The organism is Longispora sp. NPDC051575 (assembly GCF_040681875.1).
Classification (GTDB): Bacteria; Actinomycetota; Actinomycetes; order Mycobacteriales; family Micromonosporaceae; genus Longispora.
Genome location: NZ_JBFAZP010000007.1, coordinates 1 through 227,011 on the forward strand (window position 1 = coordinate 1; position 227,011 = coordinate 227,011).

Consider the following 227,011-nt stretch of genomic DNA (forward strand, 5'->3'; position numbering starts at 1 on the left):
CCACCCCGGGGGGGGGGGCCGGGCTCTCGCGGGGGGGGGGGGGCGCCGCGCGGGGCCCCCCCCCCCACGACCAGGCCCGCGCTCCACCCGGACCACACCGCCCCACGACCAGGCCCGCGCTCCACCCGGACCACACCGCCCCACGACCAGGCCCGAGCTCCACCCCGGGCCACCCCGCCCCACGACCAGGCCCGCTCCGCCCCGGGCCACCCCGCCCCACGCACGCGGCCAGGAGCCGCCCCGCCCGGCCAGCCGAGCCGGCCCGCTGTCCCACCTCCGGAGGCCCCCGTGACCACCACCCTCGAAACCCCCCGGGCGACCTCACCGCCCACCCTGATCGACGCGTCCCGCCCCGGCCGTCGCGGCTGGCGGCTGCCCCGCCCGGTCCGCCGGGTCGGCGGCCCCCTGCTCCTGCTGCTGGCCTGGCAGCTGCTGGGCGACGGCCGCACCCTGGCCCCGCCGAGCGCCGTGCTGGCCGCAGGCTGGGAGCTGGCCTCGACCGGCGAGCTCGGCACCCACCTGCTGGCCTCGCTGAGCCGGGTGGCCCAGGGCCTGGCGCTGGGCATCACCTCCGGGGTGGTGTTCGCGGTGCTGGCGGGCCTGTTCCGGTACGGGGAGGACCTGGTCGACTCCAGCCTGCAGATCCTGCGCGCCCTGCCCACCCTCGGCCTCCTGCCGCTGGTGATCATCTGGTTCGGGGTGGGCGAGGTGCCGAAGGTGGCCCTGGTCGCCTACGGGACGATGTTCCCGGTCTACATCAACACGTACGCGGCGATCCGGGGCGTGGACAACAAGCACGTCGAGTCGGGGCAGACGTTCGGGCTGGGCCGGCTGGGGCTGATCCGGCACGTGATCCTGCCGGGGGCGGTGCCGGGCTTCCTGGTCGGGCTGCGGTTCGCGTTGACCAGTAGCTGGCTGATCATGATCATCGCGGAGCAGCTGAACGCGACCAGCGGCATCGGGTACCTGATGAACCAGGCCCAGAGCTGGTACCGCACCGACATCATCGTGCTCGGCCTGCTCATCTACGGCGCGTTGGGCCTGTTCGCCGACGTGCTGGTCCGGTTCCTGGAACGCCGCCTGCTCAGTTGGCGGCACGGATTCGAGGGGTCCTGATGACCGCCGTCCCGGCCGCCACGACCACCACCAGTTCCGTCGTCGCCCAGAACGTCCGGCGCTCCTTCGACGGCCGCGAGGTGCTCGCCGGCATCGACCTGGAGATCGCCCCGGGCGAGTTCGTGGCCCTGCTCGGCCGCTCCGGCTCCGGCAAGTCCACCCTGCTGCGCGCCATGGCCGGGCTGGACTCCGGCTACGAGGGCAGCCTGCGGGTACCCGAAAAGCGGTCCGTGGTCTTCCAGGAGCACCGCCTGCTGCCCTGGAAACGCGTGATCGACAACGTGACCCTGGGCCTGCGGGACGCGTCGCGGGGACTCCCGGCCCTGGAGGAGGTCGGGCTCGCCGACCACGCCCGGGCCTGGCCGATCACGCTGTCCGGCGGCGAGGCCCAACGCGCGGCCCTGGCCCGGGCGCTGGTCCGCGAGCCCGAACTGCTGCTGCTCGACGAGCCGTTCGGCGCCCTGGACGCGCTGACCCGGATCCGGATGCACGCGCTGCTGCGCCGGCTGTGCGACCGGTACCGGCCGGCCGTCTTCCTCGTCACCCACGACGTCGACGAGGCGGTCCTGCTCGCCGACCGGGTGCTCGTCCTGTCCACGGAGGGCCGCCTGGCCCTCGACCGCCGGGTGGACCTGGAATCCCCCCGGCACCGCGCCAGCCCCGGATTCGCCGAGCTGCGCGCCGACCTGCTGACCGAACTCGGAGTGCGCGAATGACCCGCAAACAGCTACACCTCAACGCCTTTCTGATGAGTACCGGGCACCACGAGGCGTCCTGGCGGCTGCCGGAGTCCGACCCGTTCGCCAACATCAGCCTGGCGCACTACCAGGAGCTGGCCCGGGTCGCCGAGCGCGGCAAGCTCGACTCCCTGTTCCTCGCCGACGGGCCCGTCCTGTGGAGCAGCATCGGCCGCCGCCCCGCCGGCCAGCTGGAGCCGACGGTGCTGCTCACTGCCCTGGCGGCGGTCACGGAGCACATCGGGCTGATCGCGACCGCGTCGACGACGTACAACGAGCCGTACAACCTGGCCCGGCGGTTCGCGTCCGTGGACCACGTGTCCGGGGGCCGGGCCGGCTGGAACATCGTCACCACGGCCGGGGTGGAGGCGGCCCGCAACTTCAACCTGGACGCGCTGCCGGCGCACGCGGACCGGTACGCGCGGGCGGCCGAGTTCATCGAGGTGTCCCTGAAGCTGTGGGACTCGTGGGCCGACGACGCGCCGCTCGGCGACAAGGAGTCGGGCGTGTGGGGCGCCGACGACCGGCTGTTCCCGCCGGAGCACGTCGGGGAGCACTTCCGGGTCGCCGGCCCGCTGAACGTGCCGCGCAGCCCGCAGGGCTACCCGCTGCTCGTGCAGGCCGGCTCGTCGGAGGACGGCAAGGACCTCGCCGCCCGGTACGCCGAGGCGGTGTTCACGGCGCAGCAGACCCTGGAGGACGCCCAGGCCTTCTACGCCGACCTCAAGGCGCGCACGGCGGCGGCCGGCCGCGACCCCGACACGATCAAGATCCTGCCCGGGATCGTGCCGGCGATCGGCTCCACCGAGGCCGAGGCGCTGGCCCTGGAGGCGGAGCTCGACCGGCTGATCCGGCCCGAGTTCGCCCGCAACCAACTCGCCCAGACGCTCCGGGTCGCCCCGGAGGATCTCGACCTCGACAAGGAACTCCCGGCCGACCTGCCGGCCGAGGACGAGATCGAGGGGGCGAAGAGCCGGTACACGCTGATCGTGACTCTCGCTCGTCGCGAGCGGCTCACCGTGCGACAGTTGATCGGCAGGCTCGGCGGAGGTCGGGGGCACCGCACCTTCGCCGGCACCCCCGAGCAGGTCGCCGACGCGATCGAGCACTGGTTCACGCACGGCGCGGCCGACGGGTTCAACATCATGCCGCCGGTGCTGCCGTCCGGGCTGACCGTGTTCGTCGACGAGGTGGTGCCGATCCTGCAGCGCAGGGGGCTGTTCCGCACCGAGTACACCGGCACGACCCTGCGGGACAACTACGGCCTGGCCCGTCCCGCCAACCGCAACCTCATCCCGGCCTAGGAGAGACAGTGACCGACTACCGCGTTCTCGGCCGCACCGGAGTCCGGCTCAGCCCGCTCACCCTGGGGGCGATGAACTTCGGGCCGCTCGGCAACCCCGACCACGCCGACGGGATCCGGATCATCCACCGCGCCCTCGACGAGGGCATCAACGTGATCGACACCGCCGACGTCTACTCGCAGGGCGAGTCCGAGACGATCGTCGGCAAGGCGCTCCTCGACGGGCGGCGCGACGAGGTGTTCCTGGCGACCAAGTTCCACGGCCAGATCGGGGACGACCCCAACCACCGGGGCAACTCCCGGCGGTGGATCGTCCGCGAGGTCGAGAACAGCCTGCGGCGCCTCCAGACCGACCACATCGACCTGTACCAGGTGCACCGCCCCGACCCCACGGTCGACTTCGACGACACCCTGGGCGCGCTGAGCGACCTCGTGCACCAGGGCAAGATCCGCTACATCGGTACCTCCACGTTCTCGGCCGCCCAGATCGTCGAGGGCCAGTGGATCGCCGAGCGGCGCGGCCGGGAGCGGGTCGTGGCCGAGCAGCCGCCGTACTCGATCCTGGCCCGGGGCATCGAACGCGAGGTGCTCCCCGTGGCACAGCGCTACGGCCTGGGCATCCTGCCGTGGAGCCCGCTGGCGGGCGGCTGGCTCTCGGGCTCGTACCTGACGGGCGCGTCCCGGCGGTCGGAGCGCTTCCCGGCCCGGTACGACGCGACGCTGCCCGCCAACGCGCCGAAGATCGAGGCGGTCACCAAGCTGGCCGCGCTCGCCGACGAGGCCGGCCTGTCGCTGATCCACCTGGCGATCGGGTTCGTGCTCGCGCACCCGGCGGTCACGTCCGCGATCATCGGGCCGCGCACCTGGGAGCACCTGGAGTCGCAGCTCGGGGCCTCGAAGGTGGTGCTGTCGGCGGACATCCTCGACCGGATCGACGAGATCGTCCCGCCCGGCGTGAACCTCAACGCCGCCGACGCCGGGTACGAGCCGCCGTCGATCACGGACCCGGCCCTGCGCCGCCGCTGAGCCGGGACCAGGGGAGGGCGCCCGGCTCCGACAGGGGAGGGGCGCCCGCTCCGGGAACCCGTCCGCGCCCACCCGGGCACCGGTCCGCGCGCCCACCTCGGGCCCCGGTCCGCGCCCATGGCCCGGTGCCTGTCACCAGTACCCGGAAAGACGTCGGTCAGTGCAGCCGCACCCCGCCCGGCCGGTCCAACGCCCGCCACAGCTCCATCGCCTGGTCGTCGGACTGCACGTCCCCCTCGCACTCCCGCTGGTAGATCTCGATGTAGTCCCGCAGCACGTCCGCGTTGATCGTGTCCGGCTCGGCCCCGGCGAACTCCGGGTCGGCGTGCAGCACGAGCAGCAGCAGCCCGGGCACCCGGGCGCCCTCGGGCCCCAGCGCCGGCTGGAAGTACGGCACGTCGAGGGCCCGGGCCCCGCGCCGCTGGTAGAACCGGAGCCGCGCGTCGGCGTACCCGTGCTGTTCGTTGCCGGTGTGCAGGGTCGGGTCCTCCACCTCGGCGAGGATCAGGCACGGCTCGTACTCCGCGCGCCACGCCGCCAGCGCCGCGTCCAGCAGCGGCCCGCCGACCCGCCCGCCCCGGTGTCCGGGCCGCACGGCCAGCCACGACAGCAGCAGCACCCGGGGGCCGGGCTCCCAGTCGCCGACGGCCCCGCCGAGCACGGTGCCGGCGTCGTCGGTGGCGATCCACACCGGGCCCCGGCCGGAGCCGACGAGGGCGGTGATCCCGGCCCGGGAACTGAGTTCGGCGGCGGGGAAGGACGGCACGAGGACCTCCTCGTACAACGCGTCGAGTTGCGGCCCCGGAGTGAGCAGTTCCGTGATGCGCATGTCGCTCAGTGTACAGTTCGGAGCTCGTGTTTCGCCTACGCTGAATGTCTACATGCGACTGGGGGCACAGTGGTTGAGCAGCAGGGACTCTTCGGTGGGGTGCTCCGGCAGGTGGCCAAGGGGTTGGCGGGGGACAAACCGCTGCTGCTCGGTCTCGCCGGTCTGGTGGTCCTCGGCGCGCTCGGGCTGGCGACCCCCGGCGACACGAGGATCGCGCTGTTCGCGGTCGCCGGCCTGGTGCTGGTGCTGTGCCTGGCCCGGATCGTCGTGGCCGCCCGGGTGGCCGCCGCGCGGGAGCGCCGCCGGGACAACACCGCCCGGCTGGGCAACGACGCGCGGGTCGGCAACGCGCGGCTGTCCGCGCCCGGCAGCAACGAGTTCGTGGCCGGAGACGGGCTCCAGATGAAGGACCTGACGATGACGGCCGGCGAGGAGCCCGAGCGGCGCGGTGACCCCCGGTGACCGACGGGACGGCCGGGGCGCACCCGGCGGCCCGGTTCATCGGCCGCCGCGCGGAGACCGGCCGCGCCCTGGGCCTGCTCGGCCGGGCGCCGTACGGCTCGGTGCTCGACGTCGTCGGCATGCACGGCATCGGCAAGACCTTCTTCCTCAAGGAGCTGGTCGCCGGGGCGCGGGCCGCCGACGCGCTCGTCTTCTACAAGGACCTCGCCGACGACCTGACCGGTCTCGGGTTCGACGAACGGCACGGCACCGGCCCGGACGCCGGCCTGGCCGTACTCGTCGAGACCCTGGTCTTCTCCGGGAAGGTGGCCCGGGGGCTGCTGGAGGCGTTCGGCCGGTCGGCCAGGGAACTGCGCGACGTGGTCCGGCTGCACAGCCAGCTGCGGGCCCGGCTGGAGGAGGCGTCCGGCAACTCCGTCACCCTCGGCGCGAACTCGTCGGTGGAGAGCATCCAGCTCCGGGTCGTGGAGGACGTCGCCCGGGTGCTCGCCCTGCAGGCCGAGTTCGACGAGGCGCTGGTCGGGGCGTGGCGGGCCGCGACCGGTGACCGCCCGGTGCTGCTGGCGATCGACTCCTTCGAGCGCGTGGTGGACGACGAGATCGGCCGCTGGCTGCTCAAGACGGCCCTGGCCCTGCCGAACACGCTGACCGTGCTGGCCCGCACCCCGACCGGCCACGCGCTGGTCAGCGACTCCGCGCACGTGCACCGCGAGCCGCTGGCGCCGTTCGGACCGACGGAGGTCGAGGAGTACCTGCTGGAACAGGTCGGCCCCGAGCAGGCCGACGGCGACATCCCCGGGATCGTGTACTCCTTCACCCACGGCCACCCGGGCGGCGTCGACCTGGCCGGCCGCTACCTCCTGGAACAGGGCGCGGCCCGGGCCGCCGACGGCCGGCCGGCCCGGATGTCCGCCGCCGAACTGCGCCGCGAGTTCGCCCGGCTGCCCGAGCGCGAGGGCGACCGGTGGGGCGGCATGGTCGACCTGATCCTGGGGGTACTGCGCGGCGAGCGCCGCTCCACCCTCGCCCCGGCCGTGGAGTGCGCGGCGGTCGCGGGCCGGTTCGACGCGCCGATGCTGGTGGACCTGCTCGGGCTGGCCGACACCGAGGAGGCCGGCCGGGTGCTGCACGGCCTCACCGGGCTGCGGCTCGCCTGGAACGTGCCCGACGAGGTCGGCGAGCCCAGCGAGTGGTTCCGGCTGCACGAGTTCATCCGGATCTCGCTGACCGACCGGCTGCGCACCGAGAACCCCGACCGCTGGCTGCACCTGCACGACCTGGCCGCCCGGCACTGCTACGACCGGCTGCAGAACTGGGAGGACGACCGGGGCGAGTACGGCACCTGGCACTGCTACGAGAACCCGCACTGGCAGGAGTACAAGCAGGCGTGGCTGCACCACACCGGGCAGACCACCCCGGACCCGCGCCTGACGTTCATCCGGTTCACGGTGGTGTTCCTGGAGGCCTTCTGGTGGTGGGGCTGCTACCACCCGTTCCCGTTCAACCGGCAGCTGATCGACGACTGGGAGAAGTTCCTCGGCGCGTGGGGGACCCGCCCGACCTGGAACGCGCGCGGCGGCTCGCCCAAGGTCGCCGGCCAGCGGCTGTCCGACGCGCTGGTGTTCCTCATCGACCACTACCCGCACGGGCACGACAAGAGCCTGCCGTCGCAGCCGTGGGACGCGATCCGGCGCAAGCTGCTCCAGGTGCAGGACATCTGCGGCCTGGCCCCGGGGACCCGGCTCCGGGTGTCGGAGGAGGACGCGGTGGCCGTCGCGCGGGCCCGGGGCCTGCTGGACATCTTCCTCGCGCACACCCGCCGGTTCGCCGACCCCTCGGACCAGGGCTCCTCCAGGTACTACGACAAGGCGCTCGCCGCCTTCACCGCGCTGGAGGACCACTGGGTCACCGAATGGCTGCTGTTCGAGCGCGCCGACCTCGACCTCGAACGCGGACAGCTCGACGATGCCCTGGCCGGCGTCGACCGGGCGGCCCGCGCCGTGCTCGAACTGGCCGAGACCGACGACGAGTGGGACCACGAACTCGCCGCCAACCTGCACCGGGTCCGCGCCGACGTGCTCTGGGCGCGCGGCGAGCTGGACCCGGCCGCGGAGGCGTACCGGCTCGCGCTGGTCGACGCGTACTGGTTCCAGGGCTCGCCGCACGAGCCGGACGCGTACACGGCGCGGTTCTACAAGGAGATCACCTCCCGGGCCGTGGACCGGATCCTGGCGCTGGCGGCGGACGACCCCGACGCGGCGGTCCGGTTCGCGAGGGCGGTCCGGCCGCTCGCCGTCGAGGCCGGCGGGGTGCCCCCGGAGGAGCTGCGGGGCCTGATCCTGGCGGGCGGGGCCGAGGCGCTCGCCGACGGGCTGCTGCCGCGCGGCCCGACCGCCCGGGAGTTGTCCGACCCGCAGAGCGAGTTCCTCGACGAGCTGCGCGACCGGCGCGAGTTCGCCCCCGACCCCCGGGAGAACGCCACCGTACTACTATGGATTCCGGGTGATTCATCCGATTAGTCCATGGTGGCGGACTGTGAAAGGAGTGCGCACTTCAGGTCACGAAAACGCCAGACTAGGCGGATGGTCGCTGAGTGGATCGTCGGTTTGGCAACGGCTGGTGGAGCGGAACTCGTCGGTGCGCGGGAGACCGCCACCTGGGAGGCGGTCAGGGCGAGCTTCGCCCGGCTGCTCGCCCAAGGGGAGGAGTCCCAGGTCGGCCGGGAGATCGAGCGGTTCGACGCGGAGGCGGCCAGCCTCGCCCGGGTCGACGACGCGCTGCGCCCGCAACTCGGCAAGGCCGTGGAGTTCACCTGGCAGGTCCGGCTCGTCGCGCTCCTGGAGGACCACCCGGAGGCGGCCAGCGAGTTGTGCACGCTGCTGCTCGCCGCGCGGGGCCCGGAAACCGTACGATCGGAACCGTTGCCGTTCGCCCCATGATCCGAGGAGCCGCCGTGCACGAGGTCCGTGGAGTCGTCGCCCGTTCCGTGCACGCGCCGGTGAGCCTGGAGACGATCCTGGTGCCTGACCCGGGGCCCGGCGAGGCGCTGGTCGCCGTGCGGGCCTGCGGGGTCTGCCACACCGACCTGCACTACCGCGAGGGCGGGATCAACGACGAGTTCCCGTTCCTGCTCGGCCACGAGGCCGCCGGGGTCGTCGAGGCGGTCGGCCCGGACGTCACCTCCGTCGCGCCCGGCGACTACGTGGTGCTCAACTGGCGCGCCGTGTGCGGCTCCTGCCGGGCGTGCCTGCGCGGCCGCCCGCAGTACTGTTTCGCCACCCACAACGCGGTCCAGAAGATGACCCTCGCCGACGGCACCCCGCTGTCCCCGGCGCTGGGGATCGGCGCGTTCGCCGACAAGACCCTGGTCGCGGCCGGCCAGTGCACGAAGGTCGACCCGGCCGCCGAACCCGCCGTCGCCGGCCTGCTGGGCTGCGGCGTCATGGCCGGGCTCGGCGCGGCCCTGCACACCGGCGCGGTGTCGCGGGGCGACTCGGTCGCCGTGATCGGCTGCGGCGGGGTCGGCAACGCGGCCATCGCCGGCGCCCGGCTGGCCGGCGCGGCCACCGTGATCGGCGTCGACGTCGACCCGCGCAAACTCGACTGGGCCCGCCAGCTCGGCGCCACCCACACCGTGCTGTCCGGCGACGGCGACGTGGTCGAGGCGATCCGCGCGCTGACCGGCGGCTTCGGCGCGGACGTGGTGATCGACGCGGTCGGCCGCCCGGAGACGTACACCCAGGCCTTCTACGCCCGCGACCTCGCCGGCACCGTCGTCCTCGTCGGCGTCCCCACCCCCGACATGCGGATCGACCTGCCGCTGCTCGACGTCTTCGGCCGCGGCGGCGCCCTCAAGTCCTCCTGGTACGGCGACTGCCTGCCGTCCCGCGACTTCCCCACCCTGATCGGGCTGTACCTCCAGGGCCGGCTCGACCTGGGCGCGTTCGTTTCGGAACGGATCGCGCTGGACGGGGTGGAGGAGGCGTTCGCGCGGATGTCGCGGGGCGAGGTGCTGCGCTCGGTGGTGGAGTTCTAGCCCGGTCGCCGAGTTCCGCGCCGACCGGGGCCGCGAGATGGTCGCCGACCCGGCTGGGGCCTGGTCGCGGCCCGGGCCGGGAGCTGGACGTCGACCCGGCTGGGGCTTGGTCGCGGCCCCGGCCGCGAGCTGGACGTCGACCCGGGCTGGGGCCTGGTCCCTGGCCTGAGCTGGGAACTCGTCGTCGATCCGGCTGTGGGCTGGTCGCCGGCCCTGGCCGGGAGCTGGTCCCGGGCTCTAGCCGGGAGCTGATCCCCGGCATTGGCCGAGAGCTGGTCCCCGGTGCGCGGTCAGCTGGCCCTGGCCTTGCGCCGCCGGTCCCCGACGAGCAGGACGGCAAGCCCGATCAACCCCACGAAAATCCCGATCCACGGTTGGTACTCGGTCGCCCAGCGCAACAGGAACCCGAACCGCTCGTTGTCGAACCCGGAGTAGGCGATCGCCGACCCGAAGCCCTGGATCATGATGATCACGCCGATGAACTCCAGCATGGTGCGCTCCCCGGTGACGATCCGCCGCTGCCCCCCGAGGCTCCCACGGCCGCGCGCCCGGATTCCTCGTCACCGGGGACGAACCGACATCCCCCGCAGGAGGTATCCGCCCCTCGTCCGCCCGCGCCAGGCCCCCTCGCCCGGGGCGAATCCCGCACCCGGGACAGGGGGCGGCGGCCGGGGATGGGCCGGTCACTCCACCCGCAGCCGGTACCCGCGCTTGATCACGGTCTGGACGTAGCGGGCCGAGCCCAGGCTCCCACGCAGCCGGGCCACCGCCATCTCCACCGCGTGCCCGTCCATCCCCCGGGGCAGGGCCGCGAGGAGTTCGGTGCGCGACACCACCCGGCCGGGGTGTTCGGCGAGCACCCGCAGGACGGACATCGGGGCCGGGGCGAGCGGGTGCGGGTGGCCGTCGAGCAGGACGGCGTGACCGCGCAGTTCGAGGGTGCCGCCGCCGACGGTGAGCCGCCGGGCCCGGCGGGGCAGCTCGTCGGTCACGGCCCGGACCAGCGAACCGAGCCGGGCGCGGTCGGGCAGCAGGGTCGGGGCGCCCGCCGCGCGCAACAGTCCGGCCGTGACGGGCCCGACACACGCGGCCAGCACCGCCGGCCACGGCGGCGATCCGGAAGCCGCTTCGGCGCCCACGCCGGACAGCTCCCGGATACCCGGTTCACCGGCCTCGTTTCCGCCACCACGCGCGGTGTCACTCGTCGGAACCGAGGAGGACCCACCCGGAGTGCCGGAAGCCCGCGCCAGGCCCACAGACTTCCCGGACCCGGACCCGACGCCGGGGCCGGTGCCGTCGGCGCGCCCGCCGAAGGCCGCCAGCACCCCCGGCGCGTCCGCCCCCGCCACCTGGAGCAGCCCCGACACGGCCGGCGCGCTCGTGAACGTCACCGCGTCGACCTGCCCGGCGAGCACCATCTCCACCAGGCGGCGCACGGGACCGACGTCCTCGGGCAGCTCCCACCGGTACACGGGAACGATCACGACCTCGGCCCCCGCGGCCCGCAGCGCGGCCACGAACGCCTCCTGCGGCTCGCCGTGCAGTTGCACCGCGATCCGCTGGCCCGCGACGCCCTGGGCGAGCAGGTGGTCCTGCACCTCCTCGCAGCACTCCGACTCGGCGTGCCACCAGTCGACGAGCCCGGCCGCGCGGATCGCGCCCCGGGCCTTGGGTCCCCGGGCGATCAGCCGGGCCTTGCCGAGGACGGGGAGCAGCGGCAGTCCCCAGCCCTCGGCGGCCTCCAGCCAGCCCCGGAACCCGATCCCTGTGGTGCACACGACGAGGTCGGGCGGGTTGTCGACGCAGGCGGCGGTGGCCTCGTGTAGGGCAGCGTCGTCGGCGAGCGGCAGGAGCGTGATGGCGGGGGCGCTGACCACCCGCGCGCCCCGCCGTTCCAGCAACGTGGCCAGTTCGCCCCGCCGCCGGTCGGCCGTGACCGCGACCGTGAACCCCTCCAGCGGCGCGGTCACGGCCCGGCCCCCTGCCCGCCACCGCGCGACCCGCAGTCCGCGCCGCCCCGGGCCCGCCGCCCGGTGCGGCCGGCCCAGGGGTCCCACGTCTCAGCAGCGTCCGGGTGCGCGACGAGTCCGGCGGCAGGCGAGGCCGAACCAAAGACCACGGCGCCCGAAGTCCGCCCCATCCCGGTGGCGCCAGGGATTCGCTCCGCCCCGGCGGCGCCCGAAGCCCGGCCCACCCCGGCGGCCGTCGGGGGCGCGCCACCGGCCCCCGTGCCCGGCGTGCGCCCCGGCACGGTGCTGTCGGCGACCCACGGGGGGACCCGCAAGGTCACGGGACCGCCACCTCGATCAACCCGTCCCGGCACCGTGCCGGATACACCGGCACCCCCACCCCGGGTACGTCGAGGCACGCCCCGGTCCGCAGGTCGAATGCCTGCTTGTGCATCGGGGACAGGACAACGGGGACCTCACCCCGGGTGCCGACGATGCCCCGGGACAGCACCTGCGCGCCGCTGAGCGGGTCCCCGTTGCCGATGGCGTACAGCTGGTCGTCGTGCAGGCGGAACACGGCCACCTGGGTGTCGCCGAGGAGCGCGGCGGCGCCCCGTTCGGGCAGCAGGTGGTCGAGTCGGCAGATCGCGGTCCAGGTCACGGTCACACCCCTAGGCTGGGCGGGCAGGTCACGGCGGGCGGGCGGTTCACAGCGAGTGGGCAGGCCACGGCGCATGGGCGGTTCACGGCGAGTGGGCAGGCCACGGCGAGCAGGCCGTTCATGGCGAGCGGCCAGGACACGGCGAGCGGCCAGGTCACGGCGGGCGGCCAGGTCACGGCCGAGTCCCGATGCTGAGCAGCGGAACAGGTTGACCGCGTTCGACGGTGAACGAGATCGTGGGGTCGGGCGTGTCCGGCGCGTTGACGAAGGACACGAAGCGCCGGAGCTTCACCGGGTCGTCGAGGACGGCGCGCCACTCGTCCACGTACCCGTCGACGTGTTGTGCCATGGCCGCGTCGAGGTCGGCCGCGAGTCCCAGGCTGTCGTCGACGATCACGGCGCGGAGGTAGTCGAGTCCGAGGTTGCCGACCCAGACGGAGGTGCGCTGGAGCCGGTCGGCGGTGCGGACGTAGAACATCAGGAACCGGTCGACGTAGGTGACGAGGTCGGTGGTCGACAGGTCGCTGAGCAGCAGGTCCGCGTGCCGGGGCGTGAAGCCGCCGTTGCCGCCGACGTAGAGGTTCCAGCCGTTCTCGGTGGCGATGATCCCGAAGTCCTTGCCCCGGGCCTCGGCGCACTCGCGGGCGCAGCCGGACACCGCCGCCTTGATCTTGTGCGGGGCGCGCAGGCCGCGGTACCGCAGTTCCAGCGCGACGGCGAGCCCGACGGAGTCCTGCACCCCGTACCGGCACCACGTGTCGCCCACGCAGGACTTCACCGTCCGCAGCGCCTTGCCGTAGGCGTGCCCGGACTCGAACCCGGCGTCCACGAGCCGCCGCCAGATCGCGGGCAGCTGCTCGACCCGGGCGCCGAACAGGTCGACCCGCTGCCCGCCGGTGATCTTCGTGTAGAGGCCGAAGTCGCGGGCCACCTCGCCGATCACGATGAGCTTCTCGGGGGTGATCTCGCCGGCCGGCACCCGGGGCACGACGGAGTAGGTGCCGTCCTTCTGGAGGTTGGCGAGGAAGTGGTCGTTGGTGTCCTGGAGCGCGGCCTGTTCCCCGTCGAGGATGTGCCCGCCGCCCAGGGACGCGAGGATGGAGGCGACGGCGGGTTTGCACAGGTCGCAGCCCCGGCCGGTGCCGACGGCCCCCACCAGCTCGGAGTAGGTCCGGATGCCCCGGACCCGGACGATGTCGAACAGCTCCTGCCGGGAGTACCCGAAGTGTTCGCACAGGGCCGTGGACTGGGCGATCCCGGCCTCGGCGAGCAGCGACCTGAGCAGCGGCACGCACGACCCGCAGCCGGTCCCCGCCTTCGTGCATGCCTTGATCGCCGGGATGTCGGTGTGCCCGCACGCCACGGCGTCGAGGACATCCGACTTGGTCACCGCGTGGCACGAGCACACCTGCGCGGAGTCGGGCAGCCCGACCGGCGCGGCCCCGGAGGCCATCAGGTCGGCGAGGGTGCCGGGCAGCGGGCCGCCGACGCTGGCCCGCAGGGTCGGGTACGCCGACGCGTCGCCGACCAGGATCCCGCCGAGCAGGGTCTGGGCGTCGTCGGAGAGCACGAGTTTCGCGTACACGCCGGTGGCCGGGTCGTTGTAGACCACGTCGAGGGGCCCGGTCAGCGCCCCGAAGCTGGCGACGTCCACGCCGAGCAGCTTCAATTTTGTTGACATATCCGGCGTGTCCAGGGTGGAGTCGCCGCCCGTCAGCCGGTCGGCGACGACCTCGGCCATCGCGTAGCCGGGGGCCACGAGCCCGTAGGTGACCCCGTCGACGGCGGCGCACTCGCCGACCGCCCACACGTCCGGCGCGGAGGCCCGGCACGAGGAGTCCACCAGCACCCCGCCGCGCGGCCCGACCGCGAGCCCGGACGCGCGGGCCAGTTCGTCGCGGGCCCGGATGCCGGCGGCGAACACCACGACGTCGGCGTCGAGGTCGGCGACGTCGCGGACCCCCTCGCCGCAGTCGACGGCGATGTCGAGGGCCCGGACCCGGCGGCGGAGCAGCGCGCCGCCGGCCACGTCGACCTGCAACGGCATCAGGTGCGGGGCGTGCTCGACGATCCGCACGTCCAGCCCGAGCAGCCGTAGCGCGTTGGCGGCCTCCAGCCCGAGCAGGCCGCCGCCGACGACCACACCGGTGCGCTGCCCGGCCGCGTGGGCCCGGATCGCGTCGAGGTCGTCGAGGGTGCGGTACACGAAGCAGTGCGGCGCGTCGGCGTTGGCGACCGGGGGCACGAAGGCCCGCGAGCCCGTGGCCAGGACCAGGGCGTCATAGGGGTACGCCTCGTGCGCGGTCCGCACCACCCGTTCCGCGAGGTCCACGGCCACGGCCGGCTCGCCGAGCAGGAACTCCGTACCGGTCGGCACGCCCGGCGGGGCGAGGGTGAGCTCCTCGGCGGTGACGCCCTCGAAGTACGCGGACAGCCGGACCCGGTCGTAGGCGCGCCGGCTCTCCTCGGCGAGCACGGTCACCGACCAGCCGCGGTCGACGTCGCGGGCCGCGAGGGCCTCCACGAACCGCTGTCCCACCATGCCGTTGCCGATCACGACGAGTCTCATGGTCACACCTCCTCCTTCACGGGGTCCACTGTGGAAAGCCAGTCGGCGATGCCCCGGACGGCGTCCGCGCAGCCGCCGCAGCCGGTGGTCGCGTTGGTGCGTTCGGCGATCTGGGCCACGGTCCGGCCGCCGCACCGGACGATCTCGCCCTTGGTGACGGTGTTGCACCGGCAGACCACGGCGGCGTCGGGCATCAGGGCCGGGGTCTCGGCGGGCACGGCGGCCCTCGTCGCCCGGCCGAGCAGCAGCGACCGCCGGTCGGCCGGGACGGGGGTGCGCCGGTCGAAGAGCTGGGTGATGGTGCCGACCGTGGGGTTGTCGCCGAGCAGGATCGCGCCGCGCAGCCGCCCGTCGGTGACGGCCAGCCGGGCGTAGGTGCCCCGGGCCGGGTCGGCGAAGCTGAGGATCTCCTCGCCGTCGAGGTGGCCCATGGCGGCGAGGTCGATGCCGGCGGCCTTGAGCCGGGTGACGAGCCGCGAACCGGTGTACCGCGCCGCCCCGGCCTCGGGAGGCCCGCCGGCCGCCGCCCCGCCCAGCACCGCCGCGAGCACGGCCGCCTGCTCCCACGCGGGCGCGACCAGCCCGTACACGGTGTTGCGGTGTTCGGCGCAGTCGCCGAGCGCGTAGATGTCCGGGTCGCTGGCCCGCAGTTCGTCGTCGACGAGGACGCCCCGGCCGACGGCCAGCCCGATCGACTCGGCGAGGGTGGTGTCGGCCCGCACCCCGCAGGACACGACGAGGGGGTCGGCGGGCAGTTCGGTGCCGTCGGCGAGCCGGAGCACCCCGTCGACGTAGGCCACGGCCTGCGCGTCGACCCGGACCGTGACGCCCATCGCGGCCAGGGTGTCGGCGAGCATCGCCCCGCCGGTCGGGTCGAGCTGCCGTTCGAGCAGGTGTCCGGCGCCGTGCACGAGGGTGACGGGTCCCCGGACGGCCAGGCCCCGGGCCGCCTCGACCCCGAGCAGGCCCCCGCCGAGCACCACCGGGTGCGATCCGGGGGCGGCGAGGATCCGCCGGCAGTCCTCCAGGGTGCGAAACGCCGCCACGTTCGGTTGCAGTTCGCCGTCGTCGCTGGTCAGACCCTTGATCGGCGGGATGATCGCCCGGGAGCCGGTGGCCAGGACCAGTGCGTCGTAGGGTTCGCCGGCGACGGTGCGCGCGACCCGGTCCACGTCGGTCGCGGTCACGCCGAGCCGCAGGTCCACGTCCGCCCCGGGAAGAGCGAGATCCTCCTCCTGGTACGCGCCGGCGAGCAGCCCCGACAGCAGGATCCGGTTGTACGCGGGCCCCGCCTCGGCCCCGTACACGGTCACGTCGTGCTCCCGGGCGAGCAGCGAGGCCAGTCGGGAGCCGGCCATCCCGTACCCGATGACGCTGATCCTCATGGTCTTTCCACCCGCACGGCGCACACCTTGAACTCGGGCATCCGGGAGGTCGGGTCCAGGGCCGGGTTGACCAGCGCGTTGACCCCGGCCCAGTGGAACGGCAGGAACACGGTGTCGGCCCGGATCGCCCCGGACACCCGGGCGGGCGCGGTGACGGTCCCGCGCCGGCTGGTCACGGTCACCGGCTCCCCGTCGGCGACGCCGAGCCGGCCGGCCAGGTCGGGGTGCAGCTCCACGAACAGCTCCCCGGGCAGCCGCCCGACCCGCCTGGTCTGCGCCCCCGACTGGTACTGGGTGAGCACCCGCCCCGTCGTCAGGTACACCGGGTACTCCCCGCACACGTCCTCGGCCGGCGGCCGGTGTTCGACGGGCACGAACCGGGCCCGCCCGTCGGGGGTCGCGAACGCCTCCTCGAACAGCCGGGGCGTGCCCGGGTGCGCGGCGTCGGGGCACGGCCAGAACACGCCGTCCTCGGCGTCGATCCGGTCGTAGCTGATCCCGGCGTAGTCGGCGGCCCCGCCCGCGCTGGCGGTGCCGAGTTCGGCGAACACGGCCTCGGGTTCGGCGAGCACCGGGACCCCGAGCCGGTCGCCCAGCGCGGCCAGGATGTCCAGGTCGGTGCGCACCCCCTCGGGCGGGTCCATCAGCTTGCGCCGCCGGATCACCCGGCCCTCCAGGTTCGTCATGGTGCCGTCCTCCTCGGCCCACTGCGCGGTGGGCAGCACGACGTCGGCGAGCGCGGCGGTCTCCGACAGCACCAGGTCGGCGACGACGAGCAGGTCCAGCGCCTTCAGCCGGTCGGTGACGTGCCGGGCCCGGGGCGCGGACACCACCGGGTTGGACCCGAACACCAGCAGCGCCTTCGTGCTGGTGCCGAGCCCGTCGAGCAGCTCGTACGCGGACGGCCCCGGGCCGGGCAGATCCTGGGCCCGTACCCCCCAGATCCCGGCGATGTGCTCGCGGGCGGCGGGGTCGTCGATCCTGCGGTACCCGGGCAGCTGGTCGGCCTTCTGCCCGTGTTCCCGGCCGCCCTGCCCGTTGCCCTGCCCGGTCACGCAGCCGTAGCCGCCCCGGTGGCCGGGCAGCCCCAGCGCCAGGGCCAGGTTGATGAACGCGGACACCGTGTCGGTGCCCTTCGCGTGCTGCTCGGCGCCCCGCGCGGTGAGCACGTACGCCCGGCGCGCGCCGCCGAGCATCCGCACCGCCCGGACCATGTCCTCGATCGGCACCCCGGTGATCCGCTCGACCCGGGCCGGCCAGTAGTTCGCCACGGTGGCCCTGACCTGGTCGAACCCGGTGGTCCGGGCCGCGATGTAGCCGGGGTCGAGCAGGCCCTCGGCGATCGCCAGGTGCAGCAGCCCGTTGGCGAGCGCCAGGTCGGTGCCCGGGGTGTTCTGCAGGTGCAGGGCGGCCCGGGCGGCGGTGGCCGTGACCCGGGGGTCGACGACGATCAGGCCCGGCCCGTCGAGGTGCCGCAGGATCGGCGGCATGGTCTCCGCCAGGTTGCCGCCGGCCAGCAGGACCGCGTCGGCCCCGCCGAGGTCGGAGACCGGGAAGGGGAGTCCCCGGTCGAGGCCGAACGCGCGCATGCCGGCGGCGGCGGCCGAGGACATGCAGAACCGTCCGTTGTAGTCGATCGTCGACGTCCGCAGGACGGTCCGGGCGAACTTCCCCAGCGTGTACGCCTTCTCGTTGGTCAGCCCGCCCCCGCCGAACACGCCCACCGCGTCGGGGCCGTGCTCCCGCTGGGCGGCGAGGATGCCGGCCGCGACGAAGTCCAGTGCCTCGTCCCAGCTCACCGGCCGGCCGTGCAGCAGCGGGCTCGTGAGCCGCTCGGGGTGCCCGAGCAGGTCGGCCGAGGTCCAGCCCTTCTGGCAGAGCCCGCCCCGGTTGGTCGGGAAGTCCCGGGCCTCGACCGTGACCGTGCCCCCGACCCGGCGCAGGGTCATCGCGCACTGCAGGGCGCAGTACGGGCAGTGGGTCGCGGCCGTCGTCATGTCGGTCAGAGTGGCGGACGTGGGTTTCACGAGGGGTACCTCCCGTGTTTCCGGGGTGCTACGAGACGCGCACTTCGTGTCACACGCGGGCGTGGGCCAGGTTCGGAACCCGGGCCACCAGGACCTTGCGCAGGTAGAACCACCAGGTGGCCACCCCGCACACGGCGTAGCCGATCAGGAACACGTACAGCGCGGCGCGGATCGAGCCCGTGTTCGAGATCGAGATGGCGAACCCGCGCGGGATCAGGAAGCCGCCGAGCGCGCCGATCGCGGACGCGAGCCCGATCACGGCGGCGGCGGTGCGCCTGCCCTGCAGCTCGGTCCGGCCGGCCTCGGCGGCCTCGGTGCGGAAGATCGCCGGGATCATCCGGTACGTCGACCCGTTGCCGACCCCGCTGACCACGAACAGCAGCCCGAACGAGGCCAGGAACAGCCCGAACGTGTGCCCGGCCAGCCCCGCGAGCACCCCGGTGACGCCGAGGCCCATCAGGACGAACACGCCGAGGGTGACCCGGGCGCCGCCGATCCGGTCGGACAGCCAGCCGCCGACCGGGCGGGACACGGAGCCGACCAGGGGGCCGAGCGCGGCCCAGTACGGCCAGGCGACCTCCGCGAACTGGCCCTTGATCAGCAGGGGGAGCGCCGCGGAGTACCCGATGAAGGAGCCGAACGTGCCGATGTACAGGAACGACATCACCCAGGTGTGCCGGCTCCGGAAGGCCGTGAACTGCTCGGACATCTTCGCCCGGGCCACGGTGAGGTTGTCCATGAACAGCCAGGCGCAGACCGTGGCGACCAGCACCGGGACCAGCCAGAGCAGCGGTGCGTTGACCAGGTGCGGCGCCGCGGCGGTCACGATGACCGCCGGGACCGCGAACTGCACGACGGCCACGCCGATGTTGCCGCCGGCCGCGTTCAGCCCGAGCGCGAAGCCCTTGCGCGCCTCCGGGTAGAAGTAGGAGATGTTGGCCATGCTGGAGGCGAAGTTGCCGCCGCCCAGGCCGGCCGTCGCCGCCGCGAACAGGAACATCCCGTACGGCGTGCCCGGGGTGCTCACGCAGTAGGCCATCAGGCCGAGCGGGACGAGCAGCAGCGCGGCGGACACCGTCGTCCAGTTCCGGCCGCCGAACCGGGCGACCGCCGCCGTGTAGGGCAGCCGCATGAACGCCCCGACCAGGTTGGGCAGCGCCACCAGCCAGAACAGCTGGTCGACGGAGAACGCGAAGCCGGCGGCCGGCAGGCTGACCGCGACGACGCTCCACAGCAGCCAGATCGAGAAGCCGAAGTGCTCGGCCAGGATCGAGAAGACCAGGTTGCGTCGGGCGGTCCGCTGTCCGGTCGCCGCCCAGAACGCGGGATCCTCGGGAGTCCACTGTGTGATCCACCGGCCCATGGTTCGCCCCTCCTCGTACGCCTCTCGGGCACCCGTGTGTCCGATCGAGGTGAGTGGAGTCTGTCAAGGCGCTGTTGCGCTCGTGTATCACCCAAGTTGCCGGACCTGTGAAATCGACCGCACAAAGGCCGTGACCGGTCGGTGAGCTCCCGCGCGTCGCCGCCGGGGGGACCACCGACCGGGGGATCATCACTTTGTCCATAATTGTCGTGATCAGGAGAATTCGGTGCGGCTCATCAACGCTCGTATCACCAGTTACCGGTCGGTGGAGGACTCCGAGGAGTTCACCGTCGAACCGAACGTCACCTGCCTCGTCGGCAAGAACGAGTCCGGCAAGACCACCGTCCTGCAGGCCCTGCACCGGCTCAACCCGGCCGAACCCGCCGAACCGTTCGACGAGGTCGTCGACTACCCGGCCCGGCTCACCCGGCAGCGCAAGCAGTGGGCCCAGGCCGACCGGATCCCCGTGGTCGTGGCGACCTTCGAGTACGACGACCTGGAGGTCAAGCAGATCGAGGAGGAACTCGGGTTCGGCGCGCTCACCAGCGCCGAGGTCACGGTCACCATCGGGTACCGCGACGAGTCCCGGACCTTCGCGCACTCCTTCGACGAACCGACCATCGTCGGCAACCTCGTCGCCGGGCTCGGCCTGCCGCCCGTGGTCTCCGTGGCCGCGCTCCGCGAGCTGCTGGAGTCCCGCGAGGAGCAGACCGAGGAGACCGGGGCCGTCCTCGACCGGATCCGGGCCTGGCGGGACGGCAGCGTCGAGCACCACCTCACCGACGCGTACGCCGAGCCCCGGCTGCCCACCCTGATGTACTTCTCCGACTACGACATCATGCCCGGCAAGGTGTCGATCCCGGACCTGATCCTGCGCCGGGACGCCGACGAGCTGGAGCCCGGGGAGCGCTCGCTGCTCAGCCTGCTGCGGATGGCCGGGGTGGCCCCGGAGGACTTCCTGGAGCCCGGCCGGCACGAGCAGCTGATCCGCGAACTGGAGAACGCCAGCAACATCATCTCCGACGAGGTGTTCGACTACTGGTCGCAGAACGACGAGCTGGAGGTCCGCCTGGAGGTCCTGCCGGCCGCCGACGGCCCGCTGCTCCAGATCCGGGTGCACAACCGCCGGCACCGCGCGTCCGTACCCTTCGACAACCGGTCCCGCGGGTTCGTCTGGTTCTTCTCCTTCCTGGCCTACTTCTCCGAGCTCGACGCCGGGGACCGCGACGTCATCGTGCTCCTCGACGAGCCGGGCCTGTCCCTGCACGGCCGCGCCCAGGAGGACCTGCTCCGGCTGGTCGACGAGCGCCTCGCGCCCACCCACCAGGTGCTGTACACCACGCACTCGCCGTTCATGATCTCCCCGGACCACCTGCACCGGGTCCGGACCGTGATCGACCACGACCGGGCCGGCACCAAGGTCAGCGCCGACCTGGCCGCCGCCGACTCCGACACCGCGTTCCCGCTGCTCGCGGGCATGGGGATCGGGATGACCGGCAGCCTGTTCGTGGGGGAGCACACCCTGTTGCTGGAGGGCCCCAGCGACCTGATCTACCTGGACGTCCTCAGCGACACCCTCGACAGCCACCGCCGGGACGGGCTGGACCCGCGCTGGCAGAAGGCCCCGACCGGCGGCGCGGGGGCGCTGGCCACGTTCGCGGCGCTGCTCGGCGCGAACCGGCTGCACGTGGCCGTGATCGTGGACGCGCAGACCCGCAACTCCCGGGCCGTCCGCCGGCTGCGGGACAACGGCCAGCTCGGCAAGGGCGGGCTGATCGACATCGGCGAGTTCACCGGCACCCCGGACGCCGACATCGAGGACCTGTTCGAGGCGGACTTCTACCTCGACCTCGTCAACCTCGCCTACGCGAAGGAACTGCCCACCCCGGTCCTCGTGTCCGACCTGCCGGCCGTCCGGACCCGGATCGTGGACCAGGTCCGGGCGCACTTCGCCCAGCACGACCTCGCCGGGGGCCGGTTCAACCACTTCCGGCCGGCATCGGCGCTGCTCAAGCACCAGGCGACCCTCGTACCCAAGATCAGTGTCGGGACCCTCAACCGGGCCTCGCGGCTGTTCGGCCGGCTGAACCGGCAGCTCCCGTAGCGTTGGGAGGGGCCGCCGGAAGGCGGCCCCTCCAGACAAAGCGGACATCGCTCGCGGGATGCTTTCTGTGACCAAGCACCCATCCGGGCAGGTCCCGAACGCTCCTGCTCCGGGCATGGTCGAACCTATGATGAGGCTGGCTGACTGCACCACACCGCCGACCTCACCGTTCCCACTCGGGGCTCTCCGCAGGGGACGTACGCTGTGCCTGGACCTGAAGGAGCGAGAGCGGGATGACGAACACCAAGCTGGACCACGCGAACGGTTCCGTCGCGCAGTCAGACACCGGGGCGACCTTCAAGCTGGACCATCCGTCCGGTTCCCTGGAACTGCCGGTCACCCCGGCCACCGACGGCCCTGCGGGCCTCGGCATCGGCAAGCTGCTCAGCAGCACCGACCACGTCACCCTCGACCCGGGTTTCGTGAACACCGCGTCCTGCACCTCGGACATCACGTTCATCGACGGCGACGCCGGCATCCTGCGCTACCGGGGCTACCCGATCGCGGAACTCGCCGAGAAGTCCTCGTTCCTGGAGACGTCCTACCTGCTGATCTACGGCGAGCTGCCGACCCCGGCCCAGCTCACCGAGTTCACCGACAAGCTCAGCATGCACACCCTCCTGCACGAGGAGATGCGCGGCTTCTTCAACGGCTTCCCGCGCGACGCGCACCCCATGCCGGTGCTGTCCTCGGGCGTGAGCGCACTGTCCACGTGGTACCAGGACAGCCTCGACCCGTTCGACCCCGCGCAGGTGGAGCTGTCCACGATCCGCCTGATGGCGAAGCTGCCGACCATCGCGTCGTACGCGTACAAGAAGTCCATCGGTCAGCCCCTGATGTACCCGGACAACTCCCTGGGCTACGTGGAGAACTTCCTCCGCCTCACCTTCGGCGTGCCCACCACCCCGTACGAGGTCGACCCGGTCGTCGCCCGCACCCTGGACATGCTGCTCATCCTGCACGCCGACCACGAGCAGAACTGCTCCACCTCGACCGTGCGCCTGGTCGGCTCGGGCCACGCGAACCTGTTCGCCTCGGTGTCCTCCGGCATCCACGCCCTGTCCGGCCCGCTGCACGGCGGCGCGAACCAGGCCGTGCTGGAGATGCTCGCGGGCATCCAGGAGTCCGGCGGCGACGTCCGCGACTTCGTCCGCCGAGTCAAGGACAAGGAGCCGGGCGTCAAGCTGATGGGCTTCGGGCACCGGGTGTACAAGAACTTCGACCCGCGCTCGGTGATCGTCAAGAAGGCCGTCCGCGACGTGCTCGACCGGATGGACAAGCCGGATCCGCTGCTCGACCTCGCGATGCAGCTCGAGGAGATCGCCCTCGCCGACGACTACTTCGTGTCGCGCAAGCTCTACCCGAACGTGGACTTCTACACCGGCCTGATCTACAAGGCCATGGGCTTCCCGACGAAGATGTACACCGTGCTCTTCGCGCTCGGCCGGCTGCCGGGCTGGATCGCCCAGTGGCGCGAGATGATCTCGGACCCGGCGACGAAGATCGGCCGCCCGCGGCAGGTCTACACCGGCCCGACGGAGCGGCACTACCCCGCGTAGCACTTCCTTCCGAACTGGCCCTGGCAACCGCCGGGGCCAGTTCTTTTTCGGACAACACCAGACGACGGGTACGTCACCCGGGCGGCGCGCCGTTGCCCCGCACGATGCCCCGGATCGCGTACAGGTAGCCGCCGATCGTGGCCGTGGGCAGCACCGTCACGAGCGCGGCCACCGCCCACGGCACGAACGGCGGCGTGCTGTCCCAGTCGGTCGGCACCACGCCGAGGAAGAAGCCGACCAGCGCGGTGCCGGTGACGGAGTACAGCACGGTGCCGACACCCGCGTGCATCAGCGCCCGGTCGAAGTGCCCGGCCCGGTTCCTCGTCGGGCCGTCCAGCACCCGCCGCACCAGGTTGCGGTCCAGCGCCGTCAGCACGATCGCGCAGCACACGACCCCGATCGCGAAGATCCACAGCCAGTGCAGGCCGTGCAGGTCGCCGCCGTACCAGACCCTGAGGAACTCGTACACCCGCTGGAGCAGCAGGCCGGGGGCGACGAAGGCCAGCAGTCGGATACTGACGGTGAGCAGCCTCTCCAGGTAGTTCAGCTGCCGGGTGTCGCCGCGGCTCAGGTTCTCCCTGTCGAGGTACGCCTGGATGAGCAGGACGATCCCGCACAGGGCGGCGACCGTGCCGATCGCGAGCATCCCGCTGGCCACGGCGGCGGCCGTCCACACCCGCCGGCAGGAGTCCGCCGGCTCCTCGCCGGCCAGCAGGCCGAAGACGTAGGCGTTGAGGCCCATCGCGACGAAGGTGGCGAAGAAGGGGACCAGGGCGGGGAGCCGGGCCGTGCCGTTGGCCTCCTTGGCGTCGGACGTGGCTTCGGCCCCGGGCTCGGGCCCTGCCGCAGGCTCCGGTCCCGACCCGGCCGCAGGCTCCGGTCCCGACCCGGCCGAGGGGCCGGGCGTGGGGTTCGGCCCGGACTCGGCGGCCGGCCGGGGCTGGCTCAGCAGCACGATCACCCCGGCGAACACGAAACCGGCGATCAGGCCGGCGAGCTGCGACATCGGGCCCGCTGCGCTGATCACGTTCCACGCGGTACCCGGGCAGTCTCCCATGTGGACATTCTGCCGGGACCGTCAAGGTGTCCCGTGCGCCCCCATGTCGTGCAGGGTGTCCAGGATGCCCCGGGCGCAGTCGACCACGTACCGGCCGGCGGCCGTCGGCGCCAGGTATCCGTCCCCGTGCGCGAACAGCGCCCCGCCGAACGCCGCCTCGATCCGTCCCAGCCGCTCCAGCAGGCACTGCTGGCTGATCTGCAACCGGTGCGCGGCGGTGCGCAGGTCCTCGGCGTCGGCGACGGTCACGACGAGCCGCAGGTGGCCCAGTTCGAGGTTCACGACGGCAGTCCGGGGGAGGCGTGGGTGGCGTGCGCGGCCCACCAGTCGCGGTACGCGGGGCGGTGGCGCACGATGGCCGCGTAGCTGCGGTACAGGTGCGCGACGAACTCCTCCGTCCGGTCGTGCACGAACGAGTCCCGCCGCCAGGCGAGCAGTACCCGGCGGCGCAGCGGGGCCCCGGCCAGCGGCATGGCCCGCATCCCGGGCAGCACGTACGTCGTCGGGTACAGCCCGCACACCGCCCCGGCCGCCACCAGGGGCGCGACGGCCGCCGAGTCGGTGGTCCAGTGCCGGACCCGGGCGGTGAACCCGGCGTCGGCGCAGGCCCGGTGGAAGCTGGCGTGCAGGCCGCCGTCGTCGTCGCGGGGCAGCGCCCAGGTCCGGGGCGCGAGCTCCGCGAGGTCCAGTTCGGACCGTTGGGCGAGGGGGTGCTCCTCGGCGACCCCCACGAAGATCGGCTCCGTGATCAGGTGCCGGGTACCCAGCGAGGGCGGCAGCCGCAGGGTGAAGCCGGGGAACTCGTGCAGCACGGCCGCGTCGAGCTGCCCGGCCGCGAGCTGGTCCACGAGCCGGCTGACCATCGGGTCGCCGTGGCTGGTCACGGGCGCGTCGCCCACGGCCTCGGACGCGGGGACCAGGGCGTCGGTGAACGCGCCGACCACGCCGCCGACCCTGGCCGGCCGGGACGGGAGCTGGTGCAGGATCTCGGCGGCGCCGGTCCACATCCGGTCGAGGTCGGCCAGTACCCGTCGGGCCTGGTCCAGGGTTTTCGTGCCCGTCGCGGTGGGCACCACGCCGTGCGGGGTCCGGTCGAACACGGCTCCGCCGAGCGCGGTCTCGATCCGGTGCAGTTGGCGGGTCAGGGACGGCTGGGCGAGGCGCAGCCGGGTGGCCGCGCCCCGGATGCTGCCGGCGTCGGCGACAGCCACCAGGATCTGCAGGTGCCTGAGGTCAATGTTCACTGGCGGCCCTTCCGGTACGCCCCCGGGTTGCTCAGGGTACGTCCGGGCGTGTGGGCCAGGTCAAGACTATTAACTCAACGTTATGGAAAACGGGCATGGCCCCGGGGGTCTGAGGGGACTCCGGGGCCATGCCTTCGCTGTGGCTAGAGGCCGGCGGTCGACCGGATCCAGCTGAGCACGGTGGTGGTGTCGCCGTAGATCGAGTTCGTCCGGCCGCAGGTGTCCGCGCCGGGGCCGTCCGCGCCACGGCTGGTGACGCCGACGAGCCTGCCGCCCGCGAGGGCCGGGCCGCCCGAGTCGCCGTAGCAGTCGGTGGCGGTCGTGGACGTGTCGAAGCACAGCTCCACCGAGCCGCTGATCCCGCCGCAGTTCGCGTCGGAGGTGACCGAGGTGCCCACGGTCTTGAGCACGGAGCTCATGCCGCCGCACCCGTCGGGCGCGCAGGTCTGGCCGAAGCCGTACAGGGTGATCGCCGCGCCGACGGCAGGGGACGCCGTGCCCAGGGTGATCGGGGCCTGGCTGACCGGGGCGCTGAGCTTGTAGAGCCGGAAGTCGTACGCGCCGCCGTTGTAGCTGGGGTGCTTGACCGACTTGGACACCGTCGCCAGCGTGCCGCCGCTGTTCAGGTTCTTCGAGCCGACCCGGATCCTGGTCGCGCCCGAACAGTGCCCGGCGCTGAGCACCCACTGCGGCGCGATCAGGGTGCCGCTGCACCACATGCCGCTGCTGTCGCCGACCGCCGCCGCCCAGGACGGGGCGGTGCCGACCGTGCTGCCGCCGACGATGCCCTGCGGCGGACCGTCCGACGTGCGACCTGCCGAAGCCGGACCCGCCGTGGCGGCTACCGCGAGCGCCGCTCCGGCCACTGTGACCGCGACCCGGGCCGCGAGGCTGCTGAACTTCATGAGGGGCCTCCCTAGTGTCTGCCCCGGGCCGTGGCGTGCGACCGCCGCCCGGAGCACCGGCCGGTGCCGCTGCGTGTCGCGACACCACCATGGACCGATGTCGGTCAATGTAGGGGAATGCGGACCCGGGGGCCAGATGTCACGGGGCGATGCTCTGGGTACCGGCCTGGGGCCGCACCATCCGCAGCGCCAGGTCGGCGTACAGCGCGCCGATGTCCTCCGGCCCCAACCGGCCACTCGACCGGTACCAGCGGGCCACGTCGATACTGAGGCTGAGCAGGGCGAGCGCGGTGCCGGGCACGTCGGGTACGTCGAACGCGCCGCGCGCCACCCCGTACTCCAGGGTCTCGCGGACCACCCGGTCGATCTGCCGGCGCAGGGCCGCGATCTCGGCGTGGTGCTCCTCGCTGAGCGCCCCCAGCTCGTACTGGATCACCCGGGCCGTGGTGTGGTGCCGGGCGTGCCAGGCCGCGAAGTCGCTGACCAGGGCGCGCATCCGGGCCACCGGGTCCGGCTCGCCGGCGGAGGCGTCGACGACCGTCCGCAGGGTGCGCTGGTGTCCGATCAGGCTGATCCGGTAGAGGAGTTCCTCCTTCGACGCGAAGTAGCCGTACACGGCGGCGGGGGACCGGTCGACCCGGCCGGCGATGTCACGGGTGGTGGTCGCGTGGTACCCCCGGGTGGCGAACGCCTCGACGGCGGCGATCAGGATCCGCCGCGCGGCCGGGGGCTGGACCTCCGACCAGTTCTCGTCGAGGGCGCGGGCCTCGGCCTCGTCCAGGCCGCCCTCGACCGGGGGGCGCGGGTCGTTGACATCGGGGTGCATGACCAGCATTCTAAGCAAGCGCTTGATTACCACCGGGTAAGTGTGTGAAATGCGGAGGAAAGTACCTGATGGGTAACCTGACCTACGACTTCTCCGGCCGGACGGTCCTCGTCACCGGCGCCGCCCGGGGCATCGGCCTCGCCCTCGGCCGGTTCTTCCAGGACGCCGGCGCGACCGTGTTCCTGATCGACTTCGACGCCGAGGAACTGGCGGCGGCGGCCGGGGCGCTCGGCGCCACCGGCATCGCCGCCGACGTGAGCAGCACCGCCGACGTCGAGCGGGTCGTGGCCGCCGCCGTCGCGGCCACCGGCCGGATCGACATCCTGGTCAACAACGCCGGCATCCTCCGCGACAACGTGCTGTGGAAGATCACCGACGAGGACTGGGAGGCCGTGCTCGCCGTGCACACCGGCGGCACCTTCCGGTTCACCCGGGCCTGCGTGCCGCACTTCCGCGCCCAGGGCTCCGGGCGGGTCGTCAACGTGACCTCCTACACCGGGCTGCACGGCAACACCGGCCAGGCCAACTACGCCGCCGCCAAGGCCGGCATCATCGGCTTCACCAAGACGGCCGCGAAGGAACTGGCCCATTTCGGGGTCACCGTCAACGCCATCTCCCCGAACGCCGAGACCCGCATGATCGCGTCCATCCCGGACGCCAAGCGCGCGCAGCTCACCGCGCACATCCCGATGGGCCGGTTCGCGGACCCGACGGAGATGTGCGCGGCGGTCGGCTTCCTGGCCTCGGACGAGGCCGGGTACATCACCGGGGCGGTCCTCCCGGTCGACGGCGGGATAAGCATGTGACGCGCTTCGACGGACAGGTCGCCCTCATCACCGGTTCGAGCCGGGGGATCGGGCTCGGCATCGCCGAACGCCTCGTCGCCGAGGGCGCCAGGGTCTGCCTCACGGCCCGCAAGCCCGACGCGCTCGCCGCCGCCGTCGAGCGGCTCGGCCCCGAGCGGGCCATGGCCGTCGCGGGGCGGGCCGACGACCCCGAACACCAGGCGGACGCCGTCGCCCGGGTCCTCGACACGTTCGGGCGGCTCGACGTGCTGGTCAACAACACCGGGATCAATCCGACGTACGGCCCGATGATCGACGCCGACCCGGCCGCCGTGCGCAAGGTCTTCGAGGTCAACGTGATCGCCGCCCTCGGCTGGGTCGGGCACGCGCACCGGGCCTGGTTCGCCGACCACGGCGGGGCCGTCGTCAACGTCGCGTCCGTCGCGGGGCTGCGGCCGGCCGCCGGGATCGGGATCTACGGCGCCAGCAAGGCCGCCCTGATCCACCTCACCATGCAGCTCGCCGCCGAACTCGGCCCCGGGGTGCGGGTCAACGCCGTCGCGCCCGCGATCGTGAAGACCGTGTTCGCCGCCGCCCTGTACGAGGGGCGCGAGCAGCGGGTCACGGACACGTACCCGTTGAAGCGGTTGGGCATCCCCGAGGACGTCGCCGGGGCGGTCGCGTTCCTCGCCTCGGCCGACGCGGGCTGGATGACCGGCCAGACGGTGGTCGTGGACGGCGGGCTGACCCTGTCGGGCGGCCTGGGATGACGGGCGCGGCCGAGGCCACGGAGGCGCGCCGGTTCGCCTCGCTCGACGAGCTGACCGCCGCCGTGCCCGTCGACCTCGGGTACAGCGCGTGGTTCCCCGTCGACCAGGAGCGGATCGACCGGTTCGCCGAGGCCACCGGCGACGACCAGTGGATCCACGTCGACCCGGCCCGCGCGGCGGCCGGCCCGTTCGGCGGCACGATCGCGCACGGTTTCCTGGTGCTGTCCCTGCTGCCCGTGATCACGCTGGACCGGCTGGTGGTCGACCGGGTCCGGATGGCCGTCAACTACGGGCTGAACAAGGTCCGGTTCCCCGCTCCCGTGCCGGTCGGTTCGCGGCTGCGCGGGCGGGTCGAGGTGACCGGGGTCGGCGAGGCGGGCGGCGGGATCCAGGTGGTGTGCCGGGTGACGATGGAACGCGAGGGCGGCGACCGGCCGGTGTGCGTTGCGGAGTCGGTGGCCCGCTTCTACGGCGAACCCGCCCCACCCGGCTCGCACGACCCGGCTCCGTCCGGCGCGCACGAGGCCGCCGCTCCCGGCACCCGGGAGGCGTCGTGACCGTCCTGGACGGCGCGGGCGTCGTGGTCACCGGCGCGGGTTCCGGCATCGGCGCCGCCCTGGCCCGCCGGTTCGCGGCGGCCGGCGCCCGGGTGGTCGTCAACGACCTCGACCCGGCGGCCGCCACCCGGGTCGCGACGGAGATCGACGGCTGGGCGGTACCCGGCGACGTGTCCACCCCGGACGGCGCGTCCGCCCTGGTCGCCACCTCGATCGGGCACCTCGGCGCGGTCGATCTGTTCTGCGCCAACGCGGGCGTCGGCACCCCGGGCGGCCCCGAGGCCCTCGACGCCGACTGGGACCTCGCCTGGCAGGTCAACGTCATGGCGCACGTCCGGGCGGCCCGCGCGCTGCTGCCGGGCTGGCTGGAGCGCGGCCGGGGCCACTTCCTGGCCACCGTGTCGGCGGCGGGGCTGCTGACGATGCTCGGCTCCGCGCCGTACTCGGTGACGAAGCACGGCGCACTCGCGTTCGCCGAATGGCTCGCGGCCACCTACGCCGACCGGGGGATCACCGTGCAGGCGCTGTGCCCGCAGGGGGTGCGCACCCCGATGCTGGACGCCTCGGGCCGCGCCGGCCGGCTGATGCTGGCGGACTCCGCGCTGACCGCCGAGCAGGTCGCCGACACGGTGGTCGAGGCGCTGGCCGACGGCCGGTTCCTGATCCTGCCGCATCCCGAGGTGGCCGGCTATTTCGCGGGCAAGGCCGCCGACCCCGACCGCTGGCTGGCCGCGATGCGCCGCCTCCAGGCCCACCTCGACGCGGATCCGGAGACTCCGCACCGCGACGCGGAACCAGCGGCACCGCACCCCGACACGGAACCAGAGGCACCGCACCTCGACGCGGAATCAGCGGCTCCCCACCCCGACGCGCGGGCCGAGCCGGCGCCCGGAAGCCGACCGGCCCGACCCGACGCCGCCGGGGCACCGGACCCGGCCGACCGCACGAAGGAGGCGACCCGATGAGGGCGTGGCAGGTGACCCGGCTGGGCGAGCCGACGGACGTCATGGAACTCGTGGACGCCGCCCGCCCCACGGCCGGCCCGGGGCAACTCCTGGTCCGGGTGTTGGGCGTGGCCCTGAACTTCCCGGACGTGCTGATCTGCCGGGGCCAGTACCAGGTGAAACCGCCCTTGCCCTTCACGCCCGGGGTCGAACTGTGCGGCGAGGTGGTGACCGCCGCCGGGGGCTTCGCGGTCGGCCAGCGGGTCGTGGGCACCCCGGCCGCCACCTCCGGAGCACTCGCCGAGTACGCGGTCCTCGACGTCGGCGACGCGCTCCCCGCACCGGAGAACCTCGACGACGAGCGCGCGGCGGCCTTCCTGATCGGGTACCAGACGGCGTGGTTCGCCCTGCACCGCCGCGCCAGGCTCCAGCCCGGGGAGACCCTGCTCGTGCACGCGGCGGCCGGCGGGGTGGGCAGCGCGGCCGTGCAGCTGGGCAAGGCGGCCGGGGCGACCGTGATCGGCGTGGTCGGCGGCCCGGACAAGGCGAAGGTGGCCAGCTACCTGGGCGTGGACCTCGTGGTGGACCGGCACCAGGCGGACTTCGTGGCCGTGGTCAAGGAGGCCACCGGCGGCCGGGGCGCGGACGTGGTGTTCGACCCGGTGGGCGGGGCGGCGTTCGAGCGGTCCACGAAGTGCGTGGCGTTCGAGGGCCGGATCGTGGTGGTCGGCTTCGCCAGCGGCCAGATCCCCAGTCCGGCGATGAGCCACGCGCTGGTGAAGAACTACACCCTGCTGGGCCTGCACTGGGGCCTGTACCGCAAGGTCGACCCCGCCGCCGTCCTCGCCGCGCACCGCGAACTGCTCGCCCTCGCCGAAGCGGGCGTGGTCGTCCCCCTGATCGGCGAGCGGGTCGGCTTCGACCGCGCGCCGCACGGGCTGGCCCGGCTCGCCGCCGGGGAGACGGTCGGCCGGGTGGTGGTCACGCCGTGAGGCACCTGGACCTCGACGCGCTGCGCCGCTACCTCGACGCGGAACTCCCCGGCCTCGTCACCGCCGACCTGACCGCCGAGCGGGTCGTCGGCGGTAAGTCCAACCTGACGTACGTGGTGACCGACGGCGCGCACCGCTGGGTCCTGCGCCGGCCGCCCATCGGGCACGTGCTGGCTACTGCGCACGACATGGGCCGCGAGTACACGGTGATCGGCGCGCTGCGGCCCACTGCCGTGCCGGTACCCGAAACGGTCGCGCACTGCCCCGATCCGGACGTTCTCGGCGCCCCCTTCTACCTGATGTCCTATGTGGAAGGAACGGTCTACCGTTCGTCCGTCCAGACGGCGGCGCTGGACCCGACCCGGGCCCGCACCGTCGCCCACGCCCTGATGGACACCCTCGCCGACCTGCACGACGTGGACCCGGCGACCGTGGGGCTCGCGGACTTCGGCCGCCCCGACGGCTTCCTGGTCCGCCAGCTGCGCCGCTGGCGGACCCAGCTCGACGCCTCGCGCGGCCGGGACCTGCCCGGCATCGACGCGCTGCACGGGACCCTCGCCGCCGACGTGCCCGACAGCGGCCGGCCGGCGATCGTGCACGGCGACTACCGGCTCGACAACGTGCTGGTGTCCGCCGACGACCGGATCGCCGCCGTCCTCGACTGGGAGATGGCCACCCTCGGTGACCCGCTCACCGACCTGGGCGTCTTCTGCGTCTACTGGACCGGCCTCGCGCACCTGCCCGCCAACGCGGTCACCGACGCGGTCACGGCCAACTTCCCGGGCGGCCCGGAACTGATCGACCGGTACGCGGCCCGGCGCAAGGTCGACCTGTCGCGGCTGCACTGGTACACGGCCTTCGGGTTCTTCAAGCTCGCGGTGATCGCCGAGGGCATCCACCACCGGTACACGGCCGGCCAGACCGTGGGCGGGGGCTTCGACCGGATCGGCGAGGTCGTCGCACCCCTCGTCGAACTGGGGCACGCCGCGCTGGCCGAGGACAGGGGACACTGATGGACTTCGCCTACGACGCCGGGACGCTGGAGCTGCGCGGGAAGCTGCTCGACTTCATGGACTCCCACGTGTACCCCGCCGAGCCGGTGTTCGCCGCACAGGTCGCGGCGGGCGAGCGCTGGACCACGCCGCCGGTGATGGAGGAGCTGAAGGCCGAGGCGCGCCGGCGCGGGCTGTGGAACCTGTTCCAGCTGTCCAACCAGGCGTACGCGCCGCTCGCCGAGATCACCGGCCGCAGCCCGTACCTCGCCCCGGAGGCGCTGAACTGCTCCGCGCCCGACACCGGGAACATGGAGGTGCTGGAGATGTTCGGCACCGGAGCCCAGAAGAAGCGCTGGCTGGAGCCCCTGCTGGCCGGCGAGATCCGCTCCGCGATCTGCATGACCGAACCCGACGTGGCCTCCTCCGACGCCACGAACATCGCGACCAGCATCGTCCGCGACGGCGACTTCTACGTCGTCAACGGGCGCAAGTGGTGGTCCTCGGGCGCCATGAACCCGCGCTGCGAACTCCTCGTCGTCATGGGCCGCACCGGCGGGGAGGACCGGCACCGGCAGCAGAGCATGATCCTGGTACCCCGCGACACCCCCGGCGTGGACGTCCGGCGCGGCCTGCACGTGTTCGGCTTCGACGACGGGCCGCACGGCGGGCACGCCGAGATCGTCTTCACCGACGTCCGGGTGCCGGCGGAGAACCTGGTCGTGGGGGAGGGCGAGGGGTTCGCCATCGCCCAGGCCCGGCTCGGCCCCGGCCGGATCCACCACTGCATGCGCCTGATCGGGATGGCCGAACGCGGCCTGGAACTGCTGTGCCGCCGGGCCCTGGAGCGCACCACCTTCGGGCAGCCGATCGCGCGGCACGGGGTCGTCGCCGACTGGATCGCCGAGTCCCGGGTCCGGATCGAACAGGCCCGGCTCCTCGTCCTCAAGACCGCCTGGCTGATGGACACCGTCGGCAACAAGGGCGCGCACTCCGAGATCCAGGCCATCAAGATCGTGACCCCGCAGATGGCGGAATGGGTACTGGACAAGGCCATCCAGGCACACGGCGGCGGCGGGGTCAGCCAGGACTTCCCGCTCGCCGGGCTCTGGGCGGCGGCCCGGTCGCTCCGGCTGGCCGACGGGCCCGACGAGGTGCACCGGATGTCGCTGGCCCGGCGGGAGCTGCGACAGTACCCATGAGAAAGGGTCTTCTGATCGACTGGGGCGGGGTGCTGACCACCGACGTCTTCGCCTCCTTCGCGGCGTTCTGCGGCCGGGAGGGGCTGCCCGCCGACCGGGTCGCCACCCTGTTCCGCACCGACCCGGCGGCCCGCGACCTGCTCGCCGGCCTGGAAAGCGGCACGATCTCCACCCCGGAATTCGAAACCTCTTTCGGGGTACTGCTCCGCGTGCGCCCCACCGGCCTCCTCCGCCGCCTGACCGCCGACATCCGCCCGGACCCGGTGATGCGCGAGGCCGTGCTCCGCGCCCGGCTCGGTGGCGTCCGCACCGGCCTGGTCTCCAACTCCTGGGGCCCCGGCGGCTACACCGACCTCGCGGACCTCTTCGACGGCGTCGTCCTGTCCGGCACGGTCGGCGTGCGCAAACCCGACCCGGCGATCTACGCACTCGGCGCGGCGGCGATCGGACTGACCCCGGGCGAGTGCGTGTTCGTCGACGACCTCGGCGGGAACCTGAAACCGGCCCGTGCGCTGGGCATGGCCACCGTGCGGCACACGCACGCGACGGACACCCTGCGCGCGCTCGACGCCCTGCTCGGCCTGGACCTGTCCGGCGCCGCCGCCCGGATCGCACCCGGCGCCGCCGGCTCCGACCGTGTGGGCTTGGGCGGCGCCGCCTTCGACCGTGCGGGCGGTGACGGCGTCGGCCCGGTCCGTGCGGGCTTGAGTGGCGTCGGATCCGACGGTGCGGGCGGTGACGGTGTCGGCCCGGTCCGTGCGGGCTTGGGCGGTGCCGGCCCCGACCGCGCGGGCACTGACGACACCGGCCCCGACCGTGCCAACCTTGACCTGCCCGGCCCCGCCCGCTCCGGCCTCGACCTGGGGGACTCCACATGAGCCACTACCGTGCCAACCTCCGTGACCTGCGGTTCAACCTGTTCGAGGTGTTCGACCTGGACCTCGGCCGGTACCCGGACCTCGACCCCGACACCGTCCGCGACATCCTCGGCGAGGTCGAACGGCTCGCCACCGGCCCCGTCGCCGAGTCCTACGTGGAGTCCGACCGCACCCCGCCCGTGTACGACCCCGCCACCCACTCCGTCACCATGCCCGAGGGCTTCCGCCGCTCCTACCGCGCGTACATGGACGCCGAATGGTGGCGGCTCGACCTCCCCGTCGGGCTCGGCGGCACGGCCGCGCCCCGGATGCTGTGGTGGGCCCTCGTGGAGATGGTCCAGGGCGCCCAGGCCCCCGTCTTCATGTACGGCGGCGGCCCCGCCTTCGCCGGCCTGCTCTACAACCTCGGCACCCCGGCCCAGCGCCGGATGGGCGAGGTGATGCTGGAGAAGGGCTGGGCCGGCACCATGGTGCTCACCGAACCCGACGCGGGCTCCGACGTCGGCGCCGGCCGGACCCGGGCCCTCCCGCAACCCGACGGCACCTGGCACATCGAGGGCGTCAAACGGTTCATCACCTCCGGCGAGCACGACCTGGAGGAGAACATCGTGCACTTCGTCCTCGCCCGCCCCGAGGGGGCCGGCCCGGGCACGAAGGGGCTCTCGCTGTTCGTGGTGCCGAAGTACCGCTTCGACCCGGCCACCGGCGAACTCGGCGCCCGCAACGGGGTGTACGCCACCAACGTCGAGAAGAAGATGGGCATCCGGGTGTCCACCACCTGCGAACTGCGGTTCGGCGAGGACCAGCCGGCCGTGGGCTGGCTGCTCGGCGAGGTGCACGAGGGCATCGCGCAGATGTTCAAGGTGATCGAATCGGCCCGGATGCAGGTCGGCGTGAAGGCCATCGCGGCCCTGTCCACCGGCTACCTCAACGCCCTCGACTACGCCCGGACCCGGATCCAGGGCCCCGACCTGACCCGCGCCGCCGACAAGTCCGCGCCCCGGGTCACCATCGACCGGCACCCCGACGTGCGCCGGATGCTGATGCTCCAGAAGGCGTACGCCGAGGGCCTGCGCGCCACCTACCTCTACACCGCCGGCTGGCTCGACCGGGGCGGCGTGGACCCGGAGCTGGCCGCGAGCATGAACGACCTGCTGCTGCCCGTCGTCAAGGGCGTCGGCTCCGAACGCTCCTACGAGATGCTCACCCTGTCGCTGCAGACCCTCGGCGGCTCCGGGTTCCTCCAGGACTACCCGATCGAGCAGTACATCCGGGACACGAAGATCGATTCGCTGTACGAGGGCACGACCGGCATCCAGGGCCAGGACTTCTTCTTCCGCAAGATAGCGCGCGACAACGGCGGGGCGTTCGCCGTCCTCACGGGCGAGATCGAGGAATTCCTCCGCAGCCTGGACGCCGCCGACCCGGCGGGCGTCGGTGGGGCGTTCGCCGTGGAGCGGGCCGCGCTCGCCGCCGCGTTGGCCGACGTCCGGGGCATGGTGGACGCGATGCTCGGCTGGCGGGACAAGGCCGGCGGCGACATCAGCGAGGTGTACCGGATCGGGCAGAACACCACCCGCCTCCTGATCAGCGTCGGTGACCTGGTGATCGGGTGGCTGCTGACCCGGCAGGCGGTGGTGGCGTCGGCGGCCCTGGCCGGGGGTCGGGGCGGGCACGGTGGAGCGGCCGGTGCCGGTGCCGGTGGCTCCGGTGACGAGGGTGGCCGGTCCGCCGACGCCGACTTCTACACCGGCAAGCTCGCCGTCGCCCGGTTCTTCGCGACCACGGTCCTCCCCGAACTGGCCGTCCGCCGCGCCGTCCTGGAGGACACCGACAACTCCCTGATGGACATCCCGGACGGCGCGTTCTGAACATGATGCCCGCCCGGTGGCACGGACTCGCCGGGCGGGCACCGACGGGGACGGCTGGCCGGACGCCGGGCGGGACGGCTGGGCGGACGCCGGGCGGGACGGCTGGCCGGACGGCGGGCGGGACGGCGTCGGAGGCGCGGCCGTCCGCGCGTCTGGCGGGGGTCGGAGAGCGTGGCCGTCTCCCTGCCTGGCGGGCTTCGGACGGAACGGCCGCCTGGGCGGCGGGCGTCCGGGCCGGCAACGGAAGCAACAGCTGTCAGCGCAGGCGTGGGCGGGTGCACCCTGACCGTCGTGATGACCGGTCGTCGTCCCGCGCCGCCGGTACCCGGAAAGTGCGGGTTTGATCGGTGGGTGAAGCGCCGTGCCACAGGCGGTCGGAGGCTCGGACGGTGCCCTCGTGGGCCTGGCCCGGGCGGCGCGCGGGTCGCTATGATCCGGATCATGCACGACGACTTCGGGGCGCTGACGGACCGTGACCACTGGCTCGGCTGGATGGGCGACGAGCCCACCGTGGCCGTCCGGGCGGCGATCGCCAGCATGCTGAGCAGCCAGAACGCGACCGCCGAGCTGATGTGGCTGCGCCTGGTCGGCGAGCCGTACTTCCTCACCGGTGGCCGTCGGCTGCCCGAGGACCCCGACCGGGTGGTGGCCACCCGCGCCGGTCTGGCCGTGTCGTTCGAACTGTGCGTGGCGAGCGCCGACGCGGTCGGGGAACTGCGCGGGGTGTTCTCCTGGGTGGCGGCCGGCCTGGACGAGGGACTGGGCGGGCCCGCGCGCCGCGACCGCACCTATCTGGACCTGGACGAGGAACTCGCGCGGGCGTCGGAGCTGCTCGAGGAACGGGTCTACGAGCTCGACGAGGAGTAGGCGCCGCAGCACCCGCGAGGTGCGGCACCCGCGAGGTGCGGCACCCGCGAGGTGCGGCACCCGCGAGGCGCCGTGCCCGCCCTGTCCCTGCCCCGCGCCCGACCCGTCCTGGCCTGTCCCGCCCCGCGCCTCGGCCCGTCCCTATTCCTCGCCCGACCCGTCCTGGCCCGTCCTGACCCGCGCCCCGGCCCGTCCCTGTTCCGTCCCCGTTCCGCCCCGCCCCGCGTTCCGTGCCTCCGGCCCGCGTCGCCGGCCGGTTCTCGCCCCGCGCCCGCTATCGGTCCTCTACCGGTTTGGCCCAGCCAGCCAGCCAGCCGGACGGTCGGGTCAGGGCTCCGACGTCACCCGGGCCAGCAGGACGCCGCCCACGATCAGCGACAGGGCCGCCAGTCGGGTCGCGCTGACCGGATCGCGGTGCACCACGATGCCCAGCAGGATCGTGCCGACCGCCCCTATCCCGGTGAACGCGGCGTACGCCGTCCCGACGGGTAGGCCGTTCATCGCCCGGGACAGCAGGTACACCGACGCGGCGCCCAGGACGAAGCACACCAGCGTGGGCAGCGGCCTCGTGAAGTTCTCCGTCGGTCGGATGCTCTGCGCCCACACCACCTCCACGAGCCCGGCGAGAACCAGCACCACCCAGCTCACGCCCCACCCCCGAGGGCCGCGCTCGGGATCGCCGCACCCCCGGGCAGTGAGGCCAGGCTGGCCCCGTGCCCGGTCTGCGTGCCCGGGCTGGCCCCGTCACCAGCTTGGGTGCTGAGGCTGGTCCCGTCACCGGTCTGCGACCCCAGGCTCGCCGCGCCCCCGGCCACCGCGCCCCCGAACCGGGTTGTCAGTGCCTCCACCCGGGCCACCGCCGCCCGGTGCGAAGCGTCCTGCCGTTCGCGCAGGTCGTCGAGGACCGGGTCGACGCGGGCGTTGGTCAGCTCCGTGGTCACGAAGGTGACATCGGTGACCCCGTAGTGCCCGGCGAAGAAATCACGCAGGTACCGCTCCTGGTGGTCGAACGGCTCCTTCGGCGTCCCCGGCTGGTAGGAACCGCCCCGCGCGCTCGCCACCACGAAGGCGCGGCCGGTCAGATCCATCCGGGGGAAGGTCACCTGGTCGATCCACGCCTTGAGCGCGGCCGGAATCGAGTAGTTGTACATCGGCGCGCCGATCAGGACCACGTCGGCGGAGACCAGCTCGGCGAGCAGCGGCTCCACCGTGGCCCACGCGGCGCGGCGGGCGGGGGTGGTGACCGCTTCGGCGTACCGCGGAATGTCCGTGATCTGGTGGGTCAGCAGGTGGTCGCAGATCTCCGTCCACGCCTCGCCGATCGGGGGCACGGGGCCGGCGACGAGGTCGCGGTACGTGTACGCCGCGCCGGGGTGGGCCGCCCGCCAGGCCTCCGCGCAGAGCGCCGTGAGGGTGCGCGAGAACGACCGGCTCCGCGCGCTGGAGTCGAGGTGCAGCAGGTGGGTCATCGTGAGGCTCCCGGGGTAAGTGGACGGCGTGTCCGGTTAACACCGTAGCTCTAAGTGGACGGGTCGTCCAGTTGTAGTAGGGTGGGGTTCATGACCAGCTCACGGAGGCAGCCGTCGGGCGCCGGCCGCACGGACCCGGAGCGGGCTTCCGCCGAGCGGGGAGGCGCCGCCGTGCGTTCGGCCGCCGAGGGAGGGCGCGAGGTGGCACCCGGCGTATGGTCGGCGGCCCCCGGCTCTACGGCCTCTCCCGGCCCTGGGGCTCCTAGCTCTGAGGTGCCGGGTGCTACGGCGCCCGGCCCTGCGGCTCGCGACCCTGAGGCGCCCCGCGTCGCGGCGCCCGGCCGTGCGGCCCGCAGCTCTGAGGCGCCCGGCGTTACGGCGCCCGGCCGTGCGGCCCGCAGGCCTGAGGCGCCCGGTGTGACGGCGACCGGCCTTGCTACCGCGCCCGGCCCTGCGGCGCCTCCCGGAACCGATGCCCCGCCCGGACCCGGAGCTTCGGGCCCGCCGCCCCGGGAGCGCGCCGACGCCGCCCGCAACCGCGCCCGCGTGCTCGCCGCCGCCGAGGAACTCTTCGCCACCCGGGGCCCGGCCGCCGTCACGATGGAGGACATCGCCCGCGCGGCCGGCGTCGGCCGAGGCACCCTCTACCGGCGCTACCCCGACCGGGCCGCCATCGCCGTCGCCCTCCTCGACGAGCACGAACGCGCCCTCCAGGAGCGGCTCCTGCGCGGCGACCCCCCGCTCGGCCCCGGCGCGTCGCCCGCCGAGCGCCTCGCGGCCTTCTACACCGCGATGGTCGACCTGCTCAAGAACCACCACCATCTGGTACTCGGCGCGGAGACCGGCCACTCCCGCTTCGCCTCGGGCGCGTACGGCTTCTGGCGTGCCCACGTCCGCTCCCTCGTCGTCGCGGCGGGCGTCCCTGGCCCCGACGCGCTCGCGGACACCCTGCTCGCCCCGCTGGCCCCGGAGGTGTTCGGCTACCAGCGCGACCGGGGTGTCACGGTCCCCGCCATCGTGGCGGCCCTGACCCACCTGGCCCACACGACCCTCACCCACCCCGCACAGCCCTGACCCACCCGGCCCTCACCCGCCCTGGCGGTCCTGACTCACCTGGTCCTGGCCGACCTCGGATGGTCCTGACCCAACCGGCCCTCAGGCACCTCGGATGGCCTTGGCCCACCCGGCTCTCACCCGCCCCGGCCCCGGTGCCGCCCGCCCGCCACCCCAACCCGGTCGGCACCCCGCACGGTCCGGCACCCCGCACGGTCCGGCGCGTCTGGCCGACCCGGTGACCAGTGGCGCCGAACGGCAGGGGCGCCCGGCCGGCCGGCTCCCGACCCGGCCTGATCGTCGCCCCGTTCGGCCCGGACGGCCGAGACTGCCGCCCGGCCCGCTCTGCCAAGGTCGGGGAGTGCTGACCAATGTGGACGAACCCATCCTGCCCACCGCCTGCCTCGCCCAGCTCCGCAAACCGCGGACCGAGCGCTCCCAGCCGGGTATCAAGGTCAACCTGTCCTGGTGGAACGCCGGACTCGCCGAGCACGGCCTGCCCGGCGGTCCGGTGCGCGGGCGCGACGGCGAGGGGCGGTCCGTGGCCGAGGGGCGCGCGTGGATCACCCGGGAGGACGTGTTCGCGCTGGCGGCGGACGACGGTCCCGACGGTACCGCGCGCCTGCTGTGGCACGCCCTGGCCTGGGGCAGCGGCATGTCGGTCCGGAACAACCGGCGACGGCTGGCCTCTATGGCGGCCGACCTGGAGGGCGGCCTGCGGCTGCTGCGCCGGGCGGGCGGGCTCGCGGCGGAGGACCCGGCGGCCGGGTACGCGGTGCTGCTGCCCGACGGCCGGCGCCCCGCGGTTCCGTACCTCAATGCTGCGTTCTTCACCAAGTTCCTGTACTTCGCGGGCGGCGGTGCAGGGAGCCACCGGGCGCTGATCCTCGACAGCCTGGTGGCCAGGGCCCTGCACCGGCACGGGTGGACCTCGCTGGGCGCCGCGGGGTGGCCTGCGGCGACCTACGGCCGGTACTGCGCCCTCCTCGGTCGGTGGGCCGACGAGCACGGCGTGCGGCCCGACGCGATCGAACTCTGGCTGTTCCAGGAGGGCGGGCGGCTCCGGTAACCCGGTCGCCGCCCGCCGCCGGACCGCCTAGCCTGGAACCATGAACCCGTCGCGCCCCGTCATGATGCCCCGCTCCCGGGGCCGCTGACTCGCGCGCGCATGGCCCTGGATTCCCCAGGGCCGCGTCCGGAGCCCTGGGCCGTCGACCCGGAGGTTTCCGATGACCACGATCTTCCTCACCACCACGATCCCGTACGTCAACGCCGAACCGCATCTCGGCTTCGCGCTGGAGGCGGTGCAGGCCGACGTCCTCGCCCGGCACCACCGCCGCCGGGGCGACGACGTCCGGCTCCTGACCGGCACCGACGACAACTCCCTGAAGAACGTGCTCGCGGCGGAGCGGCTGGGGGTACCGGTCGCCGAGTTCGTCGACCGCAACGCCGCCGCGTTCGAGGCGCTGCGTACCCCGCTGGACCTGTCCTTCGACGACTTCCTCCGCACCAGCCGCGACCCCCGGCACCGGGCGGGCGTCGAACGCCTGTGGCACGCCTGCGCCCACGACCTGTACCGCGCCCGCTACGAGGGCCTGTACTGCGTCGGCTGCGAGCACTACGTCACCGAACCCTGTCCCGAGCATCCCGTCCCGCCCCAGCCGGTCGCGGAGGAGAACTGGTTCTTCCGGCTGTCCCGGTACGCGGGCCCGATCCGCGACGCCATCGTCTCCGGGCGGCTGCGGATCGAACCCGCCGCGCGCCGCAACGAGGTGCTCGCCTTCCTCGACAGTGGACTGCGCGACCTGTCGGTGTCCCGGTCCACCGACCGGGCCCGGGGCTGGGGGATCCCCGTGCCCGGCGACCCCGGCCAGGTCGTCTACGTCTGGTGGGACGCGCTCGGCAACTACGTGTCGAGCCTGGACTACGGCACCGGCGGCCCGGCGTACCAGCGGTGGTGGGCGGGCGCCGACCGGCGGGTGCACCTCGTGGGCAAGGGGGTGCTGCGCTTCCACGCCGTCTACTGGCCCGCGCTGCTGCTGTCCGCGGGGCTACCGCTGCCGACGGAGATCCTCGTGCACGACTACCTGACGGTCGACGGGCAGAAGATCAGCAAGTCGACGGGTACCGGGGTGGGCCCGGTCGCCCTCGCCCACCGGTACGGCACGGACGCCCTGCGGTGGTGGCTGCTGCGCGAGGTGCCCCGGGTCGGCGACGCGGACTTCACCGAGGCCCGCCTCCTCGCCCGGGCCAACGCGGACCTGGCCGGCGGCGTGGGCAACCTCGTCCACCGGGTGACCACCCTGGCCCGCCGCCACGGCTGCACCCCCGCGTCCCCGGCCCCGACCACGCCACCCGGGGACGGTCCTTCCCGCGCACTCACCGGCACGCCCAACGACCTCGGCCCCCGGGCGTCGACGCACGACGCTGTGCCCCCGGCCGAGCCGCACGGCACCGACACTGCCTCCTACGGTGCCGCGCACGGAGCTGACACTGCCTCCTTCGGCGTCCCGTACGGCGCTGATCCGGCCCACTTCGGCGCCGAGCACGGCGCTGACCCCGGCCGTCGGGCGGGAGCGGCGGTCCTGGGCGACGAGTCCGGCGAGGTGGGGGATCCGTCGGTGCTGGTGCGGGCGTGCCGGGACGCGCCCGGGTTGGTGGACTCCGCGTTGGCGCGGGCCGACTTCCGGCAGGCCGCCGGGGCGGTGTGGGCCATCGTGGAGGAGGCCAACCGGTATCTGGAACAGACCCTGCCGTGGGAACTGGCCCGCGACGGGCACCCCGTGGGCGGCATCCTCGGCGTACTGGTCGGGGCGTGCCAGGTGCTCGGCACCGAACTGGCCCCGTTCGTTCCGGACACGGCGGCACGGGTCCGCGAACGGTGCACCCCGGTCGACGGGATCCTCCCCGCGCTGCCTCCGGTCTTCCCCCGCCTCGAACCGTGAGGACCCTCGACGGCACACCGCACGGCGACCCGCACTGGCCTGCACCGGCCCGCGCGCCAGACTGCACCGGACCGCACCGGCCCCTGCACTGGCCTGCACCGGACCGCGCGCCGGACTGCACTGGCGTGCACCGGACCGCACCGGCCCGCGTGGCGGTCCGCGCCGGACCGCACGGTGGCCCTCGCACCCTGCCCACGTGCGGGGACCGGGTGTCGCGGCTGCGGCTCAGGCGGCGTGCGCGGCCCCCGTACCCGTCGAGGGGTTCAGGTTTCGCGTTTGATTTTGCGCCAGCCGCCCGCCCGGTTGTCCGCGATGATCTGCCGGAACATGGCGAGCAGCGCGGGGGCGTTGACCTGCTCGCCCTCGCGGTAGGCGACCGTCCGGGCGGTCTTGTTGTCGTGGCCGGCGGTGATGATGCCCTCGGGGTCGGGGACGATGCCGCCGTCGTAGAGGAACACGTTGACGTGGTCCTTCGCCGCCAGCAGGGCGCAGATGTTGCCGTCCAGCACGAAGTACGGCTGGACGGTGCGCTTGACGGTCTCGGTCACCTCGGGGTCGGCCGAGTGCGCCAGCTCGCGGACCTGCCGGCAGAGCTCGCGCTGCCACCCGGGCAACGCGTCGATGTACGCGTCCACCCGGGGATCGGCGACGTAGGACATGGCGGACCTCCGACCTCCGGTGTGACCTCCACGGTATCCCCGGGGTCCGACACTTCCGCCCGGATCCGCGCACCCGACTCCCGGGCATGGCCGCGCCGCCGCCGACCCTGGTCCGGTCACCGGTCACCGGTCGGCCCCGGACCCGTCGTCGGCGCCGGTTCGCTGGGCCGGCCGGGCGCGCGGCGGGTCCGGCGGCAGGGATGATGGGGCGGTGACGGACGACGCGGAGATCTCGACGGCGGAGCAGGCGGCCAACGACGCCCGGGTCCTGGGCTTCGGCCGGCTGCTGGGCGCGGCCAACCGGCTCGAGTACATCCTTGGCCGGGCCATCGAGGAGGAGTGCGGGATCAGCCACCTGATGTTCGAGGTACTGCTGATCCTCGGCCGGGCCGGCGCGCCGGGACTCACGATGCGGGCCGTCGCCCAGGAGCAGGTGCTCACGACGGGCGGCGCGACCCGGCTGGTGGACCGGATGGCGGCGGCCGGGCTGGTGGTCCGGGCGGCCGACCCGGGGGACCGCCGGGTGCAGCTCGTGCGGCTCACCCCGCTCGGCGAGGAGACCACGGTCCGGGCGGCGCGGCTGCACGTGGACAACATCCGGCGGTACTTCCTCGACCCGTTGCCGGCCGACCACCGCGACCAGTTCACGGCGGACCTGAAGATCCTCAGTTACGCCGCGCGCGACGCGCTCCCGCGCCTACGCTGAGACCCGCGCGCCCAGGTCGCAGGCCCGGTCCGCGTGGCGCGCCGCGCGTGGGGATGCCGCCGGGGCCGTGGCCCAGCACACACCAATCTCGGTGCGCCGATCCGGAATGCCTGACGCGTCAGATACTGTTGTGTCAGGTAGACCGCGTCGTCCGGCGCGGGCACAGCACCGAAAGGCACGCCCCATGAAGCTCGTGTACGTCTTCGACGCCTACTGCGGCTGGTCGTACGGGTTCACCCCCACCCTCGCGGAGGTCACCCGGCGGCACCCGGGCGTCCCGGTCGAGGTCGTCTCCGGCGGCCTGTTCACCGGCGCGCGCCGGGTGCCGATCCGCCAGTTCGGCTATGTCGGGGGCGCGAACGCGAAGATCGCCGACGTGACCGGCGTACCCTTCGGAAAGGGGTATGAAAGCCTCATCGAGGACGGTTCCTTCGTGATGGACTCCGAGGCCGCCGCCCGGGGCATGGCCGCCCTCCGCGCGCTCGCCCCGGACCGGGCCGTCGACGCCGCCGAGGCCCTCCAGCGCGCCTTCTACGTCGACGGGCTGAGCCTGTCGGACCCGGAGACCTACCGGGTGCTCGCCGCCCGGCTCGACCTCGACCCCGACGCGCTGGTCGCCGCCTTCGAGGCCCCCGCCGCCCGCACGGCCGCCGCCGCCGACTTCCGCCGCTCCCGCGAACTGGGCGTCGAGGGCTTCCCGACCCTGCTCGCCGTCGACGGGGACCGGGCCAGGGTCCTCGCGGTCGGCCACGCAGACGCCGACACCATCGACCGCCACCTGCGCTGACCCCGCCGGCCGCCCGGACCACCGACCCCCGCCGGCTGCCCGCACCGCCGACTCCGCCCACATCTCCGCCGACTCCGCGCCCGCCGCCCGGCCACCGAAGCCCCGGGCGCCCCGGCCATCAGGAACCACCCACCCACCTACCACCGACAGGGAGCCGACATGGCACCGCTCGACTTCACAGTGTTCGACCTGGACTTCCCGGTCGGCAGCCCGAACAAGACCGCCACCCTCGTCACCGGCGAGCGCGAGGCGATGCTGATCGACGCCGGCTTCACCCGGGCCGACGGCCACCGGCTCGTCGCCGCGATCCTCGACTCCGGCAAGACCCTGACCACGGTGTTCGTCAGCCACGGCGACCCCGACTACTACTGGGGTCTGGAGGTCGTCGCCGACGCCTTCCCCGACGCCCGGCTCGTGGCCACCCCGCCCGTCATCGAGCACATCACCGCCAGCTACGAGGCCAAGCTCGCCGCCTGGGAGCCCGTCGGCGTCAACCGCCCGACCCGGCTGGCCGTCCTGGCCCCGCTGACCGGGGACCTGGAGTTCGAGGGGTACACGTTCGCGTTGCGCGGCGGGCACCCGACCCTGCCGGACCGGCACTACCTGTGGCAGGCCGAGCACCGCGCCCTCGTGGGCGGGGTGCTGGTGTTCCAGGGGGAGCACGTCTGGGTCGCCGACACCGCGAAACCCGAACAGCGCGCGGCGTGGATCGCGGTCCTGGACGAGATGGCGGCCCTCGACCCCGAGCTGGTCGTCCCGGGACACCGCCTGCCGGGTACGCCGACCGACGCGTCCGCCCTCGCCTACACCAAGGGGTACCTGGAGGCGTTCGAGCGCGAGTTGGCCGTCGCCGGGTCGGGCGCGGAACTCACGGCGGCATTGGTGAGGGTCTACCCCGACGCGGGCATGCTGATCGCCGCGCAGATCGGGGCCAAGGTCGCCACCGGGGAGATGACATGGGGCTGACCGATCCGTCCGCCACAGGCGCTGCCCCCGAGCCGTCTGCGGCTGGACCGGCTACCGAGCCGTCCAGCGTGGGCGCGGCTACCGAGCCGTCCGGCGTGGGATTGGGCGCCGAGCCGGATCCGGTCGCCGAGCCGGGCTCGCCGCCGGTGACCGGGACGTCCGCCGCCCCGGCCGACGTGGTGCGCCGGCAGTATCTGGCGTCCGCCGCCGGGGACCTCGACGCGCTGCGGGCCACGCTCGCGCCCGACGTCGAGTGGACGGAGATGGCCGGCTTCCCGCTCGCCGGCACCTACCGCACCCCGGACGGGGTCACCACGCACGTCATGGCGGCCCTCGGCGCGGACTGGGACGACTGGACGGCGCACGACGACGCGTACGTGGCCGAGGGGGAGAACGTGGTCGTGCTCGCCCGGTACACGGCGCGGAACCGGGCCACAGGCAAGGAACTGGCGGCCCGGGTGGCGCACCATTTCGTGGTCCGGGGCGGGCTGATCGTGCGGTTCGAACAGTTCGTGGACACGGCGCTGGTCCGCGACGCGATGACGCCCTGACCATCGGGCCCGTCCCAGTGCCTGGGGCGCCGCGCCGGCCCCGGTGTCATGGGCACCGTGCCACGCTCTCGCGCCGGGGCACCGCGCCCGGCCCCGGTGCCCGGGCGTCGCGATGGCTCGGACTCTTCCGCTCCCGGTCCGGGGCCCGGGCGTCGCGACGGTTCGGACTCTGCCGCGCCCGGTCCGGTGCCTGGGTGTCGCGACGGCTCGGATTCCGCCACAGCCGGTCCGGCGCTGGGTGTCGCGATGGCTCGGACTCTTCCGCTCCCGGCCCGGGGGCCTGGGTGTCGCGGCGGCCCGGATTCCGCCGCACCCGGTCCGGTACCCGTGAGCTGGGGTGTCGCCCTGTGGCCGGTATTCTGCGGCGGTGACGGAACAGGTGGTCGACATCTACACCGACGGCGCGTGCGTCCCCAATCCGGGGCCGGGCGGCTGGGGCGCGCTGCTCCGGTACGGCGGGCACGAGAAGGAGCTGTGCGGCGGCGACGCCACGGTGACCACCAACAACCGGATGGAACTGCTGGCCCCGATCAGCGCGCTCGGCAGCCTGAAGCGGCCGATGGCGGTCCGGCTCTACACGGACAGCACCTACGTCCGCAACGGCATCACCGACTGGGTCGCCAAGTGGAAGCGCAACGGCTGGCAGACCAGCGCCCGGCAGCCGGTGAAGAACGTCGACCTGTGGCAACTCCTCGACGCGGCCGTGACCGTGCACCGGGTCGAGTGGCACTGGGTGAAGGGCCACGCCGGGCACCCGGAGAACGAGCGGGCGGACCGGCTGGCCAACCAGGGGCTGGAGGACGCGTTGCGCGCGGCGGGCATCGATCCGCACTCCCCGGAGGTCCGCCTCCGCCGCCCGGCCGCCGCACCCGAACCGGCACCGCAGGCCGCGGTCCTGTTCTGACCGGTCAGGCGACGCCGGCCAGCAGCCGTTCGAACGCCGCCTCGGTGACGACCGGGATCCCGTAGTCGCCGGCCTTGCGGGCCTTGCCCGACAGGCTGTCCGGGTCGGCGGCCACCACCAGCCGCACCTTCTTCGTGACACTGGGGTGCACGATCAGCCCGGCCCGCTCGGCGCGCCGGGTCCACGCGTCACGGGGCACGACGGTCTCCCCGGTGAACACGACCAGGTCGCCCTGGTGCAGCCGCAACGACCCGCCGACCACCCGACCCGTGGGCTCGCCGTCCAGGCCCGCCGCCAGGGCCGTGGTCACGGCCGACGCCGGCAGTCCGAGCAACGCCGCGACCTGGTCGAGGTCCTCCCGTTCGGTGTCGCTGACCGCGCCGTCGGCCCACGCCTGCCGGGCGAGCTGCGTCAGGTACAGGGCGTGCAGGGCGACGGTGGTGGCCCGGTCCAGGCCGAGTTCGGCGGCGACCGACACCAGCGCGTCGGCCTCGGTCGCGGAGACGTGCCGGTCGTACAGGGCCGTGTCGAGGACGGCCAGGTAGGCGTCGGCCCCCGCCGGGTCGGGGACCCGGGGCAGGCGTTCGGCGATCCGCTCCAGGAAGTGCGGGGCGTGCCGGTGCGCGCCGCGCCGGACGGGTCGGGCCGCCGACCGGTGCGGCAGCAGGGGCCAGCGGGCGGCGACGGCGGTGTCGAGGTGGCCGTTCCAGTCCACCGGGGTGCGCCCGTGCAGGTAGTGCCGGAGCAGGCCGGCGGCGGCCCGGGCGTCGTCGAGCGCGCGGTGCTGGTCGGTCAGGGGCACGCCGGCCGCCGCGCAGCAACTGGTCAGGGACCGCGAGGACGTCGCGAGGAACTGGCCGCCCAGTGCCATCGTGCACAGCCCCGGGGCCTCGGCGAACGGCATCCCGATCACGATCCGGTCGAACTCCGCGCGCAGGAACCCCTGGTCGAACGCCACGTTGTGCGCGACGAACACCCGGCCGGCGAGCAGTTCGGCGATCCGGGGCGCCAGTTCGCGGAACGTGGGCGCGTACCGCACGTCGGACGCCCGGATCCCGTGGATCTCACTCGTGCCGAGGTCGCGTTCCGGGTTGACCAGCGTGTCCCACTCGTCGACGATCCGGCCGCCCGGGTCGACGTGCACGATCGCGATCTCGGCGATCCGGTCGTGCCGGGCGGGGGACAGTCCGGTGGTCTCGACGTCGACCACGGCAAAGCCGGTCACGGCACCTCCAGGGGAGTCGGGGGATTCGACTCCACCGTAGGAGGGCGGGGCGGGGGTGCGCCTCCCCCAAAGTGTTGACGCACGGTCACCGTTCGGCCACTGCTCCAGTGTGGAGGGTCACCGCTCGGCCGGGCGGGTGCCCCGGGAGCACCGCCGGCGGCCCGGACAGCCGGTGCCGGGCCGCGCCGAGCCATGCCTTGCCGCGCGACGCCGAGCCGGGCCAGGCCGGGCCGGGCCGAGCCGTGTGGACGGTCAGCGGCGGCCCGGGAACTCCGTGCCGACCAGCCGGAGCAGCGGCGCCGCCTTCACGGCCGTCTCCTCGAACTCCTCCTCCGGATCCGACAGCGCCACGATCGCCCCGCCGACCCCGTACCGGGTCCGGTCGCCGGTCACCACGGCCGTCCGGATCGCGATGCTCAGATCGGCCGCGCCGGACAACGACAGATACCCGATCGCACCCGCGTACACCCCGCGTGGTCCGCCTTCGAGGGCGTCGATGATCCGCATCGTGCGCTCCTTCGGCGCCCCGGTCATCGACCCGCCCGGGAACGCGGCCCGGACACAGTCCACCGCGGACGCGTCCGGCCGGCGCTGGGCGACGATGGTGCTGACCAGTTGGTGCACCGTCGCGTAGCTCTCCACGTCGAACAGTTTCGGCACCCGCACGGAGCCGACGACGGCGCACCGGCCGAGGTCGTTGCGGACCAGGTCGACGATCATCAGGTTCTCGGAGCGGTCCTTCTCGCTGGTGGCGAGGTCCTTGCGGAGCAGCTCGTCCTCTTCGGGGGAGTCGCCGCGCGGCCGGGTGCCCTTGATGGGCCGGGATTCCAGGAGGCCGTCGGCGCCGATCCGGAGGAAGCGTTCGGGGGAGGTGCTGAGCACGGACAGGGCGTCGAAGCGCAGGAGCGCGCCGAACGGGGCCGGGCTGAACCGGCGCATCAGCCGGTAGCCGAGCCACGGGTCGACGGGGACCCGGGCCTCGACCATGGTGGTGAGGCACACCTCGTAGGTCTCGCCGGCGGCGATGTCCTCCTGGCAGCTGGCGATCAGGTCGAGGTACTCGCCCCGGTCGTGCCGGGGGTAGACCAGTTGCGGCGCGGGCGGTTCCGGGTCGACCGGATGCCAGCCGGCGAGCCCGGCCAGCCTCTCCGTGGTCTCCCGCAACCATTCCCGCGCCGTCCCGTCGGGCCCGGTTCCGGACGTGGTCCCGGCCTCCGCCGCGCTCCCCGCCCCCGCTTCCTCCAGTGCCAGCAGATACGTCTCCTGCCCGACGTGGTCGAACACCACCGCCCGGTCCGCGAACACCATCGCCGCGTCGGGTTCGGTCGACCGGTGCGCGCGTTCCCCGCCGCTCTGCGCCTTCAGTTCGTAGCCCAGATACCCGACCCAGCCGAGCGCGAAGTCGAACGGCAGCTCCGGCACCTCGACGGCCAGCCCCGCGAGGTCCCGCCCGATCCAGTCCCAGAAACCCCCTTCAACCTTCCGACGGGTACCAGCGGAGCCCGTCACCGTCACCGTCGTGTCCCACACGTCGGCGGTCAGCACCCGGGCGAGCGGCCCGGTGGCGTCCCCCATCACGGAGAACCGTCCGGTGCCCTCGCCGGGGCGGCTGGCGTCGAGCCAGTAGGAGTGCGGGGCGGCCCGGAACAGCTGGTCGTAGACGACCTCGTCGTTCCAGCGGGTGGGGAGCTTCTCGGCGAGTACCCGCAGAGTCCTGATCTTTTCGGGGTGTGGGGCGCGGGTCTGGTCACGCCGGGCGGCCCGGCCCGGCGTGACGTCGTGGCGGCGCTGCCAGTCGCGGGTGAGGCGCGCGAAGTTCCGCAGCAGCCGGTGGCCGTGCTCCGTGCAGATGGACTCGGGGTGGAACTGCACGCCCCACTGGGGGCGGACCCGGTGCCGCAGGCCCATCAGTACCCCGTCGTGGGTGTGCGCGGTGGCCGCCAGCGTCGCCGGCAGGTCGGTGACGGCGAGGGAGTGGTAGCGCACGGCCTCGAAGGGGTTGGGCAGGTCGGCGAACAGGCCGGTGCCGTCGTGCAGCACCTCCGACACCCGGCCGTGCCGGGGCTCGGGCGCGCGGTCGACGTTGCCGCCGGCGAGGTGCGCGATGGCCTGGTGGCCGAGGCACACGCCGAGTAGCGGGATGTCGCAGCGCTCGACGAGCGCGCGGGACAGGCCGAGGTCGCTGGCCCGCCGGGGGGTGCCCGGGCCGGGGGAGACGACCACGTTGTCGAACTCGCGGAGCCGGGCGGGTGTCCAGTGTGGATCGTCGTTGCGGACGACCTCGGGCTCGCGGCCGTTCACCTCCGCCAGGTAGTGGAAGAGGTTGTAGGTGAACGAGTCGTGGTTGTCGACCAGCAGGGTGCGCATGGGGCCTCCTGGGGCGGGTACGGGCGACGGCGACGACGAAATGCGCATGGCCCAGGAATGGTATTCGTGAATGGTCACGAGAGTACGGTGCACTCAAAGGAAAACCGGCCCCCATATAGCGGCTCTATATTTTCCGCTTCGTTCTATAGGGCCTCTGAGCTGGGAAAACAGCGCTCTGTAATGGGTAGGTTCGTCGATGTATTTCGTGTGATGCGGATCACGTGTCGGCCCGGCTTTATTCTCTTGTGGACCCCATTGGCGGCCATTAGCTTTCAGGGCGCTCCCTATTCTGGAGGCGAGAATCCATGACTCCCGACTGGGTCGACCGTGTCCTCCTCGACGGCCCCGACGACGAGGTCTGCCTGTGGTTCGCGGGCCCCGTCCGCCGGTCCAGGCTGCGCGCCGCGGTGGCCGACCGGCACGCCGCGCTCGTCGTCGCCGGGCTCCGGCCGGGCGGCACCGTGGCCCTGCGGCTGCCGCCCTCGGAGGCGTACGTGACGTGCCTGCTCGCCGCCTGGCGGGTCGGCGCGCAGGTGCTGCTCCTCGACCACCGGCTCACCCCGCACGAGGTCGACGCGGCGCTCGCCCGGCTGGAGCCGCAGCTGCTCGTGACGCCCGACGCCGAGCCCGACGGCGCGCTGCGCGGGTTCCACGAGGTCACCCCGGTGCTCACCGCCCGCCCCGGCCGCCCGGCGGACTCCGAGCACGCGCTCGTGCAGCTGTCCTCCGGTTCGACCGGCCCGTCGAAGGTGATCGGCCGGACCGCGCAGAGCCTGGTCACCGAACTGGAGCGCTACGCCCGGATCCCCGGCATGCCCGCGCGCGGCGACCGGATCGTGGTCCTCAACTCCCTCGTGCACACCTTCGGGCTGCTCGGCGCGCTGCTGCACGGGCTGCACGTCGGCGCGCATGTGGCCGTGCCGGAACGGATGACCGTGGACGGCATCCTCGACACCCTGGCCGTGGCCCCGGAGCCGACCACCCTGTTCGCGGTGCCGTTCCACCTGGAACTCCTCGCCCGGGTCGCCTCCCCGCCCCCGCTGCCCCTGGTCCGCGCGATCACCGGCGGCGAGCTGCTCCGCCCCGGGCTGGCCGGGGCGTTCACGGCGGCGTACGGCGTGCCGCTCGGCGGGTGCTACGGCATGACCGAGCTGGGCGTGATCGCGATGGACACCGCCGGCGGCCCCCCGGTCGGCCCGCCCGCCCCCGGCGTGGAGGTCCGGGTGGTCGACGGCGAGCTGCTGGTCCGGTCGCCCGCGAGCCCGTACCTGGGGCCGGCCGGTGACCGGTGGGCCGACGGCTGGCTGCGCACCCGCGACGCCGCGACCTACGACAACGGCCGGGTCACGATCCTCGGCCGGCTCGACTCGCAGGTCTCCGTCGGCGGGCTCAAGGTCGACCTGTCCGAAGTGGAGCACACGGTGGCCGCGCTGCCCGGCGTCACCGAGGCGGTCGTCGTGCACGACCGGGGGATCGAGGCGTTCGTCGCCCTGGCCGCCGGGGTGCCGGCCGCCGACGTCGAACGGGAACTGGCCGTGCGGCTGGCGGGGTTCAAGCGGCCCCGGCGGGTGCACGTCGTGCCGGCGCTGCCCCGGACCTCCAGCGGCAAGCGGAGCCGCGACCTGGCGGCGCTCCGTGCCGCCGCACAGCGATGACCCGGCCGACCGGCCGGGCCGAACAGAAGGAGTCACCCATGATCGACGAGCTGCGGACCTTCTCGCTCAGCGCGATGACGGCGATGAACTACGACGTCAGCGATGTCGCCGACGACACCCCGCTCGGCCCGGCCGGCATCGACCTGGAGTCCCTGGGCATCGCGGAGCTGGGCCTGCGCCTCCAGGACCAGTACGGCGTCCTGCTCGCCGACGAGGAGCTGGAGAAGATGGCGTACCTGACCTTCGGCGAGTTCCTGGCCGACGTCGCCGTCCGGGTCGAGCTGGTCCGCGCGGGCGGTCAGGCGGCGTGATGCTCGACCGCGACTGCGTCCTGGCCATGCTCGCCAGCTACGGCGAACGCCCCGTCGACGCCGTGGACGAGCGGATCGACTCCCTCGACCTGGCGTGGCTGCTGTACGAGATCGAGCGGCGGTTCGCCGTCCCCGTCCGGCTCGGCGACGCCGACCTGGCCCGGATCGTGACCGTGGACGACGCGGTGGCGGTCCTGGGGCCGGTGGTCGGCGGGACGGCCGCGCTGGGGGCGGCCAACCATGCCTGACGAGCCGGCCGGCACCGGGACCGGTACAGCCGGCATCCGGTCCGGCCACCCGCTCCGGCCCCGGTCCGTCGGCATCACCGGCCTCGCGGTCGCCTCCGCGTTCGGCCGGGGCCTGCCGGCGCTCGAAGCCGGCCTCGCCGCGGGCGTCCCCGCGTTCGCCCCGGTCACCCGGTTCCCGGCGGACAAGTACCGGATCGGGGTGGCCGCCGAGCTGCCCGGGGCCGGTTCGCTGCTGGACGAGCTGATCGCGGTCGTGGACCAGGCGTGCGAGGAGGCGGGCCTGCGCGACCGGGGCACCACCACCCTCCTGCTCGGCGTGCACCGTGAACCGGGCCTGGCCCGGCTGCCCCGCTGGGGCCGTGACCCCGCCGCCAGCAGCGCCGGGCTGGCCGTGACCCTCGCCGGCAAGTGCGGGCTGGCCGGATCCCCGAGGGCGTACACCACGGCGTGCGTGTCGGCGAGTACCGCGCTGATCGACGCGGCGTCGATGATCCGTACCGGCCGGGCCGACCGGGTCGTGGTGGCCGCCGGTTCGCTGGTCACCGAGGACGACTTCGCGATGTTCGACGCCGGCCGCGCGCTCGCCGCCGACGGGGTGGTCCGCCCGTTCAGCGCCGGACGCAAGGGGCTGCTGCTCGGCGACGGTGTCGCGGCCGTCGTCCTGGAGGCCGATCCGCACCGTCCACTCACGACACTGTCCGGCTGGGGCCGGGCCGGCGACGCCTACCACGTCTGCCAGCCGCACCCCGACGGCACCGGCATGGCCCGCGCGATCACCGACGCCCTCGACCGGGCCGGGCTCACCCCGGCGGCCGTGGGCTACGTCAACGCGCACGGCACCGGTACCCCCCACAACGACGCGGCCGAAGCGGCGGCGCTGCACCGGGCCCTCGGCCCGCACGCCGCACGGATCCCGGTCAGTTCCACCAAGGCCCTGCACGGCCACGTCCTGGAGGCCTCGGGCCTGCTCGAACTCGCCGTCACCGTCTCCGCGCTGCGCACCGGCCGGCTGCCGGTCAACGCCGGGCACCTCGGCCCCGACTGCGACCTCGACCTCGTCCTGACCCCGCGCGCCACCGACGCCCGGCACGCGCTGAGCCTCAACGCCGCGTTCGGCGGCGCCAACACCGCCCTGGTGGTGACCGCGTGACCGTGACCGTCCTGACCCGCGCCGAGTGGCCCGGCACCGGCGAACCCCCGGCCCTGGCCCGGTTCGTGGTGTCCTCGTTCAGCCCGCTGGTCGCCGAGGCCGCCCGGCTGTGCCTCACCGCGCACTACGGCCCGCCCCCCGTGCCCGCCGACGAGGGCGCGCGCACCGCCGTCGTCCTGGTCAGCACGGCCGGCGACATCGTCAGCGGCAGGGAGGTCGCCGACCTCGTCGACAGCGGCGGCAACGTCTCGCCCCTGCTGTTCTTCCAGTCCGTGCCCAACGCGGTCCTCGGCCACGTCGCGACCCGCTGGGGCCTGACCGGGCCGGTGGTCTGCGTCAGCCCAGCTGGCGACCCCACGGCCGACGCGCTGGACCTCGTGGACCTGATGTTCGCCGCCGGGGACGCCGACCGCGCCCTGGTCGTGCTGGTGGAGCAGTCCACCACGCCCGGGACCCCGGACCGGGCCGTCGCCCTGCTCGTGAAGCCTGGAGGCCACCCATGACCAGCATCCGCGCCCGCCTCGCCGCCGACCCCCGCCTGGGGGCCGGAAACACCATCGAGACCCTCATCGGGTACGGGGTGGACCTCGACGAACCGGCCCTCGCCTTCGACACCCCGGTCGACGGGTACCCGGCCGGGCACCCGCTCACCCTCGGCGAACTGGACCGCGCGGTCGCCGCCCGGGCCCAGTGGCTGCACGAGGCCGGGATCGGGCCCCGCGACCCGGTGGCCGTGGTCGCCCCGACGGCCGCCGACAACGTGCTGGCGTTCCTGGCGCTGGCCCGGCTCGGGGCCATCGCGGCCCTGGTCAACGCGCGCCTCGCCCCGACCGTCGCCACCGACTACATCCGCCGCCTGCGCCCGACGGCGGTGCTCGGTCCACGCTCCCTGATGGACGGAGCGCCCGGCGGGGTCGTACCTCGACAGCGCACCGGACAGGAGATCCCGGACCCCTCCCTCGCGGAGCTGGGCATCGCGTGGCTCGGCGAGGTCGCGCTCGCCGGCAACCCCGACCAGGCCCCGAAGCCCTACCGGCACCACGGCACCGACCCGGTGGCCATCACCCACTCGTCGGGTACGACGGGCGTGCCCAAGGCCGTCACCGGCACCCACGACAGCCTGTTCGCCGCGATCCGGCACCGGCTGACCGCGCCCCGCGCCCAGGGCCTCGACCGCTGGCTGAGCGTCCTGCCCGCCGCGCACAACTCGACCCTGACGATCCTGAACCTGGCGCTGTGCAACCGCACGGAACTCCTCGCGCTGTCCACCCAGTCCGGGGCGGCGACCCTCGACGCGATCGAGCAGTTCGCGCCCGGCACCGTCCTGGGCTTCGCCGGCACCTGGTCCGAACTCGCCACCGCCGACCTCGCGGGGCGCGACCTGGGCTCCGTCGCGGTGTGGTGGAACACCGGGGACTGCGCGCACGAGGCGCACATCCGGCGGCTGATCGCGACCGGCCGGCACCAGGTACCCAGCGTGGACGGGGTGGTCTGGAAGGCCGGCTCCGTGTTCGTGGACAACCTCGGCTCCTCCGAACTCGGCCACTCCGTCTTCTCCATCACCCACCGGCAGGACACGTCCCGGTACGGCCGGTGCGTGGGCCGCCCCGACCCCTACGCGGAGGCCGCCGTCCTCGACCCGGCCGGCGCGCCCGTGCCCGACGGCGAACCCGGCATGCTCGCCGTGCGCACCCCGTCGATGTCCCCCGGCTACTGGAACGACTCGGTGGCCACCTACCGGTCCCGGGTCAACGGCTGGCTCCTGACCGGCGACGTGGTGTACCGCGACGAAGCCGGCTGGTACTACCACCTCGACCGGGTCCCCGACGCCATCACCCTCCCCGACGGCACCCGGGTCTACACGGTCCTGACGGAGGAACGGATCCTCGCCGGCTGCCCGGAGGTGACCGACTGCACGGTGGTCGCCACCCCGGACGGCGGCATCCAGATCCTCGCCCAGGTCGCCGACGAGGGCGCCGGGGGCGACCTGCTGGCGCGGGTCCGGGCCACGCTGGAGCCGGGGCTGGCCGGGGCCGTGCGCCGGGTCGTCGTCGTGTCCGCCGGGCAGATCCCGCTCGGGGCCACCGGCAAGGTCCGCAAGGTCGCCCTCCGGCCGGCGGAATCCGCGACACCGTCCGGTCCGTCGGACACCGGATCGCCGCAGGCGCGGACTGGCGCACCCCACACCGGGCCCGACGCGACGACCTCCGCGCGACCCTCGGCCGCAGTCGGCTCCCCGGTTCACGGGGCGTCGTCATGAGCCGGCACGCCACGATCACCGGGATCGGACTCGTCACCCCGCTCGGTACCACCGTCGAAGGTTTCTGGAAGTCCCTGTGTGAAGGCCGGTCCGCCCTCAGCGCCCCGGACGGCCGTGGCGGCCCCCTCCTGGAGGTCGCCGGCCTGGCCCCGCCGATCGCCCCCCTCGACCTCCTCCCACCCAAGGGCGCGGTCTCCGTCGACCGGTTCGTGCTGCTGGCCGTGGCCGCCGCCGAATCCGCGCTCGCCGACGCGGGCATCGTCGTCGGCCGCGACGTCGACCCGGACCGGGTGGCCGTGATCGTGTCCAGCGCGGGCGGCGGCATGGCCACCTACGAGGAGCAGGCCCTCGGCTTCGACGCGCGCGGCCGGGTCGCGGTCAGCCCGTACCTGCTGCCGGGCATGATGATGAACCAGGCCGCCGCGCGGATCGCGATCCGGTTCGGCGTCCGGGGCCTGAGCACCGCCATCTCCTCGGCCTGCGCGGGCGGCGGCCAGGCCGTCGGCGAGGCGCTCCGGCTGCTGCGCGCCGACGAGGCCGACGTGGTGGTCTGCGGCGGCACCGAGGCCCCGTTCGCGTCGACCACCGTCGCCGGGTTCGCCAACGCGGGCACCCTCGCGCACGGCTGGGCCGACCCGGCGGAGGCGAGCCGCCCGTTCGACGCGCGCCGCAACGGGCTCGTCCTCAGCGAGGGCGCGGGCATGCTCGTCCTCGAACGCGCCGCGCACGCCGACTCCCGCTGGGCGGCCGGCTACGCCGACGTCCTCGGCTGGGGCGCCACCACCGACGCGCACCACCCGACCATGCCCCGCCCCGACGGCGCGGGCGCGGCGGCGTGCATGCGCCGGGCCCTGGCCGACGCGGGCGTCCCCGCCGGGGCGGTCGGCTACCTCAACGCGCACGCGACCGGTACCCGGCTGGGTGACCTCGCCGAGGCACGCGCCGTCCGCGACGTGTTCCCCGGCACCGGCCCCGCGGTCAGCTCCACCAAGGGCGTCACCGGCCACCTGCTCGGCGCGGCCGGCGCGGTCGAGGCCGCCGCCACCGCCCTGGCCCTGGGCACCGGCACCCTGCCACCGACCGCGAACCTCGAAGACCCCGACCCGGGGTGCGCCCTCGACCACGTCCGGGGCGCGGCCCGCCCGGCGGCGGTCGAGTACGCCCTGTCCAACTCGTTCGCGTTCGGCGGACACAACGTGAGCGTGGTCCTCGGCCGGCCCGAGACCCGGAAGGTGCGCAGTGCGGACTGACGACATCCCCTACCAGCAGTTCTGGTGGCTGCACGACGCCCGGTGGTACCAGGGCGTCGCCCGGCGCTTCGGCCAGCAGGCCGCCAACGAGATCAACGCCGAGGCCCTGCGCTTCGTGTCCCGCCGGGTCGCCGTCTGGTGCGCCCGCCGCTACGGCATCGCGCTGACCGACCAGTCGATGGCCCAGTTCCTGAGTGAGTTCGCCCGGATCCCGCAGACGATGTGGGCCGACGGCTCGATCACCGTCGAGGAGATCCCGGTCGGGGAGAACGCCTGGGAGTCGGTGCTCACCAACAGTTTCGTGCTGAAGATGCTGCGGGCCGCGAGATCCCTCGACGGGTACGAGTGCCCGTGCCTGGAGATGCGCGCCGGCTGGTGGGAGGCGCTGGGACTCACCGTGCGCGACAAGGTCGTGGCGTGCGCCCGCACGGGGGGCGACGCGTGCCGCTTCCACGCGGAGGTCGACCGCCCGTCGGCGGGCTGCGCGGCCGTCGGCGCGCCCCCGGCCGCCGGGCACCACGCGCCGGGAGCGGCGAACCCTGAGCCCGGCGCCCCCCCGGTGCCACCCGTGCCCGTCGAGCCCGAGGGCGAACCGGCGCGCGTCGAAACGGAGCCGGTCCGTGGCTGACGGCGCAGTACCCACAGTGGACCTCTGGGTGGATCCGATCTGCCCCTGGGCGTGGCAGGCGGCCCGCTGGCTGCTGGAGGTCGAGCGGGTCCGGGACGTGACCGTCCGGTTCCGGGCCATGAGCCTGTCCATGCTCAACCAGGGCAGGAAGGACCTCGACATGAGGTACCGGCTGCTGCTCAACCGAGGCTGGGGCCCCGCCCGGGTGTGCGCCGTCGCGGAGGCCAAGGACGCGCTCCGCCCGCTCTACCTGGCCATGGCCGACCGGATCCACGAACACCGCGCCGGCCTCGGCGACCCCATGCTCCGCGCCGCCCTCACCACCGCAGGCCTCCCCGAGGACTGGGCGACCCACGCCGCCGACGACACCCTCGACGCGGCCCTGCGCGCCAGCCACGACGAGGTCACCGCCCTGGTCGGCACCGACCTCGGCACCCCCGTGCTGCACGTCGCCGGCGCGCCCGCCTTCTTCGGCCCGGTCATCGCGCCCGCCCCCACCGGGGAGGCGGCCGGCAGGCTGTGGGACGGCGTACTCCTCCTGGCCGGCACCCCCGGCTTCTCCGAACTGAAACGATCACGCGAGGTGGGTACCCGATGACCAGCTCTTATGCCCTTGGCCACGCCGACCCGGAACTGGCCAGACTCGAACACCAGGCGGCGATGCTGGCCCCCGCGACCAGCCTGATCCTGCGCAACGCCGGCATCGGCCCCGGCATGCGCGTGCTCGACCTGGGCACCGGCACCGGCGACGTCGCCCGACTCGCGGCGGACCTGGTCGGCCCGACGGGCAGCGTCGTCGGCGTCGACCGCTCCGCCGACGCACTGCGGATGGCCGCGTCCCTGAGCGCCGGCCACCCCCACGTGTCCTTCGTGGAGGACGACATCGCCACCTGGCGCGACCCGGACGGCTTCGACGCCATCGTGGGCCGCCTCGTACTCGTGCACACCCCCGCCCCGGCCGACGTGCTCCGCCACCACGCCGCCACCCTGCGACCCGGCGGGGTCGTGGTGGCCGCCGAGTTCGACATGACCGGGGCCCGGTCGGTGCCGGCGACGCCGCTCGTCACCCGGGCCCGGGAGTGGATCTGCGGGGCCATCGAACGCGCCGGGATGGACCCGGGGATCGGCGCCCGGCTGGGATCCGTGTTCGCGGCGGCCGGGTTGGGGGCGCCGACGATGGTGGGCGTGCAGGGATACCACCCGGCCGGGGATCCGAACGGGCCGCTGGTGCTGTCCGGGGTGCTCCGGTCGCTGCTGCCGCTGTTGGAGGCCACCGGGATGGCCACGGCGGCGGAGGTGGATGTGGAGACGGTGCGGGAGCGGGTGGCGGCGGAGCTCGCCGGGGCGGGTGCCGTGTTCGTGCCGCCGACCCTGGTGGGCGCCTGGGCCCGGCGGTAACGGGGGACGGTCGGCGGGCGTGGACCGAACCCGCCGACCGCCCTCGCGACGTCAGGCCCCGCACCCGCGTGCCCGGACGGCGTCGGCGATCAGGGATTCGGGTGCCGTGACGGTGAACATGTCACGGCACCCGAAGACTACTGGTCGTCCTTGGTCACCCTGCTCCGGAGAAAGTCCCGGGTCGCCGGATCGGTCGCATAGATCACGGTTCCCTTCATGCCCCTGGTGAGTAGCACCTTGTAGGTGTTCCGGATCAGCGTGTCGATAGCGGCGTCCGTCGAGGTCTTGCGCCCCAGGACGCCGTCGACGTTTCTGTTTCTGATCGACATGAGCTGATCGTCGCGGGCGACCAGGTCCGGTCCGATGATGACGCCAGACCAGCCGTACTCGAAGCCCTGGGCTGTGTAGACGCAACCGACCTGGCCGAATCCGCCCGGGTCGGTGGCCCAGAGCGCGGAAGCGGGGGCGGTACCCACGGCGCTCTCGCCCTTGACGTTCCACGGCCGGGCCCAGTCCTCGATGGCGACGTCGGGCACCAGTGTTCCGTCCCCGTTGGGGTCGCTCCACTTCCAGCAGTATCCGGCACTCATCCGGGCCGACGACCCCGGATCCTCCTGCTGTCTTGCGAGCAGCAGCTGTTCCATCTCGTGCGGGCTCTCGGCGATCGTCACCTCGAACTGGCCGTCCGTGGCCCACACCATGTCCGCGTCGCGCAGTGGGGACTCAGCGGCGGCGTCGGTCTCCTCGTCCCCGTCCAGGCCGGTGTCGGAGGCCGGAAGGCCGAGCAGGTTGAGCACCCACCTCTCGTACCGGGAACTGCCGCCGCAGCGGAACTGCTCGTGCAACCCGATGACGTGAACCGCCATTCCGCGTTGTTCGGCATGGCTCCGGATGACGTCGACGGTGCCCGTCTCGCCGGGCCGCACCACCTGATGTTCGTCGAGGAAGAACACCGGCACGTAGGCCGCGCTCAACAACTCGTCGATCTGTGGCTTTCCGGTCCGGAGCGCGGCCCTGGTCCACCGGTCGGCGGACTGTTCGCGAATACGGTGGGCCTCGTCGCAGATGAGCACGTCAAGGCGGTTCGGCAGCGCGGTCATGAAGTTGTTGAAGTACTTGAACATGCTCTTGACCCGGGGTGCCCCCTTGCCCGCGTACCGGCGGAGGGTCTTCGTGAAAGCCTGGGAGCCGGTCGCGTGCAGCGCGGCCCCACCCTGACGCGTCACGCCCCCCAGGACGGAGAGCGCGATGGCGCTCTTACCGCTGCCGGGACCGCCCGTCACCACGATGGCCGTTTTCCGGTCACCTGACCGGGCCTTCTCCACCGCGTTCATGATCAGCTCGTAGGCGAGCCGCTGGTTGCCGACGAGAACGAACTGTTCGCAGTTCTTGATCTCGTCGGCGGCCAGCTGGAGGAGCTGCTTGCTGGGGCGAACTCCGCTGGCGAGGAGGCGGTCGCCCGCCCTCGCGGCGGATTCCGGTGCGAGGTGCCCGCCCAGATAGGCCTGGAACTCGCCCCTGCGGTTCTTGGTGAACAGCTGGCTGTACGGCGTCTGCGGGAGGTCCAGCAGATCGCGGACGTCCGCCTCCTCGGCATTGTGCAGGTACGCGACACCGCGCAGCTGGTCCGTCCGGCCGTCGAGAACGGTGAGGAAGTCCGCCATGTACTGGCAGTAGCCCTCCACCTGGGTTCCGGGATGCAGCTGCGGTCGGTTCATGCCGGACACGAGGACCAGGTTGTCGGCCTCGTCGTAGGTCTCGGCCTGCGACCACTGCTTCAGTTCGACCACGACGTAGACATCGACATCCGGACTACCCGGCCTGGTGCCGGCGAGTACGACATCCGCGCACCTGCTGGTCAGCGGAAGGCGGAACTCGATCAGCATCTCCACGCCGCCGAGCCCCGAGTCCACCAGGTCCTGGGCGAGTACCGGGAGGCTGTTGTCCCAGGAGTTCCGTTCGCTGGGTGAGACGCCCCGTGTCATCTGGGCGAAGATCGCACGGGAGAGAGACCCGTCGCGCGGAAACTGGGCGACAGTGGACGCCGATGCGCGGAACACGGACACGGAAATGGCCCCCTGGGCAGCGTGGAAGAACCTGTGCGGAGAGCAGGCATCCGGAAGGCTGCCCGGCCGCTGGGACATCGCTGACTCTAGTCGCGGAGTAGCGCGATTTCAGCCCCGGGAACGGGTGGTCCGCGCTCCCGCCCGGTTCGGACGTGGCGCCCGGTGGGGATAGGGTCGTGACCTTGGGAGGTGGGTCGGTGGCGTTGCTCCGGGACGGTGCGCTGGAAAGTTCTTCGGTGGTCGCCAACTGTGCGATGAACCGCGAACGCGGGCTGACCGGCTCCAACGGCTACGGTCGTGAGCTGGGCCTGGACCCGGTGGCCGAACTCCGCGGCCGACTGGGCCACCCGACCCGCCCGGTCCGCTGGCTGGACCTGTGCTGCGGCTCGGGTCGGGCGCTGTCCGAGGCCGCGAGGCTGTCCGGGGCGGCCGGACTGGCGGAGCGGGTCGAGATCGTCGGCGTGGACCTGGTCGATCACTTCGCGACGTCCCCACACGCGGGAGTACGCCTGGTCACCGCCTCGGTCACCGACTGGACCCCGCAGGCCGGGCATCTCTTCGACCTGGTCACCTGCGTGCACGGCCTGCACTACGTGGGCGACAAGCTCGGCGTTCTGACCCGTGCCGCGTCGTGGCTGGCCCCGGACGGTGTGCTCGCGGCCAGCTTCGACGTGGCCAGTGTCCGGGGCGCGGACGGGAAACCGGTGGGCCGCCCGCTGACCACGGCCCTGCGGTCGGCGGGCTTCGGGTACGACGCGCGCAGCCGGCGGATCACCCATCGAGGCCGGGGCGAGGTGACCCTGCCGTTCGAGTATCTGGGCGCGGACGACCAGGCGGGGCCCAACTACACCGGCCAACCTGCCGTCAACTCGCACTACTCGCCCGCGGCACGAGAACCGGTCCGCGGGCACGTCCAGGTCTGACGGGCGGGCCCTCCCACCCCCGACGACGTCCGCCCGCCCCGCCGGGCGCAGCTCGACGCCGACCGCACGCGGGCCGGTCAGCTGTCCAGGAGGCGGCGGCGCAGTCTCAGGTGGCGCTGCCAGATCAGTCGGCGCAACTGCCGGACCGGCAGGTCCCGGTGCTCCGGCCCCGGCTGCCGACTGCCGGCCGGCGCGGTGTCCCCGAGTCGCGGCGGACGGGGGCTCTCCGACAGGACCTCGGCGCGGGCCCGGGCCGTGAGGCGTACCTGCTGGCGGTAGTTCTGGAGGATCTGCACCTCGCCGTCCGGCCAGAGGTCCTCGGTGGCGGTCTGGCCGCCGTGCCACCAGTCGCCGAGCCCGTGCACCTCCGCCGCCCATTCCCGCAACAGTGCGGGTGGCGCGGCGAACGTGACCAGTCCGCCGATCCGGTCGCACCGTCTGCCGGTCCGTGCGGCCGGCGCGTGCCACGGCCGTTCCCCACGCGGGAGAATCGGCGCCCTGCTGGAGGACACGGCGGCGTCGAGGCCGTGGGTCTGCCAGACGACGGTGCCGTCCGGGGCCCCGGTCAGGGGCAGTTGGCGTCGCAGTTGTCGGGCGGCCGACGTCGACAGGGGCGTCAGGGTCGACGGCAGCAGGACGATCGGGTCCGACGGCTCGGCGTCGAACGGGTTCGGGTCGAGGAAGGGCCGGTCCAGGAGCACCAGGGTGTTCTGTCTGCGCTGGAAGGCCAGGCCCCACAGCAGCCGGCCGAGCAGGCGCGCGCCGTGCAGGTCGGACAGCACGTGCCAGCACTCGTGGTGGTGGTTCGTCGCGAACCGTGCCGGGCTGCCGGGGCGCAGGCCCAGCACGGTGTACTCCCGACCGTCCAGCCGGATCCGGCGGCGGTGCATCTTGAAGCGTGCCCCGATGTCGCCGACGGTGCCGGGGCGCGGGCGGCGCGCGGTCACCGGTCCGACCCCCGGTTCACAGGCGGGGGTCCGTCGGCTCGGACTCCAGGGCCAGGATCGCGAACACCAACTCGTGCACCCGCCACACCGGCTCCCGCCCCGCCACCGCGTCCAGCGCCGCCATCCCCAACCCGTGCTCCCGCAACGCCAGACTCCGCTTGCGCGCCAGCCCCCGGTCCCGGAGCCGGTCGAGGTGCGCGGTGTAGTCGGGGCCGTAGATGATCCGCAGGTACTCCCGGCCCCGGCACTTGATGCCCGGCTGCACCAGCTTGCCCCGCACCCGGTGCCCCAGCCCCGCGTGCGGCTTGATGACCATGCCCTCGCCGCCTGCGCCGGTCAGTTCCAGCCACCAGTCGGTGGCCGCCTCCTCCGACGCGGGGTCGGACAGGTCGACGACGCGCCGGCCGGTGGGGCGGAAGGTGACCGGGTCGGCGGCGACGAGGCGGTCGCAGGCGGCCAGGTGCCAGTCGTGGTCGCGGTCGGCGTGCGAGGCGCCCTCGGAGGCCAGCAGCATGAAGGGGGCGAGCTGGATGCCGGCCAGGCCGTCGACGGGCCAGCAGTACTGGCGGTAGGCCTCGACGAAGTCCTCGGCGCGGTGCGAGCGTTCCCAGGTCTTGTCGCGGAGCGCGGCGAGGTCCAGGCCGCGCTTGTGGCCGGCCTCCAGGGCCCAGGTCGCCGCGGTCAGGGCGGAGCGGGCCGCCGCGCCGACGGCCGCGTACTGGGAGCGGATCAGCGGGCCGGCCTTGGCGGACCAGGGCAGCAGTTCGCAGTCGAGGAGCAGCCAGTCGGTGGCCAGTTCGTCGAAGAGCGGGGCGGCGGCGGCGCGTACCCGGTGCAGGAGGGTTTCGGTCCGGGTCCGGTCGGTGAAGAACGGCCGGCCGGTGCGGGTGTGGATCACGCCGGAGGAGCCTTCGGGCACGCCGAACCGGGCCCGGGCGGCGGCCTCGTCGCGGCAGACGAGCACGACGGCGCGGGAGCCCATGTGCTTCTCCTCGCAGACGACCGTGTCCACGCCGGCGGCCCGGTAGTCGGCGAACGCCTCGGTCGGGTACTCCAGGTAGCCGTCCACAGTAGACGTGGATGGCGGGGACATGGTCGGCGGCAGCCACAGCAGGGCGCGCGGGTCGACGGCGTAGCGGCTCATCACCTCCAGCGCGGCGGCGGCGTTCTCGGCCTCGACCAGGACCGTGCCGTAGTCGGTGCGCAGGTGCCGGCGGCCGGTGACGTCGGCGAGGTTCAGGGTCGCGTCGTCGCGGGCGGGGGCGCCGAGCGGCTTGACCGGCTCGTAGTGCACCCGTTCGGCGGGCACGGAGACCAGATCCTTCTCCGGGTACCGCAGCGCGGTCAGCGCACCGCCGAACACGGCACCGGTGTCCAGGCAGATCGTGTTGTTGACCCACTCGGCGGCCGGGGTCGGCACGTGGCCGTAGACGACGGTGGCGGCGCCCCGGTAGTCGGTGGCCCACGGGTAGCGGACGGGCAGGCCGTACTCGTCGGTCTCGCCGGTGGACTCGCCGTACAGGCAGAAGTCGCGGACCCGGGCGGAGGCGCGGCCCTGGTACTCCTCCTTGAGTCCGGCGTGCGCGACCACGAGCCGGCCGCCGTCGAGGCGCAGATGGCTGACGAGGCCGTCGATCCAGCGGGCGGCCTCCTCGACCCAGGCCGGGTCCTCGCGGGAGAGCTGGTCGAGGGTCTCGGCGAGGCCGTGCGAGACGGTGACCGGGCGGCCGCGCAGGGAGCGGAGCAGCTTCTGCTCGTGGTTGCCGGGGACGCACAGCGCGGTGCCGGCGGCGGTCATGCCCATCACGAGGCGCAGCACGCCGGGGGAGTCGGGGCCCCGGTCGACGAGGTCGCCGACGAACACGGCGCGCCGGCCCTCGGGGTGGGTGGCGTCCACCGGCCGGCCGGCCCCGTCGCGGACCAGGGTCCAGCCGAGCGTGGTCAGCAGGGTCTCCAGTTCGGCGCGGCAGCCGTGCACGTCGCCGATGATGTCGAAGGGGCCGGTGACGTCGCGGCGGTCGTTCCACGCCTTCTCGTACCCGATGGTGACGTCGCTCGGGTCGGTGACGACGTGCACCTTGCGGAAGCCCTCCTTGCCGAGGCCGCGCAGCGAACGGCGCAGGTCCTGGCCCTGCCGCTGGAGCACCTTGCGGCCGAACTCGCGGTCGGCGCGGGCCTGGGTCCGTTCCCAGGCCACGGACTCGGGGGTGTCCAGGACGATGGCCACGGGCAGCACGTCGTACTTCCGGGCGAGCTGCACCAGTGCGGCGCGGGCGTGCTTCTGGACGTTCGTGGCGTCCACGACGACCCGGCGTCCGGCGCGCAGCCGCAGGCCGGCGACGTGGTACAGGGCGTCGAACGCGTCCTTCGTCGCGGACTGGTCGTTCTCGTCGTCGGAGACCAGGCCCCGGAACGCGTCGGAGGACAGCACCTCGGTGGGCAGGAAGTGTTCGCGGGCGAACGTGGACTTGCCGGAGCCGGAGACGCCGACCAGCGCGACGAGCGACAGCTCGGGAATGTCGAGACGCATCAGACGGCCTTCCGGAACAGGGCGAGCTGGGTGGGGGAGCCGACCTCGGGGTCGTCGGCGCCGACGGGGCGGAGCTCGGCGGTGTAGCCGTGCGCGGCGCAGACCCGGTCGACCCAGGCGGCGAACTCGGCGCGGGTCCACTCGAACCGGTGGTCGTCGTGCCGGTGGCCGTGCAGCGACTCGTACCGCACGTTGTACTCGACGTTCGGCGTCGTCACGATCACGGCGCGCGGGGCGGCGTGCCCGAACACGGCCCGTTCCAGGGCCGGCAGCCGGGCCTCGTCCACGTGCTCGACGACCTCCATCAGCACGGCGGCGTCGAAACCCTTCAACCGGTCGTCGTGGTACGTGAGCGCCGACTGGATCAGCGTGATCCGGGCGCGCTGCCGGTCGGGCATCCGGTCGAACCGCAGCCGGCGCTCGGCGAGGGCGAGGCTCGCGCTGGACACGTCCGCGCCGACGATCTCGGTGTACCGGTTGTCCGCCACCAGTTCCAGCAGCAGCGCGCCGGGCCCGCAGCCGAGGTCGAGCACCCTGGACGCGCCCGTGTCGGCCAGCGCGGCGAGCACTGCCTCCTTGCGCAGCCTGACCAGTGGCTTCGCGCGTTCGGCGGCCTCGATCCGCTCCACCGCGTCGGGGGTGTCGTCGAGCGGTTCGTCGGTGGCGTCGAGCCGTTCCAGCGCGGACTGGGCGAGGGTGCGCCGGCCGGCCAGGTACCGGCGCGCGATCAGTTCCCGTTCCGGGTGCCCGCCCAGCCAGCCGTCCCCGGCGCGGAGCAGCTTGTCCACCTCGTCCTCGGACACCCAGTAGTGCTTGGCGTCGTCGAGCACGGGCAGGAGGACGTACAGGTGGTTGAGCGCGTCGGCCAGCCGGACCGTACCGGTGAGCCGCAGCCGCACGTACGGGGAGTCACCCCACTCGGGGAACGCCGGGTCCAGCGGCACGGGGGTGGCGGCCACGGTCCAGCCCAGCGGGGCGAACAGCCGCTCCACCACGTCGGCCCCGCCCTGGCACGGCAGGGCCGGTACCTCGATCTCCAGCGGGATCGCCGTGTCGACCAGGTCCGCGCGGTCCCGGCTGGCGCCCTTGAGCGCCGAGCGGAACACCTTGCCCAGGGCGACGGTGAGCAGGCTGGACGCCGCGTACGGGCGGTCGTTGACGTACCGGCCCAGGGAGAACGAGTCCGGGGTCTTTCGGCCCTTCGACGGGCGGGCGAGTTCGACCGGGTCGACGTCGAGGAGCAGCGCGGCGGTGCACCGTTCGGCGGTGGCCTCCGGGTAGAAGACGTGCGCCGTCCCGCCGGTGGTCGCGAAGGACTGCACCCGGTCGGGGTGCTTGACCAGCAGGTACCCGAGGTCGGTCGCCGGGGTGTGGGTGGTGGAGATCGTCAGCAGCACCCGTCGATCATCCCAGGCGGTGACCAGTGGTTTTCCCGTCCGGGGCGGACCGGGCCTTGTCGGCGCGGATCCGGGGTGCTAGGTTGTTCTCAGTTCGAGATAATCTGACTGTGAGAATGACTGGAGCGGCGATGACCGACCACCTGGACGACTACGATCCGAGGGCCTACCCCGCGGTCGCCGTCACCGTCGACATGGTCGCACTCACCGTCCGCGACGGCGTCCCGCACGTGCTGCTGGTCGAGCGCGGCGAGCGGCCGTTCGCCGGCCGGTGGGCGCTGCCCGGCGGGTTCGTCCGCGCGGAGACCCTCGACGAGGCCGCCATGCGCGAGCTCGCCGAGGAGACCGGTCTGCGCCCCGGCACGGGACAGCTCAGCGCCGTGCACCTCGAACAGCTCGGCACCTACGGCGACCCGGGCCGCGACCCCAGGATGCGGGTGGTCTCCGTGGCGTACCTGGCGTTCGCGCCCAGCCTGCCCGACCCGAGCGCCGGGGGCGACGCCGCGGGGGCCGCCTGGGTGCCGGTCGACCGGGCCACCGGGCTCGCCTTCGACCACGACGCGATCCTCGCCGACGGGCTGGAGCGGGCCCGGGCCAAGCTGGAGTACACGCCGCTGGCGACCGCGTTCGTGCCCGCCGAGTTCACCATCGCCGAGCTGCGCGCCGTGTACACCGCCGTCTGGGGCGAGGAGCTGCACGCCGGCAACTTCCACCGCAAGGTGCTGTCGGTGCCCGGCTTCGTCGAGGGCACCGGGGAGACGACGGGTCGCGGCGGCGCCCGGGGCGGGCCGCGCTCGAAGCTCTACCGGGCGGGGGACGCCCGGCTGCTGCACCCGGCGCTGCTCCGGCCGGCCCGCGAGGAGGAGGTCCGATGAGCCCCGGACGCGGCCCGAGACCCGACCCGAGGACGGACTTCGACCCCGACGACGACCACCGAAAAAAGGCCCCGACGCCGCGACCGGCCCCGGCCCCGGCTCCCCGATCGGCGCCCGGCGACCCGGACTTCGCCGCCCTCGTCGCCGCCGTGCACGCGGCCGGCGCCCCGGGCGAGCTGTTCGGCACCGACCAGCCCGCCCGCTGGTACCGACGGATGGTCCGGATCCTGCACCCCGACACCACCACCGGCGACCGGGCCACCGCCACCGCCGCCTTCGCCCGCCTCGCCGAACTCTGGGCGGAGCACGAGGGCCGGGGCGGCGCGGTCCTGGAGACCCGGACCCGCCGGTACCGGATGGGCCCGTTGCTCGCGACCGGCGACCTGGCCAACCTGTTCCGCCTGGGCCACGCCGACGGCGACGTGGTGCTCAAGCTCCCCCGCAGCCCCGGCGACAGCGACCTGATCGAACGGGAGGCGACCGCCCTGGCCCAGCTGGCCCGCGACGGCGATCCCCGGCACCGCGCCTACGTGCCCCGGCTCGTGGAGACGTTCCGGCACGAGGAGCCCGGGACGGGGGTGCGGCGCACCGCCAATATCCTGTCCGACCACTCGGAGTTCGTCAGCCTCGCGAGGGTCGCCGAGTCCTATCCGGACGGTGTCGACCCGCGCGACGTGGCCTGGATGTGGCGCCGGCTGCTCGTCGCGCTCGGCCACGCGCACCGGGCCGGTGTCCTGCACGGCGCGGTGCTGCCCGAACACGTCCTCATCCACCCCCGGGAGCACGGCCTGGTCCTCGTCGACTGGTGCTACTCCGTGACCACCCCCGACACCCCGGTGCCCGCCCTGGTCGCCCGGCACCGCGACCGCTACCCGCCCGAGGTGCCCGACCGCCGACCCGCGTCGGCCGGCACCGACGTGCACATGGCCACGAGCTGCATGCGGGATCTGATGGGTACGCGGGCGCACCCGGCCCTGCTCCGCTTCGCCGCCGGCTGTTCGCTGCCCGACCAGCGCAGGCGCCCCCAGGACGCCTGGCGGCTGCTCGCCGAGTTCGACGAGCTGCTCGAAGACCTGTACGGCCCCCGGACCTTTCGACCGTTCACGCTGAAGGAGTAAGTCATGGGAAGCGGACGCTGGGACACCAACGTGTACGACGCCGCGAAGAGCTACCGGGCCGCCACCGGCACGAGCGCCTTCGCCTACAGCGACAGCGGCGCGCGCGACGCGCACCCGACGCTCGACCCGCTCGGGGTCGACGTCCGGGAGAGCCGCGACAGCGACGAGCACCCGCGCTCCACGGCCATCGCGGTGCTGTTCGACGTCACCGGCTCGATGGGGCACGTGCCGCGCACCCTGCAGACCAAGCTGCCGGAACTGTTCGGCCTGCTGCTGCGCAAGGGGTACGTCACCGACCCGCAGATCCTGTTCGGGGCGGTCGGCGACGCCACCTGCGACCGGGTGCCGTTGCAGATCGGCCAGTTCGAGTCGGACAACCGGATGGACGACCACCTCGCCAACATCGTGCTGGAGGGCGGCGGGGGCGGCCAGCGCACCGAGTCCTACGAGCTCGCGATGTACTTCATGGCCCGGCACACGAGCCTGGACTGCTACGACAAGCGCGGCCGCAAGGGGTACCTGTTCCTGATCGGCGACGAGATGCCGTACGCGGGCGTGAAGCCGAAGGAGGTCAAGCAGGTCGTCGGCGACAAGCTGGCCGAGCCGGTCCCGGTGGCCGCCATTGTCGCCGAACTCCGGCAGCGCTACGAGGTGTACTACATCCTGCCCACCGGCAGCGCGTACGCCGGCGACACCGAGATCCTCGGGTACTGGCGCGGACTGCTCGGCCAGAACGTCATCCAGCTCGACGACCTCGACGCGGTGTGCGAGACGATCGCGCTGACCGTCGGGCTCGGCGAGGAGGCCATCGACCTGGCCGAGGGCCTCGCGGACCTCGCCGACGTCGGGTCCGACGCGGGGGAGGTCGTCGGGCGGGCGCTCGCGACCCTCGGCACCGGCCGGGGCGCCGTGGTCCGGGGCGGGCTCGGCGCGGCCGACCTGGCGGGACCGACCGGCGCGGTGGAACGGCTGTGACGGCCCGGCCGCCGGCCACCGGCGCCCCCGCGCGGGTCGCCGGCGGCTGGGGCGGCGCGCGGATCCGGCCCGGTGTCCAGATCTGGACCGGCGCGTGGACCCTGCTCGGTGTCCAGGCCCGGCCCGGCGCGTGGACCCTGCTCGGGGGAGCGGGGCACCCGTGCTGAGCGGACACGTCGTCGTGGTCGACCTCGGCTACGGCGACGCCGGCAAGGGCACCGTGGTGGACGCGCTGTGCGCCGACGGGGGGCGCAGCGCGGTCATCCGGTTCAACGGCGGCGCCCAGGCCGCGCACAACGTGGTGGCCCCCGACGGCCGGCACCACACGTTCGCCCAGTTCGGCGCGGGAACGCTGCACGGGGTGCGTACCCATCTGTCGAGGTTCGTCGCCGTCGACCCGCTGGCCCTGGCCGCCGAGGCGGACCACCTGACCGCCCTCGGCGTGCCGGACCCCTACGCACTGCTCACAGTGGACGGTGACGCGCCGCTCACCACGGTCTGGCACCGCGCCGCCAACCAGCTCCGCGAACGCCGCCGGGGCGGGGACCGGCACGGCTCCTGCGGCCTGGGCGTCGGCGAGACCGTGTCCTACGCGCTGGACCACCCCGACGCGCCGTGCGCCGCCGACGTGCGCTCCCCGGCCCGGCTCCGCCACCGGCTCACGGCGGTCCGCGACCGGCTCACCGACCAGCTCGGCGACCTGGGCGCGCCCCCGGTGGAGGAGGTCGCGGCGGTGTTCGAGGCCTTCGGCCGGGCCGTGCGGATTGTGGACGGACCGGGCACCCTGCGGGGGCTGCTGACCGCCGGCCCGTGCGTCTTCGAGGGCGCCCAGGGGGTACTCCTGGACGAGTGGTTCGGCTGGCACCCCTACACGACCTGGTCCACCACCACCTTCGCCAACGCGGAGACCCTGCTCGCCGAGGCCGGCCAGGAGGCGTACCGCCTCGGGGTCGTGCGCACCTACACCACCCGGCACGGCCCCGGCCCCCTGGTCACGGAGGACCCGGCGCTCACGGCGGCGCTGCCCGACCCGCACAACGGGGTCGGCCCGTGGCAGGGCGCGTTCCGGGTCGGGCACTTCGACGCGGTCGCGCACCGGTACGCGGCGGAGGTGGCCGGCGGCGTGCACGGCCTGGCCGTCACCCACCTCGACGTGCCGGCCCGGGTCCCCGAGCTGGGCATCTGCGCCTCGTACGGCGACTGGGACCGGATCGTGCCCGGCGCCCAGGGGGACCTGGCGTACCAGGAGGCGCTCACCGCGCGCCTGGCCTGGGCGCGCCCTGAGCGGCCCGAACGGCCGGACGACTGGGCCGGGGCGATCGGGAAGCTGCTGGGGGCGCCGGTCGCGCTGGAGTCGCACGGCCCGACGGCGGCGGACAAGCGGGTGACCGGCGACGGGTGACCGTCGGGTGTCGCACCCGGGTGACATGCTGTTCGGCGTGTCCGTGAACAGCGCCCCCGTCACCCGGCAGCGCGCCAGAGCCGCCCTCGCCGCGGCGACCGCGCTGCACGTCGCCGCCGAGGCGCTGACCACCCAGCACCGCCGGGTGCTCGACACCGCCCGCACCGCCCTCGCCCCGCTGCTCGCCGTGCTCGTCGCCCGGGAACTCGACCAGATCCCGATCGCCCGGCTCAAGGACGTCACCGAGGGCCGGCTGCGCCTCGCCGCGCTGGAGGCCGCCGGCTACGGCACGGTCCGCCAGGTCCACGAGGCCTCCCGGCACACCCTGCGCCAGATCCCGGGAGTGGGGAACCAGACCGCCGACCAGGCGCTCGCCGCCGCCCGCCAGATCGCGGAGGCCGCCGGGGAGAACGTCACGGTCCGGCTCGACGTGGACGAGCCCGACGCGCACTCGACCGCCCTGGTCGCGGCCCTGCACCCGCTGGTCGACGCGGAACCCGACCTGCGCCGGGCCGCCGACGCCGCCGGGGGCCTGACCGGCCGGATCACCCCGTTGCTCGCAGCGGCCCGGCCGGCGACCGGCTGGCTGCGCACCCTGTTCGCCGGCCGGGCCGGGCGGGAGGCCGCCGAGGCCGCCGTGCTCGACCTGGAGGCCGTCCTCGCCGAGGCCGGCGCCCGCGACACCGCCGTCCTCCTCAGCCAGGTGACGGTGAAACTCCTCGGGGAACCGGCCACCGGAGCCGGGGCGTGGGTCGACTTCGAGGTCCGGTCCGCCGACTACTACGGCCTGCTCGCGGAGCTCTCCGGCGGCAGCCCGGACCTGGAGGCCGCGCAGGGCTTCGTCCCCGCCGGGATCGCCGACCGGGTCACCGCCCAGCCCCTCGACGACATGCACCTGCGGGTCTCCCTGCGCGGCTACCAGTCCTTCGGCGCCCGGTTCGCGCTCGTGCAGCGCCGGGTGATCCTGGGCGACGAGATGGGCCTGGGCAAGACGATCCAGGCCATCGCGGCGCTCGCCCACCTCGCGGCCCGGGGCGGCACCCACCACCTCGTCGTCTGCCCGGCGAGCGTGCTGATCAACTGGACCCGGGAGGTCGGGGCCCGCAGCCGGCTGCGCGCCGTGCCGGTGCACGGGCCCGACCGGGACGCCGCGTACGCGGAGTGGCGGCAGGACGGCGGGGTGGCCGTCACCACCTTCGACACCCTGCACCTGCTCGCCCCGCCCGAACCCGGCGCCGTCGGGATGCTCGTCGTCGACGAGGCGCACTACGTGAAGAACCCGCACACCCGGCGGACCCGGGCCGTGCGGGCCTGGATCAGCCGGGCGGACCGGACCCTGTTCCTCACCGGTACGCCGATGGAGAACCGGGTGGCCGAGTTCCGCAGCCTGGTGTCGTACCTGCAACCCGGTCTCGTGCCCGACGTCGCCGACGCGGTCGCCGGTTCCCGGGCGTTCCGGTCCGCCGTCGCGCCCGCCTACCTGCGGCGCAACCAGGAGGACGTGCTGCCCGAGCTGCCCTCGCTGATCCAGGTGGACGAGTGGGAGGAGCCGAGCGCCACCGACGAGGCCGCCTACCGCGACGCCGTGCTCGCCGGGAACTTCATGGCGATGCGCCGGGCCGGGTACGCCGACGCACACGGGTCCACCAAGCTGCGCCGCCTGCGCGAACTCGTGACCGAGGCCGCCGAGACCCAGCTGAAGGTCGTGGTCTTCTCCTACTTCCGCGACGTGCTCGACACCGTCGGGCAGGCGCTCGGCGCGGGCGTGTTCGGCCCCATCACCGGGGACGTGCCGCCGAACCGGCGCCAGGCGCTCATCGACGCGTTCACCGCGGCCCCCGGGCACGCGGTGCTGCTCAGCCAGATCCAGGCCGGCGGCACCGGGCTCAACATGCAGGCCGCGTCCGTGGTCGTGCTGTGCGAACCCCAGGTCAAACCGACCCTGGAACACCAGGCCGTCGCCCGCGCGCACCGGATGGGACAGGTCCGCAAGGTGCAGGTGCACCGGCTCCTGACCACCGGGGGAGTCGACGAGCGGATGCTGCGGATCCTGGCGAACAAGGAACGGCTGTTCGACGCGTACGCCCGGCGCAGCGACGTCGCCGAGTCCTCGCCCGACGCGGTCGACGTGTCCGACCGGAGCCTGGCGCGGCAGATCGTCGAGGAGGAACAGGCACGGCTCGCGACGGCCGGCGCCTGACCCCGAAAGACCTTTTCCGGGTACCGGGGCCCGCGTCCCGGCCGCCAGCTTTTGTTCCCGTCCGGCACGGGTTGGCGGCTTCCGTGTCCGGTCCGGCATCGCCCGGCGACGTCCGTCCGGAACCGGCCGCCAGGTTCCGTGTCCCGCCCGGCGCCGGCTGGTCGTTTCCGGCCGTCAGGCGGGGCAGGTGACCTGGCGCTGGGGCCAGGACTCCTCCGTGGAGGGCACGGTCCCCCGCAACAGGAACTCGTCGACGATCCGCCCGACGCACGGCGAGTTGCCGTAGGCGATGTGCCCGTCGGCGTCGGCGACCACCAGCCGGGCGTCGGCCAGCGCGTCGGCGACGGCCTCGGCCCCCTCCAACGGCGTGGCGGCGTCCCGGGTGTTGTTGACCAGCAGGATCGTCGGCGCGCCCTCGGCGCTGACCGGGTGCGGCGCGACGGTCGGCGCGGCGGGCCAGTAGGCGCAGTACTGGGTGCTGTAGTACAGCCACGCGCCGAAGTGCGGCGACGCCTTCGCCGAGGCCGCCGCCCCCGCGTCCATCCGCGCGGCGATCTCCCCGGGCGTGCCCCGGACCTGCCGGGGGTCCCCGATCAGGCAGGTCACGGCCGCGAACGCCGAGGTGGCGTTGGTGTAGCGGCCCTGGCTGTCGCGGTGGTAGTACTCGTCGGCGAGCGTGAGCAGCCCGTCGCCCCGCCCGTCGAGCGCGTCGCGGAGCCCGGTGCGCGCCTGCTCCCAACTGTCCGGCGAGTACGTCGCCTGGAACAGCGCCGCCCGCGCCAGCGACCCGGTCAGCCGCCGGTCCCCGGCGGCGGGCACCGGCTGGGTGTCGAGCTTCGCCAGCAGGTCGTCGACCGCGCGGACCGCCGCGTTCTCGTCGGTGCCCACGGGGCAGTCGGGGCGGCGCGCGCAGTCGCGGAGGATGTCGCGCAGGACGGACTCGGCCTGATCGGGCTCGTCGGCGGCATCCGCGTCGTTGGTTCCGGGGCTGTCGCCGGGCGCTGGGCTACGGCCGGGGCTTCCGCCGGGCGCGGTGCTCCCGCCGGGGCCGGGACTCCCGCCCGGGCCCGGACTGCCAGGGCTCCCGCCCGGACCGGGGCCCGCCGTCGGGTCGGCTTCGGGCACCTCGCCCTCCGCCGGATTGTCCACCGAGTCGAGCACCATCCGCCCCACCCGGCCGGGGAACCGCTCGGCGTAGAACTGGCCGAGCCGGGTGCCGTAGGAGAACCCGAAGTAGTGCAGCCGCTCCTCGCCGAGGGCCGCGCGGATCAGGTCCAGGTCCCGGGCGACGTTCTCCGTTCCGACGAAGGGCAGCAGGTTCCCGGACCGGGCCCCGCACGCGTCCGCGAACGCCTTCAGGTCCTCGTGCACCCGGGCGCGTCCGGCGGGTGTGGTCGGCGTGCGGTCCGCCGCCGTGAACCGGTCCATCGCCGGGTCGTCCAGGCACCGGACCGCGTCGCTCGCCCCGACGCCGCGCGGGTCGAAGCCGACGATGTCGTACCGGCCCCGCAGCGCCGCGAACTGCTCCCGGCCCTCGAACACCATGTCCAGCCCCGACTCGCCCGGCCCGCCCGGGTTGACGACCAGCGCGCCGATCCGGGCGCCGGGGTCCCCGGCCGGCAGCCGGTTGAGGGCGATCCCGAGGGTGGGGCCCCCGGGCCGGGCATGGTCGACGGGTACCCGCAGCGTCGCGCAGTCGAAGCCGTCCCGGCCCGCGCACGGCGCCCAGTCGAGGCCAGCCGGGGTCGCCCCGGGCCGGACCAGCACGAACACGACCAGCCCGGCCGCGAGGACCGCCGCGACGATCCCGGCGGCGAGCAGCCACTTCCTGGCGAACATGCGCGTCCCGTCTGTCGATCGGCCCCGGCCGGTGCGAAGACCCCGCACCCGGCCGGCGGGCCACCAGTACCCGTTGATCATGCTATAAGGGGTTTTGCCGGGTCACACGGGATCCGGGACGGCGCCCGGCACCACCGGCCTCTCGCGTCGCCGGAACCGCCGGGAGGCTAGCGTGTGGGGCGACATCCTTCCGACGAACGGCAGTCCGGCATGAGCCAGCTCGAAGACGTAGCAGACCAGGACGGCTGGCGCTGCTGGGTGTGCGACGAACCCGTGGACCGCGCCATCTCCGTGAACGACCCGCGCGGCCCCAGCGTCGACAGCCGCACGGCCCAGAAGTCGGGGAAGAAGAACACCGGGGACTTCGCGGGCGCGGAACGCCTGGCCCACCGGGGCTGCAACACGAAGAAGGGCGCCGTCACCGCCGTGATCCCGTGGCCGACGGACCTGATCCTGATGGAGCCCGCGCCGCTGATCGCGGTCGCCGAACGGCTGGACCGCAAGGGCGGCCGGGAGGTCGTCGTCCGGTGCGCGGACCGGGCCGACGCGGACCAGGTCGCGGCCTGGCTGGTGGACCGGTTCTCCCGGCTGGCGCCCAAGCTGCCGGTGACGTCGAGCGTCGAACCGGGCGGGGGCCAGTTCGTCGTGGCCCTGACGACGGCCCGCCGCCGCTGACCGGGGACCGCACCGGTCGGTGACCGACCACGCCGTCCGGCGCCGAACCCCTACGGCCGTCGGCGTCCGCTCCGCACCAGGTGCCCGTCCCGCGTGCACGGGCTGTCGGACACGGCCACCGGACGCTCGGGCCGGGGCTCCGGCGCCGCGCGCTGCCGGGGCGGCGTCACCCCGGGGCCGCGGACCTGCTCGACGGCCTGCCCCAGGCGCCGGCGCAGCAGCCGGCCGAGCGGGACCTCGGCGAACCGGTGGATCAGCCAGGCCGCGCCGAGCATGCCGGCGACCAGCCCGGCGAGGAGTAGCCAGTGCGGTACCGCGTCGTGCAGGCGGACGATGACGATCCAGCCGATCGCCTGGTGGATCAGGTACAACGGGTAGGTCAGGCTGCCCGCGACCACCCACCAGCGACCGCGCACCCGGTCGAGCCAGCCGAGCGCGACCGCCGCGATCAGCGCGAAGTACGCGGTGCCCAGGAGGGCGGGGACCAGGCCCGGCCAGCCGCCCGGACCGACCTTCAGGTGGTACTGGCCCTGCGCCCACGACACCCCCACGATGCCCCAGAGCAGCAGATTCGGCCGGTACCGGTGCATCAGGTGGAACGCCATGCCCGCGATGAACCAGGGCGCGTACGCCGGCATGGACACGAACGTCAGCAGGCCGTCGCCCGAGCCGACCGCGACGAGCGTGCCGACCGTCCACAGGGCGCAGAACGCGACCACCCGGCGGTACGTGACGCCCCGCCACACGACCAGCGCGAACAGCAGGTAGAACTGGATCTCGGGCCACAGTGACCAGTACGGGGCGTCGACGTCGGGCACCCGCAGCGGCGTCTGGACCATGGTCAGGTTGACGACCACCTCGGACCAGCGCAGCTGCCGCATGTACAGCGGCAGCTGCGTCGTAGCGGCCACCACGGCGGCGGTGAGCGCCACGGCGACCCAGTAGGCCGGGTAGAGCCGCGCGACCCGGGACACCACGAAGCCGCCGAGCGGACGCCCCCAGCCGCTCTGGCAGATCACGAAGCCGCTGATCAGGAAGAACAACTGCACCCCGGTCCAGCCGTGCCGGGTGACGCCGGACAGCGCGGGGAACGGGCCGTCCCCGCCCGCGCCCCAGTTGGCCCCGTTCATGCCCGTGTAGTGGAACAGCACCACGAACAGGGCGGCCGCCAGCCGCAGCCCGTCGAGGGCGCCGAGGCGCGGGCCCGCGCCCGGATCGGCGGCGGGGCGGGGTGCGGGGCTGTTGGTCACGGTCGCGGATTATCGACGGCCGTTCATGACATTTCCGTGACACGGCCCCGGTCGCCCGCGCCGGCCACACCGCCACGCCCGGCCTCATCGCCACGCCCGGCCTCACCACCCCACCCGCCGGGCGGGCACCGGAACCCTCGACCGTGGTTCCGGTGTCCGCCGGTACCGCTATCCGGTGAACGCCCACCGCTGGGTGGCCGCGCCCGCGCCCGTCTGCTGGGTGACGGCCGAGCCGTTGCCGGTCGCGACCGCGCCGAGCACGAGTCCGCTGTGCCGGGCCGTGACCGTGTACCCGCCGCCGGCCGCCGCGCTGATCTGCCAACGCTGGTTGGCCGTGCCGGTGCAGGTCCACTGGAGCACCGCGGCCCCGGCGGCCGTGCCGGCACCGTCCACGTCGACGCACAGCCCGGACTTCACGTTGCGGATCGCGTAGCTGCCGTCGCCGTTGGCCGTGAACGTCCAACGCTGGTTGTCGCCGCCGTGCCAGGCCCACACGATCAGCCGGGTACCGGGGGCGGTGGCGCCACCGGGCACGTCCAGGGCCTGGCCGGTGCCGGACAGCGCCACCTCGTAGGTGCCGCCGGAGGTGACCGGGCCGGCGGAGCAGGTGACCCCGGGGCCGCCGTGCGCGCCGACGTTGGGGGCGGCGGTGCCGGACACCGGGTTGCCGTAGTAGTCCCGGCCGCCGTTGGCGCCGATCAGGGCGCCGGTACCGAGGGCGGGGGAGCCGGCGCACAGCCGGTACCCGTCGGCGTGGTCGAGGTCTGTGGCCGTGCCCGCGCCGGAGAGCCTCGGGTCGGCCGTGCTGCCCGCGCCGGCCGGCGCTCCGGTGACGTTGACCAGCACGTTGTGGTCGAGGACGTAGCCGGCGCCCAGCGAGGAGAAGCTCGCCGAACCGCTGCCGGTCTTCACCACGACGTTGTTGCGGAACCGCACGTTGCGGCGGGTGGTGTTGTTGTCGTTGACGACGGTCTGGCTGACGCCGGGGCCGACGTGGATCGTGTTGTTGTACACGTCGGCGGACTCGATCCCGCCGGCCGAGCACGTCTCGACGCCGCGGTGCGCGTCGTTCTGGCTGAGGTTGTAGCGCACGACGGCGTCGCGGACGATCCCGCTGGCGTTGCACAGCAGCATGAACCCGCCGGCGTTGTCGTGGCTGTAGTTGTACTGGAACACCGTGCCGATCGTGCCCTGGTCCACGTCGTAGGCCATGCCGTCGCGGGTGGTCTGCCCGCCCGTGGCCTCGTTGTACTGGAACACCGCGTAGTCGGCGTCGTACGCCCACATCCCGGCGTTGTAGCCGGCGGACCGCTTCTGGAACCCGTTGACGTAGTTGCGTTCGATGAGCGCGCCGGTGGTGTTCCCGGCGACGATGCCGTCCCCGCCGAGGTCGCCGAGCCGGTTGCCGCTGACCACGACGTTGGGCCAGGGCCGGAAGATCCCGGCGGGGTTGGCCTCGAACCCGGACCGGTTCCAGGTGGACACCATGAAGATGCCCGCCCGGTCGACCTTGTTGACGGTGTTGTTGCGGATCGTGAGCCCGTCGAACAGGGTCTGGGTGGTGGTGCCGCTGATCGCGAAGTAGATGCCGCCGCTGCCGCCGAGGTCCTTCTTGTCCTCGCCGTTGACGTCGTGGATGTCGAGGTTCTCCAGCACGATGTGGCTGGCGGTGCCGTAGTCGGCGAGCTCCACCGACACGCCCCGGCGCCGGCCGACGGTGGCACCCTTGTTGGTGATCTCGAGGTTGCGGACCTCCCACCACTGCTGGTTGTACAGCCGCACGGCCGCCTCGACGCCCGCGCCCGCGATGACCGGCCTGGCCCCGGTGCCGTACGCGTCGACCGTGACCGGGCTGCCGGTGCTACCCGAGCCCTTCGGCGTCAGGGCCCCGGTACACGTCGTGCCGCGCAGGATCAGGAGCTGGTCCCCGGCGCCGAACGTCCGGCCGTTGACCTTGCCGAGCGTCCGCCACGCGGCCCCGGGGGAGGTGCCGGTGTTGGCGTCGTTCCCGGCGGCGCAGTCGAGGTGGTAGGCCGTGCCCGCTGCCGAGGCGGGCTGGGTGGACACGGCGGTGGCGGCCAGTGCCAGCAGTGCCGCTCCGGTCAGGGTGCGAATGCGCATCGTGGTCACACTTTCATGAGGGTGAGGTGGATTAGACCGACCGTCATCGATTCTCGTCAAGAGTTGATCGAAATTTGCTCATACGCTGCACATTCGAGCAGGCGATACCAGGATCTTCGGGCGGACACCCACCGGCACTGAGCACGGCGTTCGTCGTCATCGATCCCAGACATCGGAGGACATGGCCATCCAGGCCGGTTGACAGCGCGAGAATCCGGGTGCAACCTGGGGCGGTCATCCGATCACATCGATCACCTTGGCTCCCGATCGTGCCCCTCACACGAGAGCAGGTCCCGTGAAACGCAGACTCCTGGCCCTGGCCGCGTGCGCCCTGACCGTCGCCGTCGCCGCCCCCGCGCACGCGGCGGTCACCCCCGCCCCGGTGATCGCCACCCCCGCCTCCGACACCCTCGCGCAGCGGATCGAGAAGGCCGCCAACGTCGTGCCCTCGCCCGCCCAGCTCGCCTGGCAGAAGCGCGAACAGACCGCCTTCATCCACTTCGGGCCCAACACCTTCAACGGGGTCGAGTGGGGCGACGGCCGGGAGGACCCGGACGTGGTCGACCCGACGGCCCTGGACACCGACCAGTGGGCGTCGACCCTGAAGAACGCCGGCTTCCAGCAGGTCACCTTCACCGCCAAGCACCACGACGGCTTCCTGATGTACCCGACGAGGTACAGCGACCACTCGATCAGGGCGAGCCGCTGGCAGAACGGCACCGGCGACATCGTCCGCAGCTTCGCCGACTCCGCGCGCCGGTACGGGCTGAGGATCGGGTTCTACCTGTCCCCGGCGGACCTGCACGAGGCGCTGGCCGGCGGCAGGTACGGCAACGACAGCGCCGCGCGGGCGGCCACCATCCCCGAGGCCGGGCTCGACGGCACCCGGCCCACCGGCCCGGCCACCTTCGACGTGGTGGCCGACGACTACAACCGGTTCTTCATGAACACCCTCTACGAGCTGCTGACCCAGTACGGGCAGGTCGACGAGGTGTGGTTCGACGGGGCCAACCCGCTCGGGAACACCACCCAGACCTACGACTACGCCGACTGGGTCCGCATCGTGCGCACCCTGCAACCGGGGGCCGTCATGTTCGGCGGGACGGACCTGCGCTGGGTCGGCAACGAGGACGGGGTGGGGCGGCTGTCGGAGTACAGCGCGCTGCCGTTCCAGGGGGCCGCCACGGGTGCCGCGGACCGGCCGACGTCACCCGTCGGGGGCGAGTACCCGGCTGATCTGGGTTCCGACGCCAAGCTCGGGGCGGCCGAGTTCCTGAAGTGGGCCCCGGCGGAGTGCGACGCGCGGATCCAACCGGGCTGGTTCTGGAAGGCCGGCAACGGGCCGAAGACCCTCAACCAGCTCAAGGAGATGTACCGCACCTCGATCGGCCGCAACTGTCTCCTGCTGCTCAACACCGCCCCCGACAACACCGGCCGGCTCCCCGCCGACGTCGTGACCCGGCTCGGCGAGTTCGGCAGTTGGATCCGGTCCCACTACGGCACCGACCTGGCCCGTGCCGGCACCCCGACCAGCACCGACGGCGGCACCCCGGCCAACGCCACCGACAACACCTACGACACCGCGTGGACGCCGAGCACCCCGACCGGCACCCTGACCGTGGACCTCGGCACCTCGAAAACGGTCGGCGAGTTCGGCGTCCAGGAGAACATCGCCGTCGGCCAGCGGGTCACGTCCTTCGCCGTGGACACCTGGAACGGCACCGCCTGGGTCCAGGCGACCACGGGCACCACGGTCGGCTACCGCCGCCTGCTGAAACTCGCCACCCCGGTCACCACGAGCAAGATCAGGCTCCGGGTACTGGCGGCCCGCGCCACCCCCGCGATCTCGGCCTTCTCCGCCTACCCGGGCGACCAGGTCACCAACCTGGCGTACGGCCGCCCCGCCACCCAGTCGAGCACCGCCTGGGGCGGCGACGCGGGCCGGGCGGTCGACGGGAACACCGGCGGCGCCTGGGCGGCCGGCTCGGTGACCCACACCAGCGACCCGGCCACGGAGGCCAACCCGTGGTGGCAGGTCGACCTCGGCTCCTCGCGCCCGCTCGGCACGGTGCACCTGTTCAACCGGACCGACTGCTGCGCGAACCGGCTGACCGACTACTGGGTGTTCGCCTCCGACACCCCGTTCGGCACGGGCAGGACCCCGGCGCAACAGGCGGCGACGGCCGGCGTGTGGAGCGTGCACCAGACCACCCAGGCCGGCGCGCCCAGCGTCGTCCCGGTCGGGCGCCCGGCCCGGTACCTGATGGTGCAGCAGTCCGGGAAGCAGATCCTGTCGCTCGCCGAGGTGGAGGCGTACGAGCCCACGGCCCTGACCGACGGGGTGTACACCGTCACGAGCGTCGGCTCGACCAGGAACCTCGACAACCCGGGCGGCACCACGGCGGGCACCCAGCTGGTCCAGTGGGCCCCGCACACCGGCGCCAACCAGCAGTGGCGGTTCACCGGCACCGCCGACGGCACGTACGTCATCACCAACGTCGCCAGCGGCCTGTGCGTCGACGTCAGCGGCGGCTCCACCCAGGACGGCGCGGCGGTCATCCAGTGGACCTGCACCAACGGGCCCAACCAGCGCTGGCGGGTCACCGGCGGCACGATCACGGCCGCGCACAGCTCCAAGGTGCTCACCATCGCCGGGGTCAACAACCTCGACGCCGCCACCCAGGCGGCCGACACCGGCACGAACCTGCAACGCTGGGCCCTGACCAGGGTCGGCGCCTGAGCCGGCGGGCCCAGGGTTCGCCTGATCCGACGCCCAGGACCGGTGCGCCCCCGCGTTCGTCAGCGCGGGGACGCACCGGCGCCGGGACACCGCCCGGCCCGCCGCCCCGGCGATCCCGCGCCGGGGGACGAAGACCTGCGAGGGACCCACGCTAGGGAAGACAACCTTTCCGGCGCCTTATGGAATCCTCAATAGAGGGTCAGGGAATTTCTGTCGTGCGATCGAATTTTCTACCCTTCCGCGAGGTGTGAGACCACGTCCCCGGCACTGTCCAGCGCGCCCTCGACCCAGCCCGGGTTCCGGCTGAACGCGCACGTGCCGAGCAGGATCCGGTCCGCGATCCGCACGCACCCGGGCCCGACGGCGGGCGCGCCCCGGCCCAGGTACGTGACGCCCGCCGGCCAGTAGCGGCACACCAGATCCGTCAGCCCCGCCAACTGCGGGAGTCTGCGCCCCACCGCCTGCTCGATCCGCGCCGCCACCTCCCGGTGGAAGGTGCGGGTGTCGCCGGCCCGGAGCCTGTTGAGCAGGTCGGCGTTCGCGCTGTCGCAGTAGAACGAGACGGTCCGGCCCGCCGAGTCGAAGAAGATCTTCTGCAGCTCGTTGTCGGCGACGACGCAGACCTGGTCGAGGTCGTACCGGCGCCACCACGCGTCGTGGAACACCAGGTACCCCTTGAACATGGGCACGTCCACCAGGTGCGGGTACCAGTCGAAGCCGGCCGGATCCACGGGCAGCCGGATCGCCGGGACCGCGCCGGGCGGCACCGCCAGGACGAGCTGCTCCACCGCCAGCTCCCGCCGGGCGCCGTTCCCCGCCAGGATGTCGAGGTCCAGCCCCCCGGAGCCGTCGCGCACCCCGACGAGCCGGGCCGGTTGGAGGAACCGCACCCCGGCGCCGCGCAGGTGGTCCCGGATCCCGCGCACCAGCGCGCCGAGCCCCGCCACCGGCGCCCGCCACGCCCCCCGGTACGCCTCGGCGCGGAACACCTCGGGATGGGTCGTGACGATCTCCAGCCCCCACGGCGCGGAGAACCGGTGGTCGCGGAGCAGCCCGTACCCGGTCGACGCGCAGAACCGGTCGGCCGCCGGGGCCCCGAGCACCTCGGACAGCGCCTCCAGGAAGCTGCCCCCGTGCCCGCCGAGCGCCGACAGGTCCGCCGCCGCGAACCGCGCGACCTCGTCGGTCGGGTACCGGACCCGGTGCACGTACGGCCGGGTCCGGACGCCGAACCGGTCCAGCAGTCCGTGCAGCGACGGATGGAGCAGCGGGTTGTACCGCGCCGCGCCCAGGTCGCACACCGCACCCTGCGGGCTGGTGTGGGTCTGGATCCGCCCGCTGCCCGGCTCCGCGTCGAGGACCGTCAGCTCGGGCCCGGCCACCAGCCCCTTGTCCAGCAGGCCGAGGGCCACCCCCAGGCCGCCGATCCCCGCGCCGACGACCGCAGTCCGCCTCGTGTGCAACCGGAACCCGTCCCTGTGTCGCGGCGGCGCCGTTGCCGCCGTGCCCCTGTCCGCGCGGCGGGGTCGCCGTCGCGGCTGTCCGGCCGCCGGTGGGGCGGACAGGTCAGGTGCTCGAGTATCAATAGCCGCGTATTAAGAGCACCGGAGTATTTCCTCAAATTTCACTCAGGAACGTCCTCAGTGGTACTGATCACCACGGCGCTCCGGTCCCGGTCACCGCTCGGCCGTGGCCCTGAGGTTCCCCAGCCAGGCGGTCAGCGAGGCGTCCAGGGCCGCTCGCAGGCCCTCCGGGTCGGCGTCGACCGGCGGCCCGGCCCAGGACTCCTCGGTGGTCACCAGCGTGCCGCCGTCGACGGGCGCGAACGTCCACACGTGCACCCCGTCGATGCCGTGCGCGGGCCCGCCCCACACGATCCGCGCGCCGGGGACCAGCTCCAGGACGGTGGAGGCGATGTCCAGGCCGTGGGTGTGCCAGTGGAAGGTCGCGCCCTCGGCCAAGGGGCCGGCCAGCCGGGCGGTGGTGATGTCGGCGTTCCAGGTCGGCCAGGCCGCGATGTCGGTGTGCAGCCGCCACACGGCCGCCGGGTCCGCCGCGATCAGGACCTCGTGTCGGACGAGTACGGGCGCGGTGCGGTCGATGTCGGTCATCAGTTCTTCTCCTCGTCGGCGATCCAGGAACCGTGGATGCCGGCCGGCACCCGACGGGGCAGTTCCACCACCGCGACCGGCGCGGCGGACAGGTCGCCGGCGTCGAGCACCAGCAGTTCGGAGGTGTCGCGGGCGAGGTCGCTGACGAGGGTGAGCAGGTACCCGTCGTCCTCCGCCGTGGCACCGGCGGCGGGCACGAACACGGCCTCGCCGGGCATCCGGTCCCGCCCGATCGGCAGCAGCTGCCGGGCGCCGGTCTCCAGATCGAACTTCGCGATGTGGTACTCCGTGAGCCCGGCCCCCGGGAACGCGACCGCGTAGCCGTACCGGTGCGCGTGGCCGAGCAGGCCCTCGTTGATCGCGGGGAACTCGGTGACCAGGTCGTCGGTGGCCTCCTCGCGGACCGTGCCGGCGGTCAGGTCGAACGTCCACCGGTGCCCGACCGAGCCGACCCCGGGCTCCACGCCGTGGCCGGGCGCGCCGACCCACCACTTCCACGAGGTCTCCCACGCGGAGCGGTCGTAGCGCGGCCCGTCCAGCACGATCCGGCCGGCGGCGTCCTCGTAGGCGTTGGCCACGTGCAGCAGCGCCCCGGGCCCCACCTCGAACCACTGGACCCTCGCCGGTCCGGTGCGCGGCATGATCCCGATCCGGGGGGTGTAGGAGTCGCTCCACCGGTAGGGGATGCCGGACTGCTCGGCGTGGTCGAACACCACCGGCAGGTCCAGCCAGATCACGTGGTTGGCCGTCAGCCCGAAGTCGTGCATGAGCGAGGGCCCGGCGCCGTCGATGACCTCGGTGCGGATCAGGTTCCCGGCGGCGTCGGCCACGTGGTACGTCAGGTGCGGCGGGAACGGGCCGTACCCGAAGAAGTGCAGTTCCCCGGTGACCGGGTCCTCCTTGGGGTGCGCCGTCATCGCGGTCCGCAGCCGGCCGCCGAAGTCGTGCACCCCGACCGTGTCCAGCTCGGGGGTGAGCTCGAAGGGCAGGTTGGCCTCCTGGAGCGCCAGGATCCGGCCGCCGTGCCCGATGACGTTGGTGGCGGCCCCGCTGGACGCGAGGTTCGGCACCCCGTCGGCCCCGATGTACGGCACGCCGTCCAGCGCGGGGGTGCGCACCCAGCGGTTGCGGTACCACTCGGCGCGCCCGTCGCTCAGCCGCAGGCCGTGCACCATGCCGGAACCCTTGAACCAGTGCGGCGGGACGACCCCGGGCAGCGGGTTGTGCCCGTTGCGGAAGTAGCGGCCGGACAGCTCCGGCGGGAGGGTGCCGCGCACGGTCAGGCCGTGGGCGGTGACCTCGTCGACGACCGGCTCGTAGTGTCCGGTCAGGTACGGCTTGGCGGTCATCGGGTTCTCCTCGTGGTGATGGCGACGGTGAGGCTGGCGACCGTGGCGAGGACCGCCCCGGTCAGGAACGCGGCGGCGTGACCGGCCGCGAGAGTGTGCGGGCCCTCGGGCAGCCCGGAGGTGGAGGCCTGGGCGATCGTGGTCATCAGGGCCAGGCCGAGCGCGCCGCCGACCTGCCGGGTCGTGTTGACAAGCCCGCCGGCCGTGGCGGCGTCCGCCGGGGACGCGTCGCGGGTGGCCAGCCCGGTGAGGCCGGTGAACGCGACCCCGATCCCCGCGCCCAGCAACAGGGTCGGCCCGAGCAGATCGGCGACGAACGTACCGGCCACGGGTGCCCGCGACAGCCAGGCCAGGCCGAGCGCGATCGCCGCGAGGGCACCGGTGACGGCGGCCCGGGCGGGCAGCCTCGGGGCCGCTGTGGAGCCGACGACGATCATGGCGGCGAGCGGGAGCTGGCCGAGGGCGGCGGTCAGCGGCGTCTGGCCGAGCACCTGCTGCTGGTACAGGGGCAGGAAGTAGAACAGGCCCACCCACACGGCGCCCAGCAGTGTCATCGCCACGTTCGCGGGGGTGGTCGATCCGGTGGCCAGCAGCCGGGGCGGCACGAGCGGGGCCGGCCCGCTCCGCTGCCGCCGGACGAACCAGGCGAGCGCGACCAGACCGACAACCGCTGATCCGAGTACGACGGGGGAGCCCCAGCCCCGGGTGCCGCCCGCCGACAGGGCGTAGGTGACGGCGACCAGTCCGGCGGTGACGGCGACGGCACCGGGCCAGTCGAGGGCGCGCCGGTCGCCGGCACGATCGGTGCCGGGCCGGGCCGCTGTGCGCGGGTCGCCGGTGGGCTGGCCGGTGCCGGGCCGGTCGGCGGGCAGTGCGAGGGCACGCCGGTCGGCGGGCAGCAGCCGGAAGGCCGCGACCAGCGGCGGCACCGCGAGCCCCGCCGTGACCAGGAAGATCGACTGCCACCCGAACGGCCCGGTGAGCAGCCCGCCGAGCAGCACCCCCGCCGCGCCGCCCGCCCCGGACGCGGCCCCCCACACGCCGAGCGCCCGCCCACCCCCGCCCGGCGGGAACAGCCCGAGCGCCAGGGCCAGCGCGGCCGGCGCGAGCAGGGCGGCCCCCAGTCCCTGGGCGGCCCGGGCCGCGAGCAGGTGCGTCGGCCCCTCGGCCAGCCCGGCGGCCAGCGAGGCGACCGCGAACCCGGCCAGGCCCAGGGCGAACAGCCGGCGGCGGCCGTACAGGTCGGCCAGGCGGCCGGCGGCCAGCAGCGGTGCCCCGAAGCCCAGGACGTACGCGGTGACCACCCAGGACAGTGCGGTGGCGTCTAGGCCGAGCCCGGCGCGGAGTTCGGGCAGCGCCACGTTGACGCTGGACACGGATAGCACGACCAGGAACTGTGCGGTCGCGAGCGCCGCGAGGGCCGGACCCCGGCGGGTACCCATCACAGACCTCCTCTTGTGAGTGGTTGATTACTCACACTGTAGGCGAAAGAAAGGGCCGCCCGGAGCGGCCCCCTCGGAGACTCAGTAGTGCCGGATGCCGGCGAGCAGGGTGCGCGCCCACGGCGCGTCGACCTCCTCGGCGCCCATCGCCATCGTCATGTTGCACAGGAAGCCGGTGGCGAAGAAGCCCTGCACCTCGGTCTCCGAGCCGCCGGACGCCGCGCGGGCGTACTCGACCAGGCGGGCGTACATGTCCCGCACGGCCACCCGGATCGGCGGCTCCGAGGCGGCGCACGTGGCGTGCATCAGCACCATGAGCACATCCTTGTCTACGATGAGCTGCGCGTACGCGTTGCCCATCGCGCCGAGTACGGCCGCCGGTGTGCTGCCGGTCGCCCCCGCCGCCCCCTCCGCGAGCCGCTCCCGGATCAGCCGCGAGCAGTGGTCGACCACCGCGACGAAGAGCGACTCCTTGTCGGGGAACAGCCGGTAGACGTAGGCCTGGGAGATGCCGGCGAGCTTGGCCACCTCGGCGGTGGTGGTGCCGTAGTAGCCCCGGGCGGCGAACGCCCGCACGGCGGCGGCCAGGACCTCGGCGCGGCGCTCGTCGGCGGTGGACAACTTCCTCATGGGGAGTAATTAACCACTCACACCTGCCCGCTGTCAAGCCCTGCCGTGGAACCCGCCGCGCCCGGCCCGGATGCGTCACGGTGCACTGTCGGCCTCCTGTCACACCTCTGTGGGACGTCCCCGACCGATCTAGTGTGGAATCACGCCTCTGTCATCTGCGGTTACGCGAACGAAGACTGGCGACTAGTGAGGTCCGGCTGTGCCTGAGTATGTGCGCGCTTCCCTCGGGGTCAAGGCAAAGCTGCTGTGCGTCGAGGTGGACCTGAGAAACGACATCATCCGGGATCTGCTGCGCCAGCTCGACTCCGCGCCGGTGCCGGCGGTGACGGTCCCGGGTCAGCCCGGTCTCGGCGTCTACCTGGTGCAGGGCTACACGTTCACGTGCCGCCGGCTGTCCAAGAAGCAGGACAGGCGCGAGCTCGACGAGGTCGGGGCGGATGTCGGCTTCCTCATCGTGGACATGGCGGAGCCGGGGGAGCAGTTGCTGCGGGCGCTGGCCGGCTAGCGACCAGCCGCACCTCCACCGGTTCGTGGGAGGCGGGCGGGCTCGCCGCGTAGGCGAAGACGATGATGCCCGCGATGACGACGACCCCGGCCCAGGCCAGTCGGGCCCGCAGGCCCTGGAACAGGTACAGCGTGTAGTGGTAGTTGGCGCACTGGACCACGGCGCGGGCGGTCCGGCGCAGCTCGACGGACAGGTCCGCGGCGGCCGACCGCGCCTCGGCGGTGAGGTCCGGGCGGGCGAGTTCCCGGTGCGCGTCCGCCAGCCGCGCGTGCAGGTCGGGCACGGAGCGGGCCACGTGCCCGTACAGCTCGTGCCGGGAGAACGCCAACTTCTCCTCGATCACCCCGAGCTGGTCGCGGGGTTCGCGCTGCCGGGGGTCCGGGAGGCCGAACGTCCTCTCGGTGAAGCTCGCCAGGGTCAGCCACTCGTGGGTCAGCACGGCGGACGCCGACGTGATCAGGTGGGCGATCGTGGCGAGGGTGACGACCGCGGCGCCCAGGGCCACGTACAGCCGCCAGGAGGAGGGGGGCAGCTGGCCGAGGTCGGTGAGCCCGAGCCCCGCGACCATCACGGCGCCGACGCCCGCCGACGCGGTGATCAGCCACTTGACGGCGGAGCGCAACGACTGCAGCTGGGGTTCGTAGCCGCCGGGGCCCTCGGGGCCGCCCGGGTCGTCGTTCGGCATCTGGCACCACCCCTGTCCGCGATCGTACACACCGTTGACAACGGTTGACAACGGTCTACGGTGGTAATGCGGACCCAAGGCGGCTTCCGTCCACGAGAGGAGCGCCGCATGCGCAGAGTCAGCGTTCGTGACCTGTCCGGCGAGGTGATCGGCGACATCGGTCCAGGGGAGTTCCTCGGCGTCACCAACAAGGGCGCCCTCGCCGGGGTCCTCGTCCCGCTCAGCACGGAGATCCTGCAACGCCTGACGGACTTCGACGCGGAGGGCACCGCCGCCCGGGTCCGCGCGGAGGAGATCGGGCTCGCCACCGGGCAGCCGGCCACCGACCTGACGGACCTCCTCGACGAGCCGCCCGGCGACCAGACCGGCCCGGCCCCGTTCTCCCGGGTGAGCATCCGCGACCTGCGGGGCGAACGCCTGGTCGAGGCCGCCCGCACCGGGGAACGCCTGGTCGTCACCCGCGACCGGGTCGCCGTCGCGCTCTTCCTGCCCCTGAGCGACCGCTGGGTGGACAGCCTCGTCGAGTCGAGCGTCGCCCGCTTCCTCGGCGGGGAGACGACCGCCCGGACCGCCGCGCCCGAACGGCCGCTCCTCGCGCCGCGCCCCGTTCCCCGGGGCCACACCGGCCGGGAGTTCCTCCGCCAGCGCGCGATCGGCATCCGGGTGATCGGCGACGCGCCCGACGCCCGCAAGCGCCTGGTCGGCGTGGTCACGGACATGCTGGCCAACATCGTGGTCGGACCGCTCGAACGTGCGCTGGACAGCCTCGACGAGACCCACGTCTTCGCGCAGATCCTCACCCTGGTCGACTCGCTGCGCGCCCACATCGGGGAGGACGAGGACCTGACCGGCGTCGGGGTGGAGATCGGCGGGCACGTGAACCAGGGCAGGGTGATCCGGTCGGCCAACGCGACCTGGGACCATTTCCCGCTCGCCGAGCTGCTGGCCCAGAGTCTGCGGCTGCCGGTCGCGCTGGAGAACGACGCCAACTCCCTCGCGCTGTACGAGACGAGCTTCCACGGGATCGACGACGACAACTTCGCCGTCGTCCTCGTGACCCACCTCGGGCTGGGGTGCGGCCTGGTCCTCAACGGCCAGGTGTACCGGGGCGGCCGGGGCATGGCCGGCGAACTCGGGCACACCTCCGTCGAGTTCGAGGAGGCCGACGTCGTCCGCTGCCGGTGCACGAACCCGGGCTGCCTGGAGGGCGTGGCCACCCCGCGGGCGATCGAACTCGCACTGCGGGAACGGGACTTCGACGGGGACTTCCAGGCCGCGCTCGGCCGGGGCGACGAGGAACTCGTCCAACAGGTCTTCGCCCGGGCCGGCGCGGGCCTCGGCCGGGGCATCGCCACCGTGCTCAACCTGCTCAACCCGACGACCGTGGTCATCTACGCGCCGCCGGAGCTGATCGGCCGGGCGCGGAAGTTCCACATCGACTCGACGGACTTCGGGACGGGGCTGGCCGCCCGGTACACCGCGGCGATGGTCGGGACGATCCGGACCCACGCCTTCTCCGACGGGGCGGACGAGTGCCAGTTCTGGGTCCGCACCACGGCGGACGAACAGGGCGCGAGGGCGGCCGCCGCGTGCCTCATCCACCAGGTCCTCCAGCAGTCCGCCGCCGACCGGACCGGCCAGTCCGCGCGCCGGTAGCACTCCTGCCGCCCGGTGCCACCAGAGGTAGGGAGAGGTTCGATGAACCGTTCGAGCGCGCAGCTCGCAGCAGGGCACCGGCCCGACCGGGTGGCGATCGGCCTGGACATCGGGGGTACGAAGATCGCGGGCGGGATCGTCACGGCGGCCGGCACCCTGGTGGAGACGCTCCCGCCGGTCCCGACGCCCGGCGACCAGGAGGGCACGCTGGAGGTGCTGCACCGCACGGTCGCGGAGCTGCGGGGCCGCCACCCGGAGGTCGAGGCGATCGGGGTGGGCGCGGCCGGCCTCATCGAGTGGCCCGACGGGCACATCCGCTGGGCCCCGAACAACGCGTACGAGAAGGTGCCGCTGCGGCGGATCCTGGAGGAGGCCAGCGGGCTCCCCGCGACCGTCGACAACGACGCGAACACCGCCGCCTGGGCCGAGGCCCGGCTCGGCAGGTCAGCCGACTACATGCTGTTCCTCACCGTGGGCACCGGGGTGGGCGGCGGCGTGGTCCTCGACGGGCAGCTGTTCCGGGGCCGGACCGGGATCGGCACCGAGGTCGGACACCTGATCGTCGACCCGCACGGAGGGGTGCGCTGCCCGTGCGGGAACATCGGCTGCCTGGAGGCGCTGGCGTCGGGCTCGGCGCTGCGGCGCTACGGCACGGAGGCCGCGCTGTCCGGTCCGGGCGGCCCGCCCGTCACCGGCGACGCGATCTTCGCCGCCGCGCGGGCGGGCGACCCCACGGCGCTCGCGTTGTACGCGCGGCTCGGCGACTGGCTCGGGATCGGCCTGGCGTCCCTGGTCACCCTCTTCGACCTGGAACTGATCGTCATCGGCGGGGGAGTGGCCGCCGCCGGGGAGCTGCTGTTCGCCCCGGCCAGGGAGAGCATGGAACGCTTCCTGTTCGCCCGCGGCCACCGGACCGAGCCCGTCATCGCGCCGGCCACGTTGGGGGTCGAGGCCGGCTGGGTGGGTGCGGGCCTGCTCGCCCTCGACCTGACCGCGTAGTGCCGGGTCCGGAAACCGTCGCGGTGCGGCGACCTCCGGACCCGTACCCGTCAGATGTAGTAGGTGTTGGGGTCCGCGCCACACAGGATCCGGCCGTAGGTCTCCGCGTTGACGTCGGGGTTCATCATCGCGTGCAGGCTGAAGGTCTGCAGGTCGTTGACGACCCGCTGGATCGGCACCGAGGTGTACGCCGACGCGCCGCCGCTGGCCAGCGCGAAGATGTCCGACGCCTCCCGGACCAGCTGCACCGCCGCGCCCTCGTCGGCGCGGCTGCGGCCCCGCTCCAGCAGCTCCCACGCCTCGCCGGACGCGCACTTGGCGTCCACGGTGGCCGCGAGCCGCTGCGCGTGGAACTCCGCCTCGTCGATCTTCATCGTCGCCTGGGCGATCCGCAGGTGGGTCACCGGCGCGTCGGCCTGGCTCGGGTACTCGGTGTAGGTGAGCTTGCGGCCGGGCAGCCGCTCGAAGAACGTGTCCCGGATCGACTTGGCCATGCCGAGGGCCACGCCGACGGTGGTGGCCGCGCCCACGGAGATGAACGGGGCCCGGTACATCGCGGTGTCGGCGTTGAGCTTCGAGGCCGACTCGCCGTTGACCACCATCGGCGCCGGCAGGACGCGTTCCTGGGGGATGAACAGGTCCTTCGCGGTGGTGGAGACGCTGCCCGTGCCCCGGAAACCCGTGGTGTGCCAGTTGTCGGTGATCTCCAGGTCCGACATCAGGACCGGACCCATCACCGGGTACGGCTGCCCGTTCGGGTCGAGGAGGATCGCCCCGATCTGCTGGTACCGGCTGCTGGTGGCCCCGCTGATACACGGCCAGGTGCCGTTGACCAGGATGCCGCCGTCCACCGGCACGGCCGTCGCGCTGCCCGGCCCGATCGTCGTGCACACCTGGACGTCGGGGTCCGCGAACACCTCGTCCTGGACCTCGTCCGGGAACAGGCCCAGGCCCCAGGTGGCGACCCAGGAGCACACCGCCACCCACGCGGCGGACCCGTCGATCTGGGCGATCTCGTCGGACACCGCGACCATGGTGCGCGCGTCGCTCTCGTACCCGCCGTAGCGCAGGGGGATCCTCATCCGGAACACGCCGGCCGCCGTCAGGGCGCGGAGCGTGTCCTCGTGCAGGCGGCGGTTCTCCGAGGCCCACGCGGCGTTGGCCCGGATCACGGGCGCGATCTCCCGGATCCGTTGGACCAGCTCTTCCCGGGACGGGGCGACGACAGAAGTAGACACGTTTGCTCCTCAGCGGAGTGGGGGTGCGGCGGAAGTCTTCTGACAGAGTTCCCCCAAACGCGCGGGCGTGGCTTCTCCCGTATTGCCGACCCGGGCGCCGACCTGGGCGGAGCCGCCGAAGTGGTCAACCTGGAAGAAGAACCGCGGCCCGGGGTTTGGGAGTCTGGGAGGGCTCCGATCCCGGGCGCCCCGCGTCCGGCCGGAGCCGGAGTCGTGTGGCGGGCGGCGTACCCCCGCGCCGGTCGACGCGTTGAGCCCGCGGGGGCCGCTCGCGGTCGCCGCGACCGGAGGACAGGAAATGGCGGAACGAACATGACTGGGAGGACACCATGAGCGACTTGTCCGGCAGGACCACGATCGTCGTCGGGGCGAGCCGCGGCGTGGGCCGTGGGATCGCCACCGCCTTCGCCGAGGCCGGCGCCCCGGTGGTCGCCGTGTCCCGCACGGCGGTCACGTTCCCCGAGCCGTCCAACGGCGCCGGCGGGATCCAGGCGGAGGTCGCCGACGCGGGCGAGGCCACGGTGCCGGCCAGCCTCCTCGACAGGTACGAGCCGCAGGTGGTCATCGTCGTCGCCGGCGCCGTCCCGCACATGCGGCCGTTGCAGGAGCAGACCTGGGAGACGTTCTCGGTCAACTGGGAGACCGACGTGCGGATCACGTTCCACTGGCTGCGCGAGATCCTGCTGACGCCGCTGCGTCCCGGCAGCAGGGTCATCGTGGTCAGCAGCGGGGCCGCGTTGGGTGGCTCCCCGCTCAGCGGCGGCTACGCCGGGGCCAAACAGACCCAACGCTTCATCACGGGGTACGCGCAGGACGAGGCGAACCGCGCCGGCCTGGACATCACGTTCACCACGGTGCTGCCCAAGTTCTCGCCGACGACCGGGGTCGGTGAACCCGCGGTGCGGGCGTACGCGGCCCGGTCCGGCCGGTCGGTGGAGGAGTTCCTCCAGTCGGCGGGCCCGCTGGTCTCCCCGGAGAGCGCCGGCGCGGCGCTGGTCGAACTGGTCCAGGCGGACGCGGCGGCCGTGGCGCCCGCGTACGTGCTGAACGGGGCCGGGTTGCACAAGCTCCCCTGAGCCGACGACGACGGGTACGGGGCGGGCCGGGTCACCGGGCCCGCCCCGTACCCGTGCGCGCTCCGACCCGTGTGACACGCGGGTACGGCGGTGCCGGCCCGACCACCGGCACCGCCGTACCCGTCTGGTGTCTCAGCTCTGTTTGAGGGACCGGGCGAACGCCCGCACGTCCTGCACGAACAGGTCCGGCTCCTCGAACGCCGCGAAGTGCCCGCCGCGCTCGAACTCCGACCAGTGCGTGATCGTCGGCAGCAGCCGCTCGGCGAACCGGCGGATCGAGGGCGCGATGTCGTGCTCGAACACCGCGACCCCCGCCGGGACCGTCAACGGCCACGGACCCGCCCAGCGCGCGGCCAGGTTCTGGTTCGTGCGGTCCGTGGACTCGTAGTAGATCTGCGCCGACGAGGCCGCCGTCGCGGTCAGCCAGTAGAGCGTGACGATCGCGAGGAACCGGTCCCGGTCGACGGCCTCCTCGGGGCGCAGGTGGGAGTCGGTCCATTCCATGTACCTCTCCGCGAGCCACGCCAACTGCCCCACCGGCGAGTCGGTCAGCGCGTACGCCACCGTCTGCGGCCGGGTCGCCATGAGCTTCATGTGCCCCGACAGCTCCAGGTCGAAGTGCAGCAGCTTGCCCAGCCGGCCCATGTCCACCGGGCTGAGGTCCGCCAGCTCGGCAGGGTCCTCCGGCGGGAAGGTCACCAGCATGTTCAGGTGCACGCCGGCCACCCGCTCCGGGGCGGTCAGGCCCAGCTCCAGGGACACCAGCATGCCCCAGTCGCCGCCCTGCGCCACGTACCGGTCGTAGCCCAGCCGGGCCATCAGCTCCCGCCAGGCCCGGGCGACCCGGTCCACGTCCCAGCCGGCCTCGCGGGTCGGGCCGGAGAAGCCGAAGCCGGGGATGGCGGGGATGACGACGTGGAACGCGTCCGCCGGGTCGCCGCCGTGCGCGCGCGGGTCGGTCAGCGGCCCGATGACATCCAGGAACTCGACGAACGAACCCGGCCAGCCGTGCGTGATCAGCAGCGGGGTGGCGTTCGGCTCCGGCGAGGTGACGTGGACGAAGTGGACGTTCGCGCCGTCGATCTCGGTGGTGAACTGGGGGAGCTGGTTCAGGGTCGACTCCATGGCGCGCCAGTCGAACCCGGTGCGCCAGTACGCCGCCAGTTCCTTGAGGTAGTCGAGGGGAACACCCCGGGCCCAGCCCTGGCCGGGCACCTCGTCGGGCCACCGGGTGTGCTCCAGCCTGCGGTGCAGATCGTCCAGGTCGGCCTGTGGGATGTCGATGCGGAAAGATTGCATGTCCCTGCCTTTCGTCGCGAATGCACCCCCAAGTTACTTTCCCGCGACGGTGCGGCACTCTTCCATGTTGCGCAGATGCCCGCCCGGGGGCCTGTGCGCGACGGCGGGCTACAGGAAGCTGATGTCCGTGTCCCCGGTGGGGTCGCCGTCGGCGGTTCCCCCGTCGTGGTGGTGGTCGTGTCCGGACGGATGCGGCAGGAAGTAGCCCGTGGTGGCGATGCCGAGGCAGGTGGCGAGGAACGCCGCGCGTTTCCAGCGACCCTGCATCTGTCGCGCGAGCTGATCGGTGCCCGGAGAGGCGGGGACGCCCGGTCCGCGCAGGCCGTGCAGCAGCAGCTTGTGGCAGGCCTTCCGGGACTTGCCCACGAGATTGACGCGGGTGATGGCCCTGAGAATGATGGGGATCTCGCACCGCTCGACCTGCACGGGCACCATGCGGCGGCGGTTCAACGCGCTGGTCCACTCGGTGGTGCACCACGCCGAGGCGAAGTAGTTCCTCGAGAACACGGGCATGACGACGTCGGCCCGGTCGAGCTCGCGGTCGATCCACAGCGGGAAGTTCTCCCCGGGCGGGGAGTCGAGTTCCTGGAACACCGCCACGTTGCCCGACTCCCCGATCACCTCGGCGATCCACCGCGCCCATCCGAGATCGGCCGCGTTGTAGGAGAGGAAGACCCTGATCCCCGGTGGACCGCTCATGACAGGTGGAGTCGTCCCTCGATGACGATGTGACCGGTGTGGTCGTAGTAGCCGAGCTGTTCGTTCGCGAAGCTCGGCAGGCTGCGTTCGAGGCGGTCGACCAGGTCGCTGTTGATCCCCCACATGACCCGCTTCGCGTACATGTTGGGTCGCTGCCCGATCGCGCGGTGCATCAACCGCTCCTCCACCACGGTCAGGCCCATGGACGCCAACCAGGTGAGGACCTTGCGCGCCCGGGCCTCGTGCGGGTTGCGCATCAGGTCGAGAGCGAAGTGCCGCCCGAGCGGGTAGCCGTCCGCCACCATGGTGAAGGAGGCGATGATCCCGTTGTCGGTGATCTGCGCGAAGTTCGGCGGCACGGTGCCCCTGATCGGCTTCCCGGACACGGAGACCACGTCGATCGTGAACTCTTCTGTGTTGGCCCTCATGACCCATCCTCCTCCTGTGGGCAGCCGCGACTGCCGGGCGGACGCTCCGGAACGGCCCGGGACATCGAAGGAAATCGCGATATCACCTGAGTGGACGGAGCGTATCCACGACCCCCGCCGCCGTCGTAGCGGGTTCGCGACACTCTGACCTGACCCGTGTGAAACAGGGGGCTAGCCCATCACCAGGACCATGACGAGCAGGGCGAGATAGGCCAGCGCGAACGCGGCGGGCACCCACTGCTCGAGGGCCGCCATCGGCCAGTAGAGGGACCGGTCCCGGCCCGATCCGAGCCCCTTCCACTCGGCCCGCCAGTACGGGGACGCCGGCAGGCGCTCCTCCAGCGCGCCGATGACCCGGAACTTCGCCGACGACAGCTGCCGGTAGGACCGCAGGATCCAGAACCACGCCGCGCACTGCACGATCAGCACCACCAGGGGAAGCACGAGCGCCCGCCGGGGCAGGTCCGTGTCCTGCGCCCACGCGAGGCTCACCGCGGTGAACACGGCGGTGTTCGCGGCGAGGAAGAACGTGTTGATCGTGCCCCGGCGGGCGCTGATCCGGTCGGCCATCTCGACGTAGATCCGGTACTGCTCGAGGACGGCCGTCTGGTACTTCTCCGCCGGGCCCGCGTACGTGTCGGCGTCCACCCCGTCCGTCCACAGCGCCGTACGGACGTCGTCGATCGCCACCTGGCGGCGTCCGAAGTACCGTCGCAACGTCTCGGTGAACATCGTTCGATTATCGGGACCGTCCGCTGGGCGCGGTACCCGACGGACCCGCGCAGTCGCATCATCGACACCCGCGCCCCGGGCGGGCCGGCCACGGTTACACCGCCGGGCCCCGTCAGGTTCCCCAGGCGTCCGACTTCCGGGTCAGGCTGTACGGCGGGTCCTTGCGCCCATCGCGGAGCGCGGTCAACTCCGCGACCAGCTTCTCGATCGCGGCGTCCTCGTCGTGCCCGACGACGATCGGCGGGAAGCCGGGCGCGATCTCCCGGGGTCTGCCGCCGGGCAGCGCGACCGGGAAGATCCGTCGCTCGTCGAAGTAGTGCCGGTGCGCGTCGAGCTCCTTGCGCACCCAGTTGTCCGCCGGGTCCCGCAGGTTCACGTTCGCGGAGATCAGGGGGACGATGGCCCGCGAACGGCGGATGGCGGTCAGCAGCGCCGGCGGGAACTCCTTGCCGTGCGTCGGGTAGTCCATGAACACGGCGAGACCGTGCGCCCGGAGCGCGGAGCACCACCGTTCGGCGGCCGGTGTGTCCACCGAGTTGTAGGCGACGAACACGTCGTGGTCGAAGCACTGGGCCGCCGCGCGCCGGAGGGCGTGCTGGAACGCGTCCCGCTTGCGCACCTCCAGTTCCCTGAGGGCTGCCGCGCTGACGAAGAGCACCTTCGTCTCGTCGTCGATGATGTTGAACGTCTGGCAGGGCAGGACCATGATCTCCGGCAGCTGTGCCCACAGGATCGGGAACTGCGCCCCGGTCAGCACCCGGTGCGGCGCCGAGGCGCTGGACACCGCGCCGGACGCGAGGATGTAGATCCCGTCGGCGACCGATCCGCCCTTGTGCCGTGCGCTCTGGACCGACTCGACGGTCAGGTGCAGGCTGCCGCCGTCGGGCACGGTCACCAGCTCGCACTGGCCGCTGAGGGTCCGGAGCGCGTCCTTCCACTTCTGCGCGCCCTTCGTCAGCGGCCCGGCCCGGTCCTGGCCGACGAGATAGGGGACGTGCTGGCTCACGTGCTCCAGCACCCGGTACGTGATGAAGCTGTCGAGCCGGTCGCGGGCGTCGGCGCCCTGCCCGTTGTTCGGCAGCCGCGACACGAGGTCGTTGTGGTTGAAGGACAGCAGCGCGGTGTCGCTGAGCGCGACGAGGTCCGCGGTCCTGTTGCGCGACAGGGCGAAGGCCAGCTCGCCGACCACCTCGCCCTCCTGGTGCACGTGGGCCGGCTCGGCGGGGCTGTCGGAACCCTCGCCCTCCGACTTGTAGACGCCGATCTGGCCACGGAGAATGGCGAACATCGTGTTGCCCCGGTCCCCGAACCGGCAGATCACCTCGTTGTACCGGCGCTCCACCAGCTGGCCGAGCTGCACGATCACGGGCAGCACGTGCGACCCGAGCCGCTCGAAGAACAGGTCGTTGTCGTCCTCCGCCGGCAGCCGGGAGTTGGTGAGCGACCGCGTCTTCAGATCCCGGAGCGCCGCCATCGCCCGGGGGTCGTGCTGGTTGACCTGGAGAATGCGCTTGGCGTGGTACAGCACCTCCCAGCCGCGCCCCTGCTCCTGGGCGCGTTCCAGCTTCGCCAGCTCCTCCTCGACGGGCAGGTCCCAGAGGGACGCGTCCTCGGCCGTGGACATCAGCCGCAGGACGACGTGCCGGCGGTTCTTGTCCCGCAGCAGCCGCCGGTCGTGGAACGTGAGCCCGGGGTCCGCGCCGACCGCCTCGACGGCGTCCTGGAACTCGCCGGTCACCACGACACCGTGCCTGCTGCCCCGGGTCAGGAGCCAGCCGGCCCGGTTGATGCCGTCCCCCACGATCTGCACCCGGCCGTCGGCCCCCCGCACATCGGCGACCTCACCCACGTGCGCGGTCACCCGCAGCGGCGTCCCACTGCGCAGAGACCAGGCCCGCAGCCCGGCGAGGAGCGCGATCGCCGGCCCGCACCAGCCGGCACCACGGAACACGACGTGCCCGCCATCGCCTCCCGAGGCCCAGACGACGTCGGCGGGATCGCCCTGGGCGATGGTCCGCGCGACGATCCCGTTGATGGCGGCGACCCGTTCGAGCTGCAGCGTCAGGTCGTCGATCTTGGAATGACCGACGATGTCGCAGGAGATGATGGCAACCGGGCGGACTTCGCCGAATGGTGTCTCCGACGCCGACGTCACAGGCGACTCCACGTTCCACGGGCCAACGGACTCGGAAAGCGCCACCTGGGCGGCCACAGAGGACCGTCGGTGGTCTCGCGCAGCCAGGCTACCCACAGTCGCGCGCCGGATACAACAGGCGAGCGGACGCTTCGGCGGGCGCACACCGGCCGCCGTGCAGATGGCGCGAATACCCCTGCGACGTTCCGCTGTCGATCCGGCGGTCGGCGACGGGTCCGCCCTGTTGAGACCCCGCACGCTCGACCGTCAGCCGCCGCCAGCCCACCTCCCCGGCCGTCGGCCACCGCCCGGTGGTCGGGTACGACGAACCCGACCGTCCGATTGCCCGGACCTGACAAGTTCGGCAACGTCGACTCGATGCCGTCCGTACCCGGAGAAGGGTGTTCCATGACGCGGTTCATTCTCAACGGTGTCCCCATGGAACTGGACGCCGCCCACGTGGCGAGAAGACTGGACGGTGTCAGGCCCGAGCCGGTCCAGGTGCACGCCGTGCGGGTCGGCGGTGTGATCTTCCCGGTTCTCCAGGCCTTCGAGGTGGCCAGTGCCGTGCCGCGGAGCGGATTCAACAGCCTCACCGCCCGACGGCATCTGGAAGCGCTGGGTTTCGAGGTCTTCAGCACCTCGGACCGGCCAGCACCCGGGGTCGGGTCCGTGCCCGCGCTCAAGCACGCCGGGCCGGCCCCCGCGACACCCGCACCCGGGGTCGGGGCCGTGCCCCTGTCGCCGGGCGGGGCCCGGCCCGACTATCCGCGCTACCGCGACCTGGCCGGACGCACCCGCACCGGCAGGCGCGCCGCCGGGATCCACGTCGTCCTCGTCACGCGGTCGGGCCAGCTCGTCCCGGACACCTGGACCCCCTGAGACCAGCCCCTGACGGGTACGTCCGCCGGAGTCCGCCCGAGCTGGGGCCCGTGGAACGTGCCACAGGCGCTCGCGCCGGGCTGAATGTCGTGGACGCCGCCATGTTCGTCGCAGGTGATCGTTAGGGTGGGCCTCATGGCCGGCGTCACCCGCAACACCCACGCGAGGAGCACTCCATGACGCTCACCGTCCCCGACGCCGAACTGGACGACCTGCGCTCACGGCTACGCAACACGCGCTGGCCGACGCCGTGGCCCGTGCTCGGCTGGGAGGCCGGCACCGACCCCGCCGAACTACGTCGTCTCGTGTCCTACTGGGCCACCGACTACGACTGGCGCACCCACGAAGCGGACATCAACGCGCTCCCGTCCCACTTCGCGGACATCGACGGCACGCCGGTGCACTACCTCCGCTTCGACGGCGAACGCCCTGACGCACTGCCGATCGTGCTGACCAACGGATGGCCCAGCTCCTTCCTCGAACTGACGACCCTCGCACGCCGGCTGGCCTCGCCGTCACGGTACGGCGGCGACGCGGCCGACGCGTTCACCGTCATCGTCCCGACGCTGCCCGGTTTCGCCTTCTCGCCGCAGCGGCCGTCGCTCACCGAACCGCCGCAGACCCACGAGATCTGGCACCAGCTCATGCACGACGAACTCGGCTTCACCCGCTACGCGGCGCAGGGCGGGGACCTGGGCGCGGGGATCACGTCCCGGCTCGCCGAAGCCCACCCGGAGGCGGTGGTGGGCATCCACCTGATGGCCGTCGCCAGCCCGGTCTCCTACGACACCGACACCGTCACCGCCGAAGAGCGCGCCTACCTGGACGCCGTCGCGGCGTGGTCCGCCGACGAAGGCGGCTACCAGCACGAGCAGAGCACCCGCCCGCTCACGTTGAGCTACGGGCTGGCCGACTCCCCGACAGGCCTGCTGGCCTGGATCATGGAGAAGTACCGGGCCTGGAGCGACTGCGGCGGCGACCTGTCCTCCCGGTTCAGCGACGACTTCCTGCTGACCCAGGCATCGCTGTACTGGTTCACCAACACCATGTCGACGTCGATGCGGCCCTACTACGAATACGCCCGGCAGCTGACGAGGAGGGTGGAACGGGTCGAGGTGCCGACGGCGGTCGCGCTGTTCCCCGCCGACCTGACCCAACCACCCCGCAGCTGGTGCGAACGGACCTACAACGTCACGAGCTACCAGGTACTGCCGCGCGGCGGCCACTTCGCCGCCCACGAAGAGCCCGAACTGCTCGCCCGCGACCTCACCCAGTTCTTCCACGCCCACCGGTGACCTTGGGGCCGCAGAGACTCAACGTGTTGCTTCCATCGACTGCTGTCTGCTCCGCGATCCGGAAGGTCGCCCGGGCCGCCCGGAGCCGTCGGTGGTCACGGGCTCACCGGATCCGGTTGGTCGAGCTGTGCGGCGAGGTCCTGCTGCGAACCGAAAAGCTCAGCGACGGGTACTGCCCGCCGGCTCGTACCAGCGAGATCCTGTCGGGCTTCCTGGCTCCACAGGAACGGGAACACCGCCAGGCCCTGGTCCAGGGCGAGCGTCCTGGTCTCGTCCTCCCAGCCGGGCCAACGCAGGTCCGCGTAGAACCCCGTGGTACCACCGCCCGCTATCCACGACAGCCACTGACCGTACCCGCAGCCCAGGTTCTCCCAGCCGAGGGTGTCGGGGCCGAAGTAGCAGAGTTCACCAGGGTCTCCCGGTCGGCCGAGGGCGGCGGGGTCCGCGCCGTTGAGTTCGAACCGGCCACCCAGCACGTCGTACCCGACCAGCATCGCGGGCGGCGGGCCGGCACTGCCGTCGGCACCGTCGAGAAGACCCAGCAGTCCGCGAGCCGGGTCACCGGCGCCGAGGACCCGCAGCCAACCGTGATCGACGAGCAGTCCGGCGGTGTGCAGGGCCAGCGCGCCGAGCCGGGAACGGGCAGTCAGCTGCAGCCGGTGCAGACAGGCCGAGCCGGTGGCCTCGCCTGTGGGCAGCACCTCGACGGGGACGGCCGCGCCGGTGAGTTCGTCGCGTAGTTCCGGCCACGCGGGTTCGGCCACATCTGTCAGCTCTTCGATCGTCCGCATCCGTGGATCATGCCAGGGCGGTTATGAGTCGGGGTCCAGCCAGTCCGGGCGCATCCTTGGCCGAGGCCTCACGGGGACGGTACGCGAGCGCCGTCTGCGCTGGGTCTTGTGTTGCATCCCGGTGTGGAGGTCAACGGAAAACCATCGTCACCGGCAGGACGTGGACCACGGCCAAGTTCACCGATGGAACCAAACCTCGCACCCGGAAACGCAAACACGCCGCCCTCTGGGCGGCGTGAGCACCCCACTGGGGGAATTGCTGTGTCCGAGGGGGGACTCATCCACACGAAAACCGCACCCATGCATTACATGGGTGTCCATGTGGAGCAGTTTAGTACTCAAACGGACATCGGTCAAACTAGCCTTATGGTCACACTGTGTAAGGCGTGACCTGGGGAAACTCGGCTGGCATAGGCCAAATATGGGGGGTCTTTTGCCGGCCGCGTTGAGACTGGCCGCACCTTAAGTCGCTTCTGTTTGTCCCAGGGCCTCTTCGAGGAGAAGCCTGGCGCGTGCCGGGGGTTCTTCGTCGGGAAAGATCTCGGCGCACAGGTCGAGGATCTCCTCGACGCTGGTCAGACCCAGCTTCTGCACCAGGAACTGGATGTCCTCCACGTCCTTGTTGCGGGCGGCCTGGACCTTCATAGCAAGAAGGTGCTCGGGCGAGGCCGCGGATACCCGAAGTCCCGGATGGTCGAAAACTCTCTGGGCCTGGGCGTCACCTCCCTGGGCGACGTAGACGCTGGCCTGTTCGTTGAGCCACCAGTTGGGCAGTCCCAACTCCGCGGCCACGGCGCGGGCTTCGTCCAGGACGATCCCATGGGGCTGGAAGACGGCGTCGATGTCGCGGGTGGAGCGCCTGCTGTCGTAGGCCATGGCCATCGCGGCGCCGCCGAACACGTACAGGTCCGCGACGACGCCCCTGCGGGCGAGTCGATCACCGAGCCTGCGGAACGCATCCTCGATTCCCGCGCGGTCGAGCAGCGGCGTGTCGTCGCTCACGCGACCTCCAACTCGTGGTCGGCGAGGAACACTCCGCGGCTACGGAACGCGGCAGGTGCGTGCACGAACGCGTCGACCCTGGCGGCGGGTGTGTTGTAAGGGAACCAGAACCGTCGCAAACGTCTTGAGTCCGCCCAGGTCGGGGCTCTACGCCCGTCGCGTGCCGCGAGATGCTCGGCCAGGGCTGCGAGCAGCACATCCCAGCGGTCATCGCCGGTACCGGACGGCTCCTCGGTGAGCAGTTGGTGTCGGCTTGCCTGGGGCTCCCAGCGGTACTCCTTGAGGAACTCCGCCACCAACCGCCACCGGGTCGACTCGTCAGCGCTGGCCAAGAATCGTCCTAATTCAGACACAGGCATTGCCTGGTAGGTGGGACGGTTCTCGCCAGTGGTCACGCTGACAATTTACACCGTGACCAGACTGGGCTTTGCGTCTGCGCGGGACCGGCAATGTCATTGAAGTCCGGGGATGCTTACCGGTCAGATCGTTGGGAGGGGTCGACTTGCTCGATGTGGCGCAGCTGGGCGGCTATCGCTTGAGCCTCGTCGGTGGCGTCGTCGCCGGGGTGATGGATCCACCATTCCGGCCCCCAGCGAAGGACCCGGCCGTACAAGGTGAGGATCAGTCCGTCCTCGAAGTCCGCCGCAGGGACGCGGACGCTGCGTACCAGCGGGTCGGTCTCACGGTCCGCCGTGTAGGTGCCTTCGCCGGGCACGTACCGCCGCGGCTGTTCGTCCCAGCAGTCGAAGAACACCCATCCTGAAGCGTCCGCTGGCGTATAGCACAAGATGCGGTGTGCGATGACCAGGCTCGGCGGGCCGAAGGTTGCCTCGACCTCGCTGCGGCGCAGGTCACGCTTGCCCACCCACTCCCGAAGCTGCGAGCCGTCCAGGGCCGCAGACTCGTTTGGGCTGAGGTGCCGGTCGACGGTCAGGTAGCCCAGTCGGTGGAAGTGTTCGGCGTGTACGGAGGCGACCTCGGCCGTGCAGGTGCGCTCCTTGCCGAAGATCGTCGTGAACGGGCCGGACACGCCGAGTTTGCCGTAGCGGCGAAGCAGTTCGACAGTCTGATCGCGCTCGGTGTCACGGTCGTCGAGGAAGCACAGGTCCCTCAGCCGCATCCAGCACAGCGTGTCCATCGCCCGGCCGTCAGTGGCCCACATTTCCGGTCGGGTCAGCATCCGTGACAGGTCATCGAGCCACCACTGCCGAAGATCATCCGTCGAGCGCATCACCCGACGCTACCAACCGGCAGAACCGGCTGTCAGGCACGCCGAACGCAGCCACTCCCGGCCGGTCGTAACAATTGTGCGGACTATTCATGTGCTGCTCTCGCTGACCCATGCGGGCTGGGACCAGTAGGGGAGTACGTGGTCAGGGATCCCGCCGATGCGGAGCAGCCATTCGTCGGCGAACGTGCCGATCACCAGGTCCGCCGATTCGAAGCGGAGGATCACAGCGCCGCACGCGGGTTCGGTGGAGTAGCCGCAGATCACAGCCGCGTCGATGAGCCGGGAACCGACGACTGTGGCCAGCAGATCCGGGGCTTGGGCCGGTGCGACCCGGGTCTCGCCACATTCAGCCAGATCGTAGGAGTCGTACGGCTCTTCGATCGACAGCTCGAGCCGTTCCCCGCAGCCGTGCATCATCAGGGACTGCAGGTTCTCGAACCGGAACCATGGGTGTAGCAGGCTCTCGGTGTCCGGCCCGCGACGGCCTTCGGACCAGTGCCGGGCCTCGGCCACCGAGAGCAACCGCCGGCCGATGAGCGCCCGGAACTTGGCCGCGACCAGCTCGACTTCGCTGAACCCGATCCCGCCGCGCCGCTCCGGGAGTTCCAGTGCCTTGCGGATGGCCTTGACGGTGGCCTCGTAGATGTCGCCGACGCCGGTATCGATGTCCGTGGCGAGGATGTCAGTGACCGTGACGTGGCCCCCGTCGCGCAACGCGGGGATCGTGTCCAACGCCCGTAGAGCGCCCAACTCGGACTCGCGGCTCCAGTCGTCGTAGGCGGATGCGGTGACCAGCACACCGGAGGGCTTTGCGAGGTCCACCTCGACAGTCACGCGTGCGAACCGACATGACCGGGCCGTCTGCTTCGCGACCCGGAACGTTGCCTGTGCGACTCGCGGCCGCCCAGCGTCGTAGGCGGTCACGTGCCCGCCTGTTCGGGCTGGCCGAGCTGCGCGGCGAAGTGTTCCTGCGACACGAAGATTTCGGCGACCGGTACCGCGCGCCGGCTCGTACCGGAAAGGTCCCGCTGGGCTTCCTTGCTCCACAGGAACGGGTACACCGAAATGCCCTGGTCGGGGGCGAGCGTGCTGATCTCCTCTTCCCAGCCGGGCCAGCGCAGGCCGGCGTAGAACTCGGTGGTACCGCCGGCGGTGATCCACGACAGCCACTGACCGTGCCCGCAGCCCAGGTTCTCCCAGCCGAGAGTGTCGGGCCCGAAGTAGCAGAGTTCACCGGGGTCGCCGGGCCGGCCGAGGGCGGCGGGGTCGGCGCCGTTGAGTTCGAACCGGCCACCCAGCACGTCGTACCCGACCAGCAGCGCGGGCTGGCCGGCGCTCACGTCGGTACCGTCGAGGAGCCCCGGGAGTCCGCGGGCCTGGTCGCCGGCGCCGAGGATTCGCAGCCAACCGTGATCGACGAGCAGTCCGGCGGTGTGCAGCGCCAGCGCGCCGAGCCGGGACTGGGCGGTCACCTGGAGCCTGAGCAGGCAGTCCCGGCCAGTGGCCTCGTCGGTGGGCAGCACCTTGACAGGGACGGCCGCGCCGGCCAACTCCTCGCATAGTCCGGGCCACGCGGGCTCGGCCACCCCAGTCAGCTCTTCGATCGTCCGCATCCGTGGATCATGCCAGGGCCGGCGGTTTCTCGAATCATGATGGTGTTGTGCTCGGTCGCTGGCTACGCTGCTGGGCTTGTGTCAGTTGATGGGGGAACGATGAAGCTTGCCGAGGCGCTCGCCGAGCGCGCGGACGCGGTGCGTCGGGTGGAGCAGTTGCGCGCCCGGATCACGGGCAGTGCCCGGTACCAGGAGGGCCCTGTTGATTTCGCTGCCTTGATTTGAGCGCCAGCGCGTCACTACTTCGGGTGGCATGTCTTGGTGGGGGTGTTCTGTGGCTTGCGTTATCGGAGGTAGCCGAGTTGGGTCATCATCCCGGCTTGGGCATGGTAGGCGTTGTGGCAGTGGATCATCCATCGGCCGGGATTGTCGGCATCGAAGTCCACGGGCAGGGTCTGGCCGGGCAGCACGATCGCGGTGTCTTTGCGTGCTCCGCCCTCGGTGAGGGCGAAGGTGTGGCCGTGCAGGTGTACGGGGTGCCACATCATGGTGGTGTTGACGAACTCGATGTGCACGCGCTCGCCGGCCCGGATGGGCTCGAAGCGCTTGAGGTCGTGGCGGCGGTTGTTGAACGCCCAGTCGTAGCCCATCATGCCGCCGGTCAGCGCCATGCGGATCGTCCGGTCAGGAGGCCGGGTCGGTAGGCGGGTGGCGTCGGTGGGTGCGAGTTGGCGGTGGGTGACGATGCGGCCGTCGAGTTCGCGCGGCCGGGTTGCGGGCCCGGGCGCTGTGCCCGAGCTGGTCCGGACGAGGCCGAACGCCGTCGCGTTCTTGCCTTCGGCGAGCGCGACGAGTGGGAACACCCCGTCGTCGAGGGTGACCAGGGCGTCGTAACGCTCGCCCATGCCCAGCAGGAGCGCGTCGGTGTCGACCGGTTGGACCGGGTACCCGTCGGTGTGGGTGACGGTGAGCCGGTGCCCGCCGAGCGCGACCCGGAACGCTGTGTCGGCGGCGGCGTTGATGATCCGAAGCCGGATGCGGCTGCCGGGCCTGCCGGTGAACACCTGCGGTGCTGCGGGCAGGCGTCCTCCCAGCAGAAAATGGGGGTATGCGACGTCGCCCGCGTCGCCACCGAGCAGCGAACTTGCCGCCCCCGTCATACCGTGCCCGCCCATCATCCCTCGGCGTAGCCCGGCGAAGGCGTCGTCGGGGGTACCGGCGATGCCGTCGAGCCAGTCGTCGAGGACGATGATCCATTCGTCGTCGTAGCCGCCGGGTTCGTGCGGGTCGTCGACGATGAGCGGCGCGTACAGTCCCCGGTCGAGTTGGACGCCGGTGTGCGGGTGCAGCCAGTAGGTGCCGGGGTGCGGGGCGGTGAACTGGTAGGTGTGATCTGCCCCGGTCGGGATGTGTTTCTGTGTCAGGTCGGGCACGCCGTCGTTGTCGTTGCGTAGCGCTACGCCGTGCCAGTGGATGCTGGTGGGCTCGGGTAGCCGCTTGGTGAGGGTGGCGCGGAGCTGTTCGCCGGCGGTGATCCGGATCGGTCGGCCGGGGATCTGCCCGTCGTAGCTCCACGTATTCACGATGGTCCCGCCGAGGTCGACGGGGCCGGCGGTCGAGGTGAGCCGGATGTCGCGAATGGTTCCGGGGTTGCGGCGGGCCTCGGCGGCGCGGACCTCCTCGCCGTCGGGGGTGACGAACGCGGCCGGGTCCGGGGTCGTGTCGCAGGCGGCGGTGAGCCCGGCGCCGAGGGCGGCCATTCCGGTGGCGAGGAGCGTGCGTCGTCTCATGGCTGCCGCCTCATCGTCGGGCCGGTCGGATCGCCCGGCGGTAGATGACGGCCGCGGTGACGGTGAGGACGGCGATCCAGCTCAGGGCGATGAGTAGCGACCTGGTCTCGTCGAAGGTGTCTGTGACGGCCGCGTCGATGAGGACTCGGGTGCCGCCGTAGCCGGGCAGGTAGTGGGCCCAGGCGGCGGGCTGGCCGCGCAGCATCGGGCTCTGGGCGATGCCGAGGTCCAGGAACGGGAAGAGAAAGGCGATGAACACGCCGGCGACCCGATCGAAGACCGGGGCGAGGATGACGCCGATCAGTGCGTAGCAGCCGGCGATCAAGAGGTTCGCGGCGAAGTAGAGGGCCCACTGCCGGGGGGAGAACACGGCGGCGGTGACGGCGAGCGCGGCGGCGGTGGACAAGGCGACGCCGAGGGTGATGACGGCGAGCCGTGCGGCGAGGACGACGGTGGGCCGGAGTCCGGCCAGTGCGAGCCGCCGGTCGCCGGGGCGGGTGTCTGCGGTGACGAACAATCCGACCAGCGCTTCGGGGTTCACCACGCACCTCCTACTATCACGCGTCGTACCTGCGCCCTCACGGTGCTCGCGTTCGCCGGAGCCGTGCAGGGCCGGCCGGCCCGCCCCCCGGCCGGCGAAGGTCCCGTCACCGGGCGGGTCTGGTCAGCCACCGGTCGTGGTCGGCGTCGAATGCGGCGGCGCAGTGGGGCGAGCAGAAGTAGAAGGTCTCCGCGCCGATGGTGCGGCCGATGGCGCCGACCGGGTCGACAGGCATGCCACACACCGGATCCGTCACGGCAACGACCTGTTCCATGATTGCTGGCTCCCGGGTCTCGACGTGCGGCTGGACAAGGGGCACGGTCGTGGCAGGCAGCGGTGTGGCTCGCCAGCGGCGTAGCCGGCTGGCGTTGGCGACGACCGACAACGACGACAGGGCCATAGCGGCGGCGGCCAACATTGGGCTCAGCCTCAGCCCCCACAGGGGATAGAGCACCCCGGCGGCGACGGGGATGCCCAGGGCGTTGTAAATGAGGGCGAAGAACAGGTTCTGCCGGATGTTGCGCATCGTGGCCCGTGACAGCCTGATCGCGGTGACCACGCCGGTCAGGGATCCGGAGATGAGGGTAATGTCGGCGGCCTCGATCGCGACGTCGGTGCCCGTGCCGATGGCCAGGCCCACATCGGCGGCGGCCAGGGCGGGGGCGTCGTTGATGCCGTCGCCGACCATGCCAACCCGTCGGCCCTCGGCCTGCAGCCGGCGGATCTCGTCGGCCTTGTGTTCGGGCAGCACCTCTGCCAGTACTCGGCGCACTCCGACCTGGGCTGCGATCGCGGCGGCGGTGCGCTGGTTGTCGCCGGTGAGCATGACCACCTCGACACCGAGTTTCTCCAGCGCAGCGATGGCCGCCCCGGAGTCGGCTTTCACAGTGTCGGCGACGGCGATCACCCCGGCCGGCCGGCCGTCGACGGCGGCGAACACTGCGGTCTTGCCCGCCCCGGACAGCTCCGCGGCGTGCGACGCCAGGGCCGTGGTGTCGATGCCAGCGTCGGCGAGCAGCCGGACATTGCCGACCAGCACCTCCCGGCCGGCGACCGTGGCGCGGACGCCCTTGCCGGTGATCGAGTCGAACCCGGTCACCTCTGGGAGGGCCAGGCTCCGGGCGCGGGCGCCGGCCACGATCGCCGCAGCCAGGGGGTGTTCGCTGTCGGCCTCGGCGGCGGCGACCAGCTCCAGTAATTCGGCCTCGGTCAGGTCGCCGGCGGGGCGCACGTCGGTGAGGACCGGCTTGCCGGCGGTGACGGTGCCGGTCTTGTCCAGCACGATCGTGTTGAGCCGGTGCGCGGTCTCCAGTGCCTCGGCGGAGCGGATCAGGATTCCGGCCCGGGCGCCCTTGCCGGTGCCGACCATGATGGACAGTGGGGTCGCCAGGCCCAGCGCGCACGGACAGGCGATGATCAACACCGACACGGCTGACACCAGGGCGACGGTCAGCGCCGGTGGCGGCCCTGCGACGAACCAGATGGCGAACGTGGCGATCGCCACCGCGATGACGACCGGCACGAAGTAGGCGGAGATCGCATCGGCCAGGCGCTGGATGGGGGCTTTGGACGCCTGGGCCTGCTGCACGAGCCGGATGATCTGGGCGAGCATCGAGTCCGCCCCGACCTTCGCGGCCCGCACCCGCAGCGACCCGGTCCCGTTGACGGTCGCCCCGACGACGGTGTCGCCGGCGCGTTTGGTGACGGGCATCGGTTCCCCGGTGACCATCGACTCGTCCACCGCGGAGGAGCCCGACACCACCACCGCGTCCACGGGGATCTTCTCCCCGGGCCGGATGACGACCTCGTCGCCCACCGTCACGTCCTCGACCGACACGTCGACCTCCGTGCCGTCGCGCACCACCCGGGCCGTGCGGGCCCGCAAACCCAGCAGGGCCCGGATCGCCTCACCGGTACCGGCCTTGGCGCGGGCCTCCAGCAACCGGCCCAGCAGAATCAGGGTGAGGATGACGCCGACGGCCTCGAAGTACACTTCCCGCGCGTTGGCCGGCAGCGCCTCCGGCGCGAGCGTGACCAGCAGGCTGAACACGTATGCGGCGGTGGTGCCTAGCGTGATCAGGCTGTTCATGTCCGCGGCCCGGTTGCGCAACGTCAGCCAGCCGGTGCGGTGGATCGGCCAGCCGGTGTAGAACATCACCGGTGTGATCAGCGCGAGTTGCAGCCACCGGTCGAGCAGCAACCCCGGCACCCAGCCGGCCCCGAACACCTCGTGCGCCATCACCGCGAACAGCACCGGCGCGGTCAGCACGGTCCCGACGGCGACCCGGCGGTTCAGGTCCGTGACCTCGGCCCGCCGTTCGGCCACCTGGGTATCCTCGACATCGGCTGCCGCCTCGGGCAGGACCGCCGCCGGGAGCACCTCTGTGGTTGTGGCTTCCGGGCTGTCGCCGGGTTCGACCAGCAGCCGGCCGTGGATCATGTTCATGCCACACGCGAAGCCCACCGTGCCGGCCTTGACCGGGGTCAGCCGCACCGTCGTGCGGGCGAACGCCGGCAGCGCCGCGCTGACGCCGAGGTCGGCGAACACCACCCGCGAGGTGCAGTCACCTGACTCCCGCCGGTCGAAGACGATCTCCAGGGGCACATTCTGGCGGACCCGGATCACGTCCGGCTGGTAGCCGCCCCGCACGGTCACCTCGATCCGCTGCACCCCGCCGGCCACCGACGCGTCCCGCACCGCCCGCTTTCCGAAGAAGAACCAACCCAACACGCCAATGAGCGCCACAGCGGCGGCCACGACGCCGAAGTCGAAAGTGTTCATCGCAACCGTCTCCTTCAGGAGCTCATGACACCGCAGCGACGATCATCGCGGAGCCCGGATCGCCGACGACTTCACGGCCGACCCGGCCCAGGGCCGGCCAGCCGGACCCGCGCCTCGTCGTAAGACGCGGCATCGATCTCCCCGGCGGCGAAACGCCGATCAAGAATCTCCAGTGCCGACGCCTGTTGAACCGGGCCTCCGCCCCGACTCGCGGAGCCCTGTGCCCAGCGCACGGCCACCCAGACGACACCAGCAGTCAGAACACCCCACAGCACCAGCATGATCAGCATCCAACCCATGCCCCAGCCATCGCCGTACATCATCACGCCCACCTCCGAATCAAACCGGTCACCTCCACGGTGCGCCGCGCTCCGCAGACTCCGCCAGTGCCCTCCGGCCCGAGCTGGGCAGGCCGTCTGACCCCTCAGGCAGCCGGCACCTCGCATCGGAATCGCTCAGATTAGGTGAAACGTCCCACGTCAACGGGCGAAGTAGAGCCGGGCGGTCACTGTTGCGTCCCCAAGGTCGACGGGGTGTCATCGTGACGGATCGACTCGCCCCAGACCGGAGCGCAGGCCTTCAGCCTTTCGCGGGCGAGGCTCGGCGGTCCATGCCCGCTCCGTGTTTCTGCGTATTGACTATGGGTAGTGGTGCTGGTCTTCCTTGCATGGCACCGCCGTGCGACAGGTTGCCGGCGGCTACTACCTGTCCTAGTATCGGCGTTCAGTCGGCCGGCTGTTTGTCACCCGAAGGGATGACGCCGGTCGTCACCGCCGAGTCGCCCAGTTGGGCGAGCCGGGGACCCAAGGTACGTGGGGTGAATCCGCCGGGCCCAGCTCAGGGCCCTGCGGTAGGGCGCTCTTCCCGCCCGAATCCGTCAGCTGACCTGGTAGGCGGTCGAGGAAGAAAGGTTCATGCTGTCTTGTCACCGTCAACACGCCGCGTGGCGTTCGTGACCGCAGTCATCATGGCCGCCGTGCTGATCGCCACGCCGGTTCGCGCCGAACCGGAGGGTGGGACGAAGGAACTGCGCGACGCGCTGTCTGCCGCCTCGCAGGGGTACCAGGACGCCAGGACCGCGATCGCCAACGCCAAGAAGCGCCAGGGCGAACTGTCCGGTCAGATCACCGCTACCCAGGCCAAGGTGGCAGGGTTGAGCGCGGCAGTCGGGCTGCTCGCCGCGGCCCAGTACAAGAGCGCTGGGACGGGCCAGGCGCAGATCCTGCTCAACAGCGGCTCGCTCGACGGATTCCTGCAGTCGGCCGCGACGATGCGCTACCTGTCGGAGCGCGACGCCGCCGCGGTGAGCGCGTTCACCGCGGCTCAGGCCGAGCTCGACCAGCAGCGCAAGGACCTCGACGCCGCGATCCTGGAGCAGGAGACGCAGCTCAAGGCGCTCAGGACGCGTCAGGATGACGCGCTCAAGGCGTTGCGCAAGGCCGGCGGTGGGGACCCGACTCTCGGCTTCGGCGATCTGCCGGCCAACGCGACACCCGCACCGCGCAACCCGGACGGCAGTTTCTCCTCGGAGGGCTGCACGGTGCGGGATCCCTCGACGGGGGGTTGTCTGTCGCCGCGCACCCTGCACGCCTACAACGAGACGAGGAAGGCCGGGTTCACCCGTTTCGTGGGCTGCTACCGCTCGATGGAGGACGGCTACGAGCATCCCCGTGGGCGGGCGTGTGACTGGGCTGCGGCGGTCGGGGGCTTCTCGGGAGCGGCGACCGGAGGCGACCGAGAGTACGGCAACCGGCTCGCGGCCTGGTACATCGCCAACGCCGACCGGTTGGCGGTGCTCTACGTCATCTGGTACCGCCAGATCTGGATGCCGGGCACCGGCTGGCGGTCCTATTCGGGCTACGGCGGCCCGTCCGCTGAGCACACCGACCACGTGCACGTCTCCATCCGCTGAACCGTAGGACCGGCCCGGGGTGCCGCGCGCCGCCGACGGGCCTCCAGGTGGGCGCCCGCGAGTTGCGAATTCACCATGTCGTCGGAGTGAGCTGCCGCGAGAGCGGTGCTGCGGCGCGAGCGGAAACAGCGATGGTTATGGATTGCTTAACTGCGCCTCATGTTAGGCCCCACTTCACCTTAAATACTACTTTCCGTAGTAGGTGGAGCTACAAAGTCGATCTTCTCACCTACTAGCTGCGGTAGTAGCGTCCCTGGCAACCTCGCATCGAAGCGAGTCTGGTTTTGGGGAGACAACTCATGCGTATCCGACCCCTCGCGATCGCCCTGGCAGCCGCCTCGGCGATCGTCGGATTCACCGCCACGCCGGCGCAGGCCGACCACAGCTGGGGCAGCTACCACTGGTCGCGCTCCGGCGAGGCCCGGCTGACGATCTACTCCAGCGTGACGTCTGACTGGGCCGGCGCCCTGTCCACCGCCAACGCGGACTGGAACGCCAGCCCGTACCTGCAGAACACGGTCGTGGCGGGCGGCACGTCCAGCACGACACGGCGTCGCTGCGTCATGCCGGCCGGCGCGATCCGGGTGTGCAACTACGCCTACGGCAACAACGGCTGGGCCGGGCTGGCCTCGATCGACACCGACTCCGGTGGCACGCACATCAACCAGGCCAGCGCCAAGATGAACGACACCTACGAGGCCGGCCGCAGCGCCGCCGAGCGCCAGGGCGTCATGTGCCAGGAGGTCGGCCACGACTTCGGCCTGGGCCACCAGGACGAGGACATGACCAACGCCAACCTGGGCACCTGCATGGACTACACGCGGGACTGGTCCACCAACCAGCACCCCAACGCCCACGACTTCAACCAGCTCGCCGCGATCTACGGCCACTCCGACGCCGCGTTCAAGGCCGCCGCGCCCTCGACGACGTCGATCCGCACCGGCAACACCGTCACCATCATCACCTGGGCGTCATGAGATCCGTCGTCCTTCTGGTGCCCGTCGCGGCCCTGCTCCTGGCAGGCTGCGGCGGGCAACCGCCATCACCCCGACCGTCGGCCGCGATCGCATCGAGCGCGGCGCCTGCCCCGCGCGGCACCTCCGGAACGCTCGTTATCAACCAGAGCGGCGCGGCTCCGGCGCGCACCGCCTGGTACGCGCGCGTCGAGACGCCCGACGCCAAGCCATTGACCGAGGCGGCCTTCCCTCAGGGACCGATCACCCTGACCAAGGAGCTGACGGCAGGCAAGTACAGGGTCATCGCCTGGCACCGTGCCTGCGCCGACGTCTGCCCGACGACGGGGGAGAAGGGGCTCGGGCCGCTGGAGGAGGTCTGCGGTGCGACCGTCACCGTGACGGCAGGGGCCACCCTGACCGCGACGGTGACCATCGACGCGGAAGGCACATGCGCTGTTGCGGTGCCCGGCCCAACAGTCAGCCCGACACCCTGAGCAGCATGAACCCTGGCATATCGGATGATTCCCCGCGCAACAGTGGCGGCAGTAGGCTGTCGGGCGTGGCCGTAGCCTCCGGATGGCGCCGGGCCGCGCGAGTCCGCCTCGCGCGGCTTGTCGTGCTGGCTGCCGTGGTGACCAGCGTCGCCCTCTCACACGGTATCCAGTGCGGCGACGCCACGATGACCCATCTGCCCGTGCCGCACAGCACGGGCGACACGATGGCCGGCCACAACATGTCCGACGCGGTCTCAGGCATTGACGATGCGACGCCCGTCGCGTGGCCGCTCGCGATCGTGGCGGCGGCCACCGACGGCACGTCCGGCGGCTGGGCGATGCTGGCCGGCGCGTGCCTGGTCTTCCTGACGGCCGTCCTGGTTGTCCTCGCACTCGGACAACCCCCTGGGACGGGTGCGATCCTCGTGCCCGCTGCCACCGGGCCGCCCATCTGGCGGCGTTCCCGCCGGCCCCGACCCGTGTTGGCCCAGCTCTGCATCCTGCGCACGTAGGACGAGTCCGTCCCCAGCACGCCCCGCGCGGCGTGCACCCGGATCTCTGAACACCCGGGGTCCGGGTCGGTCTTCGTCCCATCCTGCCCAAGGAGCTTTCATCCGTGAACCTCACCGCTGTTCTCATCACCGGCCTGTTCGCCGGTGGCGTGTCGTGCGCCGCCGTCCAGGGCGGACTTCTCGCCGGGCTGGTGGCCCGGCAACGTAGCGCCACCGCGATCACCACCGCCATCACAGCCAAGAACAAGGACCTGTCTCATCCGGTACCCGCCCCGCGCACCGGGTGGGCCCGCCTCGGCGATGACCTCGCCCCGGTCGGCGGGTTCCTGGCCGGCAAGCTCGTCTCCCACGCCCTGCTCGGCGCCGCACTGGGCGCGTTGGGCTCGGTGGTGCAACTGTCCGTCGGGCTGCGCACCATGGCCCAGGTCGCCGCCGGTGTGCTCGTCGTGGCGTTCGGGCTCGCCCAGCTCGGAGTCCCCGGCTTCAAGGGCCTGGTCATCGAGGTACCGGCGTCCTGGTCGCGGTTCGTGCGCGGCCGGGCCCGTTCGGCGTCGATGTTCGCACCCACCCTGCTGGGGCTGGCCACCGTGGCGGTGCCGTGCGGGGTCACCCTGTCGGTGGAAGCCCTCGCACTCACGTCTGGGTCGCCGCTGGCCGGGGCCGCCATCATGGCCGTGTTCGTCGCCGGGACCAGCCCCCTGTTCGCCCTGCTCGGCTACCTGGCCCGCCGCGCGGCCACAGCCTGGCGCGGCAGGCTCGCAATGGCCACCGGCCTCATCGTCGTGGCGCTCGGCCTGTACACGCTGAATGGTGGTCTGGAATTGATGGGTTCGCCGTTGGCGGCCTCCAACCTCTCGCGCGTGATGGGCCTGAGCCCGCAACCCGTGACCGCGGCCCTCGCCCCGGCCGACGCCGCCTCGGTCACCGTCGCCGATGGGCGCCAAACCGTCATGGTCACCGCCCGCACCGGCTCCTACTCGCCCGCGAACATCGAGATCGCCTCCGGGGTCCCCACGACGTTGATCGTGCGCTCCGAGGACGCCGAGGGCTGCGTGCGGGCCTTCGTGATTCCGTCCAGGAACAAGGAGGTGATCCTGCCAGTGCGCGGCGACACCCCCATCGACCTCGGGATCCTCAAGCCCGGCAGGCTCAAGTACTCCTGCGGCATGGGCATGTACACCGGCGCGCTGACCATCGTCGCGAAGCAGTCCCAGTGACCGCCACCTACGTCTTCCGGGTGCAGGGCATGCACTGCGCCAGCTGCGGGATGCTCATCGACGAAGCACTGGAGGACATCCCCGGCGTGACCTGCTCGACGACGTCGGTCAAGGCCGGCCGCACCACCGTCATCGCGGACAGCCGCGTCGGACCGACCGAACTCGCCGCCACGATCGTCGCGGCCGGTTACGTTGCCACGCACGAGGAGACCTGACGGCGGGAGGCAAACCAGTGGAACCCTCTGCGGCCGGGGCGGTTCGAAGACCCGCCCAGGCCCGTTCGGCGATAGCCTCTTGTTGAGGGCATTAGGCCCAGGGGCGGGTGGATGGCCGGGCTGGGCACCGTCCGGTGCTGGGTGGCGGCCTGATGCCCCCGCGTCGTGATGGCTCGGCCGCTGCGACCGAAGTCTTGTGGCACGCCCCCGGAAGAGTCACCGCAGCGATGACGGGAACACCAGCGGAGATCGTGCGTCGATGACCCCCGGTTCGGGGTGGGGCAGTGCGCCGCGATGGTTAGTGCAGGTCGCACAGTGCGACGCCGTACGGCAGCGTCATCAGTGCCACGCCCAGGGCGACGAACGGGATCGCGGCTGTGGTCGCCGCGGTGAACAGGAGCGCGACGCGCCGCGAGTCTGCGGGCGGGTCCAGGAGTCGGCGGACGCGGGCCGCGCTGCCGGGCCCGCCTGCGCCTAGGCCCGGGGCGGGGGGCCGGGTGGCCAGGAGGTGTAGGAGCGCCGCCGCGACGGTCGTGTGGCCGTGTACGCGTGCGGCGTCGTCGTCGGCGCGCAGTTCGCACAGCCGGGCGACCTCGTCTGCGGCGATGGCGAACAGGGGCACGAACGCCAGTGCTCGTCCTAGTGCGCGGGCGATGGAGATGCGCAGGTGGTCGCGGTGGGCGAGGTGCGCGTGCTCGTGGGCGAGCGCGGCGGCGAGTTCGTCGGGGGACAGTTCCGCGAGAGCGGAGGTGCTGGCCACGACCATCGGCTCGGGGCCGGGGAAGCAGTAGACGGCCGGATGCGGACTGTCCAGGATGTAGATCCCGGCTTCGGCGTCACGGCGGGCCACCAGCCGTAGCCCGGCGGCGTGGCGTAGGCGGGCGCGCCGCTCTCGGGACAACCGGATGCCGATCCAGCCGGCGACCCACCCTGCCAGTGCGGCGCTGGCGAGGCCGCCGAGAAGTTGCGCGCCGGTACCGGGCGCTGAGACGTGGGCCAGACCCTGCAGCGAGGCGATGCAGATCGACAACAGGTGCCCGAGGCGGTGCAGGGGCTCGAAGAGCAGGTCGCCGATGCTCAGGCAGGCGAGCAACCAGGAACTGAGCACGGCCGCGGCGGCGAGCTGCCAACAGGTGAGTGCGAGTTGTGGGCTGCGGCGGCCGAGGCGCAGCAGCACGGGCGGCAGGGCCACGGCCAGCACCGTTCCGGCGATCACCAGGGCGATGGCCGGGGCGAGGTTCATGGCTTCGGGGTGCGGCCTCGGCGGCGCAGCGCCGCACGGAGCTGGTCGAGGTCGTCGGACTCGATGGAGCCGACGAAGTGCAGCAGCGTCGCCATCCGGTCGCCTCCGACGTCGAGGGCCTCGCGCATGAGCTGCGCGCCGTACTCCTCGCGCTGGTGGACCGCCTGGTACTGGTAGGCGCGTCCGTCGAGTTCGCGGACCAGCCAGCCCTTGCGGTGCAGGTTGTCCAACACCGTCATCACGGTCGTGTAGGCCAGGCCGCGCTCGTGGAGTTGTTCGAGTACGCCGCGCACGGTCACAGGGCCCGACGCCGACCAGACGGTGTCCATCACCGCCGCCTCGAGCTGCCCGAAATCCTTCACGAGAGCATGGTAGCCGCCCACACCTTACGATGCCGCTTAGTAGCCACCCGTCACGCTGAGTGGTCGCGCGGTATACGGAGGATCCACCAACCTACTACTAGTCCAGATAGTAGGCAACGGTGGGAAGTGCTGTGAATTTCAACAGAGTCGAACCGTGCGAGGTCAGGGAGAAGCGCAGGTCGGTGCCATAATTTCACTGACGACCACCTATTGTTTGGGTCGTCGTGCCGCTCATAGTCTGGCGCTCCGGAAAGGAGCGCCTCATGCGCAGACCTCTCATCCTCGTCACCCTCGCGGTGCTGTTCGCCGCGCTGACGCCGCAGGTGTCGGCCGCCGCGCCCGTCACGTGCACCGGCGGCACGGCCGGTGGCTAGGCCTGCAAGAACATCGACCTGATGTCCAACCTCCCCCTTGCCTCCACTGGCGGTGGAAGTGGCGGCGGCGGCTGGGGGTGGACCGACCCGCAGGCCAGCCGGGAGTACGCGATCGCCGCCCGCTCCAGCGGCACCGCGTTCAACGACACCGGGTACCTGTACGTCAACGGGTCCAACGCCTGTTCGGGTGGCCCGCGCATGTTCAGCCTCGCCAACCCCAAGGCTCCGGCCTTCGCGGGATGTGTCGGCGCGGACGGGTACACCCATGACTCCCAGGCTGTGACCTACCACGACCCCGACGCCTGCTATACGGGCAAGGAGATCGTGCTCGCCGCTGCCCGGCGGCGGGTGGCGCACGCGGACGCGGAGTAAATAAATAGACTCTCGTCTATCTACTATGGATAGTAGTAGGGTCGCCGTCATCCCACCGCCCGTGGGATACCCCTCGGTAAGGAAGGAACGATCATGCGTCTTCGATTCTTGGCCATCGCCACAGCTGTCGTCGCCGGCGTGGTGAGTTTCGCCGCGGCGCCCGCCCAGGCCGGGCACAGCTGGAGCGGCTACCACTGGTCGCGCACCGGGCAGGTGTCGGTCAACGTCTACCGCAGTGTCACCTCCGGCTGGACGACCGCCTACAACACGGCCATCTCCGACTGGAACGCCAGCGCCTGGATCCAGGTCAGCACCGTCGCCGGCGCCACGGACACCGCCACCCGCTCGTCGTGTCCGATGGTGACCGGGGCGGTGCGGGTGTGCAACTACGCCTACGGCTCCACGGGCTGGTCGGGCCTGGCCTCCATCAACGTCTCCGGCAGCCACATCACCCGGGCCAACGCCAAGATGAACGACACCTACCTGGGTACCGCCAGCGCCGCCATGCGTCAGCTCGTCATGTGCCAGGAGATCGGCCACGACTGGGGCCTCGCCCACCAGGACGAGAACTTCACCAACCCGAACCTGAACACCTGCATGGACTACACCAACAACCCCACCAGCAACCAGCACCCCAACACCCACGACTACAACCAGCTCGCCGCCATCTACAACCACAGCGGGCTGGCGGCCGACGCCGACTACAGCGGACGCACCCTGATCCGCACCGGCGAGACCGTCACCATGGTCACGTGGAACGAGTAACACCCCGGCTCCTGGTTCCCGTCGCGGCCCTGCTGATCCTGGCAGGCTGCGGCGGGCAACCGCAGCCCGCGACCAAGACCCAGACCACCCCTTCACCGGTACGCACCAGCGCGGCGCCCGGCACCGACGCGCCCGGCACGCTGTCGATCACCCAGAGCGGCACGACCCCCGCCAACACCATCTGGTACGCGCGCGTCGAAACGCCCAACGGCAGATCCCTCGCCGAGGCGTCGTTCAACACCGGCCCCATCACGCTCGACAAGTCTCTGCCGCCGGGCAGGTACCGGGCGATCAGCTGGCACCGCGCCTGCACCGGCACCTGCCCGACCAGCGGCGAGAAAGGGCTCGGCCCGCTCGCCGAGGTGTGCGGCGCGGCCGTGACCGTGCCGGCCGGTGGCCGGGTCACCGCCACCGTCGTGATCGGCGAGGCCGGCACCTGCACCGTGCGGCCCTGAGAAACCGCCGAGGGCCCGGTCCACGCGACCGGGCCCGGCGTACTGCCAAGCGGATGGCGCGGTCGCCCGGCGCGGCCCGAGGTCGGGCTCGTCGGTCAATCGTGCCGGGGCGTCGGGCTGGCGTCGGCGTCGGGGCGCAGTCCGGCGAGGGTGACAGTGACGAGCCGGCGGACAGCGGCCTTGGACGACAGGCCGCTGGCCGCCGTGAGGGCGTGCAGGCAGTAGCTCGCGAGCTCGTCGGGCGCGACATCATCGCGCAGGTCGCCGGCCGCCGCGCCCTCGGCGAGCAGGTCTCGGATGAAGTCTCGGGGCTGGTGCTGGGCTCGCGCGACGTGTTCACCACGGTGCAGGAGTGCTGCGAGTTCGGTGCCGTGGTGCTCGTGGGAGATGAGCGCGTACGCCTCGAGCACGGCTTCGAGTCGCGTGCTGGCGTCGCCAATCTGGTTGCGGACGTCGGTGAGGTGTCGCAGGTGGCCGGTGACCTGGCGTTCGTGCCAGGCGGCCAGGATCGCCTCGAAGTCCGGGAAGTACTTGTACAAGGTCGCCCGTCCGATGCTTTCGCAAGCTCGCGCTCACCGCGCACGTGACGGCCTCGGTCGGGTGGCTCGGCGCGGTCGCCGGCTTCCTCGCCCTCGCCATCGCGGGCCTGGGCAGCCAGGACGCTCAGACTGTGCGCGCCGCCCATCTCTCGATGGAGTTGATCGGCTGGTTCGTCCTCGTCCCGCTGGCCCTCGCTTCGCTGCTTACCGGGCTCATCCAGTCAATGGGCACCGAGTGGGGACTGTTCTGGCACTACTGGGTCCTGGTGAAGCTGCTGATCACCGTCCTGGCCACCGTCGTCTTGCTGCTCTACGCCCAGACACTCGGCTACCTGGCGGGCATAGCGGCACAGACCACCTGTCGCGCGCCGACCTCGGCGTACTGCGGACCCCGTCGGTCGTCCTGCACGCCAGCTCCGCCCTGCTGTTGCTGCTCGTGGCCACGGTGCTGGCGGTGTACAAGCCTCGGGGACTGACCCGCTACGGCTGGCGCAAGCAGCGCGACCGACGTAGTGCGCCGCAGCAGTAGAAGCGACAACTCCTGCTCGGCCCCGACCGAACCGCAGCGGGGCGCTGGTCCTCCCGGTGCCAACAAGCTGCCGGATTCGGCTACCGTGAAAGCGAGACCTTGGCGGAGGGGGTGAGGCGATGCTGGCAGGACGAACACCCCTGCGCCTGCTGTTCCTCGCGCTCCTCGCCCTCGGCGTCATCGGGATGCACACCTTCGGCCACCCGAGCGACTCGCACGGCGCGCCCCCCGCCATGACCGGCGCGCACGCCCAGATGGCCCAGCACTCCATGCCCGCCCCGATCGCGGTGACGCAGGACGCGGTCAACGGCGCCGGCATGGGCATGGACCCCGTGGACGTCTGCCTGGCGATCCTCGCCGCGCTGACGATCGTGATCCTGGTCGGCGTGCTGCGCGGCTTCCTCCGCCGCCCCCACGTCCTCGGATGGCGCGCGGACCGGGCCTGGTCGACGGCGGGGCGCGGACCACCGCCGCCCTGGCGCGGACTGCTCCTCGCCGACCTGTCGGTACTACGGGTATAGGAAATCGCCACCAGCTGTGACGTCGTCGCGGCTGGCCGCTGGCATGACCTATCGCTCTAGACACACCTGACAGAAGAGGCAGCATCGTCATGAAGAACACCTCAACACTGCGCCGTGCCGCGCTCCTCGGCGTCGCCGCCGCAGCCATGCTCGTCGTGTCCGCCTGCGGCGGCGACATGGGCGGCATGGAGCACGGCTCCAAGCCCACCTCGACGGCACCGACCACAGCCGCGCCGACCGGTGCGGCTTTCAACGACGCCGACACCCAGTTCGCGCAGATGATGATCCCGCACCACCAGCAGGCCGTGGAGATGGCCACCCTCGCCGAGACCCGCGCGACGGAACCGGAGATCAAGGCCCTCGCGGTCGCGATCAAGGGCGCGCAGGACCCGGAGATCAAAACCATGACCGGCTGGCTGCTGGCGTGGGGCCAACCGACCGCGGCTCCCGGCGGCGGGCACAACATGCCCGGCATGTCCTCTCAGATGCCGGGCATGTTGTCGGGGGAGGAGATGGCCAAGCTCAAGGCGGCCAAGGGTGTCGAGTTCGACCGCCTGTTCGCCCGCGGCATGATCGCCCACCACAACGGTGCCATCGCGATGGCCAAGGACGAACAGGCCAAGGGGAAGAACTCCGACGCCAAGGCCCTGGCCGCCGTGATCGAGAAGGCCCAGGCGGCCGAGGTGGACAAGCTCCAGAAGATCCTCGACCGACTGTAGGGGTCCGCGCCGGGGACGGTGGATCCCGTCCCCGGGCGTGTCCTGATCGGGGATGCCTTGGTCCCTCGACGTACGCGCGTCGCGATCTGACCGGCGGCGACATTCACGCCCGTTGCCCCGATCCGTGGTGATCGGCCACCTCATCGAGGCAGCTCTGACGGTCGTATTCGGGCTGTCAAGAGGTGGCCGAGCACGGCCTCGCCTGTTTACTATCCAACGTAGTATTTCTCGGGAAGGAGCTCAGGTGGAGCTGATCGGGGATCTTCGGCACAGGCCGACGTGGTGCTGTCTCCTCGCCTCTGGCATGGTCCGCCCGTGAGCACCACCCACACCCACGTTGCAGGCCGGCCCTCGACGGCGGCTGCGCAGGTGACCCGGACTGCGGTGCTCGCCGCAGCCGTGTTCGGGCTGACGGTCATGGCCTATCTGGTGTTCCTGTCGCATGGGCCGCCATCTGTGGCCGTCCTGCCGTGGTTGGCCGGCTCGGCGGCGGCCCTGGCCGCGATGATCGTGGCAAGGCTGCTCGGCAGGCCCACCCACGGCCCGCTCGCCTGGATCCTGCTCGGCCAGGTGTTGGCGGTCGCGCCCGACCTCGCGCTCGCAGCAGGCGTGGCGCACCGACCGTGGATGAACGTGTTCCTCGGCCACCTGGAGATCGGTAACGCGTCCGGTGGGGTGATCGGCTGGCTGATCGTGGTCGCCGTCCTCGCGGCCGGGTACGCGGCGCAGCCCACCCTGCAGACCCCAAGGACGCCGGACTGATCCGGCGCGCCACGGCGCACCCGGTGGGGCCGGATGCCGCTTCAGATCGCCGACAACGAGGGCCGGCTTCCGGCGGGTGCGCGGCCTTGGCATAGACGAGGATTGTCAGGTCCTACTATCTCGCTTAGTATTTGCGATCAGTGGGCGACTCTCGTCTTAGGGGACCAGGTCGCCCGCCTGCCGGACCGTCACTGTAGAGGCGGCTGGCGACCGCTCCACTGAGGGAGACTCCGGCGGGTTCCGCCCCCGGGTGGGACCCGCCGGTGCGGTGACACCGCCCGACCGACGACCGCGAAGGGGCCCACGTCCTTGTTGGCACCATCGAGGTGGCGAGGCTGGCGGTGGGTCGCTGCGGTCGCGGTGACCACTGTCGCGCTGGCCCTGCCGTCCACGGTCGCGCACGCCGAACCGACCCGAGCGGAACTGGAAAAGCAACTCGACCAGATTTCCGGGCAGCTGGGCCCGGTCGTGGAACAGTACAACAAGGTCCGCGAGGAGTTGGCGGCGTCCAAGGCCACCGTCGCGGCACTCAACGCCGAACTCGCCCCGCTGCGCGAGCAACTCACCGCGGCCGAGGCCAGGATCGGGGCGGTCGCCGCGGCGGCCTATCGCGGCGGATACGCCTCCACCGCCACCATGATTCTGAGCAGCGAGTCCCCGCTCGTTCTCGTCGACCAGCTGACTCTCCTGGAGGCCATGGCGGCCGACCAGCGACGCGACCTCGCCGCCGTCACCGCGGCCAAGACGCCCCTCGACGCGCGCAAGGCCGACCTGGACACGATCCTCAACCGCCAGGTCGCCCAGGAACAGGAACTGGCGGGCAAGAAGACCCAGATCGAAACTGACCTCAAGCGGGTACGGGACCTGAGAACCCGCCTGTACGGAGCCGCCAGTCAACCCGCCGGCCGCTACACCGGGCCGCCTCCTCCCTATGTCGCGGGCAAGGCCGGGGTGGCGGTGCGCTACGCCTACGACCAGATCGGCAAGCCCTACCAGTGGGCCACGGCCGGCCCTAACGGTTTTGACTGCTCGGGCCTGGTGCTGGCCTCCTGGCGGGCAGCGGGCACGACCCTGCGGCACAACACCGTCATGCAGTACAACGATCTCCCGCACGTCGGCAAGGCCGACCTCAAACCGGGCGACGTCGTCTTCTTCTACGCCGACCTGCACCACAACGGCCTCTACATCGGCGACAACAAGATCATCCACGCGCCGACCTTCGGGCAGACCATCGCGATCGTCAGCCTCGACTCGTTCCCGTGGGCGGGGGCCGCCCGCCCGAGCTGATCCGAGGGGCATGCGTGCGGGAGATGAGGTGGGAGGGCGAGTCAGGCGGGAACGCACTGCCTGGGTGGCCTGGAGGTCGAGACTGCGTAGAGCCGGTGCGGCCAGTCGATCGCTGTCCGCGAGGTCGTGATGACACGCCCTGTCGTTGAGCGTGTGCCCATAGCAGAGCGTGCCCGCACCGGGGTCGGGTCGGAGCGTGGACATTCTGCCCCGTCGGCAACGAAGGCCCGACGATGGCGAGCGGCTGGCGCACGGTAGCCGTGATACTACTTTTCAGTCACATCAGCGGGAATTACTGGACACAGCCACGTATGGCACATTGACGGTGATGTAAGTGTCGCGTAATCTGCTCATTCGTGACCTTCGTATACCGCACGGGCGCGGTGGTACTAACCGCGCTCATTGTGGTGTATGCCGTGCTGTGTTCGCCTGGTGCGCACTCCGACGATGGCCACTCCCGTCACGACGTCGGCGTGATGATCGCGCTGGAGGAGCCCAGTCACGGCGAGGTGCCCGTACATCCGGCCGAGCACGAGCACCGAGCTCACTCCTGTGGCGCGTTGGTCGGAGGGCAGACCGCGACGAACGCGCCGACTCCGGGTGATCTTCCGGTCATCGCGCCGGTCGCCTACTGGTCGCCGGTCGCACCGGCGGGGTCGGACGCGGTGGTGCGCCGGCACCAGCTGCGACATCAACCTTCTGTCCTGTCTCTCGTGTGCGTGTCCCGGACCTGACCTGGCCCGGGGTGGCTGTCGCCATCCCCGCCGAGGTCGCTTCCGGGTCGTTCTTGCGAGTTCTGGGGAAGGTTTTTCATGAGAACTGTGGATGCGCTGCCGCCTGCCGGCAGCCTGGTCGGGGGCACCGCCTGCCGGTCGTTGGCGGAGCTGGTAGGCAACACGCCGGTGCTGTGGGTGCCGGAGTTGTGGTTCGGGGCGGGCCGGGGTTACTGGGCCAAGTTGGAGGGGCACAATCCCGGCGGGATCAAGGACCGGCCGGGCCTGCACATGATCTCCCGGGCCCGCGAACGCGGCGAGCTCGAGCCGGGGCGGCCGATCATCGAGTCCACCAGTGGCACGCTGGGGCTCGGGCTGGCGCTGGCCGGCATCGTGTACGGGCACCCGGTGACCCTGGTCGCCGACCCGGGCATGGAGCCGTTGATGCGCCATCTCCTCAAGGCGTACGGGGCCACGGTGGACATCGTCGCCGAGCCGCACCCGACCGGGGGCTGGCAGCAGGCCCGCCGGGACCGGGTGCGGGAACTGATGGCCGCCCAGCCGGGCGCGTACTGCCCCGACCAGTACCACAATCCTGACAACGTCGCCGCGTACGAGGCTCTGGCGTTGGAACTCGTCGGCCAGCTCGGGCGGATCGACACGTTGGTGTGCAGCGTCGGTACCGGTGGACACAGCGCCGGGGTGTCGCGGGTGCTGCGGCAGTTCTTCCCCGACCTGCGCCTGGTGGGGGTGGACACGGTCGGTTCGACGATCTTCGGCCAGCCGGCCCGCACCCGACTGATGCGGGGCCTGGGCAGCAGCATCTACCCGCGTAACGTCGCCTACGACGCGTTCGACGAGGTGCACTGGGTCGCCCCAGGTGAGGCGGTGTGGAGCTGCCGGCAGCTGGCCGCGTCCCAGCAGCAGACCGGCGGGTGGAGCGTGGGGGCTGTCGGCTTGGTCGCCAACTGGCTGGCCCGCACCTCCCCGGCTCACGAGCGGATCGTGGCGATCTTCCCCGACGGTCCTCAGCGGTACTGGGACACCATCTACAACGACGACTATGCCGCCGAGCATGGTCTGCTCAACGTGGAGCCGGCGAAGGATCCCGACGAGATGGGCCACCCCGGCGAGCGGGAGGTCACCCGCTGGACCCGGTGCGAGAACGTCATCGACCCGGCACCGGTGGCGGCTGCGGGAAGGACCGACAGGTGACGGGCACCTGGCGGCAGGTGAGGTCGTTCAACCGGTGCGTTCAGCTGCTCGCCGTCAATCAGCTGGGCATCAACCTGGGCTTCTACATGCTCATGCCGTATCTGGCCAACCACCTGTCCTCCGGCCTGGGCATGGCGGCGTGGACCGTGGGCCTGGTGCTGGGGGTTCGCACGCTCAGCCAGCAGGGCATGTTCCTCGTCGGGGGCATGCTGGCCGACCGGTTCGGGTACAAGTCGATGATCGTCGCGGGGTTGGTGCTGCGTACCGTCGGATTCGCCCTGTTAGGGTTCGTCGACACGCTCCCGGCGCTGCTTGTCGCCTCGGTGCTGACCGGTTTGGCCGGCGCGCTGTTCAACCCGTCGGTGCGCGCCTACGTGGCCGCCGAGGCCGGGGAACGCAGGGTCGATGCGTTCGCCGTGTTCAACGTGTTCTACCAGGCCGGCATCCTGATCGGCCCGCTCGTCGGCCTCCTGTTGATCGCGGCTGACTTCCGCACCGTGTGCCTGGTCGCCGCCGCCGTGTTCGCGGCGTTGACGATCGTGCAGGTGCGGCTGCTGCCGAACCAGCCCAGGGAAGAGGCGGACCCCGGGCGGGCCACGGGTTTGGCCGGCGTCCGCGCCGACTGGCGACAGGTGGTCGGCAACCGGCCGTTCATGCTGTTCTCCCTGGCGATGATCGGCTCCTACGTGCTGTCCTCGCAGATCTACCTCGCTCTACCGCTGCAGGCCGCCCGAGTGCTCGGCCCCTCCGGCGGTGACGTCGGCAGCAGCGTGCTGTTCGCCCTGTCGGCCGTGGTCGCGGTCATCGGGCAGGTGCGGGTCACCTCCTGGGTCAAGCGGCGGTGGAACTCCGGGCGGTCCATCACGGTCGGTCTCGCGCTGATGGGCGCCGCTTTCCTGCCCCTTGCTCTGACCGCGCACCTGTTCGTGTACCGAACAGGCGCGTCGGCCTGGGACGGCGCGGTGGCACTGGCGCCGTTGCTCCTCGCCACGGTCGTGCTCACCGTGGGCACCGTGGTGGCCTACCCGTTCGAGATGGACACGATCGTGGCCCTGTCCGGCGAACGGCTCGTGGCCACCCACTACGGCCTGTACAACACCCTGTCCGGTATCGGGATCACCCTCGGAAACCTGGGCACCGGGGCGATCTGGGGCGCAGCCGCCGCCTGGGATCTGCCCGCCCTGCCCTGGCTGGCGCTGATCGCCACCGGGATCGTCTGCACCACCGCCATCGCGGCACTGGCCCGATCTGGGAAATTGACCGCCGCCCCCACCGTCGTCCCCGCTGCCAAAGGAGCCGCAACTCTATGAGCACAGTCCTTTCTGTCACCCTCGATGACGTGCGGGCCGCGGCCAAGCGGCTGTCGGGCGTCGCCTACCGGACTCCGGTGCTCACCTCACGCACCCTTGACGAACACGTAGGCGCGCAGGTGTTCGTCAAGTGCGAGAACTTCCAGCGCATCGGGGCCTTCAAGTTCCGGGGCGCCTACAACGCCATCGCCCACCTCGACCCTGACGACCTTCGCCACGGGGTGATCGCGTTCTCCTCCGGCAACCACGCCCAAGCCGTCGCCCTCGCCGCCCGGATGCTCGGCACCCGAGCGCTGATCGTCATGCCAGCCGACACCCCGCCCATGAAACTCGCGGCCACCCAGGGCTACGGGGCACGGATCGTCACCTTCGACCGGTACACCGAAAACCGGTTCGAGATCACCGCCGCCCTGGCCGCCGAGCACCACCTGACGGTCATCCCGCCCTACGACCACCCCGACGTCATCGCCGGCGCCGGGACCACCGGCCTGGAACTCCTGGAGGAGACCAGCGACCTCGACGCGCTCCTGGTGCCGCTGGGCGGCGGGGGACAGTTGGCCGGCTGCGCGACCGTCATGCGGGCGGTGTCCCCGCGAACCCTGATCATCGGGGTCGAGTCGCAGGACGGGGACAAGAACGGCCAGTCCCTGCGGGCCGGGGAGCCGGTGCGGATCGCGGTGCCGCGCACCATCGCCGACGGGGTCACCGGGGAGGTCACCGGCGAGCTGACCTTCCCCATCATCCAGCGACTCGTGGACGAGGTGACCGTCGCCAGCGACACCGAGATCGTGCGGGCGATGTCGTTCCTGTTCGACCGGATGAAGCTCGTGGTCGAGCCCAGCGGCGCCCTGGCGGTGGCCGCGCTGCTGGCCGGCAGGGTGCGGCTGCCCGGCAAACGCGTCGGCGTGATGATCTCCGGCGGCAACGTCGGGGCCGACCGCTTCTGCGAACTCCTGACCGGGCCCCTGGGCCAGGCCGCGTAACGGCCGAGCGGCACCCGGCGGGCGCGATGCCGTCGGGTGCCGCTGGGGGAGTCTGTCCGCTCAGTGGTGCCCGTGGTGGTCGTCGCCGTCGGGTGTGGCCCCGTGGCCGGCATGCGCCTCATGGCCGCTGTGGTACTGGTGGACGACCGCGTGACCCTTGCCCCGCGAGATCATCCACCGGTTGACCGGCACCGTCACCACGAAGGCGAGCGCCAGGGCGCCGGCCAGGCTGGCCCAGAAGATCCAGCTGCTCAGGCCCGCGTCCATCGCGCCCGGGATGAGCAGCATGGCGGCGTTGTCGATGACCTCCATGACCGCGATGGACACGGTGTCGGCGGCGAGGGCCACGCCGATCGCGGCGCCCATCGTCAGGCCGGCCTTGAGCACCGGGCGGATGGTCAGGGCGTAACCGAAGACGAACGCCAGGACGATCGCGAGGATGATCGTGGGCAGGTTCGACCAGCCGAGCGCCGTGCCGATGATCATGCCGAGGACCTCGCCGATCGCGCAGCCGGTGAGGCAGTGCAGGGTCGCCGACATCGCAGTCCGCCAGCTGGTCTTCGAGGTGTGCATGTCGTGGTTCATGACCTCACCATACCCCTAGGGGGTATCCGCAGTACAAGCGTTTTGAAGATCGAAATAACTTGAACACGCATGTACGGAATAGCGTCAGCGTGCGCAACATTAAGTCGTACACCCATGTACGGTTTAAGTCTTGGAGGTTTCCCCGTGGCCCAGACGCTGGCCCCCCATGTGGCCCATCGCACCCCCGATCCTCGGCGGTGGAAGGCGCTGACGTTGCTGTCCGTCGCCCAGTTCATGTTGATCCTGGATGTGACCGTGGTGCAGGTCGCGCTGCCCAGCATGGGCGTGGACCTGTCCCTCGGCCGCCAGGCACTGACCTGGGTGGTGACCACCTACACCCTCGCCTTCGGCGGCCTGATGCTGTTCGGTGGGCGGCTCGCGGACCTGTTCGGCGCGCGACGGATCCTGCTCGTCGGGCTCGCGCTGTTCACGCTGGCCTCCCTCGGCGCGACCTTCGCGCCCGACGGCGTCACCTTGATCGCCGGCCGGGCGGCCCAGGGTGTGGGTGCGGCGTTGCTGTCGCCTGCGGCGCTGGCCATCGTGTCGACCACGTTCGTCGGTCCCGAACGCCACAAGGCCCTCGGGGTGTGGGCCGGCATCGGCGGCATGGGCGCGGCTATCGGGGTACTCCTCGGCGGCCTGCTCACGGCCGGGCCGGGTTGGGAGTGGGTGTTCGGCATCAATGTGCCGGTCGGCATCGTCGTCTTCGCCCTGCTGCTGCGCGTCGTCCCCGCCAACCGGGTGGCGGCGGCCCGGACCGGCGTCGACCTGCCCGGCGCGATCGCGGTCACCGCCGCCGTCTCCGCGCTCATCTACGGCCTGGTCACTGCGGGCGATTCCGGCTGGGACAGCCCCCAGACCCTCATACCCCTGGGTGCGGGCCTGGTCCTGGTGGGGGTGTTCGCCGCGATCGAACGCACATCCGCCGCGCCGCTGATGCGGGTGCAGATGCTCACCCGCCGGCCGGTGCTGGCCGGGGCGTTCCTCATGCTGGTCGCCACCGGACTGCTGATCGCGTTCTTCTTCCTCGGCTCCCTCTACCTCCAACAGGCGCGCGGCTTCGGCCCGCTGAAAACGGGCCTGATGTTCCTGCCCGCCGCGGTGGCCATCGGCGCCGGCGCACACCTCGGCGGCAGGCTGATCGGCCGGATCGGCGCCCGGCCCGTCGCGGCCGGTGGTCTGCTGATCAGTGCGGGCGGCGCGTTCCTGCTGACCCAGATCGGCGTCACCGGCACCGCGTACGCCACGTTCCTGCCCGGCCTTGCCGTTGCGGCGTTCGGCGTCGGACCCGTGTTCGTGGCCGCGACCACCTCGGCGCTGGCGCACGTCAAACACCACGAGGCCGGGCTGGCCTCCGGTGTGGTGAACACCTTCCATGAACTCGGCGGCGCCGTCGGCGTGGCGGTGGCCTCGACCATCGCGGCGGTGAGCATCGGCTCCACCATCCCGCAGGCTGTCGGCTTCGTCGACGCGTACGCGGTCAGCACGGTGGTCGCCATCGTGGCCGCCGGGATCGCTGTGGGTCTGGTGCCGCCCGGCAAGGCGGTGATCACCGGGGGCCCCCACGTTCACTAACCTGCGAGCATGGGTTCTCACCAGCAGGCCGCGGCGGGTAAGCGAGCCGACGCGGCCCGCAACATCGCCGCCATCACCGACGCCGCCCTCGACCTGTTCAGCCGCGACCGCACAGTCAGCATGGCCGACGTCGCCAGGGCCGCCGGCGTCGGACGCGTGACCCTCTACGCGCACTTCCCGTCGCGCGAAGCGCTCCTCGACGCGGTCCTGGCCGCAGCGATCGAACAGGCTGACCGGGCACTCGACGCCTGCTCGCCGGAGGAGGGGCCGGCCGATGAGGCGTTCGCCCGGCTCGTGCGGTCTGCTTGGTCGATCCTCGACAAGCACCGTGGCCTGCACGTCAACGCCCTCGCCGAACTCGGCACGGACCGGATGCGCGCCGGCCACGCCCCCACGCTCGGCCGGGTCGAGCGGCTCATCGCCCGAGGTCAGGCAGAAGGAGTCTTCCGCACCGACCTGCCACTGACCTGGCTGGTCACGACCGTGTACAGCCTCCTGCACGCCGCAGCCGCCGAGGCCGACTCGGGACTTCTGACCCCGGAGGCGCTCCCGGCGGTCCTGGAGACCACCCTGCTCGCCATCCTGAGGCCACCTCTTACATAACCCCCTGGGGGTATGCTAGGTTCCTCTCCGTCAGATACCCACTGGGGGTATCTGACGGAGAGGACTTCGTCATGTGCGCAAGCGAGCCGACCACCGCCCAGATCGAGAGCTGTGCGGTCGTGGGCCAGACGTTCACGGTCGCCGGGATGAGCTGCCAGCCGTGCGCCACCCGGGTCACCACCGCCGTCGAAGCCGTTGACGGCGTCACGGGCGCCACCGTAGACCTTGCCGCGCGGCTGCTGACCGTGTCCGGCACTGCCACCACCGCCGAGATCCACGCCGCCGTCACCCACGCCGGCTACCAGGTCGTCACCTCCTGACCGCACCAGCGGTCACATGTCCGGCCCGGCGCTGATACGCCGAGGCCAGGAAGGAAACACCGTCATGCAACCCAACCCCCGTCGCTGGTGGGCACTGTCCGTGCTCGCCACCGCCCAGTTCATGGTCATCATGGACACGTCGATCATCGGTGTCGCCCTTCCCGACATGCAGCGCGAACTCGGGTTCAGCCCCGGCGGTCTGCAGTGGGTCTTCAACGCCTACGTCATCGCCCTCGGTGGCCTGCTGCTTCTCGGCGGCCGACTGTCGGACCTGTTCGGGGCCCGACGGATCTTCACCGCCGGCTGGGCGACGCTGATCGCGGGCTCCGTGCTCGCCGCAGTCGCCGACAACGCCGGATGGGAGATCGCCGGCCGGGCGGTGCAGGGCGTCGGCTCCGCACTGATCACCCCGGCGGCGATGACCCTCCTGATGGTCCTGTTCGCCGGCCAGCCCCGTGAACTGCCCAAGGCCATGGCGTTCTACGGTGCCGCCGCACCGGCCGGCGGCACGGCCGGAGTGTTCCTCGGCGGCGTGATCACCGAGTGGCTGAGTTGGCCGTGGATCTTCGCCGTGTACGTGCCGATCGGGCTGCTCACCCTGGCCGTGACCCCAGCGCTCCTGCCGCGGGTACCCGGCCGGAGCGGTCGCCTCGACATCGCCGGAGCGGTGACCGTCACCGGCGGCCTCGCCCTGGCCGTGTACGCGATCGTCCAGGCCCCCGGAACCGGCTGGACGTCGGCCGCGACGGTACTGTCCCTGCTCGGCGCGGCCGCGCTGCTGGTCGTCTTCGTCAGCGTCCAACGCCGCTCCGCCAACCCGCTCATGCCCCTGTCGGTGTGGCGGACCCCGAACCTGGGCGCGGCCAACATCGCGATGGCGTTGCTGGGGGCGGCCTGGATCCCGATGTGGTACTTCCTCAACCTGTACCTGCAGCAGGTCCTCGGCTACGGCGCCTTCGCCAGCGGCGCAGCCCTGGTACCGATGACAGCCCTGATGATGCTGCTCATGGTCACCGTCACCGGACGCCTCATCGGCCGGTTCGGCACCAAACCGTTGATCGTGACCGGCCTCGCCGTCCTGGCCGTCGGCCTGGGGGTTCTGTCCACCGTCGAACCGACCGGCCGCTTCCTCACCGACGTGCTTCCCGGCTCGCTGGTGTCAGCGGTGGGCATGTCCCTGGTGTTCATCCCCGCCTTGATGGCCGCCATCTCCGCCGCCCCCGCAGAACAGGGCGGTCTGGCCTCCGGCATCGTCAACACCACCTACCAGATCGGCTCCGCCCTCGGGCTCGCCGCGACCACGGCGGTCGCCACCTCCATCGGCGCCGGCCTACTCGCGGACAGAACGGCACTCACCGACGGCTTCTCCGCCGCGTTCACAGCGGCGGCGATCGTCGCGCTGGGCGGGGCGGCCCTGGCCCTGGGAAGCCTGCGAAGCCCCCGGCCGGCGAAGGTGTCGGACCCGGAGAGGGTCAACGCGTGACGACGTAGCACTGACGTGGCGGGCCGTCCTGAACAGGACGGCCCGCCACCTCGTTGGATCGCGCCGATCTGGGCGCGGCCATCGATGCGGTACCGGTCGTCTCGGAGTGCGGCTGCCCGGACGGGACGCTGGCAGTGGGGTTCTGTCAGGAGTTGGTGATCGCCTCCGGGGACCTGGACGCCCGGAGGAGGCGGTAGGCATAGAAGACCGCGACGACGCTCGCGACGAAGGTCACGATGCCGGTGCCCTCGTAGAACGCGGTGCCCGCTCGGGGCGACCACAGCGAGAACGCCGTCTCCACGACCTCCGCCTCCCCGCCGGGCAGGAAAGTCGTGTTCTGCATGCCGAGGGCCTTGAGGACGTGGTCCAGGAACCCGTCGATGAACCCGAACCACAAGAACACCAGGCCTGTGAGGAGGGCGTAGCCCCAGAGGGCCACCCTGCTCCCGGAAGACCTGAACCACAGCATCAGCCCGACGGGAAGAACGACGACGATGACCGCTGGAGCCAGCACCTCAAGCCCGAGGCGGTAGATGTGGTGGACCGACGTGATGGTCGTAGTCGCGGTGGTGGCGAGCAACGAGAGCCGGATCAGCGACTCGTTGTGGGACGGTTTCATGGAGCTTGTCCTTTCGGAATTGTCGCGCCGCCGGGCGACCGGTCTGCGGCTGGTGGTGCCCAGGTGCAGGCCGGGGCCATAAGGGTCACGAGCGGTGTCGGCGGTGTCCGCGACTGCGCATCAGAGTTGTGCGGTACAACTGTTAGCATCAACGTACACGGTTAGAGTTGCATCGCACAACTGTTGGGAGTGGGCATTGGCCGATCGGCTGCATGACGCCCTGGATCGCGCGATGGTCCAGCTCTTTCGGCTACGCGGGGTGCTTGATTCATCCCAGGCCGCCGCTGGCCTCGGGATGTCTGTCTCCGAGGCCATGGCATTGCGCTACCTGGCCAACGGCCCATCGACCCAGCAGGAACTCGGCTCCTACCTTGCCCTGGAGAAGAGCACGGTCAGCCGACTCGTCGACGCCATGGTGAGCAAGGGCTGGGTCGGGAAGGAACGAGACCCCGACAACCGGCGCTACCTGATGGTCACGCTCACCGAGGCGGGCATCGCTGCCGCCGCCTCGGTCGCCGAAGCGATGCGGCAACGGCATTCCGGAATGCTCGAGGCCCTCTCCGGCGAGGAACTGCAGGCGCTGGCTGTGGCGCTGCCCGCGCTGGTGCGGGTCCTGTCCGACGATCCGGGCAGCCCACAAACCCGAGACTGACACCCGGATGGTCCGGGCGGTGGAGATCGCCCGCTCGACGGCGGAGGTCATCTCCCCGACCAGGATCTGCGGGAAGCGTGGTCACGGCCGCGAACCCGTTTCCGGAAGAGTCCTGCGCTGGGCCGGCGTGTCGCTATTCGAGCAGTTCGGGGTGAAGGCTGCTGGCGGGCCCGATCGGACCTGCCCGGTGCCGTGCGCTGCCTACCACTGTTCGGGGCCGGCCGTGCGTTCGCGGGATAGGACGGCGAGATGGTCTGCGGGGTCGCCTGCGGGTCGCTCCTGTGGCGCGGGCGCTGGGTCGTGTTCGAGGTTCGGGGTCGCAGGTGACATCGTGGCCGACCGTCGAGCGGCGAACGCGGCGAGCGCCGTGGTGATCGGGACCGCGGCGATCAGGCCGAGTGTTCCCACGGCGCTGCGGACGAGTTCCTGTGCGATGAGCTGGTTGGTGAGCACCTGTCCGAGGGGCTGGTTGCCGGCCGCGATGAGGACGAGCAGCGGTAAAGACGCGCCCGCGTAGGCCAGGATGATCGTGTTGATCACCGAGGCGATGTGGGAGCGTCCGACCCGGGTCGCCGAGCGGTAGAGCTGGCGGAAGCCGTATCCAGGGTTGGCGCGGGCGAGTTCGGTGACGGTGGCGGCCTGGGTCACGGTGACGTCGTCGAGGACGCCGAGGGAACCGATGAGGATGCCGGCGAGCAGGAGGCCCTGCATGTTGACGTTGTGGACGAGACCCAGGTAGCTGGACGTCTCGTCGGCCACGCCGCTGAGGTGCGTGGTTTTGACGGCCACAGTGGACAGCACTCCGGTGAGGGTCAGGCTTGCCAGGGTCCCGGCGACGGCCACCGACGTGGAGACACTCAGCCCGTGGGTGAGGTACAGGACGACGAGCATGATCGAAGCGGCGCCGACGATAGCCACCAGCAGCGGCGGCTGACCGGCCAGGATCGCCGGAACGACGAACAGCAGCAACACCCCGAAGGTGACGGCCAGCCCGGCCAGCGCGGACAGGCCCCGCCAACGGCCGAACGCGACCACCGCGAGGGCGAAGGCGGCACCGAGGATCCACAACTGGTTGCCGCGCTGGTGGTCGTGGATCTGGTAGGTCTCGCCGCTGGGCGTGTCCGGCAGGTGCATCAGCACCATGTCGTCGCCCTCGGCGATGGTCGGCGCGCCGGGGCCGTTGGGCATGCGCACGGTCACCTGGGTGCCTGAGGCCGCGCCTTCGGTCAGTCGCACGGTCACTGTGCCGCAGCCGTTGACCCCCGGTCGCGCGCCGGGCGGCTGCTCACCCGGAGGGAGCTGCTGGCACGGCTCGTGGTTGATCGCCGTGATGGTGCCGTTGACCCGCTGCGCACCGTCGGGCTGATCCGCGGTGGTATGGCTGGGCGGCCACAGCCAGATCAGGGCGGCCAGGATGATCAGCGCGGCGGGAACGATCACCGCAAGGGTGGCCCGCCAGGTGCCGCGCTGGTTCGCGCCGAGGGGGCCGTGCTGGTGGGGATGGGAACTCATGCGTGAACGTCCTCGTGCCGGCGGGGCTGGGTCGGTCGCGGGACGGCGGCCTGTGGGAGCCGACCGTCAATCTCGCACTGGCCGGACAATAAGGGCCTATCGCCCATAGCGGCCTTACCGTCGCCCGAACGACCGCCCTGATGATGACGCGTCAGCAGGGAGCCGCTTACCCAGGGTAGCCGGCTTTCCGTGGAGCGATTCGCCATGTGGCTACTATCTCAGATAGGAGATCGAGGGCTCTCAGCCGCGCTTCATCAGGCGGCCTACGGCGGCCATCATCTCGGTAGCCATCTCATCGGCCCGGCCCTCGGTCGCGCCCTCGTGCATGCAGTGCCGGGCGTGCCCGTCGAGCAGGCCGAGGCCCACCTTGTCGAGGGCGGCCTGGATGGCGGAGATCTGGGTGAGGACGTCGATGCAGTACCGGTCCTCCTCGACCATCTTCTCGATCCCGCGCACCTGGCCCTCGATCCGCCGGAGTCGCGCGAGGAGCTGGTCCTTGGTGGCGGTGTACCCGCGCGTGGGGGTGGCCTGTGGGGTCGTCATCACACCAGGATACCGGAACCCCCAGGGGGTATGTTAGGTTCAGTGAGACAAACGGGTACCCCCCATGGGTATATCGGTGAGGCTGGGAAGGGAATTCGGACATGATCATCTCGAAATACCAGGTCAAGGGCATGACGTGCGGGCACTGCGTGGGCTCCGTCAGCTCCGAGGTCGGCAATATCGCCGGCGTGAGCGACGTGGCGGTGGACCTGCCCACCGGTGAGGTCACCGTCACCAGCACAGGCGAACTCGACGTCGAGGCCGTGCGGGCCGCCGTCGACGAGGCCGGCTACGAGCTCGCCACCTCCTGACCCCGGCAGTACCCGATGAGAGGTTTGCGATGAACACGGCGACGAAACTGGGCGTCTTCGCCCTCGGGCTCGCGCTGGTGTTCGGCGCGGCGTACGGGGCCGGTCACCTGACCGGCCCAGTCACCGCCGCCGGCACCCCCGCCGACGCGCACGGAGAGCACGGCACCGAGACCGCCACGAAGCCGGCGGCGACGAACCTGCCCGGCGGGCTCCTGGTGTCCGACCGGGGCTATACCTTCAGCCGGGTACCGGCGGCCGACGGCGAGTTCGCGTTCCGGATCACCGGAGCGGACGGCGCGGCGGTGACCGGCTTCGACGTGGCCCACGACAAGCGGATGCACCTCGTGATCGCGCGCCGCGACCTGTCGGGCTTCCGGCACGTGCATCCGCAGATGGCACCCGACGGTGTGTGGCGGGTGGCGGCCCCGTGGGGCGAGCCCGGCACCTACCGGGCGTTCGCAGACTTCACACCCACAGGAGCCGACCCGCTCATCCTGGGCATCGACGTCGACGTGCCGGGGGAGTTCACCCCGCGGCCCGTGCCGGCACCAGCGACCACGGCGACGGTCGACGGCTACACCGTGTCCCTCGCAGGCGCCGTGGAGCCCGGCCGCACCAGCAAACTGGCCCTGACCGTCAGCCGGGCCGGGGTGCCGGTCACGGATCTGGAGCCCTACCTAGGCGCCTACGGGCACCTGGTGGCGTTGCGCGCCGGGGACCTGGCGTACCTGCACGTGCATCCCGAGACCGGCCCGGCCGGCCCGCACGTCACCTTCTACGCGGAGGTGCCCACAGCCGGAACCTACCGGCTGTACCTGGACTTCCAGCACGGCGGCGTCGTTCGCACCGCCGAGTTCACCATCGCCGTCGGGCAGGCCGTGACCGCGTCGCCTCCGGCCGGGCCCGTCCCGGCGATCCCTGCGGCTACCCCCGCACCCACCCCGACCGGCCACGGTCACTAAGGGAGCCTTGAGATGACCACGGCACCAACCACCCCCAGCGCCGAGCGCACCGAACAGGTCGAGCTGACGATCGGCGGCATGACCTGCGCGTCGTGCGCGGCACGGATCGAGAAGAAGCTCAACCGCCTCGACGGCGTGACCGCCTCGGTGAACTACGCCACCGAGAAAGCGAAGATCCACTTCACGCCGCTGGTCAGCCTCACCGACCTGATCGCCACCGTGGAGGACGTCGGCTACACCGCCGAGGCTCCCCAACCCGCGAAGCAGCAGGCCGACGCCGGGACTGGTGAGCCGACCCGCGAAGAGCGGGCACTGGGCGCACTGCGGAACCGTGCCATCGTCAGCGCGCTGCTCGCCGTACCGGTGATCGTGCTGGCCATGGTCCCGGCCTGGCAGTTCACCTACTGGCAGTGGGCCTCCCTCGCCCTCGCCGCACCCGTCGTCGTGTGGGGCGCGTGGCCGTTTCACGTAGCGGCCTTCAAGAACCTGCGCAACGCCGCCGCGACCATGGACACCCTCGTCTCCGTCGGCGTGCTGGCCGCCTTCGGCTGGTCGGTGTACGCCCTGTTCGCCGGCACCGCCGGAGAAGCGGGCATGACTCACCCGTTCAGTTTCACCGTCGAGCGGATGGCCGGCACTGGGAACATCTACCTGGAGGTCGCCGCCGGCGTCACCACGTTCATCCTCGCCGGTCGGTACTTCGAACACCGCGCCAAGCGCCGGGCCGGCTCGGCCCTGCGCGCGCTCCTGGAACTGGGCGCCAAGGACGTCGCCGTGCTCCGCGACGGCCGGGAGATCCGCGTCCCGGCCGAGGAACTCGCGGTGGGCGACGAGTTCGTCGTGCGCCCAGGGGAGAAGATCGCCACCGACGGAATCGTCGTCGACGGCACCTCCGCCGTGGACGCGAGCCTGCTGACAGGTGAGTCCGTGCCCGTGGAGGTCGCGCCCGGCGACACCGTCACCGGGGCCACTGTCAATGCCGGGGGCCGGCTCGTCGTGCGCGCCACCCGGGTCGGGGCCGACACCCAACTCGCCCAGATGGCCCGCCTCGTCGAGGACGCCCAGAACGGCAAGGCCGAGGTCCAGCGCCTCGCCGACCGGATCTCCGCGATCTTCGTACCCATCGTCATCGCCCTGGCCATCGCCACCCTGGGATTCTGGCTCGGCACCGGCGGGACCATCGCCGCCGCGTTCACCGCAGCAGTCGCGGTCCTCATCATCGCCTGCCCGTGCGCCCTGGGCCTGGCCACCCCGACCGCCCTGATGGTCGGAACCGGACGCGGAGCCCAACTCGGCATCCTCATCAAGGGCCCCGAGGTCCTGGAATCCACCCGCCGGATCGACACGATCGTGCTCGACAAGACCGGCACCGTCACCACCGGCCAGATGACGCTCCTGGACGTCACCGCCGCAACCGGCGAGGACACCGACACCGTGCTGCGCCTGGCCGGTGCCGCCGAAGCAGGCTCTGAGCATCCGATCGCCCACGCCATCACCCGTGGCGCCACCCAGCGCCTCGGCGATCTGCCAGCGGTGTCGGGATTTGCGAACCTCGCGGGCATGGGCGTCTCCGGCACCGTTGACGGCACGGACCTGCTCATCGGCCGCCCTGCCCTGCTCGCCGACCACGGCATGGCCATGCCCGACGAACTGTCCGAGGCCCGCGAGGCCGCCGAGGCCGAAGGCCGCACCGTCGTCGCCATCGGCTGGCAGGGGCGAGTCCGTGGCCTGCTGGCCGTCGCCGACACTGTCAAACCCACCTCCGCGCAGGCCATCTGTCAACTGCGCGCGCTGGGCCTGCGGCCGGTCCTGCTCACCGGGGACAACGCCACGGTGGCAGCTGCCGTCGCCCACCAGGTCGGCATCGAGACGGCTGACGTCATCGCCGAGGTGCTGCCGGCGGACAAGGTCGACGTCGTCAAACGGCTCCAGGCCGAGGGACGGGTGGTCGCGATGGTCGGCGACGGCGTCAACGACGCCGCAGCCCTCGCCCAAGCCGACCTGGGGCTGGCGATGGGCACCGGCGCTGACGTCGCGATCGAAGCCTCCGACCTCACCCTCGTGCGCGGTGACCTGCGCGCCACGGGCGATGCGATCCGGCTGTCCCGGGCCACCCTGCGCACCATCAAGGGCAACCTGTTCTGGGCCTTCGCCTACAACCTCGCGGCCCTGCCGCTGGCCGCCACCGGACTCCTCAACCCCATGATCGCCGGCGCGGCCATGGCGTTCAGTTCCGTCTTCGTCGTCACCAACAGCCTGCGGCTGCGCAGATTCAAAGCCGCGAACTGACGACCGCCGATCCATCAAGTTGCCGTCTGCAAGGCCCGTGCACGGATCGGGCCGGTAGACGCCCACAGGTAGAGCCGAAGACTTGCTGCGGCGCCCGCGCCGGGGTCGGTGGTCATCTCCCGGCGAACTGCGGACCGCAGATGTCCGTGAGCAGCTTCATGACCCCGGAGTCAGAGCCGACGTAGAGAACCAGGACCCGCTCCGCGCGGTAGAAGTGGGGCGGCTCGTTCCACAGAATCTTCGTCAGCTTGGGGTTGCCGTCCGCGTCGAGCCCGGACGCGTCTTCGCTGATCGTCGCCGCCGCGTCATAGTCATAGGACTCGACTACCGCCGTCCCGCCTATCCCACCGCCGCTGACCTTAAGCTGGATTCCCGCCCCGCGCAGGAACAGCTGCTGCACCGTGTTCCCGATCTGCACCGTGACCCCGCGGCCGCGAAGGTTGTTCACCAGGCTCACGTGGTCGACCACCTTCCCGTCGCTGCTGACGACGACAGACGTCGAAGACGGCTCGCCCTTCGGGGCACCAGCCGGCCCCTGACCTGCACACGCGGACAACCCCGCAGCCACCAGCAGCACCACGCCAATCCTGACGAGCGATCGCATGAAATCTCCTCCTACCCGCAGTAGTAGTCAGTCTGACGAGTCCGCAACGGGATCGGTTCCCCATGCCGGGCGCGGCGTCTATGCCTCAGCCGCGTCGTCGCTGACCTGACGGCTACTCATGCCACGGAGGCTCGGTAGAGGCGGCCAGGGGATGAGGTTGGCCTGTCATGCCGGCCAGCGCGGCTGCGACGGCTTGCAGATCGGCTTTGATGTAGGTGGTGGTGGCAGGTCCGACGGAGTCGGTGTGTCCGGCGTAGGCGCGGGCGACCCCGTAGCCGAAGTGGCGTTCGACCCAGGTGAGTGTCGTGTGGCGCAGCCAGTGGGTGGAGATGCCCTGGACCGCGACCCAGGGCACGCGCTCACCGATGCGTTTCCACAGGTGGTCGTAACGCCGGCTCGTGATCGCCTGGCCGTTGCGGTAGCGCAGCAGCTTGTCGGTGGGCAGGACCGCTCCCCGGGCCCGGGCGTGGGTGTCGAGGTGTTCGGCGAGTTGCAGGGTGATGGGCTGCCAGCGTTCGGTGCCGCCCTTCTCGCGGAGCCGGACGAGGCCGTTGCGCACGTCGAGGTCGATCAGCCGCACGCGAGGGCGCCGCCGCGTCGGCACGCGGTCTCGGTATGCAGGCGCAGCAGGAGCGCGTCGAGGATGACGTCGTTGCCGCTGGTGCGCGCGGCGAGGTTGATCTCCTCCAACTCTCGGGGCGTGAGCGCGCGGCGGGTGCTGGGCAGGCGGCGGGGTTTGGCGACCCGGTGGGCGGGGCTGTCGGCGGCGTCGATCAGTCCGTCGGCGATGGCGCGGGTGTAGATCGCGCGGGCGGCGGCGATGACGTGCTCGCCGGCGTGGCGGCCGTTGCGGCTGTTGCGCCGGGAGCGGGCGGTGGTGGCCATCTGGTGTTGCATGGCCTCGATGTCACTGGCAGAGACACCGTTGAATGGCCGCTCGCCCCAGGCGGCGGCCATCCGGGCCCAGTAGGTGCCGCAGGTACGCTGGGCTCCGGGGCCGGCTGCGGCTGCAACCTGAGGTAGGTACTCGGCGATCGTCGGCAGCCCGGGGTGCTCTGCGATGTCGGCGGCCAGATCGGCAAGCGTAATGCCGAGCTGGGCGAGGAGCTGGCGCGCGGTCGTGATCCGCGCCGGGTCAGCAGACATCGCCTGCTCCGGTGATCCGCGCGTGTAGGCCGGCGAGCAGGCTGGCCACGGTTCCGGCCGAATGGATCACGAGCAGATCGTGCTCGACCATCGCGGCGAGCAGCACTGACTGCCCCGGCACGATGCCGCACATATCGCGCAACGCGCTGGGCAGAGCCAGTTCCCGCCGTCCGCCGACGACGTGGAGTCCTGAGGGGTTGCCGCTGACGATCAGTGCCCCACCGCGGGTGTCCATGTCGACCGGACGGCCCGGACCCCAGCGCAGCGCCGCCAACAGGGTGCGTTCGGTGATACGTCCGGAGCGGTCGGGCCGTGCCATGCCGAGCAGGAACTGCGAGCCGGGGTACGTCGGCTGGCGCAGGACCGCCAGCGCGGGAAGCGTCGCCGGACACGGATAAGCTTTGTGGGGTGCGGTGGGCACGAGCGCGCCGATGAGCTGCTCGTCGAGCCGCCGGGGAACTGGATTCATACGGCGCATCGTCGCCACCGCACCGAGGGCCGGCCGGACTCCAGGTCCGACAGGGGATGCTCGCGCCGTTCAAGGGTGCGTTGGGCGAGGCCCCGCCGCGTCAACCACCCCGACGCGCATAGGGCGTCAAAGGTGGTGGAACTACACCAAATCTGGTGTCCGAGGGGGGATTTAACCCCTACGGCTGGGATCCGCCACATGTGGCGGGTGTTCATGTGGCTTAGAATACCTACTATAAGGTACGGCAGTCAATTGTGAGTAGCTCTCGTTCCAGGTGGGCATGTCGTAAACGGACCACTGCGCGGGGGTGTCTTCTGGGCCCGCCATGCGGTTCAAGGAAGGCGCCGGTGAAGCGGATTCCGGCATGGAGGATGGTCGCGATTGTGGGCTCGCCGTTGTTTGAGATCGCTCATTCAGCGTTGGGCGGTGCTGCACTAGGGCCGTTGTCCGCTGATACGCAGATCGTTTGCGTGGGGCGCAGGACCGTCACGCTCGTCCTCGATACTCTGTGGACGGCGGCCGCGACCGGGGTCGATGAGCGCAGATGTACGTGAGGGGAACGTAAGGCAGTTGATCGATCCCAGTCGGGATCCCCACGGACCGTGAGTCTTCCGCTATTCTGCGTGGATGCTGCCGAGCCTGCGTCCAAGCGATGCGACGGCGGCGCAACTGATCATGACGGTCAAGCAGCCGGATGACTCGGGGGCGCAGACCGCAGACCGTTTCGAATGGCAAGCTGCGATGGCAGCCGCTGATGGATTGAGCCTTCTTCACGCCTCGCTCAGCGGTGGCAGCCTGTCGGCCGAAGCCGATACCCGCCGAATCGTGTGCGAATATCACGAGGACTGGGTCGTCGTGTGTGACGATCAAGCCGAGCTGATCTCTTGCAAGCATAAAGATCCTTCATTTGGTGCGTACCCGACGCTCAACTCGCTTCTCACCGACGGAGGACTGGCGCACCTGTTCGGCCGCTGGTGTGCGATGGAGCAGAAGGCGACTTGCAGACTGGTAACCACAGCGGGTCTGCATTCCTCGAAACCTCCGCAGGCACTGGAGGCCCTGGCTGAGAGGCTGCGCGAACAGCGCCTGGCCGGGCAGGTGTTGACCGTAGAGCATCCGTTCAACAAGGTCGCCGGGGACTTCGCCAAGGAGTTGCTAGGCCACGCGGAGAAGTTTCCGGTTGAGTGGCGTGAGTGTGCTGCGACGGGCGTCCTTACGGCTGAACTTCATGCCCAAGTGGCGACGTTTCTGTCGGTCCTTGTGCTCGATCATGGCAGACCAGCACGTAGTGTTCTTTCGGACGCGGCGCCGACGAGGTACGCCCGGCCTGTGCTAGTCAGCATGGGCCTGGATACACAGTGCGCCGAAGCGGCTTGGGAGCTAGTCCTGGCATTGTTTCGGACCCGGATGCGCGCGGCCGGCCCTCGTCCTGAAGGCGGGCTTCCAGAGGTCATTCCCTTCCCGTTGGGCGCGTCCACTCCCGGGGCCGCAGAGATGGAACGCAAGCTGCGCGGCCGGATCGTCGCACTCGCCGATATCAAGATCGCAATCGAAACGGCAGTGGCCGCGCCTGGCGGCTACAGGCCACTGCCTCGGTGGGAACTACTCAACCGGCTGGGCGTCAAGATGGCCGTGGGTGGCTGTGCGGACAACTCGATCGCGCGTGCAGATGTGTTGCGCAGGGACTACGAGGAGCTGTGGCGGATCCGGATCGCCGTTGACCCCGCCGCTCGTGCCGACCAAGATCAGATTCGGCGGAAGCTCTTACGCATTGCGGACGAGGCCACCCAGGCTGTGGCCCGAGCAGATGCCATGTGGGGCGTGGACCTGTGGCGTGAGCTTCAGAGCCGGATTGACTCCGCGCTTCCAGATCGATGGTCTGAACTCGTCGACGCCGACTTGCGCTTGGGCGGAGTCTGCGAGCAGGCCAACCATTGCCACGTGTGGTTCAGTCCCAGCTTCGACGTCAAGGCTGAGATTGAACGGCGTCGCATGAAGCAGGGTTCGGCTACATGAACGCGGAGGAGCGCGCGCGTCATCTGGCTCTTTTACGCGAGGACTTGGCCTACCACCAGGCCAGGGTGCTCCTGCTGGTCGATAGCGTCTGCACGACCAAAGGTCACTTGGGCAAGCTCGACGGGCTAACGAAGCTGGCCAAGCTGGACTTCCTTCTGCGGTACCCGGCGCTGGGGTCCGTCGTCCTTCCACACCTGGACGGAGAAGATCCCCGGTTGCGGCTCTCGTCGGACGATCGTGCCGAGCCCACCGAAGTGGAGGCACCGATGATCCGCTACAAATACGGCCCATGGGACGACCGGTACTACCCAGTCATCGGCGCGCTCGTCGCCCGCGGCCTCCTGCGGTATGCGCCGGCGAGGAAGGGCAGCGTCGCGCTCAAGACCACTCCTGCAGGCCGTAAACTTGCCCTTCAGTTCGCGGCCTCTCCTCAATGGGCCGACGTCGGCACACGCTGCCAGGCTATCGCTGAAGCGACGGTCGGTATGACGGGAAACGCGTTGAAGGACCTCATTTACGGTGCTCTGGCTGAGCTTCTCGACCGCCCCCACAGGCAGGTAATCCGATGACCACGATCTTCCGACTGATGGCCGTAACCCTCGGCACCACGGAGGGCGAAGTCCGCTACGAGTTCCCGTCGGATCTCACGGTGCTTGCCGGCCCTACAGGGGTTGGCAAGACGACACTGCTGGAGCTGATTAAATTCGGCTTTGGCGGCAACGGGATGCTCGCCACCGTAGTCGAGGAGTCTGTCGGTGAAGTCGTGCTGGACATGCGCGTCGGTAGCGAAAGCTATCGTCTGTCCCGAAGTACAGATTCGAAAAAAAGAAACGTAGTACGCGTGTATGACCTGTTCACCCGAGAACGGCTTCCCGATCACAATATCGGCGAGGATGAGCCACGGCTGAACACCCTGCTTATGTCTGCTCTCGGGCTTCCCGACGACATGCGGGCAGCGGCGAAGGGGAGCACCAAAAAAGGCACTCGCATTTCGTTTAACGACATCCTTTCTTTCATGTATATTCCGCAGGACGAGATCAACCGCGAAATCGCCGGGTCGCGAGACACCTATCTCGCCCCCAAGCGGAAAGCCGTATTCAAGCTGCTCTTCGGCCTCACCAGCGAAGGCCTCCTCAAACTCTCCACAGAGCTGAACGATCTAAATTCACAGATCGAGAAAGCAAAAAGTGACAACGCCGCTGTGCGATCATTTTTGCAAGGCAGCAACACGACTTCTCGCGAAGCCGCCGAGCAGGCCACTAGTGCCGCCGCCGCAGACGAACGCGAAGCCACAGGCGAACTCCTGGCGTTGCGCGAACAGCTCGACCCCGTGGTTGACCGCCATACCCAAGTTTTGTGTGACCTTCTCGTGGACGCGGAGCGCACGCTCGCCGAGGCCTACGCAGGAGCGGGAGTCCTGGAACGCAGCGCGACGGAGTACGCGAAGGAGCGCAAAAGGCTCCAGGCAGATGTTGATCGACTGCAGCGGATGGCAGCGGCCGGAGAACGGTTGGCAGACTTCGAGTTCGTTGTCTGCCCCCGTTGCATGCAATCCCTTGAGCGCGACCTACCTGCCGATCGCTGTCGGCTGTGTGCCCAACACGACCCTCTGGATTTCGCGCCCAGTCCAGTTGACTCCTATGAGACACGCCAGCTCCAGGAACAGCTAGATGAGGTCGATAAGCAGCGAGAAGCGATCGCAATGCAGATCACCGCGACGACTTCTGTCGTCAACGACCGAGCTGAACTGGTCCACCGCCTCACCGTGCAGATTGATGAGCGCACGCGCGATCGCGTCACGCCCCGTCTTCAGGCGTTCAGCGACGCCACGTCAAAGATTGCAACCGCCCGCGCGCTTCAGCAACACTTCGAGACCGTACTCCGCCAGTGGGATCGAGTCGGCGATCTGCAACTCGCAGAGGATGAACTTAGGGCACAGCGTGAAACAGTGAGTGCGGCCATCGAGCGCGGCGAACTCGCGATGAGTGAACGCCACGATGAAATCCTCGACGAATTGGACGCGGAGTTTCAAGATGCCGTAGCTCAACTAGCCATTCCGTCAGTCAAGGAAGCCAAAATTGACCGCGGGAACTACTTGCCGATGCTCAACGGCAAGCTGTTCTCTAAAATCAGTCGTGGCGGTGGCATTATAACCGCGACGCAGATCGCATACTGGTCCGCCCTGCTGGCGGTTGCCCTTCGGCAACGCGACACCCGGTATCCAGCTTTCTTACTTATCGACAGCCCACGCCTGGCACTCAACACTGCGGAACGGACTGCCGCCGCCCTGTATCGCCGCCTGGTAACGCAGGCGGACGCCAACCCAGGGAAAGTGCAGATGATCATCGCCGACAATGAGTTGCCCAGTACCTACAGAGGCGAGTTCGACGAGATCGACTTCGATTACACGTCGCCGACTGTAAGTACTATCGAACATCCAGGCCCAGCTGGCGTGCAACTGCTCCGGCAGGACAACACCGGCGAGGCAGAATGAGCCTTACCCTGTCGTAGTTTGTACTGTTCAACAGGTTGTTCGGCGTTGCGGGGCATTGGAGCTGAATGATTTGCATCGTCCAGTCAGCGCTTCGCTTCGGCGGTACGTCGGAGCTGCCGCCGATGTCGCCCGGGCGGACGACAGTGGAGGTACCGTGTGCTGCTATGACGCGCGCCAAGCGACATCACTACGTGCCAGCCTCCTACCTCGCCCGTTTCGGCGAGAATGGTTCGGTCCTGGTGCGTCGCCGCGGCAAGTCGACGATGTACCCGACCAACGTCAAGAACGTCGCTGTCGAGGGCGGCTTCTATGAAATCACGGGGGATGACGGCCAGCCGAGCGACTCCGTCGAGCGAGCACTCGCCGGATTGGAGAGCAAGGCCCTGACCGCGTTGACCGGCGTGGAGCAGAGCCAGCGGTTGCCATCTCCTGGTTCGAGCGACCGGGAGGCGTTGGCTACGTTCCTGGCCGTGCAGTTCACCCGCACGCCCCTCAACCGGGAACGCATCATGTTTCCCGTGCGGGTGGCCCGATACGCGGGTGACAGGGAGATCGACGCAACGCTGATGGCGGAGTACCTGGAGCGGGAGCATCTCGGCTTCCGACCACAGGACAGCGAGGTACGCGGCGCACTCGACTTGACGCAGTACATGCTCGGCGAACGCGAGTTCTTCACGAAGGACAACGCGATTCGGTTAGCGTTTAGTGCCGTCGAGCCGCTGGAGCGGGTCATTCTTGGGATGCACTGGAGCTTGGAGGTCGCACGCAAGCCCCGGCTCGTCACCTCGGACGCGCCGCTCGTCTTGTGGCGTCCACCGACGTCCCGTGCCCAGTTTGAGGGACTGGGCCTGAACAACGCCGAAGAGGTTCGATTTCCGATCAACCCGGCAATGCAACTTCTACTCACACACCAGGTCCGGGAGCCGGTGACGCGGATCGAACCGGACCGCGTGAGGGCTTGCAACGCCGACTTGGCGTCGGCGTGCTATCAGGTCGTGGTGGGTCACCCTCAACGGGAACGCCAGTTGCGCCTGCTCGAACTGCGCGCACGACGCCCGGTCGTTAGATTCAACACCGGGCCGGGTTACAGGACGATGCCGGACGGCACCAGCGAATACATGGGCGAAATCCTGCACTCCTGGGTACCTTGGCACTGACAACGACGAGTGGCCCACTGCGGGGCTGTGCGAAAGGCGATTCACACTGACTTTCCCGGCCGGTTCCGTGCGCCGAACTGTGGTTCCGGAACCGACCGGGAGGCGTCACCGTGCCGAGGGCCAGTGGGCCGTCGGGGTGACGTCCTACGAAACGTGGGAGCTCGATAGGTGGGCTGATGAGCTTGGCCGCGTAGAGCCTCAGACCATCCCTATGTGACGTCGCGTCGCACCGTGGTGGTGATGGCGGCTGCGGCGAAGGCGGCCCCGTAGCAGGCCAGGAGCGCGGCCGCGCCCCATTGCGAGAGTCCGTCGGCCACGGCGGCGGGCAGGCGGCCGAGAGCCGAGCCGGCGTTGAAGGGCAGCCATCGGGCGAGGTCGGTGCCGAGGAGTTGTCCTACGACGCCCTCCACGACGGCGAGCCATGCCAGTGCTGCGGCGATGGCTGTGGTGAGGTTGCGTAGCAGTGCGCCGACTCCGACGCCGATGGCTGCGAAGGCGGCGTTCCAGAAGAGGTCTCCGGTGAGGGTGCGCCACAGTTCCTGATCCGACCAGTCCATCGTCCCGCCTCGGCCGGTGATCCACAGCGCGGTGGCGGTCAGGGAGACGGCGGAGCCGACGAGGCCGAAGCCGATGCCGGCCGTGGTGTAGACGGCCAGTTTGGCGGCGATGACTCTGCCGCGGCGGGGTGTGGCGAGGTAGGTGTCGGTGATGGTCTTGTGCCGGTACTCCCCGGCGACGGCCATGATGCCCAGGACGAGTGGGAACAGGGACGCGACGCCGACGTGCGCGACGGCGCCGGCCGCGATGGACTGGTCGTTGATGTCGCCGGTGCTGAGCCGGCCGGCGACGCCGGCGATGATCAGGACTTGCGCGGCGGCCAGCAGCAGCCAGGGGCTGCGGACGGTGCGGAGTTTGAGGATCTCGTTGCCGATCAGGGTGGGCATCAGGACTCCTTCAGCGCGGAGGCGACCGGGGCGCCGGTCAGTCGCAGGAACGCGGCTTCCAGGGCGGGCCCGGAGTCGGCGAGCTCGGCCAGCGGTCCGGTGAAACGCAGGCTGCCCTCGTGAACGATGACGACGCGGTCGACGGTCTGGGCGACTTCTGACAGCACGTGGCTGGAGACGATGACGGTCCGGCCCTGTCGGGCGAGGTCGCGCAGGAGTTCGCGCAGCCAGGCCATGCCGGCGGGGTCGAGGCCGTTGCCGGGTTCGTCGAGGATCACCACCTCCGGGTCGCCGAGCAGTGCGACGGCCAGGCCGAGGCGTTGACGCATTCCCAGGGAGTAGCCGCCGACGCGGCGGTCGGCGGCGTCTGTGAGGCCGACCTGGTCGAGGACCTCATCGACGCGGGCGGCGGACAGCTCCGCCACCTGGGCGGCGATCCGCAGGTGGTCGCGGCCCCTGCGCCCGGAGTGGAATCCGGCCGCTTCGAGCACGGCGCCAACGGTTCGCCGGGGGTGAGGGAGCCGGTCGTAGCGCAGACCGCCGATCAGCGCCTCGCCGGCGCTCGGTGCGATGAGGCCCAGCATCATCCGCAAGGTGGTGGTCTTGCCCGCGCCGTTGGGGCCGAGGAACGCGGTCACCTGCCCGGCGGGGACGTCGAAGGTCAACTCGCGGACTGCGGTGACCGGGCCGAAGCGTTTGCTGAGCCCCCGGACGGAGATGTCAGCCATGGCGTACCCCAATGTTCATGATCTCGATGGGCCAGCGGCGCACCGCCGGCCGGGACGGCTTCACAGTGCCCGCAAGCTCCCGGCTGGGGCGTCGCCCTGCTGCGGCATCTTGCGGCTACCACGGGCGCGGTATGCGATCTACCCCAGCCAGCCGACGCCGATTGGCGGGCCGTCGGCCTACGGTGTGGGTATGCATGTCCTGAGCCGTCGGCACGCCAACATCGTGATCGCGGTGGTGGTGTGGGCGGTGGTGGTCGCGACGACCGCGGCCCGTCAGCCGGTCGACGGGGTCGCTGTGCTGCTGGGCGCGTTGGCGTGCGCTCCGCTGGCGGGCCGGCAGCGGTACCCGTTCGCGGTGCTGGTCGTCAGCGCCGTCGCGGCCGAGGCGTATTTCGTGCATTACCCGGCTCATCAGGGCTCGGTGGTGCTTGCCGCCCCGCTGATCGCCCTGTACACCCTGGCTGAGGCCACCACCCGGCGCCGGGCGCTGATCATCGGGGTACTGGCGGTGCTGGCGTTCGTCGGCTTCCACGCGCTCATCCGACCGACGGTGTGGTTGGGGGCCGACAACATCGCCCTCGCCGCGCTCGGCGGCCTGGCGGTCGCAGCCGGCGACGCGTCTCGCAACCGGCGCGCCTACCTGGCGGAGGCCCAGGCCCGCGCCGCCCACGCCGAGGCTGACCGCGAAGCGGAGGCGCAGCGGCGGGTCACCGAGGACCGGCTGCGTATCGCCCGCGACCTGCACGATGCCGTCGGTCACCACCTCGCCCTGATCCACGTCCAGGCCGGGGTTGTCGCGCACGTGCTCGACGATCCGCCGCGCCCGGCGCGTGAAGCCCTCGAGCACATCCGGGTCGCCAGCAAGGCCGCCCTGGGCGAACTGGGCGACACGATCGTGCTGCTGCGCCAACCGGGCGATCCGGCCGCGCCGGTACAGCCCGTTGTGGGGCTGGCCGGACTGGACGAGCTTCTCGGGTCGTTTCGACGCGCGGGCCTGGTCGTCACCGAGCAGGTCGTGGGAACCGTCCGTCCGGTTCCCGGGGGCGCTGACCTCACCGGCTACCGGATCATCCAGGAGGCGCTGACCAACGTGCGCAAACACGCCGGGATCCCCGACGTCACGGTGCGGCTGACCTACCGGCCTGACACCCTGCGCATCGACGTCGACAACGCCCCACCCGACCGGCCCGCCGACCCAGACCGGGGCGCGGGACTCGGGCTGATCGGGATGCGCGAACGGGTCACCGCCCTCGGCGGCACGTTGCGCGCTGGGCCACGCCCTGACGGTGGATACCGCGTCACAGCGGAACTTCCCGCGCCCTCGGCGGCTGCGACATGACCATTCGGGTACTGCTCGCCGACGACCAACCGCTGATCCGCAGCGGATTCGCGTTCTTCATCGACACCGCCGCCGACCTGTCCCTGGCCGGCGAGGCCGCCACCGGCCGGGAGGCCGTCGAACTCGCCAGGACCACCCGCGCGGACGTGGTGGTGATGGACATCCGGATGCCCGACCTCGACGGACTGGCCGCGACCCGGCTGATCACCGCCGACCCCGACCTCGCCGGGGTCCGGGTGCTCATCCTGACCACCTTCGAAGTCGACGAGTACGTCTTCGCCGCACTGCGCGCCGGCGCCAGCGGCTTCCTCGGCAAGAGCGCCGAACCCGCCGAACTCCTCGACGCGATCCGCACCGTGCACCGCGGCGAACAACTACTGTCGCCGACCGCGACGCGGAGCCTGATCACCCGCTTCCTCAGCCAACCCGAACCGGGCACCCCCACACCAGCCGTCATGGACTCACTCACCGGCCGGGAACGGGAGGTCTTGGTTCTCGTGGCCCGAGGCCTGTCCAACGACGACATCGCCGCCCGGCTGGTCGTGAGCCCGCACACCGTCAAGACCCACGTCAACCGGGCCATGACCAAACTGGGCGTCCACGACCGAGCCCAGCTCGTGATCGCCGCCTACGAGGGCGGACTGATCCAGCCCACCCGCCGGGTCGAGCCACCGTCGAACAACTAGCGAAGTGCCGCGCCTGGCAGCCTGCGGGCTGTTTCTGCGCGCCCGGGCGTTTCAGCGTGGCAGCCGACCAGGGGTCGAGGGGCTCAGGATTTCTGCCGTCGTCGCCGTGGGGCGGGGCGGCCACAGCAGCCGTGCGGCGATGGCGCCGAGCAGGGTGAGCGTGGCGAGGGCGAGGCTGGTGGTGGTGATCCCGGCCTGGGTGGCCAGCCACCCGGCGAGGGGGTAGGTGATCAGCCAGCAGGCGTGGGAGAGGGAGAACTGGGCGGCGAACGCGGCCGGGCGAGCGGTGGGGGTGACGTGCTGGTTGAGGAGCCGGCCGGTGGGGGTGGACACCGCCGCGCTGAGCGCGCCGAGGACAGCCCACACCGCCAGCACCGGTACCCACGCCAGGTCGGCACGCAGGTTCAGCACGGCGGGCAGTGCGAGCAGGGGTGCGGTGAGGGCGAGGGCGGCGGTGGTCATCACCGTGCGGTCGGTGGCGGTCCGCAGGAGCCGGGGCAGGAGGAGCGCGGTGGTGATGGACCCGGCTCCGTAGCAGGCCAGGGCGATGCCGACGGCGGAGGCGGGTTTGTGGAGGGTGTCGCGGACGATGGTGATGGTGTTGACGTAGACCATGGCTCCGGCGGCGGCGACGGCCAGGTCGAGGGCGAGGAGGCCGCGCAGGGCGCCGGTGGTGGCGAACAGGCGGATGCCGGAGGTCGCCGCCGCGTACATTCCGGCTTGTTCGGTGTCCGGTGGCCGGGGTAGGGCGGCGGAGACGACGAGGGCGGCTGAGGCGAGGAATCCCAGGGTGGTTCCGATGAACAGGCCGCTGTAGCTGATGACGGTGAGCAGGGCGGCGGCAAGTGCCGGGGACAGCAGGCTCTCGATGTCGTACGCCATCTTCGACAGGGACAGGGCCTGGGTGTAGTCGCGCTCATCGGGCAGGACGTCGGGGATCGCGGCCTGGAAGGTCGGGGTGAACAGGGCGGACGCGGCCTGGAGCACGAAGACGAGTGCGTAGATCTGCCAGACCGTTCCGACGAACGGCAACGCGAGGGCTACGGCTGCGCGGAGGAGGTCGGAGCCGACCATGACGGTGCGGCGGGGTACCCGTCCGGCGAGGGCTCCGGCGAGGGGACCGAGGGTGACGTAGGCGATCATCTTGATCGCAAGGGCCGTGCCCAGCACGCTGGCGGCCCGGGGACCGGCGATGTCATAGGCCAGCAGGGCCAGCGCGACGGTGGCAAGACCTGTGCCGATCAGCGCGATGACCTGGGCGGTGAACAGGCGCCGGTAGACCCGGTGGCGCAGGACGGACAGCATGCGGAAGTCCTTCCGGGCAGGGTGGGGGAAGGCCCGGCGTCGGTGTGGCTGGCGCGGGCGGGGCCTACCTGGCACAATATGTGCTCGTGTACGCACATGACAAGGCGGATGATGGGCGTAAGCCGCCGACCGACGCCCAGGTCCTCATCGCCACCGGGGCCCTGCGCCTTTTGGCGGACCCGACCCGGCTGCTTCTCCTGTGGCACCTGTCGGAGGACGAGCTCGACGTCACCGCCCTGACCGGGCTGGTCGACGCCGCACGCCCGGCGGTGTCGCAGCACCTGGCGAAGTTGCGCCTGGCTGGTCTGGTGAGCACCCGCCGCGACGGCCGCCACATCCTCTACACCGCCCGTGGCGGGCACGTGCGCAGGCTGGTCGCCGAACTCCTGGGCGCGGCCGAGCACCACATGACCGGCGAACCCGACCACGACTGAGCCACCCGGCCCGGGAACTCTTGCGGCCCGGTGAGCGACTGATCTCGTACCCCTCGAATGCCCTGGAGCCCTCGTGACCGTCTCGATCCGCCGCGCCCTCGCGGCGCTGGCCGGCCTGCTGGTGTTGACCCTGCCGGTGTCGGCGTCCGCGCACGGCATAGGGCCGGCCGCAGGCAAAACGGTGTGGGAGTTCCTGCCCCTGGGCGCCGAGCACATGCTCCTCGGGTTCGACCACCTGCTGTTCATCGCCGGAGTCCTGCTTCTGGCCGGCGGACTGCGACGGGCGGCGACGCTGATCTCGGTGTTCGCCGCCGGGCACTCCCTCACCCTGATCACCGCGACCCTGGCGGGTTGGAAGCTCAACGCGAACCTGGTCGAGGTGGTGATCGCGTTGAGCGTGGTGTTCGTCGGCATGGTCGCCTTCCTTGGGCGGCCGAAGACCTGGTCCTGGTTCACCGGCGTGGTGTTTGCCTTCGGGCTCGTGCACGGTCTGGGCCTGGCGACCCGCTTCCAGGACCTGCGCCTGCCCGACAAGGGCCTGCTGGCGAAGCTGATCGCGTTCAATGTCGGGATCGAACTTGGCCAGCTTCTGGCGATCACGATCATGATGATGGCCGCGCACCTGGTCATCGACCGCACCCGGTTGCGCCCCGGTCTGAAGGTCAGCTCGGTACCGCTGGTCGCCGCCGGGCTCGGGTTCGCGGTGTGGATGACGTTCTTCCCACCCGCGCCCGTCAACCCGCACGCCGCCTACGCCATCGGCTCCTGCCAGGTACGCGACCGCACCGAAACGTTCGAAGGCGACAGCGGGCATCCGGCCCGGGCGTTCACCGAACCCGGCCAGCCCGCGCCCGAGGCGGGGTTCGCCCACGTCATCGGCGACGGGTATGTGATCGTGCAGTACCGCCCCGACCTGCCCGCAGGCGACGTCGACAGCCTGCGCGGGCACATCACCGACCCGGGCTCCGGCCGCATCGTCGCCGGACCCGCCCCCCAGCAGAAAGAGGCACTCAAGGCGGTGCACGCCTACAACACCCTCACCTGCTCCAGCTACGACCTGCCCGCGCTGAAGGAGTTCAGCCGGGCCTGGTTCGCCGACCCCCGCTCCAAGCCCGTGGAGTAGCTCAGCCTGAGCCGTTCCTGGATCAGGGACCGGTTCGGCCGCTCGGCATTTCAGTTTCCGGCCCTCGCCCCGACCGCCAGGAGATGGCCCCACCGACCGCACTCATAATGGGTCCAGCACTGCCAGCCCCACCTCCCCTCGCGTGCCGCCCGCGCGCCAGCCCCACCCCCCTCGCGTGCCGCCCGCGCGCCAGCCCCCGCCCGGGCGACACCGTGGATGGAGTACACCCGTTGAACAGCCCACACCATCTCCCGTCGGGTGAGTCCGCCACGCCGCCGCAGGTCGGTGACGTGGTGCCGTTGCGGGAGGCGACCAGGGTCTGGTTTGAGATCTCGCTGCAGACGTTCGGTGGGCCGGCCGGGCAGATCGCCGTGATGCAGCGCCATCTTGTCGACGAGCGGCGTTGGATCGGGCAGCGCCGGTTCCTGCACGCGCTCAACTACTGCATGCTCCTGCCCGGTCCCGAGGCCCAGCAGTTGGCCATCTACGTCGGTTGGCTCCTCAACGGGGTACGCGGCGGTCTCATCGCCGGCACGCTGTTCGTGCTACCGGGGATGGTCGCGCTGCTGGGTCTGTCGGCCCTGTACGTGGGCTACGGCCAGACCCGCACGGTGACGGCGCTGTTCGCCGGTCTGGCCCCCGCTGTCGTCGCGATCGTCGCCCAGGCCGTGTGGCGGGTCGCGTCGCGCGCGTTGACCAACCGGATGCTGGTCGGTTTGGCGGTGGCGGCGTTTGTGGCCCTGGCCGTGTTCGGGGTGCCGTTCCCACTGGTCATCGCCCTGGCCGGGATCATCGGCTTGGCCGTGCACCGCCACTGGCCGGCACTGGTCACCGGTGCCGGGCATGGCGAGGACTCACCCGAGGCGGTGGTGCCGTTGGTCGCCGATGACGTGCTGCACCACGACCAGCCCTCGGGTCGACGGGCCGCCACGATCCTCACGGTGGGCCTGGTGGCGTGGTTCGTGCCGGTCGCCGTGGTCGCGGCGATGACCGGGGTGGGTAGCGTCTACACCCAGCAGGGCCTGTTCTTCTCCGGCACCGCCGTCGTCACGTTCGGTGGCGCGTACGCGGTGCTGTCCTACGTCGCCCAGCGCGCGGTGGAGGACTATGGCTGGCTGACCGCCCCGGACATGGTTCGCGGCCTGGCGCTGGCCGAGTCGACACCGGGACCGTTGATCATGGTGGTGCAGTTCGTGGCGTTCCTCGGCGCGTACCACCATCCCGGCTCGCTGAATCCGTGGCTGGCCGGCATCGTCGGGTCGTTGCTGACCACGTGGGTGACGTTCGTGCCGTGCTTCTTGTTCATCCTCCTCGGCGCCCCTTACGTCGAGCGGCTGCGCGGCAATCACACCTTGTCGGCGGCCTTGACCGCGATCACCGCCGCGGTGGTCGGTGTCATTGCGAACCTGGGCTTGTACTTCGCGGTACATACCCTGTTCTCCGCCACCTGGCCCCTCAACGCCGGACTGCTACATCTCGACCTGCCCGACGTCACCACGATCAGGCCGGTCGCCGTGGCCGTCACCGTGATCGCCGCCGTGCTCCTGATCCGCTTGAAGTGGCCGGTGCTGCGGGTCCTGGGCATCTGCGCGGTCCTGGGCGTCGCGGCCAGCCTGACCGGGCTGCCCGTCACCTGACCCGACCGTGTCGTCGGAGTCGGTGAGGGCGAGGCATTGGGCGCGAACTTCGTCGATGAGTTCGGCAAGTTCCTGCGCGCGGGTGTGGGGCTGGATGGCGGTGAGGGCGGGCTGCAGGGCGGTGTCGAGCTGGCGGGTCAAGGCGAGCATCGCCTCGGCGGCGGCGAGGAGCCGATGGTGGCTGGCCTCGGCGTCGGTCGCGCGGATGCCGGGTGTGTAGCGGGCGGTGCGACGGGCGGCGTCGAGATTGTGCCGCATCCGCGCGGCGATCCACACCGCCTCGCGCCACGCCTGTGCTTCGGGCCCACCCGGCGGGCGGTCGACGCCGTGGTTGTCAGCGCGGACGGTGGCGTTGACGAGCCGGTAGGCCCGGTGCGCCATCGCCGTCAGAGCATCGAGACGGTGGTTGGTGTGCGCGGCGGCGGAGGCGTGAGGGGCGACGTAGAGGGGCGCGGCCTGACGCAGCATCGCCGCGACGTGCTCGAGGAGCTCGCGCGCGTCGGCGGGCAGCACCTGGCCACGGCTGTGGATCTGATAGGCCACCTCCAGCATGTGACTACGCGCGTCCACACCAGACCCCTTTCCCGATAAGACCCGAAACTCCGTACGACACCATCCCGCCGGTGCGGGCTCATAGGCTCTGTCTCCCCGCCAGCTGTGGCCGGCGGGGAGACACGAGTGCGACTACCTGGGGGGTGCGGTCTCGCGCGCGCCGAGGATGTAGTCCTTGCCGTCGACGGTCTCGTAGGTGACCCGGAAGCCGATGTCGGTCAGTCCGGCGTGGGAGGCCAGGTGTTCGATGCCGATGCGCAGCGCGTCGCTCTCGCGGACGAGGAACACCCGCCTGGACTTGTCGGGCATGACGAGCACGACCTGCTTGTTGTCCGCGGACACCAGCAGTCCCACGACGCTCGGTGGTTGCGCGTACGGCCCGGCGGCCTCGGGCGAGGCCTGCGGGGTGATGTTGACGTCGGGCAGTCCCTCGTCCGCTGAGGAGCTGCCGCACCCGGTCAGAGCCAGGGCCGCGACGGTCGCCACGGCGACCGCGACACGGCGGACGGGGGAAAGACGAAAAGCCATGAGGATTCTCCTGAAACGTGTGGTGCTAGACGGCTTGGGTCATGCCTTCGGACAGGAACCACAGCCCGCTGACGGTCAAAAGCACCATCAGGGCGAGCATCGGGTACTGCGAAGCGACGGCCCGGCGGGAGTGCGGGGCCAGCTGCAGCGCCCGGTCATGGGCGAGCGCGAGCCCGAGGACGTGGGCGCCGACGATCGCGGCGAGCTGCACCACCCAGATCGCGTTCGGCGACACCAGATTGAAGTCGATCTTCGACCCGGTGGTGCCGAACAGGTCCGCACCGGTCCCGAACGGGTCGCTGGCCAGCCGCAGCAGGTCTTGTGACTGGAACACGAACAGGGTGAAGTAGTGCGCGATGTGATAGCCGGCGGCGATCGGGATCAGGGAGTGCACGAACGTCTGCGCGACCCGACCGACGCTCATCTGCCCGCCTAGCCCGCCGACGCGGTCGGCGGCCCAGGACGCGGACTCAAACGCCACCGTCGCCAACGCGATCATGACGAGCAGTCCGATCGAGGCCACCACGATCCCGGCGCCGAAGTCGTCCACGCCCAGGGAGATGACCCGTTCGGTGGCGGCCACGTCGCGCGCCTTCCACAGGCTGGTGCCCGACAGGCCGTCGAAGGTGACCGCGCCGATCAGGGCGATGACGAACGCCACCTGCCCCGCCTGGGGCAGCAGGCGGGCGCAGCCGATCACCGGCGGCCGGAACCCCAACCGCCGGGTGCCGTCCACGGTGCGGACCTCCACAGCCGACAGGGACGCCAGCAGGCGGGTGAACACGGCGAACACCTCGCCGTGGTCGAGCCACACGTCGACCCCGTAGCGGACCATGCCCGCCACCGTCAGCAGCGTGTACCCGCAGATCAGGCCGGCGAGCAGGCGCGGGGAGGCGGCGGTGGGGTAGACCAGTTCCATCCACGCCCACACCGTCATCAACACCGCCGCCGGCCACAGCCCCCACCTCGGCGGATACGTGCCCCGGTCGGCCGGGGCACGTATCCAGCGGGCGAGGGTGGCCCACGGGTTGACCTCCCGCCACACGTTGCCGAACAGCAGCGTGAGCGGCACCAGGCCGATCCACCACACCACGAAGATCGCCACGGGGGCGATGTTGCGGTTGAGGATCGTCGACCCGAACCCCGCCGCCGCCGTCACGAACACCGCCGCCGAAAGCACCAGCACCCGGGCCGCGCCGATCAGCCACCGGTTGAGCACGGCGTCGCTGAGCCAGGCCGGGGCCGGCCGCCAGCCGACCGTGTCCCACCGGGGACGTGACCAGCCCAGTGCCAGGCCGGCGAAGGAGATGACGACCACGATCGCGGCGGTGTAGAAGAACACTTCGAGGGGTACCGGCGTCTCCGCCCGGCCCTGAACCCCGTGCGCGAACGCCACCCCCGGCCACGACACTGTGAACGCGGCCATGCCGAGGAAGGCCGTCCCGGTCCGGGCGGCCGTCGGAAGCCTGCTCACGGGGCGGGGCTCTGCTGCGTGCCGTTGGCCGGCGCGTCGGCCTTGTACACCGCCAGGTACTCCCCGCCCTGCTGCAGGTAGTACACCCGGGTCGGCAGACCCACCGCGGAGTGTGAGCGCAGGTGCGCCATGTCGAAGTTCTTGCGGTACTTCTCCGGAATCCGGAACTCCACCTGAGTCTTGCCGTCCACCGGCGCGAACGGCGTCATCACCAGGCGGCCGTCCTCCACCACGTTGAGCGTGCCGTCGGCCCTGGCCAGCTCCGACAGGTTCGTCGGCGGCTTGGGCTGCTCGCCCTCACTCCAGAACAACCAGCCCACACCAGCGGCCAGCACCACGGCGACGACGACCGCCACCGCCCGCAGCACCAACGTTCGGTTGCCCTTCGGGGTGGGCGCCGAGGTCTTCCTGTTCTTCGCACCAGCGCGAGGCGCGCCGGTGGGTTTGCGTTTGTTGCTCACAGTCGTGCTCCTTGATCGAGGCATGCCAGACGATCCCGGCCACGCGAAGGCGGCCGGGTGGCGAAATTCGATACGAACCGTCTACAACCAGACGGCAGGAGGAGCACGACCAGCGAAAAGGGAAACTCCACGCCGCCGACACGCGACGGCGGCCTCACCGAACACACCAGCGGGCCCGTCCTCGACGGCCGCGGCGGGCTCCCGCCGCAGCCGGGCGGCCAGGCGCAGCACACCCGCCGCGCACACCCGCCACACCAGCGACGCTCCGGCACCCACCAACAGATGCACCACACCGCCGACGGCCAACACCACCGGCTGCGGCACCGCGTGCTCGCCGCTGACCCAGCCCTCGGCGAACTCCGCCGCGACGAACGCCCCCGTCGACAACCCACTCGACAGCCACGCCAACGCACCCGTACCCGGCAACCCGCCACGGCGCGCAGCCGGGGCCGACAGCGACACCAGGAACACCGCCAGCAGCGAACCGGCCGCAAGACACCCGGCGAGCACAGTCATCGACGGCAGGTACCCGTGCGCATGCCGCTCGACGCCCGGGTGGTCATGCTCGAGCAACCAGAACGTCGCCAGGTGCGCGGCGAACCAACCCAGCAGGCCAAACGCCAATGCTGAGCCGGAAACCAGCAGCCGAGAAAGTGCAGGTCGGAGGTGTCGAGAAGTGAGCGTGACCCCTCCTCGACGCCGACGTGACCACTCCCAGGTGTGTGATCGCGCTCATACTACAAGCGCGCGGGCTCCATGGAAACGGACCTATCGGCCTGGAATATCAGGGCAGATGCAGTTGATTCGGGTCCGCCGTCATCGGTGAGTACTCGGGGCCACCACAAGCGATCGCGGGCCTGATGAACGCGCGGGAGTCGAGCTCCCGCAATGCCCAGCCAGCGGGGTGGTTGGTCGCGGTGCTAGCTGCGGCGGTTAGGGATCCGGCCTGGGGGAAGTGGACTCTGCCCTTCTGGGCATTGCGGATCAAAGCTCATCAGTTAGACAATTGCTCATGTCTCTGCATTCCGGACGCACGGAGGTGCCCGGTGCGGTACACCCCGGAGGTCGATGGCCCTGACCTGCTGGGTTGGTGGATCCGCCAACCCAACCGCCGGGGACGCCTGCGGACCCGACGCAGGCCTGTCGACAACCTCGAAGGGTTCCGGTTCGCGTTCTACGGCCGGATCTCTACCAAGGACTGGCAGGACCTGCGGTCCTCGGCTCGGTGGCAACGTGACTTCGCCGAGGAACTGATTGACGGTCGGGGTGTCATCGTTGCCGAGTTCTTCGACGTCGGTTGCTCCCGACGGCTTCCCTGGCCCCGACGCCCCGAGGCCGCGCGCCTCCTGGCGGCCCTGGCCGATCCGGATCGTGGTTTCGACGCGATCGTGGTGGGGGAGTTTGAGCGGGCGTTCTACGGCGACCAGTTCCTGCAACTGGCGCCCCTGTTCGCCCTCTACGACGTGCAGGTGTGGCTGCCGGAACTCAACGGCCCGATCGACACCACCAACCACCTGCACCTGTCCCTGCTCGCTCTCCTCGGGGTGCACTCGAAGCGGGAGATCCAACGCGCCCGGCTGCGGGCGAAGGCGGCGATGCGCGCCCAAGTGATCGAGGAGGGCCGCCACCTCGGCGGCCGGCCTCCGTACGGCTACCACCTGGTCGACGCCGGCCCACACCCGAACAGGGCGCAGGCCCGCTGGGGACGGCGGGCACAACGCCTCGAACCGGATCCGGACACCGCGCCGCACGTCCAATGGATGTTCGCCGAGCGCCTGGCCGGGCGCAGCACCGCGGGTATCGCCCGCGACCTCAACGACCAGGGTGTGCCGTGCCCGTCTCGCGTCGACCCGGTCCGTAACCCGCACCGCAGCGGCGAGGCGTGGACGTTGCGTACCGTGGCGGCGATCCTGGCCAACCCGCGCTACACGGGCCGACAGGTGTGGAACAAGCAACGCACCGACCACGGCCCGCTTGACGGCGTCGATGATCTCCTGGGCCGGTCCGATGCCCGGCGGTGGAACAGCATGCAGCAGTGGGTGATCTCCGATGGCGTGGCGCACCCGCCGCTGGTCAGTGAAGAGGACTTCGTCGCAGCCCAGTGGACCCGAACGGTCGCAGTCGTCGTTGAAGGCAACGTGGGGCGGTACCTCCTGGCAGGGCTGCTCCGGTGCCGGGAGTGCGGCCGGGTCCTGGACTCGCACTGGGTCCACAACCACGCCGGCTACCGGTGCCGCCACGGTCGACGCAGCACCGAGGCGTCCAGGCCAGGCTGGTCCCGCAACGTCTACGTCCACGAACGCAAGGCGATCGAACAACTCGCGGAACAACTCGGCATGGGCCACGCCGACCCCGACGCGGTGATCCACTACATCCTGGAAAACGATGCCCTGATCAGCTGCGAGGCCGGAGGAACGGTCACCCTCAACGAAGCCTGCCAGCCGATCGCCCAACACCCAGCTGCGGCAATCCCCGCGCAGTCAGGGCAAACAGAAACCCCCGCCGAGCGCCTCTCACTAGTCGTGAAAAGCCCCCGTGGGGGTTAACGTGTCCGAGGGGGGACTTGAACCCCCACGTCCGATAAAGGACACTAGCACCTCAAGCTAGCGCGTCTGCCATTCCGCCACTCGGACTTGCACATGTAGTTATCCGGCGATCCCTGGAGGTTCCCCCCGCCGTGATCACCGTACGGGCAGTAACTGTACACGGAACCTTCCCGCACACGTAATCGGCTACCGTCGCTGCATGCGCCGCCCCCTACTGGCAACCCTCCTGCCCCTGCTCCTGGCCGGTTTCACCACCTCCTGCACCACCTCACCGGCCACCTCCGACCCCACCGCCGAGGCCACGCCCGCGAGCTCCACCCTCCCCACCGTCGCGGCGAAGATCCCCGGCCCCGTCGTGGCCCTGGGTGACTCGATCACCCGAGGCGTCAACGCGTGCGTCGATAAGTTCGGCGACTGCCCGGAGGCGTCCTGGTCCACGGGTACCACCCTCGACAGCCACGCGCACAAAGTTGGCCAGACGGGGACGAATCTAGCGAACTCCGGCGCGAGAGTGAGCGATCTCCCAGGCCAGGCCGAGAGCGCCGTGGCCGCCCGTCCCGCCTACGTCACCGTGCTGGTAGGCGCCAACGACGCGTGCCGGCAGAGTGTCGACCGGATGACCACCGTCTCCGCCTTCCGCGCCGACCTGACCAGGGCGCTGAAGACCATCAAGCAGGGGGTACCGGACGCCAAGCTCCTCCTCGCCAGCGTCCCCGACCTCTACCAGCTGTGGAACATCGGTCACGCCGACCCGAGGGCCACCGGCCGCTGGGACCTGGGGATCTGCCCCTCGATGCTGGCCAACCCGGCGTCGACGGCGGCCGTGGACGAGCAGCGCCGGCAGAGTGTCCGCAACCGGGTGGTCGCGTACAACGACGTGATCAGCCGGGCGTGCGCGGACTACGGGCCCAACTGTAAGACGGACGGCGGGGCGGTGTTCCGGTTCCAGTTCCGCGCCGAGCATGTCAGTTCGATCGACTTCTTCCACCCGAGCGCCCTGGGGCAGGCGGAGCTCGCACGCGTCACCAACGAGGCCGCGTACAGGTGGTAGAAAGTGGTATGAGCTCCCATCCCCTCGCGGTCGACGAGGTCGTCGACATCTGCCGTGACCTGATCCGGATCGACACCACCAACACGGGTGACAACGACACGAGCGCGGGAGAGCGGGCGGCGGCGGAGTACGTCGCCGGGCTGCTCTCCGAGGTGGGCCTCGAACCGCGGATCATCGAGAGCGCGCCGGGCCGGGCGAGTGTCGTGGCCCGCTACGAGGGCTCCGACCGGACGCGGCCGGCGCTGCTGGTGCACGCGCACCTCGACGTGGTGCCCGCCGACGCCAGCGAGTGGTCGGTGCACCCGTTCAGCGGCGAGATCAAGGACGGGTACGTCTGGGGTCGCGGCGCCGTGGACATGAAGGACTTCAACGCGATGCTGCTGGCCGTGGTGCGGCAGTGGAAGCGCGAGGGCGTCGTGCCGCCCCGGGACCTGGTGCTCGCGTTCCTCGCCGACGAGGAGGCCGGCTCGATGTACGGGTCGCAGTACCTCGTGGACAACCACGCGGACCTGTTCGAGGGGTGCACGGAGGCGGTCGGCGAGGTCGGCGGGTTCTCGGTGGACGCGGGCAACGACCTGAGGCTGTACCTGATCGAGACGGCGGAGAAGGGGCTCGACTGGCTGCGGATCACCGCGTCGGGGCGGCCCGGGCACGGGTCGATGATCCACCACGACAACGCCGTGACGGCCCTCACGGAGGCCGTGTCGCGGATCGGGCGGCACGAGTTCCCGGTCACGCTGACCCCGACCGTGCGGGACTTCCTGGAGCGGTCCAGCGAGGTGCTCGGGTTCGACTTCGACCCGAAGGACCCGGAGGCCGCGGTCGCCAAGCTCGGGCCCGTCGCCCGGCTGATCGGCGCGACGCTGCGCAACACGGCGAACCCGACCCGGCTGGAGGCCGGCTACAAGGACAACGTGATCCCGGGCCGGGCGACCGCGACGATCGACTGCCGCAGCCTGCCGGGCCGCTCGGAGGAGCTGGAGGCCCAGCTGCGCACGATCGTGGGGCCGGACATCGAGATCGAGTACATCCACCGGCAGCCGGGGCTGGAGACCTCCTTCGACGGGGATCTGGTGGAGGCCATGGGGGCGGCGCTGCGCGCGGTGGACCCGGGGGCCCGGCCGGTGCCGTACATGCTGTCGGGCGGCACCGACGCCAAGGCGTTCGCGCGGCTGGGGATCCGGTGCTTCGGCTTCGCGCCGCTGCGGCTGCCCCCGGACCTGGACTTCACGGCGCTGTTCCACGGCATCGACGAGCGGGTCCCGGTGGACGGCCTGAAGTTCGGCGTGGACGTCCTGGACAGGTTCCTGCGCGCCAGCTGACGCGCCCGCCGTCGGCCCGCACCCGGGACACAGCCCCCCGGGCGCGGGCCTCACAATCTAAGAGCACACTTTTCCGGGTACCCGTCGAAGCCCGTTTCTTCGGGGTTGCCGCCCGGGACCGGCTATCCGAACCGCTGACCTGAAGGAACTCCGATGACCGACGACCGGCACACCGAGCTCGAAGCCGCCCTGGAGTCCGTGATCGCGGCGGCCCGCGTGCACCTGGACGCGGTCAAGGCCGCCGACGGCCGGCCCGACGACGACGCGGTGTGGGCGGCGTACGTGGCGCTGAACAACGCCGCGGTCGCCTACGACGACGAGATGCTGTCCAGCTTCGGCGAGGTCACGCCGTGGGACGTGCAGCCGATCGACCCGGACGCCGCGGACGTGGAGTTCGCGTCGGTGGCCACGGAGCGCGACGCGGAGCCGCTGCTGATCGCGGTCCGCCAGCGCCGGGACTACCTGGTGCCGAACGCGGCGGCCCTGCTGCGGGTGGCCCAGCGGCTGCGCGCGGAGGCCGACGACGACACCGAGGTCGCGAACGTGGGCGAGGCGGTGCTGGAGCTGCTGCAGGCCGGTGACGGTTCGCTGGCGCCGCTGGACATCCCGGAGCTGGAGCCGCTCGACGGGGTGGTGACGGTCAGCGAGGTGGAGAGTTCCCTCGACCCGGACGCGGCGGCGGAGGACGACGTGAACGCCGTGTTCGCCGTGGGCGTGGGGGAGAAGCTCGTCGGCCGGTTCGACGAGCACCCCTTCGAGGACGACGACGCTGAGGACGCGTAGTCGCCGAAGGAATCAGCTGGACAGTGCGGGCAGCGCGGCGCCGGTGATCCGGCGCCGCAGCACGATCTGCCGGGTACCGTCGCCGAACAGCAGGACCCGGGCGAGTTCCCAGCCGCCGTACTCGGCCTGGATGGTCAACTGGGCCTGTGCCGCCTTCCGGTCCGTGCCCGGCGGGATCCGGAGCGGCACATATTCGTAGTCGGACATCGTTACATTCTGCCTAACGGTCGGTGACATTTCCAGGGTAGTCAGGACTGCCTTTCCGGGTACCCGAACCGCACGGCCGACACGTCGTCGAGCGCCCGGCGGATCTGCGCGGGCAGGGTGACCTTCTCCACGGCGAGGGCGCCGAGCAGCTGGGCGGTGCTCCGGGCCCCGATCAGCGGGGCGGTCACGCCGGGCCGGTCCCGGATCCAGGCGAGCGCCACGACCAGCGGCGAGCAGCCCAGCCCGTCGGCGGCGGTGGCCACGGCCTCGACGATCCCGGCGCCCCGCTTGTCCAGGTACGGGGCGACGAAGCGTTCCAGGTGCTCCGACGCGCCGCGCGAGTCCGAGGGCACCCCGTGCCGGTACTTGCCGGTCAGGACGCCCCGGCCGAGCGGGGACCAGGCGAGCAGGCCGAGCCCGAGGGCGGAGCACGCGCCGAGCACCTCGCGTTCGACCCCGCGCTCCAGCAGCGAGTACTCCACCTGGGCGGAGATGACCGGGGTCGGGCTCAGCGCGGCGGCCTGGGCGGTCTGCCAGCCGTTGAAGTTGGACACCCCGGCGTAGCGGACCCGGCCGGAGGACACGGCGGTGTCGAGGGCCGCGAGGGTCTCCGCGACGGGGGTGGCGTGGTCGTGGCCGTGCACGTGCCAGACGTCCACGTAGTCGGTGCCGAGCCGGCGCAGGGAGGCGTCCAGGGCGCGCAGCAGGTGCAGCCGGGAGTTGTCGTGCCGGCGCGGCGTACCGGGGCGCAGGCCGGCCTTGGTGGAGATGATCAGCTCGTCGCGTTCGACGACCCCGTCGAGCAGCGCCCCGATCACGGCCTCGCTGTCCCCGTCGCCGAACACGTCGGCGGTGTCGAGCAGGTTGCCCCCGGCGTCCAGGTACGTGCGGAGCTGGTCGGCGGCCTCGTCGGCGTCGGTGTCCCGGCCCCAGGTCATGGTGCCGAGACCGAGGCGGGACACGTGGAGCCCGCTTCGGCCGAGGGGTCGTTGCTGCATGTCTCGCGACGGTACCGGCTCGCCACGCCGAGTGGAATCCCAGTCCGGTCCATCCGCCGTCGGCTACCCAACACACGCTACGATATTCGTACCTACTCATGAGTAATATGCGGAGGCTTCGATGCGGCTCGGACTCAACCTCGGCTACTGGGCGAACGCCGACCAGGCGAAGCGCAACCTGGCGCTGGTCCAGGAGGCCGAGCGGCTCGGCTTCTCCGTCGCGTGGGCCGCCGAGGCGTACGGGTCGGACAATCCGACGACCCTGGCGTGGCTGGCCGCGCAGACCAGCACGATCGAGCTCGGCAGCGCCATCATGCAGATCCCGGCCCGCCAGCCGGCCATGACCGCGATGACGGCGGCCACCCTGGACACCCTGTCGGAGGGCCGGTTCCGCCTCGGGCTGGGCGTCTCGGGCCCCCAGGTCTCCGAGGGCTGGTACGGGGTCGCGTTCGACAAGCCCCTCGCCCGGACCCGCGAGTACGTCGACGTGGTGCGCAAGGTGCTGTCCCGCAAGACGGTCGAGCACTCCGGCCCCACGTACCAGCTCCCGCTGCCCGGCGGCCCCGGCAAGGCGCTGAAGCTGTCCCTGCACCCGTACCGCACCGACATCCCGATCTACCTCGCCTCGATCGGCCCGAAGAACCTGGAGCTGACCGGCGAGCTCGCCGACGGCTGGCTGGCCATCTTCCTGGAGCCGGAGAGCGCCCGCGAGCACCTCGACCTGATCGCCAAGGGCCGGGCGAAGGTGGGCAAGACCCTCGACGGCTTCGACGTCGCGCCGTCCGTGCCCCTGGTGATCGGCGAGGACCCGGAGACGTGCGCCGAGCTGGTGCGCGGCTACGCGTCCCTCTACATCGGAGGGATGGGCAGCAAGGAGCAGAACTTCTACAACCGGCTCGCCACCCGGATGGGCTACGGCGAGGCGGCCGACGCGATCCAGGACCACTTCCTGAACAAGCGCTACCGCGAGGCGATGGCGGCCGTGCCGTACGAGTTCGTCGACCGCACCTCGCTCCTCGGCCCGGTGGAGCGCGTCGCCGAGCGGATGAAGGCGTACGCCGACGCGGGGGTCACGACCCTCTCGCTCAGCGTCTTCGACTCCGACATCTCCGACGGCGTAGCTACCCTCAGAGCCGCTGCGAGGGCGCTGGAGCTCTCCGGGGCCTCCAGCTAGGCCCCTCACCGCTCCGGGGCCGCGATCGTGCGTCAGGCGCGGCGGGAGTGGCACCTCCCACCGTGCCGCCGCGTCGACCGGCGCGGTTGACGCACGGTGGGAGGTTCTCGCCATCACCTCACCAGGGGTCGACCCGCAGCAGCTTCCGGCCGAGTGGGCTCATCGCCTTCTGCTGGAGATCGTTGTAGGTCTTGCCCGGATGAGGATCCCCCGGCCGATCGCCCAGCCGGTACGGCTGGTCGTCCCTCCAGTAGCGGAAGAAGTGAGCCAGCCGAGTCGTGGCGTTGTGGTTGTGTGACGCGGCGTGCGGCATGAGATGGTGCATCACCACGAAGTCCCCAGCCTGGCCGGTCACCTCCACCGTCTTCAGGTGTTTGATGTTGCACCACCGGTCGTGGAGCTGTCTCCCGTTAGCCACGGCCCGCGCCTCGGCCTCGACGATTCGGTGGCCACCGGGAACGACGTGGACTCCACCGCCCCGCGGTTCGACGTCGGTGAGGTAGTAGCATCCGCCGAGCTCCACCTCCTCCTCGGAGAAGAGAAAGTTGTCGGCCTCGTCGGGAGCCGCGGCGTCCAGGTGGAGAGGGTGGCTCAACGGATCGTCGTGGGCGGAATCGTTCCGCATCGTGATCCCGACCGAGCCATCCTTTATGAGCAGTCTGGGGTATCCAATGATCTGGGCCATCGCGGCGTACAGGATCGGGTTCTGCCACAGCGGGATGAACTCCGGGCTGTCGAAGCTCTGGTTTCCCGGCGTGTAGAACGGCTTGATCCTTCCGGAATACACCTTCCAGTACTCGGGTATGTGCAGGTCGCGTGGGAGTAGGTCCAGGATCAGTCGTCCATAGTGTTGAACCTCCTCCCGTGTCAGGACGCCACGTACCACGACGTAGCCCTGCTCCCAGAACAGATCGAACTCCTCCCGGGTCAACGGTCCGGGTGAGAACTTCGGTGTCATGCTCCACTCCCTCGTTCACTTCTCGTGTTGTTCGTTCCGCAAGCGCGGATTCCATGCGTCCGAGCGGCTGGTCGGGTCCGATCGGCGGGCTTGCGACCCTGATCGGGGATCCAGTGCGCGGAACGTCAGCGGACCTGAGGATCCGGTGCCATCGTGGTCGCGAGCATCGACTCCAGAACAATGGCGGCACCATCGTCGGCACAGGATCTGGTCACCTCGACCGCGGCCTTCTTGACGCTTTCCGGCGCGTGCCCCATGGCGACGCCGCGAGCTGCCCAGCGCAACATCTCGATGTCGTTGATCTGGTCACCGATCGCCACTGTGTCAGTCAGGGCGACACCGAGCCTGATCCGCAGTTCCTCAAGTGCGGATGCCTTGGAGACCCTGCGGGGGCCGATCTCCCACGAGCCCCTGACCCCGGTCGACTCGCTGACGCAGTCGAGGCCCAGGGCGTCGGCGATCCGTACGGGACTCTCCATGGAGTGGACGATCAGTCGGCGGACTCCGCGCGCCCTGAGCCGCTCCCTCGGAACCACATGAACTTCACCGGGCAGTACCCCGCTGGGGAAATCCGCAGTGGTCCGGAAGGCCTGAACGCCGGGCATCTCGACCGCCAGCGCACAGTCGGGAATCTCCCGCCCGAGTAGGCTCAGCAGTTGTTCCGGGTCGAAGGTCTCCTCCGCCAACACGGTGTACCCATCCGGTCCGGCCGGTGCCATTCGCAGCGTGGCCGCCCCGTTCGAGCACACGATGAAGCCACTCGCCAGGCTCAGTGTCGTGGCCACGGGCACGGTCGCCGCAGGTGACCTTCCTGTCGACAACACCACGTGGTGGCCGGCCGAACTCACCTGTCGGATCGAGGTCCGCATCCGTGGTGAGATCGTCACCAGGTCGCTCTGAACGATCGTGCCGTCGATGTCGAGCGCGATCATCAGGCGTCGTTCCCGTTCGCCTTCTACGAGTTCCATGACTGTCGGACTTCCCCTCAATTAAGGTGGGCGAGATCAGCCGCGCCGACGAGTCCCGCCTCGCAGCCCAGTGCGGCCAGCCGGAGTTCGGTGGCAGCGAACATGGCGCGACTGCGGAGTGCCTCGCCGTAAGCGGTGCGCAGGGGTGCCATGAGCAGTTCGCCACTCTCGGCCACACCACCGCCAATGACCACGACCTGAGGATCGAGGAGTTGGACGATGTCCGCCACGCCCTGGGCGAGCCAGTGGGCGACGTCGGCGAACGCGGCGACCGCGACGGCGTCACCCGCACGAGCGGCCTCTGCCACTATCCGGCCGCTCAGTACCTGCGCACCGGACAAAGCGCTCTGACGGACGGCAGCGCCCTCCCTGGCAAAGCGGACAAGAGCACCGCCGCTCGCGTACCGGTCCAGGCAACCACGCCGACCACATCCACAGAGGAGTCCGCCGCGAACCGCGACCATGTGGCCCGGCTCGCCTGCCAGTCCACCGGCTCCTCGAAATAGTTGCCCCCGAAGGATGATCCCGCCGCCGATCCCGGTGCCGACCGTGAGCATGACCGCCGAGTCCTCGGCGTCCCGCGCGGCGCCGTGACGAAACTCCGCCCAGGCCGCGGCATTGGCGTCATTCTCGATGACGACCGGGAGCGCCAAAGCCTCCTCGAGTGTTCGGCGCAGAGGCTCGTCGCGCCACGCCACGTTCGCCGCGAACAACACGGTCGAGCGTGCCGCGTCGACCAGACCGGCGGCACCGACGCCCACGGCCTGGACGTCGTACGCAGCCGCCAGTTCGCTCACGACCTCGATGATCGTGTCAAGAAGCGCTGCGGCGTTGCCGGCGGGGGAGTCTCTCCGGCAGCTCGCCAGCACCGTGCCGCTGCCGTCTACGACGCCACCGAGAACCTTCGTGCCGCCGATGTCCACCCCGACCGTCAGTGACATGGCCCTCGGCGGCTTCCGGTCGATCCGTCGTATACCGACTCCGACCCGAATGCCGGGACGCGGGGATCCACGCACGCGCTCACCACGGTGACACGCCCAGGAGTCTGCGACCCAGTGGGGTCATCGCCCGCAACTGGAGATCATTGAATGACTTACCCGGTGGCGGATCCCCGGGACGGTCCCCGCCCGGGTACGGGTGATCGTCGCGCCCGTATCTGAAGAACTGGGCCACCCGGGTCCTCGCGTGGCGATTGTGGGACGCGGCATGAGGCATGAGATGGTGCATCAGAACGAAGTCGCCCGCCTTCGCGGGTACCTCGACGGTCTCCATGGCGGGAAGCTTCCGCCAACAGTCGTGCAACTGGCGACCGTTCGGCACGGATCTAGCCTCCTCCTCGACGATCCGGTGGCCACCGGGGACGACGTGAATACCTCCCCCGCCCGGCTCCACGTCTGTGAAGTAGTAGCACCCGCCGATCTCGAGTTCCTCATCGGTCAAGAGGAAGTTTTCCGCGTTCTCAGGTACGGCTGGATCGAGATGGAGGCCCTGGCTCAACGGGCTCTTCGTGACCCGGTTGTTCCTGAGGGTGATGGCGACGGAGCCATCGTTCATGTGGAGGTTCGGATGCCCGATCAGCTGGGCCATGACGGCATAGAGCGTGGGGTTCTGCCACAAGGGGATGAACTCTGGCCCGTCGAATGTCTCGTTCCCCGGGGTGTGGTAAGGCTTGATTCTGCCGTCGACGACCTGCCAGTGATCCGGGATGTGCAAATCCCGCGGTAGCAGGTTCAGAACCACACGTCTGTAGTGCTCCGCCTCGTCAGGGGAGAGCACACCCCGGACCAGCAGGTAGCCGTGCTGCCAGAAGAAGTCGATGTCGTCCTGCGCTAGAGGTGTCGCGGACCTCGTCCGTGTCATGTCTCCACTCCCGGTGTTCCTTGTCGTTGGCTCCGTCCGCTCGCGGCAGGCGGGATTCGGGTGTCGGGCGGTCGGCCCTCGTTCGTGAGGGTGTCGATCGGCCCCTCGGGTGCGGGACCCGCGATGGTGCGCATGCGACTGACGGGCCGCGAGCCCGATCGTGGGCGCCGCTGAATCACCCCTCCGTGGTTCGCGGCACCCTCGTGTCGGTCCTCCCCGGCATCCCGACGACTCTGTCCAGCCCCACGGACTCCGCGATCTCCGCAGTTCCGATGTCGCCGTCGCCCCGAGCCAGATGTCTCAGCCCAGCTTCGATTCCCCGAAGGAGAGCAGCGCACTGACCCGGATCCACCGCAGACGCGTCCCCGTGGACCGACAGCTGAGCGGTGTGCACGTCGCTCCACCGCACTGAGAGGCTCGCGGTGTACTCGTACGAGTCCTCGTGGGTGCCTCGGGACTCGACAGTCGCCGCCGAGGCGCTGCTGAGGGTCTTCGAGGTGCCGGTGGAGTCCAGGAGCGCGGTCCACCCCTGCGGTGGCGGATTGAAGTTGTACGCCAGCTCCGGGCTCAGGTTCAGATTTCGGCGGGCCTCCGCCGACGTGCGCTCCTCGATGAGGTCCAGCGCGTCGTAGCGCCCGGCGAACGGGTAGCCGGCCAGATAGGCGGCCTGGGCGGCGGCGACCGCCTCGTCGAGCGACCCTTCGGATATCGGGAGGCTGACCGGTGCCCGTTGCGCGGTGCCGCAGAGCGCCGCCCTGAGGTCACGGGTGTGGCGGTTCTCCATGGAGACATTCACGGCGCAGGACGGCACCGAGTCCCGCCAGCACATCAGCGCACCGAAGACGCCGAGGACGACCGCCGCCGGAAGCCGTCCGGTGGCCTCGACAAGGTGTGCGAAGACCTCATCGGCCCGAGTCAGCGTCAACGTGCAACGGTAGTACCGACCGCCCGCGTCCGTGACGCTCCCGTGGCGCCGGCGTACGGGAGTTACGGACGAGAAGTACTGGCGCAGGTGGGCGCGCGCCTGTCGCCGTTCCTCCCGGCCAGCAGGGGCATCCTCCTGTAGCGCTACCTGGGTCGGCTGGAGTCCCGTGGGTGGTGCGGACTCAAGCGGTGCGCCGAGGATCGCCGTGATAGCGCGGTCAAGCACGTCGTTGAAGACACGGTCGATGGCGGTGCTGTCGGCCAGGACGAGGAGCCAGAGGCCGCCGTCCTTCCGCAGCAGGTGGAACCGGGCCAGGATCTGCCCCACCCGGCGGACCGCGGAGACCGTGAACTCCGCAGTCAGCGCCGAGGCAGCCTCGGCGACCTCCACCCCGCTCGCGACGTCGACCACCACGACCGGCGCGCCCGAGCCGTGTACCCGTTGACGGAACTCGCCGTCGACGATTTCGATCGAGGTGCGAAGAATCTCGTACCTCTGTTGGAGGGACTCCACCAACACCAGTACCGAGAGAGTGTCGCAGGAATCCGGCAGGCGTCGCATCCGGTCGGCGACGCCCCTCTCCACGTGCCACTGGAACTTCTGCCCCCGTGTCATGGGCGCTTCGACAGGGGAAATCGTCTCGGTCAACGTCTCCAACTCCTCTCGGGACACGTCGGAACCGGTGCGCGGACGACGCGTTCCTTCGCGAGGTTCGTGCGGTGAGAATTCCTCTTCCGTGTGACGGTGCGCGCGCCGTACACGAGTCACCCTCTTCCTTCCGGAGACTGTCCGACCAGGACGCGCAGGGTTTTCGCCCGGAGCACGTCTCGGAGCCCGACCCCGATCCAGCCCAGTTCGCGAAGCTGCTCCACCAGCAGAAGGGCGGACGCCGAATTGCCACCGATGTCGAAGAAGTTGTCGTCGAGATCGACGTCGTCGACCTCGGTGAGGGTGCGCACGACACGCAGCAGTTGCGGGCCGGTCCGGGCGGTTCGGGGCCGGGCTTCGGCAGGCCGATGGCTCGCACTCTCGGTGTCCTGGAGGGCTTGACGGTCGACCTTGCCATTCGGGGTGTAGAGGAAAGCATCGACCTTCCTGAACACGGAGGGGATCTTGTAGGGGTCCAGGACGCTCTCGAGATGGCGGCGCACGGCTCGCGGCTCGACCTCGCCCTGGTAGAAGCAAACGAGCGTGTCGAGGTCGGTAGGCCTAGCGCTGTCGAGCGACTCGGCCAGGACCACCGCGTCGCGGACGGCGGGCAGTCGACACACGGCGGCCTCGACCTCCCCGGGATCGAGTCGGTAGCCGCGAACCTTCAGCTGCCGATCGAGCCGCTCCACGAAATGGAGGTGCCCGTCGCGCAGCTCGACGAGATCGCCGGTTCGATAGACGCCGGTCTCGCCCTCCCAACCGAAGGGTCGCATCCCGTGCTCGGTGAGGTATCCAGCCGCGACGCTGTCGCCGGTGATGACGAGTTCACCACGGCTCACGGTGGTGAGTCCGGAAGCCTGTCCGGAGGCGACACCATGCTCGTCCAGGCTCCTGAGGTAGTACCCGCAGTCGCCCACAGGTTCACCGAGGGGTACCGACTCCTGGCAGTCCGCAGGGTCGAGTGTCCCCGTGAGTAGGTTGCAGACCGTGGTCTCGGTGAGTCCGTAGGCGTTGTGAAAGCTCGCGACCGCCGACCACTTCTGGACTACCGACTGCCGGCAGGCTCCGCCCCCGTTGACGACGTGTTCGAGGCGCATTCCGCTGGTGGGATCGGTGACAGACAGTGCGAACGGCGTGGTCTTGAGGTGCGTAACCCGGAACGACTCCAGAGTCGCCGCGAGAATCGCACCGGGTGCCAGGTGTGTCTCTTCGAGGACGACGAGGCTCGCGCCGGCGGTCAACGTCCAGAAGATCTCGGTGATGCATCCATCGAAGGTCAACCGCGCGAACTGGAGCGTTGTGCTGCCCGGGCCGACCGCCAGCCGTTGGACGTGGTCGTTGACGACCGCCGCGAGCGGAGCGGAGCGCACCAGGACGCACTTGGGCCGTCCTGTGGACCCGGAGGTCTGGATCGCGTAGCAGATCTCGCCTTCGGCGAACGCGAGGACCTCCGGGGGTAAGGAGTCCGGAGCCGGTGGGCGCCATTGAGCCCGTACGTCCGTGAGGTCGACGGTGACGCCGCCTGAGCCCGCGCTGGTCACGAGTCGGACACCGAGCAGGCGGACCTTGTCGGAGTTCGAGACGTCGCTGTCGCGGCTGTCGAGGACGACGAAGGGGCGGCGGGCGGATAGTGCCGCGACGATGGCGATGATCGAACCCGCGCCGCGTCGCCCGTCGACACCCACGAACTCGCCGGGCACGGTGCGGCCAGCGATCCGGGTCGCGAGATCGTGGACGAGTTCTCCGAACCGCCGGTAGCTGACGGTCTGGTCCCCGGTCCGTAGCGCGATCCGTTCCGGGTACTCGCGGATAGCCCGGTGAACTCCGTCGAGGACGGATATGTGGCGCGGTTCCAAAGTCTCGACTCCCTGGTGCGAAACGGGCAGGTGGGCTGTGCAACGGATCACTCGCGAGTGCTCAGATCGATCGGTCGAGTCCACCGTCACAGCGGATTCCCGTTCCGGTGATGTAGGCGGCCCGGTCGCTCGCGAGAAAGGCCACCAACTCACCAACGTCCTCCGGCGTGCCGTACCGGCCTAGGGGGATCGCTTCCATCGCCGTGGTCGCCACGGAACCGACGTCGGTCCCGAGTCGCCGGGCGGAGGCCGCGTCTGCCGAACGAAGTCGATCAGTATTGATTTTACCGGGAATCACATAGTTGACCGTGATTCCGAAACCAGCCACGCTGTCAGCCAGGAGCTTCAGGTACGGCCGCACCGCGGCCCGCGCGACGGAGGAGGTGGCCAGGTCGGTGATGGGCATCGACAGCGAGCTGGAGGTGATCGCGATCAATCGGCCCCAACGATTGCGCCGCATTGCGGGCAGCCCTGCGTCGACGGCATTCCGCAGAGACAGCAGCATCAGGTCCATTGCGTGCCGGAGCCCCGCCATCGACACCTGTTCCACCGTGTCGGGAGGAGCACCCGGTGAATTGAGCACAATGATGTCGTAGGGTCCGGTCTCGGCGACCCGGTCGCCGACGTTTGTGGGGTCGGCGAAATCGCAGGAGAATGCGGAGTGCCCGGTTCCGGGCAGGAGCTGGACGGCGGTGAGCGCCCGGTCGTGGTCCGAGCCCGAAACCGTGACCGAGCTGCCTTGACGTGCGAGGCAGTGTGCCACGCCCAGGCCGATTCCCCTGGTCCCGCACAGCACCAGTGAGCGCTTTCCCTCCAGGTCGTACATGATCACCCCCGTTCGTCGGTGTGCGGTCAGCGCACTGGATGGGACAGCGTGCCGACGTGCTCCACGATGGCCTGGACCGTGTCGCCCGGCTGGATTGCCACCGCTCCCGGCGTTCCGGTACAGATGACCGTGCCCGCCGCGATCGTCCTGCCGGCGGTGAAGTACTCCACGAGCTGACCTAGGTCGTAGGTCATGTCCGCCGGCGTCGCCGAAGCGGCCGTCTCACCGTTTCGCACCGTGCTGATCCGGACGGATCTGAGGGTGTCGTCGTCGAGTTCGTCCAGGGTGACCAGAACCGGTCCGACGCTGCAGAACGTGTCGAACCCCTTAGCCCACGGTATGTGGCGCGGGTTCTCCCGAATGGCGTCCTCGGCGGTCATGTCGAGCACGACGGTGACGCCCGCGACGACAGACCGCCAATCGGCGCGCGACACGTTCTTGCACACCGAGCCGATTACCAGACCCAGCTCGGCCTCCGCGGTCACCCGTCGGGACTGTGCCGGTAGTTCGATGTGACGGCCGTTGTCGATCAGGCAGCTGGCCGGCCGCAGATAGGAGCCGGGGTTCGAGGTCGGTTGCGCGGTGCTCAGGTCATCGGCGTGACCACGGTAGTTGAGCCCCGCACCCCAGATCGTCGCGTCATGATCGACGACCGTGGCACTGCGGTCCAGGTCGACGCGGACGACGGAAAGCTCGTTCGCGTGCCGGACGACGGCCGCGGTGAGCCGGCGCAACTCGCGCTTCCCGACCAGGTCGTCGATTCGGGTGACCTTCTCGTACCCCGGAACGCCGGCCAACGACACCCAGGAGCCATGGTGGAACGCCGCGATGTCGGAGCGACCGGCCGTCGTACGGGTTCTGGTCAACCTCACTGGACGTCCTCCAGCCGGATGGCGGCATTCTCGTCTATCCAGGCGGCGGCGGCGTGGAAGTCCGCCTCGCCCGGACTGTGCTCGGCCATCCGGACCGCGACCTCCATGAGGCGCGCCGAATCCGTGCCGTGCTGAGCTGACAACCGCTCCACCAGAGGGAAGTAGCCCGAGTGGATGCCGATCACTCCGCCCAGCACGTGCATGGCACGGTCCTCGGCGATGATCTCCATGTTGACCCGGCAGTACTCTGCCAACCTCGCCAGTTCCTGGTAGTCGAAACGGTCGGCCTCCAGAATCTTGATGATGCCGGCTAGTGCCTCGATCGCCGCGTTCCCAGAACCTCGACCGATGCCGTTGAGGGTTCCGTCAGCGACGCTGGCACCCGCCTGCAGGGCGGTGATCGTGTTGATGTTCGCCATTCCGAGGTTGTCGTGACCATGGAAGCCCACGACGGGAAAGAAGTCGGCCACTGTGCTCACATAGCGGTGGACGTCGGCGGGCAGCATCGAACCGTACGAGTCCACGATGTAGACGCCGGTGACCTCGGATCCCACTCCTTCGAGCATGGACGGGAGTTGGTGGACCGGTGTCGCGCTGGACTTCATCAGATTGATGTACACCTGGCCGCACACCTCGCTGGCGGCGCGGATGTAGTCGAGATTCTCCGCGACCTGCTCCGGCTGCATTCCGATGCGGACGAAGGACATGCCCCGGTCGCTCAGGGCGGCGACGGTGGCCAGCCGAGTGAATCCGGGTTGGGCGAACATACCCCACGGCTTCGTGGTCAGCGTCGCGTTGGCGATCTCTCCCCAGCGGAAGGGATCGATGTTGCACGCCGTGATTCCGGCCCGTTCGGCCTCGAGCCCGATTCCGTGCCCAATTTCGATCTTCGACACCGGGGTGTCGTTGAGTCGCGCGAGGAGTTGCGTCACGAACTCCTCGTCGAATTGGAAGTTCACGGCATACGCGCCGTCGCGGAGCGTACAGTCCAGCAGCTCTATCGTGGACATGGCCGTGCGGTACGTGCTGGCAAAGGGCATGGCTCTCCTCGTTCCAAACAGCACACGAGAGGGTGGTGGTGAACGGCACTGCGAATCTGGCCAGCGCGGATTCGATCGGCAGACTCGCTGGGTCACCAATCGCCCTGTCGGGGTGCCCGGCTGTGCGACACGTGAGTCGTGTCAACGGAGGCGTTGACATTGCCGAAACCCGTTGACGCGGTGATGTGGATCAGAGGGCCGGAGCGGCGCTGATGCCGCGGTGCGACCGTCCGAGAACGCGTTCTACCTGGCGGGATGCGCGTCGTGGCTGGCTATGACGTCAGGTTCCCGGCGGGTGGCGCCTCACTGTTGCGGCGCTCGGGCCCCGGATCGACGTGGAACTGCTGAGGGATGGCGGAAGGAACTACTTCCGACAACAAGACAGGCGGACCATTGGTGTTCATTTGTGCTCCCCGTGAATGCTGCGACGCGTGAACGACAACACTCTACGACAGATCGTCGACGGCCGCTGTCCCGTCCGGAGCGCGCCCGGATTCACCACCAGTCCCGCAGCGGAGATCCAGTCTGGATCTCCCGGGCAGGACCAGGGAACGGGTCAGAAAAGCTGAGAAGCCGGTGTTAGAGTCGCCGACATCCCCGGTAGCCTCGCACGTTCAGGTGGATCCGGGTGATCATTCTTCGGCTCACAATGACGGGGGTAGGCCTGTGGCCAAGGTACCGGTGTTGCTCTTCTCGGCAGGACAACGATGCGGTAGCACACTCGTGCAGCGATTGCTGTCCTCGCACCCGGACGTGATGATCTGGGGCGAGCAGGAAGGGCAGTTGCGACAGATCTTCGGCGCGGCCGAGCGCATGATCCACCTGTCCGACTATGACGGAGCCGAGGCGCGCGACGCTTTCGTCAGTGGCGGGTACCAGAGCTTCATGGCGAACCTCATGCCCGAGGGCGAGTGGATCGACGAGGCGCTGAGGCAGTTCGTGCGGGTGCTGTTCGAGGATCGGGCGGCGGCCCAGGGCAAGCGGGTGTGGGGGATCAAAGAGGTTCGGTACGGCATGCCCGAGGCACGCGTGCTTCACAGGCTGTTCCCCGGTGCCGTCGTCATCCAGCTGGTACGAGACCCGCGTGACGTGCTGCGAAGCCTGTACCTGTGGGAACACCGGTACGCGTGGTGGGACCGGCGTAGGACCGAGCTTGCGGTACGCGACTGGCATCGGGTCGCGGAGAGCTTTCAGCACTGTTCGGCGGAGCTGTCGCCTCCGGTGCTGCGCCTGCGTTACGAGGATGTCGTGGCCGATCCGGCAGGGGCGAGTGAACAGATCGGCGTCCACACGGAACTGGATCCCGTGAAGTTCGACCCCAACGTCTTCGCTCGGAAGATTCACATCACTGGCGCGGACGGCGAGAGCCAACGGCCCTCTGTTGACTGGGATTCGCTGCCACCGTCGATGCGCGCGCTTCTGGACGACGACGACATTCGCATGGTTGCCGCCGCCTACGGTTACCAGCTCTGACGGACACCGGCGGACTCACCGCGCGGCCGGTACACCCCATGGCGTGCGGTCGGTGAGCCCACCGGTGCGCTGCTCCAGCTTGCACACCCCAGATCGTGAGGAGTCACCAATGACGGGTACTGCGATGTCGACGAGCCGGTACGAACCTGGTCGTGGATTGACCCTGTGGGGACGGGAGGAGGAGGAGGCTGCCCTCGCGGTCCTGCGCTCCAGGTCCCTGTTCCGCTACTACGGGCCCGACCTCCAGCGTCGGACCGAGGCCTTCGAGGAGGCGTTCGCGGCCTCACTGGGCGTGCCACACGTGACGGCTGTCTCGTCCGGGACCGCCGCCCTGGCCTGCGCTCTCATCGGGATGGGCATCCCTGCCGGGGCCGAGGTGATCATTCCGTCCATGACATTCGTCGCCTGCGTGAGCGCGGTGGTGATGGCTCGCGGGGTTCCGGTGTTCGCTGAGATCGACGACACGCTCACTCTGGATCCGAGGCGGATCGAGGAGCGGGTCTCCGAGCGCACCTTCGCGGTCATGCCGGTGCATCTGGCCAACGTCGCCGCGGACATGGACCCGATTCTCGAGGTGGCCCGCCGTCGAGGACTACGGGTGCTGGAGGACTCGGCCCAGGCGGTCGGCGTGCGTTACCGCGGCAGGCGGGTCGGTTCGATGGGCGACGCCGGGGCCTTTTCGTTCCAGTTGGACAAGAACATCACCGCCGGGGAGGGCGGAGCGGTCTGCACTACCGACCCCACGGTTCATGAGCGGGTGAAACGCTACCAGGACCAGGGTGGCCAGTTCACCACGTCCCGGGGGCATGTGCGCGGCGCGGTCGTGGAAGAGCCGTTCGTTGGTGCCAACCTGCGGATGACCGAGCTGGCCGCGTCGATCCTGGGGGCGCAACTCGGCAAACTCGATCCGATGTTGACCCGGCTCAGGGACGTCTCCCGACACGTCAGGGGGGAGCTGTCCGACGTCATCGGCGACTGGCGCCGGATGCCCGACGAGGAAGGTAGCGGCGGCGATGTCACCGCGTTCCTCGAAACCGCGGAGCGGGCGCGCAGGTTCGTCACCGCCCTAAACGCACGGGGCGTCACCGCCCGCACCCTCTACTCCGGCCGCGGTGTCCAGACGAACCCCAGCGTCCAGGCGGGTCGCACGCCGTGGGGAATCGAGTGGTCCCAGCCGGCACCGTGCGTGGACAGCGAGCGGATCTCAGAGCGGTCGGTGACCGTCGACCTCGGGGCCGCCATGACCGACGGCGATGTCGACTGGTTGGTGGAGTCCATGCGAATGGCGCACGCGGCGATCGACGCGCGGGAATGATCCGACCTGGGAGGGAACGGGGAGCAGCATGAGAATCGGAATCATCTATCCCGCGCACGATCCGGTGTCGCCAGCGAACTGGTCCGGGGTTCCACACGGCCTCGCCAGTGGCCTCGGAGCGCACGGCGCGGAGGTGGTGCCCATCGGCGCTGTCATGCCGCTCGGCGTGCGTGAGGTCGTCGCGGTCCTGTCGAGAGCCAGGTGCGCGAGGTCGGATGTCGCAGCCCGCACCGCGATCAGTCGTTGGGCCACCACGCGGGCCGTTGCGGAGCAGCTCTCCCGGGTGTCGCCGCTGGACGCCGTCGTCGTCATGGGCACCGAGTTGTATGACGTCGGCAGGGTCATCCCGGAGCGGATCCCGTGGGTCACCTTCGACGACGCGACAGTCGTCCAGCAGAACCGCGATCCTGGTTCGGACGTCCGCCAGGCGAGAGTCCCCGCTGGGATCCTCGCCAGATCGACCTCCTACGAGAGGGCGGCTGCCCGGTCCGCAGCCCTCTGCTGTGTGACCACCCAGTGGGCCGGCCGATCGGTCGTGGAGGACTACGGGGTCCCTGCGGAGAAGGTCGTGGTCGTGGGAATGGGTCACCGGCCCCGGATCGCGGGCGAGGACCGTGACTGGTCGGCGCCCCGGTACCTGTTTGTGGGCGCCGATTGGGAGCGGAAGAACGGTGCCGCCGTCCTGAGGGCATTCGAGAGAGTACGGGCGCGGGTCCCTGCCGCGTCTCTGGACCTGGTCGGCAACCACCCGCCTGTGAACACGCCCGGAGTCACCACGCACGGCTTCCTGACCCGCGAGGACACTGCCGCGCAGGTCCTCCTGGACCGCCTGTACGCGACTGCCACCTGCTTCGTCCTGCCGAGTTTGTACGACGCGGCCGGCATCGCCTACCTGGAGGCGGCCTCGTCCGGCCTGCCGGTGGTGGCCACAACGCGTGGCGGGGCACCCGAAGTGCTGGGGGACGGCGCGCTCGCCGTGGACCCGCACGATCGCGCCGCTCTGTTCGAGGCGATGCTGACGCTGTCTGATCCGGCCACCGCGAGAACGATGGGGGAGCGGGCGCGGCACAAAGCCAGTACATCGTCCTGGTGGCATGTCGCTGGCCGAGTCCTCGAAGCACTGGAGAACAGGCAGCGGACTGCCGGCAGTGTGACGTCATAGACGGAATGGGAAGGCAATCAGTGTTCCAGAGATCAGACGACGACCCGGTGCGGAACACCCTGCACGGGCTCTTCGAGCGCCACGCCCAGGCTGCTCCCGATCGGGTCGCGGTCGTCGCGGGTGCGGAGATTCTGACCTACGGCGAACTCAACCGGCAGGCGAACCAGGTCGCCAGGCACCTGAGGGAAGAGGGCGTCGGCCCTGAGACCCTGGTGGGAATTGGTGTCCACCGTTCGGTCGACATGCTCGTCGGCCTGCTCGCGATCCTGAAAGCCGGGGGCGCGTACGTGCCGCTCGATCCGGGTCTTCCTGCGGAGCGCCTGTCGATCATGGTTAGGGACACCGGTGCCCCGATTATCGTTACCGAGCACAGAGTGGCGGCCGGGCTGCGCCAGCTCGAGGTCCCGTTGCTTCTCCTCGATGAGCCGGGTGCTTTCGAGCGCTATCCGACAGAGAACCTGCCAGAAACCTCGTCCGCCGACGGCCTCGCCTACGTCATCTACACCTCTGGATCCACGGGCAGGCCAAAGGGGGTGATGGTGACCCATGCCGGGGTGGTGAACCTGGTCACGGCACAGTCGTACGTCTCTGTCGGCCCCGAAGATCGCGTCGCGGCGCTGGCGACGTTGGCGTTCGACGCCTCGTCCTTCGAACTGTGGGCACCGCTACTGCACGGCGCGACCTGCGTCGTGTACGCGTTTGCCGGGGACGAGCTGTCGGTACTCGTCGACCGGTTGCGGCGGGATTCGGTGTCCGTCCTGCATCTGACCAGTCCGGTGTTCCGGCTGTTGGAGCCGCGCCACTTTCGGGCGTTGTCCGGCGTGCACACGATTCTGTTCGGCGGCGATGCCGTGCGTGGCGACGTCGGCACCCAGGCCGCGAACTCCTTTCATGGCAGGTTGATCCACCTGTACGGGCCGACCGAGACCACTGGATTCGCCACTTTTCAGGAGGTCGAGGCCACGGCCCGGAACGCCACGCTGGTGCCGATCGGGAGGCCGATTCGCCACGTCCACGCGCGGATCCTGCGACCGGACGGACAGGCAGTCGAGGAGGGCCACCCGGGCGAACTGTACATCGGGGGTCGCGGTGTGGCACGTGGCTACCTGAATCGACCAGATCTGACAGCGGAGCGCTTTGTGTCGGACCCGGCGAGGGGCGGCGAGGCGCGCATGTACCGCACCGGCGACCTGGTCAAACTCGGTGAGGACGGTGCGATGCACTTCCTCGGGCGGCTCGACCGACAGGTCAAGGTTCGGGGCTACCGCATCGAACTGAGCGAGATCGAGGAGGCGATCACCAGGCACCCCACCGTTCGGGACGCGGTGGTCCTCGTCCGAGAGGACGGCACCGGCGACAAGCGGATCGATGCCTACCTGGTTTCGTCGGAGGCGGAGGGGAACATTGACCCTGAGCAACTGGTGGCGGACGTGCGCAGGCACCTCCTGGGGGTGCTGCCCAGGTACCAGCACCCGGCGACCTTGACCGTCATCTCCGCCATCCCGCTCACTGACAACCTGAAGGTGGACGAGTCGCGGCTGCCCGCGCCGACGAGCGGACGAAGGGACACGGCGGACGGGGGTCCTGGTGGCGATCTGGAGAACATGCTGACGAAGCTGTGGCAGACGACGTTCGGCCTGGCAGAGGTGGGCGTCGATGATAACTTCTTCGACCTGGGCGGTGACTCGATCTCGGCCATTCACTTCGCGGCGACGGCGGAGCGGGCGACCGGACGGCGGGTCATGGTGGGGGATGTGCTCAGGAACCCGACGATTCGCCAGCTTCACGACGTGGTGGCCCAGGCGCCGCTGGTCGACTGAGCCGGGCGTGTCGGCGGCCCGGAAACGGGCCGGCCGACACGCCCGGCTACGCGGTGCTGGGAGTGAGAGAAGAGATTGCGCTGTCAACCCTGATCTCTTCGACCACGGAGACGACGCACGCGCAGTCGCCCGGTTCCCCTTGACACCGTATCGTTCGGTCGAAGTGGGCATCCGCCGCAGCGCCGACTCGGTCAGGAGAGCAGACCAGGGTGGAGGCTGTGTGCCACGGCGTGGCGCTCGCGCCATAGCACGCCAACACATACGCCAACCAGGTCTCGTAGCGTGCCAGTAGGTCATCGGCGATAGTCGCCGAGGCACGGTTGCTGTGTGTGCCGAGGGTCGCGGAGACCCGCCGCGAGAGATGGGCCATGGCGGCGAAGAGTAATCTGCCGAGGCCCCCGGCCACGTCCGTAGCCGTCACCGGCTCCACGTCGGGATAGGTTGTGCCGAACTGCCGGAAGACCTCGTTGAAGGCCTCCAACACGTCTTCGAAGTCGGGGACGACCGCGTCCACCGCGACGACGTGGACGACCTCGACCCCCTTGGTCGCCAGAGCCCGGCCGATCTCGCCGACCAGACCGAAGGCCGCGCAGTATGTGACCACGACGACGCGCTTTGTCGGAATGGACACCGTTCCCAGGAGAGCGGCGACGTACCCGGGTACGTCGGTGGCGGACACCCGCTGTGGGCTGAGCTCCACCAGCGCCGGACCGAACTGCCGCAACGCGGTGAGGCGCTGCCCGACGCCGAGTTGCCGGAAATCCAGGCTCAGGACGCCGACGGTGTCGTCCACGCGCTCCATCAGGCACCCCGCAGGCGGTGTACGGCCTCGGCGTAGTCCGCGAACCGCGGTGACTCGAAGCCCAACTCCAGCGGAACGAAGATGTCGAGGTCGGCGTGCAGTGCCGTCGCGACGAGCGCCATCATGAGTGAGTGGGCACCGAGCGACAGAAGATCGTCGTCGTCGTGCACGGGCTGGCCCAGGTGCTCCGACCAGGCCCTTCTCGCCAGGGTCGCTGTGTACTCAAGGGTGGTTGTGTTCACGATCTTCTCACTTTCGTCTAGCCGTCGAGGCTGGAGCGATCCACTTTGCCGGAGGCCGTACGTGGCAGTTCGGCATGACGCACGATGCGGCCGGGGACTAGGTAGTTCGGTAGGAGCAGGCTGAGGTGCCTGCGGACGTCCGCCACGCTGACCGACGCATCCGTCTCGGTCGAGACGTGCGCCGTGAGCACAGGTTCGCCCACGGCGTTCTTCGGCGCGGTCACCGCGCAAGCACGCACGTGGGGATGGCTGAGAACGGCGGCTTCAACCTCCGCCAACTCGATGCGGTGTCCACGGATCTGCACCTGGGCGTCTCGGCGACCGAGGTATCGCAGGAGTCCCGCGTCATCCTGGATGCCCCAGTCACCACTGTGATAGGCCAGGTCCGCCGTTCCCGGTACGATGCGGAACCGCTGACTGGTCATGTCCGGTCTGCGAAGGTACCCGAAGGACACCCCCTGGCCCGTCACCACGATTTCGCCCGGAGTGCCAGGCAGCACGTGCTGTCCGCTCTCGTCGAGGAGGCTCACGGCGAGATGCGGGAGAGGATGGCCGATCGGTGTCCCGTTCCCGGGCACATCGAGTAGCGAAGGCGTCAGCTCCACATGCGTCACGTGTACGGTCGTCTCCGTGATGCCGTACATGTTGATCAGTTGGGCCTGCGGGGCGATGCCCAGCTGCCACCACTGGCGGATCGTGCTCGCGTTGATCTCCTCGCCGCCGAAGACGACGTAGCGCAGCTGGGCCAGCTTGCGGGGCGTCGCCTCGAGAGACCGCACCAGGTAGGTGAAGGCTGTTGGAACCTGGTTGAGGACTGTGACATTCGCCGTTTCGAGGAGTTCGGCGAACCGCCGCGGATCCTGCGCACAGGCCGTCGGCACCACGACCAGTTCGCCTCCGAACAGCAGCGCGCCCCACATCTCCCAGACGCTGAAGTCGAAGCTGTACGAGCTGAACATCGTCCAGACGTCCTCGGCGCCGAAGTCGTAGCAGCCGGACGACGCGTGCATCAGCGCCAGGATCTGGTCGTGCCCTACGAGAGTGCCCTTGGGTGTGCCGGTCGAACCCGAGGTGTAAATGACGTAGGCGAGGCGGGGCGGCATGCCCGCCTCCAGGTCAACGGCGGGCCCGAGTGACGTCACGAGAAATTCCCCGTCGGCGTCGCAGGCCAGGGTGAAGGCGGCGGCCGAGTCGGCGAGAATGAGATCGGACCGCTGTTGCGGATACGCGGGATCGATGGGCACATAAGCGCAGCCGTGTTTGAGGATGCCGAGGATGGCCACGGGCACGACAACACTTCTCGGGACCCGCAGGGCGACCAAGGATCCCGGTCGCACCCCGGAATCGGCGAGCAGTGTCGCGACTGCGTTACTGGCGGTATCGAGTTCGCCGTAGGTGAGAACTGTGCAGTCGTCACTCACGGCCCGCGCCGAACTGTAGCGCGCGGCGGTGTCACCGAACCAGCTGTGGATTGAATCGTACGGACATGGCTCGTCATTCCGCAATTGGACCCCCATGGTCTTGCGTCTCCCGCCGTGTGTTGCCCTTACGGGCCACGACAACAGTAGCGAAGCTTCTCCGTTCACGCTGTCCCTCCGCCGGGTCGGGCGCTGGTTTCGGACGTGCGTCCGCACGGGGTCGCACGAGCGAATCCGGCGCGCTACGATGCCGGTATCGTTCAAACGTCGGGCAAGCGGTCTGTATGGCCAGCCGTCTCTAATGGACTAGAAGTCTCGACGGACTCGGAGTGCCACAGCACGAAATGGTGACCGCGCTGCCACGGCCGGTGCGGTTCCCTAACCTCTCCGGTGAATCAGAACGAGACCGTTGACTGTTCCCATGCGGCCTCGGACCACAGTGATCCGGAATGCGGCCAGTGCGATTCAGGAGGAGGAAGCGATTGCAACCCGGGGTGGAACCTCATTTTGTCGTGGTCTATGACAAGGGCTCGGCATCGCCATTGGAGATCGCACGTGGCCTGGACGGGTTGGGCACGTTCCAGTTTGTCGCTCCCGATTCACCGCACGTCCGCGAGATGATGCCTCTCCTGCGCCGGTGGGGCGACGTGACGGCGCTCGACGACGCGCTGCGATGGACGGTGGACTCGCTAGACCGGCACCCGGACGCTGTGTTGACCTTCAGCGAGATGATGGTGACGCACGCGGCGCGGCTGAGCTTCGCGTTCGGTCTGCCGGGCCACTCGACCGAATGCGGGAGGGCGCTGACGGACAAACGGGAGCAGCGCCGCCTTCTTCGCGATGCCGGAGTCGACGTCATCCGGTTCCATGTCATCGCGGACCCCTCCGAGCTGGGCGCGGCCGTCATCGACGTCGGCCTGCCCGTGATCGTGAAGCCGGTCCGAGGAGAGGGAAGTCGCAACACCGTGGCGATCGAGCGGCCGGATCAGGTCGATGAGGTCGAGGCGGAGAAGGATCTGTGGTCACCAGGTGAATCCCTCATTGTGGAAGAGCTGCTCCAAGGTAGGGTCTCCGATCGCATCGGCGACTACGTATCCGTGGAAAGTCTCGTGTACGACGGCGTTGCCCGTCACCTTCCGATCACGGGAAAGTTCCCTTTGGTCACACCCTTCCGTGAGACGGGCCAGTTCTGGCCGGCCCTCCTGGAGCCCGGCGAGGCCGGGCGGATCGAGGAACTCACGTCTGCGGCCCTGCGGAGCCTTGGCGTGCGCTGGGGCATCTGCCACACGGAGATCAAGTTGACCCAGTCGGGTCCGCGCATCATCGAGGTCAACGGCCGGCTCGGCGGCCACATCGCCGAGATGGCGCATCGGTCCGCGGGGCTGGACCTGATTCGGTGCGCCGCGCTGCTCGCACTGGGTGTCGAGCCTGACGTCGGACCCATCAGCCTGGAACAGGTGTACTTCCAGTACCACAACCCGGCACCGCTGTATCGCTGCGTGCTGGAAGGGGTCCACGGTGCGCGGGAGGTGATGGGCACGCCAGGTGTTGACAGCTATCAGCAGCGGGTGCGAACGGGGACTCTACTCGGCACGGGTGTGGGCACGGTTCTCCTCGACGCGTCGTACGGCCGGGCGGGAAACCATGAAGAGATGACCGGCCTTGTGGACAGGATCGCTGGTCAGCTCCGCTTCTCTTTCGGCGTGACCGGCGACTGCGGTGGCTTGGAGCAACGAGTTGTCACAGGTAGGGAACTGGTGACGTGAACCGGCCCGCCGGGCGGTGAGTTCCGGCGGGCCACGGCCGCTTGGTCGAGGGCTGAAGGACGTGGCCGAACGGTCAGCGCTGCTCTGGACGCAGGTGAGGAGCATCGGTTCCCCCGTCCCGTGCCTGGATCAGGACTACCCTTCGTTCTACTGCGGGTCGTCTGGACCCTGACCCGCTCGGAGGGGCTCCGCCAATGGGTCTTCCTGGTTCGGATGGCGCTGATAGAGCGCGTATCTGGGTCTGACACGAACCACCTCGAAACCAGCGTCGAGCACATCCCTGTGGTGGCGCCCGTGGCTGTAGACCAGGCGTACCAGACGTGGGCGTCGGCGCTGCGACTCCACCACGGAGGCCAGAAAGCTTCGGAAAGTGGCGCCTCCGAACGGATTGAACAGGTGAAACACGGTTGCGTCCTCTGGAACGCGCCACGTTGCGGCATCGGCCTCGACGATAGTCATCCGGCACCGCTCAGGCTCGGGTCGGGCACTCACGTTTCGCCGAGCCACGGCGGCCAGCTGGGGCATCAGCTCCACGCCGATCACTCGCCGAAGCGCGTAGTGGCGGACTGCGAAGAGCAACACCCGCCCCTTGCCGGCCCCGACGTCGACCAACACGTCATCGGGGCCGACCTCGCGACGTGGCAGTACCTTCTCGAGTTGCCAGACATCGGCAGCTTCGTACCCAAAATGTTCACTGGAACGGCTGGACGTGATGACCCTGTTCCGTGTCTCCACGCCCAGCCGTCGGTCGAACCAGGCTCCGCGCAGGGCACGACGTAGGCGCCGCACGCGTTGAAGGAGCCTGCCCGTCGTACCCAGCGCCGGCGGTGCCGGACCGTCGCCATCCTGCCGCTGGTCCGCCGACTGTCCGGCCGTGTGTGGCGCGCGTTGATCAGCCCGGAGCGCGCGTCCAGGCATGTCGTTTCGGTACACAGTCCTCGCCCTTCGTGCCCTATCGAACGGACGGTTGCCGGACGACTTCCGGCAACCGCGTGCCTGTGGCGTCGGCCTCAATGTCCGTGAGGTACGCCTCGATGCATTCCGCCAGGGTGGCGCCCGATCCGAGCGCCTGCTGGATCACCGGGCTATCCGTGGTGAGAGTGTTGTCGGCGTTCTGCGAGATCAGAAGTCTCTGTGGCCAGGCAGCGGACTCCGGTGCGGAGCCTGCCGCCACGATGTTGGCGGCTGCGACCCGCAGCCGCGCCACTATCTCGTCGCACACCTCGTCGGAGATCCCGTGCCCCAAAGCCATCAGGGTATCGCGAAGAGACTCGACGGTTCTCGGTAGCGAATCGGCAGGGAGCCCCAGGGACGTCGCCGCCGCGATGACCCTGTCGGCGAGTGCCGTGTCGAAGCGCGTCGGCATGGCGGCCACCGGATTCACCAGCACCACGGAGGAGATCGTCCATCCATGCCGTGACAGCACCTCCGCCGCATGCGCCGCGAACACGCAGCCGACCCGGACTCCGGCGACATGCACGGTTCTGGCGTCCGACCAGGTTGCCAAGACCCGTAGCCAGTCCGCCGTCAGTTCTGATATCGACACCCATGGTTCGCTGACGCCCGAGAGCCCTCTGCTGCGGACTCCAACGACAGGGCGACGGAACCCGCTGGAGAACGACCGGAGTTCGGCCGGGTCGCCCTGTGCGTCGGGGAACACGACGAGTGGTGAGCCGGTACCTCCTTCGGAGAGTGGTGCAATACGACCCTGCGGAGATACCTGATTGTTTCGCAACCACGCCACCATACCCGCGACAGTGGGAGCCTCGAACACCGCGCGAAGGGGAACCGTCACGCCGTGCAGCTTCGAAAGCCGCGCTGCGAGAAGCGCGGCGCTGAGTGACGAACCTCGGCTCTGGAAGAAGTCCTGACTCGAGTGATCAGGTGCGTGGCCGAGAATGGTGTTCCATTCCGCGGTCACCTCGGCGGCGATGCGTTCCACTTGAGTCATGTCCCTTCCGATCTGTGAATTCGGGTCAGCGAGAATCGTGAACCGTGTCTATCCTTGAACATGCCGCCGGACCGTGCGTCCGGGAATGGTGACCCAGGCGTGTCCCTGACGTTGGACATGCCGATGAATGCGTGCTCTGTGCCGCATCGAAGGGAAGAACATTGACCGCAATTCTCCAATCGCTGGATGCCGTCGAGGCGGATCCACGCAACACCATCGAGGGGCTCGTCTCCACTCAGTGGACGAACGTCCTGCAATGCGCCCCGCGAGATCATGACGAGGACTTCTTCGTCGCCGGCGGAAGCCTGCTCTCGGCCGCCGCGTTCGCCTCTCGCCTCGCGGAAATCTTCGGCGGTGAGGTCAGCGTCCAGCTCATCTACGACAACCCCTCCGTACGTGGGCTGTGCGCCTCGATCAGGTCGGGAGGAGCCGGAGTTCGGCCAAGGATCCTGCCGTTGACACTGGAGGGCGACGGTCCGCCGCTCCTGGTCGTCCCCGGGGCCTTCGGCAACCCGGCGGTGATGAACGGATTCACCGACCCGATTTTTGGCCGCCGCGTCTTCGGGCTCGAACATCGTGGGATGCGAGCTGGCTCCGGTGAACCGTTGCGTGACGTGGCGCAGGTCAGCCGGGACTATGCCGACGAGATCGTGAAGTGGCGGCCGGCTGAGCCCGTACACCTCGCCGGGTACTGCACGGGGGCCGTATACGCGCTTGAGGTGACCCGTGAATTGGTCGGCCGAGGCTGGGCGGTGCGGAGCGTCACGATGCTCAGCCCGACCACGCAGCCGGCCGAGACCTGGCGACCCTCCTTCGAATGGCTCTACGAGGACCGGTTCCGACGTATCGCCGCGTCGGCCGGCTTGGAGCACTACAGCGGTGAGCTCACCGCTGCGGCGCTGTTCGCGGAGCTGCGTGCGCGAGATGCGGCGATCAGCAGGCAGTACGTCGAAGACGTCATCGCGCGGGCTCGGCTGTTCGTCTCGAACTACTACGCGATGACGAACTACGTGCCGTCGCAGTTCCCGGCGGATCCTCCGATCGCGATGCTGTTCGGGGACGGCGAGGAAGGGGATCTCGCGGCCTCCTACTGGCCGGCGGCCGTAGGCGAGCGGGTCGGTACCTGTCGACGATTCGCTGTCGATCACCTCGACATGCCGGGTCACCCTGACGTGCTCGCCGCGCTGGCGGCGGTCATGAGGGAGGCTGACCAGGGTGTTGGGGAAGCGCACCCGTCCACAGTCGGCTAGGACTCCGCCGGAGGCGGGGGTCGTGCGGACACGCTGAGGCCGGTGAAGGAGAACGGAAACGTGGAGCCCCGCGGCGAGCCGCCTCCTCGGGGCTCCGCGTTCGCCGTTCGTCACCGGCCTGCTACCTTTTCGGCGCGCCCAGCCTCCACGGCCTCGTACAGCGCCCTGATGTTGGCGCTGCCAAAGGTCTCAGCACCGCGACGCTCGATCACCTCGAAGAAGATCGTGCGGCGGTCGTGGTTCGATCGCGTGAAGATCTGAAAGAGTTGGCCACCGTGGTCTTGGTCGGCAAGGATGCTCAGCGCGCGAAGGTCGGACAGCGGGTGCCTCTGGAGTGACACGCGCTCGGTGACGCTGTCGTAGTACTCCTGCGGAGTCGACTGGAACTCCACCCCGGCGGCCGACAGAGCCGTGACGGCCCTGACGATGTCGGCGGCGCTGAACGCGATGTGCTGGACTCCGGACCCGCTGTGGCTGTGGAGGAACTCGTCGATCTGGCCGGGTGCGGCGCTAGGATCCGGCTGGATCAGCGTGAAGGTCACAGATCCGGTGCGGCTTCGGATGACCTTCGACAGCATCGCCTGGTCGCCGACAACGACGCGCTCCTGGAAGACCACGCTGAATCCGAACGCCTTCCTGTAGGCGTCCACGGCCGGGTTCAGCAGCCCGACGCGCAGGCAGATGGCGAAATGATCAATCTCCAGGAGTTCTGGACCGGGGTTTCGTCCGGGTGCCTTCTCGTTCTTCGGGAGCCAGCGGAAACCGGGAGGGAGGCCGGCGACCGGGGTCCGTCGTTGCAACAGCGTGTGCACGACGTTGTCGAATCCCGACACCGCGGCGCTGAGAACGACGTCGTCGTCCTGGTGATCACGGAGCTCCGAGACCAGCTGACCTCCCGCCGCGAGGACCTGGGTGAGGGCACGTTTGATGTCCATGGTGCGCAGGGCGATGTTGGCGACCCCGTCGCCGTGCGCCAGCACGTAGCGGGCCGCGGGATGATCCTCGGCGATCGCCTCGGTCAGCACCACCCGCATCCGGCCCTGGCCCAGGACTAGGGAATGGAATCCCTGCTCCTGTGAGCCGCCGGTCGCGATCGCCTCGAAGCCGTACTGTCCGCACCAGGCGTCGACCTGTGCCGCGAGGTCCTGTACGTAGATTTCGACATAATCCAGGTCGAAGTCGTCCACCAGCATGTCTGTGTTTCGCGTGCTCACTGTGGTCTCGCCTTTCCTACTGCATACGCGGTCACGGGTCCGGATCTCGGCCTGATCCGGCCGTCGGATCGTCGAGTGGCGCCGAGTGGCACCCTGGGCTTCGCTGATGGCCGCCGGTCCATCAGGGGCGTTGTCTCTCGCCGGGAGGCGAGCTCCGCACAAGTCGACGCGCCAGGCTCCGGAGTGTGCTCATACCGGCGAAGGCGGCGAACTCCGGCGGGACGAAGCCCAGATGCCGCAAGTGGTCCGCGAACTCGGGATAACGGTCAAGGTTGCCGCCGGACCGCACGTAGCAGAGATCAAGGTCCGGATTCCGTATGATCGGGCCCCGTTCCAGCACACGCCGGACCGCGACTTCTTCCACTGTCACCGCAGGTCGACGGAAGGAGGGGGTATGACCGTCTCCGCGCAGGAGCTCGCCATCCGCTCCGAGGATCTCGTACGACTGTGGGGCGATCAACAGCTCACCCAGGTCGATAGCAAGGAGCATCTCCTCGCGAAGGTCGAGATGGGTGAGCGTTGATTCGTTGTTGAGCGACACCTTCGCCACGAGCCCGGGAATCGGCGAATCCTCGGTCCGCTCGATCACGATCTTCGCGTCCACCACGCCGGGCATATCCAGGAGACGGCGTGTGATGGCCACGTTGTCGATCCATCGACGATCGAACTGACGGTTGGTACCCGCGTCCGGCCGGTGCAGCCCGACTTCGGCGGCAACGTCGTCTACGACGGAGTCCTGGCCTGCTGCTACCCGCTGCACGGTCCGTTCGATCCCTCTGAGCAGCGCCGCGCACTGATCCGGGGAGATCACGTCCGAGTCGCCGTGTACGGAGAGTCGGGCCGTGTGCGCGTCGACCCACCTGACGGACAGGCTGGCGCCGTACTCGTAGAAATCTTCCGCCGTCGTGACCGTGCTGATCTCCGGTAGCCCCGACGGGACGTCACCATCCGGTTCGTCCGCCCCGGTCAGAAGCGCCGTCCAGCCCTGCGGTGGCGGAACGAAGTTGAACGCCAGTTCGGGTGTCAGACAGACGCCTCGGCGATGCTGGGCATGGACCCGTTCCCGGAGCAGGTCGAACGGGTCGTACCTGCCGTACACGGGGTGTCCCTCGGACAGCGTCCGTTGGACGTCCGCGGTGGCGGACAGTACCGTCTGGGCCTCGAGCCGGAATGCGACCGGAACCCGCTGCGCTGTCGCGCACAGCGTACGGCGGAGGTCGACGTGGTGGCGATTGTCGACCGACACATTGATCGAGCAGGAGTCACTCTCGCTGAGCCAGCACGTCAGCTGTGCGAACGCCGAGAGGATCAGCGCGGACGGCAGAAGCCCGGTGGTGGTGATGACCCGGGAGAAAAGCCTGTCAGCGCCGGGCAAGGTCAGCGTGCAGCGGAAGTAGCGGCCTTTTCCGGTGCCGGGGGATGCGCGACGCGGGTGGGCTCTCGCGGGCGCGTCCGAGAAGTGTCGTCGTAGGTAGGCGGCAGCGGCCTGACGTTCCGCGTCACCGGCGGGGTTCGACTCCAGGCCGGCCGCCTCCCGGGGCTGCCACCCAGCATGTCCTCGGAGGACGTCGTCTTCCGGAACCCCCTCCAATGCGCCCTGTGGGCGCAGAGACCGCGCAACCTCCTCGTCCAACACCCGGTGGAAGCCCGCGTCGATGGCGACATTGTCGGCGACGAAGGCCAACCAGTGCCGGTCCGAACGTCGCAACAGGATGAACTCCACCAAGAGCTCACCCAGCCGCCCGTGCCGGTTGAGCCTGAACTCCTCGACCAGTTCCGAGAGGCGGTGCAGGACATCGCGGTCAACGTCGAGCTGGACCACCCGAGGGGGTGCGCCCAGCGCGTGTACGGCCTGACACCACTCCCCGTCCACCGTCTCGATGGACGTGCGCAGGATCTCGAAGCGGGCCTGCAACGTGCTGACCAGTGAGCGTGCCTCGTCCTCGGTCGACGCCGGCAGCGGCCACAGTCCCTGGGCAAGCCCCTTCTCCAGGTGCCATTGGAACTTCTGTGCCCTGGTCATGGGCGCGGTGGCGATGACGTCCTCGTTCACGGGTCCAGCTCCGTTCGAAGTACGGGTGACATAGTCGGGACATGTGGCGCACCGGGCTGGGCCTCGGCGCGGCACGGACGCGGCGGAACTGGTGGGCCGCTCCCCGGTGAGGCGACCGGAACCGGGCGCGCCCCGGTCGGTATGGGCAGGAAGGGGCCACGTACGCGGAGCTCGCTCCTCCACGCGACTAACGTGCGAAGTCGTCCTCACGCAGGGACAACCGGAGCCGGATGTCCTCCAGGCTGTCCAGGGGGACCGGAGAGGCGGTCCACGGCCGGTGCAGACGATCCGCCTCGGTTCGGGGGACCAGGTGGACGTGCAGGTGGAAGACATCCTGCCAACCCGTGTCGCGATTGGCCTGGAAGAGGGTCATCCCCGCCGGTTGCAACACGTCCCCGATGCGTTGGGCCATGCGATGTACGGTTCGTCCGACAGCGGCCCAGTCGTCCGGCGCTATCTCCCACAGGTCTCTGGCGTGTGCCTTCGGAATCACGAGTGTGTGTCCGGGGGCCACCGCGGTGATGTCCAGGAACGCGAGAGTCGCCTCGTCCTCGAAGACGATCGCCGAGCGCAGCGTTCCCGCCACAATGGAACAGAAGACGCACTGCTCGTTCTGAGCGCTGTGTGGCATGGCGTCAACCGCCCAAGCGGCGGTTCTGCCGCGTCGCCAGGTTCGCCGACAGGTCGTTGAGTGCCTTTGCGGTGGCCGACAGCGGGAAGCGTGCGCTGTTCGCCCTGCCGGCCTCACGGAGTTCGTCGAGGAGGTTCGGAGAGGCCCGCAGCCGGCCCACTAGTGCTGCGAGGGCTCCGGGCGAGTGGAAGTCGACACTTAGGGCGCTGTCCGACAGCACCTCGGAAAGTCCGGGCACCGCTTGGTAAGCGACAGGAAGTCCGCATGCCTGGGCCTCCACCGCCACCAGACCGAATGCCTCGAGCGTGACCGACGGGACGATGAGCAGGTCTTGCCGGGCGAACTCCCGCCACAACGCCGGTCGGGCAAACCAGCCGAGATACCGGGCCGCCGTGAGATCGCATCTCGTGCTGAGTTCGGCGTACTCGTGCAGCGGAGCCGCAACGGAGAGCTCGACACCGGGCTGCGCCGCGAGCGTGATCAGTACGGAGGAGGTGGTCTTCTCGCCGGTGAGTCGTCCGGCGTACAGGATCCTCAGCTGGCCGGATGCCGCAGGCACCGGTTCGGGAGGGGAAGCTAGCAGGGCGTCATCGATGCCCCATGGAATGTGGACGACGTGAGGCGCGTCCGCCAGTCGTCCGAGCCGGTCGGCCATCGCGGTGGTCGGAACGACGACCACGCGTGCGGACGCCACGGTGGAGCGGAGCACCTCGGCTTGGGTGGGGTGAGTCTCGGCGAACAGGAGGTCGGTCCCGTGGACGATCGCCACGTGCGGGATGTCCGGGAACGCCCGCAGGAGCGCCGGGGTGGCACCGAAGGTCAGGTGTTGCAGGTGTGCCACGTCGTAGTGTTCGGTGCCGAACCGGGCCTTGACCGCGAGCGTCAGTCGGTCGGTGTAGGTGTGGAAGCCTGCGCCGTCGAGCGTCTTGCCGTCCACCGACAGGAGGACCGGGCCACCTGGGGGCTCTACCGTGTTGCGATCGGGCGTCGCCAGCATGAACACGTCCGACGCGATGCGTGGTGACGCCCCGAGATAGAGGTCCTTGAGTAGTTCGACGCTGCCGCCGGGAGCGCCGAGGGGAAGATCGAGCCCCGTGATGACTCTCATTGCATTTCCTCGTACAGCCGGGAGGTGTCGATCCCGGTGCTCGACGTGTATTTCAGGCCCATGTCCTGATAGCTGGCGAATGCGCCCGACGTCTTCAGGAAGACGATCTTCCCGAATGTCATTCGAGGGTAGACGCGTACCCGGCGCACCGTGCAAATTTCAAGCGTCCACCGAATCGCGTGGCCGATGTGTCCCAACGGGGCAGAGACGTGCACCCATACCCCCAGGGCGCCGACGGTGCGGTCCCCGTTGAGGAACTGCGCGTAGCGCTCGGAATGTGTGCGCTCGTGGGTGACGCCCAGATAGAGATTCCCGGGAATCAACTCCATTCCCTCTGGTGGAATGGTGTGCTCCACGAAATTCGACGGACGCGCGGCGTCGAGGTCGGAGTCGCACATCCGAATGCTTTCGCCGAGACTCCAGTCATATGCGTTGGGAGAGATCCTGGCGGGGTCGAATGGTTCGATGGCAATGTCGCCGACCGTGACCGCATGCTCGATCTGGGGACCGGTGAGAATCATTTTGTCACCAGCCGGTCGTGCCAGTACCGCGACTCCTGGGGTCCGCTCGACCGTTGGTACTTGCCACTGTAGAGCTCGATGTCCCCCGAGGATTCGAAGAACATGATCTGGCCGATCTTCATCCCGGGGTACACGCGGAGAGGCCGCACGGGCGAAAGCATCAGCGTCCATTGACCGTGGAACCCGATATCGCCGATGGGGGCGGTGATCTCGACGAAGAGTCCGAGCCGCCCGACGGAGGAGCGGCCGAACAGCAGCGGGACGTAGTAGTCGGAGCCAACCTCCTCCATGGTGTGGCCCAGGTAGAGCTCACCCGGACGGAGCACGAAGCCGCCGGCGTCCATCACGATCTCGCTGGTCGGGTTCGGTTTGTAGGCGTCGATCGTGCCCGGATCGTAGGTGAGGAGCGTCGTGCCGAGTCGGATGTTGTAGCTGTTCGGGTTCAGCTGTTCAGGCTCGAACGGCGAGATCACGATCCTGCCGGTAGCCGCCGAGGCCGCGATCTTCGGGCCGGTGAGGATCATCGGGATACCGCCGTCACGCCGTCGGCGAACCGGTTCCGTCCAGAGGCGGCCTTCGGCGGACGGCTGCGGCACGCCCCCGCGTCGGCCGCAGCGGCGAGGTGGTGCCCGTACGGTCGGCTCGATGCCGAGCAGGTGTACGCGATGGTGGCGGGCGGTCCCGGAGCGTGGAGTGACAGGCGGTGGTCCGGCCGCGTCCCGGACCTGGGGGAGAAATGGCGGACGACTGCTGGCCGGGTTGAGGAACGGCTGAATGACATGGCGTCAACTGCCTCACTTTCGAGGAGTGGTGATATGCGCGTTAGGTAGAAGCTTCAAATTCGTTCGCGGTGGATCAACGACATAGGCGGCAGACCTCCCGTCGCCGGGAGTTTGGTCGGCCGGTTCAGCGCTGGAATATCGTTTCTGATTGCTGAGAGAAGGTGCGCTGTCAGGTGCGAGGTGGGACCCTGTCGACGTTTCGTTCTCGCGGAGCACAGATCGCGGGATGTGGGGCGGACGGCGTCCACGATGGCTGGATTGCCATCGTCGGGGCACATGATGGACCTTCGCTGCCGACCTGCTCAGCGCCGGACTGTTTGCCGGTGCTCCGGCATTCGCTGGAGAAGAGCGGCTACGAACGAAAGGTACACGGTGGTGGCGTGGAGCGCTGCCCCGATACATTGAATTCCGGGAATGGTTTTGTCGTCCTGGGTGGCGGCCCGCCTAGCGGCACTTGGCAACGCTCTTCCGGCCCCGCTAGGCGGCGCACGGCGGCACACCGTGCGAGCGCCGGTTGGCGCGCGGTCAGGAGAGTGTGGCTGCCGTGCGCTCGGGCTCGACCTGGCCGTTGCGCGGTGTCCGGGTGACCCAGGCGGTGACAGGTCTCGTCACCGCCGCGCAGACGAGGAACAGCCCGGCGATCACCCACCAGCCCCAGCCGCCCGTGGAGATGCCCAGATAGGTCAGAGCGACCGGTCCGATCATCTGGCCGATTCCGCCGACGGTGCTGAAGGCGCCTTCGTACGCACCCCGTTGGTCAGGCGGCGGGACCTCCGTGGCGAACAGCCATTCTGCGGCTGAAGACCACAACTCGGTCGCGGTGAGTAGTGCGACGCTCGTTGCGAGAACCGCGATCGTGACCCAGCCGCGGGTAAGCCCGCTCAGTGCGAGCATCGGACACGCCGCGGCAGTGCACAGCGCCGCCAGGCGCAACAGGCGGGTGGAGCCGGCGACCGTGTCGGCGGTCCGCGTGGCCCGGACCTGTAGTAGGACGGCCATGACGGTGTTGAGTGCGAACAGCCCGCCGAGAACGGGTTTGGGCACATCGGTATGGGTGATCGCCCACAGCGGAAGAACCTCGTTGAGGATCATCCCGTGCCACGCGAGGGCGGCGAAGACGACGGAGAGGCCTAGGTACGGCCGGTCGGTGAGGACGCGCCACGGGCTGGTGCGTTCCCGCTTCTCGGGGCGCGCGACGATGACCGTGGCCATTCGGGAGACGAAGTACGCGTTGCTCGCGAGGCCCACCACGTTGACCATCACCATCGCGATCAGTGCGGCGTTGGAGTCGAATGCCAAGGCCACGGCGCCGAATCCGGTTCCGATCGTGAAGCCGATGTTGAAGAACGCGCGCATGAAGGCCATCGACCGCACGCGGTCCTCTGTGGGCAGAGCGGCGGCGATGTACACGAGTCGGCCAGAGCTGGCCAGGCAGTCGGCGATCGCGCAGCCGACCATGATCGCGAGGAATGACCAGAAGCCCCGTGCCAGGGGGAAGCAGGCGAAACAGATGGCTTCCACTCCGGCGCCGAGCACCCAGGCTCGCTTGCCACCGAGTCGGTCGGCCAGGTGCCCGAGCGGCAGGGAGCCCAGTAGGCGCACCAGGCCGACCAGGGAGAACCCGAGGCCGATCTGCATGGGGCTGAGGTGCACGACATGGGTGAAGAACACCACGCTGCCAGTGAGGAACGTGCCGACTCCGATCGCCATCAGGGCCGACTGGAGCGCGAGTGAACGCGCGAGGCGACCCGGTGGCGTTATCAGAGTGAAGATTGATTTGACCCCCGTCATTGCCCAATCCAAGCAGACGGACAGATCGATCCGCAACCCCGTCTGGCGGGGAACGAGCGGCCGGACGATGTCGGGGTCCGGTGTGGACGTGTTCTCCGTGATGCCCGTCCGTCCGGGATCACGGCGGGCGGTGAGAAGCTCCGGATTCGGGTTGGCGGTGTCGTCGGCCGGCCGTGTCGGAGGTGTCGACCGATGTCCCAGACGGTGGCCGCGCGGACGCGGGCGGGACGCCGACGCGGTGGCCAGACCGGGTGCACGGATGCCCGTGCGGCAGGCGTGGTAGCAGGGCCGGTGGGCTGCGTGACGAAGCCACCAGGGGTGCGCGTCAGCGGCACCGCGGCCGACAGCGCACGGCCAGGGTCACGCAGGTACCGGAGCGGGGGTGACTACGCTGTCCGTCAGCGTGTTCGACTCGGACATCGAGGACGGCGTGGCCATCCCGCGCGGGCTGGCCGACGCTCTGGAGCGCTCGGGAACTGGGGAGTAGTTAGTGGAGATCTGGCAGGCCATTGTCCTCGGGATCATCGAGGGGTTCACGGAGTTCCTGCCGGTGTCCTCCACGGGGCACCTCACCATCGCCGAGAAGCTGATGGGCATGAAGGTGGACGACCCGGCGGTCACGGCGTACACGGCGGTCATCCAGATCGGCGCGATCGCGGCGGCGATCCTGTACTTCCGCAAGGACATCGCGCGGATCGTCGTCGGGCTGGCCAAGGGGATCGCGAACAAGGACAAGCGCGGCTTCGACTACCGGTTCGGCTGGTACGTCATCGCCGGCTCGCTGCCGATCGCGGTCGTCGGGCTGCTCGGCAAGCCGCTGATCAAGGGCCCGCTGCGCAGCCTGTGGTTCGTGGCCGGCGCGCTGATCGTGTGGAGCGCGGTGATGTGGTTCGCCGAGCGGGTCGGCCCGCAGCAGCGCGGCGAGAAGGAGGTCACCCTCAAGGACGTGCTGGTGATCGGGTTCATGCAGTGCATCGCCCTGGTGCCCGGGGTGTCGCGGTCGGGGGCCACGATCTCCGCCGGCCTGCTGCGCGACCTCGACCGGGTCACGGCCACCCGGCTGTCGTTCTTCCTGGGCATCCCCGCCCTCACCGCCGCCGGGCTCTACGAACTCAAGGACGCCCTGGACGGCAGCATCGGGGCCGGGCCGCTGATCGTGGGCACCGTGGTCAGCTTCGTCGTGGGGTACGCGTCGATCGCCTGGCTGCTCAAGTTCGTGGCCAAACACTCGATCACGACCTTCGTCGGGTACCGGGTGCTGCTCGGCCTCGGCATCATCGGCCTCCTGGTCGCGGGCACGATCACGGCGACCTGACCGGGCGCGCCCCCGACGGCACGGACCTCCGCTCCGGCGGGTGTCCGTGCCGTCGCCGTTTCGGCCGCCGCGCCGGTCGGGTCCGCCGTGCCGGCCACCGACGGCCCGGCGGGTTCGGGCCCCGCGTCGGCCAGCGCGGAGCTGTCCGCTTCGCGTACCCATCGGATGGTTTGTCGTTTGTGAGGGATGGTGGAAAACGCTCCCGCCGGCACGGGGCCCCGAGCCACACTGGGCCGGGGTCAGTGTGCCCGGCGTGGTCCCAAAGTGCGCCGGCCGCTGCGTTGTCAGGCGCGGGCGGGTGACCGCGGGGGTGTGACGGCTCGTCCGGCCGTCACACCCGCCCGCGTTAGAATTCCGTTTCGTGCCCACAGTCCTGCTTCTCCGCCACGGGCGGAGCACCGCCAACACCGCTGGCATCCTCGCGGGTGACCTTCCGGTGCCGCTCGACGAGCTCGGCGAGCGGCAGGTCGCGGCCGTCGCCGCCCGGCTCGCCGCCGTGCCCCTCGCCGCGGTCGTCACCAGTCCCGTCCGGCGCTGCCGGCAGACCGCCGAGGCGGTGCTCGCCGCGCGCGACGCCGAGGGCGAGAAACCGCTGATCGACGCCCGGTTCGCCGAGGCCGGCTACGGCGACTGGACCGGCCGGCCCATCAGCGAGCTCGCCGAGGACCCGATGTGGCGGGTGGTGCAGCGGCACCCGAGCGCGGCGGTGTTCCCCGGCGGGGAGTCCATGGCCGCCATGGCCGCCCGGTGCGTCGCCGCCACCCGGGACTGGGACGCCAAGATCGGCGCGGAGCACGGCCCCGACGCCGTGTGGGTCGCGTGCAGCCACGCCGACGTGATCAAGGCCGTGACGGCGGACGCGCTGGGCCTGCACCTCGACCAGTTCCAGCGGATCGTGGTCGAGCCGGCGTCGCTGACGGTCATCCGGTACACGGAGACCCGGCCCTTTCTGCTGAGGGTGAACGACGTGGGGGGCGACCTGTCCGGATTGGTGCCGACCGACCCGGCCGAGGCGACAACCTCAGACGCCGTCGTGGGCGGCGGCGCGGGTAGGGTCACTACATGAGCGAGCGCAACGACCGCGGTGAGGTGGCGCCGTGACCCACCAGGTGTACGCCTTCGAACCCCCGGACCGGTTCGTCGCCGGCACGGTCGGGGTCCCCGGCGACCGGACGTTCTTCCTCCAGGCCCGCGGCGGCGGCCGACTCGTCAGCGTAGCGCTGGAGAAGATGCAGGTCTCCCTGCTCGCCGACAAGCTCGAGGAACTGCTCGACGAGGTCCGGCTCCGGTTCGGCGTGGAGGCCCCCGCCGGCCAGCCCAGCGACAACGGCCCCCTCGACACCCCCGTGGACGAGGAGTTCCGGGTCGGCACCCTCGGCCTGGCCTGGGACACCGACTCGACCACAGTGGTCATCGAGGCCGTGGAGGCCAGCGAGGCGGAGACGGAGGAGACCGAGGAGGGCGAGCCCGACGCGACCCTCGACCGGCTCCGGGTCCGGATCAGCCCGGCCGCCACCCGGCAGTTCATCGACCGGGCCCGCAGGCTCGTCGCGGCCGGCCGCCCGCCGTGCCCGCTGTGCGGCCAGCCCCTCGACCCCGCCGGCCACCTGTGCCCCCGGCACAACGGCTACCACCGCACGTCTTGAACCTCGACCCCGACGCCGCCCTCGAGCTCCTCACCCACGGGGAACTGGAACTCGAGGGCCGCCTCGTCGACGCCTCCAACGCCACCCTGCGCGCGTTCGTCACGCACGCCGGGGTGACCGCGCGGTGCGTGTACAAGCCGGTGAAGGGCGAGCGGCCGCTGTGGGACTTCCCGGACGGCACCCTGGCGGGGCGCGAGGTCGCCGCGTACCTGGTCAGCGAGGCCACCGGCTGGGGTTCCGTGCCGCCCACGGTGCTGCGCGACGGGCCGTACGGGGCCGGCTCCTGCCAGCTGTGGATCGACGCCGTCGAGCCGCCCCTCGTCGACTTCGCCCGCGAGCTCCCCGAGGGCTGGCACGCGATCGCCTCCGCCGAGGGCGGGCTCCTCGGGCACGCCGACGAGCCGGGGCTGGCCCGGATCGCCGCGTACGACGGGATCGTCAACAACGCCGACCGCAAGGGCAGCCACCTGCTCCGCGACGCCGACCAGCACGTGTACGGCATCGACCACGGGGTGTGCTTCCACGCCGAGGACAAGCTGCGCACCGTGCTGTGGGGCTGGGCCGGCCAGGAGCTGCCGGGCGAGGTGACCGGGGTGCTCGGGCACCTGAGGGTGGCCCTGGAACGGGAGCTGGGGGTGGCGCTCGCCGGGCACCTGACCCGGGTCGAGGTGGACGCGGTCGGGTTCCGGATCGACCGGCTGCTGGCGACCGGGGCGTTCCCGGAGCCGAGCGACCGGTGGCCGCCGCTGCCGTTCCCGGCGCTGTAGGTCCGCTCGGGGCGTCGCCCTGTGCCACGCGGCGGTGGACCCCGGGCGGTCGCACCCGCCACGCGGGGCCGCCGTGCCGGACGCGGGGCCCCGGCACCAGCCCCCTGACCTGTGATCCACCCGACCCCGCCGTGCGCTCCGTCGATCACCGCGACCCGACCCCGGCTGGATAGGCTGGCGGGATGGAATCCTGGTTGGCACCCTCCCTGCCCACGCTTCCCGGCTCGGGCCGCCCCGTCGCGCTGTACGACTCGTCGACGGGCGCCGTACGTCCCACCTCCCCGACCGGGGCGGCGAAGATGTACGTGTGCGGCATCACCCCGTACGACGCGGCCCACCTCGGCCACGCCGCCACCATGATCAGCTTCGACCTGATCAACCGGCTGTGGCGCGACGCCGGACATGTGGTCGAGTACGTCTCGAACGTGACCGACATCGACGATCCCCTCCTGGAGCGGGCCACCCGCGACAAGCAGGACTGGATCGTCCTCGGCATGCTGGAGACGGCCCTGTTCCGCGAGGACATGGAGGCGCTGCGGATCCTCCCGCCCGACCACTACGTCGGCGCGGTCGAGTCGATCCCGGAGATCGTCAACCACATCGAGCGCCTCGTCGCCTCGGGGGCCGGCTACGTGCTCGACGACGGCACCGGCGACGTGTACTTCGACATCACCAGGGCCCCCGCCTTCGGCTACGAGTCCCGGCTGGACCGCGAGGCCATGCTCGGCTTCTTCGCCGAGCGCGGCGGCGACCCGGACCGGGCCGGCAAGCGGGACGCCCTGGACGCGCTGCTGTGGCGCGGCGCGCGCGAGGGCGAGCCGTCCTGGGACGGGCACTCCCTCGGCGCGGGCCGCCCCGGCTGGCACATCGAGTGCGCCGTGATCGCCCTCGGGCTGCTGGGCGAGCGGATCGACGTGCAGGGCGGCGGCAACGACCTGCTGTTCCCGCACCACGAGATGTCCAGCGCGCACGCCGAGTGTCTGACCGGCGCGCACCCGTTCGCCGGGCACTACACGCACGCGGGCATGATCGGCCTCGACGGCGAGAAGATGAGCAAGAGCAAGGGCAACCTGGTGTTCGTGTCGAAGCTGCGCGGCACCGGCGTCGACCCGATGGCGATCCGCCTGGCGCTGCTCGCCGAGCACTACCGCACGGACCGGCAGTGGACCGACGAGGTGGGCAAGGCCGGCCAGCTCCGGCTCGACCGGTGGCGCGAGGCGGCGGCCCGCCCGGTGGCGCTGTCGGGCCAGGCCCTGGTGGCGACGCTCCGCGACCGGCTGACCGACGACCTGGACACCCCGGGCGCGCTGGCGGCGGTGGACGCGTGGGCGGAGGCGACCCTGGCGGGCGAGGGCAACGACCCGGCCGCCCCGGCGCTGGTCAGGGACGCGGTCGACGCGCTGCTGGGCATCGAGCTGTAGGTACCCCCGGATGATGCGTCTGACCTTGGAAGTTCAAGGTCAGACGCATTTTCTGTGTACGCCGGGCGCCCGGCCCGGCGCGCGGCGGCACCCCCGAGCGTTACTCCACGCCCCAGAGCCAGCCGCGCCCGTTGCAGGCCCGGCACCGTGCGGGCCGCAGGACGGTGGTCAGCTCGCCGGGGGCCAGTGGAGTGCCCAGCACGGGCCCGACGATCGCCCGGGGGATGTCGACCAGGCCGTCGTCGCAGCCGGCGGTGCAGCGCACGGGCTGGCAGCCGTTCGGCGGTCGGGTGATGTCGTGATCATCCTGGAGGGCGCCCATGGTTCTGGAGCCTACCCCCGATCCGCCGTCCGTCCGTTACACCCGCGACGTCCGGAAAGTCCGGTGGCGGATCGGGGATCCGCTCCGGCATTGTTGCGGACATGTGGCGGAACCTGAGGCGTGTGGTGACCCCGAGGCGGCTGCTCGTGCTGGCCCTCGCGGGGCTGGTCGGTGGCGGTGCGACGGTCGGCGGCGCGGTCGCCGTGGTGTCGTGGGCGGCCGGCGGCCAGGTCTACGACGCGGCGTCGGTGCCGAACCGGCCGGTCGCGATCGTGCTCGGCGCGCAGGTGAACCCGGACGGCCAGCCCTCCGACTTCCTCCGGGCCCGGCTCCAGCTGGCCCTGGACCTGTTCCAGGCCGGGAAGGTGCGCGCGATCCTGGTGTCCGGCGACGACGGGCAGCCCGAGTACAACGAGGTCGACCCGATGCGCGCCTGGCTCATCGAGCACGGGGTGCCGCAGGCCAAGGTGAACGGCGACCACGCCGGCTTCGACACGTACCAGTCGTGTGTCCGGGCCAGAAAGGTCTTCGGGGTGACGTCGGCGACCGTGGTCACGCAGGGCTTCCACGTCACCCGCGCGGTGGCGCTGTGCCGCCAGCAGGGCATCGACGCGGTCGGGGTCGGCGACGACTCGATGCGCAAGTGGCCGAAGCCCTGGTACACGGGCGCGGCCCGCGACAAGGTGGCCTGCGTGAAGGCCGTGCTGGAGATCGTCGGCTGGCCCGATCCGCGTTTCCTGGGCAAACATGAGACAGCGGTGGAGGACTCCCTCCGGCTAGATTGACCGGATGGCTGGCTACCTGAGATTTCCGACGCTGCACGACGACACCCTCATCTTCGTCTGCGAGGACGACCTGTGGACGGTTCCCGCCGGTGGTGGCAGAGCCGCCCGGCTCACGGCGGGCGTGGCGGAGGCCAGTCAGCCCCGGCTGTCCCCGGACGGCACGCTGATCGCCTTCGCCGGTAGCGACGAGGGCCCCGGCGAGGTGTGCGTGATGCCGGCGGCCGGCGGCGAGCTGCGCCGGCTGACCCACCACGGCCTGCTGGTCGGGATCGCCGGCTGGGACCCGGAGGGCCGGATCGTCTACGCCTCCAACGCCGACCTGCCGCACAACCGCCGCCAGTTGCGCACCGTGGCCGCGACCGGCGGACTGTCCCAGGTGGTGCCGTACGGCGGCCTGGCCCGCAGCGTCGCGTACGGGCCCGGCGGCGCGGTCGTCCTCGGCCGCAACACCCACGACCCGGCCATCTGGAAGCGGTACCGGGGCGGCACGGCCGGCACACTGTGGATCGACCCGGACGGCGGCGGCGAGTTCCACGGCCTGGTCACGCTGGACGGCAACCTGGCCGCCCCGTGCTGGATCGGCGACCGGGTGTACTTCCTGTCCGACCACGAGGGGGTCGGCAACGTCTACTCGTGCGCCGCGTCGGGCGAGGACCTGCGCCGGCACACCGACCACGAGGACTTCTACGCCCGCAACCTGACGGGCGACGACCGCCGGCTGACCTACCACCTCGGCGGGGACCTCTACGTCCTCGAGGAGGGCGGGGAGACCCGGAAGGTCGAGGTCGAGCTGGGCAGCTCGCGCACCCAGCGGTCCCGGCGGTTCGTCAGTTCGACCCGGCACCTGCACAGCGCCACCCTGCACCCGGACGGTTCGGGCCTGGCGGTGACGGTCCGGGGCAAGGCGTTCTCCCTGGGCCACTGGGAGGGGCCGGTCCGCCAGCACGGCGAGGCCGACGGCGTCCGGTACCGGGAACTGACCTGGCTGGCCGACGGGCACAAGCTCGTCGCCGCGGCGGCGGGGGACGGCGACCGGGAGGACCTGGTGGTGCTCGCCGCCGACGGCGGTCCGACCACCACGATCGCGGAGGACCTGGGCCGGATCGTGGCCCTGGCCCCGGCCCCGAAGGGCGCCACGGTCGCGGTCGCCAACCACCGGTGCGAGCTGTGGCTCGTCGACACCGAGAGCGGCTCGGCCCGGCAGGTGGACCGCAGCGGGCACGGCAAGGTCGCCGACCTGGCCTGGTCGGCGGGCGGCGGCTGGCTGGCGTACACGCTGCCGGTCAGCGCCGGGTCGAGCGAGATCCGGGTCTGCCGCCGCGAGACCGGCGAGACGCGGGCCGTGACCCGCCCGGTGCTGCACGACTCGTCCCCGGTGTTCGACCCCAAGGGCGAGTACCTGTACTTCCTCGGCCAGCGCGAGTTCAACCCGGTGTACGACGAGCTCCAGTTCGACCTGGGCTTCCCGTTCGGCAGCCGGCCGTACGCGGTGGCCCTGCGCGCGGACCTGCCGTCGCCGTTCGTGCTCGCCCCGAAGCCGCTGGTCGAGGGGGACAAGGACAAGAAGGACGACGCCGCCGGGGACGAGCCGAAGGACGAGGTGATCGACTTCGAGGGCATCGAGAGCCGGGTACTGGCGTTCCCGGTCCCCGAGGCCCGGTACCGGTCCGTCTCCGCCGTGGCCGGCAAGCTCCTGATGCTGTCCGAGCCGGTGCACGGCAGCCGCAAGCACCGCTGGTTCGACGCGGACGGCGAGGCGACCGGGATCCTGGAGTCCTACGAGTTCGAGACCGCCAAGACGGAGCGGATCGCCGACGCGGTCACCGAGTTCGAGGTCGGCCCCGACGGCAGGACGCTGCTGTACCGGTCCGCCAGCCGGCTCCGGGTCATCAAGGCCGGCGACAAGGCCCCCGACGAGGACGGCGAGGACCGCGCGGGCGGCTGGGTCGACCTCGACCGGGTGAAGGTGTCGGTGCGCCCGGAGGCCGAGTGGCGGCAGATGTTCCGCGAGGCGTGGCGGTTGCAGCGCGAGCACTTCTGGATCGCGGACATGGCCGGCATCGACTGGCCGGCCACCTACGACCGGTACGCGCCCCTGGTCGACCGGGTCACCACCCGTTCCGAGCTGTCCGACCTGCTCCAGGAGGTGCAGGGCGAGCTGGGCACGTCGCACGCGTACGAGTTCGGCGGCGAGTACCGGTCCCGGCCCTACTACCGGCAGGGCCACCTGGGCGCGGACTTCACGGCCGTCGACGGCGGGTACCGGATCGACCGGATCGTGGCCGGCGACCCGTGGGACCCCGACGCGACGTCCCCGCTGAACCGGCCCGGCGTCAACGTGGCCCCCGGCGACGTGCTGGTCGCGGTCAACGGGCGGAAGTTCGGCACCGCCACCCCGGCGGAGCTGCTGGTCAACCTCGCCGAGACCGAGGTCGAGCTGACGGTGCGCCGGCCCAACGGCGAGCCGCGCACGGTGTCGGTGCGCACCGTGGCCGACGAGCGGCCGGGCCGCTACCGGGACTGGGTGGAGGCCAACCGGGCCCTGGTCCGGGAGCGCTCGGACGGCCGGCTCGGTTACCTGCACATCCCCGACATGGGCCCCGACGGGTACGCGGAGTTCCAGCGCGGCTACCTGACCGAGTACGACCGCGACGGGCTGATCGTCGACGTCCGGTTCAACGGCGGCGGGCACGTGTCGGCGCTCGTGATCGGGCGCCTGGTCCGCCGCCGGATCGCGTACGACTTCCCGCGGTGGGCGGCCCCGGAGCCGTACCCGATCCAGTCCCCGCGCGGCCCGATGGTGGCGCTCACCAACGAGCACGCGGGCTCCGACGGCGACATCTTCAGCCACGCCTTCAAGGTGTACGGCCTGGGCCCGCTCGTCGGCCGCCGCACCTGGGGCGGGGTCGTCGGCATCACCCTCAACCACGAACTGGCCGACGGCACGGTCACCACCCAGCCGGAGTACTCGTTCGGCTTCGACGACGTCGGCTGGCGGGTGGAGAACTACGGCACGGACCCCGACATCGACGTGGACATCACCCCGCAGGACTACGCGCGCGGCCTGGACCCGCAGCTGGACACGGCGATCGAGGTGGCCCTGGCCGAGCTGGAGAAGAAGCCGCCGCACAGCCCGAAGCCGGTGGACCTGCCGAGGCTGGGCCGGCCGCCGCTGCCGCCCCGGGGGCCGCTGCCGAAGCCGGGGTCGAAGCCGGAGGCCGGCTCCGGGCCCGCGTCGAAGGCCGCGCCGAAGAAGAAGTAGCGCACCGGGGTCCCCCGGGGGAACCCGCTCAGGCGGAAGCCGGCACCTTCGCCGGCTTCCGCCGCACGTACACCTGCTTGCGCACCCGGGCCACCACGGTCCCGTCGGCCGCCACCACCTCGGTGTCGAACCACGGCAGCACCTTCGACCCGTCCTCGGCCGCCGCCCGGATCTCCGCGACCCGCTCGTCGGTCAGCTCGAACCGGGCGAACACGTCGCCCCGCCCGGGGGACACGAACTCGATCTCCCCGGCCCGGTCCCACACCACGTGGCCGGGGCCGAGCCGGCGGAGCAGGAGCAGCATCCAGAACGGGTCGGTCATGGCGAACAGGCTGCCGCCGAAGTGCGTACCCACGTAGTTGCTGTTCCATCTCCGCTGGCGGAGCCGGACCTCGACGTGCCGGTAGTCGTCGGACAGCTTCAGGACCCGGATGCCGGCGAAGAGGAACGGGGGCCACAGGTTCATGCCCCGGCGCAGGGTGTTGGCTCGCATGCCCTTCAAGTTACCACTCGGTAACATTGGCCGTCAGGCCTCCACGAAGCCCGCGAACCGGTAGCGGAACCCGTCACCGGTCTCCGACGTGACGGTCACGTCATATCTGCCCTGGTCACAGGGCCATTCGACCTCGGCGGGAGACCAGGTGCTCACGTACACCACGCGGCTCCTGCCCGGGCTTGTGATCGTGAACACCGCGTTGGTCAGGCCGGCGTTGGACAGTTCCAGGACGACCGTGCGCCTCTTCGGCTCCGGGGCGGGCCCGAGGCGCAGCGCCACGGCCGGGATCGCGATGTCGCCCTGCTCGGGGTGCACCACGGTCCCGGTGAACGAGCGCAGGAAACCGTTCGGACCGTAGGCGGAGAAGTCATAGCGGCCGTCGGTCGCCGCCGCGTCCCAGACGTGCTCGGCCCCCGTCGCCACGGTGTACTGGACCGGCGTGAACGGCAGCAGCGAGTCCGCGTACACCCCGATGTGCGCGGCCTGGGCACCGGAGTTGACGAGCTTCAGGGTGACCCGCCCGGTGGCCCGGTCCACGGCCACGTTCCCGGACACCTGGTAGGGCAGCGGGCGCGCCGGCCGGGTACCCGGCTCGACCTCCGGCGGCACCTGCGCGCCCACGGCCGGGACGACGGCCGGCGGCAGCTTCGCGGACGCGTCGGAGATCTCGACCAGTCTCCTCGTGTCCGGCAGCAGCGGGATCACGGTGTTCGGGGCCGCGAAGTCGAAGCAGCTCGTCAGGTCGCCGCACACCTGCCGCCGCCACGCGGAGATGTTCGGTTCGCGGACCCCGGTCAGCACCTCCAGGAAGCGCAGCGTGGACGTGTGGTCGAACACCTGGGAGTTGACCCAGCCGCCCCGCGACCAGGGCGAGATCACCGTCATCGGCACCCGGGGGCCGAGCCCGATCGGCCGGCCGGCCACGAACTCGTCCGGGGTGCCGGGCGGCGGGGTCGGCGGGACCACGTGGTCGAAGTACCCGTCATTCTCGTCGTAGTTGAGGAAGAACGCCGTCTTCTCCCACACGGCCGGGTTCGCGAACAGCGCCTGGAGCGCGGTGTCCACGTAGTGCGCGCCGTAGTTGGGGGTGGCGGCCGGGTGCTCGCAGTACAGGTACGGGGCGACCAGCCAGGACACCGTGGGCAGCCGGTCGGCGAGGACGTCGGCGGCGAAGTCGTCCAGGGTGCGCTTGACCATCGCGTTGTCGTGCAGCGGGTTCCCGGGCTTCGCGTCGGCGTACTGCCGGAACCACGCCAGCGAGTTGTCGTCGTAGTTGCCGGTGCGCTCGTCGTCGGTCGGGTTGCTGTACACCTTCCACGAGACGCCGGCCGCCTGGAGCCGCTCGGGGTAGGTGGTCCAGTGGCAGTTCGGGTTGTTGCGCGCCGGGCTGTTGTCGATGATCGGGCCGCCGCCGGTCGCACGGGTGTCGAGCATGCCCGACCAGTGGTAGAGCCGGTTCGGGTTCGTCGGGCCCTGCACGGAGCTGAAGTACGCGTCGCAGATCGTGAACGCGTCGGCCAGCGCGTACTGGTACGGGATGTCCTGGCGGCCGAAGTACCCCATGGTCATCTCGCTCTTCGCCGGGATCCAGCGGTTGTACATCCCGTTGTTCCACGCCTGGTGCGTCCCGCTCCACGAGTGGTCCAGGTCCCCGAGCTGCTGCCCGTTGACCTTCGCCGTGTCGATCCGGAACGGCCGCAGGTGCCGCCCGTCCGCCCGGCCGTAGGCGGGCTGCTCGAACACCGTGCCCCCGTCGGGCAGCCGCAGCGCCGCCGGGTCGGCGAGGCCGCGCACGCCGCGCAGAGCCCCGTAGTAGTGGTCGAAGGACCGGTTCTCCTGCATCAGGATCACCACGTGTCCCACGTCCCCGATCTTCCCGGTCCGGGCCGGGGCGGCCAGGGCCTCGGCCATGCCGAGCGGCAGCGTGGACAGGGCGGCGCCGGCCGCGCCCGCGCCGAGGAGCTTGCGTCGGGAGAGCTGCATGACAGTGTCCTTAGGGGAGGCGGAACGTCGTGACGACGGCGGCGTGGTCGGAGGGCCAGCGGTTGCCGGCCTGGTCGGGTACGGGCTTCGGCCAGCCGGTGACGAGCACATGGGTCTCCTCGACCCGCAGGTCGCCGGCGAAGTGGACGAAGTCCCGCCGGGCCGGGGTCTCGGTCGGGCGCACCGGGGACCAGGTGAACCCGGGGTCGGGGCGGCCGAGCCGGTAGGAGTCCCTCAGGCCCGCCGGCGCTCCCGCCACCTCCCCGGTGCAGGCCAGCAGCACCGGCCTGCGGGCGGCGTTCGCGAGGTCGGGGGCCATGCTCTCCAGCAGCCCGGGCCCGGACCTGGCCGACCAGACCTCCACCTCGAAGGGCCGCCGGTCGTCGAGGCGGAGGGTCACGGCCGTCGCGGACCCGCCACCCTGCCCCGTCCGGGGAGTCAGCGGGTACCGGCTGAGCACGCCCACCCCGTCCGCCGCCGCGTACTCCCAGCCCAGCACCCGGGCCAGGTCCGCGACCGCCGTACCGGGCGCGCCCTGCACCCCGACCACGTCGACGTTGTTGGTCAGCAGCACCCGGGCCTGCTTGCGCACCGCGTCGGCGACGTGACTGCCGCCGTCCCACAGCTCCCAGCTCATCACCCGCAGCTTGTCCACGGTCCTGGTGTCCAGGGCGCACACCGGCACCCGCACGGTCAGCCGCGCGTCCCCGGCGGCGACCACCACGGTCGCGGGCCGCAGCGGCGCGGTCAGGGGCGCGCGGCCCTCGATCACGCCGTCGGCCCCGACGGACAGCCAGGAGTCCCCGCCGGCCTTCGTGAACGCCGTCGCCGGCCCGGTCCACAGGCCTCCCACGGCGAGCCGGAACCGCTCGCCCGCCCGGACGTTGCGGCTGGTGAACACGTCGGTGAGGAAGTCGGGCCGCACCGGGTGGCCGGGCTCGCCGACCGCGAACGGCACGGGTCCGGCGAGGGCGGCGTACCCGTCCCTGGCCAGCAGCAGCGCCACGAACCGCCCCGGGTAGAAGGTCGACCCGTCGAAGGTGACGGTGCCCTCCTTTTCGGTCACGTACCTCCAGGTCGTGGACGGCCCGTTGGAGCGCCCGTCGCTGGGCGCGTTCCCCGGGTCCGTGTACAGCCCGACCCAGTTCTTCGGGTGCGGCGAGTTCGTCGTGTACCGGAACGTCACCGGGTCCCCGGCCACCGGATCCGGGCCGGTCAGGGCCAGGGTGCCCACCGGCGCGGCGGCCGTCACGGTGAACGTCACGGGCGGCGCGAGCCAGGCGTAGCCGTCGTCGGCCAGGTAGTAGAGCGCGTAGGTGCCCGCGCCGAGGGCCGCCGTGTCGAAGCCGCCCGTGCCCGACGCGGCCGGGACGTACAGGTAGGCGGTCGAGGAGCCCACGTACTTCTGGTTCACCGGGCCGTTGCCGGGCTGGGCGTACAGCCCCACCCAGTTCTTCGCGGCGGGCCGGTCCGTCGAGTAACCGAACGTCACCGGGCTGCCCTGGGCCACGGTCGCCGCGGAGAGCGTGAGCGTGCCGGCCATCGGGGTCCTCCTTCGTCACCGACCGGGGCTGACGCGGGCCGGGCGGCCGGCGGACAGCAGCGGTCACCGACCGGGTCGGTCGGCTGGAGTCATTACCGTCGGTGGCGATGACCTGAGGGTGAACGGAACGGGGGCTCTCTGCGACCACGGTATGACGACCTCACCAGCCCGTGGGCAGACGCGACGGCGGGGGATGCTCCGTAGCGTCGGAGGCATGATCGTCGCAGAGCACCTCACCAAGCGGTACGGCCCGAAAGTCGTCGTGGACGACCTGTCGTTCACCGTCGAGCCGGGCCGGGTCACCGGCTTCCTCGGCCCGAACGGGGCGGGCAAGTCCACCACCATGCGGATGGTCCTCGGCCTCGACCGGCCGACCGGCGGGCGGGTGACCGTCGAGGGCAGGCCCTTCGCGGAGGCCGCCGTCCCGCTGAACACGGTCGGCGCGCTGCTCGACGCCAAGGCCGTGCACGGCGGGCGGACCGCCCGCAACCACCTGCGGATCCTGGCCCGGGCCAACGGCATCCCCCGGTCCCGGGTCGAGGAGGTGCTCGACATGGTCGGCATGGCCGACACGGCGAAGAAGCGGGTCAAGGGCTTCTCGCTCGGGATGGGCCAGCGGCTCGGGATCGCGGCGGCGCTGCTCGGCGACCCGCGCACCCTGATGTTCGACGAGCCGGTCAACGGCCTGGACCCCGAGGGCATCCGGTGGATCCGGGACTTCCTGCGGGCCCGGGCCGCCGAGGGCCGCGCCGTGTTCGTGTCCAGCCACCTGATGAGCGAGATGCAGGACACCGCCGACCACCTGATCGTCATCGGCCGGGGCAAGCTCGTCGCGGACTGTTCGATGGCCGAGTTCATCGAGCGCTCCTCGCGCAACCACATCCGGGTGCGTACCCCCGAGAACGTGCGGTTCGCCCAGGTGCTGCAGAACACCGGCGCGACCGTGGAGTCCGACGGGGAGGCGCTCGCCGTCACCCAGCTGCCCATCGAGATCATCGGCGAACTGGCCGCCCGGCACGGCGTCACCCTGCACGAACTGGCCCCCCGGTCGGCCTCCCTGGAGCAGGCGTTCATGGAACTGACCCACGACGCGGTGGAGTACCGCGCGACTGTTGGAGGCACGGCATGACCAACGCGATCGCCAGCGAATGGCTGAAGATCCGCACCATCCGCTCGACGCTCTGGGCGCTGCTGGCCGCCGCCGCGCTCACCGTCGGGGTCGGCGTGCTGGCCTCCTCCGGCACCGTGCCGGGGACGCCGGTCGACGTCGTCGTGTCCGACAACCTGGCCGGCATCATCCTGGGGCAGCTCGCGATCTGCGTGTTCGGCGCGCTGGCCGCCACGTCGGAGTACGCCACGGGCATGATCCGCACTTCCCTGTCGGTGCTGCCGGTCCGGGGCCGGATGATGGCCGCCAAGGCCATCGTGGTCACGGCCGTGGGCCTGGTCGCCGGCATGGTGATCAGCTTCCTGTCCTACGGCGCCGGCCAGGCCGTCAGCCAGGCGCCGGCCGGGCTCGGCGAGCCGGGCGTGCTGCGCGCGGTCCTCGGCGGCGGCCTCTACCTGGGCATGCTCGGCCTGTTCGTGTTCGGGATCGGCATGATCGTGCGGCACTCCGCCGCCGCGATCACGACCGCGATCGGCGCGATCATGATCCTGCCGATCGCCACCTACGCGCTCGGCGAGAACGGGGTCACCTTCCGCAAGTGGTGGCCGAGCCAGGCCGGCCAGAGCATCATGCAGGTCTCCGCGCAGCAGGGTTCCCTGTCGCCGTGGGTGGGGTACGGGGTGTTCGCGGTCGGCACGGCGGCCGTGCTGACGGCGGCGTGGCTGTTCTTCTCGCGCCGCGACGCCTGATCCGGGTGGGGTGTCCGGTTCCGGGCACCCGGCCGGAGGTAGCGCTCTCTTGACGAAAGCCGCGAGTCGGATTATTCTGATAGGTGAAGCCCGACCCTTGAGAGATCGCGATTTCTGCGAAATCTGAGAGCCGGGCTTCTGCGTGTACCGGGACCCGCGCGGTTGGCTACCGGTCCCCGTGGACCCAGGCCCTGCTCGACCCGAGGCCGGTCCCCGACAGGCGCGCCGTCGGGGTGGAGCTCTCCGATCCGGGCCGGTTCAGCCGGTGACGTACTGCTCCGCGAACTCCGCGGTGGGGGCGATGGGCGTGATCACGTCGATCAGGACGCTGCTCGGGTCGGCCACGATGAAGTGCCGCTGGCCGAAGTCCTCGTCGCGCAGGGTGAGCACGGGGTGCAGCCCCTCGCCGGTGACCAGCCGGTCCCACTCCGCGTCCACGTCTGCCACCTCGACGTTGAGCAGCAGGCCCCGGGCGGGGACCCGGTAGCCCTCCGGGACGGTCGGGTGGGTGTGGTCGAGGAGGGCCAGCTCGTAGCCCGGGTCGCCGGGGCGGCGCAGGCTGACGTACCAGTCGGATTCGAAGGTGGTTTCGAAGCCCAGCAGTCGGGTGTAGAAGTCGCGGGACTCCCGCAGTGCCGCCGTGCCGATCACGGGATAGAAGCCGGTCAGCTTCATGTCGGCGCTCCTTTCGCATACCATTAGTATGCGAACGACGTTATTCGCGTACCGTCGGTATGTCAATGAGGAGTGCGATGCGGCAGGACGGCGTGCGGGCGCAACAGCGGGACCAGACCCGGCAGGCACTGCTCCGGGAGGGCCGGCGGCTGTTCTCCGGCAGCGGCTACGGCGACGTGGCCCTGGCGGAGATCGTCCGGGCGGCCGGGGTGACCAAGGGCGCGCTCTACCACCACTTCAGCGGCAAGGCGGAGCTGTTCCGCGCCGTCCTGGAGGAGGTGCAGCAGGAGGTGGGCCGACGGGTCGCGGCGGCCGCCGACGCGCACGACGACCCCTGGGACCAGCTGACCGCCGGCTGCCAGGAGTTCCTCACCGCCACCACGGACCCCGACATCCAACGGGTGATGCTGGTCGACGGGCCCGCCGTGCTCGGCTGGGCCGCGTGGCGGGCCATGGACGAGGCCGCCTCGGCCCGGCATCTCGCCGACGCGCTGACCGGCCTCGTCGACGCCGGGATCATCGCGCCGCAGCCGGTCGCCCCGCTGGTCCACCTGCTGTCGGGGGCGATGAACGAGGCGGCGCTGTGGCTGGCGTCCTCCGCCGGACCCGGTGACCTGGCGGACACCAGGGCCGCGCTGGGCCGACTGCTCCAGGCACTGCGCACCGGCTAGGCGGCGGGTGACCCGTCAGCCCCGCAGCGGTCGGCCGAACCTGGCCCGCACGCCCGGTGACCACAGCACACTCACCGGCGGCCCCACCGGCCCGGGCAACCCGGCCGCCGCCACCAGCCCGTCGTCGAGTTCCAGCAGCTCCGCCCGGTGCAGCGGCCACTCCTCGTGCGCGTTCGGCAGGTACAGGGTCCGGCCGTGCCAGTCCACGTGCAGCCCCCAGCGCGCCGTCAGGAACTCCTCCACCGCGCTCGGCTCCGCGATCCGCGCCCCGATCCGCACCCGGACCCGACCACCCGCCCCCACCGGCCCGGGCCACCGCCGCCGGGTCTCGTACGCCACCGTGTCGCCGGCCTTCGTGATCCGCATCCGCGCCCACATGTACGGCAGCCGGAACAGCCAGCGGGCCGCCAGCACCGGGGCCAGCCGGGCCGCCTCCAGGGAACGGAAGACGACCCCGCGCCGGCCGGCGGTGTCCACGGAGTACAGCCGGACGTTGGTCTCCGCGAACGTGCCCAGGTAGGGCAGGGGTGGCCACGGGCCCAGGCTCACCCCGACCATCCGGAACGGCACCAGCCCGACGTACGTCACCCCGTCGAGGGTGTCGGGCACGGTGCCCCGGGGGAGCAGCGGCGCGACGAGCGCGGGGTCGACCGGCCAGTGCAGCAGGGTCAGGTCCCGCCAGCCCTGGGCGAGGATCGTGCCGCGCAGGGGGCGGGGCGCGAGACGCGTGACAGGCTCGACCATGCCCCCACGCTATCCCGGGCGGCGCGCGCCGACCCCGCCCCGGCGCGGATCGGGTCACCCCGGGGCGCCGTGCCCTACTCGCGGGCGCGGCGGGCGTGTTCGTCCGCGACGGCCTTCGCGATCTCCGCCAGCGACGGCACGGCCGGCAACCGGGGCGCGATCGCGGCGGCCAGGGCGGCGATGTCGACGCCCCCGGTCCGCAGCGCCGCGATCTCGGCCCGGGCGGCCTTCAGCTCGGCGAGGGCCTGGTCGCACTTGGCCTCGATCCGGCGTTCGCGGAGCACCCGCGGGCTCGGGTTGCCCGCGATGAACGGGCTGTCGTCGCGCAGCTCCTGGAACCAGAGGTCCGCGAGCAGCACGGAGTCCCCCCGGTCGCCCACGGCGGCGGGCCGCCCCAACGGCGTGTAGTCGGACATGGTGGTACCTCCCGGGCTGGGTGCGGGGCCGAAACCTTCGGAGATGTCGCGGAAGCGGTACGCCTTCCAGGGGCCGTCCGAGCCGTCGTACGGCCAGCGGATGACGCGGTGCAGGGGGCCGTCGGAGCCGCCGGCCTGCTCGTACCCGAAATAGCGGTCGTCGGTGTCGATGTCGTTGAGCCACCGTTCGAAGAGGACGATGTGCCCGTCGTCCCCGCCGGTGCCGGGCCCGCAGACGCCGACCGCGTCGCCCGGCAGCAGGTCGGCGGCGGGGATCTCGCGCATCCAGCCCGCCGTGACCAGGCTGACCGTGTTCATGCCGCCGAAGCTGCCGGGGGAGTCGACCGGGATCGCCCAGCACATCGACACGAAGCCGGAGCAGTCCTGCCGGTAGCCGGTCGGGCGGTGGATCCGGTCCTGGGAGTAGGGGACGGTGCCCGTGGGCCAGAGGCGGGCGGCTCTGCTGAGGATCTCGGCTCGGGTGACGGACATGTGCACCTCCCCTTCCAGGGGACCGCTCACCGCCGCCGTCCATAAGGCACGAACGGCCAAGCCTTGGGGCGGCCCTGCGCAACGGCCGGCCGACTTGTCGGTACCTGCTGTCGAGTTCCGGCTTGTTGGTGCCGGTACCCGCCGCTACGCTGTCGATCGATTCCGGCGGATGGGTGGTGCGATGGGCGTGGAGCTGCGGTTACTCGGCCCGATCGAGGCCGTCGGCCCGGCCGGCCCCGCCGTCCTGAGCAGCGCCCGGCAACGCGCCCTCGTCGGCCTGCTGGCGCTGCGCCCCGGCACCCCGGTCCCCGCGCCCCGGCTCGTCCAGGCGCTGTGGGGGCAGGACGCGCCGCGCACCGCCGTCCGGACCCTGCAGAGCCACCTCACCCGGGCCCGCCAGGCCCTCGCCGCCTGCGGGCTCCCGGGCCTGCTGACCAGCGGCCGGGTCGGCTACGCGCTGGCCGCCGGCCCGGAGTCCGTCGACGCCTGCCGGTTCGAGTCCCTGGTCGCCGAGGCCCGGGCCGGGTCGGCCGCCGGTCGGGTCGCCGAGTCCGTGGCCGGCCTGCGCACCGCCCTGGACCTGTGGCGGGGCGAGGCGCTCGCGGACGCCGAGCTGTACGGCTGGGGCGCCGCCGAGGTGGCCAGGCTGCACAACGTCCGGCTCGCCGCGCTCGGCGACCTGTGGGACGGCGAACTCCAGCTGGGCGGGCACGCCGACGCGGTGCCGGCGCTGGAGCGGCTGCTGGTGGCCGACCCGGGGGAGGAGCGTCTGGTCGGGCTGCTGATGCTGGCCCAGTACCGGTCGGGGCGGCAGTCCGAGGGCTTGACCTGCTACCAGCGGTTCCGCGAGCACCTGTCCGACACGCTGGGCGTGGACCCGGGCCCCGAGCTGCAACGGCTGCACACCGCGATCCTGCGCCGCGACCCGGCCCTGGAGCCGCCCGACGCCCCCGGCCAGGTGCCGGCCCAGCTGCCGTCGCGCCCCGGGCACTTCACCGGCCGGCCCGCCGAACTCGCCACCCTGGACGAGGCCCTGGCGGCCGGCGGCGACGTGCCCCTCGTGCTGGTGTCCGGGCCGGCGGGCATGGGCAAGACGGCGCTCGTCGTCGAGTGGACCCAGCGGGTCACCGACCGGTTCGCGCACGGCCAGATCTTCTGCGACCTGCTCGGGCACGACGAGGCCACGGCGCTCACCCCCGACGAGGTGCTCGGCCACGCCCTGCGCGGGCTCGGGGTGCCCGCCGGCCGGGTGCCCACGGGCCACGGCGACCAGCTCGGCCTGTACCGGTCCCTGCTGCACGACCGCCGCGTCCTCCTGGTCTGCGACAACGTCGGCTCGGCCGAGCAGATCCTGCCGCTGGTGCCGCCGACCGCCGGCAGCCTGCTCGTCGCCACCAGCCGGCACCAGCTGCCCACCCTCGACGTGCACGCCGCCGTCCGCCGGGTCGAGCTCGACGCCCTCAGCACCCGGGAGTCCCTGACCCTGCTCGAACGGGTCCTCGGGCCCACCCGGGTCGGCGCCGAACCGGAGGCGGCCGGCCAGCTCGTCGAGGCCTGCGACCGGATGCCCCTGGCCCTGCGGATCGCGGCGGCCAAGCTCAACGCCCGCCCCCGGCTCGCCGTCGCGGACCTGGTCGCCGAGCTGGCCACCGAGAACCGGCTCGACGCGCTGTCCGTGCCCGGCGACTCCCGCAGCATCCGCACCGTCTTCGCCAGCGCCTACCACGCCCTGACCCCGGGGGCCGCCGCCGCGTTCCGGCTGCTCGGGCTGCACCCCGGGCCGAACTTCGCCGTCGGGCTGGTCGCGGCCGTCACCGGGTCCCCGGTCGCCGCCGCCCGCCGGGCCACCGAGGAACTCGCGGCGGCGCACCTGGTCACGGAGATCGCCAGCGGCCGGTTCCGGTTCCACGACCTGATCCGGTGGTACGCCCGCGAATGCGCCCTCGCCGAGGAGCCCCTCGCGGTGCGTGGACAGAGCGAGGAACGACTGCTCGACTGGTACCTGGCGGTGGCCGACGCCGCGAACCGCACCCTCACCCCCGGCCGCGACCGGGCCCACGTGACGGCCCGGCACCCGGTGCCCGGGCCGCCCTTTCCGGCCCGGCACGCCGAGACGCTGTCCTTCCTCGACGGCGAACGCGCCAACCTGTCCGCCGTGTCCCGGCACGCCGTCGAGCGCGGGGAGGACACGGCCGCCTGGCAGCTCGCGTACCTGCTGATGGGCTTCTACTACTCGCGCGGGCACTGGGCCCCGATGCTGGAGATCTGCCGCACCGGGCTCGCGGCGGCCCGCCGGCTGGCCGACCGGGGCACCGAGGGCCTGATGCGCGGCCAGGTCGGGGTCGCCTGCATCCAGCTGCAACGGTTCGACGAGGCCCTCGAGGCGCTCCGGCACGCCCTGCCGCTGATGCGCACGGCCGGCGACGCCTGGGGCGAGGGCAGCGTCCGCAACAACACGGCCGTGGCGCTCGCCGCGCTCCGCCGGTTCGACGAGGCCGTGGGGGAGTACGAGGCCGCCCTCGCCATGCACACCGCCAACGGCCTGTCCCGCGACGTCGCCTACGCGCTGAACAACCTCGGCGACGCGCACACCAGGATGGGCCAGCCGGACGTGGCCCTCGACTACCTCGACCGGGCGCTCGCCCTGGTCCGCACGCTCGGCGACGAACGCCTCGAAGCCGTGGTCCTGCACGGCACGGGCGCCGCGCACCTGGGCGAGGGCCGGTACCGGCAGGCCATGGACCTGTTCGACCGGGCCCGGGCGATCCAGGACCGGATCGGGGACCGCCGCGCCGAGGTGGACACCCTGCACGACACCGGTCTCGCCCGGCTGGGCCTCGGCGAGCCGGAGGTGGCCTCGGAGCTGTTCGACCAGGCCCGCCGGCTGAGCCGCGCGTTGGCCGATCCGCACCTGGAGGCCGTGGCGATGACCGGGCTCGGGCTGGCGGAGTTCCGGGCCGGGGCCGTGGAGGCCGCCGAGGGCTGGTACCTGCGGGCGCTGGCCGTGCGCGGGCGGGTGCCGGCCGTGTTCGAGGAGGCCGAACTGCACCGGCATCTCGGGGACCTGGCGCGGTTCCGGGGGGATCCGGTCGCGGCCCGGACGCACCGGGAGACGGCGGTGCGGCTGTACGAGAAGGCGAACGCGACGGCCGAGGCGGACGCGCTGGGGGCGGTGTTGGCGGCCGAGGGGTAGGCGGGCCGCTTTCGGGACGACCGGGCTCCCTGGACGGCCGGGCTACCAGGGCGGCCGGGCTCCCAGGGCGTTGGCGCTCCCGGGGCCGGCCGGGGCGGCGCGGGTCAGGCCGCACCACCCCGGATCCGGCACGTCGAACCGTCAGTTGTAGCGGAACGAGGTCAACCAGCGCGTCGTCCCCCCGGTGACGTACGGCGTCACGAACAGCGGCCGGTCCGCCGGCGCGTTGACGGCGTAGTTGACCAGGTCGGTCGGTGTCGCGAAGTCCCGCACCCGGCCGTCGGGCGTGCCCTGCGCCACGGAGGCCACGTTGAACGTGCCGTCGGGGTTCTGGCTCACGTCGAGCACGGACTGCCCCGAGCACACGTTGGCCAGCGCGGCCCGGGTCACCCCGGAGTACCAGCACCAGCCGTACCCCTCGACGTTCTTCACGACGATCACCACGAACTTGTTCGCGCCGTACGCCTCGATGTTCGTCAGCCGGTACGTGCTCCCCAGGCACGTGCCCACCCCGGCGAAGTCGGTGTCGCACCAGTCCCAGGCCTTGTAGTTGGCCCCGTAGTTGGGCACCATGACGACCGCGTACACGTTGCCGTACCGCACCGCGCTGGTCAGCCGCGCGTTGTTCTGCGCCGCGAACGTGTTCACCTGGGCCTTGGACACGCCGTAGTACCACCACCAGGCGCTGGAGTACGCCGCCCCGCTGTTGCGCACCATCGTGACCGAGAACCGCAGCGGCGACGTGCTGAGCACCCGCAGGTCGGTCGGCCGGGCGTCGTTCGCGTCCAGCAGGCTCGACACCTGCGCGGCGTCCACGTTCAGGTAGGTCCACCAGCCGGTCGGGTTCGAGATCTCCCGGTCGTTGACCAGGTTCGCCGTCGGCAGCGAGCCGCCCGGCCAACAGCCGGCCCCCATCGAGTTCGTCACGAACGTGCACTGCGCGGTCGCGACGGCCGGCGTGGCCACCAGCGTCGCCGCCACCCCCAGGCAGACGACGCCCACCAGGACGAGCCGCCGCACGAGCTTCTTGATCACTGTCTTCCCCCAAACTGCCGGACGGTGGGCGGCGATGCGGGTGCCGCCCGGGGTCCAGGATGGGCGGTGGATGTTGTGGCGGCGTTGTGGCGCGGGGATCCGACTCCGCGATGCGGATAGCCGACAGTTCCGGGACGTCCGGGCGGCGGGTGGGAAGCCGACATGCCGGAGCTCCCCGGGGCGGGATGCCCCGGGGAGCCGTGACCACAGGCCGTGACCCGCCGGTCGTGGTCGGCTACGAGTTGTGCCGGAAGGAGGTCAGCCAGCGCGTGGTGCCCCCGGTGACGTACGGCGTCACGAACAGCGCGCGGTCCGGCGGCGACAGCTGCGCGTAGTTCACCAGGTCGGTCGGCGTCGCGAAGTCCTTCACCCGGCCGTCGGGCGTGCTCTGCGCCACCGACGCCACGTTGAAGGTGCCGTCCGCGTTCTGGCTCACGTCGAGCACGGACTGCCCGCCGCACACGTTGTTGAGCGCCGCCCGGCTGATCCCCGCGTACCAGCACCAGCCCAGGCCCTCGCTGTTGTTCACGAAGATCACGACGAACTTGTTCGCCCCGTACGTCTCGATGTTCGTCAGCCGGCTGGTGGTCCCCAGGCACGAGCTGATCCCCGCGTAGGTCGTGTCGCACCAGCCCCAGGCCTTGGCGTTCGCCCCGGTGTTGGGCACCATGACGACGGCGTAGGAGTTGCCGTACCGCACGGCGCTGATCAGCCGCGCGTTGTTCGTACCCAGATAGGTGTTGACCTGCGCCATCGTCACGCCGTAGTACCACCACCAGCCGCTGGCGTAGCTGCCCGTGTTCTTGACCATCGTCACCGAGAACCGCAGCGGCGACGCGTCGACCACCCGCAGGTCCGTGATCCGCGCCCCGTTGGCGTTGGCCAGATTGCCCACCTGCGTGGCGTCCACGTTCTGATAGGTCCACCACCCGGTCGGCGTGGACGTCATCCGGTCGTCGGCCGAACCCGGGTACGCGTGGGCCGTCCCCGCCATCCCCATCATCAGCGCCACACCGGCGGCGGCCGCGACGAGGAGCCGGGCCATCCGCCGCATCGGAGTAGTCATGTCGAACCTCCACTTGTCGTTGTCGGCGACGTCCCCGCCGCTGCCGACAACTCTCGGCACCCCATGTTGTGCCACGGTTGTGCGCGGGATGTGCCCAGCCCACAACCCCCGGAGATCAACCTCTCGACGGGTACGCGCTGGCGCGGTCAGCGGGCGGCCGGGGCGTAGACCAGGTGCAGGACGCCCGACTTGAACGCGGTGGACCGCACGAGGCTCAGCGGCACCTTCGCCCCGTCGGCGAACAACTTCTTCCCACCCCCGACCACCACGGGGTGTACGAGCAGGTGCAGCTCGTCGACCAGCCCCTTCTCCAACAGCCAGCGGACGAGGGTGGCGCTCCCGGTCGTACCCAGATGGGTGTCCTTCTTGAGCTCTGTCAGCTCCGCCTCGACGTCCCCGCTGACGACGGTCGAGTTCTCCCAGTTCGCCTCGGTGAGCGTGTCCGACACGACGTACTTGCGGCCGCCGTTCATCTGGGCCGTGAACGGGTCGGCCGGGTCGGCGTTCGGCCAGAACGCGGCGAACTCGTCGTAGGTCTGCCGGCCGAGGAGCGTCGCGTCGTTCCCGCCCATCAGCGCGCCGACCGCCGCGCCCATCTCGTCGTCGAAGTAGTCGAAGTGCCAGGTCTCCGGGGCCTCGATGACGCCGTCGAGCGAGATGAAGAGTCCGGACTTGATCGATCCCATGGTCGTCTCCCAGGTCTGGTGGGCCCCTGCGGCCCGGTTCCTTTGAACCTAGGTCGAACGGCCGCCCCGAGAATCGACAAGCCGCCAAAGAATTTTTCCACCGCCCCCGACCCGCACCGCCGGAGCGCCCGGGACCTACCCGCCCCGGCGCACGACGTCCTGGACGCCGCGCGCCGGGGCGGTCAACTGTCCTCGCGGGGAGTGACGGCCGCTATTCGAGGGGCAGGCCCGCCTCCGCCCAGTCCTCGATGCCCTCCCGGTACTTGCGGACGTTGGTGTAGCCGAGCGCCGTCAGCCGGTCGGCGACCTGGCCGCTGTTCGGGCAGGACGGGTTGGAGCAGTAGGTGACGATCGCGGCGTCGCGGTCGGGGAGCAGGTCGGCGGCGTGGGTCGCCACGTCGCCGGGGGCGAGCGGCAGCGCGCCGGGCAGGTGGCGCTGCGCGTGGTACGCGGCGCCGAGCGCGTCGAGCACCGTGACCGCGCGGGCCTCGATGGCGGCGGCGAGGTCCTCGCGGGTGATCAGGGCGGTCATGGTGAACCTCCGATAGATATGGACTACAGTCCGGTTATGGCCTCCGACGTTAACGGACCGCAGTCCGGTTATCAAGAGCTGCTCCAGTTGCGCACGTCACCCCCGACCGAACGCGCCGACGCCGCCCGCAACCGCGCCACCGTCCTCGACGCGGCCGCCCGCCTGTTCGCCGAACACGGGGCCGAAAACGTCTCGATGGACGCCGTCGCGGCGGCCGCCGGGGTCGGCAAGGGCACCCTGTTCCGCCGGTTCGGCGACCGGGCCGGCCTCGCCGCCGCCCTCCTCGACGCGCGCGAACGCGAACTCCAGGAGCGGATCCTCAGCGGACCGGCGCCACTCGGGCCGGACGGCGCGCCCGGCGAGCGGCTCGTGGCGTTCGTGGCCGCCTACCTCGACTACCTGCTCGGGCACCTCGACCTGGTCCGGATGTCGGAGACGGCCGCGCCCGGGGCCCGGTACCGGATCGGGGCGTACCGGTTCTGGCACCGGCACGTCGCGCTGCTGCTGACCGGGTCGGCCGCGGATCCGGAGTACGCGGCGCACGCGCTGCTGGCGGGGCTCGGCGCGGAGCACGTGACGGCGGTGCTGCCGCTGCTGGGGGAGGCCCGGCTGCGCGCCGGGGCGCTCGCGGACGCGGCCCGCGCTGGACGGTGACCGCGATCCGGGACGACCTCCCGCCGCCCCCAACGCAAGGTGGCCCGCCCCGAAACACCGGGACGGGCCACCACTGAGGGGAATCTAGAAGGTCAACGACCAGGAGTTGATGTACCCGGTGTCGGCGTTAGCGACATCCTTGACCCGCAACTTCCAGGTTCCACTGGCAACCTCGGACGACGCGTTCACCGTGTACGTCTTCTTCACGTTGGCCACACTGTCGTTGTTGGCGAAGTCCTCCAACAGGTAGACGGTGCCGTCCGGCGCCACCAGCGACACCACCAGGTCACCCCGGTAGCTGTGCACGATGTCCACGGCCACCTTCAGGGTCGACGGCGCGTTGCCCGCCCGGTTCACCGCGATCGGCGAGTCCGACGTCTGGAGGTCCTTGATCGCGACGTCGTTGGCGTTGGTGTACACGTTCCCGCTCGGGGAGCCGGTCGGCGACGCGGTCGGGGTCGGGGTGGGCGTGCCGCCGCCGCCGATGCCCGCCAGCTGCCACGCGGCGTACGCGGCGACGTCGGCGATGTTGTCGAGCACCGAGTCGTTGAGGTTCGACAGCGTGTCGCACGACTGGTGGTAGCACGGGTCGTAGGCGGCGCCCGCCGTCCCGCCCCACTTCGCGGCCTGCGCGGAGCTCTTGCTCGGGTCGAGGCTCAGCGACGCGATGCCCCCGCTCGGGATCGACGCGCTGATGAACGCGGCGTGGTCCGACCGGCTGTTCAGGTTCGCGTCGTCGGGGTCGATGTTCTTCGCCGTGAAGCCCGACTCGATCGTGGACTTGATCGTCGCGCCCCGGGTCGGGTCCTCGCTGTACACGAAGTACCCGCCGTTGGGCGAGCCGACCATGTCGAAGTTCAGATACGACTTGATCTTCGTACGCTCGGCGGTCGGCAGATTGGCCACGTAGTACTTGGAACCGATCAGCCCCAGCTCCTCCGCGCCCCACCAGCCGAACCGCACCGATTTGGTGCCGGCTTCACCACTGGCGGCGTACCGCAACGCGATCTCCAGGATCGTCGCCGACCCGGACCCGTTGTCGTTGACGCCCGCGCCGGCGGCGACCGAGTCGAGGTGCGCGCCGAGCATGACGACCTGGTTGGCGTCCCCGCGACCCGGAAGGTTCGCGATCAGGTTGTACCCGGTCTTGCCGTTGTGCGTGAAACTCTGCGTGCTCGTGGTGAACCCGGCAGCGTCCAGTTTGCCCTTCACGTAGTCGATGGACGCCTGGTACCCGGTGGTGCCGTGCGCGCGGTTACCACCGTTCGCGGCCGCCACGTCGGACAGTTTCTGCAGGTGGGTCTTGATGTTGGCGACGCTGATGTCCGGCGCCGCGGCGGCGGTGGCCATCGTCAGCGTGGGGGTCGCCATCGTGGGTTGCGCCGAGGCGAACACGGCGACGGCCACCGCGGCACCGACGCCGACGGCGATCGCGGCGCGGGTCCTGTGGGTGACACGTTGTGGAACGAGGGGTGTCATGAGCTTCTCCGGATGGTTGAGTACCGCTGTAGCGGTATGCCGGAGTATGGACATCAATGGATGAGGGGGAACTCAAGGGGACAATAAGCCCTCCTTAAATAACGCCCCCTGTTAACGCAACCCAACCAACCCCAACCTCAGAGGGGTACGGCCGGGCCCTGCCGCACGGGTATGACGGGCACGTGGATAGGCGCCGGGCTGTCCGGGGCGCCGCTCCTGCGCCGTCGAGTCCTGTCGGGTCTCCGGCGTGCTTCGCTGCTACGTGGCCGCGCCGACGAGGAGGAACGCGCCGAACCCCAGGGCCGCCAGGGGCAGCGCGCAGGCCAGCGCGAGCACCCGTCCCCGGGCGGTACGGCCGGCGAGCCAGACGATCAGTACCGCCAGGGCCACGTCGATGGCGACGTTCCACGCCACCGAACCGGAGTAGTCCGGGTCCCCGAGCCGCAGGGCGAACCGGGCGGCCTCCTCCAGGAACGCCGCGGCCGGCAGCGCCAGCCCCACCGCCGCCAACCACCCCGCGCCGCGCGCCCACACCCCGGCCCCGCCGAACACGACACCGGCCAGCACACCCATCAGCATCCAGACCAGCGACGTCGGCGCCCACAACACCGCCACGTCGTCCCCGTTGACCAGCGTCGCCGTCACGTAGTAGGCGGGCACCGCGAGTACCAGCCCGACACTGGCCCCGATCGCGGCACGCACCCAGCCGGACCGCACCCACCAGCCGAACAGGAACGCCGCCGCCGCCCAGGTCGCCGTCGAGTTCCCCAACTCGGCCAGCGGGAAGGGTACGAACCGGATCCACAGGAAGTCCACGGCGCCCAGCACGAGCCCACCCACCGAGCCGGCCAGCATCACCCAACGATTCGCAGGTCGCATGGCCCCCGAGCCTAGCCGCCAACGATCTTGCCCCGGAGCCAGACCCGAACAGCCCCGCCGATCGAGGCGGACCCGCCAACTCGGACACAAGGGCCGACCGGCAACCCAGCGCCCGAGCCCCGTCGACCGGCCTCGCGCTCCGCCCGACAGGCCCGAGTCCGGTGGCGTCGCCCGACACGCACGTGGCGCCGGACCCGGACGGCCAGGACGGCTCGAAGAGACGAGGCGTGGACAGCGGAAAGGCCGTCTCCGACTGGCGGAAACGGCCTCCGATGTGCGGTGGGCGTAGCAGGG

211 protein-coding genes, 2 tRNA genes, 1 pseudogene and 1 riboswitch (1 of these 215 cut by a window edge) are annotated in these 227,011 nt (G+C 71.2%); of the genes and pseudogenes, 111 read left to right on the forward strand and 103 right to left on the reverse strand.

Annotation, left to right across the window (positions count from 1 at the left end):
- The first annotated feature begins 288 nt into the window (after positions 1-288).
- The 4 genes from AB0M43_RS20800 to AB0M43_RS20815 are packed head-to-tail and all read left to right on the forward strand — an operon-like array spanning position 289 to position 4,182.
- Positions 289-1,116 (forward strand): ABC transporter permease, encoded by an 828-nt coding sequence (locus AB0M43_RS20800; protein WP_363727025.1) that lies wholly within the window; start codon positions 289-291, stop codon positions 1,114-1,116.
- Entirely contained in the window at positions 1,116-1,832 is a 717-nt protein-coding gene (locus AB0M43_RS20805; protein ID WP_363727027.1) for an ABC transporter ATP-binding protein, read from the forward strand. The genes AB0M43_RS20800 and AB0M43_RS20805 overlap by 1 nt, the downstream gene beginning before the upstream one ends.
- Positions 1,829-3,157: an LLM class flavin-dependent oxidoreductase gene (locus tag AB0M43_RS20810; RefSeq protein ID WP_363727029.1), complete on the forward strand. Its 1,329-nt coding sequence runs from the start codon at positions 1,829-1,831 to the stop codon at positions 3,155-3,157. The genes AB0M43_RS20805 and AB0M43_RS20810 overlap by 4 nt, the downstream gene beginning before the upstream one ends.
- 8 nt (positions 3,158-3,165) lie before the next feature.
- A complete protein-coding gene (locus tag AB0M43_RS20815) occupies positions 3,166-4,182 on the forward strand; it encodes an aldo/keto reductase (protein WP_363727031.1) in 1,017 nt (338 codons plus the stop codon).
- Positions 4,183-4,339: 157 nt separating this feature from the next.
- Here AB0M43_RS20815 and AB0M43_RS20820 read toward each other — a convergent pair whose 3' ends face one another.
- A complete protein-coding gene (locus AB0M43_RS20820; protein WP_363727033.1) occupies positions 4,340-5,011 on the reverse strand; it encodes a GNAT family N-acetyltransferase in 672 nt (223 codons plus the stop codon).
- 69 nt (positions 5,012-5,080) lie between these two features.
- On the opposite strand from AB0M43_RS20820, the gene AB0M43_RS20825 reads away from it, so the two are divergent.
- From AB0M43_RS20825 to AB0M43_RS20840, 4 genes are all read left to right on the forward strand, one after another.
- The gene (locus AB0M43_RS20825) at positions 5,081-5,473 is read left to right on the forward strand and encodes a hypothetical protein (RefSeq protein ID WP_363727035.1); all 393 of its coding nucleotides are present in this window, start codon (positions 5,081-5,083) and stop codon (positions 5,471-5,473) included.
- Positions 5,470-7,992 carry a tetratricopeptide repeat protein gene (locus AB0M43_RS20830; RefSeq protein WP_363727036.1) on the forward strand — a complete coding sequence of 841 codons (2,523 nt, stop codon included), beginning with the start codon at positions 5,470-5,472 and terminating at the stop codon, positions 7,990-7,992. The genes AB0M43_RS20825 and AB0M43_RS20830 overlap by 4 nt, the downstream gene beginning before the upstream one ends.
- A gap of 63 nt (positions 7,993-8,055) precedes the next feature.
- Entirely contained in the window at positions 8,056-8,412 is a 357-nt protein-coding gene (locus AB0M43_RS20835) for a hypothetical protein (RefSeq protein ID WP_363727038.1), read from the forward strand.
- The gene (locus AB0M43_RS20840) at positions 8,409-9,509 is read left to right on the forward strand and encodes an S-(hydroxymethyl)mycothiol dehydrogenase (protein WP_363727040.1); all 1,101 of its coding nucleotides are present in this window, start codon (positions 8,409-8,411) and stop codon (positions 9,507-9,509) included. The genes AB0M43_RS20835 and AB0M43_RS20840 overlap by 4 nt, the downstream gene beginning before the upstream one ends.
- A gap of 290 nt (positions 9,510-9,799) precedes the next feature.
- Here AB0M43_RS20840 and AB0M43_RS20845 read toward each other — a convergent pair whose 3' ends face one another.
- The 7 genes from AB0M43_RS20845 to AB0M43_RS20875 all read right to left on the reverse strand — a co-directional run bounded on the left by AB0M43_RS20845 (position 9,800) and on the right by AB0M43_RS20875 (position 19,463).
- Positions 9,800-10,000, reverse strand: coding sequence for a hypothetical protein (locus tag AB0M43_RS20845; protein WP_363727042.1), 201 nt, complete (start codon positions 9,998-10,000; stop codon positions 9,800-9,802).
- A 192-nt stretch (positions 10,001-10,192) separates the two neighbouring features.
- On the reverse strand, positions 10,193-11,479 hold the full coding sequence (locus AB0M43_RS20850; RefSeq protein ID WP_363727044.1) for a uroporphyrinogen-III synthase: 1,287 nt from the start codon (positions 11,477-11,479) through the stop codon (positions 10,193-10,195).
- A 316-nt stretch (positions 11,480-11,795) separates the two neighbouring features.
- Positions 11,796-12,146, reverse strand: a complete 351-nt coding sequence (gene nirD / locus AB0M43_RS20855; protein ID WP_363728012.1) for a nitrite reductase small subunit NirD — start codon at positions 12,144-12,146, stop codon at positions 11,796-11,798.
- A 145-nt stretch (positions 12,147-12,291) separates the two neighbouring features.
- Complete coding sequence (nirB, locus tag AB0M43_RS20860; RefSeq protein WP_363728013.1) at positions 12,292-14,688, reverse strand: nitrite reductase large subunit NirB; 2,397 nt, start codon at positions 14,686-14,688, stop codon at positions 12,292-12,294.
- Positions 14,689-14,690: 2 nt separating this feature from the next.
- Complete coding sequence (locus AB0M43_RS20865) at positions 14,691-16,073, reverse strand: FAD-dependent oxidoreductase (RefSeq protein ID WP_363727046.1); 1,383 nt, start codon at positions 16,071-16,073, stop codon at positions 14,691-14,693.
- On the reverse strand, positions 16,070-18,070 hold the full coding sequence (locus AB0M43_RS20870) for a molybdopterin oxidoreductase family protein (protein ID WP_363727049.1): 2,001 nt from the start codon (positions 18,068-18,070) through the stop codon (positions 16,070-16,072). The genes AB0M43_RS20865 and AB0M43_RS20870 overlap by 4 nt, the downstream gene beginning before the upstream one ends.
- 79 nt (positions 18,071-18,149) lie before the next feature.
- Complete coding sequence (locus AB0M43_RS20875; protein ID WP_363727051.1) at positions 18,150-19,463, reverse strand: nitrate/nitrite transporter; 1,314 nt, start codon at positions 19,461-19,463, stop codon at positions 18,150-18,152.
- 226 nt (positions 19,464-19,689) lie between these two features.
- Here AB0M43_RS20875 and AB0M43_RS20880 point away from each other — a divergent pair, with 226 nt between their 5' ends.
- Positions 19,690-21,567 (forward strand): AAA family ATPase, encoded by a 1,878-nt coding sequence (locus AB0M43_RS20880; RefSeq protein WP_363727053.1) that lies wholly within the window; start codon positions 19,690-19,692, stop codon positions 21,565-21,567.
- 233 nt (positions 21,568-21,800) lie between these two features.
- On the forward strand, positions 21,801-23,126 hold the full coding sequence (locus tag AB0M43_RS20885; protein ID WP_363727055.1) for a citrate synthase: 1,326 nt from the start codon (positions 21,801-21,803) through the stop codon (positions 23,124-23,126).
- 73 nt (positions 23,127-23,199) lie between these two features.
- Here the strand turns inward: AB0M43_RS20885 and AB0M43_RS20890 are convergent, their stop codons facing one another.
- From AB0M43_RS20890 to AB0M43_RS20910, 5 genes are all read right to left on the reverse strand, one after another.
- Entirely contained in the window at positions 23,200-24,183 is a 984-nt protein-coding gene (locus tag AB0M43_RS20890) for a hypothetical protein (RefSeq protein ID WP_363727057.1), read from the reverse strand.
- A 21-nt stretch (positions 24,184-24,204) separates the two neighbouring features.
- On the reverse strand, positions 24,205-24,465 hold the full coding sequence (locus AB0M43_RS20895) for a LysR family transcriptional regulator (RefSeq protein WP_363727058.1): 261 nt from the start codon (positions 24,463-24,465) through the stop codon (positions 24,205-24,207).
- Positions 24,462-25,427 (reverse strand): LysR family transcriptional regulator, encoded by a 966-nt coding sequence (locus tag AB0M43_RS20900; RefSeq protein ID WP_363727060.1) that lies wholly within the window; start codon positions 25,425-25,427, stop codon positions 24,462-24,464. The genes AB0M43_RS20895 and AB0M43_RS20900 overlap by 4 nt, the downstream gene beginning before the upstream one ends.
- Positions 25,428-25,570: 143 nt before the next feature.
- Positions 25,571-26,332, reverse strand: a complete 762-nt coding sequence (locus AB0M43_RS20905; RefSeq protein WP_363727062.1) for a trypsin-like serine protease — start codon at positions 26,330-26,332, stop codon at positions 25,571-25,573.
- Between the two features lie 139 nt (positions 26,333-26,471).
- On the reverse strand, positions 26,472-27,158 hold the full coding sequence (locus AB0M43_RS20910; RefSeq protein WP_363727064.1) for a TetR/AcrR family transcriptional regulator: 687 nt from the start codon (positions 27,156-27,158) through the stop codon (positions 26,472-26,474).
- A 68-nt stretch (positions 27,159-27,226) separates the two neighbouring features.
- On the opposite strand from AB0M43_RS20910, the gene AB0M43_RS20915 reads away from it, so the two are divergent.
- From AB0M43_RS20915 to AB0M43_RS20960, 10 genes and pseudogenes are all read left to right on the forward strand, one after another.
- Positions 27,227-27,964, forward strand: a complete 738-nt coding sequence (locus tag AB0M43_RS20915) for an SDR family NAD(P)-dependent oxidoreductase (protein WP_363727065.1) — start codon at positions 27,227-27,229, stop codon at positions 27,962-27,964.
- The gene (locus tag AB0M43_RS20920) at positions 27,961-28,713 is read left to right on the forward strand and encodes an SDR family oxidoreductase (protein WP_363727067.1); all 753 of its coding nucleotides are present in this window, start codon (positions 27,961-27,963) and stop codon (positions 28,711-28,713) included. Before AB0M43_RS20915 ends, AB0M43_RS20920 begins: the two co-directional genes overlap by 4 nt.
- Positions 28,710-29,270, forward strand: a complete 561-nt coding sequence (locus AB0M43_RS20925; RefSeq protein ID WP_363727069.1) for a MaoC family dehydratase — start codon at positions 28,710-28,712, stop codon at positions 29,268-29,270. The genes AB0M43_RS20920 and AB0M43_RS20925 overlap by 4 nt, the downstream gene beginning before the upstream one ends.
- A gap of 5 nt (positions 29,271-29,275) precedes the next feature.
- Positions 29,276-30,016: pseudogene (locus AB0M43_RS20930) on the forward strand (SDR family oxidoreductase); the annotation flags it as partial.
- Between the two features lie 215 nt (positions 30,017-30,231).
- Complete coding sequence (locus AB0M43_RS20935; RefSeq protein WP_363727071.1) at positions 30,232-31,206, forward strand: NADPH:quinone oxidoreductase family protein; 975 nt, start codon at positions 30,232-30,234, stop codon at positions 31,204-31,206.
- Positions 31,207-31,226: 20 nt separating this feature from the next.
- Positions 31,227-32,219 carry a phosphotransferase family protein gene (locus tag AB0M43_RS20940; RefSeq protein WP_363728014.1) on the forward strand — a complete coding sequence of 331 codons (993 nt, stop codon included), beginning with the start codon at positions 31,227-31,229 and terminating at the stop codon, positions 32,217-32,219.
- Positions 32,219-33,400 (forward strand): acyl-CoA dehydrogenase family protein, encoded by a 1,182-nt coding sequence (locus tag AB0M43_RS20945; RefSeq protein WP_363727073.1) that lies wholly within the window; start codon positions 32,219-32,221, stop codon positions 33,398-33,400. The genes AB0M43_RS20940 and AB0M43_RS20945 overlap by 1 nt, the downstream gene beginning before the upstream one ends.
- Positions 33,397-34,278: an HAD family phosphatase gene (locus AB0M43_RS20950; RefSeq protein ID WP_363727075.1), complete on the forward strand. Its 882-nt coding sequence runs from the start codon at positions 33,397-33,399 to the stop codon at positions 34,276-34,278. Before AB0M43_RS20945 ends, AB0M43_RS20950 begins: the two co-directional genes overlap by 4 nt.
- Complete coding sequence (locus AB0M43_RS20955; protein ID WP_363727077.1) at positions 34,275-36,149, forward strand: acyl-CoA dehydrogenase; 1,875 nt, start codon at positions 34,275-34,277, stop codon at positions 36,147-36,149. The genes AB0M43_RS20950 and AB0M43_RS20955 overlap by 4 nt, the downstream gene beginning before the upstream one ends.
- A gap of 441 nt (positions 36,150-36,590) precedes the next feature.
- A complete protein-coding gene (locus tag AB0M43_RS20960) occupies positions 36,591-37,016 on the forward strand; it encodes a hypothetical protein (RefSeq protein WP_363727079.1) in 426 nt (141 codons plus the stop codon).
- A gap of 327 nt (positions 37,017-37,343) precedes the next feature.
- Here the strand turns inward: AB0M43_RS20960 and AB0M43_RS20965 are convergent, their stop codons facing one another.
- Together AB0M43_RS20965 and AB0M43_RS20970 are read right to left on the reverse strand one after the other, a co-directional pair.
- A complete protein-coding gene (locus AB0M43_RS20965; protein WP_363727081.1) occupies positions 37,344-37,664 on the reverse strand; it encodes a multidrug efflux SMR transporter in 321 nt (106 codons plus the stop codon).
- Positions 37,661-38,485 carry an NAD(P)H-dependent oxidoreductase gene (locus tag AB0M43_RS20970; protein ID WP_363727084.1) on the reverse strand — a complete coding sequence of 275 codons (825 nt, stop codon included), beginning with the start codon at positions 38,483-38,485 and terminating at the stop codon, positions 37,661-37,663. The genes AB0M43_RS20965 and AB0M43_RS20970 overlap by 4 nt, the downstream gene beginning before the upstream one ends.
- 546 nt (positions 38,486-39,031) lie before the next feature.
- Here AB0M43_RS20970 and AB0M43_RS20975 point away from each other — a divergent pair.
- The 3 genes from AB0M43_RS20975 to AB0M43_RS20985 all read left to right on the forward strand — a co-directional run bounded on the left by AB0M43_RS20975 (position 39,032) and on the right by AB0M43_RS20985 (position 42,483).
- Positions 39,032-39,559, forward strand: coding sequence for a helix-turn-helix domain-containing protein (locus AB0M43_RS20975; RefSeq protein ID WP_363727085.1), 528 nt, complete (start codon positions 39,032-39,034; stop codon positions 39,557-39,559).
- Positions 39,560-39,899: 340 nt separating this feature from the next.
- Entirely contained in the window at positions 39,900-40,607 is a 708-nt protein-coding gene (locus AB0M43_RS20980) for a hypothetical protein (RefSeq protein WP_363727087.1), read from the forward strand.
- A gap of 160 nt (positions 40,608-40,767) precedes the next feature.
- Entirely contained in the window at positions 40,768-42,483 is a 1,716-nt protein-coding gene (locus AB0M43_RS20985) for a methionine--tRNA ligase (RefSeq protein WP_363727089.1), read from the forward strand.
- Between the two features lie 263 nt (positions 42,484-42,746).
- Here AB0M43_RS20985 and AB0M43_RS20990 read toward each other — a convergent pair whose 3' ends face one another.
- Positions 42,747-43,142: a DUF1801 domain-containing protein gene (locus tag AB0M43_RS20990; protein WP_363727091.1), complete on the reverse strand. Its 396-nt coding sequence runs from the start codon at positions 43,140-43,142 to the stop codon at positions 42,747-42,749.
- A gap of 211 nt (positions 43,143-43,353) precedes the next feature.
- Here AB0M43_RS20990 and AB0M43_RS20995 point away from each other — a divergent pair, with 211 nt between their 5' ends.
- The 5 genes from AB0M43_RS20995 (at position 43,354) to rnhA (ending at position 47,056) form a co-directional block, all read left to right on the forward strand.
- A complete protein-coding gene (locus AB0M43_RS20995; protein ID WP_363727093.1) occupies positions 43,354-43,848 on the forward strand; it encodes a MarR family winged helix-turn-helix transcriptional regulator in 495 nt (164 codons plus the stop codon).
- 184 nt (positions 43,849-44,032) lie between these two features.
- Entirely contained in the window at positions 44,033-44,635 is a 603-nt protein-coding gene (locus AB0M43_RS21000; RefSeq protein ID WP_363727095.1) for a DsbA family protein, read from the forward strand.
- A 159-nt stretch (positions 44,636-44,794) separates the two neighbouring features.
- A complete protein-coding gene (locus AB0M43_RS21005) occupies positions 44,795-45,601 on the forward strand; it encodes an MBL fold metallo-hydrolase (protein ID WP_363727097.1) in 807 nt (268 codons plus the stop codon).
- Positions 45,602-45,696: 95 nt separating this feature from the next.
- Positions 45,697-46,152 (forward strand): nuclear transport factor 2 family protein, encoded by a 456-nt coding sequence (locus AB0M43_RS21010; protein ID WP_363727099.1) that lies wholly within the window; start codon positions 45,697-45,699, stop codon positions 46,150-46,152.
- Positions 46,153-46,519: 367 nt separating this feature from the next.
- The gene (gene rnhA / locus AB0M43_RS21015) at positions 46,520-47,056 is read left to right on the forward strand and encodes a ribonuclease HI (RefSeq protein WP_363727101.1); all 537 of its coding nucleotides are present in this window, start codon (positions 46,520-46,522) and stop codon (positions 47,054-47,056) included.
- Positions 47,057-47,060: 4 nt separating this feature from the next.
- Here rnhA and AB0M43_RS21020 read toward each other — a convergent pair whose 3' ends face one another.
- The gene (locus AB0M43_RS21020; protein ID WP_363727103.1) at positions 47,061-48,281 is read right to left on the reverse strand and encodes an exonuclease domain-containing protein; all 1,221 of its coding nucleotides are present in this window, start codon (positions 48,279-48,281) and stop codon (positions 47,061-47,063) included.
- A gap of 252 nt (positions 48,282-48,533) precedes the next feature.
- Complete coding sequence (pabB, locus tag AB0M43_RS21025; protein WP_363727105.1) at positions 48,534-50,648, reverse strand: aminodeoxychorismate synthase component I; 2,115 nt, start codon at positions 50,646-50,648, stop codon at positions 48,534-48,536.
- A gap of 305 nt (positions 50,649-50,953) precedes the next feature.
- Between pabB and AB0M43_RS21030 the strand changes: the two genes are divergently transcribed.
- Genes AB0M43_RS21030 through AB0M43_RS21075 form a run of 10 tightly spaced genes read left to right on the forward strand, consistent with a single transcriptional unit; the run spans position 50,954 to position 59,548 of the window.
- Entirely contained in the window at positions 50,954-52,303 is a 1,350-nt protein-coding gene (locus tag AB0M43_RS21030) for a class I adenylate-forming enzyme family protein (RefSeq protein ID WP_363727107.1), read from the forward strand.
- Between the two features lie 38 nt (positions 52,304-52,341).
- Complete coding sequence (locus AB0M43_RS21035) at positions 52,342-52,614, forward strand: acyl carrier protein (RefSeq protein ID WP_363727109.1); 273 nt, start codon at positions 52,342-52,344, stop codon at positions 52,612-52,614.
- The gene (locus tag AB0M43_RS21040; protein ID WP_363727111.1) at positions 52,614-52,862 is read left to right on the forward strand and encodes a hypothetical protein; all 249 of its coding nucleotides are present in this window, start codon (positions 52,614-52,616) and stop codon (positions 52,860-52,862) included. Before AB0M43_RS21035 ends, AB0M43_RS21040 begins: the two co-directional genes overlap by 1 nt.
- Positions 52,855-54,012: a beta-ketoacyl synthase N-terminal-like domain-containing protein gene (locus tag AB0M43_RS21045; protein ID WP_363727113.1), complete on the forward strand. Its 1,158-nt coding sequence runs from the start codon at positions 52,855-52,857 to the stop codon at positions 54,010-54,012. The genes AB0M43_RS21040 and AB0M43_RS21045 overlap by 8 nt, the downstream gene beginning before the upstream one ends.
- Positions 54,009-54,515 (forward strand): beta-ketoacyl synthase chain length factor, encoded by a 507-nt coding sequence (locus AB0M43_RS21050; protein WP_363727115.1) that lies wholly within the window; start codon positions 54,009-54,011, stop codon positions 54,513-54,515. Before AB0M43_RS21045 ends, AB0M43_RS21050 begins: the two co-directional genes overlap by 4 nt.
- Entirely contained in the window at positions 54,512-56,272 is a 1,761-nt protein-coding gene (locus AB0M43_RS21055) for a class I adenylate-forming enzyme family protein (RefSeq protein ID WP_363727117.1), read from the forward strand. The genes AB0M43_RS21050 and AB0M43_RS21055 overlap by 4 nt, the downstream gene beginning before the upstream one ends.
- The gene (locus AB0M43_RS21060) at positions 56,269-57,522 is read left to right on the forward strand and encodes a beta-ketoacyl-[acyl-carrier-protein] synthase family protein (RefSeq protein ID WP_363727118.1); all 1,254 of its coding nucleotides are present in this window, start codon (positions 56,269-56,271) and stop codon (positions 57,520-57,522) included. Before AB0M43_RS21055 ends, AB0M43_RS21060 begins: the two co-directional genes overlap by 4 nt.
- Entirely contained in the window at positions 57,512-58,150 is a 639-nt protein-coding gene (locus AB0M43_RS21065; RefSeq protein ID WP_363727120.1) for a hypothetical protein, read from the forward strand. The genes AB0M43_RS21060 and AB0M43_RS21065 overlap by 11 nt, the downstream gene beginning before the upstream one ends.
- Entirely contained in the window at positions 58,143-58,748 is a 606-nt protein-coding gene (locus AB0M43_RS21070) for a DsbA family protein (RefSeq protein ID WP_363727122.1), read from the forward strand. Before AB0M43_RS21065 ends, AB0M43_RS21070 begins: the two co-directional genes overlap by 8 nt.
- Positions 58,745-59,548, forward strand: coding sequence for a methyltransferase domain-containing protein (locus AB0M43_RS21075; protein ID WP_363727124.1), 804 nt, complete (start codon positions 58,745-58,747; stop codon positions 59,546-59,548). The genes AB0M43_RS21070 and AB0M43_RS21075 overlap by 4 nt, the downstream gene beginning before the upstream one ends.
- Positions 59,549-59,685: 137 nt before the next feature.
- Here AB0M43_RS21075 and AB0M43_RS21080 read toward each other — a convergent pair whose 3' ends face one another.
- Complete coding sequence (locus AB0M43_RS21080) at positions 59,686-61,533, reverse strand: DUF2075 domain-containing protein (protein WP_363727126.1); 1,848 nt, start codon at positions 61,531-61,533, stop codon at positions 59,686-59,688.
- A gap of 278 nt (positions 61,534-61,811) precedes the next feature.
- Here AB0M43_RS21080 and AB0M43_RS21085 point away from each other — a divergent pair, with 278 nt between their 5' ends.
- On the forward strand, positions 61,812-62,537 hold the full coding sequence (locus AB0M43_RS21085) for a class I SAM-dependent methyltransferase (RefSeq protein WP_363727128.1): 726 nt from the start codon (positions 61,812-61,814) through the stop codon (positions 62,535-62,537).
- Positions 62,538-62,614: 77 nt separating this feature from the next.
- On the opposite strand, the gene AB0M43_RS21090 is transcribed toward AB0M43_RS21085, so the two are convergent.
- Genes AB0M43_RS21090 through AB0M43_RS21100 form a run of 3 tightly spaced genes read right to left on the reverse strand, consistent with a single transcriptional unit; the run spans position 62,615 to position 67,411 of the window.
- Positions 62,615-63,484 carry a hypothetical protein gene (locus tag AB0M43_RS21090; RefSeq protein WP_363727130.1) on the reverse strand — a complete coding sequence of 290 codons (870 nt, stop codon included), beginning with the start codon at positions 63,482-63,484 and terminating at the stop codon, positions 62,615-62,617.
- Positions 63,485-63,500: 16 nt separating this feature from the next.
- Positions 63,501-66,014 (reverse strand): polynucleotide kinase-phosphatase, encoded by a 2,514-nt coding sequence (locus AB0M43_RS21095; RefSeq protein ID WP_363727131.1) that lies wholly within the window; start codon positions 66,012-66,014, stop codon positions 63,501-63,503.
- Positions 66,014-67,411 carry a 3' terminal RNA ribose 2'-O-methyltransferase Hen1 gene (locus AB0M43_RS21100; RefSeq protein ID WP_363727133.1) on the reverse strand — a complete coding sequence of 466 codons (1,398 nt, stop codon included), beginning with the start codon at positions 67,409-67,411 and terminating at the stop codon, positions 66,014-66,016. Before AB0M43_RS21100 ends, AB0M43_RS21095 begins: the two co-directional genes overlap by 1 nt.
- 116 nt (positions 67,412-67,527) lie before the next feature.
- Here AB0M43_RS21100 and AB0M43_RS21105 point away from each other — a divergent pair, with 116 nt between their 5' ends.
- The 6 genes from AB0M43_RS21105 to AB0M43_RS21130 are packed head-to-tail and all read left to right on the forward strand — an operon-like array spanning position 67,528 to position 73,981.
- On the forward strand, positions 67,528-68,286 hold the full coding sequence (locus AB0M43_RS21105; protein ID WP_363728015.1) for an NUDIX hydrolase: 759 nt from the start codon (positions 67,528-67,530) through the stop codon (positions 68,284-68,286).
- Positions 68,283-69,404 (forward strand): serine/threonine-protein kinase, encoded by a 1,122-nt coding sequence (locus tag AB0M43_RS21110; protein WP_363727134.1) that lies wholly within the window; start codon positions 68,283-68,285, stop codon positions 69,402-69,404. Before AB0M43_RS21105 ends, AB0M43_RS21110 begins: the two co-directional genes overlap by 4 nt.
- 3 nt (positions 69,405-69,407) lie before the next feature.
- Positions 69,408-70,379 carry a hypothetical protein gene (locus tag AB0M43_RS21115; RefSeq protein ID WP_363727135.1) on the forward strand — a complete coding sequence of 324 codons (972 nt, stop codon included), beginning with the start codon at positions 69,408-69,410 and terminating at the stop codon, positions 70,377-70,379.
- Positions 70,376-70,546, forward strand: a complete 171-nt coding sequence (locus tag AB0M43_RS21120; protein WP_363727136.1) for a hypothetical protein — start codon at positions 70,376-70,378, stop codon at positions 70,544-70,546. The genes AB0M43_RS21115 and AB0M43_RS21120 overlap by 4 nt, the downstream gene beginning before the upstream one ends.
- On the forward strand, positions 70,540-71,781 hold the full coding sequence (locus AB0M43_RS21125) for an adenylosuccinate synthetase (protein ID WP_363727138.1): 1,242 nt from the start codon (positions 70,540-70,542) through the stop codon (positions 71,779-71,781). Before AB0M43_RS21120 ends, AB0M43_RS21125 begins: the two co-directional genes overlap by 7 nt.
- A gap of 37 nt (positions 71,782-71,818) precedes the next feature.
- Positions 71,819-73,981 (forward strand): SNF2-related protein, encoded by a 2,163-nt coding sequence (locus tag AB0M43_RS21130; protein WP_363727140.1) that lies wholly within the window; start codon positions 71,819-71,821, stop codon positions 73,979-73,981.
- Between the two features lie 174 nt (positions 73,982-74,155).
- Here AB0M43_RS21130 and AB0M43_RS21135 read toward each other — a convergent pair whose 3' ends face one another.
- A complete protein-coding gene (locus AB0M43_RS21135) occupies positions 74,156-75,820 on the reverse strand; it encodes an alpha/beta hydrolase (RefSeq protein WP_363727142.1) in 1,665 nt (554 codons plus the stop codon).
- A gap of 210 nt (positions 75,821-76,030) precedes the next feature.
- On the opposite strand from AB0M43_RS21135, the gene AB0M43_RS21140 reads away from it, so the two are divergent.
- On the forward strand, positions 76,031-76,495 hold the full coding sequence (locus AB0M43_RS21140) for a hypothetical protein (RefSeq protein ID WP_363727144.1): 465 nt from the start codon (positions 76,031-76,033) through the stop codon (positions 76,493-76,495).
- A 50-nt stretch (positions 76,496-76,545) separates the two neighbouring features.
- On the opposite strand, the gene AB0M43_RS21145 is transcribed toward AB0M43_RS21140, so the two are convergent.
- Complete coding sequence (locus tag AB0M43_RS21145; RefSeq protein WP_363727146.1) at positions 76,546-77,745, reverse strand: acyltransferase; 1,200 nt, start codon at positions 77,743-77,745, stop codon at positions 76,546-76,548.
- A 168-nt stretch (positions 77,746-77,913) separates the two neighbouring features.
- Complete coding sequence (locus tag AB0M43_RS21150) at positions 77,914-79,866, reverse strand: RICIN domain-containing protein (protein ID WP_363727148.1); 1,953 nt, start codon at positions 79,864-79,866, stop codon at positions 77,914-77,916.
- A gap of 295 nt (positions 79,867-80,161) precedes the next feature.
- Here AB0M43_RS21150 and AB0M43_RS21155 point away from each other — a divergent pair, with 295 nt between their 5' ends.
- On the forward strand, positions 80,162-82,606 hold the full coding sequence (locus tag AB0M43_RS21155) for an alpha-L-fucosidase (protein WP_363727150.1): 2,445 nt from the start codon (positions 80,162-80,164) through the stop codon (positions 82,604-82,606).
- A gap of 230 nt (positions 82,607-82,836) precedes the next feature.
- On the opposite strand, the gene AB0M43_RS21160 is transcribed toward AB0M43_RS21155, so the two are convergent.
- The 5 genes from AB0M43_RS21160 to AB0M43_RS21180 all read right to left on the reverse strand — a co-directional run bounded on the left by AB0M43_RS21160 (position 82,837) and on the right by AB0M43_RS21180 (position 88,138).
- On the reverse strand, positions 82,837-84,069 hold the full coding sequence (locus AB0M43_RS21160) for an FAD-dependent oxidoreductase (RefSeq protein WP_363727152.1): 1,233 nt from the start codon (positions 84,067-84,069) through the stop codon (positions 82,837-82,839).
- Between the two features lie 213 nt (positions 84,070-84,282).
- Positions 84,283-84,717 carry an SRPBCC family protein gene (locus tag AB0M43_RS21165; RefSeq protein ID WP_363727154.1) on the reverse strand — a complete coding sequence of 145 codons (435 nt, stop codon included), beginning with the start codon at positions 84,715-84,717 and terminating at the stop codon, positions 84,283-84,285.
- The gene (locus tag AB0M43_RS21170; RefSeq protein ID WP_363727156.1) at positions 84,717-86,066 is read right to left on the reverse strand and encodes a carotenoid oxygenase family protein; all 1,350 of its coding nucleotides are present in this window, start codon (positions 86,064-86,066) and stop codon (positions 84,717-84,719) included. The genes AB0M43_RS21165 and AB0M43_RS21170 overlap by 1 nt, the downstream gene beginning before the upstream one ends.
- Positions 86,063-87,508, reverse strand: coding sequence for an MFS transporter (locus tag AB0M43_RS21175; protein WP_363727158.1), 1,446 nt, complete (start codon positions 87,506-87,508; stop codon positions 86,063-86,065). The genes AB0M43_RS21170 and AB0M43_RS21175 overlap by 4 nt, the downstream gene beginning before the upstream one ends.
- Positions 87,509-87,589: 81 nt before the next feature.
- Positions 87,590-88,138: a TetR/AcrR family transcriptional regulator gene (locus tag AB0M43_RS21180; RefSeq protein WP_363727159.1), complete on the reverse strand. Its 549-nt coding sequence runs from the start codon at positions 88,136-88,138 to the stop codon at positions 87,590-87,592.
- 199 nt (positions 88,139-88,337) lie between these two features.
- Here AB0M43_RS21180 and AB0M43_RS21185 point away from each other — a divergent pair, with 199 nt between their 5' ends.
- Positions 88,338-88,643 (forward strand): hypothetical protein, encoded by a 306-nt coding sequence (locus tag AB0M43_RS21185; RefSeq protein WP_363727160.1) that lies wholly within the window; start codon positions 88,338-88,340, stop codon positions 88,641-88,643.
- Here the strand turns inward: AB0M43_RS21185 and AB0M43_RS21190 are convergent.
- Entirely contained in the window at positions 88,588-89,328 is a 741-nt protein-coding gene (locus AB0M43_RS21190) for a hypothetical protein (RefSeq protein ID WP_363727162.1), read from the reverse strand. The two genes, AB0M43_RS21185 and AB0M43_RS21190, sit on opposite strands and share 56 nt — an antisense overlap.
- A 108-nt stretch (positions 89,329-89,436) precedes the next feature.
- On the opposite strand from AB0M43_RS21190, the gene AB0M43_RS21195 reads away from it, so the two are divergent.
- Both AB0M43_RS21195 and AB0M43_RS21200 read left to right on the forward strand, forming a co-directional pair.
- Positions 89,437-90,984 carry an ROK family protein gene (locus AB0M43_RS21195; protein ID WP_363727164.1) on the forward strand — a complete coding sequence of 516 codons (1,548 nt, stop codon included), beginning with the start codon at positions 89,437-89,439 and terminating at the stop codon, positions 90,982-90,984.
- A gap of 42 nt (positions 90,985-91,026) precedes the next feature.
- Positions 91,027-91,983: an ROK family protein gene (locus AB0M43_RS21200; protein ID WP_363727166.1), complete on the forward strand. Its 957-nt coding sequence runs from the start codon at positions 91,027-91,029 to the stop codon at positions 91,981-91,983.
- Positions 91,984-92,033: 50 nt separating this feature from the next.
- Here AB0M43_RS21200 and AB0M43_RS21205 read toward each other — a convergent pair whose 3' ends face one another.
- The gene (locus AB0M43_RS21205) at positions 92,034-93,221 is read right to left on the reverse strand and encodes an acyl-CoA dehydrogenase family protein (RefSeq protein WP_363727168.1); all 1,188 of its coding nucleotides are present in this window, start codon (positions 93,219-93,221) and stop codon (positions 92,034-92,036) included.
- 329 nt (positions 93,222-93,550) lie between these two features.
- Here AB0M43_RS21205 and AB0M43_RS21210 point away from each other — a divergent pair, with 329 nt between their 5' ends.
- Positions 93,551-94,297, forward strand: a complete 747-nt coding sequence (locus tag AB0M43_RS21210; RefSeq protein WP_363727169.1) for an SDR family oxidoreductase — start codon at positions 93,551-93,553, stop codon at positions 94,295-94,297.
- A 132-nt stretch (positions 94,298-94,429) separates the two neighbouring features.
- Here AB0M43_RS21210 and AB0M43_RS21215 read toward each other — a convergent pair whose 3' ends face one another.
- The 5 genes from AB0M43_RS21215 to AB0M43_RS21235 form a co-directional block, all read right to left on the reverse strand.
- Positions 94,430-95,596 carry an epoxide hydrolase family protein gene (locus tag AB0M43_RS21215; RefSeq protein WP_363727171.1) on the reverse strand — a complete coding sequence of 389 codons (1,167 nt, stop codon included), beginning with the start codon at positions 95,594-95,596 and terminating at the stop codon, positions 94,430-94,432.
- Positions 95,597-95,704: 108 nt separating this feature from the next.
- Complete coding sequence (locus AB0M43_RS21220) at positions 95,705-96,295, reverse strand: toll/interleukin-1 receptor domain-containing protein (RefSeq protein ID WP_363727173.1); 591 nt, start codon at positions 96,293-96,295, stop codon at positions 95,705-95,707.
- Positions 96,292-96,723 (reverse strand): hypothetical protein, encoded by a 432-nt coding sequence (locus AB0M43_RS21225; protein ID WP_363727175.1) that lies wholly within the window; start codon positions 96,721-96,723, stop codon positions 96,292-96,294. The genes AB0M43_RS21220 and AB0M43_RS21225 overlap by 4 nt, the downstream gene beginning before the upstream one ends.
- A gap of 171 nt (positions 96,724-96,894) precedes the next feature.
- On the reverse strand, positions 96,895-97,455 hold the full coding sequence (locus AB0M43_RS21230) for a hypothetical protein (protein WP_363727177.1): 561 nt from the start codon (positions 97,453-97,455) through the stop codon (positions 96,895-96,897).
- Positions 97,456-97,567: 112 nt separating this feature from the next.
- A complete protein-coding gene (locus AB0M43_RS21235) occupies positions 97,568-99,610 on the reverse strand; it encodes a cyclic nucleotide-binding domain-containing protein (RefSeq protein ID WP_363727179.1) in 2,043 nt (680 codons plus the stop codon).
- Positions 99,611-99,997: 387 nt separating this feature from the next.
- Here AB0M43_RS21235 and AB0M43_RS21240 point away from each other — a divergent pair, with 387 nt between their 5' ends.
- Both AB0M43_RS21240 and AB0M43_RS21245 read left to right on the forward strand, forming a co-directional pair.
- On the forward strand, positions 99,998-100,471 hold the full coding sequence (locus tag AB0M43_RS21240) for a hypothetical protein (RefSeq protein ID WP_363727181.1): 474 nt from the start codon (positions 99,998-100,000) through the stop codon (positions 100,469-100,471).
- 176 nt (positions 100,472-100,647) lie between these two features.
- Complete coding sequence (locus AB0M43_RS21245) at positions 100,648-101,766, forward strand: epoxide hydrolase family protein (RefSeq protein ID WP_363727182.1); 1,119 nt, start codon at positions 100,648-100,650, stop codon at positions 101,764-101,766.
- 95 nt (positions 101,767-101,861) lie between these two features.
- On the opposite strand, the gene AB0M43_RS21250 is transcribed toward AB0M43_RS21245, so the two are convergent.
- From AB0M43_RS21250 to AB0M43_RS21275, 6 genes are all read right to left on the reverse strand, one after another.
- Complete coding sequence (locus tag AB0M43_RS21250) at positions 101,862-102,557, reverse strand: DUF2625 family protein (protein WP_363727184.1); 696 nt, start codon at positions 102,555-102,557, stop codon at positions 101,862-101,864.
- 462 nt (positions 102,558-103,019) lie between these two features.
- Entirely contained in the window at positions 103,020-103,559 is a 540-nt protein-coding gene (locus AB0M43_RS21255; RefSeq protein WP_363727186.1) for a DUF6036 family nucleotidyltransferase, read from the reverse strand.
- Positions 103,556-103,891 carry a hypothetical protein gene (locus tag AB0M43_RS21260; protein WP_363727188.1) on the reverse strand — a complete coding sequence of 112 codons (336 nt, stop codon included), beginning with the start codon at positions 103,889-103,891 and terminating at the stop codon, positions 103,556-103,558. The genes AB0M43_RS21255 and AB0M43_RS21260 overlap by 4 nt, the downstream gene beginning before the upstream one ends.
- Before the next feature lie 140 nt (positions 103,892-104,031).
- Complete coding sequence (locus AB0M43_RS21265) at positions 104,032-104,790, reverse strand: hypothetical protein (protein WP_363727190.1); 759 nt, start codon at positions 104,788-104,790, stop codon at positions 104,032-104,034.
- 87 nt (positions 104,791-104,877) lie between these two features.
- Positions 104,878-105,714 carry a hypothetical protein gene (locus tag AB0M43_RS21270; RefSeq protein WP_363727192.1) on the reverse strand — a complete coding sequence of 279 codons (837 nt, stop codon included), beginning with the start codon at positions 105,712-105,714 and terminating at the stop codon, positions 104,878-104,880.
- Positions 105,711-106,403: a DUF2625 family protein gene (locus AB0M43_RS21275; RefSeq protein WP_363727194.1), complete on the reverse strand. Its 693-nt coding sequence runs from the start codon at positions 106,401-106,403 to the stop codon at positions 105,711-105,713. Before AB0M43_RS21275 ends, AB0M43_RS21270 begins: the two co-directional genes overlap by 4 nt.
- 99 nt (positions 106,404-106,502) lie before the next feature.
- On the opposite strand from AB0M43_RS21275, the gene AB0M43_RS21280 reads away from it, so the two are divergent.
- On the forward strand, positions 106,503-106,628 hold the full coding sequence (locus AB0M43_RS21280; protein WP_363727196.1) for a hypothetical protein: 126 nt from the start codon (positions 106,503-106,505) through the stop codon (positions 106,626-106,628).
- 59 nt (positions 106,629-106,687) lie between these two features.
- Here the strand turns inward: AB0M43_RS21280 and AB0M43_RS21285 are convergent, their stop codons facing one another.
- From AB0M43_RS21285 to AB0M43_RS21300, 4 genes are all read right to left on the reverse strand, one after another.
- A complete protein-coding gene (locus tag AB0M43_RS21285; RefSeq protein WP_363727198.1) occupies positions 106,688-108,133 on the reverse strand; it encodes a multicopper oxidase family protein in 1,446 nt (481 codons plus the stop codon).
- Positions 108,134-108,143: 10 nt separating this feature from the next.
- Complete coding sequence (locus tag AB0M43_RS21290; RefSeq protein WP_363727199.1) at positions 108,144-108,674, reverse strand: hypothetical protein; 531 nt, start codon at positions 108,672-108,674, stop codon at positions 108,144-108,146.
- A 106-nt stretch (positions 108,675-108,780) separates the two neighbouring features.
- Complete coding sequence (locus tag AB0M43_RS21295; RefSeq protein ID WP_363727201.1) at positions 108,781-111,456, reverse strand: heavy metal translocating P-type ATPase; 2,676 nt, start codon at positions 111,454-111,456, stop codon at positions 108,781-108,783.
- 71 nt (positions 111,457-111,527) lie between these two features.
- Entirely contained in the window at positions 111,528-111,779 is a 252-nt protein-coding gene (locus AB0M43_RS21300; RefSeq protein WP_363728016.1) for an SHOCT domain-containing protein, read from the reverse strand.
- 438 nt (positions 111,780-112,217) lie between these two features.
- A riboswitch (cyclic di-AMP (ydaO/yuaA leader) is annotated at positions 112,218-112,367 on the forward strand.
- 32 nt (positions 112,368-112,399) lie between these two features.
- Between AB0M43_RS21300 and AB0M43_RS21305 the strand changes: the two genes are divergently transcribed.
- From AB0M43_RS21305 to AB0M43_RS21330, 6 genes are all read left to right on the forward strand, one after another.
- Positions 112,400-113,368, forward strand: a complete 969-nt coding sequence (locus AB0M43_RS21305) for a hypothetical protein (RefSeq protein WP_363727203.1) — start codon at positions 112,400-112,402, stop codon at positions 113,366-113,368.
- Positions 113,369-113,667: 299 nt separating this feature from the next.
- On the forward strand, positions 113,668-114,345 hold the full coding sequence (locus AB0M43_RS21310) for a hypothetical protein (protein ID WP_363727205.1): 678 nt from the start codon (positions 113,668-113,670) through the stop codon (positions 114,343-114,345).
- A complete protein-coding gene (locus tag AB0M43_RS21315) occupies positions 114,342-114,818 on the forward strand; it encodes a hypothetical protein (RefSeq protein ID WP_363727207.1) in 477 nt (158 codons plus the stop codon). Before AB0M43_RS21310 ends, AB0M43_RS21315 begins: the two co-directional genes overlap by 4 nt.
- Before the next feature lie 65 nt (positions 114,819-114,883).
- Positions 114,884-115,330, forward strand: coding sequence for a hypothetical protein (locus AB0M43_RS21320; protein ID WP_363727209.1), 447 nt, complete (start codon positions 114,884-114,886; stop codon positions 115,328-115,330).
- Between the two features lie 104 nt (positions 115,331-115,434).
- The gene (locus tag AB0M43_RS21325; protein ID WP_363727211.1) at positions 115,435-116,547 is read left to right on the forward strand and encodes a sulfite exporter TauE/SafE family protein; all 1,113 of its coding nucleotides are present in this window, start codon (positions 115,435-115,437) and stop codon (positions 116,545-116,547) included.
- Positions 116,544-116,762: a cation transporter gene (locus tag AB0M43_RS21330; RefSeq protein ID WP_363727213.1), complete on the forward strand. Its 219-nt coding sequence runs from the start codon at positions 116,544-116,546 to the stop codon at positions 116,760-116,762. The genes AB0M43_RS21325 and AB0M43_RS21330 overlap by 4 nt, the downstream gene beginning before the upstream one ends.
- A gap of 298 nt (positions 116,763-117,060) precedes the next feature.
- On the opposite strand, the gene AB0M43_RS21335 is transcribed toward AB0M43_RS21330, so the two are convergent.
- Together AB0M43_RS21335 and AB0M43_RS21340 are read right to left on the reverse strand one after the other, a co-directional pair.
- Positions 117,061-118,005, reverse strand: coding sequence for a M48 family metalloprotease (locus AB0M43_RS21335; protein ID WP_363727215.1), 945 nt, complete (start codon positions 118,003-118,005; stop codon positions 117,061-117,063).
- On the reverse strand, positions 118,002-118,367 hold the full coding sequence (locus AB0M43_RS21340; protein WP_363727217.1) for a BlaI/MecI/CopY family transcriptional regulator: 366 nt from the start codon (positions 118,365-118,367) through the stop codon (positions 118,002-118,004). Before AB0M43_RS21340 ends, AB0M43_RS21335 begins: the two co-directional genes overlap by 4 nt.
- 395 nt (positions 118,368-118,762) lie before the next feature.
- On the opposite strand from AB0M43_RS21340, the gene AB0M43_RS21345 reads away from it, so the two are divergent.
- The 3 genes from AB0M43_RS21345 (at position 118,763) to AB0M43_RS21355 (ending at position 120,333) form a co-directional block, all read left to right on the forward strand.
- Entirely contained in the window at positions 118,763-119,113 is a 351-nt protein-coding gene (locus AB0M43_RS21345; RefSeq protein ID WP_363727218.1) for a hypothetical protein, read from the forward strand.
- Between the two features lie 93 nt (positions 119,114-119,206).
- A complete protein-coding gene (locus AB0M43_RS21350) occupies positions 119,207-119,878 on the forward strand; it encodes a hypothetical protein (RefSeq protein WP_363727219.1) in 672 nt (223 codons plus the stop codon).
- Positions 119,866-120,333, forward strand: coding sequence for a hypothetical protein (locus AB0M43_RS21355; RefSeq protein WP_363727221.1), 468 nt, complete (start codon positions 119,866-119,868; stop codon positions 120,331-120,333). The genes AB0M43_RS21350 and AB0M43_RS21355 overlap by 13 nt, the downstream gene beginning before the upstream one ends.
- A gap of 95 nt (positions 120,334-120,428) precedes the next feature.
- Here the strand turns inward: AB0M43_RS21355 and AB0M43_RS21360 are convergent, their stop codons facing one another.
- Entirely contained in the window at positions 120,429-120,872 is a 444-nt protein-coding gene (locus AB0M43_RS21360; protein ID WP_363727223.1) for a TetR/AcrR family transcriptional regulator, read from the reverse strand.
- Positions 120,873-120,916: 44 nt separating this feature from the next.
- Between AB0M43_RS21360 and AB0M43_RS21365 the strand changes: the two genes are divergently transcribed.
- The 8 genes from AB0M43_RS21365 to AB0M43_RS21400 all read left to right on the forward strand — a co-directional run bounded on the left by AB0M43_RS21365 (position 120,917) and on the right by AB0M43_RS21400 (position 128,911).
- Positions 120,917-121,348 (forward strand): hypothetical protein, encoded by a 432-nt coding sequence (locus AB0M43_RS21365; RefSeq protein WP_363727225.1) that lies wholly within the window; start codon positions 120,917-120,919, stop codon positions 121,346-121,348.
- Between the two features lie 172 nt (positions 121,349-121,520).
- On the forward strand, positions 121,521-121,922 hold the full coding sequence (locus tag AB0M43_RS21370) for a DUF6153 family protein (RefSeq protein WP_363727227.1): 402 nt from the start codon (positions 121,521-121,523) through the stop codon (positions 121,920-121,922).
- A gap of 89 nt (positions 121,923-122,011) precedes the next feature.
- Positions 122,012-122,641, forward strand: coding sequence for a DUF305 domain-containing protein (locus tag AB0M43_RS21375; RefSeq protein WP_363727229.1), 630 nt, complete (start codon positions 122,012-122,014; stop codon positions 122,639-122,641).
- 315 nt (positions 122,642-122,956) lie between these two features.
- Positions 122,957-123,403: a hypothetical protein gene (locus AB0M43_RS21380; RefSeq protein ID WP_363727231.1), complete on the forward strand. Its 447-nt coding sequence runs from the start codon at positions 122,957-122,959 to the stop codon at positions 123,401-123,403.
- A 360-nt stretch (positions 123,404-123,763) separates the two neighbouring features.
- On the forward strand, positions 123,764-124,690 hold the full coding sequence (locus AB0M43_RS21385) for an NlpC/P60 family protein (protein ID WP_363727233.1): 927 nt from the start codon (positions 123,764-123,766) through the stop codon (positions 124,688-124,690).
- A gap of 812 nt (positions 124,691-125,502) precedes the next feature.
- The gene (locus AB0M43_RS21390; RefSeq protein WP_363727234.1) at positions 125,503-126,618 is read left to right on the forward strand and encodes a PLP-dependent cysteine synthase family protein; all 1,116 of its coding nucleotides are present in this window, start codon (positions 125,503-125,505) and stop codon (positions 126,616-126,618) included.
- Entirely contained in the window at positions 126,615-127,928 is a 1,314-nt protein-coding gene (locus AB0M43_RS21395) for an MFS transporter (RefSeq protein ID WP_363727236.1), read from the forward strand. The genes AB0M43_RS21390 and AB0M43_RS21395 overlap by 4 nt, the downstream gene beginning before the upstream one ends.
- The gene (locus AB0M43_RS21400) at positions 127,925-128,911 is read left to right on the forward strand and encodes a threo-3-hydroxy-L-aspartate ammonia-lyase (RefSeq protein WP_363727237.1); all 987 of its coding nucleotides are present in this window, start codon (positions 127,925-127,927) and stop codon (positions 128,909-128,911) included. Before AB0M43_RS21395 ends, AB0M43_RS21400 begins: the two co-directional genes overlap by 4 nt.
- Positions 128,912-128,971: 60 nt before the next feature.
- Here AB0M43_RS21400 and AB0M43_RS21405 read toward each other — a convergent pair whose 3' ends face one another.
- Complete coding sequence (locus tag AB0M43_RS21405; protein ID WP_363727239.1) at positions 128,972-129,496, reverse strand: DUF4396 domain-containing protein; 525 nt, start codon at positions 129,494-129,496, stop codon at positions 128,972-128,974.
- A gap of 144 nt (positions 129,497-129,640) precedes the next feature.
- Between AB0M43_RS21405 and AB0M43_RS21410 the strand changes: the two genes are divergently transcribed.
- The 4 genes from AB0M43_RS21410 to AB0M43_RS21425 all read left to right on the forward strand — a co-directional run bounded on the left by AB0M43_RS21410 (position 129,641) and on the right by AB0M43_RS21425 (position 133,477).
- Positions 129,641-131,071: an MFS transporter gene (locus AB0M43_RS21410; RefSeq protein WP_363727241.1), complete on the forward strand. Its 1,431-nt coding sequence runs from the start codon at positions 129,641-129,643 to the stop codon at positions 131,069-131,071.
- 9 nt (positions 131,072-131,080) lie between these two features.
- Positions 131,081-131,674, forward strand: a complete 594-nt coding sequence (locus tag AB0M43_RS21415; RefSeq protein WP_363727243.1) for a TetR/AcrR family transcriptional regulator — start codon at positions 131,081-131,083, stop codon at positions 131,672-131,674.
- Positions 131,675-131,745: 71 nt separating this feature from the next.
- Complete coding sequence (locus AB0M43_RS21420; RefSeq protein WP_363727245.1) at positions 131,746-131,994, forward strand: heavy metal-associated domain-containing protein; 249 nt, start codon at positions 131,746-131,748, stop codon at positions 131,992-131,994.
- 64 nt (positions 131,995-132,058) lie between these two features.
- Entirely contained in the window at positions 132,059-133,477 is a 1,419-nt protein-coding gene (locus tag AB0M43_RS21425; RefSeq protein WP_363727247.1) for an MFS transporter, read from the forward strand.
- Positions 133,478-133,622: 145 nt separating this feature from the next.
- Here AB0M43_RS21425 and AB0M43_RS21430 read toward each other — a convergent pair whose 3' ends face one another.
- Complete coding sequence (locus AB0M43_RS21430) at positions 133,623-134,096, reverse strand: hypothetical protein (protein WP_363727249.1); 474 nt, start codon at positions 134,094-134,096, stop codon at positions 133,623-133,625.
- 196 nt (positions 134,097-134,292) lie between these two features.
- Here AB0M43_RS21430 and AB0M43_RS21435 point away from each other — a divergent pair, with 196 nt between their 5' ends.
- Positions 134,293-134,748: a MarR family transcriptional regulator gene (locus AB0M43_RS21435; RefSeq protein ID WP_363727251.1), complete on the forward strand. Its 456-nt coding sequence runs from the start codon at positions 134,293-134,295 to the stop codon at positions 134,746-134,748.
- 201 nt (positions 134,749-134,949) lie between these two features.
- Here AB0M43_RS21435 and AB0M43_RS21440 read toward each other — a convergent pair whose 3' ends face one another.
- Both AB0M43_RS21440 and AB0M43_RS21445 read right to left on the reverse strand, forming a co-directional pair.
- Positions 134,950-136,260, reverse strand: a complete 1,311-nt coding sequence (locus tag AB0M43_RS21440) for a YibE/F family protein (RefSeq protein WP_363727253.1) — start codon at positions 136,258-136,260, stop codon at positions 134,950-134,952.
- A 240-nt stretch (positions 136,261-136,500) separates the two neighbouring features.
- On the reverse strand, positions 136,501-136,803 hold the full coding sequence (locus AB0M43_RS21445; protein ID WP_363727255.1) for a metal-sensitive transcriptional regulator: 303 nt from the start codon (positions 136,801-136,803) through the stop codon (positions 136,501-136,503).
- A 101-nt stretch (positions 136,804-136,904) separates the two neighbouring features.
- On the opposite strand from AB0M43_RS21445, the gene AB0M43_RS21450 reads away from it, so the two are divergent.
- From AB0M43_RS21450 to AB0M43_RS21460, 3 genes are read left to right on the forward strand one after another with little or no spacing between them, the layout of a single operon-like run.
- On the forward strand, positions 136,905-137,114 hold the full coding sequence (locus AB0M43_RS21450) for a cation transporter (RefSeq protein WP_363727257.1): 210 nt from the start codon (positions 136,905-136,907) through the stop codon (positions 137,112-137,114).
- A 29-nt stretch (positions 137,115-137,143) separates the two neighbouring features.
- Positions 137,144-138,076, forward strand: coding sequence for a hypothetical protein (locus AB0M43_RS21455; RefSeq protein WP_363727259.1), 933 nt, complete (start codon positions 137,144-137,146; stop codon positions 138,074-138,076).
- A gap of 12 nt (positions 138,077-138,088) precedes the next feature.
- A complete protein-coding gene (locus AB0M43_RS21460; protein ID WP_363727261.1) occupies positions 138,089-140,365 on the forward strand; it encodes a heavy metal translocating P-type ATPase in 2,277 nt (758 codons plus the stop codon).
- A gap of 112 nt (positions 140,366-140,477) precedes the next feature.
- On the opposite strand, the gene AB0M43_RS21465 is transcribed toward AB0M43_RS21460, so the two are convergent.
- From AB0M43_RS21465 to AB0M43_RS21480, 4 genes are all read right to left on the reverse strand, one after another.
- Complete coding sequence (locus tag AB0M43_RS21465; protein ID WP_363727263.1) at positions 140,478-140,969, reverse strand: hypothetical protein; 492 nt, start codon at positions 140,967-140,969, stop codon at positions 140,478-140,480.
- Between the two features lie 112 nt (positions 140,970-141,081).
- Positions 141,082-141,549: a tyrosine-type recombinase/integrase gene (locus AB0M43_RS21470; RefSeq protein ID WP_363727265.1), complete on the reverse strand. Its 468-nt coding sequence runs from the start codon at positions 141,547-141,549 to the stop codon at positions 141,082-141,084.
- Entirely contained in the window at positions 141,540-142,115 is a 576-nt protein-coding gene (locus AB0M43_RS21475) for a hypothetical protein (RefSeq protein WP_363727267.1), read from the reverse strand. The genes AB0M43_RS21470 and AB0M43_RS21475 overlap by 10 nt, the downstream gene beginning before the upstream one ends.
- Positions 142,105-142,584 (reverse strand): hypothetical protein, encoded by a 480-nt coding sequence (locus AB0M43_RS21480; RefSeq protein ID WP_363727269.1) that lies wholly within the window; start codon positions 142,582-142,584, stop codon positions 142,105-142,107. Before AB0M43_RS21480 ends, AB0M43_RS21475 begins: the two co-directional genes overlap by 11 nt.
- Before the next feature lie 627 nt (positions 142,585-143,211).
- On the opposite strand from AB0M43_RS21480, the gene AB0M43_RS21485 reads away from it, so the two are divergent.
- The 4 genes from AB0M43_RS21485 to AB0M43_RS21500 all read left to right on the forward strand — a co-directional run bounded on the left by AB0M43_RS21485 (position 143,212) and on the right by AB0M43_RS21500 (position 148,251).
- Complete coding sequence (locus AB0M43_RS21485; protein ID WP_363727271.1) at positions 143,212-144,600, forward strand: hypothetical protein; 1,389 nt, start codon at positions 143,212-143,214, stop codon at positions 144,598-144,600.
- The gene (locus tag AB0M43_RS21490; protein ID WP_363727273.1) at positions 144,597-145,169 is read left to right on the forward strand and encodes a hypothetical protein; all 573 of its coding nucleotides are present in this window, start codon (positions 144,597-144,599) and stop codon (positions 145,167-145,169) included. Before AB0M43_RS21485 ends, AB0M43_RS21490 begins: the two co-directional genes overlap by 4 nt.
- Positions 145,166-147,094 (forward strand): AAA family ATPase, encoded by a 1,929-nt coding sequence (locus AB0M43_RS21495; RefSeq protein ID WP_363727275.1) that lies wholly within the window; start codon positions 145,166-145,168, stop codon positions 147,092-147,094. The genes AB0M43_RS21490 and AB0M43_RS21495 overlap by 4 nt, the downstream gene beginning before the upstream one ends.
- A gap of 164 nt (positions 147,095-147,258) precedes the next feature.
- Positions 147,259-148,251: a DUF4238 domain-containing protein gene (locus AB0M43_RS21500; protein WP_363727277.1), complete on the forward strand. Its 993-nt coding sequence runs from the start codon at positions 147,259-147,261 to the stop codon at positions 148,249-148,251.
- Between the two features lie 209 nt (positions 148,252-148,460).
- On the opposite strand, the gene AB0M43_RS21505 is transcribed toward AB0M43_RS21500, so the two are convergent.
- Positions 148,461-149,195 carry an ABC transporter permease gene (locus tag AB0M43_RS21505; RefSeq protein ID WP_363727278.1) on the reverse strand — a complete coding sequence of 245 codons (735 nt, stop codon included), beginning with the start codon at positions 149,193-149,195 and terminating at the stop codon, positions 148,461-148,463.
- On the reverse strand, positions 149,195-149,923 hold the full coding sequence (locus AB0M43_RS21510; protein WP_363727280.1) for an ABC transporter ATP-binding protein: 729 nt from the start codon (positions 149,921-149,923) through the stop codon (positions 149,195-149,197). Before AB0M43_RS21510 ends, AB0M43_RS21505 begins: the two co-directional genes overlap by 1 nt.
- 190 nt (positions 149,924-150,113) lie before the next feature.
- Here AB0M43_RS21510 and AB0M43_RS21515 point away from each other — a divergent pair, with 190 nt between their 5' ends.
- Both AB0M43_RS21515 and AB0M43_RS21520 read left to right on the forward strand, forming a co-directional pair.
- Positions 150,114-151,262, forward strand: a complete 1,149-nt coding sequence (locus tag AB0M43_RS21515; protein WP_363727282.1) for a histidine kinase — start codon at positions 150,114-150,116, stop codon at positions 151,260-151,262.
- Positions 151,259-151,948 carry a response regulator transcription factor gene (locus AB0M43_RS21520; protein WP_363727283.1) on the forward strand — a complete coding sequence of 230 codons (690 nt, stop codon included), beginning with the start codon at positions 151,259-151,261 and terminating at the stop codon, positions 151,946-151,948. The genes AB0M43_RS21515 and AB0M43_RS21520 overlap by 4 nt, the downstream gene beginning before the upstream one ends.
- Before the next feature lie 51 nt (positions 151,949-151,999).
- Here AB0M43_RS21520 and AB0M43_RS21525 read toward each other — a convergent pair whose 3' ends face one another.
- Positions 152,000-153,253 (reverse strand): MFS transporter, encoded by a 1,254-nt coding sequence (locus AB0M43_RS21525; RefSeq protein ID WP_363727285.1) that lies wholly within the window; start codon positions 153,251-153,253, stop codon positions 152,000-152,002.
- A gap of 86 nt (positions 153,254-153,339) precedes the next feature.
- Between AB0M43_RS21525 and AB0M43_RS21530 the strand changes: the two genes are divergently transcribed.
- From AB0M43_RS21530 to chrA, 3 genes are all read left to right on the forward strand, one after another.
- The gene (locus AB0M43_RS21530) at positions 153,340-153,687 is read left to right on the forward strand and encodes a metalloregulator ArsR/SmtB family transcription factor (RefSeq protein ID WP_363727287.1); all 348 of its coding nucleotides are present in this window, start codon (positions 153,340-153,342) and stop codon (positions 153,685-153,687) included.
- 73 nt (positions 153,688-153,760) lie between these two features.
- Positions 153,761-154,810 carry a HupE/UreJ family protein gene (locus AB0M43_RS21535; RefSeq protein ID WP_363727289.1) on the forward strand — a complete coding sequence of 350 codons (1,050 nt, stop codon included), beginning with the start codon at positions 153,761-153,763 and terminating at the stop codon, positions 154,808-154,810.
- Positions 154,811-155,040: 230 nt separating this feature from the next.
- Complete coding sequence (gene chrA / locus AB0M43_RS21540; protein ID WP_363727291.1) at positions 155,041-156,447, forward strand: chromate efflux transporter; 1,407 nt, start codon at positions 155,041-155,043, stop codon at positions 156,445-156,447.
- A 684-nt stretch (positions 156,448-157,131) separates the two neighbouring features.
- Here chrA and AB0M43_RS21545 read toward each other — a convergent pair.
- From AB0M43_RS21545 to AB0M43_RS21560, 4 genes are all read right to left on the reverse strand, one after another.
- Complete coding sequence (locus tag AB0M43_RS21545) at positions 157,132-157,527, reverse strand: hypothetical protein (RefSeq protein ID WP_363727293.1); 396 nt, start codon at positions 157,525-157,527, stop codon at positions 157,132-157,134.
- 25 nt (positions 157,528-157,552) lie between these two features.
- A complete protein-coding gene (locus tag AB0M43_RS21550) occupies positions 157,553-159,001 on the reverse strand; it encodes a hypothetical protein (protein WP_363727295.1) in 1,449 nt (482 codons plus the stop codon).
- Positions 158,998-159,462 (reverse strand): hypothetical protein, encoded by a 465-nt coding sequence (locus AB0M43_RS21555; RefSeq protein ID WP_363727297.1) that lies wholly within the window; start codon positions 159,460-159,462, stop codon positions 158,998-159,000. The genes AB0M43_RS21550 and AB0M43_RS21555 overlap by 4 nt, the downstream gene beginning before the upstream one ends.
- Before the next feature lie 81 nt (positions 159,463-159,543).
- Entirely contained in the window at positions 159,544-160,086 is a 543-nt protein-coding gene (locus AB0M43_RS21560) for a hypothetical protein (RefSeq protein ID WP_363727299.1), read from the reverse strand.
- A gap of 422 nt (positions 160,087-160,508) precedes the next feature.
- On the opposite strand from AB0M43_RS21560, the gene AB0M43_RS21565 reads away from it, so the two are divergent.
- A complete protein-coding gene (locus tag AB0M43_RS21565) occupies positions 160,509-162,008 on the forward strand; it encodes a recombinase family protein (RefSeq protein WP_363727301.1) in 1,500 nt (499 codons plus the stop codon).
- Positions 162,009-162,010: 2 nt separating this feature from the next.
- Here AB0M43_RS21565 and AB0M43_RS21570 read toward each other — a convergent pair.
- Positions 162,011-162,095, reverse strand: a tRNA-Leu gene (locus AB0M43_RS21570).
- A gap of 112 nt (positions 162,096-162,207) precedes the next feature.
- Between AB0M43_RS21570 and AB0M43_RS21575 the strand changes: the two genes are divergently transcribed.
- From AB0M43_RS21575 to AB0M43_RS21585, 3 genes are all read left to right on the forward strand, one after another.
- The gene (locus AB0M43_RS21575) at positions 162,208-163,059 is read left to right on the forward strand and encodes a GDSL-type esterase/lipase family protein (RefSeq protein WP_363727303.1); all 852 of its coding nucleotides are present in this window, start codon (positions 162,208-162,210) and stop codon (positions 163,057-163,059) included.
- A gap of 8 nt (positions 163,060-163,067) precedes the next feature.
- Entirely contained in the window at positions 163,068-164,381 is a 1,314-nt protein-coding gene (locus AB0M43_RS21580; RefSeq protein ID WP_363727305.1) for a M20/M25/M40 family metallo-hydrolase, read from the forward strand.
- A 153-nt stretch (positions 164,382-164,534) separates the two neighbouring features.
- On the forward strand, positions 164,535-165,164 hold the full coding sequence (locus AB0M43_RS21585; RefSeq protein ID WP_363727307.1) for a hypothetical protein: 630 nt from the start codon (positions 164,535-164,537) through the stop codon (positions 165,162-165,164).
- 12 nt (positions 165,165-165,176) lie between these two features.
- On the opposite strand, the gene AB0M43_RS21590 is transcribed toward AB0M43_RS21585, so the two are convergent.
- Together AB0M43_RS21590 and AB0M43_RS21595 are read right to left on the reverse strand one after the other, a co-directional pair.
- A complete protein-coding gene (locus AB0M43_RS21590; protein ID WP_363727309.1) occupies positions 165,177-165,371 on the reverse strand; it encodes a DUF5703 family protein in 195 nt (64 codons plus the stop codon).
- Between the two features lie 41 nt (positions 165,372-165,412).
- Complete coding sequence (locus AB0M43_RS21595; RefSeq protein ID WP_363727311.1) at positions 165,413-166,369, reverse strand: aldo/keto reductase; 957 nt, start codon at positions 166,367-166,369, stop codon at positions 165,413-165,415.
- A 121-nt stretch (positions 166,370-166,490) separates the two neighbouring features.
- Here AB0M43_RS21595 and AB0M43_RS21600 point away from each other — a divergent pair, with 121 nt between their 5' ends.
- Positions 166,491-167,543 carry an LLM class F420-dependent oxidoreductase gene (locus tag AB0M43_RS21600; protein ID WP_363727313.1) on the forward strand — a complete coding sequence of 351 codons (1,053 nt, stop codon included), beginning with the start codon at positions 166,491-166,493 and terminating at the stop codon, positions 167,541-167,543.
- A gap of 118 nt (positions 167,544-167,661) precedes the next feature.
- Here the strand turns inward: AB0M43_RS21600 and AB0M43_RS21605 are convergent, their stop codons facing one another.
- The 9 genes from AB0M43_RS21605 to AB0M43_RS21645 form a co-directional block, all read right to left on the reverse strand.
- Entirely contained in the window at positions 167,662-168,501 is an 840-nt protein-coding gene (locus AB0M43_RS21605; protein WP_363727315.1) for a phytanoyl-CoA dioxygenase family protein, read from the reverse strand.
- A 125-nt stretch (positions 168,502-168,626) separates the two neighbouring features.
- Positions 168,627-169,469 carry an HAD hydrolase family protein gene (locus AB0M43_RS21610; RefSeq protein WP_363727317.1) on the reverse strand — a complete coding sequence of 281 codons (843 nt, stop codon included), beginning with the start codon at positions 169,467-169,469 and terminating at the stop codon, positions 168,627-168,629.
- A gap of 17 nt (positions 169,470-169,486) precedes the next feature.
- On the reverse strand, positions 169,487-170,410 hold the full coding sequence (locus tag AB0M43_RS21615; protein WP_363727318.1) for an ROK family protein: 924 nt from the start codon (positions 170,408-170,410) through the stop codon (positions 169,487-169,489).
- A gap of 79 nt (positions 170,411-170,489) precedes the next feature.
- Complete coding sequence (locus AB0M43_RS21620; RefSeq protein ID WP_363727320.1) at positions 170,490-171,329, reverse strand: phytanoyl-CoA dioxygenase family protein; 840 nt, start codon at positions 171,327-171,329, stop codon at positions 170,490-170,492.
- Between the two features lie 175 nt (positions 171,330-171,504).
- On the reverse strand, positions 171,505-172,926 hold the full coding sequence (locus tag AB0M43_RS21625) for a hypothetical protein (protein WP_363727321.1): 1,422 nt from the start codon (positions 172,924-172,926) through the stop codon (positions 171,505-171,507).
- 92 nt (positions 172,927-173,018) lie between these two features.
- On the reverse strand, positions 173,019-174,851 hold the full coding sequence (locus AB0M43_RS21630; RefSeq protein WP_363727323.1) for a non-ribosomal peptide synthetase: 1,833 nt from the start codon (positions 174,849-174,851) through the stop codon (positions 173,019-173,021).
- Positions 174,823-175,587, reverse strand: a complete 765-nt coding sequence (locus tag AB0M43_RS21635) for an SDR family oxidoreductase (protein WP_363727325.1) — start codon at positions 175,585-175,587, stop codon at positions 174,823-174,825. The genes AB0M43_RS21630 and AB0M43_RS21635 overlap by 29 nt, the downstream gene beginning before the upstream one ends.
- 26 nt (positions 175,588-175,613) lie before the next feature.
- The gene (locus AB0M43_RS21640) at positions 175,614-176,384 is read right to left on the reverse strand and encodes a fumarylacetoacetate hydrolase family protein (protein ID WP_363727327.1); all 771 of its coding nucleotides are present in this window, start codon (positions 176,382-176,384) and stop codon (positions 175,614-175,616) included.
- Between the two features lie 71 nt (positions 176,385-176,455).
- A complete protein-coding gene (locus AB0M43_RS21645; protein WP_363727329.1) occupies positions 176,456-177,499 on the reverse strand; it encodes a hypothetical protein in 1,044 nt (347 codons plus the stop codon).
- Positions 177,500-178,165: 666 nt separating this feature from the next.
- On the opposite strand from AB0M43_RS21645, the gene AB0M43_RS21650 reads away from it, so the two are divergent.
- From AB0M43_RS21650 to AB0M43_RS21665, 4 genes are all read left to right on the forward strand, one after another.
- Complete coding sequence (locus AB0M43_RS21650; protein ID WP_363727331.1) at positions 178,166-178,972, forward strand: sulfotransferase; 807 nt, start codon at positions 178,166-178,168, stop codon at positions 178,970-178,972.
- 109 nt (positions 178,973-179,081) lie between these two features.
- Complete coding sequence (locus AB0M43_RS21655) at positions 179,082-180,287, forward strand: DegT/DnrJ/EryC1/StrS family aminotransferase (protein ID WP_363727333.1); 1,206 nt, start codon at positions 179,082-179,084, stop codon at positions 180,285-180,287.
- A gap of 154 nt (positions 180,288-180,441) precedes the next feature.
- Positions 180,442-181,449: a glycosyltransferase family 4 protein gene (locus AB0M43_RS21660; protein WP_363727335.1), complete on the forward strand. Its 1,008-nt coding sequence runs from the start codon at positions 180,442-180,444 to the stop codon at positions 181,447-181,449.
- 47 nt (positions 181,450-181,496) lie between these two features.
- Positions 181,497-183,269 (forward strand): non-ribosomal peptide synthetase, encoded by a 1,773-nt coding sequence (locus AB0M43_RS21665; RefSeq protein ID WP_363727336.1) that lies wholly within the window; start codon positions 181,497-181,499, stop codon positions 183,267-183,269.
- Positions 183,270-183,315: 46 nt separating this feature from the next.
- Here AB0M43_RS21665 and AB0M43_RS21670 read toward each other — a convergent pair whose 3' ends face one another.
- Genes AB0M43_RS21670 through AB0M43_RS21680 form a run of 3 tightly spaced genes read right to left on the reverse strand, consistent with a single transcriptional unit; the run spans position 183,316 to position 185,830 of the window.
- Positions 183,316-184,071: a hypothetical protein gene (locus tag AB0M43_RS21670; RefSeq protein WP_363727338.1), complete on the reverse strand. Its 756-nt coding sequence runs from the start codon at positions 184,069-184,071 to the stop codon at positions 183,316-183,318.
- Positions 184,071-184,313, reverse strand: coding sequence for a phosphopantetheine-binding protein (locus AB0M43_RS21675; protein WP_363727340.1), 243 nt, complete (start codon positions 184,311-184,313; stop codon positions 184,071-184,073). The genes AB0M43_RS21670 and AB0M43_RS21675 overlap by 1 nt, the downstream gene beginning before the upstream one ends.
- Before the next feature lie 17 nt (positions 184,314-184,330).
- Complete coding sequence (locus AB0M43_RS21680; protein WP_363727342.1) at positions 184,331-185,830, reverse strand: amino acid adenylation domain-containing protein; 1,500 nt, start codon at positions 185,828-185,830, stop codon at positions 184,331-184,333.
- Between the two features lie 413 nt (positions 185,831-186,243).
- Here AB0M43_RS21680 and AB0M43_RS21685 point away from each other — a divergent pair, with 413 nt between their 5' ends.
- Entirely contained in the window at positions 186,244-187,497 is a 1,254-nt protein-coding gene (locus AB0M43_RS21685) for an ATP-grasp domain-containing protein (protein ID WP_363727344.1), read from the forward strand.
- Between the two features lie 147 nt (positions 187,498-187,644).
- Here AB0M43_RS21685 and AB0M43_RS21690 read toward each other — a convergent pair whose 3' ends face one another.
- A complete protein-coding gene (locus AB0M43_RS21690) occupies positions 187,645-188,415 on the reverse strand; it encodes a class I SAM-dependent methyltransferase (RefSeq protein ID WP_363727346.1) in 771 nt (256 codons plus the stop codon).
- Between the two features lie 34 nt (positions 188,416-188,449).
- Entirely contained in the window at positions 188,450-189,439 is a 990-nt protein-coding gene (locus AB0M43_RS21695; protein ID WP_363727347.1) for a phosphopantetheine-binding protein, read from the reverse strand.
- Positions 189,440-189,609: 170 nt separating this feature from the next.
- Here AB0M43_RS21695 and AB0M43_RS21700 point away from each other — a divergent pair, with 170 nt between their 5' ends.
- Entirely contained in the window at positions 189,610-190,698 is a 1,089-nt protein-coding gene (locus AB0M43_RS21700; protein WP_363727349.1) for a thioesterase domain-containing protein, read from the forward strand.
- Positions 190,699-190,808: 110 nt separating this feature from the next.
- Here the strand turns inward: AB0M43_RS21700 and hppD are convergent, their stop codons facing one another.
- From hppD to AB0M43_RS21735, 7 genes are all read right to left on the reverse strand, one after another.
- On the reverse strand, positions 190,809-191,885 hold the full coding sequence (hppD, locus tag AB0M43_RS21705) for a 4-hydroxyphenylpyruvate dioxygenase (RefSeq protein WP_363727351.1): 1,077 nt from the start codon (positions 191,883-191,885) through the stop codon (positions 190,809-190,811).
- Between the two features lie 148 nt (positions 191,886-192,033).
- Positions 192,034-193,965 (reverse strand): hypothetical protein, encoded by a 1,932-nt coding sequence (locus AB0M43_RS21710; RefSeq protein ID WP_363727352.1) that lies wholly within the window; start codon positions 193,963-193,965, stop codon positions 192,034-192,036.
- 187 nt (positions 193,966-194,152) lie between these two features.
- Positions 194,153-194,596, reverse strand: a complete 444-nt coding sequence (locus AB0M43_RS21715) for an HIT domain-containing protein (RefSeq protein ID WP_363727354.1) — start codon at positions 194,594-194,596, stop codon at positions 194,153-194,155.
- 4 nt (positions 194,597-194,600) lie between these two features.
- On the reverse strand, positions 194,601-195,704 hold the full coding sequence (locus AB0M43_RS21720) for a glycosyltransferase family 4 protein (protein WP_363727356.1): 1,104 nt from the start codon (positions 195,702-195,704) through the stop codon (positions 194,601-194,603).
- Positions 195,701-196,225 carry a deoxycytidine triphosphate deaminase gene (locus tag AB0M43_RS21725; RefSeq protein ID WP_363727358.1) on the reverse strand — a complete coding sequence of 175 codons (525 nt, stop codon included), beginning with the start codon at positions 196,223-196,225 and terminating at the stop codon, positions 195,701-195,703. Before AB0M43_RS21725 ends, AB0M43_RS21720 begins: the two co-directional genes overlap by 4 nt.
- Positions 196,222-196,749 carry a dCTP deaminase gene (gene dcd / locus AB0M43_RS21730; protein WP_363727360.1) on the reverse strand — a complete coding sequence of 176 codons (528 nt, stop codon included), beginning with the start codon at positions 196,747-196,749 and terminating at the stop codon, positions 196,222-196,224. The genes AB0M43_RS21725 and dcd overlap by 4 nt, the downstream gene beginning before the upstream one ends.
- Before the next feature lie 783 nt (positions 196,750-197,532).
- Positions 197,533-198,717 (reverse strand): MFS transporter, encoded by a 1,185-nt coding sequence (locus tag AB0M43_RS21735; protein WP_363727362.1) that lies wholly within the window; start codon positions 198,715-198,717, stop codon positions 197,533-197,535.
- Between the two features lie 571 nt (positions 198,718-199,288).
- Between AB0M43_RS21735 and AB0M43_RS21740 the strand changes: the two genes are divergently transcribed.
- The 5 genes from AB0M43_RS21740 (at position 199,289) to mshC (ending at position 203,947) form a co-directional block, all read left to right on the forward strand.
- Positions 199,289-200,113 (forward strand): undecaprenyl-diphosphate phosphatase, encoded by an 825-nt coding sequence (locus AB0M43_RS21740; RefSeq protein WP_363727364.1) that lies wholly within the window; start codon positions 199,289-199,291, stop codon positions 200,111-200,113.
- Positions 200,114-200,474: 361 nt separating this feature from the next.
- Positions 200,475-201,179, forward strand: coding sequence for an MSMEG_4193 family putative phosphomutase (locus AB0M43_RS21745; protein WP_363727366.1), 705 nt, complete (start codon positions 200,475-200,477; stop codon positions 201,177-201,179).
- A gap of 31 nt (positions 201,180-201,210) precedes the next feature.
- Positions 201,211-201,759 (forward strand): DUF3090 domain-containing protein, encoded by a 549-nt coding sequence (locus AB0M43_RS21750; RefSeq protein ID WP_363727368.1) that lies wholly within the window; start codon positions 201,211-201,213, stop codon positions 201,757-201,759.
- Complete coding sequence (locus tag AB0M43_RS21755) at positions 201,756-202,526, forward strand: SCO1664 family protein (protein WP_363727369.1); 771 nt, start codon at positions 201,756-201,758, stop codon at positions 202,524-202,526. Before AB0M43_RS21750 ends, AB0M43_RS21755 begins: the two co-directional genes overlap by 4 nt.
- Positions 202,527-202,708: 182 nt before the next feature.
- Positions 202,709-203,947: a cysteine--1-D-myo-inosityl 2-amino-2-deoxy-alpha-D-glucopyranoside ligase gene (gene mshC, locus AB0M43_RS21760; protein WP_363727371.1), complete on the forward strand. Its 1,239-nt coding sequence runs from the start codon at positions 202,709-202,711 to the stop codon at positions 203,945-203,947.
- A 100-nt stretch (positions 203,948-204,047) separates the two neighbouring features.
- Here the strand turns inward: mshC and AB0M43_RS21765 are convergent, their stop codons facing one another.
- Positions 204,048-204,269 carry a hypothetical protein gene (locus AB0M43_RS21765; protein ID WP_197007996.1) on the reverse strand — a complete coding sequence of 74 codons (222 nt, stop codon included), beginning with the start codon at positions 204,267-204,269 and terminating at the stop codon, positions 204,048-204,050.
- Between the two features lie 122 nt (positions 204,270-204,391).
- On the opposite strand from AB0M43_RS21765, the gene AB0M43_RS21770 reads away from it, so the two are divergent.
- Together AB0M43_RS21770 and AB0M43_RS21775 are read left to right on the forward strand one after the other, a co-directional pair.
- On the forward strand, positions 204,392-205,054 hold the full coding sequence (locus AB0M43_RS21770; RefSeq protein WP_363727373.1) for an ElyC/SanA/YdcF family protein: 663 nt from the start codon (positions 204,392-204,394) through the stop codon (positions 205,052-205,054).
- Positions 205,055-205,058: 4 nt separating this feature from the next.
- Entirely contained in the window at positions 205,059-208,316 is a 3,258-nt protein-coding gene (locus tag AB0M43_RS21775; RefSeq protein ID WP_363727375.1) for a PDZ domain-containing protein, read from the forward strand.
- A 28-nt stretch (positions 208,317-208,344) separates the two neighbouring features.
- Here AB0M43_RS21775 and AB0M43_RS21780 read toward each other — a convergent pair whose 3' ends face one another.
- Genes AB0M43_RS21780 through AB0M43_RS21790 form a run of 3 tightly spaced genes read right to left on the reverse strand, consistent with a single transcriptional unit; the run spans position 208,345 to position 212,338 of the window.
- Positions 208,345-208,809, reverse strand: coding sequence for a DUF4442 domain-containing protein (locus tag AB0M43_RS21780; protein WP_363727377.1), 465 nt, complete (start codon positions 208,807-208,809; stop codon positions 208,345-208,347).
- Positions 208,810-208,842: 33 nt separating this feature from the next.
- Positions 208,843-210,795 (reverse strand): phosphocholine-specific phospholipase C, encoded by a 1,953-nt coding sequence (locus AB0M43_RS21785; RefSeq protein WP_363727379.1) that lies wholly within the window; start codon positions 210,793-210,795, stop codon positions 208,843-208,845.
- Positions 210,796-210,805: 10 nt separating this feature from the next.
- Positions 210,806-212,338 (reverse strand): hypothetical protein, encoded by a 1,533-nt coding sequence (locus AB0M43_RS21790; protein WP_363727381.1) that lies wholly within the window; start codon positions 212,336-212,338, stop codon positions 210,806-210,808.
- A gap of 214 nt (positions 212,339-212,552) precedes the next feature.
- Between AB0M43_RS21790 and AB0M43_RS21795 the strand changes: the two genes are divergently transcribed.
- The gene (locus tag AB0M43_RS21795) at positions 212,553-213,467 is read left to right on the forward strand and encodes an ABC transporter ATP-binding protein (RefSeq protein WP_363727383.1); all 915 of its coding nucleotides are present in this window, start codon (positions 212,553-212,555) and stop codon (positions 213,465-213,467) included.
- Positions 213,464-214,195 (forward strand): ABC transporter permease, encoded by a 732-nt coding sequence (locus tag AB0M43_RS21800; protein WP_363727385.1) that lies wholly within the window; start codon positions 213,464-213,466, stop codon positions 214,193-214,195. The genes AB0M43_RS21795 and AB0M43_RS21800 overlap by 4 nt, the downstream gene beginning before the upstream one ends.
- Before the next feature lie 258 nt (positions 214,196-214,453).
- On the opposite strand, the gene AB0M43_RS21805 is transcribed toward AB0M43_RS21800, so the two are convergent.
- Complete coding sequence (locus AB0M43_RS21805) at positions 214,454-214,870, reverse strand: VOC family protein (protein ID WP_363727387.1); 417 nt, start codon at positions 214,868-214,870, stop codon at positions 214,454-214,456.
- Between the two features lie 65 nt (positions 214,871-214,935).
- Here AB0M43_RS21805 and AB0M43_RS21810 point away from each other — a divergent pair, with 65 nt between their 5' ends.
- Complete coding sequence (locus tag AB0M43_RS21810; protein WP_363727389.1) at positions 214,936-215,541, forward strand: TetR/AcrR family transcriptional regulator; 606 nt, start codon at positions 214,936-214,938, stop codon at positions 215,539-215,541.
- A gap of 15 nt (positions 215,542-215,556) precedes the next feature.
- Here AB0M43_RS21810 and AB0M43_RS21815 read toward each other — a convergent pair whose 3' ends face one another.
- A complete protein-coding gene (locus AB0M43_RS21815; RefSeq protein ID WP_363727391.1) occupies positions 215,557-216,285 on the reverse strand; it encodes a DUF2071 domain-containing protein in 729 nt (242 codons plus the stop codon).
- A gap of 74 nt (positions 216,286-216,359) precedes the next feature.
- Entirely contained in the window at positions 216,360-217,193 is an 834-nt protein-coding gene (locus AB0M43_RS21820; RefSeq protein ID WP_363727393.1) for a hypothetical protein, read from the reverse strand.
- 169 nt (positions 217,194-217,362) lie between these two features.
- On the opposite strand from AB0M43_RS21820, the gene AB0M43_RS21825 reads away from it, so the two are divergent.
- The gene (locus AB0M43_RS21825) at positions 217,363-220,386 is read left to right on the forward strand and encodes a BTAD domain-containing putative transcriptional regulator (protein WP_363727395.1); all 3,024 of its coding nucleotides are present in this window, start codon (positions 217,363-217,365) and stop codon (positions 220,384-220,386) included.
- Positions 220,387-220,527: 141 nt separating this feature from the next.
- On the opposite strand, the gene AB0M43_RS21830 is transcribed toward AB0M43_RS21825, so the two are convergent.
- From AB0M43_RS21830 to AB0M43_RS21845, 4 genes are all read right to left on the reverse strand, one after another.
- Positions 220,528-221,421, reverse strand: coding sequence for a hypothetical protein (locus AB0M43_RS21830; protein WP_363727397.1), 894 nt, complete (start codon positions 221,419-221,421; stop codon positions 220,528-220,530).
- Positions 221,422-221,656: 235 nt separating this feature from the next.
- Positions 221,657-222,487 (reverse strand): hypothetical protein, encoded by an 831-nt coding sequence (locus tag AB0M43_RS21835; RefSeq protein ID WP_363727399.1) that lies wholly within the window; start codon positions 222,485-222,487, stop codon positions 221,657-221,659.
- A gap of 146 nt (positions 222,488-222,633) precedes the next feature.
- Positions 222,634-223,173, reverse strand: coding sequence for a dihydrofolate reductase family protein (locus AB0M43_RS21840; protein WP_363727401.1), 540 nt, complete (start codon positions 223,171-223,173; stop codon positions 222,634-222,636).
- 211 nt (positions 223,174-223,384) lie between these two features.
- Entirely contained in the window at positions 223,385-223,705 is a 321-nt protein-coding gene (locus tag AB0M43_RS21845; RefSeq protein ID WP_363727403.1) for a rhodanese-like domain-containing protein, read from the reverse strand.
- A 36-nt stretch (positions 223,706-223,741) separates the two neighbouring features.
- Here AB0M43_RS21845 and AB0M43_RS21850 point away from each other — a divergent pair, with 36 nt between their 5' ends.
- Positions 223,742-224,359 (forward strand): TetR family transcriptional regulator, encoded by a 618-nt coding sequence (locus AB0M43_RS21850; RefSeq protein ID WP_363727405.1) that lies wholly within the window; start codon positions 223,742-223,744, stop codon positions 224,357-224,359.
- An 84-nt stretch (positions 224,360-224,443) separates the two neighbouring features.
- On the opposite strand, the gene AB0M43_RS21855 is transcribed toward AB0M43_RS21850, so the two are convergent.
- The 3 genes from AB0M43_RS21855 to AB0M43_RS21865 form a co-directional block, all read right to left on the reverse strand.
- On the reverse strand, positions 224,444-225,838 hold the full coding sequence (locus AB0M43_RS21855; protein WP_363727407.1) for a M28 family metallopeptidase: 1,395 nt from the start codon (positions 225,836-225,838) through the stop codon (positions 224,444-224,446).
- Positions 225,839-226,096: 258 nt separating this feature from the next.
- The gene (locus AB0M43_RS21860) at positions 226,097-226,717 is read right to left on the reverse strand and encodes a DUF6518 family protein (protein WP_363727409.1); all 621 of its coding nucleotides are present in this window, start codon (positions 226,715-226,717) and stop codon (positions 226,097-226,099) included.
- Positions 226,718-226,997: 280 nt separating this feature from the next.
- Positions 226,998-227,011 (reverse strand) — tRNA-Val (locus AB0M43_RS21865); it runs 58 nt beyond the window's last position.

Bases quoted from the DNA above. Each gene is read 5' to 3' on its own strand.
- AB0M43_RS21600 (WP_363727313.1), top strand. From the start codon at position 166,491: ATGCGGCTCGGACTCAACCTCGGCTACTGGGCGAACGCCGACCAGGCG.
- AB0M43_RS21815 (WP_363727391.1), bottom strand. From the start codon at position 216,285: ATGGTCGAGCCTGTCACGCGTCTCGCGCCCCGCCCCCTGCGCGGCACG.
- AB0M43_RS20960 (WP_363727079.1), top strand. From the start codon at position 36,591: ATGCACGACGACTTCGGGGCGCTGACGGACCGTGACCACTGGCTCGGC.
- AB0M43_RS21645 (WP_363727329.1), bottom strand. From the start codon at position 177,499: ATGCCCTTTGCCAGCACGTACCGCACGGCCATGTCCACGATAGAGCTG.
- AB0M43_RS21345 (WP_363727218.1), top strand. From the start codon at position 118,763: ATGTCCAACCTCCCCCTTGCCTCCACTGGCGGTGGAAGTGGCGGCGGC.
- AB0M43_RS21525 (WP_363727285.1), bottom strand. From the start codon at position 153,253: ATGCTGTCCGTCCTGCGCCACCGGGTCTACCGGCGCCTGTTCACCGCC.
- AB0M43_RS21220 (WP_363727173.1), bottom strand. From the start codon at position 96,295: ATGAGCGGTCCACCGGGGATCAGGGTCTTCCTCTCCTACAACGCGGCC.
- AB0M43_RS21225 (WP_363727175.1), bottom strand. From the start codon at position 96,723: ATGAGGGCCAACACAGAAGAGTTCACGATCGACGTGGTCTCCGTGTCC.
- AB0M43_RS21620 (WP_363727320.1), bottom strand. From the start codon at position 171,329: ATGACACGGACGAGGTCCGCGACACCTCTAGCGCAGGACGACATCGAC.
- AB0M43_RS21780 (WP_363727377.1), bottom strand. From the start codon at position 208,809: ATGCGAGCCAACACCCTGCGCCGGGGCATGAACCTGTGGCCCCCGTTC.
- AB0M43_RS20905 (WP_363727062.1), bottom strand. From the start codon at position 26,332: ATGAAGTTCAGCAGCCTCGCGGCCCGGGTCGCGGTCACAGTGGCCGGA.
- AB0M43_RS21790 (WP_363727381.1), bottom strand. From the start codon at position 212,338: ATGGCCGGCACGCTCACGCTCTCCGCGGCGACCGTGGCCCAGGGCAGC.
- AB0M43_RS21335 (WP_363727215.1), bottom strand. From the start codon at position 118,005: ATGAACCTCGCCCCGGCCATCGCCCTGGTGATCGCCGGAACGGTGCTG.
- AB0M43_RS21095 (WP_363727131.1), bottom strand. From the start codon at position 66,014: ATGCGTCTCGACATTCCCGAGCTGTCGCTCGTCGCGCTGGTCGGCGTC.
- AB0M43_RS21230 (WP_363727177.1), bottom strand. From the start codon at position 97,455: ATGTTCACCGAGACGTTGCGACGGTACTTCGGACGCCGCCAGGTGGCG.
- AB0M43_RS21580 (WP_363727305.1), top strand. From the start codon at position 163,068: ATGAGCTCCCATCCCCTCGCGGTCGACGAGGTCGTCGACATCTGCCGT.
- AB0M43_RS21585 (WP_363727307.1), top strand. From the start codon at position 164,535: ATGACCGACGACCGGCACACCGAGCTCGAAGCCGCCCTGGAGTCCGTG.
- AB0M43_RS21575 (WP_363727303.1), top strand. From the start codon at position 162,208: ATGCGCCGCCCCCTACTGGCAACCCTCCTGCCCCTGCTCCTGGCCGGT.
- AB0M43_RS21075 (WP_363727124.1), top strand. From the start codon at position 58,745: ATGACCAGCTCTTATGCCCTTGGCCACGCCGACCCGGAACTGGCCAGA.
- AB0M43_RS21660 (WP_363727335.1), top strand. From the start codon at position 180,442: ATGCCGCTCGGCGTGCGTGAGGTCGTCGCGGTCCTGTCGAGAGCCAGG.
- AB0M43_RS21460 (WP_363727261.1), top strand. From the start codon at position 138,089: ATGACCACGGCACCAACCACCCCCAGCGCCGAGCGCACCGAACAGGTC.
- AB0M43_RS21415 (WP_363727243.1), top strand. From the start codon at position 131,081: ATGGGTTCTCACCAGCAGGCCGCGGCGGGTAAGCGAGCCGACGCGGCC.
- AB0M43_RS21515 (WP_363727282.1), top strand. From the start codon at position 150,114: ATGCATGTCCTGAGCCGTCGGCACGCCAACATCGTGATCGCGGTGGTG.
- AB0M43_RS21370 (WP_363727227.1), top strand. From the start codon at position 121,521: ATGCTGGCAGGACGAACACCCCTGCGCCTGCTGTTCCTCGCGCTCCTC.
- AB0M43_RS21810 (WP_363727389.1), top strand. From the start codon at position 214,936: ATGAGGAGTGCGATGCGGCAGGACGGCGTGCGGGCGCAACAGCGGGAC.
- AB0M43_RS20865 (WP_363727046.1), bottom strand. From the start codon at position 16,073: ATGAGGATCAGCGTCATCGGGTACGGGATGGCCGGCTCCCGACTGGCC.
- AB0M43_RS21430 (WP_363727249.1), bottom strand. From the start codon at position 134,096: ATGAAACCGTCCCACAACGAGTCGCTGATCCGGCTCTCGTTGCTCGCC.
- AB0M43_RS21295 (WP_363727201.1), bottom strand. From the start codon at position 111,456: ATGAACACTTTCGACTTCGGCGTCGTGGCCGCCGCTGTGGCGCTCATT.
- AB0M43_RS21350 (WP_363727219.1), top strand. From the start codon at position 119,207: ATGCGTCTTCGATTCTTGGCCATCGCCACAGCTGTCGTCGCCGGCGTG.
- AB0M43_RS21250 (WP_363727184.1), bottom strand. From the start codon at position 102,557: ATGCGGACGATCGAAGAGCTGACAGATGTGGCCGAACCCGCGTGGCCG.
- AB0M43_RS21840 (WP_363727401.1), bottom strand. From the start codon at position 223,173: ATGGGATCGATCAAGTCCGGACTCTTCATCTCGCTCGACGGCGTCATC.
- AB0M43_RS21035 (WP_363727109.1), top strand. From the start codon at position 52,342: ATGATCGACGAGCTGCGGACCTTCTCGCTCAGCGCGATGACGGCGATG.
- AB0M43_RS21825 (WP_363727395.1), top strand. From the start codon at position 217,363: ATGGGTGGTGCGATGGGCGTGGAGCTGCGGTTACTCGGCCCGATCGAG.
- AB0M43_RS20985 (WP_363727089.1), top strand. From the start codon at position 40,768: ATGACCACGATCTTCCTCACCACCACGATCCCGTACGTCAACGCCGAA.
- AB0M43_RS21060 (WP_363727118.1), top strand. From the start codon at position 56,269: ATGAGCCGGCACGCCACGATCACCGGGATCGGACTCGTCACCCCGCTC.
- AB0M43_RS21245 (WP_363727182.1), top strand. From the start codon at position 100,648: ATGACGCTCACCGTCCCCGACGCCGAACTGGACGACCTGCGCTCACGG.
- AB0M43_RS21310 (WP_363727205.1), top strand. From the start codon at position 113,668: ATGCGTATCCGACCCCTCGCGATCGCCCTGGCAGCCGCCTCGGCGATC.
- dcd (WP_363727360.1), bottom strand. From the start codon at position 196,749: ATGATCCTCACCGGCCCGAAGATCGCGGCCTCGGCGGCTACCGGCAGG.
- AB0M43_RS21425 (WP_363727247.1), top strand. From the start codon at position 132,059: ATGCAACCCAACCCCCGTCGCTGGTGGGCACTGTCCGTGCTCGCCACC.
- AB0M43_RS21480 (WP_363727269.1), bottom strand. From the start codon at position 142,584: ATGAATCCAGTTCCCCGGCGGCTCGACGAGCAGCTCATCGGCGCGCTC.
- AB0M43_RS20875 (WP_363727051.1), bottom strand. From the start codon at position 19,463: ATGGGCCGGTGGATCACACAGTGGACTCCCGAGGATCCCGCGTTCTGG.
- AB0M43_RS20945 (WP_363727073.1), top strand. From the start codon at position 32,219: ATGGACTTCGCCTACGACGCCGGGACGCTGGAGCTGCGCGGGAAGCTG.
- AB0M43_RS20805 (WP_363727027.1), top strand. From the start codon at position 1,116: ATGACCGCCGTCCCGGCCGCCACGACCACCACCAGTTCCGTCGTCGCC.
- AB0M43_RS21805 (WP_363727387.1), bottom strand. From the start codon at position 214,870: ATGAAGCTGACCGGCTTCTATCCCGTGATCGGCACGGCGGCACTGCGG.
- mshC (WP_363727371.1), top strand. From the start codon at position 202,709: ATGGAATCCTGGTTGGCACCCTCCCTGCCCACGCTTCCCGGCTCGGGC.
- AB0M43_RS21375 (WP_363727229.1), top strand. From the start codon at position 122,012: ATGAAGAACACCTCAACACTGCGCCGTGCCGCGCTCCTCGGCGTCGCC.
- AB0M43_RS20990 (WP_363727091.1), bottom strand. From the start codon at position 43,142: ATGTCCTACGTCGCCGATCCCCGGGTGGACGCGTACATCGACGCGTTG.
- AB0M43_RS21180 (WP_363727159.1), bottom strand. From the start codon at position 88,138: ATGAGGAAGTTGTCCACCGCCGACGAGCGCCGCGCCGAGGTCCTGGCC.
- AB0M43_RS21655 (WP_363727333.1), top strand. From the start codon at position 179,082: ATGACGGGTACTGCGATGTCGACGAGCCGGTACGAACCTGGTCGTGGA.
- AB0M43_RS21690 (WP_363727346.1), bottom strand. From the start codon at position 188,415: ATGCCTGGACGCGCGCTCCGGGCTGATCAACGCGCGCCACACACGGCC.
- AB0M43_RS21275 (WP_363727194.1), bottom strand. From the start codon at position 106,403: ATGCGGACGATCGAAGAGCTGACTGGGGTGGCCGAGCCCGCGTGGCCC.
- AB0M43_RS21485 (WP_363727271.1), top strand. From the start codon at position 143,212: ATGCTGCCGAGCCTGCGTCCAAGCGATGCGACGGCGGCGCAACTGATC.
- AB0M43_RS21055 (WP_363727117.1), top strand. From the start codon at position 54,512: ATGACCAGCATCCGCGCCCGCCTCGCCGCCGACCCCCGCCTGGGGGCC.
- AB0M43_RS21505 (WP_363727278.1), bottom strand. From the start codon at position 149,195: ATGCCCACCCTGATCGGCAACGAGATCCTCAAACTCCGCACCGTCCGC.
- AB0M43_RS20890 (WP_363727057.1), bottom strand. From the start codon at position 24,183: ATGGGAGACTGCCCGGGTACCGCGTGGAACGTGATCAGCGCAGCGGGC.
- nirB (WP_363728013.1), bottom strand. From the start codon at position 14,688: ATGAGACTCGTCGTGATCGGCAACGGCATGGTGGGACAGCGGTTCGTG.
- AB0M43_RS21165 (WP_363727154.1), bottom strand. From the start codon at position 84,717: ATGACCGACATCGACCGCACCGCGCCCGTACTCGTCCGACACGAGGTC.
- AB0M43_RS21725 (WP_363727358.1), bottom strand. From the start codon at position 196,225: ATGATTCTCACCGGTCCCCAGATCGAGCATGCGGTCACGGTCGGCGAC.
- AB0M43_RS21520 (WP_363727283.1), top strand. From the start codon at position 151,259: ATGACCATTCGGGTACTGCTCGCCGACGACCAACCGCTGATCCGCAGC.
- AB0M43_RS21170 (WP_363727156.1), bottom strand. From the start codon at position 86,066: ATGACCGCCAAGCCGTACCTGACCGGACACTACGAGCCGGTCGTCGAC.
- AB0M43_RS21785 (WP_363727379.1), bottom strand. From the start codon at position 210,795: ATGCAGCTCTCCCGACGCAAGCTCCTCGGCGCGGGCGCGGCCGGCGCC.
- AB0M43_RS21820 (WP_363727393.1), bottom strand. From the start codon at position 217,193: ATGTCCGTCACCCGAGCCGAGATCCTCAGCAGAGCCGCCCGCCTCTGG.
- AB0M43_RS20820 (WP_363727033.1), bottom strand. From the start codon at position 5,011: ATGCGCATCACGGAACTGCTCACTCCGGGGCCGCAACTCGACGCGTTG.
- AB0M43_RS21040 (WP_363727111.1), top strand. From the start codon at position 52,614: ATGCTCGACCGCGACTGCGTCCTGGCCATGCTCGCCAGCTACGGCGAA.
- AB0M43_RS20840 (WP_363727040.1), top strand. From the start codon at position 8,409: ATGATCCGAGGAGCCGCCGTGCACGAGGTCCGTGGAGTCGTCGCCCGT.
- AB0M43_RS21445 (WP_363727255.1), bottom strand. From the start codon at position 136,803: ATGACGACCCCACAGGCCACCCCCACGCGCGGGTACACCGCCACCAAG.
- AB0M43_RS21400 (WP_363727237.1), top strand. From the start codon at position 127,925: ATGAGCACAGTCCTTTCTGTCACCCTCGATGACGTGCGGGCCGCGGCC.
- AB0M43_RS21240 (WP_363727181.1), top strand. From the start codon at position 99,998: ATGACGCGGTTCATTCTCAACGGTGTCCCCATGGAACTGGACGCCGCC.
- AB0M43_RS21030 (WP_363727107.1), top strand. From the start codon at position 50,954: ATGACTCCCGACTGGGTCGACCGTGTCCTCCTCGACGGCCCCGACGAC.
- AB0M43_RS21000 (WP_363727095.1), top strand. From the start codon at position 44,033: ATGAAGCTCGTGTACGTCTTCGACGCCTACTGCGGCTGGTCGTACGGG.
- pabB (WP_363727105.1), bottom strand. From the start codon at position 50,648: ATGCGCACCCTGCTGGTCGACAACCACGACTCGTTCACCTACAACCTC.
- AB0M43_RS21135 (WP_363727142.1), bottom strand. From the start codon at position 75,820: ATGTTCGCCAGGAAGTGGCTGCTCGCCGCCGGGATCGTCGCGGCGGTC.
- AB0M43_RS21610 (WP_363727317.1), bottom strand. From the start codon at position 169,469: ATGGAACTCGTAGAAGGCGAACGGGAACGACGCCTGATGATCGCGCTC.
- AB0M43_RS20910 (WP_363727064.1), bottom strand. From the start codon at position 27,158: ATGCACCCCGATGTCAACGACCCGCGCCCCCCGGTCGAGGGCGGCCTG.
- AB0M43_RS21670 (WP_363727338.1), bottom strand. From the start codon at position 184,071: ATGGAGCGCGTGGACGACACCGTCGGCGTCCTGAGCCTGGATTTCCGG.
- AB0M43_RS20970 (WP_363727084.1), bottom strand. From the start codon at position 38,485: ATGACCCACCTGCTGCACCTCGACTCCAGCGCGCGGAGCCGGTCGTTC.
- AB0M43_RS21175 (WP_363727158.1), bottom strand. From the start codon at position 87,508: ATGGGTACCCGCCGGGGTCCGGCCCTCGCGGCGCTCGCGACCGCACAG.
- AB0M43_RS21405 (WP_363727239.1), bottom strand. From the start codon at position 129,496: ATGAACCACGACATGCACACCTCGAAGACCAGCTGGCGGACTGCGATG.
- AB0M43_RS21005 (WP_363727097.1), top strand. From the start codon at position 44,795: ATGGCACCGCTCGACTTCACAGTGTTCGACCTGGACTTCCCGGTCGGC.
- AB0M43_RS21200 (WP_363727166.1), top strand. From the start codon at position 91,027: ATGAACCGTTCGAGCGCGCAGCTCGCAGCAGGGCACCGGCCCGACCGG.
- AB0M43_RS21715 (WP_363727354.1), bottom strand. From the start codon at position 194,596: ATGCCACACAGCGCTCAGAACGAGCAGTGCGTCTTCTGTTCCATTGTG.
- AB0M43_RS21500 (WP_363727277.1), top strand. From the start codon at position 147,259: ATGACGCGCGCCAAGCGACATCACTACGTGCCAGCCTCCTACCTCGCC.
- AB0M43_RS21210 (WP_363727169.1), top strand. From the start codon at position 93,551: ATGAGCGACTTGTCCGGCAGGACCACGATCGTCGTCGGGGCGAGCCGC.
- AB0M43_RS21680 (WP_363727342.1), bottom strand. From the start codon at position 185,830: ATGGGGGTCCAATTGCGGAATGACGAGCCATGTCCGTACGATTCAATC.
- AB0M43_RS21615 (WP_363727318.1), bottom strand. From the start codon at position 170,410: ATGTCACTGACGGTCGGGGTGGACATCGGCGGCACGAAGGTTCTCGGT.
- AB0M43_RS21455 (WP_363727259.1), top strand. From the start codon at position 137,144: ATGAACACGGCGACGAAACTGGGCGTCTTCGCCCTCGGGCTCGCGCTG.
- AB0M43_RS21845 (WP_363727403.1), bottom strand. From the start codon at position 223,705: ATGACCGCCCTGATCACCCGCGAGGACCTCGCCGCCGCCATCGAGGCC.
- AB0M43_RS20845 (WP_363727042.1), bottom strand. From the start codon at position 10,000: ATGCTGGAGTTCATCGGCGTGATCATCATGATCCAGGGCTTCGGGTCG.
- AB0M43_RS21855 (WP_363727407.1), bottom strand. From the start codon at position 225,838: ATGACACCCCTCGTTCCACAACGTGTCACCCACAGGACCCGCGCCGCG.
- AB0M43_RS21545 (WP_363727293.1), bottom strand. From the start codon at position 157,527: ATGGCTTTTCGTCTTTCCCCCGTCCGCCGTGTCGCGGTCGCCGTGGCG.
- AB0M43_RS21590 (WP_363727309.1), bottom strand. From the start codon at position 165,371: ATGTCCGACTACGAATATGTGCCGCTCCGGATCCCGCCGGGCACGGAC.
- AB0M43_RS21795 (WP_363727383.1), top strand. From the start codon at position 212,553: ATGATCGTCGCAGAGCACCTCACCAAGCGGTACGGCCCGAAAGTCGTC.
- AB0M43_RS21635 (WP_363727325.1), bottom strand. From the start codon at position 175,587: ATGTACGACCTGGAGGGAAAGCGCTCACTGGTGCTGTGCGGGACCAGG.
- AB0M43_RS21140 (WP_363727144.1), top strand. From the start codon at position 76,031: ATGAGCCAGCTCGAAGACGTAGCAGACCAGGACGGCTGGCGCTGCTGG.
- AB0M43_RS20950 (WP_363727075.1), top strand. From the start codon at position 33,397: ATGAGAAAGGGTCTTCTGATCGACTGGGGCGGGGTGCTGACCACCGAC.
- AB0M43_RS21475 (WP_363727267.1), bottom strand. From the start codon at position 142,115: ATGTCTGCTGACCCGGCGCGGATCACGACCGCGCGCCAGCTCCTCGCC.
- AB0M43_RS21190 (WP_363727162.1), bottom strand. From the start codon at position 89,328: ATGCCGAACGACGACCCGGGCGGCCCCGAGGGCCCCGGCGGCTACGAA.
- AB0M43_RS21495 (WP_363727275.1), top strand. From the start codon at position 145,166: ATGACCACGATCTTCCGACTGATGGCCGTAACCCTCGGCACCACGGAG.
- AB0M43_RS21105 (WP_363728015.1), top strand. From the start codon at position 67,528: ATGACTGGAGCGGCGATGACCGACCACCTGGACGACTACGATCCGAGG.
- AB0M43_RS20935 (WP_363727071.1), top strand. From the start codon at position 30,232: ATGAGGGCGTGGCAGGTGACCCGGCTGGGCGAGCCGACGGACGTCATG.
- AB0M43_RS21420 (WP_363727245.1), top strand. From the start codon at position 131,746: ATGTGCGCAAGCGAGCCGACCACCGCCCAGATCGAGAGCTGTGCGGTC.
- AB0M43_RS20885 (WP_363727055.1), top strand. From the start codon at position 21,801: ATGACGAACACCAAGCTGGACCACGCGAACGGTTCCGTCGCGCAGTCA.
- AB0M43_RS21775 (WP_363727375.1), top strand. From the start codon at position 205,059: ATGGCTGGCTACCTGAGATTTCCGACGCTGCACGACGACACCCTCATC.
- AB0M43_RS21265 (WP_363727190.1), bottom strand. From the start codon at position 104,790: ATGCGCTCGACGGATGATCTTCGGCAGTGGTGGCTCGATGACCTGTCA.
- AB0M43_RS21450 (WP_363727257.1), top strand. From the start codon at position 136,905: ATGATCATCTCGAAATACCAGGTCAAGGGCATGACGTGCGGGCACTGC.
- AB0M43_RS20810 (WP_363727029.1), top strand. From the start codon at position 1,829: ATGACCCGCAAACAGCTACACCTCAACGCCTTTCTGATGAGTACCGGG.
- AB0M43_RS21595 (WP_363727311.1), bottom strand. From the start codon at position 166,369: ATGCAGCAACGACCCCTCGGCCGAAGCGGGCTCCACGTGTCCCGCCTC.
- AB0M43_RS21490 (WP_363727273.1), top strand. From the start codon at position 144,597: ATGAACGCGGAGGAGCGCGCGCGTCATCTGGCTCTTTTACGCGAGGAC.
- AB0M43_RS21115 (WP_363727135.1), top strand. From the start codon at position 69,408: ATGGGAAGCGGACGCTGGGACACCAACGTGTACGACGCCGCGAAGAGC.
- AB0M43_RS20870 (WP_363727049.1), bottom strand. From the start codon at position 18,070: ATGACGACGGCCGCGACCCACTGCCCGTACTGCGCCCTGCAGTGCGCG.
- AB0M43_RS21150 (WP_363727148.1), bottom strand. From the start codon at position 79,866: ATGCGCATTCGCACCCTGACCGGAGCGGCACTGCTGGCACTGGCCGCC.
- AB0M43_RS20915 (WP_363727065.1), top strand. From the start codon at position 27,227: ATGGGTAACCTGACCTACGACTTCTCCGGCCGGACGGTCCTCGTCACC.
- AB0M43_RS21440 (WP_363727253.1), bottom strand. From the start codon at position 136,260: ATGAGTTCCCATCCCCACCAGCACGGCCCCCTCGGCGCGAACCAGCGC.
- AB0M43_RS21280 (WP_363727196.1), top strand. From the start codon at position 106,503: ATGAAGCTTGCCGAGGCGCTCGCCGAGCGCGCGGACGCGGTGCGTCGG.
- AB0M43_RS21465 (WP_363727263.1), bottom strand. From the start codon at position 140,969: ATGCGATCGCTCGTCAGGATTGGCGTGGTGCTGCTGGTGGCTGCGGGG.
- AB0M43_RS21850 (WP_363727405.1), top strand. From the start codon at position 223,742: ATGGCCTCCGACGTTAACGGACCGCAGTCCGGTTATCAAGAGCTGCTC.
- AB0M43_RS21195 (WP_363727164.1), top strand. From the start codon at position 89,437: ATGCGCAGAGTCAGCGTTCGTGACCTGTCCGGCGAGGTGATCGGCGAC.
- AB0M43_RS21285 (WP_363727198.1), bottom strand. From the start codon at position 108,133: ATGAGACGACGCACGCTCCTCGCCACCGGAATGGCCGCCCTCGGCGCC.
- AB0M43_RS21045 (WP_363727113.1), top strand. From the start codon at position 52,855: ATGCCTGACGAGCCGGCCGGCACCGGGACCGGTACAGCCGGCATCCGG.
- AB0M43_RS21800 (WP_363727385.1), top strand. From the start codon at position 213,464: ATGACCAACGCGATCGCCAGCGAATGGCTGAAGATCCGCACCATCCGC.
- AB0M43_RS21080 (WP_363727126.1), bottom strand. From the start codon at position 61,533: ATGACACGGGGCGTCTCACCCAGCGAACGGAACTCCTGGGACAACAGC.
- AB0M43_RS21315 (WP_363727207.1), top strand. From the start codon at position 114,342: ATGAGATCCGTCGTCCTTCTGGTGCCCGTCGCGGCCCTGCTCCTGGCA.
- AB0M43_RS21765 (WP_197007996.1), bottom strand. From the start codon at position 204,269: ATGGGCGCCCTCCAGGATGATCACGACATCACCCGACCGCCGAACGGC.
- AB0M43_RS21835 (WP_363727399.1), bottom strand. From the start codon at position 222,487: ATGACTACTCCGATGCGGCGGATGGCCCGGCTCCTCGTCGCGGCCGCC.
- AB0M43_RS20925 (WP_363727069.1), top strand. From the start codon at position 28,710: ATGACGGGCGCGGCCGAGGCCACGGAGGCGCGCCGGTTCGCCTCGCTC.
- AB0M43_RS21110 (WP_363727134.1), top strand. From the start codon at position 68,283: ATGAGCCCCGGACGCGGCCCGAGACCCGACCCGAGGACGGACTTCGAC.
- AB0M43_RS21510 (WP_363727280.1), bottom strand. From the start codon at position 149,923: ATGGCTGACATCTCCGTCCGGGGGCTCAGCAAACGCTTCGGCCCGGTC.
- AB0M43_RS20955 (WP_363727077.1), top strand. From the start codon at position 34,275: ATGAGCCACTACCGTGCCAACCTCCGTGACCTGCGGTTCAACCTGTTC.
- AB0M43_RS20835 (WP_363727038.1), top strand. From the start codon at position 8,056: ATGGTCGCTGAGTGGATCGTCGGTTTGGCAACGGCTGGTGGAGCGGAA.
- AB0M43_RS21735 (WP_363727362.1), bottom strand. From the start codon at position 198,717: ATGGCGATCGGAGTCGGCACGTTCCTCACTGGCAGCGTGGTGTTCTTC.
- AB0M43_RS21720 (WP_363727356.1), bottom strand. From the start codon at position 195,704: ATGAGAGTCATCACGGGGCTCGATCTTCCCCTCGGCGCTCCCGGCGGC.
- AB0M43_RS21390 (WP_363727234.1), top strand. From the start codon at position 125,503: ATGAGAACTGTGGATGCGCTGCCGCCTGCCGGCAGCCTGGTCGGGGGC.
- AB0M43_RS21215 (WP_363727171.1), bottom strand. From the start codon at position 95,596: ATGCAATCTTTCCGCATCGACATCCCACAGGCCGACCTGGACGATCTG.
- AB0M43_RS21300 (WP_363728016.1), bottom strand. From the start codon at position 111,779: ATGATGTACGGCGATGGCTGGGGCATGGGTTGGATGCTGATCATGCTG.
- AB0M43_RS21605 (WP_363727315.1), bottom strand. From the start codon at position 168,501: ATGACACCGAAGTTCTCACCCGGACCGTTGACCCGGGAGGAGTTCGAT.
- AB0M43_RS21860 (WP_363727409.1), bottom strand. From the start codon at position 226,717: ATGCGACCTGCGAATCGTTGGGTGATGCTGGCCGGCTCGGTGGGTGGG.